This is a genomic window from Streptomyces ruber (assembly GCF_014648075.1).
Taxonomy (GTDB): Bacteria; Actinomycetota; Actinomycetes; order Streptomycetales; family Streptomycetaceae; genus Streptomyces; species Streptomyces ruber.
Map to the genome: position 1 here is coordinate 278,788 of NZ_BMQK01000001.1, position 227,988 is coordinate 506,775.

Consider the following 227,988-nt stretch of genomic DNA (forward strand, 5'->3'; position numbering starts at 1 on the left):
TGCTGCTCGCCGACTCGGCCAAGCACGGCCAGGAGCACTTCGCCCGCTTCGGCGGCCTCGACGACGTGGACCTGCTGATCACCGACAGCGGGCTGAGCCCCGAGGACGCCGCCGCCATCGAGCGCGGCGGCACGGAAGTAGTGCGAGCATGATCCTCACCGTCACCCCCAACCCCTCTCTCGACCGTACGTACGAGATTCCCTCGCTCGACCGCGGCGAGGTCGTCCGCGCCACCGGCGAACGCGTGGACCCGGGGGGCAAGGGCGTCAACGTGTCGAGGGCGGTCGCCGCGGCGGGGCGGCGCACGGTGGCCGTACTGCCGCTGGGTGGTGCGCCGGGCGCGCTCGTCGCCGACCTGCTCGACGCGCAGGGCATCGAGGTCGCCCCGGTGCCGGTCGCCGGCGCCACCCGTTCCAACATCGCGCTGGCCGAGGCCGACGGCGTACTGACGAAGATCAACGCTCCGGGGCCGGAGCTGTCCGCCGCCGAGGAGGAGTCCCTCCTGGAGACCGTGCGCGACCGGTCCCGGGGCGCCTCCTGGATCGCCTGCTGCGGCAGCCTGCCCCGTGGGCTCGCGCCCTCCTGGTACGCCGCGCTGGTCGCCCGCGCCCACGCCGCCGGCGTCCGGATCGCGCTCGACACCTCCGGGCCCGCGCTCCTGGCCGCCCTCCGGGAACGCCCCGACGTGGTCAAGCCCAACGCCGAGGAGCTCGCCGGGGCGGTGGGCCGCCCCCTGACCACCGTCGGTGACGCGGTGAAGGCCGCCGAGGAACTGCGCGCGCTGGGCGCGGACGCCGTGCTGGCCAGCCTCGGCGCGGACGGGCAGGTGCTCGTCACCGCCTCGGGCGCCTGGTACGGCAGCGCCCGCGTGGACACCGCCGCCGTCCGCAGCAACGTCGGCGCCGGGGACGCCTCCCTCGCCGGTTTCCTGATCGCGGGCGGCGACGGCCCCGAGGCCCTCGCCTCCGCGGTGGCGCACGGCGCGGCCGCCGTACGGCTGCCCGGCAGCGTGATGCCGACCCCGGCCGACCTGGAACCGGCCGCGGTGACGGTGACGGCGGAGGTTCCGGTGGAGCGAGTGCTCACGGAGCCGGTGTCATGACCGTCCGCCCGCGCCGCCCCTGCTTCCCTGTCCGTCCCAGCCGCACCTCTGTCCCCATCCCCGCCCGACCCGACGAGCCTCGGGCGATACGCGAGCGAAGGAGCCCGCGATGAGCGAGATGATCACCGCGGACCTGGTCGACCTCGACCTGTCCGCCGACACCAAGGAAGCGGCGGCGCGCGCCCTCGCCGAACGGATGGTGGCCAAGGGCCGGGTGACCGACCTGGACGGCTTCCTCGCCGACGTGGCCGCACGCGAGGCGCAGATGCCGACCGGTCTCGACGGCGGCATCGGCATCCCGCACTGCCGCAGCGCGCACGTCACCGAGCCGACCCTCGCCTTCGGGCGCAGCGCGGCCGGGATCGACTTCGGCGCGCCGGACGGGCCCGCCGACCTCATCTTCCTGATCGCCGCCCCGGCCGGTGCCGACGACGCCCACCTGACGATCCTGTCGTCCCTCGCCCGGCAACTGATGAACGCCGAGTTCACGACCGCGCTGCGGGCCGTCGACGACGCGGGACGCGCCGCCGCGCTGATCCGGGGCGACGCGCGGACCGACGACGACGCCCGGGACGACGCCCGGGACGACGCCCGGGCTCCCGCCGAAGGGAAGCCCACGGACTCCGCGGCGGCACCGGACGGAACGGCCTCCTCCGGTGCCGCCGCGGGCAGCACCCCCACCGAACCGACGGTCACCGAACCGACGGTCACCGCGCCGACGGACACCCCGCCGGCCGGCACCGCGGGGGAGAGCCCTCGTCCGTTCCGTATCGTCGCCGTCACCTCCTGCCCCACCGGCATCGCGCACACCTACATGGCCGCGGAGTCGCTGGAGAACGCCGGCCGTGACGCCGGTGACGTGGAGCTCGTCGTCGAGACGCAGGGCTCGGCCGGTTTCACCCGGCTCGACCCGGAGGTCATCGCCGCCGCCGACGGCGTGATCTTCGCCCATGACGTCTCCGTACGGGAGAAGGAACGGTTCGCCGGGAAGCCCACCGTGGACGTCGGGGTGAAGGCGGGCATCAACCGGCCCGCCGAGCTGATCGCCGAGGTGCGCGACAAGGCCGCGCGCGGTGAGGTCACGGCCGCGGCCCGGCCCGGCTCGACCCCCGTCGAGCGCGGCGGCGAGCCCGGCGAGGGCTACGGCACCAAACTGCGCAAGTGGCTGATGAGCGGCGTGAGCTACATGGTCCCGTTCGTCGCGGCCGGCGGTCTGCTCATCGCGCTCGGCTTCGCGCTCGGCGGCTACGACATCAACGAGGCCGAGCCGGTCACCGAACACTTCGTCTGGACCCAGCTCGACAGCTGGGCCGCGCTGCTGCACCAGACCGGCGGCGTCGCCTTCGGCTTCCTGATCCCCGTCCTCGCCGGATACATCGCGTACGGCATGGCGGACCGGCCCGGGCTCGTGCCCGGCTTCGTCGGCGGCATGATCTCCTCCACCATCGCCGCCGGCTTCCTCGGCGGTCTGGTCGCGGGTCTGCTGGCGGGCGCGGTCGTCCTCGCGATCCAGCGGATCAAGATCCCGCCGGTGCTGCGCGGCATCATGCCGGTGGTCGTGATCCCGCTGATCTCGTCGATGGTCGTCGGCTTCCTGATGTTCGTGGTGATCGGCAAGCCTATCGCCGAGGTGCAGAAGGGGCTGACGGACTGGCTGAGCGGCCTCTCCGGCACCAACGCCGTCCTGCTCGGCGTGCTGCTCGGCCTGATGATGTGCTTCGACCTGGGCGGCCCGGTCAACAAGGTCGCCTACGCGTTCGGCACGGCCGGCATCGCCGTCCAGGACCCGAGCGACTCGGCGATGATGGTGATGGCCGCCGTCATGGCCGCCGGTATGGTCCCCCCGCTCGGCATGGCCCTGGCCACCACGGTCCGCAGGAAGCTGTTCACCCCGACCGAGCGCGAGAACGGCAAGGCCGCCTGGGTCCTCGGTGCCTCCTTCATCTCCGAGGGCGCGATCCCGTTCGGCGCCGCCGACCCGCTGCGGGTCATCCCCGCCTCCATGGCGGGCGGCGCGGTCACCGGCGCGCTGACCATGGCCTTCGGCTCGACGCTGCGCGCCCCGCACGGGGGCGTCTGGGTCACCTTCCTGATCGGCAGCCCGTTCCTGTACCTGCTGGCCATCGCGGCCGGTACGGCGGTCACGGCCGGCCTGGTCATCGTCCTGAAGAGCATGCGCGGGCCCCAGCCGGGCGCGGCGACCGAGCCCCGGTCCGCCTCCGCCACCGAGACCGGGGCGAAGGAGCCGGTCGCGGCCTGAACCGGTAGAACCCTCAGCCGGTCGTGGTTCGGTCCACGACCCACCGCACGGCGGCCGCAGCCCTGGGACAGGGGGCTGCGGCCGCCGCCCCCTTGCCGCTGCTTCCCTCCCGCTTCCTCCTCCTCTTTCCTCGCGTCGCCTCCTCCCTCCTCCCCCCTCCCTCTCTTTTTCTCCGTCCGCTTCCGCCTGTTTCGATCCATCTCGTCCAGCTCATCCAGTTCGCCGGACCTGCGAGATGAATCACGTTCCGTGATCGACGTCCCGGAACGTGGTGTTCACTGGAACGCATGCCTGAACACGCGTCGATCCTTCAGCTGGTGGGCGTGGCCACCCTCGCCGTGTCGGCGGTCATCTGGGTCGCCGTGCTGGTCCGCGTCCTGCGCCGGGACATGCCCGCGCACCGCGCCCGTCTCGCACGCTCGGCCCGCCGCCGTACCGGCACCCTCCGCGGGCTGCCCCGCCAGCGCAGCTCCGCCCCGTCGGCCGAGAACGTGGAACTGACCGCGGCGGAGCGGGAGGCCTTCGTCGACCTGATCCGCCGACTCGGCGACAGCCGCTCACAGACCGGCGGGCCGAGCGGGGAACTGGGACTCGGGGAGACGGGACGCCCGTAGCGGGCCGCTCACCCCGCGCTCGTCGCCCGTCGCTCCATCGCGGCCCGGGCCGCGTCCTCCGTCGCGTAGACCTCGCACATGTGGCGGCCGTCCGGGGTCGCCGTGTGCTCGACCTCCCACAGGGAGATCTCCCGCCCGTCGGTGAGTAAGAACGCGTGCTCGTACAGCGAGAAGTTCGGCCCCGTACGTCCGGTCCGGCACGGGCGCCCGAACGCCTGCGTGATCTCGTGAGCGAACGCCGTCCGCAGCAGCAGGTCGGCCAGCTCGCCGCTCGGCGCGTCGGGGTTCTCCGCGCGCCGCAGCAGCCGTCGCGCGTGGTCGGCCGAGTTCTCCGGCAGGTACTCGTGGCGCGGCTCGGGCAACTGCGCCGGTTCGAGCGTCACCGGCAGTTCCAGCTCCGGGGCGTCCGGCGGCAGCGGCAGCCGTGCGGTGGCGGTGCGCAGCTCCTCCTCGTCCACGTACAGCTCGTGCTGCGGGCCGTTGGCCGGGGACGCCGTGTTGTGCACGAGCTCCCACAGGGTGAGGGCACGGCCGTCGGCGAGCAGCCAGGTGTGCCGGTAGGTCGACCGGTGCAGTCCCGAGCTGTAGTGCGCCGAGTGCAGCGAACTGTCGTACGCCAGCGCGCAGTCCAGCTGCCGTATCGTCTCGTCGGGCAGTTCGAAGGAGTTCAGGGCGCGACCGAGAAGTCGCGCGAGATGCTCCTCCGGAGACTCGGGCGACTCAGGCGGCTCGTACGCTGCCGTCTCGTACGGAACGCTCAAGGCTTCTCCTGGCATTGCTGCATGTCACCTTGTGGGTGCATACCGTAGCCCCTCGATCGGACATTATGTCCGGGATCCGAGAAAACGTACGTCCAAAAAACGCACGAGCCCGGAGGGGCGTTCCCGGACAGTCCCACAATTCGCCCCAAGCCACCTGCCGAGAACCCTTTTTCACCCGGCCTTCACCTCGACCGCACCTCCTGCCCCCTATTCCCCGTACAGCGCGCCGTAAGCAGCCCATGCCCCACTCGGGCCCTCAGCGTTGTCCCGCGTGCTTCGGACCTCGTCCCACGTACGCTGGAAGCATGAGTGACGCCTCCTCCGCACCCGGCCCGCGCGACCCCGGGGCCGCGCTGATCTTCGACGACCCGCTGAGCCGACGGTCGGCGGACGACACGGACCACGGCTGGGGCGAGCCGGCCGGTGACGCCGAGCGTGACGGTGCGGCCGATCTGAGGCGCTTCCTGGACGAGAAGCCGCCCCACCACCTCTGAGGCGAGGCTACGGGCGGTTCCGCCCCGCGTCCCGCTCGGCCACCAGGAGGTCCCGGATCTCCTGGAGGACCTGCAGCTCGGTCACCTGGACGACCTCCTGGGTGGCCTCCTTCCGCTTCCGGCGGGCCTCCTGCCGTGCGAGGTACCTGGACATCGGCAGGACCATGAGGAAGTAGACGACGGCGGCGGTGATCAGGAAGGTGAGGGTGGCCCCGAGCACCGAGCCCCACATCATCTGCACGCCCTGCTTCACCGTGCCGTCCGCGGCCACTTCGCACGGACCCTTGATGCACCAGCTGTAGCCGTCGAGGTTCATCGTGCCGAACGCGCCCACCAACGGGTTGATGATTCCCTTCACCACCGCGTTCACGATGCTGGTGAAGGCCGCGCCGATGACCACCGCCACGGCGAGGTCCACGACGTTGCCCCGCATCAGGAAGGCCTTGAACCCCTCCAGGATGTTCGGCTTCTTCTGCTCGCTCACCACGGAACCTTCCTGTCCTCTTCGCTGTGCCGATCGTTGCGGAACGAATGACTCCGCAACCTACGACAGGATGTCCGGGAGCTGTCCAGCCGGCCCTCACCACAGGACCACCGCCAACCGCGATGCCACGCCCGCACCGGCCAGCCGTGCCGCCGTGGCGCGGGGCACGGACAGGACGACCAGCGCGCCGGTCTCGGCGGCGCTCACCGTCGGCACCTCCGTGACCCGCGCCCCGCGTGCGATCACCCGGGCGTCACCGTCACCCGTGGCCGGGCCCCCGGCCGCGATCACGTCGACCCGGTCACCGGGGCGCAGCAGGCGGACCGTGGCGCCGTCGGCGATCCGCACCGGCGCGGACACCGCCGTGACCGTGCGCCTCGCGACCCGCCGCTCCTCGCGCACCGGTTCCGTCACCGGGTGACCGCGCGCCCGCCCGCCGTCCGGTACCGGCTCGGCTCCGCGCGGTCCCGCGGCCACCAGCGCCGCCGCGGTCACGGCCAGCCCGGCCGCCAGGGCCCGTCGGCGGCACCGCGCCAGCCGCCGCAACCGGGCCCGCACCCCGCTCACCCGCAACGGAGGAAAAGCCGGGACCTCACAGGTCGGGGGAACGGACGGGAAGGACGGGGGGAGGGGGACGGGAGGAACGGACTTACGGGAGGACACGGGTGTACGAGAGGAGACGGGTGTACGGAAGGAGACGGGCGTACGGAAGGACACGGGCGTACGAGCGGACACGAGGCCACCACCTGCTGCGTGAGATCGGCTTGCGGTCCCACGATGAGGCTTCGTCGCGCAGCCCGTCGGCGTCCGTGGACAACCCGGGGCCTGGGGAAAACCTCCTCACCCGAACGGGAGAGTCCGCCCGGGTCCCCGCCTCGTCACGGCATCACGAACCCCGGATCCATCCCGCCCAGCGCCCCGCCGCACGGGCAGTCCCGTGCCTCGTTGGACGGCAGCGCGGCGACCGCGTCGAACAGCACGTCCCGCAGCCGGTCGACGTTCGCGGCGAACACGCGCAGCACGTCCTCGTGGGAGACGCCCTCGCCCGTCTCGGCGCCCGCGTCGAGGTCGGTGACGAGATTCAGCGAGGTGTAACAGAGCTCCAGCTCGCGCGCGAGGGACGCCTCGGGGTGGCCCGTCATGCCCACCACGGACCAGCCCTGCGACCGGTGCCAGACCGACTCGGCGCGCGTCGAGAACCGCGGCCCCTCGATGACGACCAGCGTGCCGCCGTCCACCGCCTCCCAGCCCTTGCCGCGTGCCGCCGCCAGGGCGACCTCACGGCCGGTGGGGCAGTACGGGTCGGCCAGCGAGACGTGGACCACGTTCGGGACGCTGCCGTCGGGCAGCGGCAGCCCGTCGAAGTAGGTCTGCGCCCGGGACTTCGTACGGTCCACGAGCTGGTCCGGCACGAGCAGGGTGCCCGGTCCGTACTCCGGCCGCAGCCCGCCCACCGCGCACGGACCGAGCACCTGGCGCACGCCGACCGACCGCAGCGCCCACAGGTTGGCGCGGTAGTTGATGCGGTGCGGCGGCAGGTGGTGGCCGCGCCCGTGGCGGGGCAGGAAGGCGACCCGGCGCCCGGCGAGCTCGCCGAGGAAGACCGAGTCGCTGGGCGGCCCGTAGGGGGTGTCGACCTGTATCTCGGTGACGTCGTCGAGGAAGGAGTAGAAGCCGGAACCGCCGATCACACCGATCTCGGCGGCGCCGTTGCCCGTGTTCGCCATGCCCGCACCCTAACCGGGGCCCGGAAACGCCGAGGACCCCGCCGTCGTGCGACAGCGGGGTCCCGAGAGTCTGCGGATGCCCGGGGGAGTCCGAGCCCGGTGCCCGGACCTGCTTACGCGGCCGAGCTGCTGCTCGCGGACGAGGACGAGGACGACGACCCCGTCGAGGAGGACGCCGAGGACGAGGACGACGACGAGTCGGAGGAACCCGAGGACGAGCCCGACGACTTCGAGGCCGATGCCGGGCTGCTGCTCGACGACGAGCCGCGGCTGTCGTTCCGGTAGAAGCCGGAGCCCTTGAAGACGATGCCGACCGCGGAGAAAACCTTCTTCAGGCGGCCACCGCAGTTGGGGCACTCGGTCAGGGCGTCGTCGGTGAACTTCTGCACCGCTTCGAGGCCCTCACCGCACTCGGTGCACTGGTACTGGTACGTCGGCACTGTGTCTTCCTCCTGGCACTCTCACTCGATGAGTGCTAACGACGGTCCATAGTGACCTATTCCCGGGGATCAGTCCACTGGGACCGTCGCGCGGTGACCCACGCCACGTGCCACCGTGCGTCCCACGGGCGGTGCCGACAGGCGTGACCGCAGGGACACGAGGGTCACCAGGGCCAGTACCGTGCCCGCCATCGGCACCAGGAATCCGGCCCCGTCCCACAGGCGGTCCTCGAACTGCCCGGAGACCGTGACGGCGGCCGCCTGGCCGAGCGCGACCGCGCCGGTCAGCCAGGTGAAGGCCTCGGTGCGGGCGCCCGCCGCGACCAGGTTCTCGACCAGGGTGTAGCCGGTGATCAGCGCGGGCGCGATGCACATGCCGACGAGCAGGCCGAGGCCGGCGAGGACCGGTACGGAGTGGGCGGCCCACAGCCCCGACGCGGTGACCGCGAGCGCCGCGTACCCGACGACCAGCCGCCGCTGCGGGGCCGTCTTCCACGCGACCGCGCCGCAGACGATGCCGGAGAGCATGTTGCCCGCCGCGAAGATGCCGTACAGGACGCCGTTCAGACCGGGCTCGCCGATGGACTCGGTGAACGCGGCGAGCGAGACCTGCATGCCGCCGAAGACGGTGCCGATCCCGAGGAACGTCACGATGAGCACGCGCACACCGGGGACCCGCAGCGCCGGATCGTGCCGCACGCGCGCGTGCTCCCCGGTGGCGGCACCGGCGGGGGAGGGCTGCGTGCCGCGCTGTGCCGCGAACAGCAGCCCGCCGAGCAGCGTCAGGGTCGCCTCGGCGATCAGCCCCGCCGCCGGGTCCACGGCGGTGCACAGGGCGGTCGCCACCAGCGGGCCGAGGACGAAGGTCAGCTCGTCGGTGACGGACTCGAAGGCCGCCGCGGTCGGCATCAGGGGTGAGCCCTGGAGCTTCGCGGCCCAGCGGGCCCGCACCATGGGGCCGACCTGCGGCACCGAGGCGCCGGTGGGCACGGCCGCGGCGAACAGGGCCCACAAGGGGGCATCCGCCAGCGCCAGGGCCGTGAGGGAGAGCCCCGCCACGGCGTGCAGCAGGACGCCGGGGACGAGCACCGCCCGCTGACCGTGGCGGTCGGCGAGGCGGCCGCTGTACGGGGCGAAGAGCGCCATCGAGACACCGGTCACGGCGGCCACGGCGCCGGCCGCCCCGTACGAACCGGTGGTGTGCTGCACCAGCAGCACGATGGAGAGGGTCAGCATCGCGAACGGCTGGCGCGCCGCGAAGCCGGGGAGCAGGAACGTCCAGGCGCCGCGGGTGCGCAGCAGCTGCCCGTAACCCGGGCGGGACGCCGTCGGGGTGACCGTGGATGCCACGGCCCGTGCCTTTCTGCCGCCTGGTAGCGCGGACCCCAAACGGGGCCCGGTCGCCGAGGGCTGTCCTCTCGCGCGTACTGCGGTAGATACCGGCGCCCCGCGGGGACGTCCCGGCCGCCTTACGGTCGCGCCAGCCCTGCGTCAGGCAGAGGTGGTCCGATCAAGGTGCGCCCTCATCGTATACAAACGTGTGTCCGTCGTATACGAGTACGGGCGGACGTGATCGAGTGCGACCGTACGAGCTGCGACCGCACGAGCTGCGACCGCACGAGGACGGGGAGCACGGCTCACGTCCGTACCCCGTCGCCCCCGGTCCCCAGCCACCCGGCCAGCTTGCCGCCCTGGCCGACGGCGCGCAGGCGCCGTTCCGCCGCGTCCCGGACCGGGTCCGTGGCCACCACGAGCAGTTCGTCACCGTGCCGCAGCACCGTGGTCGGCAGGGGTACGAACGACGTCCCGTCCCGTACGACGAGCGTGACCGCGGCGCCCGCGGGCAGCCGCAGCTCGCCCACCTCGACGCCGTGCATCTGCGAGCCGTCCGGAATGGCGACGGACAGCAGGTGCCCGCGCAGCCGCTCCAGGGGCGCCGACTCTATGCCGAGGTCGGCGGCCTCGGCCCCCTCGCCCAGCCGCAGCTTGCCCGCCAGCCAGGGCAGGGTAGGCCCCTGTACGAGGGTGTAGACGACGACCAGCACGAAGACGATGTTGAAGATCCGGTGGCTGCCCTCGACACCGTTCACCATGGGGATGGTGGCGAGGATGATCGGCACGGCGCCGCGCAGCCCGGCCCAGGACAGCAGGGCCTGCTCCCGCCAGGCCACCCGGAACGGCAACAGGGCGGTCACCACGCTCAGCGGCCGGGCCACCATGGTCAGGACCAGGCCGATGACGATGGCGGGCAGGATGTCGTCGCCCATCTCGTGCGGGGTGACGAGCAGTCCGAGCAGCACGAACATGCCGATCTGGGCGATCCAGCCGAGCCCCTCGGCGAAGCCGCGCGTGGCGGGCCAGTGCGGCAGCTTGGAGTTGCCGAGGACCATGGAGGCCAGGTAGACGGCGAGGAAGCCGCTGCCGTGGGCCATCGCCCCGGCCGCGTACGCGGTGACCGCGATGGCCATGACGGCGATCGGGTAGAGGCCGGAGGCCGGCAGGGCCACGTGCCGCAGCCCGAAGGAGCCGAGCCAGCCCACCGCGAGGCCGATGGCCGCACCGATGGCCAGCTCCAGTGCTATCTCGGCGATCAGGACGTACCAGTGCTCGACCGGGCCCGCGGCGGAGAACGAGACGACGAGGATGACCACCGGGGCGTCGTTGAACCCGGACTCGGCCTCCAGAACACCCTTCACGCGCGCGGGGAGGGGGATCCTGCGCAGGACGGAGAAGACGGCGGCCGCGTCCGTGGAGGACACCACCGCGCCGATGATCAGCGACTGCCGCCAGTCCAGCCCGACGAGATAGTGGGCGCCCGCCGCGGTGACGCCGACGCTCACCGCGACTCCGGCCACCGCCAGCGAGCTGGCGGTCGGTAGGACCGGTCTGATCTCGCGCCACTTCGTGCCGAGGCCACCCTCGGAGAGGATCACGACCAGGGCCGCATAGCCGATGACCTGGGTCATCTCGGCGTTGTCGAAGTGGATGTCGCCGATGCCGTCCTGGCCCATGGCGACGCCGATCCCCAGATAGACGAGCAGGCTGGGGAGCCCGCTGCGCGACGAGATCCGGACCGCTGCCACCGCCACGAGCAGGACGACCGAGCAGATGAGCAGGAGCTGGTTGAGGTGGTGGACAGTCAGGGGCTGTTCCCTTCTCGCCGGGCCGGGCAGATGGCCTCGCGGCCCGAAGACGGCCGTCGGCGTGCTCCGGTGCTGCGAGGTACTTCGTTACCTTACCTAACTCTTGACACTTTCTTGACGGTCCGGTCGGCGGGATCGAACGCCCGTACGCGCTCGTTGGCCGACTCCGCGTCAAGTCGGGTCCGCCCCTGCGCCTATGGTTGCTCCAGCGCTCAGCGCTGAGTAGAAGCACAGCCCGCCCTGCCGCTCGCGTTAGGACAGCAAGGACAGCGATGCCCCCCAACACCACCGCCTCTTCCGGTCAGGAGCCCGGCAAGTCCGGCAGGAAGAAGGGGCGCAAAGCCCGTTTGCTCGTGATCGTCCTGGTGCTGGCAGTCATCGGGGGCGTCGCGTACGGCGGGTTCTGGTCGGTCAGTACCGTGCGCGCCTCCTTCCCGCAGACCGAGGGAACCGTCAAGCTGACCGGTCTCTCCGGAGACGTCGAGGTCAGACGCGACGGCTACGGGATCCCGCAGATCTACGCCGACTCCGACGAGGACCTGTTCATGGCGCAGGGCTACGTCCAGGCGCAGGACCGGTTCTACGAGATGGACGTGCGCCGCCACCTGACCTCGGGCCGGCTGTCCGAGATGTTCGGCAAGGGCCAGGTCGGCAACGACGAGTTCCTGCGCACGCTGGGCTGGCACCGGGTCGCCGAGCAGGAGTACGAGACCACGCTCTCCGACGAGACGAAGAAGTACCTCCAGGCCTACGCGAAGGGCGTCAACGCCTACCTCAAGGGCAAGGACGGCGCGGACATCTCCCTGGAGTACGCGGCCCTGGGGCTCACCACCGACTACAAGCCCGCCGAGTGGACGCCCGTCGACTCGGTGGCGTGGCTGAAGGCGATGGCCTGGGACCTGCGCGGCAACATGCAGGACGAGATCGACCGCGCGCTGATGACCAGCCGCCTCGGCCCCCAGCAGATCGCCGACCTGTACCCGGACTACCCGTACGACCGGAACGAGGCGATCGTGCGGGAGGGGAGCTACGACGAGCTCTCCGAGACGTGGACGGGAAACTCCGCGGGCACCGCGGGCACCGCGGGCACCGCGGGCACCGCCGGTTCCACGGAGACCGGCGCGGGCGCGGGCACGGGCGCCGGGACCGGCACCGGCCTGGGCACCGTCGGCGCCTCCGACGCCCTCCAGACGCAGCTCTCGGGCCTCTACGACGTCCTGGAGAACGTCCCCGACGCCGTGGGCGTGAACGGCAACGGCATAGGTTCCAACTCCTGGGTCGTCTCCGGCGAGCACACCATCACCGGCAAGCCGCTGCTCGCCAACGACCCGCACCTCGCTGCCTCGCTGCCGTCCGTCTGGTACCAGATGGGCCTGCACTGCCGTGAGGTCGGTGACAAGTGCCGGTACGACGTCTCCGGCTACACCTTCGCGGGCATGCCCGGCGTGGTGATAGGCCACAACCAGGACGTCGCCTGGGGCTTCACCAACTCCGGCGTCGACGTCACGGACCTGTACCTGGAGAAGCTCACCGGCGAGGGGTACGAGTACGACGGCAAGGTGGTGCCGTTCGAGACCCGCGAGGAGACCATCAAGGTCGCCGGCGGCTCGTCCAAGAAGATCGTCGTCCGGACCACGAACAACGGCCCCCTGCTCTCCGACCGCAACGACGAGCTCGTCCAGGTCGGCAAGAAGGCCACGGTGGACAACGCCGCCCCCGACCGCGGTGACGGCTACGGCATCGCGCTGCGCTGGACCGCGCTGGAGCCGGGCACCTCCATGGACGCCGTCTTCGCGCTGAACAGGGCGGCCGACTGGACGCAGTTCCGTGAGGCCGCCGCCCTGTTCGACGTGCCCTCGCAGAACCTGGTCTACGCCGACACCGACGGCAACATCGGCTACCAGCTGCCCGGAAAGATCCCCACGCGCGGGGAGGGCCACGACGGGTCCGTCCCGGCGCCGGGCTGGGACTCCGACTACGACTGGGCCGGCTACATCGACCAGGACGAGCTGCCCTTCGAGTACAACCCGGAGCGCGGCTACATCGTCACCGCCAACCAGGCCGTCGTCGACGAGGAGTCCTACCCCCACACGCTCACCACGGACTGGGGCTACGGCACGCGCAGCCGGCGGATCACCGACCTGATCGAGTCGAAGATCAAGGACGGCGGCAAGATCTCCACCGAGGACATGCGCCTCATGCAGATGGACAACAGCAGCGAGATCGCCCGGCTGCTGGTGCCCAAGCTGCTGGCCATCGACGTGGACGACAAGAACGTCCGCCAGACGCAAAAGCTCCTGGAGGGCTGGGACTACACCCAGGACGCCGACTCGACGGCGGCCGCGTACTTCAACTCGGTCTGGCGCAACATCCTCGAGCTGGCCTTCGGCGACAAGCTGCCCAAGGAGCTGCGGGTCAAGGGCCGGTGCCTGTACGTCGAGCCGACCGGCACCGGCCCGGCCGACGAGGGCCAGAAGGTGCGCGAGTGCGGCCAGCGCGACGCGGACCAGGCGCAGCCGGACGGCGGCGACCGCTGGTTCGAGGTGGTCCGCCGGATCCTCGACGACGAGGACAACGACTGGTGGTCGGCGCCGGCGACGCGTACCGACGAGGCCGTGAACACCCGCGACGAGCTGTTCGAGCGGGCCATGAAGGACGCCCGCTGGGAGCTGACCGCCAAGCTCGGCAAGGACGTCGATGGCTGGACCTGGGGCCGGCTGCACCGCCTGTTCCTGAAGAACCAGACCCTCGGCACCGAGGGCCCCGGCATCCTGCGGCACATGCTCAACCGCGGCCCCTGGGAGCTCGGCGGCGGCGAGGCGACGGTCAACGCGACCGGCTGGAACGCGGCCGGCGGCTACGGCGTCGTCTGGGTGCCGTCGATGCGGATGGTGGTCAACCTCGACGACCTCGACAAGTCCCGGTGGATCAATCTCACCGGCGCCTCCGGACACGCCTACAGCGCCCACTACACCGACCAGACGGACAAGTGGGCCGACGGCGAGCTGCTGCCGTGGTCCTTCACCGAGAAGGCGGTCGAGGACAGCACGAGCGAAACGCTGACGCTGAAGCCCTGACGATCACTCCCTGCCCGACCGGAACGGCCCTCCACGCGCGCGTGGAGGGCCGTTCCGCGCGTACGGGCCCCGGAGCCCCGGAGGGCCGGCCGGGCTCAGCCGGGCGTCCGGAAGCGCCGTACGCCCGACGGCGTCACGACCGCGTGCACCGCCCGGTCGTGCGGCTCCTCGGGGACGCGGTCGACGACCTCGGAGTCGTACAGCAGCACCACCAGCGCCGGATCGGCCCCCGCACGCTCCAGCCGGGCCAGCACACGGTCGTACGAGCCGCCGCCGCGGCCCAGGCGCATGCCGCGGGCGTCGACGGCGAGGCCGGGCAGCAGGACGGCGTCCGCCCCGGTCACGGCCTCCGGTCCGAGGCGGTCGCCGGTGGGCTCCAGGAGGGTCATCCGTCCGCCGTACCGGACGCGCGCGAGGGAGTGCCCGCCCTCGTACACGCCCCAGTCCAGGTCGTCGTCGGCCAGGAGCACGGGCAGCAGGACGCGCACCCCGCGCGCGCGGAGGGCGTCGAGCAGGGCGAGGGTGCCCGGTTCACCGCCGACGGAGACATAGGCCGCGACCGTGCGCGCGTGTGTGAGCTCGGGCAGCTCCAGGGCGTGCCGCGTGAGGGCGTCCGCCGCGTCCCGCACGTCCTCCGCCCGCAACCCGCTCCTCACCGAGAGGAACGCTCGCCGCACCATCCGCTTGTCGGCATCCGTCTCGTGTCCGGTCCGGCTCACAGAATGCTCCCAAACTGTTCCTAATGTTCTCATATGAGAACGAATTAATCGGAGCCACAGGGGCCGTACAAGGGCACCGGATAAGGTTCAGCCATGACTGAGTCGAACCCCAGGATCACCAAGGCTGTCATTCCCGCAGCCGGTCTCGGCACCCGCTTCCTGCCTGCCACCAAAGCCACTCCGAAGGAGATGCTGCCGGTCGTCGACAAGCCGGCGATCCAGTACGTGGTCGAAGAAGCGGTGTCCGCGGGGCTCGACGACGTCCTCATGATCACCGGTCGGAACAAGCGGCCCCTGGAGGACCACTTCGACCGGAACTACGAGCTGGAGTCGGCCCTGGAGAAGAAGGGCGACGCGGACCGCCTCGCCAAGGTCCAGGAGTCCAGCGACCTCGCGATGATCCACTACGTCCGCCAGGGCGACCCCAAGGGCCTCGGCCACGCCATCCTGTGCGCCGCCCCGCACGTCGGCGACGAGCCCTTCGCCGTCCTCCTCGGCGACGACCTGATCGACCCCCGCGACCCCCTGCTGCAGCGCATGATCGAGGTCCAGGAGCAGCGCGGCGGCAGCGTCGTCGCCCTCATGGAGGTCGCCCCCGAGCAGATCCACCTCTACGGCTCCGCCGCCGTGGAGGGCACCGAGGACGGCGACGTCGTCAAGGTCACCGGCCTGGTCGAGAAGCCCGACCCGGTGGACGCCCCCTCGAACTACGCCGTCATCGGCCGCTACGTCCTCGACCCGCGGATCTTCGGCATCCTGCGCGAGACCGAGCCGGGCCGCGGTGGCGAGATCCAGATCACCGACGCCCTCCAGCAGCTCGCCGCCGACGAGAAGGTGGGCGGCCCGGTGCACGGCGTCGTCTTCAAGGGCCGCCGCTACGACACCGGCGACCGTGGCGACTATCTGCGTGCCATCGTCCGGCTCGCGTGCGAACGTGAGGACCTGGGCCCGGACTTCCGGACCTGGCTCCGCAGTTACGTAGCCGAGGAGATGTAGCCACGTTGAGCAGCCCCGCGACCCACGGCACCGGCCCGGACCGCCTCTGGTCGGTGAGCGAGCACCTGGCGGACGTCCTCGCCGGCGTCCGCCCCCTGGAACCCATCGAGCTGCAGCTCCTCGACGCACAGGGCTGCGTCCTGGTCGAGGACGTCATGGTGCCGGTGTCCCTGCCGCCCTTCGACAACAGCTCCATGGACGGGTACGCGGTACGGGTCGCGGACGTCGCGGGCGCCAGCGAGGAGTACCCCGCGGTCCTCACGGTGATCGGTGACGTGGCCGCGGGGCAGGGCGAGCAGCCGTACGTCGGCCCGGGCGAGGCGGCCCGCATCATGACCGGTGCCCCGCTGCCGCCCGGCGCCGAGACGGTCGTCCCCGTGGAGTGGACCGACGGCGGCGCGGGCCGGGGGCCCGTCTCCGGGATGCGCGCCCACAGCGCGAACCCGGAGGGCGCCACCGGCCAGGTGCAGGTCCACCGCGGGGCCGAGGCACGCGCGCACGTGCGCGCGAAGGGCAGCGACGTGCAGGCCGGCGAGCGCGCCCTCGCGGCGGGTACCGTCCTCGGCCCGCCGCAGATCGGGCTGCTCGCCGCGATCGGCCGCGGCACGGTGCGCGTACGTCCGCGCCCGCGCGTGGTCGTGCTGTCCACCGGCAGTGAACTGGTGCCGCCCGGCACGGCGTTGGGGAGCGGCCAGATCTACGACTCCAACAGCTTCGCCCTCACCGCCGCCGCCCACGACGCCGGGGCGATCGCCTACCGGGTCGGCGCCGTCACCGACGACGCCGAGGTCCTCCGCTCCACCATCGAGGACCAGCTCGTCCGCGCCGACCTGCTCGTCACCACGGGCGGGGTGAGCGTGGGGGCGTACGACGTCGTCAAGGAGGCCCTCCAGTCCTTCGGCGCCGAGGGCGACGGGGCGAGCAGTGCGGACGGGGAGAACGGGGCGCACGGGGAGGACGCCGAGCGCGTGACGGGCGGGCGTGTCGAGTTCCGCAAGCTCGCCATGCAGCCCGGCAAACCGCAGGGCTTCGGCACGATCGGCCCCGACCGCACGCCCCTGCTCGCGCTGCCGGGCAACCCGGTCTCCTCGTACGTCTCCTTCGAGCTGTTCGTCCGGCCGGTGATCCGCGCCCTGATGGGCCTCGAGGACCTGCACCGGCCCACCGTCCGGGCGACGCTGCACGCTCCCAAGACGCTGACCTCGCCCGCGGGCCGCCGCCAGTTCCTGCGCGGCACGTACGCCGACGGGACCGTCACCCCCGTCGGAGGAGCCTCCTCCCACCTGGTCGCCGCCCTGGCGAGGGCCGACGCGCTGATCGTCGTCCCGGAGGACGCGGAGTCGGTCGAGCCGGGCACCGAGGTCGAGGTGGTCCTCCTCGGGTGAGGGCGGCCCCTTGGGGGTACCGTGTCGCGCACAACGAGGCCACGCGCCCCACGCGCGTGGGCACTGACCGGGAGCGCCACACCACATGAGTACGCAGGACCGACTGACGCACATCGACGAGGCGGGTGCCGCCCGCATGGTCGACGTATCCGGGAAGGACGTCACCGCGCGCACCGCGCGCGCGAGCGGCCGGGTCCTGGTGTCCCCCCGCGTGGTCGAACTGCTGCGCGGTGAGGGAGTGCCCAAGGGCGACGCCCTCGCCACCGCGCGCATCGCGGGCATCATGGGCGCCAAGCGCACCCCCGAGCTCATCCCGCTCTGCCACCCGTTGTCAGTGGCGGGGGTCACAGTGGACCTGTCGGTGGCGGACGACGCCGTCGAGATCCGGGCCACCGTGAAGACGACCGACCGCACGGGCGTCGAGATGGAGGCCCTCACCGCGGTGAGCGTGGCGGCGCTCACCGTGATCGACATGGTCAAGGCGGTCGACAAGGGGGCGGTCATCACGGACGTACGCGTGGAGGAGAAGACGGGCGGGAAGTCGGGCGACTGGAGCCGGGCATGACGGCACCGGCCGGACCGCCCGCCGGAGCGGCCCTCACCGCGCCCTACTCGGCCCTGGTCGTCACCGCGTCCAACCGCGCCGCCCGGGGCGTCTACGAGGACAGGGGCGGGCCGCTGATCGCGGAGGGGCTGCGGAGTTCCGGCTTCGCCGTGGACGGGCCGTGGGTGGTGCCCGACGGCGATCCCGTGGAGAACGCCCTGCGCGTCGCCGTCCGGGCCGGGTACGACGTCGTCGTCACCACCGGCGGCACCGGCATCTCGCCCACCGACCGGACACCGGAGGCCACCCGCGCCGTACTCGACCGCGAGGTCCCGGGCATCGCCGAGGCCATCCGGGCGTACGGCCGCGAGAAGGTGCCCACGGCGGCGCTCTCCCGGGGCCTCGCGGGGGTCGCCGGCGGCACGCTGATCGTGAACCTGCCGGGCTCCACCGGCGGTGTGCGGGACGGCCTGGCCGTGCTGGAGCCCCTGCTGATCCACGCCGTGGACCAGATCCGCGGCGGCGACCACCCCAGACCCACCGGCACCGCGACATCAGCCGGTACCACCGGTACCTCGGGATCCACCGGCGCCACGGGCCCTGCCGGCTCCGCAGGGTCCGCCGGGCGCGCCGCAGGGTCCGCCGGTGACGCCACAGGGTCCGCCGGGCACCACGGCGGACCCGGCGCCCCCGCGGACGGCTCCGGACCCAGTGGGGGTGCGCGCTGAACAGCCCGTCCTGGCCCGTCGAACTGGCGGACGGCGATGTCGTCCTCCGGCCGATAAGGCTGCGCGACCAGCAGGCCTGGCGGGAGGTCAACCGGCGCAACCGGGACTGGCTGCGCCCTTGGGAGGCGACCATCCCGCCGCCCACGCCCAGCGGCCCGATCACACACCGGCCGACCTACCGCCAGATGGTCCGCCATCTGCGGCGGGAGGCGAACGCGGGGCGGATGCTGCCCTTCGTGATCGAGTACCGGGGGCGGCTCGCCGGGCAGCTGACGGTGGCCGGCATCACCTGGGGCTCGATGTGCTCCGGGCACGTCGGGTACTGGGTCGACGAGGCGGTCGCGGGCCGCGGCGTCATGCCGACGGCGGTCGCGCTGGCGGTCGACCACTGCTTCCGCACGGTCGGCCTGCACCGCATCGAGGTGTGTATTCGCCCGGAGAACGGGCCCAGCCGACGCGTCGTGGAGAAACTCGGATTTCGCGAGGAAGGCCTGCGTCCTCGATATCTTCACATCGACGGTGCCTGGCGTGATCATCTGGTGTTCGCGCTCACCGCCGAGGAGGTGCCGGACGGGCTGCTGACCCGCTGGCGCCGCACCCGCGCGCGCAACGCGCCGCAGGACATCCGGGGCGACACACCCCGCAACACGGCATGATCCGGATACGGTGCGGAACGCTCGACGCGGCGTGAGCGGCTTCATAAATAAAATATGTGTTCGAAATTGACGGCTCCTGATCGTCTCAAAGCGTTAATTCCGCGGTCTCGCTGGTCCGCTGATCGCATCGGTCACAAAAAAAGCTAGAAATATCAGCCAGATCGTGCGACACACCGGCTCAATTGGCAGATGGCCTCATGCAAACCCCTCTACCGTGTGAGGCGTGAGCAGCAGCGGCCTCATCTACGCAGTCATTGTCGGGGCCTGGGCCGCCTACTTGGTGCCGATGTGGCTCCGTAGGCAGGACGAGCTGAACGAGGCCCGTCCGACGGAACGCTTCAGCACCGCCATCCGGCTGCTGTCCGGACGGGCGGGAATGGAGCGCCGGTACGCCAAGGACCTGCAGGCGCGCTCCGCCGACGAGGTGGAGTACGCCGCCGACCCGGATGCCGTCACCGACTCGGTGGACGTCCGGGCCTTCGCCATGCCTCCGTACCGCCCGCGAACCAGGGTGCACCTGCCGGTGAGGCGGGACGGGGCGGCGGGGCGGCCGGAGGCACCGGCGGGCGGGCCCGCCGGCTCGCCGCCGTCGCAGTCCGCGGAGAAGGCCGGTGCGTGGGGAGCGGGCGGTGTGGGCGGTACCGGTGGCGCGGGCGGTACGGGTGCGGAGGCACCGGAGTCGTCCCGTCCGTCCAAGGCGCCCCAGGCGCCCGAGCCGTCCCAGCCCTCCTCCCAGCCCTCCCAGTCGTCCGCCGCGAGGCCCGGCAAGAAGCCGCCCGTCGGCGTGGCAGCGCGGAAGAGGGTCTCGGAGGAGGCCGCGGCGCGGGCCCAGCGCTCGAAGGTGCTCGCGCGCCGACGGCGTACGACGGTCGTGCTCTTCCTCGCCTTCACGCTCGGATCGATCGTCGCGGCGGTCGGGGGGCTCGCGTTCCTCTGGGCGCCCGGCGTGCCCGCGGTGATGCTCAGCGCCTACATCGCCTATCTGCGCTCCCAGGAGCGGCGGCGGTTCACCTACACCATGGACCGGCGCCGGGCCGAGATCGCCGCGCAGCGGCTCCGTGAGCGGCAGCCCCGGCGCCGGCCGGTGCTCGACCAGCACGACGCCGACGAGCCGGAGGACGGGTCAGAGGTGGAGACCAGGCCGGACCTGTCCGCGCTCGCGGCCGACCGCCGGGCCCTCGTCGAGCAGACCGACCACGCCGAGTGGGTCGACCAGCAGCGCGAGCGCCAGCGGCGCCCCGGCCACGGTGACAGCTGGGACCCGGTCCCGGTGCCGCTCCCCACGTACGTGACGGCGCCGGTCGCTCCACGGGCCACGCCGAACGCCCAGCCGGGGACGCCGGACGCGTGGAGCCCGGCACGGTCGAGCGCGGCCGAGCCGGGAGCGGGACACCCGGAGGCGGCGCTGGACGCCTCCCTGTCCGCACCCGTGCCCGCGCCCACCTCCGCGCCCGAGCCCTCCTCGCCGTCCTCCTCCTCGCCGCCCTCCGCCTCCGCCCCTGCCTCGTCCGAGACGGGGACGGAGAGCGGTGAGACGGGCGACGGCGACGAAGGGCGCTCCGACGCCCGTCGTGCCGCGTCCGCGCGCCGGGCGCGGGAGCGGGGACGGACGCCGCTGTTCGACCAGTTCGAGGACGGCGACCGCCCGCGTGCGGCCAACGAGTAGCCCTGACCGCCCGTTCGGAGTGCCTCCCCGCGGGCGGGCTCCTGCGGGCTTGCGAGGGGCGACCGTTGACCAGCGCGGAACGGATTTCCGAGCACCCGGATGGGGATGCTAGAGTTTCACTCGTTGCAAGGGCCTGTGGCGCAGTCCGGTAGCGCACCTCGTTCGCATCGAGGGGGCCAGGGGTTCAAATCCCCTCAGGTCCACGCAACACAGAGCCCCTGTCGGGATTCCGACAGGGGCTCTGTGGCGTTCTGAGCCCCGTACACCCGCGACCCCCATGTGCACCGCAACGTGCACCGCAGGGTGCCGGCGGTGCCGGCCTGCCTGCGGGCGTGAGAGGGGGCGGAACTACGGCCGGATCACAGCCGCTTCGCGTAGCACAGGCTCGACTCGTGGAAGCGGTAGTAGCCGAACTTCTCGCACGGCTCGTAACCGCTGGAGAGGTACAGGGCGATCGCCTCCGGCTGCTTGGTCCCCGTCTCCAGGACCATGCGGAGGCGGCCGGCCGCGCGGGCGTCCTCCTCCAGCGCCGCGAGAACACGGCGGGCGATGCCCCGGCCGCGCATCTCCTCCACCACGAACATCCGCTTCAGCTCGGCGTCCCCGTCCCGGTTGCCCTCGCCGTTCTCGTCCTGGGCGCGCCAGCCGCCCGAGGCGACCGGGACGTCGTCGTCGTCATAGGCGAGGAGGTAGATCCCGTTGGGCGGCTCGAAGTCCGGCGCCGCCAGCTCCGTGGCGTCGCCGCCGTCGCCGTAGCGGACGTCGTACTCGGCCTGGACCAGGTCGTTGAGCTTGCGCGCGTCGGGGTGGTCGAAGGAGACCCGGCGTATGTCCATGCTGCACACCGTATATTCGTTCAAGTTTACGAAGGGACAGTCCATTGTGCCGGTATCGTGCCGGTGTGCTCACTGTTACCTCTGTCAATGTCAATGGACTCCGTGCCGCCGCGAAGAAGGGCTTCGTGGAGTGGCTCGCCGGCACCTCGGCCGACGTGCTGTGCCTCCAGGAAGTGCGCGCCGAGCCGCAGCAGCTGCCGGCGGAGGTGCGGGAACCGGAGGGCTGGTACGTGGTGCACGCGCCCGCGGCGGCGAAGGGCCGGGCGGGGGTGTCCCTGTACACGCGCCGCGAGCCGGACCGCGTCCAGGTCGGCTTCGGCTCGACGGAGTTCGACGCGAGCGGCCGGTACGTGGAGGCGGACCTCCCCGGCGTCACCGTCGCCAGCCTCTACCTCCCCTCCGGCGAGGTCGGCACCGAGCGCCAGGACGAGAAGATCCGCTTCATGGGCGAGTTCCTCCCCTACCTGAAGGAGCTGCGCGAGCGCGCGGCCGCGGGCGGGCGCGAGGTCGTCGTCTGCGGCGACTGGAACATCGCCCACAGGGAGGCCGACCTGAAGAACTGGCGCGCGAACCGGAAGAACTCCGGCTTCCTGCCGGAGGAGCGGGAGTGGCTCGGGCGGGTTCTGGACGCCCAGGACGGCGGGTACGTCGATGTGGTGCGGGCGCTGCATCCGGACGTCGAGGGGCCGTACAGCTGGTGGTCGTACCGGGGGCGCGCTTTCGACAACGACAGCGGATGGCGCATCGACCTGCACGCCGCGACGCCCGGACTGGCCGCGCGGGCGGTCAAGGGGTACGTGGAGCGGGCGGCCACGCACGCGGAGCGGTGGTCGGACCACGCGCCTGTGACGGTCGTGTACGACCTGTAGGGCACGTTCCGCGTGCGCGATGCGGGTCAGCCGCGTGTGGTGCCGACGATCACGAGCAGGTCGCGGACGCAGCGCACCGGCTCCAGCGCCGTGAACTGTGCCTCACGGCGGGTCGTCCCGTCGGTCTCCAGCAGTTTCGTCGCGTGTGCCGCGACGAGCCGCGCGTTGGTGATCGATAGTTCTTCGGTCGGGTCCGGGTCGGACACGTGGATGGCTCCGCCTTCGTACCGGACGACAGTACGCTCGCTCACGTCGACTCCTCAGCAGTCGGCCGGCTCCGGGACGCCTTGCCCGCGTCGCCGGGGCGTCTCTTGGCTGAAGCTAACCGTGGTCGACAGCGGGCGGTAGCGGTTGACCGATGTCGTCCGACGTCGGCGATGCGTGATCGAGGTCGACCGCGTACGGTCGCGCGCATGAGCACCGGTATCGACCCGACCAACCCGGCGTACCACTACGTACAGCTCGCCGACCTGCTCGCCGCCAGGATGGACGACGGCTCGTGGCCGCCGGGTACGCGGCTGCCCGGTGAGATGACGATCGCGCAGGAGTACGGAGTGGGCTCGCAGACCGTCCGGCGGGCGCTGGCCATCCTGCGGGACCGGGGCAGACTGGTCACCGTTCCGGCGCGTGGGTCGTTCGTGGCGCGGGAGTCGGCTTCCGGCGGGAACGGCTGACCGGCGGTCGTAGGTACGGCGGCGCGCCGTGCGGCCGCGTACGGGTAGTCGACCACCTGTACGGACATACTCATCCCCAGTACTCGGTGCTCACCGGCCGGAGGGGGACGCGTGCGGGAGCAGGAGCGGGCAGGCCGCAACGAGGTGAGCGGCGTCGTACACGGTCCCAGCGTGCAGGCCGCGGTCGTCCACGGCGACGTCCACATCGGCACCGGCACACAGGCCGCACCGGACGCTCCGCCCCCGCCTCCCTGGCAGCTCCCGCCGACCGGTCCGCTGACCGACCGCACCGCCGAGGTGGAGGCGCTGGAACGCCGTCGGGTCAGCGCGGCGCGGCGGGAACACCCCACGCTCGCCGCGGTGAGCGGACTCGGCGGCGTCGGCAAGACCGCCCTCGCCCTGTCCTGGCTGCACCGGCTGCGCCGGGACTACCCGGCCGGCCAGCTGTACGCGGACCTGGGAGCCCAGTCGCCCGCCGGTCCGGCCGATCCGGCGGAGGTGCTCAGCGGCTTCCTGCGTGCTCTCGGAGTCCCGCCGCAGCAGGTGCCGCGCGGCCTCGCCGAGCGAGCGGCGTCGTACCGGTCGCTGACCGCCGAGCGCGGCCTCGTGGTGCTGCTCGACGACGCCGCGACCGCGGCACAGGTGCGGCCCCTGCTGCCGGGAGGGGCGAACGTCACCCTCGTCACCAGCCGCCGCCGGATGTCCGGACTCGCGCTCGAAGGCTGCTACCAGCTGCACCTGGAACCGCTCGCCCCCGAGGCGGCCGTCGAACTGCTGGCGGACACCCTCGCCGACGACCGGGTCGAGACGCAGGCCGACGACGCCCGTGCCCTCGTACGGCTCTGCGCGGGGCTGCCGCTGGCGGTGCGGGTCGCCGGAGCGCGGCTCGCGGCCAGGCCGCACCGCGCGATCACGACGATGGTCCGCGCGCTGGCCGAGGAACGGGGCCGGCTCGACGCACTCGCCATCGACGGGGACCACGGGGTACGTGCCGCGCTGGACCTGTCGTACCGGGGTCTGCCCGAGGACGCGGCCCGCCTCTACCGGCTGCTCGGAGTGCACCCGGGCACGGAGTTCGGCAGCGCTGCCGCGGCGGCGCTGCTCGGGAACACGGCCGGGCGGCCCGGTCCGGGGCACGGGCGCGGTGCGGCCCACCTGCTGGACGTGCTCCACGACGCCAATCTCGTCACCGACATCGGTGAGGACCGCTACCGCTTCCATGATCTCGTGCGGTTGCACGCGTCGGCCATGGCGGCGGAGGACGAGTCCGCCGCGGAGCGGGCCGCGGCCTTCCGACGGCTCGCCGACCACCTGCTGGCCACGGCCACGCGTGCGGAGACGGCCGTCGATCCGCAGCACCCGTTGCGGGAGCGGTCGTACGGTCCCGGGCCGGTCGTCGTCGAGGAGTTCGGAGCGGGCGCCCAGGCCGCGCTGGACTGGCTGGAGCGCGAACTTCCGCAGCTGATGGCGGTGGTGCGGTACGCGCGGAGTGCGGGTGAACCGGACGTCTGCTGGCAGCTCGCCGATGCCCTGGGGCCCCTCTTCATCCGGCGCAAGCACTACGGTCACTGCCATACCGCCCATGCCGAGGGGCTGGCCGCCGCGCGCGAACTCGCGGACAGGGCGGCCGAGTGCCGGATGCTCACCTCCGGCGGCCTCGGTGAACTGGGCGGGGGCGAGCACGAGCGGGCGCTGGAGATGTTCGAGGACGCGGCGCGGCTGTTCGCGGCGGACGGCAACGCACTCGGTCACGCCCGCACACTGAACTACCAGGGCCTGGCCCACCAGCGACTGGGCCGGCCGGACGAGGCCGCGGGACTGTTCGCCCACGCGGCCGTCGGGCTCGCCCGGTGCGGTGACAGGCGGGCCGCCGCACTCGCCCGGCTGAACGGAGCCGATGTCGACCTCGCCCGTGGCCGGCCCGAGGCGGCGGCCGCCGACGCCGCCGGCGCGCGTACGACGCTGCTCGCCGTGGGCGACTCCTACAACGCCGCGCGCGCCGCCGTCCTGCTGGGGCGGATCCGCCTGGAAGGCGGCCGGACCGACGACGCGGACCGGTGGCTCTCCGGGGCGCTGACCGTGATGCGCGAGGCGGGCGCCGCCTACGAGACCGCCCGGATCCTGGAGTCACTGGGCGAGGTCGCCGAGCGGCGCGGACGGCGGGACCTCGCCCGGGGACGCTACCGGGAGGCGGCCGACCTGTACTCCGCCGTCCAGCGGGCGGACCCGGCGGAAGCGGTGCGTGAGCGGCTGCGACTGCTGTCCCGGGGCGAAGCCGGCGACTGAGCCGGCCGCCCGTGCGGCAGGACGACCTCCGCCGGTGCGGGTGACGACCTCGGCGGCACCCTCGTCACCAGCCACGCGTGCGCCAGGGAGGCCCATGCCGACCAGGGGCGCAGGGCCGCGTGGAGTTCGGTCAGGACCATCCGGGCGGGGGCGTGCCCGTACGGTCCGATGCGCACCCAGCACCGCGCGGTCCCGAGATGGACGGCCACCACCGCGGCGCCCGGGCAGCCGGCCGCCAGCGCGTCCGCCGCTCCGTGGCCCGTGCCCGGTGCCAGCAGGACATCGGCCAGCGACAGCCAGGGCGGCGGGGCGGGAAGCGTCACGCGCAGGTGCTCGTCGAGCACACGCCGCGGGCCGTGGCCCCCTTCCGCCGCCTCCGTGACGCGCACACGGCACCACCACGCACCGGCCGGCCGCTCCCCGGCGGTGACGGTGCTCATGACGCGGTGCGGGACGGGTCGCCGTACCCGACCAGGACCGGTGGTACCGCCCGTTCCGGAGCGAGGCGCGCGGCCGGGGCGCGCAGGCGCAGCTTGCGGTACAGGAGGGTGCGCATCCTGCGGGCGAACTGGCCCGGTTCCGAACTGAGCCGGGCCGCGATCCGGCCGTACTGTCCCGGACGGTAGACGGCGGAGCTGCGCCGCAGCTGCGCCACCAGCGGCTGGTCCGGCCGGATGCGGGGCGCCGTCGCGCGCAGCTCGGCCATCGGTGAGGAGGGGTCCAGGTCCGGGTCCGGGGCGCCGGCCGTCAGGATGCGGGCGCCGGTCATCGTCCCGTAGAGCGAGACCGAGCCGTGGTCGCCCACGATGTGGTCGGCGGCGACGACGGCACCGCACCACTCGGAGTGCTGGGTGACGAGACCGACGCCACGGCGGGCCAGCCCGGCGAAGGCACTGCGGATGTGCCATTCGCTGTGGGCGTTCCAGACGTGGGGGTGCAGCAGGACCACGATGCGGAACCGCTCCGGAGGCAGTTCGAGGGCCAGCCGGTCCAGCAGGTCCCACTGCCGGCTCAGCAGGGAGTCGGGTCCCCAGGTCGAGCAGACGAGCACCAGCTTCTGCCACGGCTCGACACCGAGGGTCTCGCGGTACAGCTCCCGCCACGGCAGGCTGGCCGTGACGCGGTCGTAGCAGGGGTCCCCGACGACCTCCGCGACGGGCAGCGCCTCAGGACACTCCCTGGCCAGACGGGCGCGGTCGTCCTCGTGGGCCAGGGCGATCGCCGCGGGCACCACCACTCCGTCGCGGACCAGCCACTGCCGGCCCAGTCCGTACACCTCGCGTTCCACCACGGGACGCCCCTGGCCGGCCCCGGGCGCGGAGACGCGTTTGTTGTACGAGGCGCCGTGCGGGAGCACGATCACCGGCACGTTCAGCTCGTGCAGTCCGCCGTGGCTCGCCGCGAGCGCCAGGTCGAACCGCGTGTGCACCGCCCGGCCCCAGGGCACCACCAGTGCCTTCGCGGCCTCCAGGAACTCGTCCACCCCGTCGTTGAACACGTCGTGCGCCGTGGTGAAGACGACCTGCACCCGCGGATCGCCCTCCAGCAGGCGGACGGCCTCCAGCAGGCGCTGTGCCGAGGTCACCGTGTGTACCACCGCGAGCACCCGCTTGCGGATGCGGAAGGTGGCCCAGCGCTCGACGTCCAGGCGCAGGGGCACGGCGAGGCGCCGTTCCGTGTCGGGTATGACCAGGCTCATTCGATGTCCCCCGTGTCGGTGGTGTCGGTGTGCGGCGCGCATGATTGCGGGGCCGCGGAATCCGGTCTAACCGACGGGTCGGACGGTGGACTTGGAGAAACCTTGCAGCCCTCGTGCACCGTCAACCCCTCCGCTCCGTGCGCCCCCTCACGCGACCGTGCGCCCCGCTTCTGCCCTGCGCTCCGCCTGGACCTGCGGTGACAGTGAAACGAAGGGCGGCATATGACAAACGCATTTGCTGATGACCATGTCAGGGCTGTGTGCGGCGCCGGAACCACTCGGGTCACGTCATGTGGACTCTGCCCGGACGGAACGGAACACCTGGGGGAACGGTGGACCTTCTCGCGCTGGGGCCGCTGGAACTGTGGCACGAGGGGCGCAGGCACTCACTCGGAACGCCCAAGGAGCGGTGCGTGCTGGCCGTGCTGCTGTACGCGCGCGGGGACGCGGTGTCCGTGGACACCCTGCTCGACCGCGTCTGGGGCGACGAGAACGCGGCGACCGTGGAGACGCTGCGCCCCTATGTGTCCCGGCTGCGCACCAGGCTGCGCGGCGCGGTGGGCGAGCTGGCGGTGCTGGAGCCCCTGTCACCCGGCCACTACCGGCTGCGCTTGCGGGACATGGACGCCGTCGACTTCGTACGGCTCCGGCGCCTGCGCGACGAGGCGCGCGCGGCTGTCGGCCGCGGGGACCGGGAGGAGGCCGTCCGCCTGCTCCGCGGAGCCGAGTCGCTCTGGCGCGGTGAGCCGTTCGCGGAGCTGGCCGGGGCCTGGGCGGCCTCGGCCCGCGCCCGGCTGACCGAGGACCACCACCGGGTGAAGGAGGAACGCATCCGGCTGGAACTGGAGTTGGGACGGCACGCGGACCTCCTCGGCGAGCTGCACGAACTCGTGACCCTCAAACCGCTGGCCCAGCAGGCGGTGGCCGCCCTCATGCTGGCCCTCTACCGGTGCGGCCGTGACGACGAGGCCCTCGACCTCTACCGCACCACTCGACGGCGTCTGAAGGACCAGCAGGGCATCGACCCCGGCGCCGAGCTCCGGAAGCTGCACAGCCGCGTCCTCGGTCAGGACCCCGCCCTGCGGGAGGCGGAACCGGCCGCACGCGATCGAGCCACGGCCGCCCGTCCCACAACGCCACCGGGCAGCAGCCTCCCGCGTGACACCAGGAACTTCACCGGCCGCAGCGGCGAACTCGGCATCCTGCTCGCCGATCCCGCTCCGGGCGGCCACGGAACGGCGATGCCGCTGACGGTCGTGCACGGCATGCCCGGAATCGGCAAGACCGCGCTCGTCGTGCACGCCGCGCACCGGATGCGCCCGCGCTACCCGGACGGGCAGCTGTACGTGGACCTGCGCGGCTACAGCGACCAGCCGCCGTACGAACCCGCCGACGCCCTGGCGTTCCTGCTGCACGCCATCGGTGTCCCCGACCCGCTCCCCACCACCCTGGACGAGCGGACGGCGCGCTGGCGCGAGTGGACGGCGCACCACCGGGTGCTGGTCGTGCTCGACAACGCCCGGGACGCCGACCAGGTACGGCCGTTGCTGCCCGGCTCACCGGAGTGCCACACGATCGTGGCGAGCCGCAACCGGCTCGTCGATCTGGACGGCGCCGTCTTCCTGCCGCTGGAGGTGCTGTCCGTGTCCGAGGCCGCGTCGCTCTTCGCCCGGATCGTCGGACCGGCCAGGGCGGCCGACACCGCCTCCCTGCGCCGCGTCGTGGAACTGTGCGGCTGCCACCCGCTGACCGTGAGCCTCCTGGCCAGCCGTTTCCGGCACCGGGACACCTGGGACCTGCAGTACGTGGCCGACCGGCTGGAGCGGGCCACCGACCCCTTGGACGTGTTCGACGAGCGCGTCGCCGCGGCCCTGCGCCTCTCCTACACCGACCTCGACGCACCGGCGAGGCGGCTCTTCCGGCTGCTGGCGCTGCACCCCGGTCCCGACATCACCCTGGAGGCGGCGACGGCGCTGTGCGGTGCCGACGGGCCGGGCGAGGTGGGCCGTGCGGCGGACTCCCTGGTGGACCGGCACCTTCTCGACGATCCGGTCAGGGACCGCTACCGGCTGCACGACCTGGTGCGCGTGTTCGGAGACCACCTCGGCCACCGCACGGAGCCCGCACCGCACCGCAGTTCGGCGCTGCGCCGACTGATGTCGTACTACCTCACCGCCGCGGACCACGCGGACCGGCTGGTCTTCCCGGGCCGGCGGAGAAGACCCGTGCCACCCGGACTGCTGTCCCCCGTCACGCCCGACTTCGCCGCCGGCCGGGACGCCGGCTCCGCCGTGGACGCGGCGTCGGTCTGGCTCACGGTGGAGCGCGGCAACCTGCTGGCCGTGGCGCGTACGGCCGCGGCGGAACACCCCGACTTCGCCGCGCTGTTCCCGCACGTCCTGGCCCACTCCCTGGAACGCTGGGGCACGCACGACATCACCGCCGAGCTCCACGCCGCCGCCCTCGCCGCACTGCGCTCCGGCGGCGACCGGCCCGCGCTCGCGCAGACACTGGTGGAGCGGGCGAACGTGCTGGCCCGGCGGAACCACGGGATGGCTCTGGCCGCCGCGACCGAAGCGCTGGTGCTCTTCGAGGAGCTCGGCGACCGCCGGGGCCGGGCCGACGCCCTGCTGGAGACCGGCCGTGCCCACCTCGGCGCGGGGCGCGGCGAGACATGCCTGCGGGCACTGGACCGGGCGCTCGCCCTCTACCGCGGAATCGACGACCCGCAGGGGGTGGCCGCGACTCTGAACGTCCAGGGCACGGCACACGTGCACCGGGCCGAGTACACGGAGGCGATGCGGTGCTTCCGGACCGTACTGGACATCGACCGCGGACTCGGTGACCTCCACGGTGAGGCCACCGCCTGGAACAACCTGGGGGAGGTCCGGCACGCTCTCGGGTTCCTCGAGGAGGCGCGCGACCACTACGAGCAGGCCCGGCGTCTGATGCGCCGGGTGGGCGGCCGCAAGGAACTCGCGATCATCGACACGAATCTGGGTGCCGTCCGCGACGGAACGGGCCGGTCGGACCTGGCGCTGCTCCGCCGCGCCCTGGCCAGCCACCGCGCCAGCGGGGACGCGATCGGGGAGATCAACACGCTGATCAGCCTGGGTACGACCTGTACGCGCTCGGGACGCGGTGAGGAGGCCCTCGCCCACTTCGGCGCGGCCGAGCGGTTGGCGGATCGCATCGACAATCCGTATGAGCGGCAGCGGGCCCTTCTCGGAATCGCCGATGCCCAGTACACGGCGGGACGCTGGGGCGCCGCTCTGGCCGAATACCGTAATGCGCTGGAAATAGCCAGCCAGTACAGCTATTCACGGTGCGAGGCGCTTGCCCTGGCCGGAATCTTCCGGTCGGGGATCCAGCTGGGTGAAATCGATTCCGCCCGAGCCCATGGCGAGAGAGCGCTGGCGCTCTGGCTGAGACTCGGGGCGGAGGGGGAGGCGGCTGAACTGCGCCGCGAACTGATTGAGTTGCCGACTATCGAGGATTGAGAGCCGACGGGGTCACCATATGCATTCCGCGAAGGCGGAAGAGGCGTTCATGACGACGATGGTAATGGCGCAAAAGAACACGGACGACGTACGCACTTCTCTCCTGTTGCAGGTGTAGCAGTGGAACCGTACCGCGCCTGTGGCGGATGGGTTCGAGCGTACAGCAATTGATCAACGTCTGTTGTTAGTTCTGTTCGCTCTGTTCGCCCTGTGAATATTTTCCGGTCAATGACCGCAACCTCCGGTCCAACGCCATCGACACCTCCGCCTCCACCACGTTCTTCGCGAGCGGCCGCAGCCGGTCCAGGTCCTCCGCGCTGCGGTCGCCCTGGGCCAGGACCAGCTCCACGAAGAGTTCCGCCAGGGCCTCGGCGTGGACGCGGACGCGGTGGCCCGCCGCCAGGATGTCCGCCAGGGGGATGCCCTCGCGGACCAGGGCCGCCGAGGTGTCCAGCAGCCGGCGGCTGATGTGGACGATCTCGGTGCCGTCCGTGGCGAGGTAGCCGAGGGCCAGGGCCGCGGACAGGTTCTCGGGGGTGGCCTGGCCGTCGAAGACGTCGGCCAGGTCCTCGGGTGAGAGGCGGACCGGGGTCTCCTCCGTGGGGGCGCCCAGGCCCAGGAGGTCGGCGACGTCGCGGCCGTGGTCGAAGGCCTCGGCCAGTTCCGCTATGCCGTTCAGGGTGTGGCCGCGTTCGAGGAGGGCGGAGATCGTGCGCAGGCGGGACAGGTGGGTGTCGTCGTACCAGGCGATGCGGCCCTCGCGGCGGGGTGGCTGGATCAGTTTGCGCTCGCGGTAGAAGCGCAGGGTGCGCACCGTGATGCCGGCCTTCTCGGCCAGCTCCTCCATGCGGTACTCGCGTCGTTCGCGCTGCTTCCCGGATTGCTCAGCCACATCGGCAGCCTAAGCGGTGCCGGTGTCGTGCTCACTCGCCGCGTCGGCCTCCCTCTCGTACCGCCGGTAACTTCCTTTGCCGCGACCCCTACCCATGAGTACGGAGCTGCTCTACCCTCCTCATTGCGCCAGTGTTCACTGGCGCGGTTGTGGGGCGGTGCGAGAGCGAGGAGGCGTCGGGATGGCCGAGCGGGAACACGTACGGGTCGCCGTCATCGGGTCCGGGTTCGGCGGGCTGGGGGCCGCCGTGCGGCTGCGGCGCGAGGGTGTCACCGACTTCGTCGTCCTGGAGAGAGCCGATTCCGTCGGCGGTACCTGGCGGGACAACAGCTATCCCGGGTGCGCGTGCGACGTGCCCTCCCACCTGTACTCGTTCTCGTTCGCGCCCAACCCGGACTGGCCGCGCACCTTCTCCGGGCAGGAGCACATCCGCGCGTACCTGGAGCACGTGGCGGACGTGTTCCACCTGCGGCCGCACATCCGGTTCGACTCCGAGGTGCGGCTGATGACCTGGGACGGCGGGCGGCTGTGCTGGGACATCGAGACGAGCTCGGGGCGGCTGTCCGCCGATGTCGTCGTCTCCGCGACCGGGCCGTTGTCCGATCCGAGGATTCCCGAGATCCCGGGGCTGGAGTCGTTCCCGGGCAGGGTCTTCCACTCGGCCCGCTGGGACCACGACTACGACCTGCGCGGCAAGCGGGTCGCCGTGGTCGGCACGGGCGCGTCCGCCATCCAGATCGTGCCGGAGATCCAGCCCGAGGTCGGCCGGCTGACCCTGTTCCAGCGCACGCCGCCCTGGGTGATGCCCCGGGTCGACCGGGCCATCAGCGGCCTTGAGCGACGGCTGCACCGGCAGGTGCCGCTCACGGCGAAGGCCCGGCGCGGACTGCTGTGGGGGATACGGGAGTTGCAGGTGCAGGCGTTCACCAGGCACCCCCAGGAGCTGGGGCTGGTGGAGAAGCTGGCGACGCGGAACATGGCCCGTGCCGTCAAGGACCCGGCCCTGCGCGCGAAGCTCACGCCCGCCTACCGCATCGGCTGCAAGCGCATCCTGCTGTCGAACACGTACTACCCGGCTCTCGCCCGGCCCAATGTGGACGTCGTGGCCTCCGGGCTCGCCCGCGTCGAGGGGGCGACCGCGGTCGCCGCCGACGGGACGCGGGCCGAGGTGGACGCGATCGTCTTCGGCACCGGGTTCCACGTCACCGACTTCCCCATCGCCGAGCGGGTGGTGGGCGCGGCCGGGCACACCCTCGCCCAGGCATGGAAGGACGGGATGGAGGCGCTGCGCGGGGCGACCGCCGCCGGGTTCCCGAACTGGATGTCGATCATCGGGCCCAACACGGGGCTCGGGAACTCCAGCATGATCCTGATGATCGAGTCCCAGCTCAACTACATGGCCGACTACCTGCGGCAGCTGGACGGGCTGGGCGGGCGCGCGGCCCTCGACGCCCGCCCCGGAGCGGTCGCGGGCTGGAACCGCATGGTGCAGGAGCGCATGAAGCGCACCGTGTGGAGCACCGGCGGCTGCACGAGCTGGTACCTGGACGCCAATGGCCGCAACACGACCGTCTGGCCCGGCACGACGGCGCAGTTCCGCAGCGCGACGCGCCGGGTTGACCTCGCCGAGTACGAGGTGCTGCGGACGCCCGGTACCACGGCACCGGCGACGGCCGCGGAGCCCACGGAGACCACGGAGACCACGGAGACCACGGAGACCACGAAGACCACGAAGACCACGGAGACCACGAAGGTGGAGGCCGGAGCATGACCCGAGCGACGCAGGTGGGGAGCGGCCCGTACGCCCCGCCCGTTCCCGTGCGCACACTGACCGCCCGGTCCGCCGACGGCGCCCGGCTGCACGTGGAGGTGCACGGCCCCGAGGACGCGCCCGCCGTCGTCCTCGCCCACGGCTGGACCTGCTCGACGGCCTTCTGGGCGGCCCAGATACGGGCGCTGGCCGCCGACCACCGGGTCGTCGCCTACGACCAGCGCGGCCACGGGCGCACCCCGGCCGCGGCCACGTGCAGCACCGACGTCCTCGCCGACGACCTGGAGGCGGTGCTGGAGGAGACGCTCGCGCCCGGGGAGAAGGCCGTGGTCGTCGGGCACTCCATGGGCGGCATGACCGTGATGGCCGCGTCCGAGCGGCCCGCCTTCCGCGCGCACGCTGCGGCCGTCCTGCTGTGCAGCACGGGCAGTTCCAGGCTGGTCGCCGAGTCGCTGGTGCTGCCGCTGCGCGCGGGCGGGCTGCGCACCTGGATCACCCGCCGGCTGCTCGGCGCGCGGCTGCCGCTCGGGCCGGTCACGCCCGTCGCGATGCGCCTCCTCAAGTACGCGACGATGGGCGCCGGTTCGTCGCCGGTGATGGTCGAGGCGTGCGCGCGCATCGTGCACGCGTGCCCGACCACGGTCCGCTGCACCTGGGCGGAGGTGCTCGACCTGCTCGACCTCGACACCGCCGTACGGGAGTTGCGGGTGCCCACGGCCGTCGTCGTCGGCACGGCGGACCGGATGACCCCGCCCGTGCACGCGCGGACGCTGGCCGCGGCGCTGCCGGAGTGCACGGGCGTCACCGAGCTGCCGGGCGTCGGGCACATGACGCCGGTCGAGGCGCCGGAGCTGGTCACCGCCCGCATACGGGAGCTCGTCGGCGCGTATCTGTCAGGAGATCGGGAGCGGTCGGTGGATACGGCGGATGCGGCGGGTACGGCGGAGACGGCAGGGCATGCGAGTTCGGTGAGCGAGGGGACGGGCGCGTGAGGCGGAACGTACTGAACGGCAAGGTCGCGGTGGTCACGGGCGCCGCGCGGGGCGTCGGTGAGCTCATAGCCCGGCGGCTCTCCGCGCGGGGGGTGCGGCTCGCGCTCGTGGGCCTGGAGCCGCAGATGCTCAAGGAGGTCTCGGCGCGGCTGCCCGGGGAGAGCGGGCACTGGCACGCCGACGTCACCGACCACGAGGCCATGGCGCGGGTCGCGGAGGAGGTGGGGGAGCGCTTCGGCCGGGTCGACATCGTGGTCGCCAACGCCGGTGTCGCGAACGGCGGGCCGTTCGCCGTGTCCGACCCGGAGGCGTGGCGGCGGGTGATCGAGGTGAACCTGATCGGATCGGCGGTCACGGCACGGGCGTTCCTGCCGGCGCTGACCGAGAGCCGCGGGTACCTGCTCCAGATCGCCTCGCTCGCGTCGATCGTCCCGGCGCCCATGATGACCGCGTACTGCGCCTCCAAGTCGGGCGTCGAGGCCTTCGCGCACAGCCTGCGCGGCGAGGTCGGCCACAAGGGCGTGGGCGTCGGGATCGGGTACCTGTCGTGGACCGACACCGACATGGTGCGCGGGGCCGACCAGGACGGCGTGATGCGGGAGTTGCGGCAGCGGCTGCCCTGGCCGACGAACCGGACGTATCCGCTGGGTCCGGCCGTGGACCGGCTCGTCGCGGGCATCGAGCGGCGGTCGGTGCATGTGTACGGGCAGTGGTGGCTGCGCGGGATGCAGGGTGTCCGCGGCCAGCTGCCCGCGGTCGTCGGGGCGGTGGGCCGGCGGGAGATGCGCAGATTCGAGCCGCGGTTCGCCGGCGTGCGGACGGGGCTCGTCGGAGCCGGCGGTGCCGCCGACGAACAGGAGCGGACAGGAGCGCGGCACGGTGGGTGACCGACCGTAACTGATCGAAATGCGTGGGATGTCCGGTCATGTCAGTCTGGTCGAGGCCCAATCCCCTCACCCAACACAGGAGTGAACACCATGGGCGTGAAGGACCAGTTCCAGGACAAGGCCGAGCAGCTGAAGCAGCAGGCGAAGAACCGGCTCGGCCAGGGGTACGACGAGGCGGGCGAGCAGTACCGGCCGGCCGACGAGCGCTACCGGAAGCCCGGCGAACGGGACCGGCAGCAGGGCCGGTACGCCGCACAGGGCGAGTACCCCCCGAAGTCGAAGGGTGAGTACGGCCCGAAGGGCAAGTACGCCGCGCAGGACACGGAGCGCGCGGCGCGGGACCGGCGGGAGCGCGTCGACGACGAGTACGAGGTCTGACGCCGCCTGGACGTGAGCGAGGCCGAAGGGGTGTCTCCGGTGCGGGGGCGCCCCTTCTCCGTGAGCCGTGAGGTTTCCTCGGTGCGTTGGGGCGTGAGGTCACTTCCGCGGCGGCAGCACCGGCCGGCTGCGGTCAGGTACGCCGCCGACGCCGCCGAGGTCCGGCGGGTGCACCACCGGATGCCTGCCGAGCAGGTCCAGGGCGAGCCGCACCGCGTCGGCCAGCTGGGCGTGCCGCCCCTCGGCCCAGTCCACCGGGGTGCGGACGACCTCCAGGTCGGGGGCCACGCCGTGGTTCTCCACGGACCAGCCGTACTCCTCGAACCAGGCGGCGTTCATCGGCACCGTGATGACGGTGCCGTCGCCGAGGCGGTGCCGCCCGGTCATGCCGACGACCCCGCCCCAGGTGCGCTGGCCGACGACGGGACCGAGCCCCAGCAGCTTGAACGCAGCGGTGATCATGTCACCGTCCGAGGACGTCGCCTCGTCCGCGAGGGCGACGACCGGGCCGCGCGGGGCGTTCGAGGCGTACGACACGGGCTGGGCGTCGCGCGTCAGGTCCCAGCCGATGATCCTGCGCGTGAGCGTCTCCACGACCAGTTCGCTGATGTGCCCTCCCGCGTTGCCCCGCACGTCCACGATCAGCGCGGGCCGGGAGACCTCCATGCGCAGGTCGCGGTTGAACTGGGCCCAGCCGGAGCCGCCCATGTCCGGGATGTGCAGATAGCCGCAGCGGCCGTCGCTCAGCTCCCGCACCACGGCGCGGCGTTTGACCACCCAGTCCTGATACCGCAGCGGCATCTCGTCGACGAGCGGAACGACGGCCACACGCCGGGGCCGCGCCTCGCGCTCCGGGCCGGTGGGTGACGCCTCCCGCTCGGGGCTTGTGGACGGGGCCTCGGGCTCCGAGCTCGCGGGGGAGCTCTCCCGTTCCGGGCCGGTGGCTGGGAGCTCGTGCTCGGGGGCGGTGGTTGTCGCCTCCCGTTCCGGGGAGGTGGTTGCGGCCTCCCGTTGCGGGGCGGTGGTTGCGGCCTTCTCTTCCGAGTTCGCGGGGGAGCTGTCCCGTTCCGGGCCGGTGGCTGGGAGCTCGTGCTCGGGGGCGGTGGTTGTCGCCTCCCGTTCCGGGGCGGTGGATGACACCCCCCGCTCCGGGCCGGCGGGCTGGACGAACGTCAGCTCCACCGTCGTGGCCCCCGCCCCCGCCAGCAGCGGGTACGGGCCCGCCACCGGGTCCACCGGCCGCCCGTCCACGTGCGTGAGCACCGCGCCCTCGCGGATGCCGGAGCCCGCCAGCGGTGACCGCGCGCGGGAGTCGGACGAGTCGCCGGGCAGGATCCGCGACACCGGCCACCGCCCCTCCCGGCACACGAAATCAGCGCCCAGCAGTCCCTGCCGGCGCTGGTAGTGCGGCGGTCCCTCGTTGCGGCGGGCGGGCGCGACGTACGCGTGGGAGGTGCCCAGCTCGCCGAGCAGCTCGCGCAGCAGGTCCGCGAACTCGTCCGGGGTGGCGACCCGTTCGACCAGCGGCCGGTACTGCGCCAGCATCGCGTCCCAGTCGACGCCGCTGAGGCCGGGGTCCCAGAAGTAGGCGCGGACGATCCGGCCCGCCTCCGCGTAGGCCTGCCGCCACTCCGCCGCCGGATCGGCCTCGTGCAGGATGCGCCGCAGGTCGATCCAGGTGGTCGAGTCGCCGTCGCCCGGCTCCGTGGCGGGCACCGCGCGCAGGTCGCCCTCGTCCACGACCACCAGCCGCGTACCGTCCCCGCTGACGGCGAACCCGTCGAGGCCGCTCACGAGTTCGGACCGCTTGGCCTTGGGGATGTCGAAGTGCTCCAGCGTCGGCCGCCCGGTCGTGTCGTCCGGGCTGGCGAACGTCTCGCCCAGCGCCCCGGAGATCGGCCAGCGCAGCCAGACCAGGCCGCCGCCCGCGACCGGGTGCAGCGACGAGTACTTGGACGCCGTGACCGGGAAGGGCGTCACCCGGCTCGCCAGCCCCTCGACCTCGACGACCGCCGCGCCGTCACCCGTGTCCTCCGCCGGGTCGAGCCCGCCGGCCGCCGGGCGCCCCTCCGGGTTCAGCGCGAACGGCGACGGGGTCGCCGACGACAGGGGCACCAGGTACGGGCGGCAGCCCAGCGGGAAGGACAGGTCCCCGGTGTGCACGTCGTACACCGGGTCGAAGCCGCGCCAGGACAGGAAGGCGAGGTAGCGGCCGTCGCGGGTGAACACCGGGCTCTCGTCCTCGAAACGGCCGTCGGTGACGTCGACGATCGTACGGTCCTCGATCCGGGCGATCCTGATCTGCCGCAGGGACCGCCCGATCCCCGGATGCGTCCAGGCCAGCCAGGCCCCGTCCGGGGAGAAGGCGAGGTCGCGCACCGGCCCGTTGACGGACCGGACGAGCTCCGTGACGGCACCACGGTCCGCCGCCTCCGCTGCTGCCTCCGCCGGGTCCTCCTTCGTGTCGAGGAGCAGGAGCCGTCCGTCGTGGGAGGCGATCGCGAGGCGGTCGCCGCTCGGGTCGGACACCATCGCCCGTACGCGTCCCAGCCGCCCGGCCGCGAGCCGGCGCGGTGCGGGGGTGCCGGCGGCCCGCGGCAGGTGGGCGATCTCGACCGCGTCCTCGCCCGCCGCGTCGGTCACGTACGCCACCCGGCCGCCCGGCCCGAGCATCTCGGGCCGCCGTACCCGTACGCCGGGAGTGTCGGCGATGGTGCGCGCGGGGCCGTCGCGGTGCGTCAGCCAGTACAGGCTGCCGCGCACGACGACCGCCGCGGCCCGGCCGGTCTCGTCGACCGAGAGGCCGCCGACGTGCTGCCCGGCCGGCACCTGGTGGACCCGGCGCCCCGCGCGCGGTCCGCACAGCCGCACGTCCAGGCGACGCGGCACGGAGTCGGGGGTCAGCTCGTCGACGAGCCACAGATCGCCCGCGCACTGGTACACCACCCGGCGGCCGTCGGACGCGGCGTGCCGGGCGTAGAAGGTGTCGTGGTCGGTGTGGCGGCGCAGGTCGGAACCGTCGTACGCGCAGGAGTAGAGGTTGCCGATGCCCTCGTGGTCGGAGAGGAAGGCGATACGGCCGGCGATGAACATCGGCGACTGCAGATGGCCTCCGAGGCCGGCGAGCAGTCGCTGTCCGTGCAGCCAGAGCCGGCCCGTCGCGCCGCCCCGGTAGCGCTTCCAGGCGGCGGGTTCGTGCGGCGGGGTGCCGGTGAGCAGCAGCGTTCTGTGTCCGCCGCCCTGCTCACCGCCCTGCTCGCCGTCCTGCTCGCCGTCCTGCTCGCCGTCCGGGATGTCGGCGCACTGGATGTCGGAGACCGGTCCCCAGGGCAGCCGGGCGCCGGGACCGCCGTCCAGGGGGACCTTGTAGGCCCAGGTGAAGTAGGAGAAGGGCTGGCCGTGGGAGGCGACGGCGAGGATGTCGCCCTCGGGGGTCCAGCCGCAGACCCGGGTGTCGGAGCTGCCCCAGTGGGTCAGCCGCCTGGTGGGGCCGCCGGCGACCGGCACGAGGTGGATCTCGGGATCCAGGCTGCGCCAGCTCGTGTACGCGATGTGCCGCCCGTCGGGCGAGAAGCGCGGATGCCCGGCCTTCGTACGGTCGACCGTGAGCCGCCAGGAACGGTTCGGCACATCGAGATCGGCCACCCAGAGATCGTCCTCGGCCACGAAGCAGAGACGGCCGCCGTTGATGTGGGGGAAGCGGAGGTAGCCGGGGGAGTGCGGGGCTGCGGCCGTTCCCGTCGCAGCGGTGACGGCCGGGGCCGGTCCGCCCGCCGCGGCGGCACCCACGGCGGCGGCGCCCGCGGCGGCGGCGCCCGCGGCCGCCTCGCCCGCGGCCGACGACGCAGCCGCCCCGCGCGCAGCGGGTCCCTCGTACTCGTCGCTCACCCACCCATGCTTCGTCGCCCTCGGGGCACCGGCAACTCGTGGCGATCCGGTTGGCGACGGGAAGCGCGTCGTGCTCTGTGACTCGGGCTCTGTGACCCAGCACACGTACGAAACGGTTTCGTTTCGCTCGGTACCGGGTTATCTTCTCAGGAGTACGAAACAGTTTCGTTCAGGGCTGGGTCGTCGGCCTGCCGGCCGATAGCCTGTCGCCCTGGACGAGGGGCAGGAGTGGTGAGTGTGGTGACCGGGACGACCGCAACGACGCGACGCAGCCGCATCACGCCGGAGCGCGAGGCCGAGCTGTACTCGGCCGTGCTCGACCTGCTCCGTGAGGTCGGCTACGACGCCCTGACCATGGACGCCGTGGCGGCCCGCACCCGGTCCAGCAAGGCCACCCTCTACCGCCAGTGGGGCGGCAAGGCCGAGCTGGTGGTGAAGGCGATCCGGTACATCAAGCCCGGCTGCGCCGCCGACGTGGACACCGGCTCCCTGCGGGGCGACCTGCTCGCCCTGGTGGGACGTGAGGACGACGACGTCATGGAGCAGAACTCCGCGCTGCTGCGGGGCCTGGCCATGGCGATCCACACGAACCCGGATCTCCTCCAGGCGCTGCGGGAACTGCTCGTCGAACCGGAGATGAGCGAGTTCCACCGGGTGATCCGGCGCGCCGTCGACCGGGGGGAAGTCCGTGCGGACAACCCGGCGCTCGAGTACATGCTGCACATGGTGCTCGGTGCCTTCGCGACCCGGGCGCTGCTCGAACAACGGCCGCCCACGCGGGCCTTCCTGACTTCGTACGTCGACGCCGTGGTCCTCCCCGCCCTCGGCGTGCCGGCCGACCGGTAGGGCGCACGCCCACCGGAGGCCTGTCCCGTCCCAGCGAGTGATCACCCGCAGCTGGTCCCCCACGGCTGCTTGCTCACAGCCGGTCGGCCACAGCCGATCGCCCACAGCCGATCGCCCACAGCCGGTCACCCGCGACTGATCCCCTGACGCGACCGCTCTCGTCGTCGGGCCGGTCCCCCCTGCCCCAGCCCGGGCCACGGATGGACCTCCCCTGCCCGCATGCCCAACCACGACCTGAACGGAAGTACGCCTCCGTGGCCACGTTCCTCTACAAACTGGGCCGGTTCGCCTTCAGGCGACGGCACTTCGTCGCCCTGTTCTGGGTGGCCCTGCTGGCCCTCGCCGGTGTCGGGGCGGTCAGTGCCCCCGCCGCGGGCCCCACCACGTTCTCCATTCCGGGCACCGAGGCCCAGAAGACCTTCGACCTGCTGGAGGAACGTTTCCCCGGCGCCAGTGCCGACGGAGCGACCGCACGGGTGGTCTTCCAGGCCCCGGGCGGCGAGAAGATGACGGACGCCGGCCACAGGGCGACCGTCGAGGAGACGGTGAGGGAACTCGGCACCGGCTCCGAGGTCTCCTCCGTCACCGACCCGTACGTGACCGGGTCCCTCAGCCAGGACGGGACGATCGCGTACGCGCAGGTGTCGTACGACGTCTCCGGCATGGAACTCGAGGAGTCCTCCAAGGACGCCCTGGAGAAGGCCGCCGGCGACGCGCGGGGGGCCGGACTGACCGTCGAGATCGGCGGTGACGCGCTCGCCGCCGTCCCGCACACGGGCACCGCCGAGATCATCGGCATCGCCATCGCCGCGGTCGTCCTCGTCATCACCCTGGGCTCGCTGGTCGCGGCCGGGCTCCCGCTGCTGACCGCGATCATCGGCGTGGGCATCGGCGTGGGCAGCATCACCGCCCTCGCCAGCACCCTCGAACTGGACTCCACCACCCCCATCCTCGCCTCGATGATCGGCCTCGCCGTCGGCATCGACTACGCCCTGTTCATCGTCTCCCGCTACCGGGCCGAGCTGGCCGAGGGCCGTGACCGCGAGCAGGCGGCCGGGCGGGCCGTCGGCACCGCCGGTTCCGCGGTGGTCTTCGCCGGGCTGACCGTCGTCATCGCGCTGGTGGGCCTGGCCGTCGTCAACATCCCGCTGCTGACCAAGATGGGTGTGGCCGCCGCGGGCACGGTCGTCGTCGCGGTCCTGGTGGCCCTGTCCCTCATCCCGGCGCTGCTCGGCTACGCGGGCCGCAGGATCAAGCCCGCGGGCGCGAAGGGCGCGAAGGGCGCGAAGGGCGCGAAGGGCGCGAAGGGCGCGAAGGGCGAGGCGCGGGCGAACGGGGCCGGCGAACGGGAGCAGGCCGCCAAGCCCAACATGGGCACCCGCTGGGCCCGCTTCGTCGTCCGCCGCCCGGTCGCCGTCCTGCTGCTCGGCGTGGTGGGCCTCGGGGTGGCCGCCGTTCCGGCGACCCAGCTCGAACTGGGCCTGCCGGACGACGGCGCGCAGCCGACCTCCACCACCCAGCGCCGCGCCTACGACCTGCTCTCGGAGGGCTTCGGGCCCGGCCTCAACGGACCGCTGATGGTCGTGGTCGACGCCGAGCGGAGTGACGACCGGCAGAGCGCCGTCGGCACCGTCACCGAGCGGATCAAGGGCCTCGCGGACGTGGCCGTGGTGAACCAGGCCACCTTCAACGAGGCCGGTGACACCGCCATGATCACCGTCATCCCGGCCTCCAAGCCGTCCTCGACCGGGACCGAGGACCTGGTGCACGCCATCCGCGACACGGGCGCCGGCATCCGGACGGACACGGGCGCGGAGGTGCTCGTCACCGGTTCGACGGCGATGAACATCGACGTCAGCGAGAAGCTCAACGACGCGCTGCTCCCGTACCTGGCCCTGGTGGTCGGCCTCGCCTTCCTCCTGCTGATCCTCGTCTTCCGCTCGATCCTGGTCCCGCTCAAGGCGGCCCTGGGCTTCCTGCTGTCGGTGCTCGCGGCCCTGGGCGCGGTCGTCGCGATCTTCCAGTGGGGCTGGCTCTCCGGCCTGATGGGCGTCGAGCAGACCGGCCCGGTCATGTCGATGATGCCGATCTTCATGGTCGGTGTGGTCTTCGGCCTGGCGATGGACTACGAGGTCTTCCTCGTCACCCGGATGCGGGAGGCGTACGTCCACGGGGAGGGCCCGACCGAGGCGGTGGTGACCGGCTTCCGGCACGGCGCCCGCGTGGTCACGGCCGCGGCGGTCATCATGATGGCGGTCTTCGCGGGCTTCATCGGCTCCAGCGAGCAGATGGTCAAGATGATCGGCTTCGGCCTCGCGGTCGCCGTCTTCTTCGACGCCTTCGTCGTCCGTATGGCCATCGTCCCGGCGGTGCTCGCCCTGCTGGGCAGGAGCGCCTGGTGGCTGCCCAAGTGGCTGGACAGGGCCCTGCCCGACGTGGACGTCGAGGGCGAGAAGCTGCAGCAGCACCTCGCCGACGACGGAGGACGCGGCGACGACGGCCGCAAGGCACTGGTCAACGCCTGACGGCCCGGCTCCGCACGGCCCCTCACGGCACCCGCGCCGTGGGGGGCCGTGTCACTGCGTGGTCACCGCAACCCCGGCCGCCGCGTACGTCCGGCGGAGGAAGCGGTGGACGGCCTTCGAGTCGAACTGCAGCACCTGCGCGCCCGCCGCCGAGTGGAACTCGATCACCGCCGTCACCCGGCCGCAGGGCCAGACCCGGACGGCACCCGCGCCCGCGGGGGCGCACAGGCCGCGCTCGACGACGTCGCGGGAGACCGTCCAGTCCTCCGGCCCGTGCGGTCCGGGCAGGGTGACGAGGACCGCCCCGGGGTCGGCCTCCGCGTCGTAGCGGAGCAGCACCGGGACGATGTCGCGGTCCTCCGGGGAGTCGGTGACGATGTGGGCTCGCGCGTACTGTTCGACGACGGACATCGGACAGCTCCTTACGATGCCGGCGATGCCGATGCGTGCCACCAGCGGGGGCTTCGCATCCGCTGTCCGTCCAATGTCGCACACATCCCGCGGCTCGGCCCCCGGGGACGCCGCCGGACCTGCCGGAGGCCGCCGCGCCGGACCTGCCGGAGGCCGCCGCGCCGGACCTGCCGGAGGCCGCCGCTGGACACCGGGCGCCGTTCCGCCCCTTGTCCGCTTCCGCACGCTCTTGCAAGTCATGTGCAAGTGAAAGAAGACTCTTCATCGTGGGATTCCGGTCACCATGAGAGCGAGTCCTCGCCATGCATGTGCCTGACGGATTCATCGACGCCCCCGTCTCGGCCGCCGCCGGAGCCGTGGCCGCGGGCGCCGTCGCGGTGAGCCTGCGCGGTGCGCGGCGGGAGCTCGGCGAGCGGGCGGCGCCCCTCGCGGGCCTGGTCGCCGCCTTCGTCTTCGCCGCGCAGATGCTGAACTTCCCGGTGGCCGCCGGAACCAGCGGCCACCTGCTGGGCGGTGCACTGGCCACGATACTCGTCGGCCCGTACACGGGTGTCCTGTGCGTGACCGTCGTCCTCCTCGTGCAGGGCCTGCTCTTCGCCGACGGCGGCCTCACCGCGCTGGGCGTCAACATCACGAACATGGCCGTGGTGACGACGGTCGTCGCGTACGCCGTCTGCCGCGGACTGGTGCGGGTGCTGCCGCGCACACGGCGCTCGGTCACCGTCTCCGCGTTCGCCGCCGCGCTGCTCTCGGTGCCCGCGGCCGCCGCGGCCTTCACCTGCTTCTACGCGGTCGGCGGCACCACGGACGTGCCCGTCGGCCAGGTCCTCACCGCCATGGTCGGCGTCCACGTCCTCATCGGCGTCGGCGAGGCCGCGATCACCGCGCTCACGGTGGGCGCCGTGCTCGCCGTACGCCCCGACCTGGTGTACGGCGCCCGTGACCTGACCGCCCCGCTGCGCCTCTGCGTGGGCGGCGAACCGGCCGACGCGCCGCCCTCCCCCACTCTCGACCTCGCTCGAGCGGGAGGGGCCCCCACCCCGGCCCTGACCCCCCGCTCCCCCCGCAAGGTGCTCCTCGCCGGTCTCGCCATCTCCCTGCTCCTCGCCGGGGTCGTCAGCTTCTACGCCTCCGCCGCCCCCGACGGCCTGGAGAAGGCCGCCGCCGACGAGGGCATCGAGGCCGGTGCCGGAGAACACGGGGCGGCCGGCTCCCCGCTCGCCGACTACGGCGTACGGGGCATCACGGACGGCCGGCTGTCCGGCGGGCTCGCGGGGGTGATCGGCGTCGGCCTCACGGTGGCCGCCGGCACCGGTGTCCTCTGCACCGTACGGATCGTGCGGACCGTACGCGGGCGGCGCGCCGGCGAGCCGTCGCCCGCCGCCACCGGGTCCCCCGCACCCCGGACACCCCGGGACGTCTGACCGTGGGCGCGGGCCACGCACACATGCTCTACCGGCACGGGAGCTCACCCGTGCACGCCCTTCCGCCGCACACCAAGCTCACGGCCGTCCTCGCCTTCGTCGTCGTGGTGGTCGCCACCCCGCGCACGGCGGTCTGGGCGTTCGCGCTGTACGCGGCGCTGCTCGGCACGGTCGCGTACGCGGCCCGGATCCCGCCCGGCCTCCTGCTGAGGCGACTGGCCGTCGAGGTCCCGTTCGTGGCGTTCGCGCTGCTGCTGCCGTTCGTGGCGCGGGGCGAGCGGACCGACGTACTCGGTCTGCCGCTGAGCGTCGACGGGCTGTGGGGCACCTGGAACGTCCTCGCCAAGGGCACCCTCGGCGTCGCCGCCTCCGTCCTCCTCGCGGCCACCACCGAGCTGCGCGGACTGCTCCTCGGTCTCCAGCGCCTGGGGCTCCCGCCGCTGCTCGTGCAGATCGCGTCCTTCATGATCCGTTACGGCGACGTCGTCACCGACGAGATGCGGCGGATGCGGATCGCCCGGGAGTCGCGCGGCTTCGAGGCGAGGGGGGTACGGCACTGGGGCGTGCTCGCCAGGTCCGCGGGCGCCCTCTTCATCCGCTCCTACGAGCGCGGGGAGCGTGTGCACCTGGCGATGGTGAGCCGTGGGTACGAGGGCACGGTGCCGCTCGTGGACGAGGTGACCGCGTCACGGGCGCAGTGGTCGTACGCGCTCGCCCTCCCGCTCTCGGCCCTCGTCGTCTGCCTGCTGGGGTGGACGCTGTGACACCCGAGACACCCGAGACACCCGAGACACCGAAGACACCCGAAGTGTCCGCCGCCCGGGCGTCCGAGCCCCCGTCCCTCGAGGTCTCCCGACTCGCCTTCGCCTACCCCGACGGCCACCAGGCCCTGTTCGGCGTGGACTTCCGCATCGCGCGCGGCGAGCGGGTCGCGCTGCTCGGCCCGAACGGCGCGGGCAAGACCACGCTCGTCCTCCACCTCAACGGGATCCTCACCGCGGGGGCCGGGACGGTGAAGGTGGCCGGACTCCCGGTCGGCCGCGCACATCTGGCCGAGATCCGCCGCCGGGTCGGCATCGTCTTCCAGGACCCGGACGACCAGCTCTTCATGCCGACCGTACGGGAGGACGTGGCGTTCGGCCCCGCGGCGGCCGGTCTGCGGGGCGCCGCGCTCCAGGACGCGGTGGACCGGGCCCTGGCGGCGGTCGGCATGGCGGAGTACGGGCACCGCCCGCCGCACCACCTCTCCTTCGGCCAGCGCCGCCGGGTCGCCGTCGCGACGGTCCTCGCCACGGAGCCGGAGATCCTCGTCCTGGACGAGCCGTCGTCGAACCTCGACCCCGCCTCGCGCCGCGAGCTGGCGGACGTCATCCGCTCGCTGGACGTGACGGTCCTCATGGTCACGCACGACCTGCCGTACGCCCTGGAACTGTGCCCCCGCGCGATGGTCCTCGGCGACGGCGTGATCGCGGCGGACGGCAGGACGGGCGACCTGCTCGCGGACGAGGACCTGCTGCGCACCCATCGCCTGGAGCTCCCGTACGGCTACCGGCTCACCCCGCGGAATCGCCGAGGATGAGTGGGCGTTGTACCTACCGGCGCAGGCGCAGGCGCAGGGGAACGGGAACGGGAGTGCGGACGTGAGCGGGGACGCGGGCAGGGGCCTGGACGTGGACGTGGACGTGGACGTGAACGGCACGGTGGCCGAGGGCTTCGAGCCGGTCAGGGACGCGTTCGTACGGAACTTCGCGGAGCTGGGGGAGCGGGGCGCGGCGGTCGCCGTGTACCGCGACGGCCGCAAGGTGGTCGACCTGTGGGGCGGCACCCGGGACGTCGACGGCACGGAGCCCTGGCAGCGGGAGACCGCCCACGTCCTGCACTCGGCGACGAAGGGCGTCGCGTCCGCCGCGGCCCTGATGCTGGCCGAGCGCGGCGGACTGGACCTGGACGCCCCGGTCGGCACGTACTGGCCGGAGTTCAAGGCGCAGGGCAAGGAACGCCTGACGGTCCGGCACGTGCTCGCGCACCGCGGGGGTCTGCCGGTGGTGGACCGCCCGCTGACCGCCGCCGAGGCGTCCGACCCGGACCGCACGGCCGCCGTGGTCGCCGCGCAGGCCCCCCTCTGGGAGCCGGGCACGGACCACGGGTACCACCCGCACACCTACGGCTGGATGCTGAACGAACTCTTCCGCCGCGTGACGGGCGGCCGTGGCACCGGCGAGTGGATCGAGACGGAGATGTCCCGGCCGCTCGGCGGACTGGACCTGTGGGTGGGGCTGCCCCCGGAGCAGGCGCACCGCGTGGGCCGCTCGGGCCCGGTACGGCCCCCGGAGACCCCGGGCACCCTGCGCACCCGCCCCAAGCGGTCGGTCGCCGAGGCCTACGCGAACCCCGGCTCCACGACCTCCCGCGCCTTCGCCGCGATCACTCCGCCCCCCGACGACAACGACCCCGCCTACCGCGCGGCCGCCCACCCGTCCTCCAACGGCATCGCGACGGCGGACGCCCTGGCACGCCTGTACGCGGCCCTGATCGGCGAGGTCGACGGCGTACGCCTGTGGTCCCCGGCCACGACGGCGGCGGCCCGGCGGGAGGAGTCGGCGGGCCCGGACCGCACCCTGGTGGTGAACACCCGCTTCGGCGCCGGCCACATGCTGCACGGCCCGGCGTCCCCGCTCCTCGGCCCGGGCTCCTTCGGTCACCCCGGCCGGGGCGGCCCCCTGGGCTTCGCCGACCCGGACACGGGCATCGCCTTCGGCTACGTCACCAACGGCTTCCGCAGGACGGTGACGGCGGACCCCCGCGCACAGGCGTTGATACGGGGGGTCCGCGCGGCCCTCGCCGCCGACGGACCGGGCGGCGACTAGACCGTGATCGGGTGCGACGCCCGCCCCGACACCTGGTCGATCTCGTCGTGCGCCTTCGTGAGCAGCTTCATCGCCAGCTCGTTCAGCGCCCGCGCGCCCGCGATCTCCTCACCGACCCGTGGCTGGTTGCTGTCGGTCCGGTGACGGCTGGCGTACCCGTGCGCCCGCACCTCGCTCCCGTCGGCGAGCCGCAGGAGCGCCGCCGCCCGGGTGCGCCGGTCGTCCTCGTCGAACTCCACCTCGACGTGCCAGCCCACAACGGTGTGCGACATGACGATCACCTCCTGAACCGTGAACGGCGGCCCATGAACCGTATGCCGTCGCTGTTATCAGCGTGCTCCTCCGGACGGGCCGGCGCACGGCGCGGCCGGCAGCGGACTAGTGGGCGGCGGGCGCCGTACGGGGAGTGGCGGCCAGCCGCAGGCCGATCTCGACGAGGGTCCAGCCGAGGCGGGAACGGAGGCCGCGGGGGCGCCGGGCCGCGGCGGCGAGGCGGTACGCGTCGGCCTCGGTGCGGAGCTCGGCGGCGCGGGTGTGGTGCAGGGGTAAGTGGGTCTCGGGATGCATCGGGCGGCCTCTCAGTCCGTGTGGGTGGGCAGGACGTGCGTGTGGATGCGCACCTGCTCGGCGTCGGGGGTGTCGGCGTCGGGGGCCAGCGCCCGGTAACCGCTGATGAGGTCGTGCATCTTCTGCACGAGTTCGGAGGCGAGCGCGGGCGTCAGGTTCAGCCTCCAGTCGCTCAGGTCCGAGGCGTCGTTCCACTCCTCGGACCACTCGTGGCGGGTGCCGAGCCAGGTGGCCAGCTCCTGGGTGTGGGTGTTGGCCACCTCGTGCAGGTACAGGGCGGCGGCTCCGCGCACTTCGGGACTGCTGTCCCTGACGATCGCGTTGTCGAGCTGCACACCCTGGGCCACCGCCTGCCACCAGCGCTCCCGCCCCTTGCCGTGCTCCGGCGCGTCCTCGACGAACCCGTGCGCGGCGAGCTGGCGCAGGTGGTAGCTGGTGGCGCCGCTCGACTCGCCCAGCTTCGCGGCCAGCTGGGACGCCGTGGCCGGTCCGTTGAGCCGCAGCGTGTACAGCAGACGCATGCGCAGCGGGTGCGCCAGCCCGCGCAGCGAGCGGGCGTCGAGGGTGCGGACGGGCCAGTCCCGGGGCTCGGTCATGCGTACCAAGGTAGCTATGCAAAGAAACCGTTGCAACGGATTTTTTGCAACGAGTTCTTTGCGTGCTCGCACCCGGGCGGTGCTGCTGCCCGAGCGGGCTGTGCTAGGCTGTACGAGTTGCAGTTGTGGTACCCATGAACCTGTGTGCGCCTGACGGAAATGTTTCTCCCGCAGGCGCATTATTTGTTTTCCGGCATCTCCGGATGGGGCCTCTGCCTACACGAAGAGGAGCAGGTCATGGCACAGGGAACCGTGAAGTGGTTCAACTCCGAGAAGGGGTTCGGTTTCATTCAGCAGGACGGCGGCGGCCCCGACGTCTTCGCTCACTACTCGAACATTGCGACCCAGGGCTTCCGTGAGCTCCAGGAGGGCCAGCGGGTCTCCTTCGACGTCACGCAGGGCCAGAAGGGTCCGCAGGCGGAGAACATCGTCCCCGCCTGATCACCGGACGCGTATCCGCTTGCCGGGGTCCGCACCGTCATGGTGCGGACCCCGGTTTGTGCTGTTCTCAGGAAGGCAGACCACCGCATGCCCCGCAGGCCCCAGAAGCCGACCCGGCGCGCCTCGTCAGCATCACGGCCCACGTCGCCGCCGAGGGAGTTCCGGCTGCCGGAAAGCACGACTCCCGCACTCCCCGCCGTCGAGGACTTCTCCGGTCTGGACATGCCCGAGGGGCTGCTGAAGACCCTCACCGCGCAAGGCGTGACCACCCCGTTCCCCATCCAGGCGGCCACGCTGCCCAACTCGATCGCCGGCCGCGACGTACTGGCGCGGGGACGCACCGGCTCCGGCAAGACCCTCGCGTTCGGGCTGGCGCTGCTGGCCCGTACGGCCGGACTGCGCGCGGAGCCCGGAGCGCCCCTCGCCCTGGTGCTGGTGCCCACCCGCGAACTCGCCCAGCAGGTGACGGACGCGCTGAGCCCCTACGCGACGGCGGTGAACCTCCGCATGGCCACCGTGGTGGGCGGGCTGTCCATCACCAAGCAGGCCGCTGCGCTGCGGCGTGGCGCCGAGGTGGTCGTGGCGAGCCCCGGCAGGCTCAACGACCTCGTGGAACGTGGTGACTGCGTGCTCGGCGACGTACGCATCACGGTGCTGGACGAGGCCGACCAGATGACCGACATGGGCTTCCTGCCGCAGATCACCAAGCTGATCCAGCAGGTACGGCCCGACGGGCAGCGCATGCTCTTCTCGGCCACCCTGGACAGCAACGTCGACCGTCTGGTGCAGCGGTTCCTGACCGACCCCGTGGTGCACTCCGTGGACCCGTCCGCGGGCGCGGTGACCACCATGGAGCACCACGTGCTCCACGTCCAGGACGAGACCGACAAGAAGGCCGTCACCACGCGCATCGCGGCGCGTGACGGCCGGGTCATCCTCTTCCTCGACACCAAGAGGTCCGCCGACCGGCTCGCCAAGCGGCTGCTCGCCGTCGGTGTCCGGGCCGCGGCCCTGCACGGGGGCCGCTCCCAGCCACAGCGCAACCGCACCCTGGAACAGTTCAAGAACGGCCAGGTCACCGCGCTGGTCGCGACGAACGTCGCGGCCCGCGGCATACACATCGACGACCTCGACCTCGTCGTGAACGTCGATCCCCCCGGCGACCACAAGGACTACCTCCACCGGGGCGGCCGCACGGCGCGCGCCGGCGGCTCGGGCAGCGTGGTCACGCTGGTCCTGCCCGACCAGAAGCGGGACGTCACCCGGCTGATGTCGGACGCGGGCATCCGCCCCCGGACGGCTCGCGTCACGTCGGGCGACACGGAGCTGGCCACCATCACGGGTGCCCGCGAGCCGTCCGGCGTGCCCGTCACCATCGAGGTCCCGCAGCCCGCGGTACCGGCGGCGGACCGGAAGACCGGCACCGAGCCGGGCAGGCGGTCCGGCCGCCGCCGCAGGGGCGCGGCCGCGCCCGGCGCCGCCTCGGCGGCCGGTGGCCGGGGCTCCGGTCGTGGGGCCGCGGGGGCCGCCGCTGCTCCGGCGGCCAATGGACGCGGGTCCGGCCGCCGGACGGCGACCGGCGCTGCCGGTGGCCGGGATTCCGGTCATTCCGGTCGTGGGGCCGCGGGGTCCGGTGGCGCTTCGGTCACCGGCGGTGGGCGCGGTTCGGGCCGCCGGGCGGAAGCCGGCACGGGCACGGGCGGTGCCGTCGGCGCCGGCGGCCGCAGGTCCGACCGCCGGTCCGGCGCCACGACCGCCGCCGCGACCGGCAAGGCCGTCCGCGGGTCCGGCCGCCGGACGGCGACCGGCGGTGCCGGCGGCGGCACAGCAGGCACCGGCAGCCGCAACCCCGGCGCCCGAGGCAGCCGCCGCAACACCACCACCTAGCCCGACACCGGGCGGCGTCCGGGCCGCCGGTCACTTCGCGCGGGCCCGGAAGCCGGGGACCGTGGTGGCGTGGTCGGGGTGCGGCGGCGGGCTCGTCGTCGCCCGGCCGCCGTTGTGACTCCGCCACGCCGCCGTCGTCGTGACTCCGCCACCCGCGCCGCCCGGTCTCCGCGTCAGGCGGCGTCCGCCCTGGCGGGCATCGCTCGAAGCCGTCCGTCGGCGGCGTGCTCGTACCACCGCGCCGCGGCGACCGCGACGTCCCCGGCACCGCACCGACGGCGCGTGTACGGACGGCGCGAGCGACCGGGAAACGCGAGGCGGCCGGGCCGGGGCGGGCCCCGGCGCGGCCGCCTCGCCGTGCGCTCTCAGCCCCCCGCTCGCAGCAGCGCCGCCACGATCGGCCCCGCCGTCGATCCGCCGTGGCCGCCCTGCTGGACGACGCCGGCCGCGGCCAGGTCGCCCTTCCACGCGGTGAACCAGCCGTTGGGCTTCTCCTGGCCGTCGACCTCCGCGGAGCCCGTCTTGGCGCCGTAGTCGGGGCCGAGGCCCGCCATGGCCTCGGCCGCCGTGCCCGCCGCCGCCGTGTACTGCATGACCTCGCGGAGCTGCGCGTGGGTGGAGGCCGACATCGTGCGGGAGGCCGTGGCGAGGGTGCGGTTGTCCACGGACGGGGCGACCAGGTAGGGCTGCTTGAAGGTGCCCGTCTTCGCGGTGGCCGCCACCGACGCCATGTTCAGCGGGTTCATGCGCACCCCGCCCTGGCCGATCAGCGAGGCGGCCATCGGGGCGTCGCTCTGCACCGGCACGGCGCCGTCGAAGGACGACACGCCGATGGACCAGTTGTCCAGGCCCAGGCCGAAGACCTCCTGGGCCTCCTTGGTCAGGGAGTCGTCGTCCAGCTTCTCGGCCTGGGAGATGAAGGCCGTGTTGCAGGAACGGGAGAAGCTGTCCCGGAACGTGCCCTTCTTGATCTCGAACTTGTCGAGGTTCTGGAACTTCCAGCCGCCGTACGACGAGTACTTCGGGCAGGGATGCTCCTTGTCCACCGAGGCCAGGCCCTTGTCGAAGAGCATCGCAGCGGTCACGACCTTCATCGTGGAGCCCGGGGCGAGGGAGCCCTGGAAGGCCGTGTTGAAGTTCGGGTTGGAGTTGGCCACGGCGAGGATCTCGCCGGTCGACGGGCGCAGCACGACGACCGACGCCCGCTCCTTCGCCGCGACCTGCTCCTCGGCGGCCTTCTGCAGGCTCGGGCTGAGTGTCGTCCGCAGGGTCCCGGGGGTGCCCTCGCTCAGTTCCAGCAGCGTCTTGTCGGGAACCTTGTCGTCGGCCGACTTCTTCGTCCCGGCCGCCCGCGAGGACGCCTCCGGGCCACCCGGGTCGGCCGGATCCGCGGACTCCTCCGGGGATCCCGCGCGGACCACCCGCAGCTCGATCCCCGCCTTGCCCCCGGCCTTGTCGCCGTACTTCTCCCGCAGTCCGTCCAGCACGGTGGCCAGCGACGGGTACGCCTTCGCCGTCAGTTCGCCGCCGTCCCGGTCGAGCGCCTTCACCGGGGGCGTGCCCGCCTCGCCCGTCACCAGCCGGTCGCCCTCGGCGAGGTCGGGGTGGACGACGGACGGCTGCCAGTCGACCACCGGTTCACCGTCGTCGACGGCCCGTACGACCGTCAGCGACGACCGGTAGGACAGCGGCTTGCTGACGTCCTCGTACGACACCGTGCCCGTCACCGAGAAGGGGACCTTGCCGCCGGACGGCGTCCCGGGTGTGAGGGTGACGTCGGTGATCCGCGCGTCCTTCTCGAAGCCGGTCAGCGCGGCCGTCGCGGCCGCCCTGTCGTCCGTCGCGGCCGCCGCCCGTGCCACCGAGCCGTCCTGCCACGCGGTGAGGAAGCCGGACGCGGCCGAGGTGACCTCCTCCGCCGTCAGGGGACCGGTCTCGACGGTCTCGGCGGCGGCCGAGGCCGTCGCGTCCTGCGCCGCATCCCCGCCGAACAGGCTGTACGCGCCGAACGCCCCGCCGCCGACCACGACGGCGATCAGTCCGCCCATGACGACCGGACGGTTCCTGCTCTTCTCCTCGGCGACGCGCCTTCTCTTGCCCACAGCTTTCCGATCCTCCGCTGTCCCCAGGCCCCCGGTGCCCTCGCACTCCCCAACGAGAGCACCACCCTAGAGTCCCGGTGTGACAGCGGTGACGTCAGCCACCCGCTCGTAGCACAGCCGCGACAATCGGGCCGGCCGCCTCGCCGCCGCGGCCGCCCTCCTGGGCCATGGCCGCGGCCGCCATGTCATCGCGGAAGCCGGTGAACCAGCTGTTGGCCGTCTCCTGCCCGTCGACCTCGGCGGAGCCGGTCTTGGCGCCGATGTCGCCGCTCAGCCCGGCCATCGCGGCGGCGCCGGTGCCGCTGGTCGCGGTGCGGTTCATCATCTGGCGCAGCTGCTGCGCCGTACCCGCGGACAGGCCCTCCGCCGTCGCCAGCTCGCGGTCGTCGAGCTCCTGCGGGACGATGACCGGCTGCTTGAAGGCGCCCGTCTTGACGGTCGCGGTGACGGAGGCCATGTTCAGCGGGCTCATCTGCACCTTGCCCTGGCCCAGCATGTTGGCCGCGGTGTCGGGGCCGCCGGACGCGGGCACCGAGCCGTCGAAGGAGGGGACACCGACCTTCCAGTCGTCCCGGCCGAGCCCGAACCGCTCCTCGGCCTCCTTGGTCAGCGAGTCGACCTTCACCTCGTCCGCGTACTTCACGAACGCCGTGTTGCAGGAGCGGGCGAAGCTCTCCGAGAGGGTCGCCCGCTCATTGGGTGTCATGCCCTCCAGGTTGTGGAAGGTCGCGCCCTGCCACATGGCGTCGTCCGGGCAGGGCGCCGGGCCGTCGGCCGTGGTGACGCCGTTGTCGATGAGGGTGGCGGCGCTGACGATCTTCATGGTGGAGCCGGGCGCCAGCTGGCCGAGGAAGGCCGCGTTGAACCCGTCCTCACGGTGGTTGGCGACGGCCAGCACCTCGCCGGTGCTCGGCTTGAGGGCCACCACCGAGGACTCGGCGTACTGCTGCACCGCCTTCTCGGCCGCCGCCTGCGCGTCCGCGTCGATCGTGGTCGGCAGCCGGCCCGCCTCGCCCTCGGCGAGCGTCACCAGGGTGGTGTCGGCCTCGTCCTTCTGGCTCTCGCCGCGCCGGACCGTGAGCTCGATGCCGGGCGTGCCGCCCGCCTCCGCGCCGTACTTCTCGCGCAGCGCGTCCAGGATCGGGCCGAGGGAGGGATACTTCTCCTTGGTGAGTTCCTTCCCGTCGCGGTCCACGGCCTCGATGGGCGGCGCCGCGGCCTCGCCGGTGACGAGCGTGTCGCCCTTCCCCTTGAGCTCGGGGTGCACGACGGACGGCTCCCAGTCGACCAGGGCTCTTCCGGTGGTCTCCCCGCGCACGACGGTGAGTTCGCTCTCGTACGCGAGCGGCTTGCTCATGCCCTCGTACGACACCGTCGCCTTCACCGAGAAGGGCACGGTGCGCCCGGTGGTCCTGCCGGGGGTGATCCGTACGTCGTGGATGTGGGCGACGTCGCGGAAGGTGGCCAGCAGCGCCCCGGCCTGCCCGGCGTAGTTGGTGTACGAGGCCGCGGTGCTCCCGTCACCCTTCTCCCAGGCATCGAAGAACGCCTCGGCCGTCTCCCGCACCTCGTCGGCGTCCGGCGGCCCGGACTTCACGACAGGCGAGACCGGCCCCCCGTCCCCGTTCAACGCGGACACGACGTTGAACGCGCCGTAGCCCGCGGCCCCCACCATCGCGGCGAACACCCCACCGATGATCGAAACCTTCGCCCCCTTGCGCATCGCGCGCTCCCCTCCCCACGGCTCCACGTTTTTGAACGCGTTCAGTAAACCCGGTCGTGACCCACTGTATGCGGCGGGAGTGAACGGTGGGAGGGGTGCTCCGGATTTACCACACCTCCCACCCGGGTCCTGCTAGACCCACGTGTCCAGCCACATCCGCGCCCGCCAGTCGTCGATCGGGATCGCGGTCCCGGTGTAGATGGGCCAGAAGTAGATGAAGTTCCAGAAGATGAGCAGTACCAGGACGCCCGCGCCCGCCGCGCCCACGATGCGGCGCCGTTCCGGGGAGCCGGGCGGGCCGATGACCGCGCCGAGCGTCATCGTCACGGCCAGGCAGAGGAACGGCAGGAAGACGACCGCGTAGAAGAAGAAGATCGTGCGCTCCTGGTACATGAACCAGGGCAGCCAGCCGGCCGCGATGCCGCAGGCGATGGCGCCGGCCCGCCAGTCGCGGCGGAACAGCCAGCGCCACAGGACGTAGAGGACGGCGAAGGCGGCCGCCCACCACAGCAGGGGCGTGCCGATGGCCAGGACCTCGCGGGCGCACTTGTCGGCCGTGTCCGTGGGGCAGCCGTCCTTGCCGGGTAGGGGCGACTCGTAGAAGTACGAGACCGGGCGGCCGGTGACGATCCAGCTCCACGGGTTGGACTCGTAGGTGTGCGGGGACGACAGGTTCTTGTGGAACTCGTAGACCTCGTTCTCGTAGTGCCACAGGCTGCGCCACCAGTCCGGGAACAGCCAGCTCCAGGAGCTGTCCCTGCCGTCCGTCGCCGCCCAGTCGCGGAAGTAGCCGCCGGTGCCGTCGTCGGGGGAGAGGATCCAGCCGGTCCACGAGACGACGTACGTCACGAGGGCCACGGGCACCGTCGAGAGGAACGCCCAGCCCAGGTCGTGCCGTATCACGGCGCGGTACGGGTGCCGGGCGCCCGCGACCTTGCGGGCGCCCACGTCCCACAGCACGGTCAGCACGCCGAAGAAGGCCAGGAAGATCAGGCCGTTCCACTTCGTGGCGAAGGCGAGGCCCAGGCACACGCCCGCCAGCCAGCGCCACGGGCGCAGGCCGAGACCGAGGTGGTCGGCCACGTCCGCGTCCGGGCGTACGACACCGTCCTGGTCCGCCGGGAGTGCGGCCGCGAGGCGTTGCCGTGCCCTGTCGCGGTCGATGACGAGGCAGCCGAAGGCGGCCAGCACGAAGAACATCAGCACCTGGTCGAGCAGCGCCGTGCGGCTCATCACGAAGTGCAGCCCGTCCACCGCCATCAGGGCGCCCGCCAGGCAGCCGAGGAAGGTGGAGCGGAAGAGGCGGCGGCCGATGCGGCAGAGCATGAGGACGGACAGCGTGCCGAGCAGCGCGGTCATGAAGCGCCAGCCGAACGGCGTGAATCCGAACAGGTACTCGCCGAGGCCGATGACGTACTTGCCGACCGGCGGGTGCACGACGTAGGCGGCGTCGGTGGGGATCGGGACGTCGCCGTTGTGCTGCAGGATCAGGTCGTTGGCCTCCTTGGCCCAGTTGACCTCGAACCCGCGGTGCACGATCGCCCACGCGTCCTTCGCGTAGTACGTCTCGTCGAATATCACCGCCTTCGGGCTGCCCAGGTTCCAGAAGCGCAGGATGCCGGCGACGAGCGTCACCAGCAGCGGGCCACCCCACGCGGACCAGCGCGTGACGGCGTCCCTGCCGACGCCGAGCGCCGCCCACAGGCGCGGGCCGGGCCGGTTGTACGGGGGCACCAGACGGCCGCGGACGTCGCCGGCACCGCCGGCGTCGCGGACGTCGCCTCTCGGCCGCCCGGTGTAGCCGAACCGGCGCAGCCGCTGCTGCCACGACGGCCGCTGGTCGTCGGTCGTCTGCCCCTGCCCTGCCGGGGTGTCCGTGGAGGACGCGGTACTCGTCACCGCGCCATCGTAGGGAACGTGTCTGTGCCAGTCCCGTGCCCGGGCCCTGAACGGCGACGTGACCTGGCCCTCGCCCCGTTCCTGCCCCGTCCCCGGCCCGTTCCTGCCTCGTCCCCGGCCTGTTCCTGCCTCGTCCCCGGCCTGTTCCTGCCTCGTCCCCGGCCTGTTCCCTGCCTCGTCCCCGGGCCGTCCCCGGCCCGTCCCCGGGCCGCCGGGGCGGCCCGGCGCGGTCCTGCGAGACTGGGACCGTGACAGGAACCCTTGTGTTGGCAGGCACCCCCATCGGCGACGTCGCGGACGCCCCGCCCCGGCTGGCCGAGGAGCTGGCCTCGGCGGACGTGGTCGCCGCCGAGGACACCCGGCGGCTGCGGCGGCTCACGCAGGCGCTGGGCGTGCAGCCGGCCGGCCGGGTCGTGTCGTACTTCGAGGGCAACGAGGCCGCCCGGACCCCCGAGCTCGTCGAGGCGCTGGCGGGCGGCTCGCGGGTGCTGCTGGTGACCGACGCGGGCATGCCGAGCGTGTCCGACCCCGGGTACCGGCTGGTCGCCGCCGCCGTGGAGAAGGACATCCGCGTCACCGCCGTGCCGGGTCCGTCCGCCGTGCTCACCGCGCTCGCGCTGTCCGGGCTGCCCGTGGACCGGTTCTGCTTCGAGGGGTTCCTGCCGCGGAAGGCCGGCGAGCGGCTGGGGCGGCTGCGGGAGGTCGCGGAGGAGCGGCGCACGCTCGTGTACTTCGAGGCCCCGCACCGGCTCGACGACACCCTCGCCGCGATGGCCGAGGTGTTCGGGGAGGGGCGGCGGGCCGCGGTGTGCCGCGAGCTGACCAAGACGTACGAGGAGGTCAAGCGGGCGCCTCTGGGGGAGCTCGCGGCGTGGGCCGCCGAGGGCGTACGGGGCGAGATCACCGTCGTGGTCGAGGGCGCCCCGGAGAAGGGTGCCGAGGAGCTGGACGCGGACGAGCTGGTGCGCCGGGTGCGGGTGCGCGAGGAGGCGGGGGAGCGGCGCAAGGAGGCGATCGCCGCGGTGGCCGCCGAGGCGGGGCTGCCCAAGCGCGAGGTCTTCGACGCCGTGGTGGCGGCCAAGAACGCCGTGCGCGACTGAGGTCCGTGCCGGCGTCGGCGTGGGCGGCGGTGCCGATGTCGGTGTCGTACCGGGCGCTCGGGTGAGCGTAGTACCGCTCCCATGGACCCATGCGCGGGCAAAGAGCGGACGGGGCAAGGCAAAGCCCGTCCCCCGCACCAGGGAAGTCTCCACAAGCGCAGACCAAAACCGCGCCAACAGTTGACAGGTCCGGTGCACCCGCGCCGACGGAGGAGTCCACTGGTTGAGGGGACGCACCCGTCCCTGCCTCCAGGGGATGTCGGGGATCTCCCTTGCGGGGCGTTGTCCCAGCAGCGATCAGGAGCTGGCATGACAGAGGTCTCAGGGCAGATGGGCCACCGGGGCGCGGCCACCGCCGTCGTCCACGAGTCGTATTCGTTCGCCTGCATGCGCTGCGGGCACGGCTGGGAGCAGTCCTACCGGATAGAGCACCGTCTCGACGCGGAGGGCAAGGAGTTCGTGCTGTACGTGGCGGACGGCATCGTTGTCCCGTCGCCGCTGAGCCGGCCCACCTGTGCGAAGTGCGACGGGCACCTGGTGCGCATCATGCGGCCGGGGCAGGTGTCCTCGGCGCGGAACTGCCTGCCGCGGCAGGTCCGCAAGGCGCCCCCGCGGGATCCGGCGGACGGGAGGACACCCGCCGCGGCGGACGAGACGCACCGGGACCACCACTGGCACCTGTCCGACCTCCTCCACCCCTTCCACCGCAGGACCGGCTGACCTCCGGGCGCCGCCGCGGCATGCCCCTTCCGTAGGATCGGGGGCATGTCCACCAGCAGCGCCGCCGGCAAGAACGACAAGGGCGACAGGGGCGACAAGAACGCCGCGCCCCCGCTCCCGGCCCCCCTCCAGGTGCCCGTCGCCGACTCGCACACCCACCTCGACATGCAGTCCGGCACGGTGGAGGAGGCCCTCGCCAAGGCCGCGTCGGTGGGTGTGACGACCCTCGTGCAGGTGGGCTGCGACCTGAACGGCTCCCGCTGGGCGGCCGAGACGGCGGCCGCGTACGACAGCGTCCACGCGGCCGTCGCCCTGCATCCGAACGAGGCGCCGCGCATCGTGCACGGGGATCCCGACGGATGGTCCCGTCAGGGGGCGCGGCAGCCCGGCGGGGACACGGCGCTGGACGAGGCGCTCGCCGAGATCGACCGGCTGGCCGCGCTGCCCCAGGTGAAGGCCGTCGGCGAGACCGGCCTCGACCACTTCCGTACCGGGCCCGAGGGCAAGGACGCGCAGGAGCGTTCCTTCCGCGCCCACATAGAGATCGCCAAGCGGCACGGGAAGGCCCTGGTCATCCACGACCGCGAAGCCCACGCCGACGTGCTGCGCATCCTGAAGGAGGAGGGCGCGCCCGAGCGCACCGTCTTCCACTGCTACTCGGGCGACGCCGAGATGGCCGAGGTGTGCGCCCGCGCCGGCTACTTCATGTCCTTCGCCGGGAACGTGACGTTCAAGAACGCCCAGCAGCTGCGCGACGCGCTGGCCGTGGCCCCGCTGGAACTGGTCCTCGTCGAGACCGACGCGCCGTTCCTCACCCCGGCGCCGTACCGCGGACGGCCCAACGCCCCGTATCTCATTCCGGTCACGGTGCGCGCGATGGCCGCGGTGCGGGGGATCGGCGAGGACGCGCTGGCGACGGCGATCGCGGCGAACACCGCGCGCGCCTTCGCCTGCTGAGCCGCCCCGCCGACCGGTCGCGTTCCCCGGCCGCCGCACTCGGCCGTCCGGGTGACCGGGGGCCCGGCGGGGTCTCATCTCGTGACTGCTGGTAGTCATGTGACTTTGGAGAGTGACGAGCGCTCCGCTAGGTTCTGGTCGCCCGATCCGGCCGCCTGCCTCTGGAGCGTCTCGTCTTGAGCAACGCGCAGCCTTCGCCGTACTCGCCGTACCCGCCGTACCCGCAGTACGGGACGTACGGCGCCCATCCCGGCCCGGCGAGCCCGGCAATGCCGCACCAGGGGCCACCGCCGCCCGATCCGCGGCCCCGGACCCGGCACGGCGGTGGCGGTGGCGGCGGCCAGGAGCCGTACCGCGCGGACATGACGACGGAGCCGCACACGCACGACGCGCTCGCGTACGGCCCGTACGGCTCGTACGGCTCGTACGGCTCGAACAGCCCGTTCGCCAGGGACGCCCGGCCCGGCGACCGCCCGCGGATGGACGAACCGCGAGACGAACTCCGGGACGAACCCCGCGGCGAACCCCGGGAGGAGCCGCAGGAAGACGCCCCCGAGGCCGTGCTCCCGCGGCAGGCCGACGGGGGCCGTGCCGGGGCCCGGCGGGCCGCGCGCCGCAGACGCACCGTCGAACGGCCCGCACCGCTGCGCCGGCTGGTGCCGCAGGCGCTGGTGGTGGCGTTCCTCGCGGGCGGCACCACCGCGTTCGTCGCCAAGGACAAGGCGATCGAACTGAACGTCGACGGCGAGCCGCGCACCCTCCACACCTTCGCCGACGACGTGACCGAACTGCTCGCCCGGCAGGGCGTCGCCGTGGGCGCCCACGACGTGGTGGCCCCGGACCCCGGCGCCCCCCTGGCCACCGGCGACGAGGTCGCCGTGCACTACGGGCGGCCCGTGCGGCTCACCCTGGACGGCCGGCGGCGCGAGCTGTGGACGACGGCCCGCACGGTCGAGGAGGCGCTCCGGGAGTTCGGGGTGCGCTCGGAGGGGGCGTACGTGTCCACCGACCGCTCCCGTCCGATCGGGCGGGCGGGACTGGCGCTGGACGTCCGCACCGAACGCACCGTCACGGTCATGGCGGACGGCCGGGCCCGCCGCGTCCGGACGAACGCGGCGACCGTCCGGGAGGTCGTGGACCAGGCCGGGATCACCCTGGCGGGGCAGGACACGACGTCGGTGCCGCAGGAGAGCTTCCCCCGGGACGGGCAGACGATCACCGTGCTGCGCATCAAGGGCCGGAAGGAGATCCGGGAGGAGCCGATCCCGTTCGACGTGGAACGGCAGGACGACCCCGAGCTGTTCCGGGGGACCGAGGTCGTCGAGTACGCCGGGGAGGCGGGCGTGCGCCGGGTCACGTACTCCCTGCGCACCGTCAACGGGGTCAAGCAGAAGCCGCGCCGGCTGAGCGCCGAGATGATCCGCCCGCCCCGCACCCAGGTGGTCAAGGTGGGTACCAAGCCGCTGCCGACCTCCGTGGCGGGCACCGACCACCTCGACTGGAACGGCCTCGCGGTCTGCGAGTCCGGCGGCCGGCCCGACGCGGTGGACTCCTCGGGCACCTACGGCGGCCTCTACCAGTTCGACCGGCGCACCTGGCAGAGCCTGGGCGGCCAGGGCCGCCCGCAGGACGCACCGGCCGCGGAGCAGACGTACCGCGCGAAGAAGCTGTACCTGGAACGCGGCGCGAGCCCGTGGCCGCACTGCGGGAGCACGCTCCGCTAGGACGGGACGGGACGGGAGAGGAAGGAGGGGAAGGGAAGGGCTGGGCTGGGGCGGGGCGGGAGCGAGCGGCCGCGGGCCCACTCGGGCAGGCGGCCCGCTTTCCGCCCGGCCGGCGGCCCCCTCCCCTCCCCGCCCCGGCCGGCGGCCACCGCCCCGTACCCTTGGTGCGTGAGCGACCCCACCCCCGATGCCCTGCTGGGCCCCGCCGACGTCCGTGAACTGGCCGCGGCCCTCGGCGTACGCCCCACCAAACAGCGCGGCCAGAACTTCGTGATCGACGCCAACACCGTGCGGCGGATCGTGCGCACCGCCGAGGTGCGGGCCGACGACGTGGTGGTCGAGGTGGGTCCGGGGCTCGGCTCCCTCACACTCGCCCTGCTGGAGGTGGCCGACCGGGTCACCGCCGTCGAGATCGACGACGTACTGGCCGCCGCGCTGCCCGCCACGATCGCCGCGCGCATGCCCGGCCGGGCGGAACGGTTCGCCCTGGTGCACTCCGATGCCATGCAGGTACGCGAGCTGCCGGGCCCCGCGCCGACCGCCCTGGTCGCCAACCTCCCGTACAACGTGGCCGTGCCCGTCCTGCTGCACATGCTCGACACCTTCCCGAGCATCGAGCGCACGCTGGTCATGGTGCAGGCGGAGGTCGCCGACCGGCTGGCCGCCGCGCCCGGCAACAAGGTGTACGGGGTGCCGTCCGTGAAGGCCGGGTGGTACGCCGAGGTCAAGCGGGCCGGGGCCATCGGGCGCAACGTCTTCTGGCCCGCGCCGAACGTGGACAGCGGCCTCGTCTCGCTCGTCCGCCGCGCCGAGCCCCTCGCCACGACCGCCTCCAAGGCGGAGGTCTTCGCCGTCGTCGACGCGGCCTTCGCCCAGCGCCGCAAGACCCTGCGCGCCGCCCTCGCCGGATGGGCGGGCTCGGCCGCGGCCGCGGAGGCCGCGCTGGTGGCCGCCGGCATCTCGCCGCAGGCCCGGGGGGAGTCCCTCACCGTCCAGGAGTTCGCCCGCATCGCGGAGCACAAGTCCGCCGCCCGCCCGCACGAGGAGCCGGTCCAGCAGTGAGCGTCACCGTCCGCGTCCCCGCCAAGGTCAACGTCCAGCTCGCGGTGGGCGGCGCCCGCCCCGACGGTTTCCACGACCTCGCCAACGTCTTCCTCGCCGTCGGCCTGTACGACGAGGTCACCGCCACCCCCGCCGACGAGCTGCGCGTCACGTGCGCCGGGCCGGGCGCCGACCGGGTCCCCCTGGACCGTACGAACCTCGCGGCCCGCGCCGCCCTCGCGCTCGCCGAGCGGCGCGGCCTGGACGCGGACGCCGCCGCCGTGCACCTGCACATCGGCAAGGACATCCCCGTCGCCGGCGGCATGGCGGGCGGCAGCGCCGACGCGGCGGGCGCGCTGCTCGCCTGCGACGCGCTGTGGGGCACCCGCGCCTCCCGCGACGAGCTGCTGGAGATCTGCGCCGAGCTCGGCAGCGACGTGCCGTTCAGCCTGGTGGGCGGCGCGGCGCTGGGGACGGGCCGGGGCGAGCGGCTGCGCCCGCTCGACGTGGGCGGCACCTTCCACTGGGTGTTCGCGGTCGCGGACGGCGGACTGTCGACCCCGGCCGTGTACCGGGAGTTCGACCGGCTGCACGAGGGGACGGACGTCCCGGAGCCGGTCGCGTCCGAGGACCTGTTCGCCGCGCTCGCCAAGGGCGACGCCGACGCCCTCGCCGCCACCCTCGCCAACGACCTCCAGCCCGCCGCGCTCTCGCTCTTCCCCCCGCTCGCGGACACCCTCGCGGCGGGCCGGGCGGCCGGTGCCCTGGCCGCGCTGGTCTCGGGGTCCGGGCCCACCACGGCGTTCCTCGTCCGCGACGCGGAGTCCGCGCAGGTCGTCGCGGGGGCGCTGGCCGCCTCCGGCACGTGCCGGACCGCCCGCGTGGCGGACTCGCCCGCGCCCGGGGCGACCGTGCTCCGCGGCACCGGCTGACCGCTTCCGGACACGCCGTACCCTGGGAGGCTGATCCGACCCCGCGTGCAGGAGTGAAATGGCCGTCAACCTGGTCAATGTCGAGAGCGTCAGCAAGGTGTACGGCACCCGGGCCCTGCTCGACGGGATCTCGCTCGGCGTCTCCGAGGGCGACCGCATCGGCGTGGTCGGGCGGAACGGCGACGGCAAGACCACACTGATCCGCGTCCTCGCCAAGCTGGAGGAGGCCGACACCGGCCGCGTCACCCACTCCGGCGGGCTGCGCCTCGGCGTCCTCACCCAGCACGACTCGCTCGATCCCGCGGCCACCGTCCGGCACGAGGTCATCGGCGACATGGCCGACCACGAGTGGGCGGGCGACGCGCGCGTCCGCGACGTCCTGACCGGCCTGTTCGGCGGGCTCGACCTGCCCGGCTTCCCGCAGGGCCTGGACACCGTGATCGGGCCGCTCTCCGGTGGCGAGCGGCGCCGTATCGCGCTCGCCAAGCTGCTCATCGAGGACCAGGACCTGATCGTCCTCGACGAGCCGACGAACCACCTGGACGTCGAGGGCATCTCCTGGCTGGCCGGGCACCTGGCCGCCCGCCGCTCGGCGCTCGTCTGCGTCACCCACGACCGCTGGTTCCTGGACCAGGTCTGCACGCGGATGTGGGACGTGCAGCGCGGCACCGTCCACGAGTACGAGGGCGGCTACTCCGACTACGTCTTCGCGCGGGCCGAGCGGGAGCGCATCGCCGCCACCGAGGAGGCCAAGCGGCAGAACCTGGTCCGCAAGGAGCTGGCCTGGCTGCGCCGCGGCGCCCCCGCCCGTACCTCCAAGCCGCGCTTCCGCGTCGAGGCCGCCAACGAGCTGATCGCGGACGTGCCGCCGCCGCGCGACAGCAGTGAGCTGATGAAGTTCGCCTCCTCCCGGCTCGGCAAGACCGTCTTCGACCTGGAGGACGTGACCGTCCAGGCCGGACCCAAGGTGCTGCTCAAGCACCTCACCTGGCAGCTCGGCCCCGGCGACCGCATCGGCCTGGTCGGCGTGAACGGCGCGGGCAAGACGTCGCTGCTGCGCGCGCTCGCCGACGCCGCGTACAGCGAGGGCGAGAAGCAGCCGGCGGGCGGGCAGATCCGCGTCGGCAAGACCGTCAAGCTGGCCTACCTCTCCCAGGAGGTCGCCGAGCTCAACCCGGACTGGCGGGTGCTGGAGGCCGTACAGCAGGTCCGTGACCGCGTCGACCTCGGCAAGGGGCGCGAGATGACCGCGGGCCAGCTCTGCGAGACGTTCGGCTTCGGCAAGGAGAAGCAGTGGACGCCGGTCGGCGACCTCTCCGGCGGTGAGCGCCGCCGCCTCCAGCTCCTCCGCCTCCTCATGGACGAGCCGAACGTCCTCTTCCTCGACGAGCCCACCAACGACCTCGACATCCAGACGCTGACCCAGCTGGAGGACCTCCTCGACGGCTGGCCCGGCTCGATGATCGTCATCTCCCACGACCGCTTCTTCGTCGAGCGGACGACGGACCGGGTGCACGCGCTGCTCGGCGACGGCACGCTGCGGATGCTGCCGCGCGGGATCGACGAGTACCTGGAGCGGCGCCGGCGCATGGAGGAGGCGGCCGCCGCCACGGCGCCCAGGCCGGCCTCCGCCGAGAAGGCCTCCGCCGGCGCGGCTCCGGAGAAGAGCGCGGCCGACCAGCGCGCCGCGAAGAAGGAACTGCAGAAGATCGAGCGGCAGTTGGACAAGATTTCCGAGAAGGAGCAGTCGCTGCACGCGCGCATCGCCGAGCATGCGACCGACTTCGCGAAGGTCGCCGAACTCGACGCCGAGCTGCGCGAGTTGAGCGGGCAGCGGGAGGAACTGGAGCTGCGCTGGCTGGAGCTGGCCGAGGACGCGTGACGGACGCGTGACCGCCGCCGCGGTGACATCGGTGACAGCGGTGATAAAAAAGGCCGAAAGAGCCGACTGAGGACGACCGGCTCGCTCCGAGCACGCGGAGCACGCGGACACGCGGAGCACTCGGAGCACTCGGAGTATGCGGAGTACGCAGCGAACAGGGGGAACGCGCTGATGACTCAGCCGCCCGACCAGCCGCCGCAGGGCGGCTACGGCGCACCACAGGGCCAGGGGCCGTACCCGCCGCCCCAGTTCCCCCCGCCCCCGCCGCCCAGCGGGCCTCCGCAGCCGTACGGATACGGACACCCGAATCCGTACGGCCCGCCGCAACCGCAGTACGGTGCGGCGCCGACGCCGTACGGTGGGCCCCCGCACGCTCAGCCGCCGTACGGCCGGCCCCCGTACGGCCACCAGCCGCCGCCCGGCGGCGGGCGGAAGCGCAACGGCCGGATGGTCGCCGTGGCGGCGGTCGCCGCCGTCGCGCTGCTGGTCGGGGCCGGTGTCTGGTACGCCTCCACCACCGGCGGGGCCACCGGCAAGGACGACAGGGCCGACTCCGCGGGCCCCGGCGGCGGGAACGGCGAAGCGGGCGGCGGGGATCCGTCCGCGGCCGGCACCGAGGCCCGGGAGCGGGTGCCCTCCGACACCGCCTCCGAGGTCCTGTTCCAGGTGCCCGCGCCGAAGGTCGAGGGCGACGCGAGCTACGTCGTCCAGGGCTCCTGGCTCACGGACCGGGTGTACGCGAAGAGCGGCATCGCCGAGGTCGTCGGGTACGACCTCGACAAGGGAACGAAGCGGTGGACGGTGAAGCTGCCCGGCCCGGTCTGCGACGCGAGCCGCCACATGACCGCGGACCACAGGACGGCGGTCCTCTTCCAGCCCGCCATGCCGACCGAGAAGAAGCGGTCGCACGGCTGCAGCGAGGTCGCGGTCATCGACCTCGAAGCGGGCGAGAAGGTGTGGTCGGGATCGGTCGAGCGGGGGGCGGGGAAGGCCGTCTTCAGCAACGTCACCCTGAGCGGCACCACGGTCGCCGTGGGCGGGGTCAACGGCGGCGCCGCGTTCGACCTCCCCACCGGTGACCTGCTGTGGTCCCCGAAGTCGGACGCCACCTGCTACGACGCCGGGTACGGCGGCGGCCCGGCCCTCGTCGTGCTCCGCAAGTGCGGCGAGTACGGCGGCGAGCGGCAGCTCCGCGTCCAGACCCTCGACGCGGAGACCGGCAGGCCGCTCTCCGAGTACCGGATGACGCCGGGCATCGACTACGCGAGCATCGTGTCGACCGAGCCGCTCGTGGTGGCCGCCGACGCCGGTGACTCCGCGGGCGACGGCAGCGGCATCTCGGACTTCTTCTCCGTCGACGGCAGGACGGGCGAGCTGCGCGCGCGGATCACGGCACCGGGCGACAAGTACGCCGCCCGGTGCGACGGGATCATGCAGATCGAGAACTGCTCCCAGCTGGCGGTCGGCAACGGCAAGCTGTACGTGGCCACCGAGGAGCACGACGGCAAGGCCGAGCACTCCCGGACCAACGAGATCGTCGCCTTCGACCTCGGCACCGGGAAGCAGACCGGGGAACGCGCGGACGCGGGCGACGGGTACACCCTCGCGCCGCTGCGCATGGACGGCCCCGATCTCATCGCGTACAAGCGTCCGCCGTACGACGAGAGCGGTCAGGTCGTGAGCATCGACGGCGGGTCGTTCGAGGCGACCACGCTGCTGGAGACCCCCGCGGACGAGACGGTCCGCAGGACGGAGGCCCGGTTCACGCCCGCCTACGCCGAGATCCTGTACGGGGACGGCCGCCTGTTCATGTCCCGCGTCTTCACCGGCAGGCTCTACGGCGACGGGACGGAGTACCTGGCCGTCGCCTTCGGGGCCGAGTGAGTGACCGAGTGGCCGAGTGCGCGATCGACTGAGTGGTACAGGGAACGACGGCAGATGATCCAGGACTGCCGTGTTCAGGTCGAACTGTGGCCGATTGCGGACGTGATCGGGCTGCGAGGAGGCAGAGTTCCTACGTGCGCCGACGGAGCCCTAGGGTCGGAGGCCTCCCCGACCGCGGACTTCCGTCATGACGTGGGAATGGGCCTGTGCGCGTATACGCCCTAAGAGGGTGATAGCGGTAATAGTGGGCGCTTCTCACCGGTAGGGGGAGCGCAAGCCCGAACAAGCGTGTAGCTTCCGGGGGCATGAAGGGCGCATGAAGGGGCGGACGGAGCCGGGGGGCTCCTTGCCGTGGGGACCGGTGGGCGGCCTTGGTGGGCAACCATTGGGGGGACTGGGGGGTGGCTCGATGGGAGTGCGGCTCATGGTGGTCGACGACCACCGACTGCTCGCCGAGGCGCTGGCCTCGGCGCTGAAGCTGCGCGGGCACCGGGTGCTCGCGGCGGCGGCGCCCGCGGCGGGCGCGGCGGAGCTGGTGATCACACGGGCTCCCGAGGTGTGCCTGCTCGGCACGGCGACCCCCGCCGAACCGGGCATCTTCGACCCGGTGGTGAAGATCAAGCGGGAGCGGCCCCAGGTGGCGGTCCTCGTCCTGGGCCCGGTGCCCAGCCCGCGCGGCATCGCCGCCGCCTTCGCCGCGGGCGCCTCGGGCTACGTACGGCACGACGAGCGCATAGAGGGCGTCGAGCGGGCCATCATGAAGGCACGGGCGGGCGAGGCGGCGGTGGCCCCGGCCCTCCTCCAGGGCGCCTTCAGCGAACTCCTCAACCCCGCCACCCAGCCCGACGACGAGGGTCAGCGCCTCCTCCAGATGCTGACCCCGCGCGAGGTCGAGGTCCTGGTCCGGGTCGCCGACGGCGAGGACACCCGCCTGATCGCGGCCGGCATGGGCATAGCCCCCTCGACGGCCCGTACCCATGTGCAGCGGGTGCTGATGAAACTGGGCGTGGGCTCCCGCCTGGAGGCGGCGGCCCTGGCGGCCCGCACGGGACTGCTGGACCGGGCGGGGCCGGTGAAACGGGACGACGCGCCGACGGAGGGGGCGCAGTAGCCCGGCCCTCGTACGGCGTGCGGGGTGTGCTGGTATCTGACGCATGGACACCCCCCGGCGCGTTCTCATCGTCGCCTACGACGGTGCGCAGATCCTCGACATCGCCTGCCCCAGCGGCGCTCTGGAGATCGCCAACGGGTACGGTGCGCGGCCGCCCTGCACCGTCGAGCTGGGCACCCTCGGCCGCAGGGCCGCCCACAGCTCGTCGGGGATCGTGCTGGGGGCGGAGCGGGGGCTCGAGACGGTCACGGGGCGGCTGGACACGCTGATCGTGGTGGGCGGCGCCGGCTGCGAGGGCGCGGCGGCGGACGCGCGCCTCCTGGAGCAGGTGCGCAGGCTGGCACGGCACAGTAGACGCGTCGCCTCCGTCTGCACCGGAGCCTATGTCCTGGCCGCCGCCGGACTGCTGGACCACCGGCGGGCGACGACTCACTGGGGATGGGGCGAACGGCTCGCCGAGCACCATCCCGACGTGGCCGTGGACGTACGGCCGCTGTACATACGCGACGGCAACGTCTACACCTCCGCCGGGGTCACCAGCGCGCTCGACCTGACGCTGTCGCTGATCGAGGACGACCACGGGCCGACGCTGGCCCGCACCGTCGCCCGGGAGCTCGTCGCCCCCCTGCACCGGTCGGCCGACCAGGCGCAGATCTCCACCTCCCTGGCCGCTCCGCCGCCGGAGGACGGGCTGGTACGGGACCTGGTGGGCCATATCGCCGGCCACCTGGCCGAGGACCTCGGCCCGGCGGCCCTGGCGGCCCGGGCGGGGGTGAGCCCGCGGCACCTGACCCGCCTGTTCCGGGCGCACCTCGGCACGACCCCGGCCCGGGCCGTACGGGTGGCGCGCACGGAGGCGGCGGCCCGTCTGGTGCGGTCCAGCGGACTGTCCCTGGCGGCGATCGCCCGCCGTTGCGGTTTCGGGTCGGCGGAGACGCTGCGGCAGGCGTTCCTGGACCACTACGGGGTCACCGGGGACAGACTTCGCAGGATGCCGGACATGCCGCCCGCGCGCCCCGCGCCGGCGCAGCAGACTCCCGGAGCATGACGCACCCGACGACGACACGCAGAGACGTGCTCCGGGGAACCGTGGCCACGGCCGCGCTGACCACCCTGGCCACGGGTACGACGGCCGCGGCCGCCCACGCCGCCGCCCCGCGGCCGCGGCCCGGCACGGGACCGCACATCGGCATCCTGCTGTACGACGGCTACAGCCTGCTGGACCCCACCGGACCGGCCGAGATCCTCTCCCGGCTGCCGGGCGCGACCGTGACGATGATCGCCGAGGAACGCGGTGCGGTCCGCACGGACACGGGAGACGTGACCGTGGTGGCCGACCGCTCCATCGCCGAGACCGACCGCCTCGACGTGCTGCTCGTCCCGGGCGGGGGTAACCGGGGCGTCCTGGCGGCGATGGCGAACGAGAAGCTCCTGAGCTGGATCCGCGCGACGCACCGGCACACCCGGTGGACGACCTCCGTCTGCACGGGCAGCGTCGTCCTCGCCGCGGCGGGGCTGCTCGACGGACGGCGGGCGACGACCTACTGGGCCTCCGCGGAGTACCTGGAGTCCACGTTCGACGTGACCTGCGTGCCGGAGCGGTACGTGCGCTCCGGCAGGATCGTCACCGCGGCCGGGGTGTCGGCGGGGCTGGACATGGCCCTGTACCTCGCCTCCCGCATCGCGGACGAGGACACGGCGCGGGCGATCCAGCTGGCCGTGGAGTACGACCCGCGGCCCCCGTTCGACTCCGGCGACGCTGCACGGGCCGACGCCCGGCTGAAGGAGCGCGCGCTGCGACTGATCGAGGACTCACAGGCGTAGCGCGACGACGTCGGCCGCGTGATCCCCAAGTCCGTTGCCCTGCCCTATGGTTGGCGGATGCGCGCTCACCATATCGATCGCCCGGCCGACCTCGACGTGGTCCGTGAGTCCTACGACCGTGTCGCCGACAACTACGTCCACATGGTCGTGACGACGGGGATCGGCGACATCCGTCACCATCCCTGGCTCAAGGCGTCGATCGACGCCTTCGCCGACACCGTGAGCGGACTCGGCCCGGTCCTCGACGTCGGCTGCGGCCCCGGCACGGTGACCGCCTACCTCGCGGAACGCGGACTCGACGTGTCCGGGGTGGACCTCTCTCCGCGCATGATCGAGAACGCCCGCCGCCTGTACCCGGACTGCCGCTTCAGCGTGGCCTCCGCCACCGACCTCGACCTCGACGAGGCGTCCCTCGGCGGCGTGCTCGGGTGGTGGTCCCTGTTCAACCTCCCTCGTGACGTGCTCCCCCAGGTCCTCGCCTCGTTCACACGTGCGTTGAAGCCGGGCGGACACCTCATCACCGCGACCCACGTCGGCGACGAGGACCTGGAGCGCACCGAGGCGTACGGGGGTGTCCCCGTCCGCTGGACGACCCACAAGTGGCAGCCGGAACAGCTCGTCGCCCTGATCGAGAAGGCCGGGCTGCACCCGGTCGCCGAACTCCGGCTGCCCGCGGACGAGGTTTCCGGTCCGGGGGTGGTCGTCATGGCCAAGCGGCCCGGCTGAGCTCGCGTCAGATACGTGACGCCGCGGTGAGCCTGCCGGGCAGACGTGGAAGGAACTGATGATGCCGGTCAACTGCTTCTTCCGGCACGAAGTCCCGAGGAGGTCCGGGACCAGGGCCGCGAAGAGGGCATCGAGCAGGAACGCGCGTCGATGATCCTCCGCATCCTCGACTGGCGTGGCATCCCGGTCTCGGATGCAGTCCCTGAGCGGGTGACGGCCTGCTCCGACCTGGAGCGGCTCGGCATCCGGGCCCGGCGGGCGGTCCACGCCACGGACGCGGAGGACCTGTTCGCCGACGAGTAGCCCACACAGCCGTACGGGGCCGAAGCCGCCCAGGCGACCCCGGCCCCGTATGTACGGACCTCTACTCAGCGCCCGGCCCCGACGCCCCCTCCCCCGGAGGAGGAACCGGCGCCTGCTTGATGGGCCGCAGCCACATCCACCCCAGGAAGAACAGACCGAGGACCAGCATCGCCAGCCCCGTCCACAGGTTGATGTTGACGTCCTGGGCCTTCTCCAGGTCGGCGTCGGACGCGAAGAGCCCGGCGATCGTGACGATGACGCCGTAGACCACGAACAGGCCGCCGATGATGCGGCGGATGTCGAAGAGCCGGGCGGCGGTCGCGGACTTCGTCTCCAGGTCGGAGACCTCGCGGTGCAGGTCGGACATGGTCGTTGCCTCCGATCGGGTCAGAAGGAGTAGGGGATGTAGCAGAGGGCGGCGAGGACGACGGCACCCCAGCCGAGCAGGGCCGGCTTGCGGTACCAGGCGTCGTCACCCTCCTCCGGCGCCTCCTCCATGCCCGGGGACCGCGTGCCGTAGACCAGGCCGGCGAGTTCGGCCTCCGGCTTCGGGGCGGTGAACAGGGAGACCGCGACCATGACCACACCACCGGCGACGAAGCCGACGATGGCGGAGACGAAGTTGGCACCCTGGTCGGTGGGGATGTCGATGACGCCCCCCTTGTAGATCCAGAAGTAGTTGACCATCGCGGCCGTGGTGCCCGCGACCAGGCCCCAGACACCGGACTTCATCGAGGCGCGCTTCCAGAACATGCCGATGATGAAGACCACGAACATCGGCACGTTGAAGAAGGAGAAGAGCGTCTGCAGGTAGCTCATGATGTTCGAGAAGCTCGACGCGATGAACGCGGTGCCGATCGAGGCCAGCACACCGATCGCGGTGATGAGCCGCCCGAACTTCAGGTAGTACTCGTCGCTCTCGCCCTTCTTCACGTACTGCTGCCAGATGTCGGTCGTGAAGACGGTGTTGAAGGACGAGACGTTGGCGGCCATGCCCGCCATGAACGCGGCGAGCAGACCGGTGACCGCGATGCCGAGCACACCGTTGGGCAGCAGCTCCTGCATCAGGTACGGGATCGCGTCGTTGTACTGGAGGTCCGAGCCCGCCTTGCCGATCTGCGGCACCAGGACGGCGGCGACCAGGCCGGGGATCATCACCAGGAAGACGATGAAGATCTTCGGGAAGGCGCCGATCAGCGGGGTGCGCTTGGCGGCGGAGAGGTTCTTCGCCGACAGGGCGCGCTGCACCTCGGCGAAGTTGGTGGTCCAGTAGCCGAAGCCGAGCACGAAGCCGAGGCCGAGGACGATGGTCAGCCAGTTGGCGCCGAGCGGGTTGGGGTCACCGATGCCGGTGCCGTCCCACGCCGTCAGGAAGCCCTCGCCGTGGCTCGCGGTGAGCGAGTCGCTCAGTCCGTCCCAGCCGCCGACCTTCTTCAGGCCGAGGATGGTGATCGGGATGAGCGCGGCCAGGATCACGAAGAACTGGAGCACCTCGTTGTAGATCGCCGAGGACAGACCGCCGACGGTGATGTACGCCAGCACGAAGAAGCCCGCGACCACGATCGCCACCCACTGCGGCCAGCCCAGCAGCGCCTCCACCACGATCGCGAGCGCGTACAGGTTGACGCCCGCGATGAGGACGGCGGCGAAGGCGAACAGGATCGAACTCACCAGGTGCGCCGACTTGTCGAAGCGCTGGAGCAGGAACTCGGGGACCGAGCGGACCTTGGAGCCGTAGTAGAACGGCATCATCACCAGGCCGAGGAAGACCATGGCCGGGACGGCGCCGATCCAGAACCAGTGGGTGACCGCGACGCCGTACTCCGCGCCGGTCGCCGCCATGCCCAGGATCTCGGTGGCGCCCAGGTTGGCGGCGACGAAGGCGAGGCCGGTGACCCAGGCGGGCAGTGAGCGCCCGGAGAGGAAGAAGTCCAGGCTGGTCTTCACCGAGCGCCGGGCGGCGAAGCCGATGCCCAGCACCACGACGAAGTAGATCGCCAGGATGGTGTAGTCGAGCGCGTTGGTGGGGAGCCGGAGTCCTTCGGCCAGATATGTGGAGGACTGCATGAGTACTCGCTTCGTTGCGTGAACTGATCCGAGCGGAATTTACGCTCGTATCTTCAAGAAATGAACAGTCCCGCTGGCGTTCTTTGTTCGATTGTGATCAATCGAGCGGGATGGCGAGCACCCGTCTGCCCCTCGTTCTCCTGCCTACACCTCGCACCTCACCCGCTTCCCGGGTTCCCCGCGCGGCCCCTTTCGGGGATTGACGTGACTGTTTCCTTGTGGTTTGTTATGTTGGATTGTGTTCGATGGGTTGTTTGATGGGTGTGGCTGAGGAGTCCGACAGTGAAGAAGACCTCGACCCGGCTCGCCGACGGTCGTGAGCTCATCTACTACGACCTGCGGGACGACACGGTGCGCGAGGCCGCGGACCGCAGGCCGCTGGAGCGGACCGTCACGACCTCCGAGATCCGCCACGACGCGCTGCTCGGCGACTCGGTGGCGATCGCCTCCCACCGCCAGGGGCGCACGTACCACCCGCCCGCCGACCAGTGCCCCCTGTGCCCCACACGGGGCGACCGCCTCAGCGAGATCCCCGACTCCTCGTACGACGTCGCCGTCTTCGAGAACCGGTTCCCCTCCCTCGCCGGCGACTCCGGCCGCTGCGAGGTCGTCTGCTTCACCTCCGACCACGACGCGTCCTTCAAGGACCTCACCGAGGAGCAGGCGCGCCTGGTGCTCGACGCGTGGACCGACCGCACCGCCGAGCTCTCCCATCTCCCGTCCGTCGAGCAGGTGTTCTGCTTCGAGAACCGCGGCGCCGAGATCGGCGTGACCCTGGGACACCCGCACGGGCAGATCTACGCCTATCCCTTCACCACCCCGCGCACCGCCCTGATGCTGCGCTCCCTCGCCGCGCACAAGGACGCGACCGGTGGACGGAACCTCTTCGACGACGTCCTCGCCCGCGAGCTGGCCGACGAACGGGTGGTGCTGGAGACCGAGCACTGGGTGGCCTTCGTGCCCTACGCGGCGCACTGGCCGTACGAGGTGCACCTGTACCCGCGCCGCCGGGTGCCGGACCTCCTCGCGCTCGACGAGGCCGCACGCACAGACTTCCCCCAGGTCTACCTGGAACTCTTGAGGCGCTTCGACCGGATCTTCGATGGGCGGGACGGAGGGGGAAACTCCGCGGGTGAGCCTCCGACGCCGTACATCGCCGCCTGGCACCAGGCACCGTTCGGCGCGCTGGAGGAGTTCGACGGCGTGGTGCGCGAGGACTTCGCGCTGCATCTCGAGCTTTTCACCATCCGCCGCACGACCGGCAAGCTGAAGTTCCTCGCGGGCTCCGAGTCCGGCATGAACGTGTTCATCAACGACGTGCCGCCGGAGCGCGCGGCCGAGCGACTGCGAGAGGTAGCGAGTTCATGAGCAGCGGTAACGGTAAGTACCTGGTCACCGGTGGTGCCGGGTACGTCGGCAGCGTCGTGGCCCAGCACCTGCTGGAGGCCGGTCACGAGGTCGTCGTCCTCGACAACCTCTCGACCGGCTTCCGCGAGGGCGTCCCCGCGGGCGCCGACTTCGTCGAGGGCGACATCCGCGACGCCGCCAAGTGGCTCGACGCCTCCTTCGACGCGGTCCTCCACTTCGCCGCGTTCTCGCAGGTCGGCGAGTCGGTGGTGAAGCCCGAGAAGTACTGGGACAACAACGTCGGCGGCACCATGGCGCTGCTCGCAGCGATGCGTACGGCGGGCGTGCGCAAGCTGGTCTTCTCCTCCACGGCCGCCACCTACGGCGAGCCGGAGGAGACCCCGATCGTCGAGACCGCCGCGACCCGGCCCACCAGCCCGTACGGCGCCTCCAAGCTGGCCGTCGACCACATGATCACCGGCGAGGCGGCGGCCCACGGCCTGGGCGCGGTGTCGCTGCGCTACTTCAACGTGGCCGGCGCGTACGGCGACTGCGGCGAGCGCCACGACCCGGAGTCGCACCTCATCCCGCTGGTCCTCCAGGTCGCCCGGGGGAAGCGCGAGGCGATCTCCGTCTACGGCGACGACTACCCGACCCCGGACGGCACCTGCATCCGCGACTACATCCACGTCGCCGACCTGGCCGAGGCCCACCTGCTCGCGCTGGACGCCGCGCGCCCCGGCGAGCACCTGATCTGCAACCTCGGCAACGGCAACGGCTTCTCCGTCCGCGAGGTCATCGAGACGGTGCGCCGGGTGACCGGCCACCCGATCCCCGAGGTCGTCGCCCCGCGCCGCGGCGGCGACCCGGCGGTCCTGGTCGCCTCGGCGTCGACGGCCCGCGAGAAGCTCGACTGGAACCCGTCCCGCGCGGACCTGGACGAGATCGTCGCGGACGCGTGGGACTTCACGCAGCGGCACACGCAGTAGCGAGTAATTTGGGGCCGGTTCTGTCGGCCCGTAGGAAAGGTCAGGGGTCAGGGGATGGGCGAGACCACAGCGCACGTGGCATCGGTTGCCGAGCGCTTCGAGGAACTGTACGGAGCGGCACCGGAGGGAGTCTGGTCGGCGCCCGGCAGGGTCAACCTCATCGGCGAGCACACCGACTACAACGACGGCTTCGTGATGCCCTTCGCGCTGCCGCACGCCACGGTCGCGGCGGTCTCGCGCCGCACCGACGGCGTGCTGCGGCTGCACTCGGAGGACGTCGAGGGCGGCGTCGTGGAGCTCCCCCTGACCGGCCTCGCCCCCGAGTCCGACCGCACCTGGACGGCGTACCCGGCGGGCGTCGTCTGGGCCCTGCGCGAGGCGGGCCACGCGGTCACGGGCGCCGACGTCCACCTCGCCTCCACGGTCCCCACGGGCGCGGGCCTCTCCTCCTCGGCGGCGCTCGAAGTGGTGACCGCCCTCGCCCTGAACGACCTGTTCGGCCTGGGCCTCAAGGGCTGGCAGCTGGCCCGCCTCTGCCAGCGCGCCGAGAACGTCTACGTGGGCGCCCCCACCGGGATCATGGACCAGACCGCCTCGGCCTGCTGCCAGGAGGGCCACGCGCTGTTCCTCGACACCCGCGACCTCTCCCAGAAGCAGATCCCCTTCGACCTGGCCGCCGAGGGCATGCGCCTGCTGGTCGTCGACACCCGGGTCAAGCACTCCCACAGCGAGGGCGAGTACGGCAAGCGCCGCGCCGGCTGCGAGAAGGGCGCGGCGCTCCTGGGCGTCGACGCACTGCGGGACATCGCGTACGACGACCTGGACGCGGCCCTCGCCCGCCTCGGCGACGAGGAGGAGGTCCGCCGCCTGGTGCGCCACGTGGTCACGGAGGACCAGCGCGTGGAGAAGGTCGTCGCCCTCCTGGAGTCGGGCGGGACCCGGTCGATCGGCGAGGTCCTGACCGAGGGCCACGCCTCCCTCCGCGACGACTTCCGCATCTCCTGCCCCGAGCTGGACCTGGTCGTCGAGACGGCCCTGTCCTCCGGCGCCCTGGGCGCCCGCATGACGGGCGGCGGCTTCGGCGGGTCGGCGATCGTCCTGGTGGAGGCGGCGGACGAGGAGACGGTGACGAAGGCGGTGGAGGAGGCCTTCGCGGCGGCGGACTTCACGGCTCCCCGGGTGTTCACGGCGGTGCCCTCGGCGGGGGCGCGGCGGGTCGGATGAGCTGAACCCGCGGTGCGGCCGGCCCTGGACGTCAGTCCCGGAGCGGGCCGCACCGCTGTCTGCTGTCTGCTGCCGGTCGGCAGGCCGGAGGCCCGTGTGCCGCTCCACCGCCGCACGGGCACCGTGGTCGGGGCGGTGCACACGGCCCGGCGGGCGGTCACCGGGCCGGCACGAGGTCTCCGGTGAGGGGTACGTCCGGATGGCCGGTGTTGCTGACGACGGCGAGCCGGGGTCCTCGCGGACCGGGCTGCCACTGGCCGCCGACGAGGGGCAGTGCCGCGGTGTTCGGGGTCGGTCCCCGGGCGAAGTCGAGAGTGCCCACGACGGTGCCGTGGGGAGTGGCGGCGACGGCATGCGCCACCGACGAACGGTCCGTCGGGTCGGTGGCGACGGTGAGGGCGTGGTGGGCGGTCTCCAGGAGGGCGTGGGCGAGTCCCAGCGGCTGGAGCCAGGGCGAGCCGGTGTCCTCCTGATAGGCCCGGGCGAGTTCCGCGCAGGTGGTGCCGTCCAGGCCGGAGCGGTGGGGATGGCCGGGGCTCCAGTAGACCAGCGTGGCCACGCGCGCGTCGGCGAGTTCTCCGGGGACGCCGGGGGCCCGGGCGGTGCTGGTGTGGGGGTACGTCAGCCAGCGCGAGCAGGTGATCAGCCGGGGACGCAGCCCCGCCTCGCGGGCCTCACGATGGAAGAGGGCCAGGTCGGAGGCGGTGGCCGCGCTGGTGACGAGATCGACGGCACCGTGCTCGCGCAGTCGGCCGACCTGCGCGCGGAAGTCGCCGGCCGGTTCCCGGTAGGCGCCCAGGTCGACCAGGGCGCGCCCCCGCACGGACGTCACCGGGGCGAAGCCGTACCGGTCATGACGCAGCAGCCCGCCCTGCAGGTCGTCGTTCCACAGGCACCCGACGGGGGACCGGCCGTCGACGCCGTCCCACAGATCGGCGAAGACGGACGCGATGTCGTCCAGCCCCCAGGCGAAGTGGTACGTCCACCGGAAGCGGTGCCCGGGGCGGACGCCCCGGGCGTGCAGGTAGGCCTGCCAGGGGAAGGTGGTCGACACACAGGGCACCTCCGCCTTCTCGCAGGCGTCGGTGACGGCAGGCAGTACCCGGGTTCCGGCCATGGTCAGCACGATGTGCGCCCCGTCGGCACCGGCCAGGCCGCGCACGGCCCGCCGGGCCGCCTCCGGGTCGGAGCGGCTGTCGCGCACGGCGACCGTCACGTCGTGCCGGCGGCCGCCGTTGCGGACGTGCGCCAGCCGGGGGGCCAGTGCGCGCAGGACGTACGCCAACGGGGCCCCGAGGGGGGCGAGCCGCCCCGTCAGCGGAGCCACGACCCCGATCACCAAGCGACTCGGCGACATCCGGTTCACACCGGCCTCCGCTCGTCGCCCGCGGTCAGTGACCGGAGCGGTCGACGGTGACACAGGTGGTCCGGCTCAGCACGGACACCGTCTCGTTGCCGCAGTTGTTGCTGTGGCCCGAGGCGTTGCGGGCGAACAGGAGGTTGGACAGGACGCCACCGCTGGGACCCGCCTGGTCCCCTCCGGCCCCGCCGTCGTCCTCGCTCACACAGGCGCGGTCCTTCAGGAGGGCCACCTTGCCCGTTCCGCAGAGGTCGGCATGGCCGGACGAGTTCCGGCCGGCGAGGTTGGACAGCACCCCGCCCGCCCCCGCCTCGCCGTCCCCGGCATGGGCTGTGGCCAGGCCGGACGGGACCGCCACCAGGAGTCCCACGATCGAGCCCACCACCGCGATACGCCGCGCACCGTGCATGTCAGCCGGTTTCCTTCCGCCGAGGAGTGCGCTCCCGGCCGTCGCGCCGGGAGCCACCGGGATCACGCGATCACCGGATTACCGGGCTGAACGACGGTGTGCCGGACCGGTAAGGGAAGCGGCCGGGTGATGCGTCCGCACAATGGTTGATCGGGTACTCCGATGGAACGCCGGCGTGCGGCGTGCTGCCGTACGCGCTCCTCGCGGCCCGGGACCCGAGTCGGTACGTGGCTTCACGCCGGAGCGAAGCGGTAACGTCTCGCCCCCGCACCCGCACCCGCCCCCGCACCCGCACCTAGAGAGGGACCTCGTGGCGACACGATCCGACACCACCAAGACCCCGCTGCACTCGCTCCACCGCCTGCGCGACGAGATCGAGCGCCGCAACCCCGCCCAGCCCGAGTTCCACCAGGCCGCCCACGAGGTGCTGGAGACGCTGGCTCCGGTGCTGGCCGCCCGGCCGGAGTACGCGGAGCCGGGTCTCCTCGAACGGCTGGTCGAGCCGGAGCGGCAGATCATCTTCCGGGTGCCGTGGCAGGACGACCAGGGGCGGGTCCACGTCAACCGCGGGTACCGGGTGGAGTTCAACAGCGCGCTCGGCCCGTACAAGGGCGGACTGCGCTTCCACCCGTCGGTGGACCTCGGCATCGTCAAGTTCCTCGGCTTCGAGCAGGTCTTCAAGAACGCGCTGACCGGGCTCGGCATCGGCGGCGGCAAGGGCGGCAGCGACTTCGACCCGCGCGGCCGCAGCGACGCGGAGGTCATGCGGTTCTGCCAGTCCTTCATGACCGAGCTGCACCGGCACATAGGCGAGCACACCGACGTCCCGGCCGGTGACATCGGCGTCGGCACCCGCGAGATCGGCTACCTCTTCGGCCAGTACCGGCGCATCACCAACCGCTGGGAGGGCGTCCTCACCGGCAAGGGCCGGGGCTGGGGCGGCTCGCTGGTCCGGCCCGAGGCGACCGGGTACGGCAACGTGCTCTTCGCGGCGGCGATGCTGCGCGAGCGGGGCGAGGACCTGGAGGGCCGCACGGCCGTCGTCTCCGGATCGGGCAACGTCGCCCTCTTCACCATCGAGAAGCTCACGGCCCTCGGCGCGAACGCCGTGACCTGCTCGGACTCCGGCGGCTACGTGGTCGACGAGAAGGGCATCGACCTGGGGCTGCTGAAGCAGGTCAAGGAGGTCGAGCGCGGCCGGGTCGCCACTTACGCGGAGCGCCGGGGCGCCTCCGCGACGTACGTGCCCGGCGGCCGGGTCTGGGAGGTCCCGGCCGATGTCGCGCTGCCGTCCGCGACCCAGAACGAGCTGGACGAGAAAGACGCTGCCGCCCTCGTGCGCAACGGCGTGAAGGCGGTGTCGGAGGGCGCGAACATGCCGACCACGCCGGAGGCCGTACGCCTGCTCCGGCAGGCGGGCGTCGCGTTCGGCCCCGGCAAGGCGGCGAACGCGGGCGGGGTAGCGGTGAGCGCCCTGGAGATGGCCCAGAACGCCTCCCGTACGGCGTGGCCGGCCGAGCGGGTCGAGGACGAGCTGGCCCGCATCATAGACGGCATCCACACCGTCTGCCACGAGACCGCCGACCGGTACGGTGCCCCCGGGGACTACGTGACCGGCGCGAACATCGCCGGGTTCGAGCGGGTGGCGGACGCGATGCTGGCGCAGGGTGTGATCTGACACGCCGGGCAGCGCCCCGCGGAACCGCGCGGCGGGGAGGCTCGGGCCCCCGCAAGTGGTTCGGAGTTTGACCTACGTCACTCTCCGGGTACGCTCTACGGCCCGATTGGCGGACTCCCCGCCCCGTATGGCAGACTGTCCGAGTTGCTCGGTCGAGTGTTGATGCTGCGCGCCTCCCGCCGGGAGGACCGGAAGCGAGTCCCACAGTACTCGTCGTCCCCGTGTGGGGCGGACGTACGGGAATCTTCCGGGAAGCGTGGGCGCGGCACCGGCCAGGCACCCGGTGGGTCTTTCGCCCCCGGCCGACGGTTCTGGTAGGGCCGTGTTCCCCAGCAGGGATGTTCGAGCAAGGGGCATCTGTGTCAGCGGGACCGCGACACGCCCGACCGCGTGGGTCGGAGCGAGGCCGTGCAGCACCGGGTTCCAGAGCGTAAGAGAGACAGGACTGCTGAGTAGCCATGGCGGGACAGAAGATCCGCATCCGGCTCAAGGCCTACGACCACGAGGTCATCGACTCCTCGGCGAAGAAGATCGTCGAGACGGTGACCCGCACTGGTGCGTCGGTCGCGGGCCCGGTGCCGCTGCCCACTGAGAAGAACGTGTACTGCGTCATCAAGTCGCCGCACAAGTACAAGGACTCGCGCGAGCACTTCGAGATGCGCACGCACAAGCGCCTGATCGACATCCTCGACCCGACGCCCAAGACCGTTGACTCCCTGATGCGACTCGACCTCCCGGCCGGTGTCGACATCGAGATCAAGCTCTGAGGGCCGGTGATCTGAGAATGACCAAGCAGATCAAGGGCATCCTGGGCGAGAAGCTCGGCATGACGCAGGTGTGGGACGCGAACAACCGCGTCGTCCCGGTCACCGTCGTCAAGGCCGGCCCCAACGTCGTGACCCAGGTCCGTACGAACGACGTCGACGGCTACGAGTCGGTCCAGATCGCCTTCGGCGAGATCGACCCGCGCAAGGTGAACAAGCCCCTCAAGGGTCACTTCGCCAAGGCCGACGTCACCCCGCGCCGCCACCTCGTGGAGATCCGCACGTCGGACGCCAGCGAGTACACCCTCGGCCAGGAAGTCACCGCCGAGGTGTTCGAGGCGGGCGTCAAGGTCGACGTCACCGGCAAGAGCAAGGGCAAGGGCTTCGCCGGTGTCATGAAGCGCCACAACTTCGGTGGCCTCGGCGCCGGGCACGGCACCCAGCGCAAGCACCGCTCTCCCGGTTCCATCGGTGGCTGCGCCACCCCGGGCCGCGTGTTCAAGGGCCTCCGCATGGCGGGTCGCATGGGCAACGAGCGGGTCACCACCCAGAACCTGACCGTCCACGCCGTTGACGCGGAGAAGGGTCTGCTGCTCATCAAGGGCGCGGTTCCCGGTCCGAACGGCGGCCTCGTCCTGGTCCGCACCGCGGCCAAGGGGGCCTGAGGTAACCGATGAGCACTGTTGACATCCTTTCGCCGGCAGGCGACAAGGCCGGTACCGTCGAGCTCCCCGCGGAGATCTTCGACGCCAAGGTCAGCGTCCCGCTGATCCACCAGGTCGTCGTCGCGCAGCTGGCCGCTGCCCGCCAGGGCACGCACAAGACGAAGACCCGCGGCGAGGTCCGTGGCGGTGGCAAGAAGCCGTACCGCCAGAAGGGCACCGGTCGCGCCCGCCAGGGCTCGACCCGCGCGCCGCAGTTCGCCGGTGGTGGCGTCGTGCACGGTCCCGTGCCGCGTGACTACTCGCAGCGGACCCCGAAGAAGATGAAGGCCGCCGCCCTGCGCGGTGCCCTCACCGACCGGGCCCGCCACAGCCGTATCCACGTCGTCTCCGGCGTGGTCGAGGGCGAGATCTCCACCAAGGCCGCGAAGACGCTGTTCGGCAAGATCTCGGAGCGCAAGAACCTGCTCCTGGTCGCCGAGCGCTCCGACGAGGCCGCGTGGCTGTCCGCCCGCAACCTGCCCCAGATCCACATTCTGGAGCCGGGCCAGCTGAACACGTACGACGTTCTCGTCTCGGACGACGTGGTCTTCACCCAGGCCGCTTTCGAGTCCTTCGTCGCCGGCCCGAACAAGGCCAACGACACCGAAGGGAGCGAAGCCTGATGGCCACGCGTCACCCGAGCATCGCCTCGAAGGCGGCCAAGGCCGCCAAGGCCGCGCGCGTCGCCAAGGCGCGCCGTCACGCCACCGAGGGCAAGAACACCGTCGTCACTCCGGCGAGCAAGGCGTACACGGACCCCCGTGACATCCTGATCAAGCCGGTCGTGTCCGAGAAGAGCTACGCGCTTCTCGACGAGGGCAAGTACACGTTCATCGTGGACCCGAAGGCCAACAAGACCCAGATCAAGGAGGCCGTCCAGGCGGTCTTCTCGGTCAAGGTCACCGGGGTCAACACGATCAACCGCCAGGGCAAGCGCAAGCGGACCCGCACGGGCTTCGGCAAGCGTGCCGACAGCAAGCGCGCGATCGTGACCCTCGCCGAGGGCGACCGTATCGACATCTTCGGCGGTCCGACCGCCTGAGGGCGGTCCGGATCGTCCGATATCGGACGAGGACTGAGAAATGGGAATCCGCAAGTACAAGCCGACTACGCCGGGCCGTCGTGGTTCCAGCGTCGCCGACTTCGTCGAGGTCACGCGGTCCACGCCGGAGAAGTCGCTGGTCCGCCCCCTGCACAGCAAGGGTGGCCGTAACAACTCGGGTCGTGTGACCGTCCGCCACCAGGGCGGTGGCCACAAGCGCGCCTACCGCGTGATCGACTTCCGTCGTCACGACAAGGACGGCGTGCCGGCGAAGGTCGCGCACATCGAGTACGACCCCAACCGCACGGCGCGCATCGCGCTGCTGCACTACGCCGACGGCGAGAAGCGCTACATCCTCGCGCCGCGCGGCCTGCAGCAGGGCGACCGCATCGAGAACGGTCCCGGGGCCGACATCAAGCCGGGCAACAACCTGGCGCTGCGCAACATCCCGGTCGGTACGACGCTGCACGCGATCGAGCTCCGTCCCGGTGGCGGCGCCAAGTTCGCCCGCTCCGCCGGTGCCTCCGTGCAGCTGCTCGCGAAGGAGGGCGCCTACGCCCACCTGCGCATGCCGTCCGGTGAGATCCGCCTGGTCGACGTGCGCTGCCGCGCCACCGTCGGTGAGGTCGGCAACGCCGAGCAGTCGAACATCAACTGGGGCAAGGCCGGCCGCAAGCGCTGGCTGGGCGTCCGCCCGACCGTCCGCGGTGTGGCGATGAACCCGGTTGACCACCCCCACGGTGGTGGTGAGGGCAAGACCTCCGGTGGTCGCCACCCGGTCAGCCCCTGGGGTCAGAAGGAGGGTCGTACTCGTTCGCCGAAGAAGGCTTCGAACAAGTACATCGTCCGCCGCCGCAAGACGAACAAGAAGCGCTAGGAGCGGGTTTAGATGCCGCGCAGTCTCAAGAAGGGGCCCTTCGTCGACGACCACCTGATCAAGAAGGTGGACGCCCAGAACGAAGCCGGCACCAAGAACGTCATCAAGACCTGGTCCCGCCGCTCGATGATCGTCCCGGCCATGCTCGGCCACACGATCGCGGTGCACAACGGCAAGACCCACATCCCGGTGTTTGTCACCGAGTCGATGGTCGGCCACAAGCTCGGCGAGTTCTCGCCGACGCGCACCTTCCGGGGTCACGTCAAGGAAGACCGGAAGTCGAAGCGCCGCTAGTCAGCGGGGTGTGAATGACCATGACAAACACTGAAGGGACAACCATGGAAGCCAGGGCCCAGGCGCGGTACATCCGCGTCACGCCCATGAAGGCCCGCCGCGTGGTGGACCTCATCCGTGGCATGGATGCCACGGAGGCTCAGGCGGTCCTGCGTTTCGCCCCGCAGGCCGCGAGCGTGCCGGTCGGCAAGGTGCTGGACAGCGCCATCGCCAACGCCGCGCACAACTACGACCACACTGACGCCGACAGCCTCTACATCTCCGAGGCGTACGTCGACGAGGGTCCGACCCTGAAGCGGTTCCGCCCGCGTGCCCAGGGCCGTGCCTACCGGATCCGCAAGCGGACCAGCCACATCACCGTGGTCGTCAGCAGCAAGGAAGGAACCCGGTAATGGGCCAGAAGGTAAACCCGCATGGGTTCCGGCTCGGTGTCACGACCGACTTCAAGTCGCGTTGGTACGCTGACAAGCTGTACAAGGACTACGTCAAGGAAGACGTCGCCATCCGTCGGATGATGACGTCCGGCATGGAGCGCGCCGGCATCTCCAAGGTCGAGATCGAGCGCACCCGTGACCGTGTCCGCGTGGACATCCACACCGCGCGTCCGGGCATCGTCATCGGCCGCCGTGGCGCCGAGGCCGACCGCATCCGCGGTGACCTCGAGAAGCTCACGGGCAAGCAGGTCCAGCTGAACATCCTCGAGGTCAAGAACCCCGAGACCGACGCTCAGCTGGTTGCCCAGGCCGTCGCCGAGCAGCTCTCCTCCCGCGTCTCCTTCCGTCGGGCCATGCGCAAGAGCATGCAGTCCGCCATGAAGGCCGGCGCCAAGGGCATCAAGATCCAGTGCGGTGGCCGCCTCGGCGGCGCCGAGATGTCCCGCTCGGAGTTCTACCGCGAGGGCCGTGTGCCCCTGCACACGCTCCGTGCGAACGTGGACTACGGCTTCTTCGAGGCCAAGACGACCTTCGGCCGCATCGGCGTGAAGGTCTGGATCTACAAGGGCGACGTCAAGAACATCGCCGAGGTCCGCGCCGAGAACGCCGCTGCCCGCGCCGGCAACCGCCCGGCCCGTGGTGGCGCCGACCGCCCGGCCCGTGGTGGCCGCGGTGGCGAGCGTGGCGGTCGCGGTCGTAAGCCGCAGCAGCAGTCGGCTCCGGCCGCCGAGGCCCCCAAGGCCGAGGCGCCCGCCGCTGCCGCTCCGGCTGAGAGCACCGGAACGGAGGCCTGACCGAAATGCTGATCCCCCGTAGGGTCAAGCACCGCAAGCAGCACCACCCGAAGCGCAACGGCATGTCCAAGGGTGGAACGCAGGTTGCGTTCGGCGAGTACGGCATCCAGGCGCTGACCCCGGCGTACGTCACGAACCGCCAGATCGAAGCGGCTCGTATCGCCATGACCCGTCACATCAAGCGTGGCGGCAAGGTCTGGATCAACATCTACCCGGACCGCCCGCTGACCAAGAAGCCGGCCGAGACCCGCATGGGTTCCGGTAAGGGTTCGCCGGAGTGGTGGGTCGCGAACGTCAAGCCCGGACGGGTGATGTTCGAGCTGTCCTACCCGAACGAGAAGATCGCGCGCGAGGCCCTGACCCGTGCGGCCCACAAGCTGCCGATGAAGTGCAAGATCGTCAAGCGCGAGGCAGGTGAAGCGTGATGTCGGCCGGTACCAAGGCGTCCGAGCTGCGCGAGCTGGGCAACGAGGAGCTTCTGGAGAAGCTCCGCGAGGCCAAGGAAGAGCTGTTCAACCTCCGCTTCCAGGCGGCGACCGGACAGCTTGAGAACCACGGCCGTCTCAAGGCGGTCCGCAAGGACATCGCGCGGATCTACACCCTGATGCGCGAGCGCGAGCTGGGCATCGAGACGGTGGAGAACGCCTGATGAGCGAGAACAACGTGACTGCAGAGAAGACCGAGGCGCGCGGCTTCCGCAAGACCCGCGAGGGTCTCGTCGTCAGCGACAAGATGGACAAGACCGTCGTCGTCGCCGTCGAGGACCGCGTGAAGCACGCCCTGTACGGCAAGGTCATCCGCCGTACGAACAAGCTCAAGGCGCACGACGAGCAGAACGCCGCGGGTGTCGGCGACCGCGTCCTCCTCATGGAGACCCGGCCGCTGTCCGCGACCAAGCGCTGGCGCGTCGTCGAGATCCTCGAGAAGGCGAAGTAAGAAGCGGGGGCGCACGCCCCCGCTGACCCCGCCGGGGGGTCGCAAAGCCCCCCGGCCGGGTGTTCGCCCACGAGAGGCCAAAGTAATTCCTGCGGGCACCCCCGCAGGACAGTTCCGCCAGGCTCGCAGGGTCTGCCCGCAAGGGCACTGCGGGAACCGGCAGACGATCAGGAGATAGACGTGATCCAGCAGGAGTCGCGACTGCGCGTCGCCGACAACACTGGTGCGAAGGAAATCCTTTGCATCCGTGTGCTCGGTGGCTCCGGTCGCCGCTACGCGGGCATCGGTGACGTCATCGTCGCCACCGTCAAGGACGCGATCCCCGGTGGCAACGTGAAGAAGGGTGACGTCGTCAAGGCGGTCATCGTTCGCACCGTCAAGGAGCGCCGCCGTCAGGACGGCTCGTACATCCGCTTCGACGAGAACGCCGCCGTCATTCTGAAGAACGACGGCGACCCTCGCGGCACCCGTATCTTCGGCCCGGTCGGCCGTGAGCTGCGCGAGAAGAAGTTCATGAAGATCATCTCGCTCGCGCCGGAGGTGCTGTAAGCATGAAGATCAAGAAGGGCGACCTGGTCCAGGTCATCACCGGTAAGGACAAGGGCAAGCAGGGCAAGGTCATCGCGGCCTTCCCCCGCGAGGACCGCGTCCTGGTCGAGGGTGTCAACCGGGTCAAGAAGCACACCAAGGCCGGTCCGACCGCTCGCGGTTCCCAGGCCGGCGGCATCGTGACGACCGAGGCCCCGATCCACGTGAGCAACGTTCAGCTCGTCGTGGAGAAGGACGGCAACAAGGTCGTGACCCGCGTCGGTTACCGCTTCGACGAGAACGGCAACAAGATCCGCGTTGCCAAGCGGACGGGTGAGGACATCTGATGGCTACCACCACCACTCCGCGTCTGAAGACGAAGTACCGCGAGGAGATCGCGGGCAAGCTGCGTGACGAGTTCAAGTACGAGAACGTCATGCAGATCCCCGGCCTCGTGAAGATCGTGGTCAACATGGGTGTGGGCGACGCCGCCCGCGACTCCAAGCTGATCGACGGCGCGATTCGCGACCTCACCACGATCACCGGCCAGAAGCCGGCCGTCACCAAGGCCCGCAAGTCCATCGCGCAGTTCAAGCTGCGTGAGGGCCAGCCGATCGGTGCCCACGTCACGCTCCGTGGCGACCGCATGTGGGAGTTCCTGGACCGCACCCTGTCGCTCGCGCTGCCGCGCATCCGCGACTTCCGTGGTCTGTCCCCCAAGCAGTTCGACGGCCGTGGCAACTACACCTTCGGTCTCACCGAGCAGGTCATGTTCCACGAGATCGACCAGGACAAGATCGACCGCGTCCGGGGTATGGACATCACCGTGGTGACCACGGCGACCAACGACGAAGAGGGCCGTGCGCTCCTCCGTCACCTCGGCTTCCCCTTCAAGGAGGCGTGAGCGAGATGGCGAAGAAGGCTCTGATCGCGAAGGCTGCCCGTAAGCCGAAGTTCGCTGTGCGTGCCTACACCCGCTGCCAGCGGTGTGGCCGTCCGCACTCCGTGTACCGCAAGTTCGGCCTGTGCCGCGTGTGCCTCCGTGAGATGGCTCACCGTGGCGAGCTGCCGGGCGTGACCAAGAGCTCCTGGTAATCCCCCTTATTCGGGATTCCCAAGGCTCTCGGTAAGCATCTGGGTCGGCAGGACGCCCAGCTCACATGCCTTAGGCTTGTGGGGTTGGGCGCCTGTCGCGCCCGTACGACTTACTACGCCGTAGGTCCACCGCGCCGCACCCGTCCCGTCTCGGATCGGGGAGAGGGATGGCGCACCAGGAAACCCCGGCGAGAGAGGCCGAAGGCCAATTCATGACCATGACTGATCCGATCGCAGACATGCTTACGCGTCTGCGGAACGCGAACTCGGCATACCACGACTCCGTGACGATGCCCGCTTCCAAGATCAAGTCGCACATCGCGGAGATCCTCCAGCAGGAGGGCTTCATCACGGGCTGGAAGGTCGAGGACGCCGAGGTCGGCAAGAACCTCACCCTCGAGCTGAAGTTCGGCCCGAACCGTGAGCGCTCCATCGCGGGCATCAAGCGGATCTCCAAGCCCGGTCTCCGGGTGTACGCGAAGTCCACCAACCTGCCGAAGGTGCTCGGCGGCCTCGGCGTGGCGATCATCTCCACGTCGCACGGGCTCCTCACCGACAAGCAGGCCGGCAAGAAGGGCGTGGGTGGGGAAGTCCTCGCCTACGTCTGGTAACGGAAGGGAACGGAGGAAACAGCTATGTCGCGTATTGGCAAGCTCCCCATCACGGTTCCCGCCGGCGTGGACGTCACCATCGACGGCCGTACGGTTTCGGTGAAGGGCCCCAAGGGCACCCTCGCCCACACCATCGCGGCGCCGATCGACATCGCTAAGGGCGAGGACGGCGTGCTCAGCGTCACCCGCCCGAACGACGAGCGTCAGAACAAGGCCCTGCACGGCCTGTCCCGCACGCTGGTGGCGAACATGATCACCGGCGTGACCCAGGGTTACGTGAAGAAGCTCGAGATCAGCGGTGTCGGTTACCGCGTGACGGCCAAGGGTTCGAACCTCGAGTTCGCGCTCGGCTACAGCCACCCGATCACCGTCGAGGCGCCCGAGGGCATCACCTTCAAGGTGGAGTCCCCGACCCGCTTCTCGGTCGAGGGCATCGACAAGCAGAAGGTGGGCGAGGTCGCGGCCAACATCCGCAAGCTGCGCAAGCCCGACCCGTACAAGGCCAAGGGCGTCAAGTACGAGGGCGAAGTCATCCGCCGCAAGGTCGGAAAGGCGGGTAAGTAAGCCATGGCATACGGGCAGAAGATCGCCAAGGGCGACGCCTACAAGCGCGCAGCCATCAAGCGCCGCCACATCCGTATCCGCAAGAAGGTCTCGGGCACGGCCGAGCGTCCGCGCCTGGTCGTGACGCGCTCGAACCGTCACATCGTGGCCCAGGTCATCGACGACCTGAAGGGTCACACCGTGGCGTCCGCCTCGACCCTGGACACGTCCGTCCGCGGTGGCGAGGGCGACAAGTCCGCACAGGCCAAGCAGGTCGGCGCCCTGGTCGCCGAGCGTGCCAAGGCCGCGGGTGTCGAGACCGTCGTGTTCGACCGTGGTGGTAACCGGTACGCGGGTCGCATCGCGGCCCTGGCCGACGCCGCCCGCGAGGCCGGGCTCAAGTTCTGAGCTCGCTGCGTAGCTAGCGGAAAGAGAGAGGTAAATCCAATGGCTGGACCCCAGCGCCGCGGTGGCGGTGCCGGTGGCGGCGAGCGGCGGGACCGGAAGGGCCGTGACGGCGGCGCAGCTGCCGCCGAGAAGACCGCGTACGTCGAGCGCGTCGTCGCGATCAACCGAGTCGCCAAGGTTGTGAAGGGTGGTCGTCGCTTCAGCTTCACCGCGCTGGTCGTGGTGGGCGACGGTGACGGCACCGTGGGTGTCGGTTACGGCAAGGCCAAGGAGGTGCCGGCCGCCATCGCCAAGGGTGTCGAGGAGGCCAAGAAGCACTTCTTCAAGGTCCCCCGTATCCAGGGCACCATCCCGCACCCCATCCAGGGTGAGAAGGCTGCCGGCGTCGTGCTGCTCAAGCCCGCGTCCCCGGGTACCGGTGTTATCGCCGGTGGTCCGGTGCGTGCCGTGCTCGAGTGCGCCGGTATCCACGACGTCCTGTCGAAGTCGCTCGGCTCCGACAACGCGATCAACATCGTGCACGCGACCGTGGAGGCCCTGAAGGGCCTGCAGCGTCCCGAGGAGATCGCGGCCCGCCGCGGTCTGCCGCTCGAGGACGTCGCCCCCGCGGCTCTGCTGCGTGCGCGTGCCGGGGCGGGTGCGTAATGGCTCGCCTCAAGATCACGCAGACGAAGTCGTACATCGGCAGCAAGCAGAACCACCGTGACACCCTGCGCTCCCTTGGTCTCAAGGGCATCAACACGCAGGTCGTCAAGGAGGACCGCCCCGAGTTCCGCGGCATGGTGCACACCGTCCGCCACCTCGTGACGGTCGAGGAGGTCGACTGATCATGGCGGAGAACAACCCGCTCAAGATCCACAACCTCCGTCCCGCCCCGGGCGCCAAGACCGCCAAGACCCGTGTCGGTCGTGGTGAGGCGTCGAAGGGTAAGACGGCCGGTCGTGGTACCAAGGGCACCAAGGCCCGCTACCAGGTTCCGGAGAGCTTCGAGGGTGGCCAGATGCCGCTCCACATGCGTCTCCCGAAGCTGAAGGGCTTCAAGAACCCGTTCAAGACCGAGTACCAGGTCGTCAACCTGGACAAGCTCTCCGCCCTCTACCCCGAGGGTGGCGAGGTCACGGTCGCGGACCTGGTCGCCAAGGGTGCCGTTCGCAAGAACAGCCTCGTCAAGGTCCTGGGCCAGGGCGAGGTCTCCGTGGCGCTGCAGGTGACGGTCGACGCCGTCTCCGGCTCCGCCAAGGAGAAGATCACCGCCGCCGGCGGTACCGTCACCGAGCTCGTCTGAGTCCTTCGGGCGTCTCGATGACCTGAACGATCCCGACCGGGGATACCCCACAAATGGGGTATCCCCGGTTGGTCGTTCCTAGGGCGGCAGTCTCGCCGGTAAGGTGGCCTGCACTGCCCACTTTCACCGGGCGCTCCACGCGGGGCACCCGGCGCGGCAGTTGGCCGTTACCTATTTGTCGAACCTCAGACCGTCACCCTTGACGCAGAGAAGCGCGGGGGTCGCAGGAGGCACCGTGCTCACCGCGTTCGCCCGGGCGTTCAAGACGCCCGACCTGCGCAAGAAGCTGCTCTTCACGCTCGGCATCATCGTGATCTACCGGATCGGTACGCACATCCCGATCCCGGGCGTCGACTACAAAAGCGTCCAGTTCTGTATCGACCAGGCAAACGCCAACCAAGGCCTGTTCGGTCTTGTCAATATGTTCAGCGGTGGCGCGCTGCTCCAGATCACTATCTTTGCGCTCGGCATCATGCCGTACATCACGGCGAGCATCATTCTGCAGCTGCTGACCGTGGTGATTCCCCGTCTGGAAGCCCTCAAGAAGGAGGGACAGTCCGGCACGGCCAAGATCACGCAGTACACGCGTTATCTGACGGTCGCGCTGGCGGTCCTCCAGGGCACCGGCCTCGTGGCCACCGCCCGCAGCGGTTCGCTCTTCTCCGGCTGCACCCTGGCCGGCTCGATCGTCCCGGACAGCTCGATCTTCGTCACGATCACGATGGTCATCACGATGACGGCCGGTACGGCCCTCGTCATGTGGCTCGGTGAGCTCATCACCGACCGCGGCATCGGCAACGGCATGTCGATCCTGATGTTCATCTCGATCGCCGCCACCTTCCCGTCCTCCCTGTGGGCCATCAAGAAGCAGGGCGACCTCGCCGGCGGCTGGATCGAGTTCGGCATCGTCATCGCGGTCGGCCTGGTCATGGTCGCGCTGGTGGTCTTCGTCGAGCAGGCCCAGCGCCGCATCCCGGTGCAGTACGCGAAGCGCATGATCGGCCGCCGGTCCTACGGCGGCACGTCGACGTACATCCCGCTCAAGGTGAACCAGGCGGGTGTCATCCCCGTCATCTTCGCCTCGTCGCTGCTCTACATTCCGGCGCTGATCGTGCAGTTCTCCAACTCCACGGCAGGCTGGGCGGCCTGGATCCAGCGCCATCTGGCGGACACGGCGGCGCCCGTGCACATCACCATCTACTTCTTCCTCATTGTTTTCTTCGCGTTCTTCTACGTGGCCATCTCGTTCAACCCCGAGGAAGTCGCGGACAACATGAAGAAGTATGGTGGCTTCATCCCGGGCATCCGGGCTGGCCGACCGACCGCTGAGTACCTTTCGTACGTGCTCAACCGGATCACCTGGCCGGGCTCGCTGTATCTGGGCCTGATCGCTCTCGTCCCGACAATGGCGTTGGCTGGTTTCGGGGCAAACCAGAACTTCCCGTTCGGCGGTACCAGCATCCTGATCATCGTGGGTGTGGGCCTGGAGACGGTGAAGCAGATCGAGAGCCAGCTCCAGCAGCGCAATTACGAAGGGTTCCTCCGCTGATGCGAATCGTCCTCGTCGGGCCGCCCGGTGCCGGCAAGGGAACTCAGGCAGCGTTCCTTGCCAAGAACCTGTCGATCCCGCACATCTCCACGGGCGACCTCTTCCGTGCCAACATCAGCCGGCAGACGGAGCTCGGGAAGCTCGCGAAGTCCTACATGGACGCGGGCAACCTGGTTCCGGACGAGGTCACCATCGCGATGGCCAAGGACCGGATGGAGCAGCCCGACGCGCTGGGCGGCTTCCTGCTCGACGGGTTCCCGCGGAACGTGTCGCAGGCCGAGGCGCTCGACGAGATGCTGAAGACCGAGGGCCTGAAGCTGGACGCCGTGCTGGACCTGGAGGTCCCCGACGAGGAGGTCGTCAAGCGGATCGCGGGCCGCCGCATCTGCCGCAACGACTCGTCGCACGTGTATCACGTGTCGTACAAGGCGCCCGCGCAGGAGGGCCTGTGCGACGAGTGCGGCGGCGAGCTGTACCAGCGTGACGACGACGCCGAGGACACCGTCCGCAAGCGGCTGGAGGTCTACCACACCCAGACCGAGCCGATCATCGACTACTACAAGGGCCAGGACCTTGTCGTGACGATCTCGGCGCTCGGCAAGGTGGACGAGGTCACGCAGCGCGCCATGGAGGCGCTGAAGCGCGAGGGCGACGAGTAGGCCGTCCCGTGCCGTGTCAGTCCGGCCGCGGTCTCCAGGACGGGGACCGCGGCCGACGCGTGAACGGCCCCGGCGCCGGTCGGGCCGGGTCCGCGTCCGTCTCCGGGGTACCCGCCCCCTTATCGTTGATGGTGTCCGTACACTCCCCGGTCGAGAAAGGCCGTTGTCGTCATGGTGCAGATCAAGACCCCCGAGCAGATCGCGAAGATGCGCGAGGCGGGGCTGGTCGTCGCCGCCATCCACGCGGCCACCCGTGAGGCGGCGGTGCCGGGTGCCACCACCAAGGACATCGACCAGGTGGCCCGCAAGGTGCTCGCGGAGCACGGCGCCAAGTCGAACTTCCTCGGGTACGGCGGCTTCCCCGCCACGATCTGCACCTCCGTGAACGAGGTCGTGGTGCACGGCATCCCGGACGACAAGACCGTCCTGAAGGACGGCGACATCATCTCCATCGACTGCGGCGCGATCGTCGACGGCTGGCACGGCGACGCGGCGTTCACGGCCTTCGTGGGGTCCGGACACGCCCCGGAGCTGATCGAGCTCTCACGGGTGACCGAGGAGTCGATGTGGGCGGGCATCGCGGCGATGAAGCAGGGCAACCGGCTGGTCGACATCTCCCGCGCGATCGAGACGTACATCCGCCGCCAGCCCAAGCCGGGCGGCGGCAAGTACGGCATCGTCCAGGACTACGGCGGCCACGGCATCGGCACCGAGATGCACATGGACCCGCACCTGCTGAACTACGTGGAGCGCCGGCGCGGCAAGGGCCCGAAGCTGGTCCCCGGCTTCTGCCTCGCGATCGAGCCGATGGTGTCCCTAGGCACCCCGAAGACCGAGGTGCTGGAGGACGACTGGACCGTCATCACGACGGACGGCACGTGGTCCTCGCACTGGGAGCACTCGGTGGCGCTGACGGAGGAGGGCCCGCTGGTGCTGACGGCGCCGGACGGCGGGAAGGCGAAGCTGGCGGAGTACGGGGTGGTGGCGGCGCCGGATCCGCTGGGGTAGCGCTCCGCTGGTTGGGCGGTTCGTGTCTTGTCCGCGGGTGGGGTGGGGCCGGTCGCGCAGTTCCTCGCGCCCCTGGTCGGGTGGGGGTGGCCTGGGCGGTGGGGTGTGGGATCGCCGGTGTGTGCGGTCCGCCGGGGCCGGTTCTTGTCTGCGGGTGGGGTGGGGCCGGTCGCGCCGTTCCCCGCGCCCCTTTGGGGCGCTTCGGTGAATGGGGGGCTTAACGATCTGCGGGGATGGGCAGTCTCACCCGATTCGTTTTTCTGGGAGCTCTGACGTAGACTGACTCGTCGGCTCTTGTGCACCCGCATGTCCGTATGCGCCCGTGAGGGAAAAGTGCAGGGGTCGATCAAGGTAGTCGATTCCGAAGGGCGAAGCGTGGCCAAGAAGCAAGGTGCCATCGAGATCGAGGGCACTGTCGTCGAGTCTCTGCCGAACGCCATGTTCAAGGTCGAGCTCCAGAACGGCCACCAGGTCCTGGCACACATCAGCGGCAAGATGCGCATGCACTACATCCGCATCCTCCCTGACGACCGGGTCGTGGTGGAGCTGTCTCCGTACGACCTGACGCGTGGCCGGATCGTCTACCGCTACAAGTAGATCTTGCCCACGTCCCGCCCCGCGCGGGACCGCCGGCAACTGACCCGGAGAACCTCACCCCATGAAGGTCAAGCCGAGCGTCAAGAAGATCTGCGACAAGTGCAGGGTGATCCGCCGTCACGGCCGGGTCATGGTCATCTGCGACAACCCGCGCCACAAGCAGCGCCAGGGCTGACGCACGACCGCACCTCTGCATCCGCAGAACTCGCGCGACGCAAGCTGAACATGTTCATACGCAGGACCCGGACCGCCGCAGAGCGGTCCGACACCCCCGGTCGGAGGCCGGGGACCCAGTTCGTACCTGGTACGGCGGCTGGGGTCCGGTACTGCGGAAGACCTCCGAAAATCAACTGGAGCCATTGAATGGCACGCGTTTCCGGTGTTGACATCCCGCGCGACAAGCGCGTGGAGATCGCCCTCACCTACGTGTTCGGCATCGGCCGGACCCTTTCGAAGGAGACGCTGGCTGCGACCGGCGTCGACCCGAACACCCGCGTTCGCGACCTCTCCGAGGAGCAGCTCGTCGCGATCCGCGAGTACGTGGACAACAACATCAAGACCGAGGGTGACCTCCGTCGCGAGATCCAGGCCGACATCCGCCGCAAGGTCGAGATCGGCACCTACCAGGGTCTGCGCCACCGTCGTGGTCTGCCTGTCCGCGGTCAGCGCACCAGCACGAACGCCCGTACCCGCAAGGGCCCGCGTCGCGCCATCGCCGGCAAGAAGAAGCCGGGCAAGAAGTAGTCCGCAGCGGACACCTGTCCACGGTCTTCGCTGTAGGACCGACCACCTCCCGTAGGAGATAAGAGATGCCCCCCAAGGGTCGTCAGGGCGCCGCCAAGAAGGTGCGCCGCAAGGAAAAGAAGAACGTCGCTCACGGCCACGCGCACATCAAGAGCACGTTCAACAACACGATCGTCTCGATCACGGACCCGTCCGGCAACGTGATCTCCTGGGCCTCCGCCGGCCACGTCGGCTTCAAGGGCTCGCGCAAGTCCACCCCCTTCGCCGCGCAGATGGCCGCCGAGTCGGCCGCCCGCCGCGCGCAGGAGCACGGCATGCGCAAGGTCGACGTCTTCGTGAAGGGTCCGGGCTCGGGCCGCGAGACGGCCATCCGTTCGCTGCAGGCGACCGGTCTCGAGGTCGGCTCCATCCAGGACGTCACCCCCACCCCGCACAACGGCTGCCGTCCGCCGAAGCGCCGCCGCGTCTGACGCGCTGCCGCGAGGTATCGAGGTTTTCGGGCGGTACGGCTCCTGCCACGGGGCCGTATCGCCCGTACCCTTGCAGTATCCGCACCCCTCCGGTGCGGTTTGGTCGGGTGTCATATAGCGGGCGCCCACGACTGAAGGAAATGATCCACACATGCTGATCGCTCAGCGTCCCTCGTTGACCGAAGAGGTCGTCGACGAGTTCCGCTCCCGGTTCGTGATCGAGCCGCTGGAGCCGGGCTTCGGCTACACCCTCGGCAACTCCCTCCGCCGTACGCTCCTCTCCTCGATCCCGGGTGCGGCGGTCACGTCCATCCGCATCGACGGCGTTCTGCACGAGTTCACCACCGTGCCGGGCGTCAAGGAGGACGTCACCGACCTGATCCTCAACATCAAGCAGCTGGTCGTCTCCTCGGAGCACGACGAGCCGGTCGTGATGTACCTGCGCAAGCAGGGCCCGGGTCTGGTCACCGCCGCCGACATCGCGCCCCCGGCCGGTGTCGAGGTGCACAACCCCGACCTCGTCCTCGCCACGCTCAACAGCAAGGGCAAGCTGGAGATGGAGCTGACCGTCGAGCGCGGTCGCGGCTACGTCTCCGCCGTGCAGAACAAGCAGGTGGGCCAGGAGATCGGCCGTATCCCGGTCGACTCCATCTACTCGCCGGTGCTCAAGGTCACGTACAAGGTCGAGGCCACGCGTGTCGAGCAGCGCACCGACTTCGACAAGCTGATCGTCGACGTCGAGACCAAGCAGGCGATGCGTCCGCGTGACGCCATGGCCTCCGCCGGTAAGACGCTGGTCGAGCTGTTCGGTCTCGCCCGCGAGCTGAACATCGACGCCGAGGGCATCGACATGGGTCCGTCCCCGACGGACGCCGCCCTGGCCGCCGACCTCGCGCTGCCGATCGAGGAGCTCGAGCTCACCGTCCGGTCGTACAACTGCCTCAAGCGCGAGGGCATCCACTCCGTGGGTGAGCTCGTGGCACGGTCCGAGGCCGACCTGCTCGACATCCGCAACTTCGGTGCGAAGTCGATCGACGAGGTCAAGGCGAAGCTGGCGGGTATGGGCCTCGCGCTCAAGGACTCGCCTCCCGGGTTCGACCCGACCGCCGCCGCTGACGCCTTCGGCGCGGACGACGACGCGGACGCGGGCTTCGTGGAGACCGAGCAGTACTAGGAGCTCGGGCCTTCCGGTCCGTACTCGGGTGCGGGTGCGCTGTGCTTGAGCGCGCAGTTGCCCGCGCCCCTTCCGGGGCGCCCCTTCGGGGACGCCCCGGATCTCCGACAGGCGACCGCCTGCTCGGATACTGACTCCGGTACCTGATACGGCCGGGGCAGACACCTAGGAGAAACACCATGCCGAAGCCCACCAAGGGTGCCCGTCTGGGCGGCAGCGCCGCGCACGAGAAGCTGCTCCTCGCGAACCTCGCGAAGGCGCTCTTCGAGCACGGCCGCATCACGACCACCGAGGCGAAGGCCCGCCGTCTGCGGCCCTACGCCGAGCGTCTGGTCACCAAGGCGAAGAAGGGCGACCTTCACAACCGCCGTCAGGTGCTCCAGGTCATCACGGACAAGAGCGTCGTCCACACGCTCTTCACCGAGATCGGCCCGCGCTACGAGAACCGCCCGGGTGGCTACACCCGCATCACCAAGATCGGTAACCGCCGTGGCGACAACGCGCCCATGGCCGTCATCGAGCTGGTCGAGGCCCTGACCGTGGCCCAGGAGGCCACCGGTGAGGCCGAGGCGGCCACCAAGCGCGCCGTCAAGGAGGCCGACCAGGCCAAGGCCGAGGAGACCAAGGCCGAGGAGACCCCGGCTGAGGACACCAAGGCCGAGGACGCCAAGGCCGACGAGGCTCCGGCCGAGGAGTCCAAGGACGCCTGAGGCTCTGCCTGACGTCGACAGCGGGTCCGTCCTTCGGGGCGGGCCCGCTTTCGCGTACCGCGTACCTGAGAGGATCTGTGTGTGAGTGACGAGGTAGGGCCCGGTTTCGTACGGGTGCGGCTGGACCTGTCGTACGACGGGACCGGGTTCTCCGGGTGGGCCAAGCAGGCCGGCGGGCGCAGGACCGTGCAGGGGGAGATCGAGGACGCGCTCCGTACGGTCACGCGGTCGAAGGACACCACGTACGAGCTGACCGTGGCCGGGCGGACCGACGCCGGGGTGCACGCGCGCGGGCAGGTCGCCCATGTGGACCTGCCGGAGCCGCTGTGGGCCGAGCACAAGGACAAGCTGCTCAAGCGGCTGGCGGGGCGGCTGCCGAAGGACGTGCGCGTCTGGGGGCTCACCGAGGCGCCCGCGGGGTTCGACGCGCGGTTCTCCGCGATCTGGCGCCGGTACGCCTACCGGGTCACCGACCACCCCGGCGGCGTCGACCCGCTGCTGCGCCACCACGTGCTCTGGCACGACTGGCCGCTCGACGTGGAGGCGATGAACGAGGCGGCCCGGGCGCTGCTCGGGGAGCACGACTTCGCCGCCTACTGCAAGCGGCGGGAGGGCGCGACGACGATCCGTACGCTGCAGGAGCTGAGTCTCGTGCGCGGGGACGACGGGATCATCACGGCGACCGTGCGGGCCGACGCCTTCTGCCACAACATGGTGCGGTCGCTGATCGGGGCACTGCTGTTCGTCGGTGACGGGCACCGGCCGCCCGACTGGCCGGGCAAGGTGCTGGCCGCCGGGGTGCGGGACTCCGCCGTGCACGTCGTACGGCCGCACGGGCTGACCCTGGAGGAGGTCGGCTACCCGGCCGACGAGCTGCTGGCCGCGCGGAACAAGGAGGCGCGGAACCGGCGGACGCTGCCGACGGCGGGGTGCTGCTGAGGGACGCGGGCGGCTGAGCCGCCCGCGTTCACCGGTCGGCCGCGGCCGACGCCTGTGCCTCGCCCCGCCGGTGGATCTGGCGGTAGGTGAACTCCTGCAGGTCGTCGCCGATGGTGAAGGCCTCGGTGCTCTGCTGCGTCACGTCCTTGCCGTCGGTGAAACCGGCGGTGGTGAAGTAGGCGTAGCGCCCGTACGAGTTCGTCGTCGTACGGCAGACCGCCGTGCGGCAGAACGTGGGGACGCCGTCGCCGGGCAGCGAGGTGATGACGCTGCCCTCGGCCCCCGCGGCCTGCCTGGCCTTGGTGGCCTGCGCCTCGCTGTCGAACAGGGCGACGCCGACCGTGACGGCGACGCCGTCCTTGCTGTACGTGACGCGCAGCACCCGGGTGCAGCCGTTGGCGGTCAGCGCCTGGACCATGGGGCCCTGCGCGACCGAGGCGCAGTCGTCCGTGGAGGCCGTGGCGCCCTTCTGGTAGACCGTGTCGCCCATGGTCAGGCGCGTGCCCGGGAAGACGCTCTCGGGGCTGATCGGCGCCGTGTCCTTCCGGGCGCTGGTGATGAAGTCCTTCGGGTCCAGCGGGGGCGGGGCCGAGGTCGGGGCGAACGACGGCTCGGCGGCGCTCGCGCTCGGGATGTCCGCGCCGGCCGACGCGTCGCCGGTGGGTCTGTCCGTGGCCTCGGCCTTGCCGTTCGCGCTGACGACGGCCACGGCGACGGCGGCTCCGACCGCGACGGTGGCGAGGGCGCCGCCGCCGATCAGCATCAGGCGGCGGCGTTTGTTGCGGGCCTCGGACGCCTCGGCGAGCGCCGCCCAGTCAGGGGTGTCGTCGCTCTGCGCGGAGAACTGCGGCTGCTGGGACGTCGGTTTCCAGGGGTCCCACTGAGGCCCCCCTTGCCCAAAACTCATGCGCCGATTTTAAGCGGGTACCGGGTGTTCCTGTCCGGCCGCGTACGGCACTTGAGCCTCCGCCGTTCCCCTGCCGTGACCTGAGCGGTGCCGCCAACGGTGACAAGGGTGACGACCGGTGACGATACGGACGGTGTGAATTCGGTCGCCGGGTGTGCTCGCATGAGCCGGCCGGGTGGCCGGCGCGGGACCGTGCCCGGCGCACCGTTTTGACCCGTCCGGGGAGGCGGGGCTATTCTTCTTGTTCGTTGTGTGTATTGGCTTGCTCATTCTCACGTGAGGGGCCCTTACACCGGTCCCCGGGCCGATGACCAGCGACCTGCACGCGGTTTGCGTCACCGTGGTGCGGTCAGGGCTGTCGTGATCGTCTTCGGTGACCTTTGTCTGGAACCTCACTGAAGAAGCGAAGGCTACGAACCGTGCGTACGTACAGCCCCAAGCCCGGCGATGTGACGCGTCAGTGGCACGTCATCGACGCTCAGGACGTCGTCCTGGGCCGTCTGGCCACCACTGCCGCCACCCTGCTGCGTGGCAAGCACAAGCCGATCTACGCGCCGCACGTCGACGCTGGTGACTTCGTCATCATCATCAACGCCGACAAGGTGCACCTGTCCGGCAACAAGCGGACCCAGAAGATGGCGTACCGCCACTCCGGCTACCCGGGTGGTCTGCGCTCCGTCCGCTACGACGAGCTGCTGGCGAAGAGCCCCGAGAAGGCGGTGGAGAAGGCCGTCAAGGGCATGCTCCCCAAGAACAGCCTCGGCCGTCAGATGCTCTCGAAGCTGAAGGTCTACTCGGGCGACCAGCACCCGCACGCTGCCCAGCAGCCGGTGCCGTTCGAGATCACCCAGGTCGCGCAGTAAGTCCGGCCACCCCCTAAGACTGAAAGAATCTGAGGAGAATCGTGGCCGAGACCACCGCTGAGCAGCCGATCGACGAGACCGTCGACATCGACAGCTACACCACCGAGACCGAGGTGCCCGTCGAGGGCGAGTACACCTCCGAGTCCCTCGCCTCCCGCTTCGGCGAGCCGCAGCCGGCCGCCGGCCTGGGCCGCCGCAAGAACGCCATCGCCCGCGTCCGGATCGTTCCGGGCTCCGGCAAGTGGAAGATCAACGGTCGCACCCTCGAGGACTACTTCCCGAACAAGGTGCACCAGCAGGAAGTCAACGAGCCCTTCAAGGTGCTCGAGCTCGAGGGCCGCTACGACATCGTCGCCCGCATCGCGGGTGGCGGCGTCTCCGGCCAGGCCGGTGCCCTCCGTCTGGGCGTCGCCCGCGCCCTGAACGAGGCCGACGTCGACAACAACCGCGGCCCGCTCAAGAAGGCCGGCTTCCTCCGCCGCGACGACCGTGCGGTCGAGCGCAAGAAGGCCGGTCTCAAGAAGGCCCGCAAGGCTCCGCAGTACAGCAAGCGCTAAACCGCGCTCGCTGCGCCGCGCGCAGCATGTATCGCATCGCCCCGGCGGCACTTCCCGTGCCGCCGGGGCGGTTCGTTTACGAGGGACACGGCCCAGGTCGTCCAGGAGGCGACACCGGTTCGAACACCGGCCTGCGCCACAACCACCAGCGGGTGAAGTGAGTCGGACAGGCTGGAAACAGGCCCGGGGCGTATACGTGGTCCGGGCGACGCCTGACACTCGGGCGTGGGCCGCACAATCTTCAGCAAGTTCGGAGGACACCACAGTGGGACGACTCTTCGGCACGGACGGCGTGCGCGGTGTCGCCAACGCGGATCTGACGGCCGAGATGGCCCTCGGCCTCTCCGTCGCGGCGGCGCACGTGCTCGCCGAGGCGGGTACGTTCGCGGGCCACAAGCCGGTGGCGGTGGTCGGACGGGATCCGCGCGCGTCCGGGGAGTTCCTGGAGGCCGCCGTGGTGGCGGGCCTCGCCAGCGCGGGCGTGGACGTCCTGAGCGTCGGGGTGCTGCCCACCCCGGCCGTCGCCCACCTCACCGGGGCGCTCGGCGCGGACCTCGGCGTGATGCTGTCCGCCAGCCACAACGCCATGCCCGACAACGGCATCAAGTTCTTCGCCCGCGGCGGCCACAAGCTCGCCGACGATCTGGAGGACCGGATCGAGGCCGTGTACGAGGAGCACCGCACCGGAGCGCCGTGGGACCGGCCCACGGGCGCGGGCGTCGGGCGCGTCAGGGCGTACGGCGAGGGCTTCGACCAGTACGTGGAGCATCTGACCGGGGTGCTGCCGCACCGCCTCGACGGCCTGAAGGTCGTCCTCGACGAGGCGCACGGCGCGGCCGCCCGGGTCTCGCCCGAGGCCTTCAAGCGCGCGGGCGCCGAGGTGATCACCATCGGCGCCGAGCCCGACGGACTCAACATCAACGACGGCTGCGGCTCCACCCACCTGGACCTGCTGCGCGCCGCCGTGGTCGAGCACGGCGCGGACCTCGGCATCGCGCACGACGGCGACGCCGACCGCTGCCTCGCCGTGGACCACGAGGGCACCGAGGTCGACGGCGACCAGATCCTCGCCGTGCTCGCGCTGGCGATGCGGGAGCGGGGCGCGCTGCGCTCGGACACCGTCGTCGCGACCGTCATGTCCAACCTGGGCTTCAAGCTCGCCATGGAGCGGGAGGGCATCGGGGTCGTCTCCACGGCGGTCGGCGACCGGTACGTGCTGGAGGAGATGAAGGAGCACGGCTACGCCCTCGGCGGCGAGCAGTCCGGGCACGTGATCATCTCGGACCACGCCACCACCGGCGACGGCACGCTCACCGGGCTGCTGCTGGCGGCCCGGGTGGCAGAGACCGGCCGCGGTCTCAAGGACCTTGCGTCCGTGATGGAGCGGCTGCCGCAGGTGCTGATCAACGTGCCCGACGTCGACAAGTCGCGGGTCCGTACGTCCGGGGAACTGTCCACCGCCGTGTCCGAGGCCGAGCGGGAGCTGGGTGCCACCGGGCGGGTGCTGCTGCGGCCCTCCGGCACCGAGCCGCTGGTCCGGGTCATGGTCGAGGCCGCGGACCTGGAGCAGGCGCGTTCCGTGGCGGGGCGGCTGGCGGACGTGGTGAAGTCGGCGCTCGGTTAGCCGCGGTTGGCCTTCGTCGCCGTACGCGCGCGCTGCCTGGCCCAGAACCACTTCTGGGCCAGCAGCGTGAGCGTGCCGGCCACGATGATGCCCAGCAGGTTCAGCAGGAGCTGCTCGGTGGAGCCCCAGGTCTGGCCGGTGTCGCCGTAGCTCAGGGCGACGGCCGCGTTGGCGGCGGCCGGGACCGTCGTCACGGAGATGGCCACGCCGATCAGCAGGCCGGACTTGGCCGAGGTCAGCGACAGGGTGCCGGCGATGCCCGCGAGGACCGCCACGACGAGGGAGAACGCGTCGGGGGCGTACACGAAGCCGGTGGCCGGCCGCTCGCCCTGCAACCGGCTCTCGCTGAACAGCCCGACCGCGTCCATGAACAGGCTGAATCCCACCGTCACCGCCATGGCCACCGCGAAGCCCACCAGCAGTGCGACCAGCGAGCGTGCGGCCAGGCGGTGCTGCCGCCGGACCACGGCGGTGGAGATCCCGGCCAGCGGGCCGAACTCGGGTCCGACCGCCATCGCGCCCACGATCAGCACCGCGTTGTCGAGCACCACGCCGCAGGCCGCGATCATGGTGGCCAGCGTGATGAACGCGAGGTAGGTGAAGGAGAGCGTCGACTCCTCGTGCGTCTCCTCCACCAGGTGCTCCCACAGCACCGCGTCCGCGCCCTCGCCCGGGGCCTCCCTCTCGGCCCGGTCGGCGCGCCGGGACAGGGTCAGACCGACGCCGTCGACGGCGATGGACCCCGAGTGGTCGATCCCCAGCTCCTTCAGCCCGGTGAGCAGTTCGTCGCCCGCCTCGCGGGCCACGTCGCACATCACGACGTCGCCCGCCGGTTCGCGGGCGGCGCCCGGCAGGACGACGAGGTGGGTGGTGCCGACCGTCCGCTCGATCAGCCGGACCACGTCGTCGGTCCTGCCGGACGGGGTGAGGAGGCGCAGGTGCAGCATGCCCGCAGGGTAGCCGCGCGAGGTGACGCGGGTGGCGGGGTCAGAGCTTGCGCAGGCGGAGCCGCTGCACCTTGTGGTCGGGGCCCTTGCGCAGGACCAGGGTGGCGCGGCCGCGCGTCGGGGCCACGTTCTCGGTGAGGTTCGGCCGGTTGATCGTCCGCCAGGTGGTGCGGGCGTAGTCGAGGGCCTCCTCCTCCGAGACCTGGGTGTACTTGCGGAAGTACGACGACGGGTCCTGGAAGGCCGTCTCGCGCAGCTTGCGGAACCGGTTGAGGTACCACCGCTCGATGTCCTCGGTGCGGGCGTCGACGTACACGCTGAAGTCGAAGTAGTCGGCGAGACCGACCCGGGTGCGGCCGTCCTTGCCGGGCAGGGCGGGCTGGAGGACGTTGAGGCCCTCGACGATGAGGATGTCGGGGCGGCGCACCGTGAGCTTCCGTCCGGGCACGATGTCGTAGATCAGGTGGGAGTAGACGGGCGCCGTCACCTCGGGCTTGCCCGCCTTGACGTCGGCGACGAAACGGGTCAGGGCGCGGCGGTCGTACGACTCGGGGAACCCCTTGCGCGACATCAGGCCGCGGGCCTGGAGCTCGCGGGTGGGAAACAGGAAACCGTCGGTGGTGACCAGCTCGACGCGCGGGTGCTCGGGCCAGCGGGAGAGCAGGGCCTGGAGCAGACGGGCGACCGTGGACTTGCCCACGGCGACCGAGCCGGCGACGCCTATGACGAAGGGGGTGCCGGACTGGGAGCCCTGCTCGCCGAGGAAGGTGTTCAGGGCACTCCTGAGCCCGTCCGTGGCGCCGACGTACAGATTGAGCAGGCGCGACAGCGGCAGGTAGATGTCACGGACCTCGTCGAGGTCGATGACGTCGCCCAGGCCGCGCAGTTTCTCCACCTCCTCCGCAGTGAGCGGCAGGGGAGTCTTGTCCCTGAGGGCGCTCCACTCGGTACGGGTGAGGTCGACGTAGGGAGTCGCCTCCGGCCTGGGCCGGTGGGCGCTCCGCGGCAACGAGGAGACCGGTGAGTTCACGCTCCATTGTTACGGGCGTGCGAACGGGGCGGCGGGGTGGAGTGCGTCACTGGTCCGTCACGTGACGCGTCTCATGTGACGCTTGTGTCCGTTGTATCCCATGTGTCGACATGTGGTCTCGGTACGCAGGGGGTCTGTGTGTGAATCGTGGATGTAATCTGCATCCACTGACGACGGGGGGTGCGGTTCGGATGTTCAAAGCCCTGCGCATACGGGGATGGGGCGCCGCTCGCCGGAGATCCGGTCGATCCGGACGCGACGGCACCGATCACGCGGGCCGCGTGCTCAGCGAGCTGGCGACGGACCTGCCGGACGAGGACCTGACCGAGGACCTCGACGATTCGCTTGACATGTACCGGATGGGAAGTAAGCCGCCGGGCGAGGAGGCGGAGTACCTGGAGATGCTCCGGGAGGCCAGGGACCGGATCGAGCGGGGGTACTGAGCGGGCGGGCCGCGCCACCGGTACCGGCACCGGTGGCGCTACCGCTACCGGTCAGGCGCCGCTGATGTCGCGCCAGACGGCCGGGATCGCCTCCGCCACGTCATGGGCGCCCGCCGGGGCGCCGTCCGCGGCGTGCCGGCCCGCGAGGCCGTGGACGTACGCGGCCGCGCCCGCCGCGTCCAGGGCGGACAGCCCGGAGGCCAGCAGCGAACCGGCGAGACCGGACAGGACGTCACCGCTGCCCGCGGTGGCCAGCCACGGCGTGCCGGTCGGATTGACGCGGACCGTGCCGCCGTCCGGGCCGGCGATCAGTGTGGTCGACCCCTTGAGGAGCACGGTCGCCCGGTAGCGCGCGGCGAGCTCGCGCACCGCCGGCAGACGCGCCCCCTCCACCTCCTCGCGCGCCGTGCCGAGCAGCGCGGCGGCCTCGCCCGCGTGCGGGGTCATCAGGGTGGGCGCGGTCCGGGCCCGTACGGCGTCCCGGTCGGCGAGCCGCAGACCGTCCGCGTCCAGGAGCACGGGTACGTCGCTGTCGAGCACCTCGGCCACGGGCCCCGCGTCGTCCCCGGCGCCCGGACCCACGACCCAGGCCTGCACCCGGCCGGCCCGTCCCGGCCCCTGGTCGGACACGAGGGTCTCCGGGAAACGGGCGATCACTGCCTTACCGGCCGGGCCCACGTACCGCACGGCTCCGGCGCCGCCGCGCAGCGCGCCCCACACGGCGAGGACGGCCGCGCCCGGATAGCGGGCCGACCCGGCGGCGATGCCCACGACGCCCCGGCGGTACTTGTCGCTCTCGGCGGAGGGCCGGGGGAGCAGCGCGGCGACGTCGGCGTGCTGCAACGCCTCCAGCTCGCCCTCGGCGGGCAGGTCGAGCCCGATGTCGACGAGACGTACGGACCCGGCGTACTCGCGCCCCGGGTCGATCAGCAGCCCCGGCTTGTGCGTGCCGAACGTGACGGTCAGGTCGGCGCGGACGGCGGGACCGCGCACCTCGCCGGTGTCGGGCTCGATGCCGCTGGGGAGGTCCACGGCGACGACCGCGGCGCGGGCGGCGGCGGCCCGCTCGGCCAGCGCGGCGGCGTCGGGGCGCAGCCCGCCCCTGCCGCCGATCCCGACGATGCCGTCGACGACGAGGTGGGCCCGGTCGATGTGCTGTCCGGCGGTACCGGGCCGGGCGACCGTGCCGCCCGCCCGGCGCAGCGCGGCCAGCCCGCCGGGGTGCGCGCGGTCGGGGCTGAGCAGCACGGCCGTGACGCCCGCGCCGCGCCGGGCCAGCCGGGCCCCGGCGTACAGGGCGTCGCCGCCGTTGTCGCCGCTGCCGACGAGCAGCACGATCCGGCTGCCGTAGACGCGGCCGAGCAGATCGGCACAGGCGGCGGCGAGCCCGGCGGCGGCGCGTTGCATGAGGGTGCCGTCGGGGAGGCGGGCCATGAGGTCGCGTTCGGCGGCTCGGACGGTGTCGACGGTGTACGCGGTACGCATGCTGTCGAGTGTCCCCCGGAAACGGCCGGTCCTGCAGTGCCCGGCCCGGACGGCTAGCCCTCGGCGATCACGACCGCCGAGGCCACGCCCGCGTCGTGGCTCAGCGAGACGTGCCAGGAGGTGACGCCCAACTCGGCGGCGCGGGCGGCCACCGTGCCGGTCACCCGGAGCCGGGGCCGCCCGCTGTCCTCGACGTAGACCTCGGCGTCCGTCCAGTGCAGCCCCGCCGGGGCGCCGAGCGCCTTGGCGAGGGCCTCCTTCGCAGCGAACCGGGCGGCGAGGGAGGCGGTGCCGCGGCGCTCCCCGCCGGGCAGCAGCAGCTCGCTCTCCAGGAAGAGCCGCCGGGCCAGCGAGGGAGTGCGCTCCAGGGATGCGCCGAAGCGCGCGATCTCGGCCACGTCGATGCCGACCCCGATGATGCTCATGGGGAGCAGCCTATGGGCTGGTCACCTCTGGTCGGATCCCGCAGCGGGAGCGTCCGGCTCCTCGTCGAACAGGTCCTCCGCGCGCTCGACCGTTCCGGCCCGGTTGAGCCAGTCGTCCATGCGGAACAGATCGGTGCACGTGGTGATGCGCCGGCGCAGGTCGTCGGAGACGGGGAGACCGCGCAGCTCCAGAATGCGCAGGACGCCCTTGGCTTCGCCCCTGGCCTCGCCCTTGGCCAGTCCTGCGGCTTCGCCCTTGGCCAGCCCTGCGGCTTCGCCCTTGGCCAGCCCTTCGGCCTCGCCCTTGGCCTTGCCGTCCAGGTAGGCCTCCTCGTAGATCGTGCCCCTGCCCGGGAAGTACGTGATGACCATCTTCGCCAGCTCTCTCCATGTCTCGCGGGCCGGAGTGTCCTCCAGTCCGATGTCTACCCATTCCGACCAGTACGTGGCCGTGGCTTTGTCGAATGACCGCATCCCGCGGGCGAGCAACTCCAGTATGGGAGCGATGTCCTTGCTCTCGCTGTGCACGACGGCACTGAGCGTCGCAAGGGCTGGTTCCCGCGCCACCTCCGACTCGTCGGTGATGCGGGGGACGGTGTCCGGGCCCAGGACGAAGGGGCGGGTGACCTGCGTCGCCCAGGGCCCGACCCGGCACTCGAAGGGGCCGGCCGCCCAGGTCGCGGTGGACCGGTTGCGGCAGACGGTGACGAGCAGTACCGGCAGGTCGAACTTGGCGTGCAGATAGCTCACGTAGTACGCCCAGTTGGCTCCCTTGTCCGGAGCGCGCTTGGTCTGGGCCTCGATGGCGAGCAGGAAGCCGTCGCCCTCGGACGGCTCCACCTTCAGCACCGTGTCGACGCGGCGCTCCAGCGGTCGGATCTCGGTCGCGTCGGGCGTGAGGGCTTCGATGACCGCCTTCAGGGGCGGCGGAAGTCCCAGTGCCTCGAAGACGGGAGCGAGGACCTCCGGATGATCTTGGAAGATCCGGTGCGAGGTCTCGTGGGTGGATGTGACCATGTGCGCAACCTTGGGGGAGTGCGGGAGCAGCCGTACCGGCAATCGGGGGTAATCACCCGTTCGAGGGGCGGAGGTGCGTTCACGCCGCCCCGGTCAGCTCGCACCACACGTACTTTCCCCGGTTGCCGTTCCTGGTCAGCGGCTGCCATCCCCACAGGTCGGCGCAGGCCCGGATCAGTTCCAGTCCGCGGCCGTCTTCCGGTTCGGTGGCTGACTCGGGTGGAGGGGACGGCTCCAGTGGCCGGGGGTCGGCGTCCCAGGCGCCGATGCGCAGGACGCCTGCCGACCAGCCCACCCGTAGGGCTGCGGGGCTCTCGGTGTGGCGTACGGCGTTGGTGATCAGCTCGGTGGCCAGGAGTTCGGCCAGGTCGGTCAGGTGGGCCAGGCCGTGCAGGGTGAGGATGAGGCGGAGGGTGCGGCGGCTGATCGTGACGGCGCGGGGGTCGTGGGGGATGTTGAGGGAGTACTCCCAGTGATCGTGTCCGGGCATGCGGCAACTCCGTTGGTGGTGTGAGGGGTTGCGGTAGGCGGGCGGTGGCAGTGCCGCAGCCGTCGTGGCAGGACGGAGTGGTGCGCTTCCGGGGTCCCGGTGTTCCGCAGCGTGTGCGTCGCGACACTCAACGTAGGTCTATAGATTCATGTCGAGCATGCCGATCGCGTAATCTGACTCCGAACGGGTCGCCCTTGCCGACGCGTTGAACGGAGGGGCACCAATGGCCTTGAGGCGTGAGCCCACGGCGCGGCAGACGCGTCTGGCCACCGAACTGCGGAGGCTTCGCGACGCCGCGGGCCTCACCGCGCGCGAGGCCGCGGCGCTGCTGGGAGTGGGCGCTGCCCAGATCAGCCATATCGAGTCGGCACTCGCCGGCGTGAGTGAGGCGAGGCTGCGCCGTCTCGCAGCCCACTACGCCTGCACGGACGCCGCGTTCATCGACGCCCTGGTCGTCATGGCGACCAACCGGACACGCGGTTGGTGGGAGGACTACCGGGGCCGGCTCCCCACGATGTACATGGACCTCGCCGAGCTGGAGCACCACGCCACGCATCGGCGTGACGTGGAGTTCCTCTACATTCCCGGCCTGCTCCAGACGGAGGACTACGCCCGCGCGGTCTTCTCGTACCAGGTTCCCGCACTGCCTGGCAGCGAAGTGGATCTGCGTGTCCGTCATCGGATGGAGCGCAAGGTCATCACGGAAGGCCCGGCCCCGGTTCCGTACGAAGCGGTGATCCACGAAGCGGCGCTGCGCATCAGGGTCGGCACCCGGAGTGCGGCACGGGCCCAGCTCGCGCGGGTTCTGGAACTCTCCGAGGCGGACCACGTCACCGTGCGGGTCATCCCGTTCGAACTGGATGGTTTCGCGGGCGCCTGGAGCACAATGATGCTGGTGGGCGGAGCGGTTCCCAGACTGGACACTGCTGTTCGCGATGCGCCTCACGGCACGGTTCTCATCGATTCCGAGGCGCAACTCGGCGTCTTTCGAACGCTCTTCCATAAGGTGGAGAGGGTGTCACTCGACGTCGAGCGGTCGCGTGACTTCATCCACAGGTTGGCCAAGGAACTGTGAGGCGTGTCGTGATCACTCCCGGCAACTGGCGTAAGTCGTCCTACTCCGGCGGAGGTGAGGGCAACAACTGCGTGGAGATAGCGAACTCGCGGACCCACATCACCATCCGCGACTCGAAAACCCCGGCCAGGACCCCCCTCACCGTCCCGGCCGGAGCCTTTGTCGCCTTCATCGGCGCGCTGAAGAGCGCGCCGGTCAGCCCAGCTTCTTGAGCTGGGCGTCCAGGACGGCCGTCGGGAACTCGAAGTCCTCGCCGGTCGCGGCGGAGGCCAGGTTCGCGGCGCTGACGGAGGCGACGGTGGCGCCCTTGCGCACCACGACGGCCTTGAAGGGCATCGTCGTGCCGCCCTCGACGGTCACCGTCAGGGTCATCGCGACGGCCTCGTCCGCACCCTTGGGCGCCTCGGTCCCGGCGACCTTCGTGACGGGAAGCTCCTGGCCCAGCGCGGTGGCGGTGAAGCCGCCGGCGCACTTCTCCAGGGCCGCCTTGGTGTCCTTGAACACCGTCTCGGCGCCGCCGTCCTCGTAGGAGGCGAGCGTCACGACGGCCTTCTCGGCGTCGAGGCCGGCCAGCATGGCGTCCTCGGACGAGGCGTCGGCGCCGGACGGCTTCTCGGCCTCTCCCTCATAGATCCGCTTCACCGTCGCCACGGGCTCGCCCTGGGCGGCGCCGGCCTGGACGAAGGCGAGCGGCGCGCAGGCCGCGTTGTCGGTCTTGACCTGGTCTGTCGTGACGTCGTCCGCCCCGGTGACCTCGGTCTCGACCTCGCCGCCCTCGACGTCCCCCTGCGCCAGCGCCGCCTTCTCCAGGTCCGCGGCGCTCAGCGCCTTCGCGGCGGCGGGCTCCGCGGCCGCCGCCGAGGCGGAGGCCGTGGTCTCGCTCTTGGTGCCGGCCGCCTCGGCGCCCTCGTCGGACGAGCCGCCGCAGGCGGTGGCGAGGAGGGCGAGGGTGGCGGCCGAGGCGGCGAGGCCGACGCGGCGAACAGCGGTGGTTCTCACGTGAGTTGGTTCTTTCTCTCCCCCACCGCGGTGAGTCCGCGGTGCTTTACCCGCACATTACTCACAGCGGCTTCACAAACAATCACGCGTTCGCCGACCGGTATCCGACTGTGACGTGTTCTCACTCCACCGTGACCGATTTCGCCAGGTTCCGCGGCTGGTCCACCTCGTTCCCCCGGGCCGTCGCCAGCTCGCAGGCGAACACCTGCAACGGCACCGTCGCCACCAGCGGCTGGAGGAGGGTCGGTGTGACGGGGATGCGGACCAGGTGGTCGGCGTACGGGACCACCGCCTCGTCGCCCTCCTCCGCGATGACGATCGTGCGGGCGCCCCGCGCGCGGATCTCCTGGATGTTGGAGACGACCTTGTCGTGCAGGACCGAGCGGCCCCGTGGGGACGGCACGACGACCACGACCGGCAGGTCCTCCTCGATCAGCGCGATCGGGCCGTGCTTCAGCTCGCCCGCCGCGAAGCCCTCGGCGTGCATGTAGGCCAGTTCCTTGAGCTTCAGGGCGCCCTCCAGGGCCACGGGATAGCCCACGTGGCGGCCGAGGAACAGCACCGTGTCCTTGTCCGCCAGGGTGCGCGCCAGGTCCCGTACCGGTTCCATCGTCCCGAGGACCTCCTCCACCGCGCCCGCGATGTGCGACAGGTCCCTCACGACCGCCTGGATCTCGTCGCCCCACTTCGTGCCGCGCACCTGCCCCAGGTACAGCGCCACCAGGTAGCACGCCACCAGCTGGGTGAGGAACGCCTTCGTGGACGCGACCGCCACCTCCGGGCCCGCGTGCGTGTACAGCACCGCGTCCGACTCGCGCGGGATCGTCGAACCGTTGGTGTTGCAGATCGCCAGCACCTTGGCGCCCTGCTCGCGGGCGTGCCGCAGCGCCATCAGGGTGTCCATGGTCTCGCCGGACTGGGAGATCGCGACGACGAGGGTGCGGGGGTCCAGGATCGGGTCGCGGTAGCGGAACTCGCTCGCCAGCTCCACCTCGCACGGGATGCGCGTCCAGTGCTCGATGGCGTACTTGGCGATGAGGCCCGCGTGGAACGCCGTACCGCACGCGACGATCACCACCTTGTCCATCTCGCGCAGCTCCGAGGCGGTGATCCGCACCTCGTCCAGGGAGAGGGACCCGGCCGCGTCGATACGGCCGAGCAGGGTGTCGGCGACCGCCCTGGGCTGCTCGGCGATCTCCTTGAGCATGAAGTAGTCGTAGCCGCCCTTCTCGGCGGCCGACGCGTCCCAGCCCACGTGGTAAGCGCGCGCGTCGTCGGCGGGCCGGCCGTCGAAGCCGGTGATCCTGATCGCGTCCCGGCGCAGCTCCACCACCTGGTCCTGGCCCAGCTCGACCGCCGACCGCGTGTGCGCGATGAACGCGGCGACGTCCGAGGCGAGGAAGGATTCGTCCTCGCCGACGCCCACCACGAGCGGTGAGTTCCGCCGCGCCCCGACCACCACGTCCGGGTCGTCCGCGACCACGGCGACCAGTGTGAACGCGCCCTCCAGCCGGAGGCTCACCAGCCGCATGGCCTCCGCGAGGTCCGCGCACGAGGAGAACTCCTCGGCCAGCAGATACGCGACCACCTCGGTGTCCGTCTCGGAGCGCAGGTCGTGGCCCCGGTCCGCCAGCTCGGCCCGCAGCGCGGCGAAGTTCTCGATGATCCCGTTGTGGACGACGCCCACCCGGCCCGCGCCGTCGAGGTGCGGATGGGCGTTCACGTCGGTGGGGCCGCCATGGGTGGCCCAGCGGGTGTGGCCGATGCCCGTGCCGCCGGCCGGCAGCGGACGGACGCTCAGTTCCTTCTCCAGATTGACCAGTTTCCCGGCCTTCTTCGCGGCGGCCAGGCTCCCGTCGGCCAGGACCGCGACGCCCGCCGAGTCGTAGCCCCGGTACTCCAGCCGCTTGAGGCCGGCGAGAACGACGTCCAGCGCGGAGCGCCCGCCCACGTACCCCACGATTCCGCACATACCAACCCTTTCGGCCCGCCGGATCGCTGCTGTCCGCAGTCGCGCATGCCCTCTGAGTGCTGCGTGCTGCGTGGCGATATGTTCGCAGTCGTCGGGGATGTCGCGTAACCGGTGCGCGGGCGGAGCCGGGCGGAGCCCCGGTTCGGAGGAGCCGGGAACCGGCCGCGGTCCCGGTCCGGGTGAGCCGGGGGCTCTCGTGCCCCTCTGAGACACTGGGGGCGTTATGACTGGTACGACGACACCGCATCCGCCGAGCGCGCCGCTCAGGGCCCGCGCCGAGATCGACCTCGCCGCCCTGCGGGCCAATGTGCGCGCGTTGCGCGCCCACGCACCGAAGGCGCAGCTCATGGCCGTCGTCAAGTCCGACGCGTACGGCCACGGAGCGGTGCCGTGCGCCCGCGCGGCGCTGGAGGCGGGGGCGGCCTGGCTGGGCACGGCCACGCCCGAGGAGGCGCTGGCCCTGCGCGCGGCCGGGCTGCCGGGGCGCCTCATGTGCTGGCTGTGGACGCCGGGCGGCCCGTGGCAGGAGGCCGTCGAGGCCGATGTCGACGTGTCGGTCAGCGGGCTGTGGGCGCTGCGGGAGGTCACCGGGGCCGCGGCCCGGGCGGGCGTACGCGCGCGCGTGCACCTCAAGGCCGACACGGGGCTCGGCCGCTCCGGCTGCCAGCCCCACGACTGGCCGGAGCTCGTCGCCGCCGCGCTGCGCGCCGAGGCCGACGGGCTGATCCGGGTCGTCGGGCTCTGGTCGCACTTCGCCTGCGCCGACGAGCCCGGCCACCCCTCCGTCGCGGCCCAGCTCACCCGCTTCCGCGAGATGGTCGCGCACGCCGAGGAGCGGGGCGTCCGCCCCGAGGTGCGGCACATCGCCAACTCGCCGGCCACCCTCACGCTGCCCGAGGCCCACTTCGACCTCGTACGCACCGGGATCTCGCTCTACGGCATCTCGCCCAGTCCCGAGGTCGGCACCCCGGCGGACTTCGGGCTGCGTCCGGTGATGACGCTCAGTGCCTCGCTCGCCCTGGTGAAGCACGTCCCGGGGGGCCACGGCGTCAGCTACGGGCACCACTACACCACCCCGGGCGCCACCACCCTCGGCCTCGTGCCCGTCGGGTACGCGGACGGCATCCCGCGCCACGCCTCCGGCACCGGACCGGTGCTGGTGGCCGGCAAGTGGCGCACGGTCGCGGGGCGGATCGCGATGGACCAGTTCGTGGTCGACCTGGGCGGGGACGAACCGCCCGTCGGCGCGCGGGCCGTGCTCTTCGGACCGGGTGACGCGGGCGAGCCCACCGCCGAGGACTGGGCGAAGGCGGCGGGCACCATCGCGTACGAGGTCGTCACGCGCATCGGAACGCGCGTTCCCCGCGTCTATACGGACAATGGCGACCTTCAGGGCAGCGTCGACGCCGCTGTGTGAAGCACGGACGACCGCTCACGTTAATCCGCACCGTACGGGTGACCCCATAGGTATGCGGACCGCGAGCGCAGCACCACCACGACCAGAGGACGACACGAGACGCACCGGGGGGCCGGACAGGTCACCTGGTCGCGGCGGACGGGAGCGGGACGTGAGCGAGAGCAGCGCGGAGGCGATGGAGGCGGTCGCGGACGCGGCCGCCTCCGGCGCCGCATCCTGGCGCCGGGCCGGCCTCGCGGGCGCGGCCATAGGCGTGGTGGCCGCGGGGGCCGCCGCCGGAGTCGCCATCGAACGGCTCACCGTGGGACGCGGCATGCGCAGGAAGGCGCGGCTCGCACTCGACTCGGCCGGTCCCTACGGGGCGCTGCGCGGCACGCCCGGCAAGGCGCAGGCGGACGACGGCACCGAGCTGTACTACGAGGTGGACGAGGTCGAGCAGGACGCCGGCCTCGGCCCGCGCAGGCGCCGGCTCTTCGGGCGCAGGACCCCGGCCCCCGTCACCGTCGTCTTCAGCCACGGTTACTGCCTCAACCAGGACTCCTGGCACTTCCAGCGGGCCGCGCTGCGCGGGGTGGTGCGGACCGTGCACTGGGACCAGCGCAGCCACGGGCGCTCGGGGCGCGGCGCGGCCCAGCTGGAGGACGGGACGCCGGTCTCCATAGACCAGCTCGGCCGCGATCTGAAGGCGGTCATCGACGAGGCCGCGCCCCGGGGGCCGATCGTGCTGGTCGGGCACTCCATGGGCGGCATGACGGTGATGGCGCTGGCCGCCCAGTTCCCGGAGCTGGTCCGGGAGCGGGTCGTGGGCGTCGCCCTCGTGGGCACGTCGTCGGGGCGGCTCGGCGAGGTGAACTTCGGGCTGCCGGTCGCGGGCGTCAACGCCGTACGGCGGGTCCTCCCCGGAGTGCTGAAGGCGCTCGGGCAGCGGGCCGAACTGGTGGAGAGAGGCCGCCGGGCCACGGCCGACCTGTTCGCCGGGATCATCAAGCGGTACTCGTTCGCGACGCGGGACGTGGACCCGTCGGTCGCGCGCTTCGCCGAGCGGATGATCGAGGGCACCCCGATCGACGTGGTCGCCGAGTTCTACCCGGCCTTCAACGACCACGACAAGACCGAGGCGCTGGCCCACTTCGCCGGCCTGCCGGTGCTCGTCCTGGCCGGGGTCGACGACCTGGTCACCCCGAGCGGGCACAGCGAGGCGATCGCCGACCTGCTCCCCGACGCCGAACTGGTGCTCATACCGGACGCCGGGCACCTGGTGATGCTGGAGCACCCCGAGGCCGTCATAGACCGGCTCGCCGACCTCCTCACGCGCGCGCGGGAGAGGGCGCGCGGTGCGGGAGGCTACCGTGGGGGCCATGGAAGCACCAGCAGCACCGTCCACCCCCGCTGAGGTTCCCGTGCCGGACGCCACCGCCGAACTGACCGTCGACTCCCCGGACGAGATGCGGGAGCTGGGCCGCCGCCTCGCCGGGCTGCTGCGCGCGGGCGACCTCGTGATGCTCACCGGGGAGCTCGGCGCCGGCAAGACGACCCTGACCCGGGGGCTCGGCGAGGGACTGGGCGTGCGGGGGGCGGTCACCTCCCCGACGTTCGTCATCGCGCGCGTGCACCCCTCCCTGGCGGACGGGCCGCCGCTCGTCCACGTCGACGCGTACCGCCTGGGCGGCGGGCTCGACGAGATGGAGGACCTCGACCTCGACGTGTCCCTGCCGGACTCGGTGGTCGTCGTGGAGTGGGGCGAGGGCAAGGTCGAGGAGCTGACCGAGGACCGTCTGCACCTGCTGATCCACCGGGCGGCGGGCGACACGACGGACGAGGTGCGGCACGTCACCCTGACGGGTGTCGGGGAACGGTGGGCGGCGACGGACCTGAGCGTTCTCGCCTCCTGAGGACCACGACGGCGGCACGGCCCGCGACGCGGCCGGGCCCGGGTGCGAAGGCACCCGGGCCCGGCCGCGTCGTTTCACGGCTCCCGCGCGTTAACCGACAAGGCGTCGGGAAGATATTGCGTTCCGGGTCCCGGGCGTGGTCACATGGTATCCAGTCCGTGGTTAGGTTTACCTAACCATGCCCGCCCCCACGTCCAGGAGGCGTCCATGCAGGCTTCAGAGCACGCTCCGGAACGCGACGAGGCGCTGCCGCGCACGCCGCCCGCCACGAAGGCGCCGGGAACGGCCGGAGTGCCGATGCGGGACCTGCTGGCGTCGTGCGCCGCCGCCAGGGTGATCTCCACACCCCCGAGCGCCCCTGCTGCCGCGTACCCGGCGCGGGGGGAGCGGCGGCACCCCGAGGCCGCGTAGCCGCCGCGCGCCTACTTCACCACGACGACCGTGGCCCCGATCGTCGCGAACTCCCACATCGCCGCGCCGTCCTCGCGGGACTCCCGGATGCCGCCCGTCCTCGCGGTCGGGTCGGGCGAGGGCGTGGAGCCGTCGACCGCGGCGCTGAAGCCGATCGGGACGCCGTCGACCGTCGTGAAGAGGACGACGTTCTCGATGGGCACGCCGTCGGAGCCGGTGACCGCGTTGTTGCGGGAGGTGACCTGGTACGTGCCCGGGGCCGGCTCGACGGGGCTCGGGGTGACCGTGAAGGTGCGCCGGACCTTCCCGTCCGCGCCGACCAGCCACACGCGGTCCGCGCCGAGCGCGTACACGACCCGCTCGCCGAGGCCGGAGTCCGCGGGCAGGGCCGTCGGGTCCTGCGTCGGCGAGGGCGCCGGCGACCCGGTGGACCCCGGTGCCGCCGAGGCCGAGGCGGCCGGCCGGCCCAGGTCGTCGGGCACGTTGGCCGACGCCTGGTAGGCGAGGAAACCGACTGCGGCGATGGCCGCCGCGGTGAGCCCGGCCACAAATCCCGAGCTGCTACTGGCCACCTTCTGCGCCCACCCTTCGAACGTCCGTGCGTCATCAATATCACTGGTGCGTACGTCTCGCAGTGACGGTAGCAGCAGGGGAGGGGCGGGCCGGGTCGGCAGCCTGTCCGGCTCGGGCGCCGTAGGCTGTTTGCGTGCTCTTGCTCGCTCTGGATACCGCCACTCCCGCCGTCACCGTCGCCCTGCACGACGGGACGGCCGTCGTCGCCTCGTCGAGCCAGGTGGACGCGCGCCGGCACGGGGAGCTGCTGCTGCCCGCCGTCGACCGGGTCCTGGCCGAGGCGGGCACACGCCTCGACGCCGTCACCGCCGTCGTCGTCGGCACCGGACCCGGCCCGTACACCGGGCTGCGCGTCGGCCTGATGACCGCCGACACCTTCGGCCTCGCCCTCGGGGTCCCCGTCCACGGCCTGTGCACGCTGGACGCCCTCGCCTTCGCCACCGACCTCGACGGGCCGTTCGTCGTGGCGACGGACGCCCGCCGCAAGGAGGTGTACTGGGCGCGCTACGCGGACTCCCGCACCCGCGTCACCGAGCCCGCCGTCGACCGCCCCGCGGACATCGCCGACGAGGTCGCCGGACTGCCCGCCGTCGGCGCGGGCGCGCTGCTCTACCCGGACACCTTCTCCGAGGCGCACGGGCCGGAGCACGTGTCGGCCGCCGCGCTCGCCTCCCTGGCGGCCGGGAGACTGGCCGCGGGGGAGGAGCTGCCCGCGCCCCGGCCCCTGTACCTGCGCCGCCCCGACGCGCAGGTGCCCAAGAACTACAAGGTGGTCACCCCCAAGTGACCGCGACCGGAACCACGAGCGCCGCGCTGCGCGAGATGCGCTGGTGGGACATCGATCCCGTGCTGGAGCTGGAGCGGGACCTCTTCCCCGAGGACGCCTGGTCGCGCGGGATGTTCTGGTCGGAGCTGGCCCACGCGCGCGGGCACGGGGCGACACGGCGGTACGTCGTGGCCGAGGAAGCGGCCGGACCGGCCGCGGAGGAGCGGCCCCGGCTGGTCGGCTACGCGGGCCTCGCCGCCTCCGGCGATCTGGCCGACGTGCAGACGATCGCCGTCGCCCGCGACCACTGGGGCACCGGCCTCGGCGGACGGCTGCTGGCCGAACTGCTCCGCGCGGCCACCGCCTTCGAGTGCGCCGAGGTGATGCTCGAGTGCCGGGTCGACAACACCCGGGCCCAGCGGCTGTACGAGCGCTTCGGCTTCGAACCCATCGGTTTCAGACGCGGCTACTACCAGCCGGGGAACGTGGACGCCCTGGTGATGCGGCTGACCGACCCTGCAACCTCCGTGAACCCCGAAAACGGCGTACAAGGAACCGAGATCAATGGCTGACCCACGACGCGACGAGCCGCTCGTCCTCGGCATCGAGACCTCCTGCGACGAGACCGGCGTAGGCATCGTCCGCGGGACCACCCTGCTCGCGGACGCGATCGCGTCCAGCGTCGACGAGCACGCGCGCTTCGGCGGCGTCGTCCCCGAGGTCGCGTCCCGCGCGCACCTGGAGGCGATGGTGCCCACCATCCGGCGCGCGCTGAAGGAGGCGGGCGTCAGCGCCAAGGACCTGGACGGCATCGCGGTCACCGCGGGCCCCGGTCTCGCGGGCGCGCTGCTCGTCGGCGTCTCGGCCGCGAAGGCGTTCGCGTACGCGCTCGGCAAGCCCCTGTACGGCGTCAACCACCTGGCCTCGCACATCTGCGTGGACCAGCTGGAGCACGGCCCGCTGCCCGAGCCCACGATGGCGCTGCTGGTCAGCGGCGGCCACTCGTCGCTGCTGCTGTCCACGGACATCACCGCCGACGTGAAGCCCATGGGCGCGACCATCGACGACGCGGCCGGCGAGGCCTTCGACAAGGTCGCGCGCGTGCTGAACCTGGGCTTCCCGGGCGGCCCCGTCATCGACCGGTACGCGCGCGAGGGCGACCCGGAGGCCATCGCGTTCCCGCGCGGGCTGACCGGGCCGCGCGACGCGGCGTACGACTTCTCCTTCTCCGGTCTGAAGACGGCCGTGGCCCGCTGGATCGAGGCGAAGCGGGCGGCGGGCGAGGAGGTGCCGGTGCGGGACGTGTCCGCGTCCTTCCAGGAGGCCGTGGTGGACGTGCTGACCCGCAAGGCCGTGCGCGCCTGCAAGGACCAGGGCGTCGACCACCTGATGATCGGCGGCGGGGTCGCGGCCAACTCCCGGCTGCGCGCCCTCGCCCAGGAGCGCTGCGAGGCCGCCGGCATCCGGCTGCGGGTGCCCCGGCCGAAGCTGTGCACGGACAACGGCGCCATGGTCGCCGCGCTCGGCGCCGAGATGGTCGCCCGCAACCGCGCCGCCTCCGACTGGGACCTCTCCGCGGACTCCTCCCTGCCGGTGACCGACCCGCACGTACCCGGTCACCAGCACACACACGGACACGACCACGTGCACGAAGTCAGCAAGGAGAACCTGTACTCGTGACCGTCGCCCTGATGTGGGAGGCCCGGGCCGTCGAGGGGCGGGGGGACGAACTCCTCGCCTGGGCCCGCGCCCAGGAGCTGCCGCGGGCGCCGCTGCGCCGCGAGACCTTCCGCGCGCCCCGGGACCGGGTCCTCGTCATCACCTGGTGGGACGCCGCGTACGACGCCGAACTCCCCGAACTGCCGGAACCGACGGGCGACTTGGTCACCCGCGCGGTGCACCGCTGGCGGTTCGAGTCGGCGGGCGTGTCGGGCGGCCGAGACGACGGGGCGGCGGCGTCGCGGTCGTAGTCTGGGAGGCGCCAGGTGCAAGCCGGGTCCTCACCGAGGGGCTGCGATGCCGGACACGAACGGGTACCTGCCCATCGCCGAGCACGGCCTGATCGGCGACCTGCGGACCGTCGCCCTCGTGGGCAGCGACGGCACCATCGACTGGTACTGCTGCCCGAGTTTCGACGCCCCCAGCGTCTTCGCCTCCCTGCTGGACGGCGAGCGGGGCGGCCGCTTCGAGCTGGCGGCCTCCGTGCCCGCGCGGACCAAGCAGTTCTACTTCCCCGACACCAACGTGCTGATCACCCGGTTCTTCACCGAGGACGGCGCGGCGGAGATCCAGGACTTCATGCCCGTGACCGCCGACCCGGCGGACGAGGCCGGCGAGGGAGGACGGCACCGGCTGATCCGGCGGGTGCTGTGCGTACGCGGCACCGTCCCGTTCCGGGTGCGGGTGGCCCCGCGGTTCCAGTACGGCGCCGACCCGCACACCGTACGGACGCGGGACGGCCTGGTGGTCTTCGAGTCCGGCGGCCTGTCCCTCGCCCTGACCTCCACGGTGCCGCTGGAGCACGCCGACGGCGACGCCCGGACCGAGTTCAAGCTCGCCGAGGGCGAGGCCGCGGTGTTCGCGCTCGACCAGGTGGGCGGCGAGGTGCCGCCGCGCGGCTGCGCCCTCGCGGAGGCGGAGCGCGAGTTCGAGGCGACGGTCGCGTACTGGCGGCGCTGGCTGTCGCAGTCCCGCTACCGGGGCCGGTGGCGGGAGATGGTGCACCGCTCCGCGCTCACCCTGAAGCTGCTCACCTACGCCCCGACCGGCGCGATCGTCGCCGCGCCCACCACCAGCCTGCCCGAGCAGCTCGGCGGCGAGCGCAACTGGGACTACCGGTACGTGTGGGTCCGGGACGCCGCCTTCTGCGTGTACGCGCTACTGAGGCTGGGTTTCACGGGCGAGGCGGAGGCCTTCATGAAGTTCCTCGCCCGGTACATCAGCCCCGGCGACGGCGGCCCCGGCGACGGCGGCCCGGGCGACGCCGGACCGTCCGGCCCGCTGCAGATCATGTACGGCATCGACGGCCGCACCGACCTGACCGAACGCATGCTGCCCCACCTGGAGGGCCACCGGGGTTCGGCCCCGGTCCGCGTCGGCAACGCCGCCGCCGGCCAGCTCCAGCTCGACATCTACGGCGCCCTGATCGACTCGGTCTACCTCTACGACAAGTGGGCCCACCCGATCTCCAGCGACCAGTGGGACGACGTCTGCCGGCTGGTGGACTGGGTGTGCCGGAACTGGGACCAGCCGGACGAGGGCATCTGGGAGACCCGGGGCGGGCGCAAGAACTTCCTGTACTCGCGGCTGATGTGCTGGGTGGGCGTCGAGCGCGCCATCCGGACGGCCAACCGGCGCGGTCTGCCCGCGGACCTGCCGCGCTGGCGGGAGACCCGCGACACCATCTACCGGCGGATCATGGACCGCGGCTGGTCCGCCTCCCGGCAGGCGTTCACCCAGGTGGAGGACGGCGACGTACTCGACGCCGCCGTCCTGATGATGCCGCTGGCCAAGTTCATCTCGCCCACCGACCCCAAGTGGCTGTCCACCCTGGACGCGCTCACCGAGGAACTGGTGTCCGACTCGCTGGTCTACCGGTACGACCCTCAGGCCAGCCCGGACGGTCTGCGCGGCGACGAGGGCACTTTCTCCATCTGCTCGTTCTGGTACGTCGAGGCGCTCACCCGGGCGGGCCGCGTCGACGAGGCGCGGCTGGCCTTCGAGAAGATGCTCACCTACGCCAACCACCTCGGCCTGTACGCCGAGGAGATCAGCCGCACGGGCGAGCAGCAGGGCAACTTCCCGCAGGCCTTCACGCACCTCGCGCTGATCAGCGCGGCGTTCAACCTGGACCGCGCGCTGGGCTGAGGCCCTAGCGCACCGGCGTCACCTCGGTGGGGCAGAGCAGCCGCCGGTCCGTGCCCAGTACCCGCTCCGGTCCCGTCAGCGTCAGCCGCGCGGTGTGCCGTACGTCCGTGGCGGAGGCGGACAGCCGCAGCTCCAGCGCGCCCGGTTCCACGATCCGGCTCCCCGTGCGGCCGGTGAACGCCGACAGGTCGGCGTGGAAGCGGAACGTGAGCCGCCGCGCCTCGCCGGGCGCCAGTTCCACGCGCCGGTAGCCGATCAGCCGGACGTCCGGGCGGGTCACCTGCGCGACCGGGTCGTGCAGGTAGAGCTGGACGACCTCGGCGCCCGCCCGCTCACCCGTGTTGGTGACGGTGACCGCCAGGTCGTACGACCCGTCCGTGGTGATCTCCGCGTCCGGTGCCGTGATGTCGTCCCAGGTGAAGGCGGTGTACGAGCGGCCGTGCCCGAAGGGGTACAGCGGGGTCGGGTCGAGGCTGCTGACCTCGCCCGCGAGGCCCAGCGGCGGCTGGAGGTACGTCCACGGCTGGCCGCCGGGCCCGCGGGGCACGCTCACCGGGAGGCGGCCCGACGGGTTCACCCGGCCGCTCAGGACGCCCGCCACCGCCGGGCCGCCCTCCTCGCCCGGGAAGAACGCCTGCACGGTCGCGGCGACCCGCCCCTCCCAGCGGCCGAGCGCGTACGGGCGGCCGGTCAGCAGCACCGGCACCACCGGCACCCCCGTCGCGACCAGCGCGTCGAGCAGCTCTCCCTGGACTCCGGGCAGGTTCAGGTCGGCCACGTCGCAGCCCTCGCCCGACGTGCCCCGGCCGAACAGCCCCGCCCGGTCGCCGAGGACCGCCAGGCACACGTCCGCCTCGGCCGCCCGCGCCACGGCCTCCGCGAAACCGGAGGTGTCCGGGCCGGAGGTGTCGCAGCCCTCGGTGTACGTGATCTTGGCGTCGGGGAGTTCGGCGCGCAGGGCCTGGAGGAGGGTGGGGATCTCGATGCCCACCGGCTTGTCCGGGTGCTGGACGCCCACGTGGGAGGGGAACGAGTAGCAGCCGAGCATGGCCAGCGGGTCGTCGGCGCGCGGGCCCACCACCGCGATACGGGCGTCGGGGGCGAGCGGCAGCAGCCCGTCCGGGTTGGCGAGCAGGACCACGGACTCCTCGGCGAGCCGGCGGGCGAGGGCGCGGTTGCCCGCCGAGTCCAGGTCGACCGTCACGGAACCCTCGGCGGGCGCCGGTTCCCAGTCCTCGTCCAGCAGCCCCAGCTCGCACTTCTGGAGCAGCACCCGGCGGGCCGCCCGGTCCACCAGCGACTCGTCGACCGTTCCCGCCCGCACCGCGTCCACCAGCGCGTCCCCGTAGCAGCGCACCGTCGGCAGCTCCACGTCGATGCCCGCCGCCAGCGCCGCGTGGGCCGCCTCGGCCGGGGTGCCGGCCACCCGGTGCAGCGTCTCCAGGAAGCCGATGCCGAAGTAGTCGGCCACCACCGTGCCGTTGAAGCCCCACTCGTGGCGCAGCAGCCAGGTCAGGAGGGCGGGGTCCGCCGAGGCGGGGACGCCGTCGATCTCGTTGTAGGCCGCCATCACCGAGCGGGCGCCGCCCTCCCGGAGCGCCATCTCGAACGGCACCAGCGTCACGTCCGCGAACTCCCGCGTCCCGGCCCGCACCGGCGCGAGGTTGCGGGCGCCCGCCGAGGACGCGTACCCGGCGAAGTGCTTCAGCGTGGCCACGATCCCGGCCGACTCCAGGCCCCGTACGTACGCGGCGCCGATGGTGCCGACCAGGTACGGGTCCTCGCCGACGGTCTCCTCCACGCGGCCCCAGCGCAGGTCCCGTACCACGTCGAGGACCGGGGCGAGGCCCTGGTGGACGCCGACCGAGGCGAGGTCGCGGCCGATGCGCGCGGCCATCTCCTCCACCAGGCCGGGGTCGAAGGTGGCGCCCCAGGCCAACGGCACCGGATAGGCGGTCGCGCCCCAGGCCGTGAAGCCGGCCAGGCACTCCTCGTGGGCGACGGCCGGGATGCCGAACCGGCTCGCCTCGGCTATCCGGCGCTGGGCGCGGGCCAGTGCCTGCGCGCCCAGCGCCGGGTCCACGGGGGCGGTGCCGAAGGACCGGGTGAGCTGGCCGAGACCGCGGGTGATCAGCTCGCTCCAGTCGTAGTCCGCGGTCATCTCGTGCTGGTGGGGCGCGACTCCGTCGCCGTCCGTGTCGGCGCCCACCCACACCCCGTAGAGCTGGGCGGTCTTCTCCTCCAGGGTCATCCGGGCGAGGAGGTCGTCGACCCGGGCGGCGGCGGGCAGCGCGGGATCGCGCCAGGGAGCGGGGTCACGCCGAGGGGCGGTGGTCATGAAACTCCTGTCGAGGCTGTAGGGAGGGGGCGTCGGGCGGCGGCGGAGCGGTCCTCACTTGCCGCCCACGCCCATCAGGCCGTTCACGAGGGCGCGGCGGGCCAGCAGGTAGACGACGAAGATCGGGACACCGGAGAGGACGACGGAGGCGAGCAGCGCGGGGATGTTCACGCCGAACTGGCTCACGTAGTTGAAGAGCCCGAGGGTGAGCACGCGCGGGCCGTCCGACTGGGTGAAGATCAGCGGGAAGAGGAAGCCGTTCCACGCCTGGAGCGCGGAGTAGATCACCACCGTGCTGATGCCGCCCTTGGCGAGCGGGACCGTGAGCTGGAGCAGCATCCGCAGCGGGGAGGCGCCGTCCAGCGCCATCGCCTCGTACAGCTCCTCCGAGATGTCCCGCAGCGTGCCGGTCAGGATCAGTACCGAGACCGGCATCGCGAAGGCCGCCGTCGGCAGGATGACGGCCGGCAGTGTGTCGTACAGGCCGAGCTCGGAGATCAGCAGGTAGAGCGGGACCACGACCGCCTGCGCCGGGATCGCGACGCCCAGCAGGAACAGCCGGAACGCAGCCCCCGACCAGCGGGTGCGGGTGCGCACGGCGACGTACGCGAGGGGCACCGACAGCAGGAGCACGAGGGCGACGACCGCCACCGCGACGATCGCCGTGTTGACGAGGAGGTGGCCGAATCCGCTGTCGAGGACGGTGTTGTAGTTGTCGAGGGTGGGGTTCGTGGGCGGGCGCAGGGGGTTCTCGGTGAGGGCCTGTTCCTGGTCGGTGAGCGAGGCCGACAGCATCGCGTAGATCGGGACCAGGACGACCAGCAGCCACAGGGTGGCGCCGAGGCCGGCCACCGGGTTGGGACGCCGGGACCAGTGCCTGCGGCGGGGCGCCTGGCGCGGGGGGTCGGCGGGCTCGACGGTCTTCGCGGGACGCGGCAGCGTGGTGTGTGACACTCCGTCACATCCCTTCTCTGGTGCTGCGCATGCCGCCGAACCCGGTCAGCCGGACCAGCAGCAGGGACAGCCCGGTGGCGGCGATGACGAGGAAGGAGGCGATGGCGCTCGCGTAGCCGAAGTCGTACGACTGGAAGCCCGCCTCGTACATCAGGTACGGCAGGATCGCGGTGTCGGTGCCCGGGCCGCCCCTGGTCAGGAGCAGCACGGTCTCGAAGTACGTGAGCGAGCCGGCGATCATCATCACGCTCGACGTCGTCATGGTGTGGCGGAGCTGGGGCAGCGTGATCGAGAAGAACTGGCGGTAGCGGCCCGCGCCGTCGACCGTCGCCGCCTGGTACAGCACCGCCGGGATCTGCCGGGCACCGCCCTGGTAGATCAGCGTGTGCAGCGGGATGAACTGCCAGCCGCCGACGAACACGATCGCGAGGAACGCCCCGCTGGACGAGCCGAGGACGCCGGTGCGGACGACGCCGAAGTTCGGGTCGAGGAGTGCGTAGAAGAGCAGCGCGATCGCGGCGGAGGACAGCACCAGCGGCACGAAGAAGATCGCGGAGAGGACGGCGCGGTTGCGCTGGGGGCCCGCCGCCCACACCCCGAGCAGCAGCGCCACCACCGTCTGGAACGCCCAGCTGCACACCGTCAGCAGGACGGTCAGCCACAGGGACTGGGTCAGCCGCGGGTCGTCCAGCAGCTTCTGCCAGTTGGCGAGACCCACCGGCTTCGGGGCGTTGAGGCCGTCCCACTCGGTGAAGGACAGGTAGAAGGCCAGGGCCATCGGGACGATGGCGAAGAAGACGAAGAACAGGACGCCGGGCAGCGCCCAGGCGGCGTGCGGCCGGCCCGCCCGCGCGCCTTTCGCGGGCCGGGCGGCCTCGGACCGCCCGGACGGCCGCTTGTCGACCGTGACGCTCACTTCAGCCCCTTGCACGCCGCCACGAACCGGCTCGGGCTCGACTTGCCCGCGAAGAGCTTGCCGATCTCCGTCAGCATCCTGGCGCTCAGCTCGTCACCGATCGCCTGGTCCCAGGAGAGCGTGAAGGCGGGGGCCTTCTCGACCAGGTCGTACTGGAATCTGGCGTACTCGGGGTTCGGTGCCGCGTCCAGCAGCTTGGCCGCGTTGGAGGTGGTCGGCACGTCGCCGTTGTCGACCAGGGCCTGTGCGTACTCCTCGGAGGCGCAGTCCTTGAGGAAGGCGATGGCCGCGTCCTTGTTCTTGGTACGGGCGTTGATCGACCAGTAGTTGGTGGGGTTGCCGACCACGTTGCGGATGTCGCCGGTGCCGCCCTCGATCGCGGGGAAGGCCGTCCAGCCCAGGTTCCTGCGGGCGAAGTCCGGGAACTTGCCGAGCTGCGTCGAGTACTCCCACGAGCCCATCAGGTGCATGGCCGCCCTGCCCTTGGCGAAGACCGCGGGGGCGCTGTCGTTGGTGTACTTCACCGAGGTGAAGTCGGAGCCGAAGGCGCCGTCGTCGACGAGGTCCCGCGCCATCTCGGCCGCCTTGAGCATGGCCGGGTCGCCCCAGCCCTCGGCGTCGCCGTCCTGGATGCGCCGGAAGACCTCGTGGCCGCCGATGCGGTCCACCAGGTACTCCAGCCACATCAGCTCGGGCCAGATGTCGCCGCCGCCGAGCGCGAACGGGGTGATGCCCGCCTTCTTCAGCTTGGCGTTGTTGTCGAGGAGCTGGTCCCAGGTGGTGGGCGGCTGAAGCTTGTGCTCGGCGAAGACGGACTTGTTGTAGAAGAGGATCACCGGCTGCATGCCGCGCATGGGGATGCCGTAGTGGCGGCCCTTGAGGTCGCCGGACGACAGCACCGAGGGGATGAAGCCGTCCTTGAGCACCGGGTCGTCCTCGATGACGTCGGTGAGGTCGACGAGCTTGCCGGCCTCCTCGTACGCCTTGATGGAGCCGCCGCCCCAGTTGAAGAAGACGTCGGGGGCGCTGGGGGAGCCCATGGCCGTCCGCAGCTTCGGGGGGTAGTCGGAGCCGGGAATCCGTTCCAGCTCGACCTTGCCGCCGGTCTCCTTCGCCGCGGCCGACTTGTTGAACCGGTCCACGGACGCCTCTTGGATCTTCACCGCGGTGTCCCCGTACACGAAGGCGGTGAGGGTCCCGCTGCCGCCGCCCGAGCCGCCGCTGCCGGAGCCGCAGGCGGTCAGGCCGGCGCCGAGGCCGGTGGTGAGCACCGTGGTGGCTCCGGCACCGAGGACCCAGCGCCTGCTGAATGTGCGGCTCCCCGCAGGCCGTCCGCCGTTGGACAGCCCTCTGTTCGACTCCATGACAGCACCCTTCGCGGAAAAGGTCGAGCGAATGTTTCGGCATCTGGTTCGAATGTTCCGGGAACGTAAGACGCTCAAGGGGGTACGTCAAGGGGTCGCGCAGGGATACGATCCCGCCCATGAAGCCGTTGAAGACCGAGGGACCCCGGGCAGGAACGCAGGCCGCGCGCGCTCCGCAGACCGCGACGCTCGCCGAGATCGCCCGCGAGGCGGGGGTCTCCGCTCCGACTGTTTCGAAGGTGCTCAACGGCCGCGCCGACGTCGCCCCCTCCACCCGCGCCCGCGTCGAGGAGCTGCTGCGCACGCACGGCTACCGGCGCCGCCGCGCCGAGGCGACCCGCTCACCCCTGATCGACGTGGTCTTCCACGAACTGGAGAGCGCCTGGGCGATGGAGGTCATCCGGGGCGTGGAGACCGTCGCCCGCGAGGTGGGCCTCAGTGTGGTCCTCTCCGAGAGCGCGGGCCGGCTGACCCCCGGCCGTACCTGGGCCGACCAGGTCGCCGCCCGCCGCCCGCACGGCGTGGTGCTGGTGCTCTCGGGGCTCGACGCGTCCCAGCGGGCGCTGCTCACCAGCAGGTCGATTCCCTTCGTGGTGATGGACCCGGCGGGCGACCCGGGCGACGACGTGCCCTCCGTCGGCGCCACCAACTGGCAGGGGGGACTCGCCGCCACCCGGCACCTGATCGAGCTGGGGCACGAGCGCATCGGCGCCATCAGCGGGCCGTCGCGGATGATGTGCAGCCGCGCGCGCGTGGACGGCTACCGCGCCGCCCTGGAGACGGCCGGGCTCCCGGTCGACCCGGCGCTGATCAGGACGGGCGACTTCCACCACGAGGCCGGCCACCGCCTGGGCCTGGACCTGCTGGGCCGCTCCGACCGCCCCACGGCCGTCTTCGCGGGCAACGACCTCCAGGCGCTCGGCCTGTACGAGGCCGCGCGCGAGCTGGGGCTGCGCGTCCCCGAGGACCTGAGCGTGGTCGGGTTCGACGACCTGCCGGTGGCCCGCTGGGTGGGCCCGCCGCTGACGACCGTACGGCAGCCGCTGATGGAGATGGCCGAGGCCGCCACCCGGCTGGTGCTGGACCTCGGGCGCGAGGAGCCGGCGTCGTCGGCGACCCGGGTCGAGCTGGCGACGAGCCTGGTGGAACGGAGCAGTACGGCACCGCCGCGGCGCTGACGCATTGGCGTATTGACGGGTGGAGGGCGCCTCTCCACACTCCTCCGAAGTCAGTCGTTCGCGTCATCGAAACTTTCGGCTTCGACTTCGGAGGCACCCCCATGAGAACCTCCAGACCGTTCCGGCACCGGAGAACCTCCTCACGGACCCGGCTGGCCGCGCTGCTCACCGGCGTCTCGGTCGCCGCCGCGCTGCTGACCGGGGCCACGGCCGCCCACGCGGCCGACCCCCCGCTGCGGGACCTCGCCGACGCCAAGGGCAAGGCCATCGGCACGGCGGTCACCGGATCCAGGCTCACCGGCACGTACGGGGAGATCGCCGGGACCCGGTTCAACTGGCTCACCCCCGGCAACGCCATGAAGTGGGAGTCGGTCGAGCCCTCCCGCGGCACGTACAACTGGGCCGAGGCCGACCGGATCGTCGAGTTCGCCGAGGCACACGGCCAGCGGGTGCGCGGCCACACCCTCGTCTGGCACAGCCAGAACCCGGGCTGGCTGACGAACGGCACCTGGACGGCCGACGAGCTGAGCGGGCTGCTGGACGACCACATCGCCACCGAGGTCGGCCGCTACAAGGGCCGGCTCGCCGCCTGGGACGTGGTGAACGAGCCGTTCGACGAGGACGGCACCTACCGGCGGACCCTCTGGTACGACACCCTCGGCGAGGACTACATCGCCCAGGCCCTGACCGCGGCCCGCGCGGCCGACCCGAGCGCCGACCTGTACATCAACGACTACAACGTCGAGGGTGTCAACGCGAAGAGCACGGCGCTCTACAACCTGGTCAAGTCGCTCAAGGAGCGCGGCGTCCCGATCGACGGCGTCGGCCTCCAGGCGCACCTGATCCTCGGCCAGGTCCCCGCCACGCTCCAGCAGAACATCCAGCGCTTCGCCGACCTCGGCGTCGACGTGGCGATCACCGAGCTCGACATCCGGATGCAACTCCCCGCCACCCAGGCCGAGCTGGCGCAGCAGGCCGAGGAGTACGAGGCGGTGGTGGCCGCGTGCGTGGCGGTGAGCCGGTGCACGGGGGTCACCGTGTGGGGCTTCACGGACTCCGACTCGTGGATCCCGGACGTCTTCGAGGGCTACGGGGCGGCCACGCCGTACGACGAGAACTACGCACCCAAACCGGCGTACGGCGGCATCGCGACCGCGCTCGGCGGCACGACGACCACGCCGCCGCCGACGGACGCGTGCACGGCGACGTACACCGTGACCAGCCAGTGGAACACCGGCTTCACGGGTCAGGTGAGGATCGCCTGCTCGGGCGCGTCCCTGTCGTCCTGGAAGGTGGCGTGGACGTACGGCGCGGGCCAGCGGATCACCCAGGCGTGGAACGCCGCGTGCACCCAGACCGGCACACAGGTGAGCTGCGCCAACGCCGCGTACAACGGGGCCGTGCCGGACGGCGGCGCGGTGACGTTCGGCTTCAACGCGGCCTGGAGCGGCAGCAATCCGGTGCCGACGGTGACGCTGGCGTGACGTCCGGTCACGGGCACCGGGCCCGGCGCCGGCCGACCATGAGATTCTCCCGAGAATTCGGACCGGGAGGTACCCACGCGTAACATTTCGGACTTACGTTCTCACCTGTGACCGAACATGCGACCGAGCGCGTGGCCGACCGCACCGCCGGAGAAGACGAGTCCGCCGGCAGACGCGCGGGCCGGCGGCCCAGGGCGCTGAAGGCCGCCGGCCTCGTCCTCGCCGGTCTCCTCGTGCTCGGCGCGGGAGCGGCCGGCTGGACGTACCGGCACCTCGACGGGAACCTCACGAGCGTCGACGTCAACAACGCCCTCGGTGACGACCGCCCCCCGAGGGCCATGACGACCCCGCAGGCGTCCCCCTCCGCCTCTCCCGTACCGAGCGGCTCCCTGAACATCCTCGTCCTCGGCTCCGACTCGCGCGGCGGGGCCGAGAACGCGAGGCTCGGCGGCGGCGAGGACTCCGGCGCCCGGTCCGACACGGCGATGGTGGTCCACCTCGGCGAGGGCCGCACGACGGCGACGGTCGTCAGCATCCCGCGCGACACCCTGGTCACCCGCCCGTCCTGCCCGCTGCCGTCCGGCCGTACGACGGCGCCGGCGTCCGGGGCCATGTTCAACAGCGCCTACGCGGTGGGCGGCCCGATCTGCGCGGTGAAGACGGTGGAGTCCCTCACCGGCATCCGCATGGACCACTTCCTGGAGATCGACTTCTCCGGCTTCGCGGACCTGGTCGACGCGCTGGGCGGGGTGACGGTCACGACGGACGAGGACATCGACGACGAGGACAGCCACCTGACGCTGCCGGCCGGCACCCACCACCTCGACGGCGAGCAGGCCCTCGCCCTGGCCCGCACCCGCCACGGCACGGGCGACGGCAGCGACCTCGGCCGCATAGGCCTGCAGCAGGAACTGGTGAAGGCCCTCCTCGACCAGGTGTCGACCACCAACCTGCTCACCAGCCCCTCGAAGCTCTACCGGGTCGCCGACACGGCCACGGCCGCCCTGACGACGGACACGGACCTGGACTCCCTGAGTGCCCTGACGGGCCTGGGCCGCAGCCTCGCCGACCTCACCTCCGACCAGGTCGACATGGTGACGATGCCGGTCGTCCCGGCGCCCTCGGACGCCAACCGGGTGGTGACGAAGGAGCCGGAGGCGACGGAGCTGTGGGAGTCGCTGCGGTAGCCGGAGAAACTTTTCTCGCGGCCGTGTCGATCCGGCCGCCCTCCGTTCGACGCAGAGGGTGAGAGGCGGGGAACGGCCCCGCCGCACACCGAGGAGCGACCGTGCCCCGCTTCATGACCCTGGTGCAGTACGACGAGTCCGCCCTCCCCGCGGGGAGCCCCGGCCCGGAGGCCGAGCGCCGGATGGGCGAGCTGCTGGAGGAGATCACCAAGGCGGGGGTCATGCTCGACACCGCCGGACTGATGCCGTCCGCGCAGAGCAAGAAGGTGCGCCTGGAGGAAGGGGAACTGTCCGTCACGGACGGGCCGTTCACCGAGTCGAAGGAGATCGTGGGCGGGTACGCGCTCATGCAGTGCAAGGACCTGGCCGAGGCCGTCGAGTGGACGAAGCGCTTCGTCCGGGCGCACGAGGGGCTGGCCGTCACCTGCGAGGTGCGGGAGATCGTCGAGGGCTGATCGAGGGCCGACGAGACACGTCTTGCCCGGATGTCCGTTCGCGTGTCGGATGGTGGGCCGTGACACCACAGCCCACCACCGGCCCGGACGGTCCCGGCACCGGCGCCACCTGTGACACCGAGGTGGCCGCCGCCGTCGAGACCGTCTTCCGCATCGAGTCCCCGCGCGTCGTCGCCGCCGTCGCCCGCATCGTGCGGGACGTCGGCATCGCGGCGGAACTGGCCCAGGACGCGCTGGTCGCGGCGCTGGAGCAGTGGCCGCGGGACGGGGTGCCGGACCGCCCGGGCGCCTGGCTGACGGCCGCCGCCAGGAACCGCGCGATCGACCTCGTACGCCGGCGCGAGCGGTACGCGCGCAAGCTGGAGGAGGTCGGGCGGGACCTGACCGCCGCCGGCGCGCACCACCTCGACGCGCCCGCCGACCCGGACGACATCGACGACGACCTGCTGCGGCTGATCTTCACCGTCTGCCACCCCGTCCTGTCCGCCGAGGCCCGCATCGCGCTCACCCTGCGCCTCCTCGGCGGGCTGACCACGGCCGAGATCGCCCGCGCGGTGCTGGCCCCGGAGGCGACCGTGGCGCAGCGGATCGTGCGCGCCAAACGGACCCTCGCCACCAGGAACGTCGCCTTCGAGGTGCCGTACGGCCCGGACCGCGAGGCCCGGCTCGGTTCCGTCCTCGAAGTGATCTACCTGATCTTCAACGAGGGTTACGCGGCCACCGCGGGCGACGACTGGCTGCGGCCCGGCCTGTGCGAGGACGCCCTCCGGCTCGCGCGCGTGCTCGTCCGGCTCATGCCCAAGGAGTCCGAGGTGCACGGACTGCAGGCGCTGCTGGAGCTCCAGGCGTCGCGCACGGCCGCCCGCACCGGGCCCTCCGGCGAGCCGGTGCTGCTGGAGGACCAGGACCGGCGCCGCTGGAACCGCCTGCTGATCACCCGCGGGTACGACGCCCTCGCCCGGGCGGGCGCCACCTCCTCGGGCGCTCCCGGCCCGTACGTCCTCCAGGCCGCCATCGCGGCCTGTCACGCCCGGGCGCACCGGTACGAGGAGACCGACTGGACGCGCATCGCCACCCTGTACCGGCTGCTGGCCGCCCGTTCTCCGTCCCCGGTGGTCGAGCTGAACCGCGCGGTCGCCGTCGCGATGGCCGAGGGCCCGGGCCCGGCCCTGGAGATCGTCGACTCCCTCGCCGCCGCGCCCGCGCTGCGGGACTACCACCTGCTGCCGAGTGTCCGCGGCGACCTGCTCGCCCGGCTCGGCCGTACGGAGGAGGCGGGCGCGGAGTTCGGGCGGGCGGCCGGGCTGGCGCGCAACGGGCGCGAGCGGGAGCTGCTGCTGGCCCGCGCGCGGGCGCTCAGACCGGGTGCCCGACCAGCATCGTCGGCGCCCCCGCCACCCGCGTGAGGAACACCGTCGCCGCGTTCGGCCCCTGCGGCTTCACCTTGCGGCGCAGCTCCTCCGGCTCCACCGCCGAGCCGCGTTTCTTCACCGTCAGCACGCCGACCTCCCGCTCCCGCAGCAGGGCCTTCAGCTTCTTCACGTTGAAGGGGAGCCGGTCGGTGACGCGGTAGGCGGTGGCGTACTCCGTCGGCCGGAGCTCGTCGGCGGTGACGTACGCGATCGTCGCGTCGATCAGCCCGCCGCCGACCTCCTCGGCGACCTCGGCCACGAGGTGTGCGCGGATGACGGCCCCGTCGGGCTCGTACAGGTAGTTCCCGACGGGGCGCACCGGCGGATCGGGCAGCCCACGGCCGGTGAGCGTGCGCGGCCCGGGGAGCAGGGTGGCCCGTACGGACCCGGGCCCCCGCCCCGTCCCCGCCTCCTCGCCGAACCACAGCACCGCCTCCTTCACGTCGCCGCCGTCCGAGATCCACTCGGCCCCGGCCTCGGCCGGGACGGTCTCGTGGGGGATGCCCGGGGCGATCTTCAGCGCCGCGTGCGGGGCGCTGCGGGCCGCCTCGACGGCCCAGGAGAGCGGGGGCGAGTACGCCTCGGGGTCGAAGACGCGGCCGCGGCCGCCGCGCCGGGCGGGGTCGACGAAGACCGCGTCGTACGGGGCGGTGTCCACGTCCGTGACGTCCGCCTCCCGCACCTCGATCAGCTCGGACAGGCCGAGCGCCGCCGCGTTCGCCCGGGCCACCGCCGCCGTCAGCGGGTCGTGGTCCACCGCCAGTACCCGGATGCCCGCGCGCGCGAGCGCGATCGCGTCCCCTCCGACGCCGCAGCACAGGTCGGCCACGGAGCCGACACCGAGGGCGCGCAAGCGCTCGGCCCGGTACGTCGCCACCGTCGTCCGTGTCGACTGTTCGACCCCGTTCGGCGTGAAAAACATGCGCTCCGCGTCGATGGCGCCGAACTTCGCCTCCGCCCGCCGACGCAGCCGCGCCTGCGCGAGCGCCGCCGAGACGAGGCCGGCCGGATGGTCGCGGCGCAGCCGGGTCGCGACCCCGAGTTCCTGGTCGGGCCGGGTACCGCGCACCTCGTCGAGGAGGGCGCGGCCCTCGGGGGTGAGGAGGGCGGCGAGGGTGCTGAGGGGAGCCGGCTCGGCGAGGTCGTTCACCGGGACATTGTGGGCCAGTCGGTGGACCGTGCGCGTCCGGATGCGGTGTCGGGCCCGGCGGCGGACCTGGGGCTGGGAGGATGCGACACCATGGGATTCGTACGACAAAATGATCAAAAGCGTGCGAAGTGGACAATGGTGCGGGCGTCGGCGCGGGCGGGCGCGGCCGTGCTCGCCCTCATGCTCCTCGCCTCCGCGGGCGGGTGCGGCGAAGGGGCGGCCCGGGCCGACCGGGAAGCCCCGCCCGCCCACGGTCAGGAGGGCCGGTTCGCCGCGCCTCCCGCCCGCTCCCTCGAGCGGTACGCCGACGAACTGCGCCGCTCCTACGCGGCCCGGGTGACCGCCGCCCGGCGGTGGGGGCTCGAAAAGGTGCCCCTGCTGCCGCCCGCGCCCCCGGCGCGCAAGCCGAAGGTGACGACCCGTGAGGGGTTCGAGGTCGACGGGCACGCGGAGCACGGTCTCCCGCCCGTCTTCACCACCGTCCCCACCGAGCGCAAGGTCGTCTTCCTCACCATCGACGACGGAGCCGAGAAGGATCCGGCGTTCCTGCGGATGATGAGCGAGCTGAACATCCCGTACAGCGCCTTCCTCAGCGACTACGTGGTGAAGGACGACTACGACTACTTCCGGCGCATGCGCGACCGCGGGGCCACCCTGAACAACCACACCCTCCACCACCGTGTCCTGCCCCACCTGTCGTACGCGGCGCAGAAGCGCGAGATCTGCGGGATGCAGGACGTCGTCCAGAAACGGTTCGGCACCCGGCCGAAGCTCTTCCGGCCGCCGTACGGCGAGTACGACCGCGACACCCTGCGCGCCGCCAAGGCCTGCGGCATCGAGGCCGTGCCGCTGTGGAACGCGGAGGTCTACGTCGACCGCTGGGAGTACCGCGAGTGGGACCGCGACATCCACCCCGGCGACATCGTCCTCACCCACTTCCGGGGGAAGCGCAACTGGGACGGCACGATGTCCGACATGGTCCGCCGCTTCCTGAAGCTGGTGACGGACAAGGGGTACGCGGTGGCCCGGCTGGAGGACTACCTCTGAGGGGGCGCCGGAAGGCACCGGTGGCGACGCCGCACGCACGTGATTGGCACTCCGCTTGACCGAGTGCTAATCGCGGTCATAGTCTCAGGTCTGGCACTCCCCCCTGGAGAGTGCCAACAACGCGACGGGCAGGTCCGGCACCCGCGACGACGGATCGACCTGGTCGCCACCTCAGACAGTTAACCCCGTGAGATCTCCGAAGGGGGAGGTCGGATCGTGACGACCGCCAGCTCCAAGGTTGCCATCAAGCCGCTCGAGGACCGCATCGTGGTCCAGCCGCTGGACGCCGAGCAGACCACGGCCTCTGGCCTGGTCATCCCGGACACCGCGAAGGAGAAGCCCCAGGAGGGCGTCGTCCTCGCCGTGGGCCCGGGCCGCTTCGAGAACGGCGAGCGCCTGCCGCTCGACGTGACCGTCGGCGACGTGGTGCTCTACAGCAAGTACGGCGGCACCGAGGTGAAGTACTCGGGCGAGGAGTACCTCGTCCTCTCGGCCCGCGACGTGCTCGCGATCATCGAGAAGTAAGTCGACTCACCTCGACGCTCTTTCAGCTCAGCGACTGCGCCCTGGCCCCCTGCGACCCCTAAGAAGCCGGGCGCCGGGGCGCAGTCAGTTTCTCCCCTAGATTTCCGAGAGGGCTCACGCTCCCATGGCGAAGATCCTGAAGTTCGACGAGGACGCCCGTCGCGCCCTCGAGCGCGGCGTCAACAAGCTCGCCGACACCGTCAAGGTGACCATCGGCCCCAAGGGCCGCAACGTCGTCATCGACAAGAAGTTCGGCGCCCCGACCATCACCAACGACGGCGTCACCATCGCCCGTGAGGTCGAGATCGAGGACCCGTACGAGAACCTCGGCGCCCAGCTGGTGAAGGAGGTGGCGACCAAGACCAACGACATCGCGGGTGACGGCACCACCACCGCCACCGTCCTGGCCCAGGCGCTCGTCCGCGAGGGCCTGAAGAACGTCGCCGCCGGCGCCTCCCCCGCCCTCCTCAAGAAGGGCATCGACGCCGCCGTCGCCGCGGTCTCCGAGGACCTGCTCGCCTCGGCCCGCCCGATCGACGAGAAGTCCGACATCGCCGCCGTCGCCGCGCTGTCCGCCCAGGACCAGCAGGTCGGCGAGCTCATCGCCGAGGCGATGGACAAGGTCGGCAAGGACGGTGTCATCACCGTCGAGGAGTCCAACACCTTCGGTCTGGAGCTGGACTTCACCGAGGGCATGGCCTTCGACAAGGGCTACCTGTCGCCGTACTTCGTGACGGACCAGGAGCGCATGGAGGCCGTCCTCGACGACCCGTACATCCTCATCCACCAGGGCAAGATCTCCGCGATCGCGGACCTGCTGCCGCTGCTGGAGAAGGTCATCCAGGCCAACGCCTCCAAGCCGCTGCTGATCATCGCCGAGGACGTCGAGGGCGAGGCCCTCTCCACCCTCGTCGTGAACAAGATCCGCGGTACCTTCAACGCGGTCGCGGTCAAGGCCCCCGGCTTCGGTGACCGCCGCAAGGCGATGCTCCAGGACATGGCGGTCCTCACCGGCGCCACGGTCATCTCCGAGGAGGTCGGTCTCAAGCTCGACCAGGTCGGCCTGGAGATCCTCGGCACCGCCCGCCGCGTCACCGTCACCAAGGACGACACCACGATCGTCGACGGTGCCGGCAAGAAGGACGAGGTCGAGGGCCGCGTCAACCAGATCAAGGCCGAGATCGAGGCCACGGACTCCGACTGGGACCGCGAGAAGCTCCAGGAGCGCCTCGCGAAGCTGGCCGGCGGCGTGTGCGTCATCAAGGTCGGCGCCGCCACCGAGGTGGAGCTGAAGGAGAAGAAGCACCGTCTGGAGGACGCCATCTCCGCGACCCGCGCCGCGGTCGAGGAGGGCATCGTCTCCGGTGGTGGCTCCGCGCTCGTCCACGCCGTGAAGGTGCTCGAGGACGGCCTCGGCCGGACCGGCGACGAGGCCACCGGTGTCGCCGTCGTCCGCCGCGCCGCCGTCGAGCCGCTGCGCTGGATCGCCGAGAACGCCGGCCTCGAGGGCTACGTCATCGTCTCCAAGGTGGGCGAGCTCGAGAAGGGCAGCGGCTACAACGCCGCCACCGGCGAGTACGGCGACCTGATCAAGGCCGGCGTCATCGACCCGGTCAAGGTCACCCGCTCCGCCCTGGAGAACGCCGCCTCCATCGCCTCCCTCCTCCTCACGACCGAGACCCTGGTCGTCGAGAAGAAGGAAGAGGAGGAGCCGGCCGCGGCCGGCCACGGCCACGGGCACGCGCACTGACGCACGCCGGCAGGCTTGAGCGGAGGCCCGGCACCCTGACGGGGTGCCGGGCCTCCGCGCAGTGGCAGCGCAGGCAACGGCGGTTCCCGGCGTTCCCGCCGGCCAGTGAACGGGGGCCGTGCGGACGGCCGTACACGGCCGAGGCGAAGGGTCGTGGACGGCCTGGGGGCAGCTCTCCGGTGACCGTCACCTGATCGGGTACGCCCTCTCGTATCCGGCATGGGATCCGTGGGCCCCTGCCAATATCCGCGGGTATGGCACCACACCCGTCTCGCACCACCGACCGTCGTGTACGTATCGCGGTCTTCGGTGCCTTGGGGCTCTTCTCCTTCACCGTCTTCGGAGCGATGGCCACCGAACCGCTGCAGAGAAGCGACCCGCTGTCCAGCGTTCTCAGTTTCTTCGTGGGCTGCGCCGGACTCGCTCTGTCGCTGGCCGACTATTTCCGCAGCCGTGAGGTCCCACCACCGGATCCGGCCGTTCTCGCCGACGAACTGTGCAGGTCCGTCAGGCTTCAGTGGACGGACGAGGCACGCTCGCGACGGCTCAACGACCCGCGCGTGCTGCCGTTGGCCTGGGCATCCACCCGTCGGCGGGTGGCTGACCGCAGCGAGATCCTGATTCCGGCAGACCGGACGACCGCTACCGCACTGCCCGCGTTCGCCCGCAGGCCGCGGGTCGTACGGCAGCGTCTCGACGGTCGTCTCGGCAGTTCCTTCGACGCCGCCTGCGCCGCACTGGCGAACGGCTACCGCGGTATCCCCAGCCGTCGGCTGCTGTTGCTGGGGGAACCCGGTGCGGGCAAGAGCGCGCTGGCCCTCATGGTGACCCTCGGCCTGACCGCCGAGAACCACCGTACGGCGGGCGGCCCGGTCCCCGTGCTTCTCTCGGTGGGCTCCTGGGACCCGGTGCTGGAGTCGCTGGACGAGTGGATGGTGCGCCGCCTGGCCGACATGTACTACTCGGGCCGCTGCGGGACACCTCGCCTCCTCCTCGATCAGGGCTTGCTGATTCCCGTCCTCGACGGTCTCGACGAGATCCCCGAAGTCGCCAGGCGCGGGGCGGTGCGGGGCGTCAACGGAGTGCTGGGCTGCGACCGTCCAGTGATCGTGACCTGCCGCTCCGAGGAGTACGAGGACGTCGTCAAGGACGGTGCACCGAGGCTGCGCGGGGCCCCTGTCATCGAGATCGCCCCGGTCGCTCCCGACGACGCGATCGCCTATCTGTCCGATGTCACCTGGCCGGAGGAGACCGACTGGACACCCGTGTACGAGGCGCTGCGCGAGCGCCCGGGGAGCGCGGTGGCGGAGGCGCTGTCCACGCCGCTGATGGTGTCCCTGGCGCGCATGGCCTTCGAACGGACGGCGTGGGAGGGGGCGGGGGACAGCCCGGCGGTCCTCGTGGACGAGACACGGCTGGACAGCCGTCACGCCGTGGAGGACTACGTGACCGCCAAGTTCGTCGACTCCTGGCGGTCGGGGCAGGCTCCCGCCGCCGCCGACGCCGCCGCGCGAAGCCGGCGGCGGAACGGCGGCGGCCGGGAACGGGAGTGGCTGACCTACCTGGCCCTGTACCTCCACCGGCACCGGGAACGCGACTTGGTGTGGTGGCGGATGCCGGAGAGACTGCTGTCCGCGTGGGCCGGTCCCAGCGTGGCGCTGGTCGGCGGTCTCCTCCTCACCGTCACGGTCACGGCCCTGTTGACCCCTGAGGGGACGCCCACCGACCCGGAGGAAGCCTCGGCGGTGCGGCAGAGCAGTCTGGGATCCGGCATGGCGGTGGGAGCGGGCTTCCTGATCCTGGCGATGGTGGTGTGGTGGATCTCCTCCGGCCGCGCGCCCGGCCGGATCTCCCTCCGGGCACCAGGCACCCTGGGGCGGCTGCGTGCGGGGTTCAGGTCCGGGTGGTCCTTCACCGCCCTGCCCGCGGGATGCGTGCTGGCGGGGACCGCCGCCGTCGCGCTGACAGGAAGCAATGCCAGAGAGGGCGTCGACACGCTGCTGCCGGCCGTCGGCTATGTGTGGACGACCGTGATGGCTGCCGCCATCGGACTGTCCGCGCATGAATGGCTGAGCGCGGCCCCCGTCACCGCCATCTCGTCACACCCCGCATCGTCCCTCAGGGACGACCGCAGGTCCGCGCTGGCGGGCGCCGCGGCGTGCGGGCTCGCGGCCGGGCTCACGGTCTTCCCGCTCCTGGTCGCGTACATGGTGGTCCTGGATCTCATCACCAGCGTGGCCACCGGACTGCGTGGTGAACCCTCACTGACCGAGCTGGTCCTCCTCCACGCACAGCAAGTCGCCGCCTCCTTCGGGGGCTACTACGAAGGGCGCTGGCACTGGGCGCCGTTCGTCTACGGGTCCATGCTGACCTGCTGTTGCATCGGCCTGCTGGCGCTCCTGCCCCGGGCCTGGACCCGGTTCCTCATCTTCCGGATCGCCGCAGCCGCCACGCACAACCTGCCCTGGCGCCTGATGGACTTCCTGGAGAGGGCCCACCGCGGGGGCATCCTGCGACACACCGGCGGGCACTACCAGTTCCGGCACATCAAGATTCAGGATGCCCTCTCCCAGGGCTGTACCGCCGCCGGACCGGTGACCGTACCCGCCCGGGCGACGGGTGCCGGCAGCCGGACGAAGCTGTACTGCCTCCTGGGCGCAACAGTCCTCATCTCGACGACAACGCTCGCAGTGCACTCGACCTACCCCAGGGACACCTCCTATCTGCGGTTCGTACCGCAGCACCACGTCACCGTCATGAAATTCGTGGGAACGCGGCTGGTCATGGGAGACGGTCGTGACACGGAGGTGTGGGACAGCGTCACCGGAGACCCGCTCCCCATGGCGGACACCCCCGCAACGCATCGCGCTCGCCTGCGCGGCCATCTGCCGGAAGAGATCGTTGCTCATGCACTCTCGCTCGACGGGCACGTGGTGAGAGGCCCCGGAGAGGCGGTGACGTGGATCGGGAAAAGGCCTCGGCTGGCGTTCGCGCCGTGTCGCGGCCCGCTCGAGGTCTGGGAGGCTTTCCCCCGCGATCTGGTCTATCGGGAGGTGAAACCGTCCAGCCACATCCGTTGCCACGGTGTCATGGCCGTCAGTGAGGACTTCGGTGCAGTCGCCGGAGAAGGGGAAGACTATTCCGGCAGCATGAACATCCGAAAGATCGGCGACGCTCGAGTGATTCACCTGGAGGAGAGTCTCTGGCCCGGGCAGTACCCGGAATCGGCCGCCTTCAGCCCGGACGGAACCTACTTGGCTGTGGGCCTGTCATCCGGTGGCCTTCGTATCATCGACACCAGCACCCGAACCAGAACCCGGATCGGCTCGGCGACCGGTCATCGTGCTACGGCTACCGCCCTCGCATTCAATGCGGACGCCTCTCGTGTCGCCGCGTACGCGAACGGGGAAGTGCGGATCTGGGACAGGCACGAGTGGTTCAAGCAGTCGCGGATCGTCGCGCCCTGAATCCTCCGTCCCTCGCCTCCATTCTCCGTCCCTCGCCTCCTGCGACAGTGGGCCCGGCGAGGAGCGACCGAAGGCGCACGCCCCCGGCACACTCCTCGCCGGCCGCACGCCCTACCGTGGCCCGTACTTCCGCCCCGTCTTCGAGCTGATCGTGCCCAGCAGCGGCCGGGGCACCAGCTTCGCCGCGCCCAGCAGCGCCTTGTAGCGCGGGTCCGGGATGGACAGCGACTTGCCCCGCGCCAGGTCGTTGAGCCCCTCGGCGACCACCTTGTCCGCGTCCAGCCACATCCAGTTGGGGATGCTGTCCGTGCCCATGCCGGCCCGCTGGTGGAACTCGGTGCGCACGAAGCCCGGGCACAGGGCCATCAGCCGTACGCCGCTTCCCGTCAGGTCCTTCGCCACACCCTGCGTGAACTGCACGACCCACGCCTTCGACGCCCCGTACGTGCCGCGCGGCACGAAGGCGGCCACCGACGCCACGTTCACCACGCCGCCCCGGCCCCGTTCCCGCATCGCCCCGACCGCCGCCGTGGTGAGCCGGAGCACCGCCTCGCAGTGCACCTTGAGCATCGTCAGCTCGTCGGCCAGGGGAGCGTCGAGGTAACGGCCCTTGTTGCCGAACCCGGCGTTGTTGACCAGCAGGTCGACCGCGTGTTTGCGGTCGGCCAGACGGCGCTCCACCGCCTCGATGCCGTCGTCCGTCGACAGGTCGGCCGACAGCACCTCCGCCTCGATGCCGTGCCGGTCGTGCAACTCCGTGGCCTGGTCCCGCAGCCGCTTGGTGTCGCGCGCCACGAGGACGAGGTTGTGGCCGTCGGCCGCCAGCCGCCGTGCGAAGGCGGCACCGATGCCCGAGGTCGATCCCGTGATGAGAGCCGTTGTCATGACGCAAGGTTAATGACCACGACTGAACGCGCACGCTCTCCGAACCGGCCTTCACCTGTCCTTCTCGTGTCCCGCACCGTGCTCGGCGTGCCCCGCGCCGTGTCCGCCCGCGTGTCCCGCCGGCGTGCCCGCCCGCTCTCCCTTCTCCACCACCACGAACTGACCCATCATTCCCTCGTCCTCGTGGTAAAGCAGGTGACAGTGGTACATGTACGGCGTGTCCCGGTCCGCCGGCCCGTCGAACCGCAACGCCAGTTTCATCGTGGTGCCGTTCGGCAGGAACACCGTGTCCTTCGGGCCGCGCAGCGGCGGCGGAGGCGCCGAGCCGTTCACCTCCACCACCCGGAACCGGACGTCGTGCACATGGAAGTTGTGCGGCATGCCGTCCGCGTTGCGGACCGTCCACACCTCCGTCGTCCCCCGTGTGACCGTCTCGTCGATCCGGCCCATGTCCATCGTGCGCCCGTTGATCCCGGTCCGTTTCAGGTCGAAGTACCTCCCGCGGACGGCGTCGGCGTCGTCCGGCAGCTCCGACAGCCCCGGACCGGCCAGTGCCGCCGGTAACCCGGGCGAGGGCCGCAACCGATCGGCCGCCCGCAGCTCCAGTACGTCGAAGGAGTCCTCGCCCCCGGAGAACCGCCGCTGCCAGGCGTCCCCGTAGTTGTCCTGCGGGAAGCTCCGCAGCACCACCCGCTCGCCCGCCTCCATGCGCACCACGATCTCGGCCCGCTCACCGGGCGAGAGCTGCACGCGCTCCATGGCGGCCGGACGCTCCAGCAGCCCCCCGTCCGTGCCTATGAGCGAGAACGGCCGCCCGTCCGGGAACCCGAAGGCGTACGTGCGCGTGGTCGAGGCGTTGAGCAGCCGCAGCCGTATCAGCTCGTCGCCGACCTCCTGGTACGGACCGAGCGTGCCGTTGACCATGGTGCGGTCGCCCAGGAAGCCCACGCTCTGGAAGATGTTCCGGCCGTTGTCCAGCTCCGCCCCGTCGAAGCGGACGTCCTGGACGATGACGGGAACGTCGTCGACGCCGTACTTCTTCGGCAGCGCGAGCTCGTCCGACTTCTCGTCGTCGAGCAGGAACAGGCCCGCCAGGCCCTTCCGCACGTGCCGCTCGGTCGCGCCGTGCGGGTGCGGGTGGTACCAGAGGGTCGCGGCGGGCTGGTCCACCGTCCAGTGCGGGCTCCAGGCGGCGCCGGGCGCGATCGACTGGTGCGGTCCGCCGTCCATCCGCGCGGGCAGGTGCATACCGTGCCAGTGCACGCTGGATGCCTCGCCGAGTTCGTTCCGTATGCGGACGCGGACCCTCTCGCCGCGCTCGGCACGCAGCGTCGGGCCGAGGTAGGAGCCGTTGAACCCGTAGGTCGGTGTCCGCCGCCCCCGCTCGAACTCCGTCTCACCCGTCTGCATGCGTAAGTCGAAGACGCGCGTGCCGTCCTCGTCGACGGACGAGGCCGCCAGAGGCGGTATCGCCAGCCGGTTGCCGAACCGCTCCGTGCCGACCGTGCTGACGTCGGAACCGGTCCACAGCCAGGTGAACAGAGCGCCGACGGCCAGTGCGGCCACGGCGACGACCGAGGTGAGCGCGACGAGGATCCGCTTGAGAGGAATGCGACGAGACATGCGACGAGCGTCCCGTCCCGCCGGGTCCGCGAGCATCCGGCATCCGCCCTGATTCGCCCCCGACTCGCCCTCGACCCCTTCCCCGGCTTCTTCTCCGGGTTGCCCCCTAGGAGCCGTGCGGCGACCGGCTCGCGGGCGTTCCGGCCGGCCGTTTCAGGACCGAGGCGGAACGCGGGCCCGACGCCCCGCGTTCACGCCTCCCGGTACCGCGCCACGTACCTCTCCGCCTCCGCCCGTGTCTCGGGATGCAGCGCGTCCCCCGCGACCAGCACCCACGGCAGCAGCTCCCGCTCCGTCGTGACGGCGCGGAACTGCAGGGCCACCGTCACGTTGTGGTCCGGGCGGTGGACGACCTCGATGGGGTCGCCCGCCCTGACCTCGCCGGGCACGACGACCCGCAGGTACGCGCCCGGCGCCGCCCGGTGCGTGAAGCGTTTGACCCAGCTCGTCTCGCCGAGGTGCCCCTGGAAGGTGCGGCAGGGGATGCGGCCGCTGGTGACCTCCAGGACCACGTCGGGGCCGACCCGCCAGCGCTCGCCGATCAGGGCGCCGGAGACGTCGAGCCTCTGGGTGGTGAGGTTCTCGCCGAACACGCCGTTGTGCAGGGAGCGCCCCAGCTCCAGCTCCCATTCGTCCAGGTCCTCGCGGGCGACCGCGTACACGGCCTGGTCGTCGCCGCCGTGGTGACGGGTCTCGCAGACCGCGTCCCCGGCGACCCCGCTCGCGCCGACCCCCTTCGGGCCGGGGGCGGCTATCCGCAGCGGCCCCTCGACCGGGCGCTTGTCGATACCGGTCACTCCCTGTGGCTGACTCGTGTACTCGACGGCCCGGGGGCGCCCCACATTCAGAGACAGAAGCTTCATGCCCGCACGGTAGACGGCGGGAGCCAAAGCGTCGACGGCGTATCGGGAGCGATGCCCAAGTCTCCCTTATGCTCGGAAGGGTGATCGAGGCCCGACATCTCCGTGTCCTGCGCGCCGTGGCCGCCACCGGTTCCTTCTCGGCGGCGGGGCGCGAGCTGGGCTGCACCCAGCCCGCCGTCAGCCAGCAGATGAAGGCCCTGGAAGCCTCGGCCGGCACTCCGCTGCTCGTCCGCAGCGGCCGCGAGATGCGGCTGACGCAGGCGGGCGAGGCGCTGGTCCGGCACGCGACCGGCATCCTCGCCGGGCTCACGGCGGCCGAGGAGGAGGTCGCCGCGATCGCCGGTCTGCGCGCGGGGCGCGTCCGTCTCGTCTCCTTCCCCAGCGGCAGCTCCTCCCTCGTGCCCACCGCGCTGGCCGCCCTCCGCGCCGAGCACCCGGGAACGCGCGTCTCCCTGGAGGAGGCCGAGCCGCCGAAGTCCGTCGAGACACTGCGCGCGGGCGACTGCGACATCGCCCTCGCCTTCCGGTACGAGGGCGCCGCGAGCACGGACGAGTGGGACGACCTGGTCGTACGGCCCCTGCTCGCCGACCGGCTGGTCGGCCTCGTACCCGAGGGGCACCGGCTGGCCCGTACGGAGTCCGTGGCCCTCGGGGACCTCGCCGGTGAGCCGTGGATCGCGGGCTGCCCCCGCTGCCGGGGGCATCTGGTCGACATCTGTGAGGGCGCGGGTTTCAGCCCCCGTATCGACTTCGCGACGGACGACTACCCGGCGGTGGTCGGTCTGGTCGGCGCGGGGCTGGGCGTGGCGGTCCTGCCGGAACTGGCCGTCGAGTCGGTGCGGGCCAAGGGGGTGCGCACGGTCGCGCTGGAGCCCGTCGTGCGCCGGGAGATCGTGGCGCTCACCCTGCCGGACCTGGCCCGGGTGCCGACGGTGGCGGCGACATTGGCTGAGCTGGCGAAGGCGGCCGCGCGGTAGGGGACCCGCTGCCCGGCGGCGGGACGCGTCGCGCGGGCGGGCGGAGGGGCTGAGGAAACGTTCCTTTAAGCGTTCGGGCGTTCGACGTGATCACGTGTCCGGGTGAGGGTCGCTTCCGTTGGGGGACGTCGACACCAGCCGGTTGCGCGCCCGCCCCATGAGCTCCTCGCGCTCGTCCTCGGTCAGCCCGCCCCACACCCCGTACGGCTCCCGCACGGCCAGGGCGTGGGCCGCGCACTCCGCGCGGACGGGGCACCGCATGCAGACCTCCTTGGCCGAGTTCTCACGAGCGCTCCGTGCCGCGCCGCGCTCGCCCTCGGGGTGGAAGAAGAGCGAGCTGTCGACCCCGCGGCAGGCCGCGAGGAGCTGCCAGTCCCAGAGATCCGCGTTGGGTCCGGGAAGGCGGGAGAAATCTGCCATTACATGTCCCCTTATAGCCGTTCTGGTCGGTAATGCACCCATGACCGTACGTCTGCGATCTAAGGAGATGAAAATATGACTCATTGCAAATCTAGCCGCAGACACCAGCTAATGGGAAGAAAAAGGGCTGAATGGGGCATAGGTTGTGATGAAACGTCGGGGGTCCGCTGTGCATGTCTGCACCGTGTCCGCCCCCTCACGTAGAGTGCCGAACGTGGCTCACCGCCCCGTAACTCTTTCGAGTGACCGTCGTTGAGAAGGCCGAGGCGGTTGAAGGAACAAGCGCTCGGACAGGCGTCTCGGTCCGCTCGCGAGTGTCGACCGCACAGGTGACGATTCGTACCAGCCTGGAGGCTCAAGGTGACGCGCATCAGCTGCGGAGGACGGCCATGACATCCGTCCTCGTCTGCGACGACTCCCCGCTTGCCCGAGAGGCGCTCCGCCGCGCGGTGGCGACCGTGCCCGGCGTCGAGCGCGTGACGACGGCGGCCAACGGCGAGGAAGTCCTCCGCCGCTGGGGCGCCGACCGCTCGGACCTGATTCTGATGGACGTGCGCATGCCCGGCCTGGGCGGCGTCGAGACCGTACGACGGCTGCTGTCAGCCGACCCCGGTGCGCGCATCATCATGCTCACCGTCGCGGAGGACCTGGACGGCGTGGCGCTCGCGGTCGCCGCCGGTGCCCGCGGGTATCTGCACAAGGACGCCTCGCGCGCGGAGCTGCGGGCCACGGTGACGCAGGCGCTCGCCGACCCCACCTGGCGGCTCGCCCCGCGCCGGCTGCGGTCCGCCGAGATGGGTGCCGCCCCGACGCTCACCGCGCGGGAGATCCAGGTGCTGGAAGGCATGAGCCACGGCCGGTCGAACGCGGAGATCGGCCGGGAGCTGTTCCTCTCCGAGGACACCGTCAAGACCCACGCACGGCGCCTGTTCAAGAAGCTCGGCGCCTCCGACCGTGCCCACGCCGTGGCGCTCGGCTTCCGCTGGGGCCTGGTCCGCTAGGTGGGCCGTAGCGGGGGAACGGGAATCCCCGCCTGCTGCCGGGCGGGCGGGGTTGCTGGTCACAGCGCGGCCGGAGGTGCCCGCGGAGCGGTGGGCGGGGATGCCTGTCGGTCGGTGTGCGGGGGTGTCCGCCGTGCGGTGAGCGGGTCCGGCGCCGCGGTCCGCCGGGTGCCCGCTGCTCGTTTCGCCGCGGATGCCGCATCCTTGAGGTGTGGAGTTCCTCGGGGACGAGTCGGTCGAGCGGGAGGGGAGGGCGCAGGAGATGAGTTCCGGCGCACCTGCTCATAACGCTTCGGTGCACAACCATGGGCACGGTGCCACGGAGCGGACAGCCGCAGGGCACCATGGACCGATGCGCGATGACGAGACGACGGTGATCGGTGCGCTCGTCCATCGTGCCGTCGACGGAGACGAGCAGGCCACGCACGACCTGCTCGCCCACGTCCACCCCCTCGCCCTGCGCTACTGCCGGACCCGGCTGTCCCGGCTGCCCGGCGACGCGCGGCACTTCGTTGAGGACCTCGCGCAGGAGGTCTGCGTCGCGGTGCTCCTCGCGCTGCCGCGCTACAAGGACACCGGGCGGCCGTTCGAGGCGTTCGTGTTCGCCATCGCCGCGCACAAGGTCGCCGACCTGCAGCGCGCCGCGATGCGCCACCCCGGTTCGACGGCCGTCCCCTCGGACGAGATGCCCGAGCGGCCGGACGACTCGCTCGGCCCCGAGGAGCGCGCCCTGCTCAGCAGCGACGCCGAATGGGCCAAGAAGCTGCTGGCCAACCTGCCCGAGAACCAGCGCGAGCTGCTGCTGCTGCGGATCGCGGTCGGTCTCACCGCCGAGGAGACGGGCCAGATGCTGGGGATGTCCCCGGGCGCCGTACGGGTGGCGCAGCACCGGGCCCTCAGCCGGCTGCGGGCGCTGGCCGAGCAGTAGGGTGGCCCGCACGCCGGGTGCCCGGAAGAACGTACGGCGCGCTGCGTTCGAATGAACGCACGACGCGCTGTTTCCGTACAGACATACGGAGCCCCACGTCACATTCCGCAGCGGAATCGTGGGGCCGCGCTTCCCGTTAGCATGGACATCCGCACCGATCAAGGCTTTGGGGAAGGTGTCATGACTGCCAACGTCGACGGAGTGCCCGAGAAATTCGCGACACTCGGGCTGACCTACGACGATGTGCTGCTGCTGCCGGGCGCCTCGGACATGGCGCCCGAGGACATCGACACCGCCTCGTACGTCTCCAAGAACGTCCGGGTGAACATTCCGCTGCTGTCCGCCGCGATGGACAAGGTCACCGAGTCCCGCATGGCGATCGCGATGGCCCGCCAGGGCGGCGTCGGCGTGCTGCACCGCAACCTGTCCATCGAGGACCAGGCCAACCAGGTCGACCTGGTGAAGCGCTCCGAGTCCGGCATGGTCACGGACCCCATCACCATCCACCCCGAGGCCACGCTCGCCGAGGCCGACGCGCTGTGCGCCAAGTTCCGCATCAGTGGCGTCCCGGTCACGGACGGCTCCGGCAAGCTGCTCGGCATCGTCACCAACCGTGACATGGCCTTCGAGACCGACCGCGCGCGCCGCGTGAGCGAGGTCATGACGCCGATGCCGCTGGTCACCGGCAAGGTCGGCATCTCCGGTGACGACGCGATGCAGCTGCTGCGCCGCCACAAGATCGAGAAGCTGCCGCTGGTCGACGACGAGGGTGTCCTCAAAGGCCTGATCACGGTCAAGGACTTCGTGAAGGCGGAGAAGTACCCGAACGCCGCCAAGGACGCCGAGGGCCGGCTCCTCGTCGGCGCGGCCGTCGGCGTGGCCGGTGACGCCTTCGAGCGCGCCCAGGCCCTTATCGCCGCGGGCGTCGACTTCATCGTCGTGGACACCGCGCACGGCCACTCCCGGCTGGTCGGCGACATGGTCGCCAAGATCAAGTCCAACTCGACGGGCGTCGACGTCATCGGCGGCAACATCGCCACCAAGGACGGCGCCCAGGCCCTCATCGACGCCGGCGTGGACGGCATCAAGGTCGGTGTCGGGCCCGGCTCCATCTGTACGACGCGTGTCGTCGCCGGCATCGGCGTCCCGCAGGTCACGGCGATCTACGAGGCGTCGCTCGCCGCCAAGGAGGCCGGCATCCCGGTCATCGGCGACGGTGGCCTGCAGTACTCGGGCGACATCGCGAAGGCCCTGGTCGCGGGCGCCGACACGGTGATGCTGGGCTCGCTGCTCGCGGGCTGCGAGGAATCCCCGGGCGAGCTGCTGTTCATCAACGGCAAGCAGTTCAAGTCGTACCGCGGCATGGGTTCCCTCGGGGCCATGCAGACCCGCGGCGACCGCAAGTCGTTCTCCAAGGACCGTTACTTCCAGGAGGGCGTCGCCTCCGACGAGCAGCTGGTCCCCGAGGGCATCGAGGGCCAGGTGCCCTACCGCGGCCCGCTGTCCTCGGTCGTCCACCAGCTGGTGGGAGGTCTGCGCCAGTCGATGTTCTACGTGGGCGGCCGGACGGTGCCGGAGCTCCAGGACCGTGGCCGGTTCGTACGGATCACCTCCGCCGGGCTCAAGGAGAGCCACCCGCACGACATCCAGATGACGGTCGAGGCGCCGAACTACAGCCGGAAGTAAGACGCACGCGCGCGTGCAGCGTGCGCGTGGAGCATGACAGAGGCGGTCCCGGAGGCTCCGGGACCGCCTCTGTGATGGGGTCGGGGATACTGGAAGGTGCTCCAACGCAGAGGGAAAGGCCACACACGTGAGTGAGATCGAGATCGGGCGGGGCAAGCGCGGCCGCCGGGCGTACGCCTTCGACGACATCGCCGTCGTACCGAGCCGCCGTACCCGGGACCCGGAAGAGGTCTCGATCGCCTGGCAGATCGACGCCTACCGCTTCGAGCTGCCGTTCCTGGCCGCCCCGATGGACTCGGTCGTCTCCCCGGCCACGGCCATCCGCATCGGCGAGATGGGCGGCCTCGGGGTCCTGAACCTCGAGGGCCTGTGGACCCGGTACGAGGACCCGCAGCCGCTGCTCGACGAGATCGCCGAGCTGCCGGTGGAGGCCGCGACCCACCGCCTCCAGGAGATCTACGCGGCTCCGATCAAGGAGGAGCTGATCGGGCAGCGCATCAAGGAGGTGCGCGACTCGGGTGTGGTCACCGCCGCCGCGCTCTCCCCGCAGCGCACCGCACAGTTCTCCAAGGCCGTCGTGGACGCGGGCGTGGACATCTTCGTGATCCGCGGTACGACCGTGTCGGCCGAGCACGTGTCCGGTGCCGCCGAGCCACTGAACCTCAAGCAGTTCATCTACGAGCTCGACGTGCCGGTGATCGTCGGCGGCTGCGCCACGTACACGGCCGCCCTGCACCTGATGCGCACGGGCGCGGCCGGTGTCCTCGTCGGCTTCGGCGGCGGCGCCGCGCACACCACGCGCAACGTCCTCGGCATCCAGGTCCCGATGGCGACGGCGGTGGCGGACGTCGCCGCGGCCCGCCGGGACTACATGGACGAGTCCGGCGGCCGGTACGTGCACGTCATCGCCGACGGCGGCGTCGGCTGGTCCGGCGACCTGCCCAAGGCGATCGCCTGCGGTGCCGACTCCGTGATGATGGGCTCGCCGCTCGCGCGTGCGACCGACGCGCCGGGCAAGGGCCACCACTGGGGCATGGAGGCCGTCAACGCGGAGCTGCCGCGCGGCAAGAAGGTCGACCTGGGCACGGTCGGCACCCTCGAGGAGATCCTCACGGGCCCGTCGCACAGCCCGGACGGCTCCATGAACTTCTTCGGCGCCCTCCGCCGCGCCATGGCCACCACCGGCTACAGCGAGCTCAAGGAGTTCCAGCGCGTCGAGGTGACGGTGGCGGACTCGCAGCACCGGCGCTGAGTTCCGCCCGGCGGAAGCGGACAGGGGCCCGGTCACCCGTGGGGTGACCGGGCCCTTTCGCATGAACCGCGCCTTTCCCCCGCCCAAAGCGCCCCCACCCAGCCCTTCGGTCGCGCGACAGGCTCGCGCGGGGAGACGTTCCGGACCCCGGCCGTCGGGGCCCGGCCCGAGCTTCAGCGGACCGTCCACCGGGTCACTGGGCGGCATCGTGGAAGGGGGCGCCCATGGGACGCCACCGCGAGCCCACCCGCTGGGACCGGATCCGTCTTCGGATGGTTAAGTGCCGGAGGAGGTAGATCTTGTGGCTTTAAGGATGGTGGGCGGCCGCCCCCAAGAGGACTAGGGGGCTTCTGACGGCTCTTGGTCGGACATCATCCGGCCGGGTGGCACTACGAGAGACGGCTCGCGAGGCGCCGACTGACTCATCGGGCCCGCCCGCAACCGTCCGGGGACGGTCTCAGGAGCCGTCAGAAACGGCCTAGGCCGGACATCCGTGATCTGTCAGGAGCCTGCCGCAGTAGCCCCTGCGGTGGGCTCCATCTGTCCCCACGTCACCGGTACGAAGTGCCGTGAGCCATCAACCCCGGATGCCCGGCCACCCCACGCGCCCCCCTCACAACCGATGCGCCGCCCCCGTGGGCGTCGCCCCCCGCGTGTCCAGCAACAGCTGCGCCTTCGCGGACAGTCCCTGCAGGTCGTACGTGCGGTGGTGCTGGAGCAGGAGCGTCAGGTCGGCGTCGGCGACGGCCTCGTAGAGGAGGTCGGCGCGGGGGACGGGGCGGTCGAGGACGTTCCAGGACGCGACGTACGGGTCGTGGAAGCTCACCGCCGCGCCGAGCTCCATGAGGCGCCGCGCGATCTCGCGCGCGGGAGAGCCCTGCTGGTCGGGGATGTCGGGTTTGTAGGTGACGCCGAGGAGGAGCACGCGCGCGCCGCGGGCCGACTTTCCGTGCTCGTTGAGCAGGGCGGCCGCGCGCTGGACCACGTACGCGGGCATGTGGTCGTTGACCTGCCGGGCCAGTTCGACCAGCCGGAGCGAGTGCGGGGCCCGTCCGGTGAGGTCCTGGGCGATGCCGTGGCCGCCGACGCCGGGGCCCGGGCGGAAGGCCTGGAAGCCGAACGGCTTGGTCTCCGCGCAGCGGATGACGTCCCACAGGTCGATACCCAGGTCGTGGCAGAGGACGGCCATCTCGTTGACGAGGGCGATGTTCACGTGCCGGAAGTTGGTCTCCAGGAGCTGCACCGCCTCCGCCTCGCGCGGCCCCCGCGCGCGGACCACCTTGTCGGTGAGCCGGCCGTAGAAGGCGGCGGCCGACTCGGTGCAGGCGGCGGTGAGGCCACCGATGACCTTGGGGGTGCCGGTGGGGGAGTGGTCGCGGTTGCCCGGGTCGGTGCGGCCGGGCGAGTACGCGAGGTGGAAGTCGCGGCCCGCGCGCAGCCCGGAGCCCTCCTCCAGCAGCGGGAGCAGCACCTCCTGCGTGGTTCCGGGGCGCACCGAGGACTCCAGGATCACCGTCGTGTAGGGGCGCAGCCGGGCGGCGAGGGTACGGGCGGCGGCGGCCACATGGGTGAGATCGGGGCCGCCGTCCGCGCCGTACGGGGTCGGTACGCAGATCACCGCCGTCCGCACACGGCCGAGTTCGGCCGGGCTGGTGGTGGGCCGGAAGCCGGCCGCGAGCAGGCGCCGGAGTTCGAGCGCGGTGAGGGAGCCGCCGCTCTCCGACCCGGCCTCGGAGGGCGTGCGGTAGCCGAGGGTCGGGACGCCGGCGGCGACGGCGGCCCGGGCCAGCGGCAGGCCGAGCTGACCGAGTCCGATGACGGCGAGGTCTGCGGGCATGGCGTGGGCCGTCCTTCCCAGTAGCCGAAGCGGGACAGGTGCGCAAGCCCTGTGGACAGGATGAGCGAGCGCAATGTCACACTAGGAGTAAATATGACCGTTATGCGGGATTGAGGGGGTGAGATTCTGCGCGCGTCCCCGGCGGTTGTCCACAGGTGGGGAGACGGGCGGTGGCCGAGGTCGGGAGGGGCGGCCAGAATCTGGGCATGGGGATGTGAGCAAGGGCTCGCCCGACAGATGACGTCCGGCGGCCGACGTCCGGCGCGACAGACAGCGGGAGGCAGCGGTGAGGACAGCGGCACTGGGACCGGCGCAGCGCGCCGAGTCACTGGCGGGCATGGCCGAGCACGAGCTGGACGTACTGGTCGTGGGCGGCGGCGTGGTCGGCGCGGGCACCGCGCTCGACGCCGTGACCCGTGGTCTGTCCACGGGGCTGGTCGAGGCCCGTGACTGGGCGTCCGGCACGTCCAGCAGGTCCAGCAAGCTGATCCACGGCGGCCTGCGCTATCTGGAGATGCTCGACTTCGTCCTCGTCCGCGAGGCGCTGAAGGAGCGCGGCCTGCTGCTGGAGCGGCTGGCACCCCACCTGGTCAAGCCGGTGCCGTTCCTCTACCCGCTGCAGCACAAGGGCTGGGAGCGGCTCTACGCGGGTTCGGGCGTCGCGCTCTACGACGCGATGTCGATGGCCCGCGGCCACGGTCGCGGACTGCCCGTGCACCGCCATCTGACGCGCCGCCACGCCCTGCGCGTGGCCCCCTGCCTGAAGAGGGACGCGCTGGTCGGAGCGCTGCAGTACTACGACGCGCAGATGGACGACGCCCGCTTCGTGACCACCCTGGTGCGCACGGCCGCGGTGTACGGGGCGAAGGTCGCCAACCGCGCCCGGGTGACCGGGTTCCTGCGCGAGGGGGAACGGGTCGTCGGCGCCCGGGTGCAGGACGTCGAGGCGGGCGGCGAGTACGAGATCCGCGCCAAGCAGGTCGTCAACGCCACCGGGGTGTGGACGGACGACACCCAGGCCATGGTGGGCGAGCGGGGCCAGTTCCACGTACGGGCGTCCAAGGGCATCCACCTGGTCGTGCCGAAGGACCGCATCCACTCGACGACCGGGCTGATCCTGCGGACCGAGAAGTCCGTGCTGTTCGTCATCCCATGGGGGCGGCACTGGATCGTCGGCACCACGGACACCGACTGGAGCCTGGACAAGGCGCATCCGGCCGCCTCCAGCGCGGACATCGACTACGTGCTGGAACACGTGAACTCGGTGCTGGCCGTGCCGCTCACCCGGGACGACGTCGAGGGCGTGTACGCCGGGCTGCGCCCGCTGCTCGCCGGTGAGTCGGACGCCACCAGCAAGCTGTCGCGCGAGCACGTCGTGGCCCACGCGGTGCCGGGACTCGTGGTGGTGGCGGGCGGCAAGTACACGACGTACCGGGTGATGGCCAAGGACGCGGTGGACGAGGCGGTGCACGGGCTGGACCTGCGGGTCGCCGATTGCGTCACCGAGGACGTCCCGCTGCTCGGCGCCGAGGGCTACCGGGCGCTGTGGAACGCCCGGGCGCGGACAGCGGCGCGGACGGGGCTCCACGTGGTCCGTGTGGAGCACCTGCTGAACCGGTACGGCTCGATGGCCGAGGAGGTGCTCGCCCTCATAGCGGCCGACCCGTCGCTGGGAGAGCCGCTGCGGGCCGCCGACGACTACCTGCGGGCCGAGATCGTGTACGCGGCCTCGCACGAGGGGGCGCGGCACCTGGACGACGTGCTCACCCGGCGTACGCGCATCTCGATCGAGACGTTCGACCGGGGGACGCGGAGCGCCCGGGAGGCGGCCGGACTGATGGCTCCGGTGCTCGGCTGGGACGAGGACCACGTCGAGCGTGAGGTCCAGCACTACGAGAAGCGGGTGGAGGCCGAACGGGAGTCGCAGCGCCAGCCGGACGACCTGACGGCGGACGCGGCGCGGCTGGGGGCGCCGGACATCGTGTCGCGCTGAGGGCGAAAGCGGCGACCGGGCGGACGGCACGCGCGGTTTGACGCCGGATCACGGGGCGGGCCGGCCCCTCGCGTGGCCGGCCGGGCCGGCCGGGCCATGGTGCAGTCCGGTGGCCGGCGCGGTGGCACGGCGGTACCTCCTCAGGGCCGTCCGTCGTGCGGGGCGGTCCGCCACAGGGTGCCCCGGGTTCCCGGCTCACCTTGCCGCCGGTGACCGGGGACTGTCCGCCGTTTGCGGGTACCCGTGGCTCATACGCCCTCCCTGGCACAGGAGTTGACCGGTTCCGCGTGCGGTGCGGTCCGTGTGCCAGGGCGTGACGGGTCCGGGCGCGCGCCTGTTCGTGGGTCCGGCCGGGCCGGGTGCGGAGTTCGCTCCAGGGCGCCGTGGCCGGATCGGGTACCCGCTGCGAGGCTGGAAGAGGCGGTGGCGGGGTTCTCGGCCTCCGGAAGGGCACGGCTTCGTCGGGTGTTGCGGAAGGGACACCCTGGGCGTGAAGCGGTAGTCGCGTGATGGACAATGAAGGCTCTGTCAGGGCGGGTTGCATGAGGGGACGCATGTCGGAGGCGGAGCGCGGCGGGGCATCCCGTCAGGACGGGAAGACACGTCTCCTCGCCGGCCGGTACCGGTTGGAGGGAGTCCTCGGCCGTGGCGGCATGGGCACCGTGTGGCGGGCCGAGGACGAGACGCTGGGCCGAACGGTCGCGGTCAAGGAGCTGCGGTTCCCGTCGAACATCGACGAGGACGAGAAGCGGCGGCTGATCACACGCACGTTGCGGGAGGCCAAGGCGATCGCGCGGATCCGCAACAACGGCGCGGTGACCGTCTTCGACGTGGTCGACGAGGACGACCGGCCGTGGATCGTGATGGAGCTCGTCGAGGGCAAGTCCCTCGCCGAGGTCATCCGCCAGGACGGGACCCTCGAACCGAAGCGCGCCGCCGAGGTGGGCCTCGCCATACTCGACGTGCTGCGCGACGCGCACCGCGAGGGCATCCTGCACCGTGACGTGAAGCCGTCCAACGTGCTGATCTCGGACGACGGCCGGGTCGTGCTCACGGACTTCGGCATCGCCCAGGTCGAGGGCGACCCGTCTGTCACCTCGACCGGCATGCTGGTGGGCGCCCCCTCGTACATCTCGCCGGAGCGGGCGCGCGGTCACAAGCCCGGCCCCGCGGCGGACCTGTGGTCGCTCGGCGGTCTGCTGTACGCGTCGGTCGAGGGTGTGCCGCCGTACGACAAGGGCTCGGCCATAGCGACGTTGACGGCGGTGATGACCGAGCCGGTCGAGGAGCCGGTGCACGCCGGCCCGCTGAGGAAGGTCATCCACGGGCTGCTCGCCAAGGACCCCGCGCAGCGGCTGGACGACGCGGGAGCGCGTGCGCTGCTGACCGAGGTGATCAACGAGCCCGGCCCGGAGGCGGCCGAACCGGCGGACGCGACGAAGGTCGTGGCGATGCCTCCGGTTCCGGAGCCGGGCGCGGGCAGAGAGAGACCGGGTACGTCCGGGGCCAAGGGCAGGGGTGCGTCGAAGGACGGGGAGGCCGCGGGGACCGCCGCGGTCCCGCCCTCCTCCTCGCGGAGCTCCTCGGTACCGTCCGGATCGAAAGCGGTGGCCGGGGCGGCGGCCGGCGGCGCGGCGGCCGGGCGGACGTCGTCGGGGTGGCCGGAGGTCCCGCCGCCGGATCTGCCGTCGCGCCCCGCGCCCCGGGCGCCGATCACGGATGTGGTGCCGCGGCGGACGCTGATCGTCGTCGCGGTGGTCGTCGTGCTGGCCGTGGTCGGGACGGTGCTCGCGCTGACCCTCGGCGGTGGCGACGAGAGCGGCCAGGGCGGCAGGAGCGGCGACACCAAGTCGTCCGCGTCCGCCACGGAGCCCGGGAGCGGTGGCGGTTCGGAGGGGTCCGACGCCCGTACCGACGGCGAGAGCACCGCGACGGCCTCGGAGTCGGAGGGCTCCGAGGGCAGCGGTTCGGGCGCGGGAAGCGACGAGAGCACGTCGGACGACTCGGGTGACGACGGGAACGGCGACGGCGAGGACGCGGACTCCGGTACCGGTTCCGGCTCCGGCTCCGACGACATCGCGGTGCGCACGTACGAGAGCTCCCAGGGCTTCTCGATCGGGCTGCCCGAAGGCTGGGAGTACCGGTCGACGGACGCGGCGGGCGCCCGTTTCACGGGCCCCGACGGGCAGCGGCTGCTCGTCGGCTGGACGTCGACGCCCAAGGACGACCCGGTGGCGGACTGGAAGAACCAGGAGCGGTCCATGGTGCGTTCCCAGTACCAGCGGGTCCGAATAGAAGCGGTGGACTACCGCGGCTGGGACACGGCCGACTGGGAGTTCACCTATGTGGCGAGCGGTACCAAGTACCGCGTCATCGACCGCGGTTTCGTCGTGAACTCGAATCTTGGTCACGCTCTGATGTACACGGCGAAGGACGCCGAGTGGGACAGTGACCTGCGCGAGGACACCTGGCGGACGTTCACGGAGACGTTCCGGCCGAAGTCCTGAGGGGCGCCTGACAACGACTGAGGCCGGATCGTAACGGCGCGAATCCCGCATCTCTTCCTTGCGCGTTACCTCAGGCACGTATCGTGAGTGGCTGCGGACCGTGCGCATCCAGAGCGGAACGGTACGCAGAGTGAACGGTATTGACCGACCTGGTTGGCCGGGGGTGGCATCGTGGACGACTACGCGGGACGGGTGCTCGCCGACCGCTACCGCCTTCCGGTGCCGCCGTCGGACGATTACGAACTCGCCGAGATCCGGGCCTTCGACACCTACAGCGGGCAGGAAGTCCTCATACGGCAGGTGCCGTTGCCCGAGATCGTCGAGGCGGAAGTGCTGGACGCGGACGGGCTGCCGGAGGGGTACGTCGCCCGGGACGCCAAGGCGCGCCGGAGCGGCGATAGGGCCACGCGCCGTCCCGCCGACCCGGCCGTGCGGCGCGCGATCGAGGCCGCGCAGGCCGCCGCGCAGATTCCCGACCACCCACGCCTGGACCAGGTCTTCGACGTGTTCGCCGAAGGCGGTTCGCTGTGGATCGTCAGCGAACTGGTGTCCGCACAGCCGCTGGAGACGCTCCTCGCCGAGAAGCCCCTGACGCCGTACCGGGCGGCCGAGGTCGCCGCCGACGTCCTCACCGCGCTGCGCGCCCTGCACGCCCACGGCTGGGTGCACCGCAACGTCACCTCCCGCACGGTCCTCGTCTGCGACGACGGACGCGTGGTGCTCACGGGCCTCGCGGCCGGTGCGGCGGAGGAGGCGCTCTGCGGGTACGACCCCGTGCCGGTGAACGACACGCAGGACGAGGGCGTCGCCGGGGATCCGGGCGGGGGGCCGCTCACGGCAGGCTTCCGTGTGCCTGACGATTCTCTTCGTGCGCCTCGTGTGCCTGAGACGTTCAAGGGGCTGGAGCCTCGTTCGTCCCAGGGTGGGGCGGCGCCCGGAGCCGGTGTCCCTGATCCCGAGACCGCCCGGCGCGCCGCCATCGAGGCGCGCGCAGGAAACGCGGACGCGGGCGCCGACCCGTCGGCCGGACGGCGCACGCCCGAGACCGGCGACGACATCAGGGCGGCTCGGGCCGGAGCGATCGCGGCCTACCGGGCCGGCGCACGGGCCGCGGCCCGTGCGCACGAGCAGCCGGAGGGACCCCGGGGCCCGGCCCTGCCCGACCGCCGACCGGTCACCGGGCAGCTGCCGGCGCCGGGCCACATGTCGGATGAGTCCGGGGCGGTACCGGGCCCCGGCGGTCCGTCCGCGCCCACGCCGCCCGGTCAGATCGCGGACCCGTACGGCGTGGGAAGTGCCCGTCCGTGGCACGGAGCGGTGCCCCGCCCCGCGGCGCCCGCGCCCGCGCCCGCGAGCGGACCGGACGACCGCGCCGCCGGACACGGCACTCACGGCGGAGGAGGGACGAGCCGCCACGGAGTCGGCGTCCCGCCGGCCTCGGGCGCTCCCACCACGAAGTCCGCCGCTCACGCCGCATCGCCGTCCACCGGACACTGGGACGAGCTGGCCGCGGCCGGGACCGCCCGGCGCGGGCCCGCCACCGCACTCGCCGCCGAGCGCGCCCGGCAGGCGCGGATGGCGGTGGTCGGGCCGGTCACGGAACGCTGGGCGCCGGAACAGGCGGGCCCGGTGCACGAGAACTGGCAGCTGGCGGCGCCGATCGGGCCCGCGACGGACCTGTGGGCGCTGGGGGCCCTGCTGTTCCGGGCCGTGCAGGGACACGCCCCCTACCCAGAGGACAACACCGCCGAACTGGTGCAGATGGTGTGCTCGGAGCCGCCCGCGTACGCGGAGGAGTGCGGGCCGCTGCGGCCGGTGGTCGAGTCGTTGCTGCGGCAGGACCCCACCGAGCGGCCGGACTTCGAGGAGCTGCGCGGCTGGCTGCGCTCGCTCGTCCGGTCGGCGCCGGAGCCCGAGGCCGGTACGTACGTGGTGGCGGCGCCCCCGGCGGACCCGCGCAGGCTGCCGATCAAGCGGCGCCGGGGCGAACTCGTCCGCAGGCGCCGTCGTACGCGGAAATCCGACACCTCCCCGCACGCCCGCCACAAGCGGGCGAAGCAGGAGCGGGCCAAACAGGAACGGGTCAAGCGCAAGGAGCGCCCGGCCGAGACCGCCTCGTTCGAGTCGGCGGCACTGTTCGAGCCGTTCGAGTCGTCCACGTCGTTCGAGCCGGACAGGGCGCACGAACGGTCCGGCGCACCCGGCCCGTCCGGCTCGCCCGTGCCGCGCAAGCTCGGACGCAACCTGCTTCTGCTGGTCCTGCTCGCGATGGCCGCGGTGATCGCGTACGCCATGGTGTTCATGCCGAAGTCCGGCACGAGCGGGGACAGCGGCGCGGACAGCCGGCAGACCGGCGCCCCCGGGAACGCCGGACCCGCGCCTGTGCCCGACGTCACGGACGACCCTCAGCCGGAGCAGAGCGCGCAGGAGGAGGAGACGGAACCGTCGGAGTCGTCCGCCTCCACCCGGCCGCAGGCCAACGAACCCGAGGTCGCCCAGGGGTTCACCCTGCGCGACGACCCCGAGGGGTTCCGCGTCGCGGTGGCCAACGGCTGGGACCGCGCGGGCAGGAACGGCCGCGGCCAGGTCGTCTACTCGCAGGGCTCCTTCGAGCTCCTCGTCGTACCCGGCCGGGACAGCGCGGAGACCTTCGGCAGCGACCCGCTGGCGTACCAGCGGGAGGACGAGCGCGAGCTGCAGCCGTTCCGCGACTCGACCTGGGCCACCTCCAGCGGGATGCGGCTCGTCGAGGTGGGCGGACGCAGCATGGCCGAGGGGCAGTTCACCTGGCAGGACGAGGAGGGGCGCGAGATCTTCGTGCGGAACCTGGCGATCCTCATAGACGGCCGGTACCACGTCGTGCAGGTACGCGGCCCCGAGGCCGAACGCGACGAGGTGACCCGGCTGTACGAGCAGGCGTACCAGACGTACCAGGCGACGGGCTGAGCGCAGCGCGCCGGGCGCGCCGGGCGGGCGGGACGGGCGGGGCCAAGGCTTCGGCTCGACGCGCCGGCACGGCGTCCCTGGACGGCGTGCCTGGACGGCGTGTCTGGACGGCGTACCCGCACGGCGTACCTGCGCGTTTCGGCCTTCCCGGTCGGTGCCGGACGGTCGTGCCGACCCGTCGCGGGTGGGACGGGAGCGGGTGCTGACACGCCGTTCCGGGCCGGTCGCGGGCGGGCGGGCTCCGGGTGAGCGGTCAGGAGCCGGGCCGCGCGGCCGACGGCCGCCGGGCGGGTGACGCACGGAGTGACGCACGGGGCGACGGCGCGGTGACCTGAGGGGCGTCGGCGCAGGGCTGGGCCGGCGGACGGCGTACGAGCGGTGGGAACGGCCGGCGGCCGGGCGCTCCTGCGAGCTCATGACCCCGGAGTACGCGGGGCTCCCAGCCGGTCGGACGGCGTACGCCCCCTGCGTGCGTGTGTACGGCGCTTACCGGCCATGCGCGGGCACGGCACCCCGGAAGGGCTCCGTCCGGTGCGGCATGATGAGGCGTATGGGGACCGAGGGGGCCGACTTCCGTGTCATAGCTGGTCGTTACCGCCTGGAGAGCAGACTCGGACGGGGCGGCATGGGCGTCGTCTGGCGGGCCACCGACCAGCTCCTCGGCCGGCAGGTGGCGGTCAAGGAACTCGTCATCGATCCGGCGCTCCCCGAGCGGGAGGCCCGGCGGCAGCGCGAGCGCACCCGGCGCGAAGCCCGCGCGGTGGCGCAGCTCAGCCACCCCAGCATCGTCGCCGTGCACGACGTCGTCGAGGACGACGCACGCCCGTACATCGTGATGGAACTGATCGACGGCGGCTCGCTGGAGGACCGTGTCGCCGCGCACGGCCCGGTGGACGCGCGCGAGGCCGCCCGGATCGGCATCGACCTGCTGGGCGCGCTGCGCAAGGCGCACGACTCCGGAGTCCTGCACCGCGACCTCAAGCCCGCGAACGTCCTGCTCGAGGAGGGCACCGACCGCGTCGTCCTCACCGACTTCGGCATCGCGCAGTTCCCGGGCGCGACGACACTCACCCGGAACGGGGCCTTCGTCGGCTCGCCCGAGTACACCGCGCCCGAGCGCATGGCGGGGGCGCGCACGGGTCCGGAGTCCGACCTGTGGTCGCTGGGCGCGCTGCTCTGCGCGGCGCTGAGCGGTGAGTCGCCGTTCCGGCGCGACTCGCTGGGCGGCATCCTGCACGCGGTCGTGGCCGACGAGATACGCACGCCCGCGCAGGCGGCGCCGCTGCTCCCCGTCGTCCTCGGGTTGCTGGAGCGGGATCCGGCGGCACGGCTGGACGCGGGGGAGGCGGAGCGCCTGCTGCGGGCCTACCGGGAGACGGGGCGGATGCCGCAGGTGCCACCGGGACACCTGCCGGTGCGGCGGCAGCTGGCGAGGCCCTTCACGCTGTTCCGCGAACCGACGACCGGCCCGTCCGGGGAGTCGTCCGCGGGAGGGGGAGGACCAGACCCCGGGGCCGGAGAGGGCGCGGGGGCATGGGACGCCTGGGACGTCGGTGACGTGGGGGACGTGCGGGACCTTGAGGAGGGCAGGTACGTCGGGCGGGAAGCGCCTCCCGGAAGTGACGGCTCGGCCGCCGGGGAGGGGCGCGTGGCGGGCGGGGGCGCCGCCGGTGGTGGCCCGGGCGGCGGGGGAAGGGCCGGGTCCGCCGGGCGGCTCTCCTGGAAGGGTGCCGTGATCGCGGCGGCGCTGGTCGCCGCGATGGCCGGGGCGGGCGTGTCGGCTGTCGCGCTGCTGGTGCGGGAAGGGGGCGACGGCGGCGGGCCGCCGTCGAGCAGTGAACCGCCCCCGCCCACGGGCACGACCTCGCCGCCCGGCGAGACCTCACCCACGGCATCACCGACCCGATCGCCCACGGGGACCGGATCGCCGACGGCCACGGGGACGCCCTCGCCCACGACCGCCCTCCCCGGTGCCTCAGGTGACCCCGTCCCGGCGCACACTCACCCCTAGGTCGTTGGTGACGGTGAAGAGGAAGCGGGCGCGCACCGTGGCACCGTCCGTCCCGGGCAGCACGACGGCCGGGTACTTGGCGGTCTTCCTGCGGTCCACGACATCGTCGAGCAGACGCCCGAGACGAACGGGCGCCGCGCCCTCCGCGGGACGCAGGTAGAGGTCCCAGACTGTCTCCTCGGCGGAGCCGGCGGGCCCGGGCAGCGCCGTGAGCCGCACCCGGAAACACCGCCCTTCCGCCGTCGTCACCGGCGCCTCGAAGCCTTCGGTGTCCTGACCTCGCCCGACGCCCACCAGCGCGGCTCCTCCACCCAGCGGGGCGGGCCCGTGGAGGACGCCCTCGACGGCGGGCGAGCCGTCGACGGCGGACAGGGCGGTGACCTCCCCGTGCGCGGTCCGCCGGAAGGTCCGCAGGGCGAGGTGGCCGCCCTTGGTCCGGTACGGGATCCACCAGGCGACGGACTCCTCCGGTGCGAGCGCGGGGGCCGTGCGCAGCAGACCGCGCTGCTCGACGAGCAACGCGGCGAGGCGCCGGCGTGCGCCGTCCGGGAGCCGCTCGACGTACACGTCCCAGCGCCCCTCGGCCAGGTCGAGCCGACCGTGGGCCAAGGTGGCGCTCCAGGCGCCCTTCGCCCCGGTCGGCGGCTCCAGCGGCACGCGCGCCTCGGGCGCCCCGGCGCCGCCGCGCCGATGCCGCAGCACGAGCACGAACCGCTCCCCGGGTCCGGTGAGATCGGGCAACCCCGACGCGCGTACCGAGACCCGCACGTCCCCCTCGGCGTCGACCCGGCAACCGCCCTTCGGCCGCAGCGGACGGGGCCCGGCTTCGGGCGGCGCCGGAAGCGGCGGGGGAGCGGACTGATGCGCGACGGGGGCGTTGGGGGCGTTGGGGGCGGCGGACGCGACGGGCGCGCGAGGTAGCAGATCACGCACCACGTCACGCACCGCACCGCGCACCGTCTCACCCACCGCACCCCGTACCGCACGGCGCACCCGGCGTGCGGCCTTCACCGCGACGGACGTGCGCGCCCGCCGCAGCTCGGCGAACAACTGCTCGTACTCCCCGGCGATCACCCGGGGGGCGTACCGCTGCACGGCCGCACGGCCCGCGGTGCCGAGACGAATCCGCAGGTCACGGTCCTCGATCAGGGTCAGCAGCCCGCCCGCGAGCGCGTCCGCGTTCCCGGGCGGCACGAGCAGGCCGTCGCGTCCGGCGGTGACGATCTCGCCGGGACCGTGCGGGCAGTCGGCGGCGACCACGGGCACCCCGGCGTGCATGGCCTCCAGGATCGTCATCCCGAACGACTCCCACTCGGAACTGACCGCCGCGACGGACGCCTTGGCCCATTCGGTCTCGATGGCGGCGTGCGAGCCCATGAGGAACACGTGGTCGTTGAGGCCGAGGGCGTCGACGACGGCGCGGAGGCGTGCCCGTTCGGGCCCCTGGCCGTAGATCCGCAGCCGCCACTCGGGATGTACGGCGGCGACCTTGGCGAAGGCCTCGATGAGCAGGTCGTAGCGCTTGACCCGGACGAGCCGGCCGGCGGCGACGACCAGGGGGACGCTCAGGTCGGAGGGCTCGGCCTTCGGCCGTGGCGCCGTGTTGCCGATACCGGTGATCCTGGCCCGTGCCGTGGGCAGGTGCCGCTGGTGGTCGGCGGCGTCCCGTGCGGAGACGGTCACGAAGGCGTCCAGATGACGGATCGCCTGGTTCTGCGCCGCGCGGACCCCGGGCACGTGGTGGCCGTACGACAGGTGCTCCTGCCCGATCCGCAGGTAGCGGCGCGACCCGTGCTCCGCGAGGAGGACGACGAGTGCGGGGCGGGTCGCGACGACGACGTCGGCGTCCGTCGCGTCCAGGAAGGTGCACAGGCGGTGGTCGGTGAGCGCGGTGTAACGGTGGGCCAGCACCTCGGACGGCGGCACGATGTCGGAGGGCTGGGCCATGAGTTCGTGCGTCCCCTCGTACGACGCCGCGTCGGGCCGCTCGTCGACGAGCGGCCGTAACCGCACCTTGCCGCTCACCTCGAGCAGCGGCTTGTTCGCGGTGCGGAACACCGAGACGACCTCGACCTCGTGGCGGGAGGCCAGCGCCCCGGCCAGGTTGAGGGTCGAGCGGACCGTGCCGCCGACGGCGTAGGCGTTGTGCAGCAGAAAGCTGATCCTCATTGCTCGCGGCGGCTCCACACTCGGGACGTCGTCGCGGCGCTCGGCACGCTCCGACGTCGGTCCGGGCGACGGCCGGTACGGCCGTGCCCGGCATCATCAACAGCGCGAGGCCCCGGTAGGACCCGGTCAGGGGGCGGACAATCACGCCTTCCGGGGCGTGTCGCGTCGCCTCCGCGGCGGGAAGTGGTCCGGGCGGGTGAGAGCCCTGAATCTTGTCGGAACAGTGCGCCGTGCGCGAGACCCGGAGGCGACCGCCCGCCACGCTCTACTCTTTCCATGTCGTTGTCGAGCGCGTGATCGACAGGGCGGGGCGGGGAGGCGGCGGGGTGGCTATCGATCTCGACGGGCGGGCCCATGCGCGGCAGCGGTGGGCCGCCCGTACCGCGTTGGGCGCCGCGGCCGTCGCCGTACTGCTGCCGGTGGCCGTCGCCAGGGCCGCGAGCCTGCTCCTGCTGGCCGGCGGTCTGCTCGGCATGGGGTTCACGCTCGCCGGGATCTGGTGGGCGCTGACGCGCAGGGGCCCGGCCCGCGCGGCCTCCGTGTTACTCGCGGTCGCCGCCCCCGTCGTCGTCGTCGCGCTGTTCGCCGCCGCCAACCTGTTGTGGGTCGTCGTCGTGTCCCTGATGCTGTGGGGGCTGGCGGTGTCGGCGGGCAAGTACGCGCTGAGCAGTACGAAGTCCCATCAGGTGCGCGTGCACGAGTACCGGGCCCCCGCCCCGGCGCGCCCCTTCCTGATCATGAATCCGCGCTCCGGGGGCGGCAAGGTCGAGCGGTTCGCCCTGCAGGAGAAGGCCGAACGGCTGGGCGCGCGGGTGCACGTCCTCGACACGGAGCGGCCGGGTGGCGAGGAGGACGTCGTCGCGCTCGCCCGGGACGCCGTCCGCGACGGGGCCGATCTGCTCGGGGTCGCCGGCGGGGACGGCACGCAGGCACTCGTCGCCGCCGTCGCCGCCGAACACGGCATCCCCTTCCTCGTCATCTCCGCCGGCACCCGCAACCACTTCGCCATGGACCTCGGGCTCGACCGCGACGACCCCGCCGCCTGCCTCGACGCGCTCACCGACGCCGGCGTGGAGATGCGCGTCGACCTCGGCTTCGTCGGGACACCGGGGGACGGCGCGCCGCACCCGTTCGTCAACAACGCCTCCTTCGGCGCGTACGCCGCCATCGTGCAGAGCCCGGAGTACCGGGACGACAAGGTGCGTACGTCCCTGGAGATGCTGCCCGAACTGCTCACGCACCAGCGCGGGCCACGGCTGGTCGTGCGGGCCGGGAAGACCGTGATCGAGGCGCCCCAGGCCGTGCTCGTGTCCAGCAACCCCTACCGCAGCGACGACCTGCTCGGTCTCGGGCGGCGCGAACGGCTGGACTCCGGACGGCTGGGCGTGCTCGGCGTCAAGGTGGAGAACGCCGCCGAGGCCGCGGCCCTGCTGCTCGGCCCCAACGCCCCCGGTGTCACCGTCCTGACCGCCCAGGAGGTGATCGTCGAGGCCGACCGGCCCCGGATCGACGTCGGGATCGACGGCGAGGCGCTGTGCCTGCCGGCGCCCGTACGGTGCCGGATCGCGCCGCGCGCCCTGCGGGTGCGGGTGCCCGCCGGCCGCCCCGGCGTCCCGGAGCCCAAACCGCCCCTGGACTGGCGGCGGCTGCGCAAGCTCGCGGCGGCGGTCGGACGCACGGCCCTGCCCAAGAGCCGCCAGAACACGGGGAACTGGCAGGACTGGCAGCGGGGGCGGAAGCTGCGGGACCCCGAGGAGGGCCGGCAGGAGGGGCAGTCATCGCTGAGCGCGCAGGGCTGGCAGGTCTGGCGACACGTGCAGGGGCGGCAGAGCCGGCGGAACTGGGAGACCTGGCGGACGTACTGGGCCACGCGGACGGCACGCGTCCGGCAGCACCGACGGAAGCGGGACAGTCCCCCCGACGGCTGACAACGCCCTGATCACCGCGAACGTTGCCACTGATCGCTGGCGTCGTGTGCGCACCCGGTGAAAGCCCGTTACCGACGGGTACCCAAAGCGTGCGCGCAGGCATACCCTGCGCCTCATGACCGACGCGCAGGCTCCTGAGAAGGCCAGTACGGGCGGTACCGCCGCTGCTGATGTCCCGGTCGTTGCGACAGATACGACAGGTGCGACGGGTGCGACAGATGCGACGGGTGCGACAGGTGTGCCCGGCGCCAACCCCGTCGCCCGCGCCCCCGAGGGCGTGCGCACCGCCGCCGACGTGGTCACCCCGGAGCTGGTCGCCCAGCTCACCAAGGGCGTGGCGGGCACCGGACGTACGGTCAACCACACGCCGTTCACCGGCGAGAAGCTGGCCGACCTGCCCGAGTCGACCCCGGAGGACGTGCACAAGGCGTTCGAGCACGCGCGCGCGGCGCAGGCCGTGTGGGCGCAGGTGCCCGTACGGCAGCGCGCCGCCGTCCTGCTCCGCTTCCACGACCTGCTGCTAGAGCGCCAGGCCGAGGTGCTGGACCTGGTCCAGCTGGAGACCGGCAAGGCGCGGCTGCACGCCCACGAGGAGGTGCAGGCCGTCGCCGTGGCGGCCCGGCACTACGGGTACAAGGCGGTCGCGTACCTGCGGCCCAGACGGCACGCGGGCGCGCTCCCGGCACTCACCCGGGTCACCCAGCTGCGCCACCCGCGCGGCGTCGTCGGCCAGATCGCGCCCTGGAACTACCCGCTGGAGTTGTCCGTCGGCGACGCGCTGCCCGCCCTGGTCGCGGGCAACGCCGTCGTGCTGAAGCCCGACACCGAGACCGCCCTCACCGCGCTGTGGGCCCGTGACCTGCTGGTCGAGGCCGGGCTGCCCGCCGGGGCCCTGCAGGTCGTCATCGGCGAGGGACCGGTGGTCGGGCCCGAGGTCGTCCGGCGCGCCGACTACGTCTCCTTCACCGGCTCCACCGCCACCGGCCGCGAGGTCGCGGCAGGGGCCGCCGTACGGCTCATCGGCGCCTCCCTCGAACTCGGCGGCAAGAACGCCATGCTGGTCCTCCAGGACGCCGACGTCGACAAGGCCGCCGCGGGCGCGGTCCGCGCGTGCTTCTCCTCCGCCGGCCAGCTCTGCATCTCCATCGAGCGGCTGTACGTGCACGAGTCGGTCGCCGACGCCTTCCTGGAGCGGTTCGCGGCCCGCACCCGCGCCCTGCGGCTGGGCACGTTCCTCGCGTACGGCGCCGACATGGGCTCGCTGGTGAGCGCACGGCAGCTGGAGACCGTGACGCGGCACGTGGAGGAGGCCGTCGCCATGGGTGCGAAGGTCGTCGCCGGAGGTGTCGCCCGCCCGGACGTCGGCCCGTACTTCTACGAGCCGACCATCCTCACCGGCGTCGAGGTGCCCATGGCGGTGTGCACGGAGGAGACGTTCGGCCCGGTCGTCTCCGTCTACCGGGTCAAGGACGAGAACGAGGCGATCCTGCTGGCCAACGCCACGGCGTACGGGCTCAACGCATCGGTGTGGACGAAGGACGGGCGCCGGGGCCGCGCGGTCGCCGCCCGGTTGCGCGCCGGCACGGTCAACGTCAACGAGGGGTACGCCGCGGCGTACGGCAGCGTCCAGGCGCCCATGGGCGGCATGCGGGAGTCCGGTCTGGGCCGCCGCCACGGCTCCGAGGGCATCCTCAAGTACACGGAGGCCCAGACCGTCGCCCACCAGCGGCTGCTGCCGCTGGCGCCCTCGATGGGCATGGACGACCAGAAGTACGCGGCGTTCATGAGCCGCAGCCTGAGACTGATGAAGACATTGGGACTGCGTTAGACCGCCTCCGCCACCGCCTCCGCCACCGCCTCCGCCGCCTCCCGATTCCCGCCCCGGCAGTTCTCAACGAGGAGAGCACATGTCCCTGGACGACGCTGCCCAGAAGCAGGCCCACGACCATGACGCCGACACCCGGAACCACGACTGTGAGGAGTATGGCGACCATGGGAACCATGACGACGATGACGACTACGACGACTATGAGGACTGTGACTACGACGTCATCGTCGTCGGTTCGGGCTTCGGCGGCTCCGTCACGGCCCTGCGTCTGACCGAGAAGGGCTACCGGGTGGGCGTCCTGGAGGCGGGCCGCCGCTTCACGCGCGAGTCGCTGCCGAAGAGCTCCTGGGACCTGAGGAACTACCTCTGGGCGCCCCGGCTGGGCATGTACGGCATCCAGCGCATCCACCTGCTGGGCAAGGTCATGGTGCTGGCGGGCGCCGGCGTGGGCGGCGGCTCCCTCAACTACGCCAACACCCTCTACGTACCGCCGAGGGCCTTCTTCGAGGACCCGCAGTGGCGGGACATCACCGACTGGCAGGAGGAGCTCCAGCCGTACTACGACCAGGCCCGGCGCATGCTCGGGGTACGGATCAACCCGACGACCACGCCCTCGGACGTCCACCTCAGGGCGGTCGCCGAGCGGATGGGCTGCGGCGACACCTTCCACATGGCGCCGGTCGGCGTCTTCTTCGGTGACGGCGAGGACGCCGACGGGAGGGTGCGGGCGGAGCCCGGCGAAGAGGTCCCCGACCCGTACTTCGGCGGCGCGGGCCCAGCCCGCCGGGCCTGCGCCGAGTGCGGCGAGTGCATGACCGGCTGCCGCCACGGCGCGAAGAACACCCTTAACGAGAACTACCTCCACCTCGCCGAGAAGGCCGGCGCGGTCGTCCACCCGATGACCACCGTCGTGTCGGTCACGGACGACTCCCGGGGCGGGTACGCCGTCACCACCCTCCCGACCGACGCGGGCCGCAAGGGCGGCAAGGCCGGCAAGGCCGGCAAGGACAGGAGCCGTACCTACCGGGCGCGCCGCGTCGTCCTCGCGGCCGGCACCTACGGCACCCAGACGCTGCTCCACCGGATGAAGGAGGGCGGCCGACTGCCCCACCTGTCCGACCGGCTGGGCATGCTGACCCGTACCAACTCCGAGGCGCTGGTGGGGGCGCAGACCGACGACCGCCGCTACCGCGCGGCGCACGGGGCGCCCGGAGCCGACTTCACCAGAGGCGTGGCCATCACGTCCTCGATCCACCCCGACGGCAACACCCACATAGAGCCCGTCCGCTACGGCAAGGGCTCCAACGCGATGGGCGGCCTGTCCATCCTCCAGATCCCCTACGTGGGGGGCGCGGGCGGCTCGGCCCGCGTGCTCGCCTGGCTCGCACACGCCGCTCGCCATCCCGTGCAGCTGCTCCGCTCGCTCTCCAACCGGCGCTGGTCGGAACGCACCATCATCGGCCTGGTGATGCAGTCCCTGGACAACTCGCTGACGACCCACCTGAAGCGGAAGGGCGTCGGGAAGGGACTGCTGACGGCTCGACAGGGTCACGGCGCCCCCAATCCCGTGCAGATCGAGGCCGCCACCAGGGCCGCGTCCGCTCTCGCCGAGGAGATCAACGGCTTCCCGGGCGGCAATGTCGGTGAGCTGATGGGCATGCCGCTGACCGCGCACTTCCTGGGCGGCTGCCCGATCGGCGCCTCCCCCGAGGAGGGCGTGATCGACCCGTACCACCGGCTGTACGGGCACCCGGGCATCTCGGTCGTCGACGGCGCCGCGGTCTCGGCGAACCTCGGCGTCAACCCCTCGCTCACGATCACCGCGCAGGCCGAGCGCGCGATGTCGTACTGGCCGAACAAGGGCGAGACCGACCCACGCCCCGCGCCGGGCGCCGCGTACGAGCGACTGGAGCCGGTCGAGCCCCGGCGGCCGGCGGTCCCGGCGGACGCGTTCGGCGCGCTGCGACTGCCGTTCCTCGGAGTGCCGGCGGTGCCACCGCGGAAGTGACCCACCCGGTCGTAGGAACTGCGGCCGTACGGAACTGCGGCCGTACGGACCCACGAGGTACGAGGAAGGACCCGCACCCCCCTCCGAGTGCGGGTCCTTCTTCTGTTGATCTCGCACGTGTGACCGGCGAGATCAACGAAGGGTTGTGCCTCTCTTGACAAAAAACTTATGTGTGCTGGATCACAGTGAACGCGGGTCGGGGCGGGGAAAGGGCGTCCACGACGACGAAGAGCCCCGCGGGACCGGCCCGCGGGGCTCTTCTGTGTCAGCACCGACGTCAGGGCAGCGCCGGTGCCTCAGGAGCGGCGCCGGGGGTCGCGCCGCCTGCTCGGTCCGGCTCGCTTGTCCGCCGGTCGGTGCGCCGGCTCACCGGGAGCGCACACGTGGTGTCGACCTCTGGCGGTCGAGCTCTGCTGAGCAGTTGTTCCGGGGTGCGGGCTGTCCTTGCATCGTGCTGGATGGGCCGCGGCCTCCGCAACCGTTTCGACCACCCTTGAACAGATACCGCCGGTCGGCTCCGGGCGTCCCCGAAGCCGACCGTTCTCTGGGTGACCGGGCTGCTGTCCCCTGCCGTCCGGTCACGACCCTGGAGCGAGGTCCCACGGCGCACGTCACGATCCGTGCGCCTCATCGCTCCAGCGGAGCCACGCGTGGTTCTTCCGGGCCCGCGCCTGGCTGACACGGGCACCGGGACCAACGAAGGGTTTCGCGCGGCGGTCACGTGGCGTACGGGTGAGAGGGCGTGCGCACGTGCGTACGCCGGGCGTGCGTGCGGTACGCGCGCCGGTCAGACGCGGCCCCGGCAGAGCTCCAGCAGGGTCATGGCCAGAGGCGTGCCGGGCTTGCCGAGGGCGTCCCGGTAACGGGTGAGGATCTCCATCTCGCGGGTGAGGTGCACGCGCCGGCCACCCGAGGTGATGCGGGCCTCCTGGATGACGGCGGACACGGCCATGCGCTCCTGGACCAGCCCGATGATGCGATCGTCCAGCGCGTCGATGCGTTCGCGGGCGTTCGCGATCACGTCGGCGGCCTGTTCGGTCCGGGCGCCGGTCGTGGCGGCGGGGGTCGTGCCGGTGTCGGCGGTCATGTCGGGGCTCCTCTGGGTCGAAGGAGGCGCTCCGGGCGACGGTCCCGCAAACGCTCAGGCGCCCCGGACCTTGTCGGCCCGGGGCGCCTAGGAAGTCGCTCGTCAGTTGCTCAAGCAGCACGACCATGGCAGCCGGTGGGCCGGTTGCCATAGGTAAAGACGAAGGTCGGGTGCGCGAGCATGGGAGCCAGTATGCCCCTGCCGCGGAGGGGGGACCAAGCGGGGCCGCATGCTGAGACGGCGGAACGGCGGAACGGCGGAACGGCGGAACGGCGGGACGGTGAAACGGCGGGACGGTGAAACGGCGGGACGGTGAAACGGCGGGACGGTGAAACGGCGGAACGTGACGCGAGCCCGGCGGCGCGGCCGCCGTCCGTGGCACAGGTCTCGCGTACGGCCCCCGGTAGAATCGACAGCACCCAGACCCCCGCCGAACCGCCGGAAGGCAACCCTTGTCATCAGCGACTCCCGCTGCCGCGCAGCCCGACACCGTTCTGGTCGTCGACTTCGGCGCGCAGTACGCCCAGCTCATCGCCCGCCGAGTCCGTGAGGCCCGGGTCTACAGCGAGATCGTGCCGAGCACCATGCCGGTGGACGAGATCCTCGCCAAGAAACCCGCGGCGATAATCCTCTCCGGCGGCCCCTCGTCCGTGTACGCGGAGGGCGCGCCCCGCCTCGACCGCGAGATCTTCGAGGCCGGTGTCCCCGTCTTCGGCATGTGCTACGGCTTCCAGCTGATGGCCGAGACCCTGGGTGGCACGGTCGACAACACGGGCGCGCGCGAGTACGGCCGTACGCCCCTCCAGGTCAGCAAGTCCGGCTCCACGCTCTTCGAGGGCACCCCGGACGAGCAGTCGGTGTGGATGTCGCACGGCGACGCGTGCAGCGCGGCCCCCGAGGGCTTCACCGTGACGGCCTCCACCGACGTCGTCCCGGTCGCCGCCTTCGAGAACGACGAGAAGAAGCTGTACGGCGTCCAGTACCACCCGGAGGTCATGCACTCCACGCACGGACAGCAGGTGCTGGAGCACTTCCTGTACCGGGGCGCGGGCCTGAGCCCGGAGTGGACCACCGGCAACGTGATCGAGGAGCAGGTCGAGGCCATCCGCGCGCAGGTCGGCACGAAGCGCGCGATCTGCGGGCTCTCCGGCGGCGTGGACTCCGCCGTCGCGGCCGCCCTCGTCCAGAAGGCCATCGGCTCGCAGCTGACCTGCGTCTACGTCGACCACGGCCTGATGCGCAAGGGTGAGACCGAACAGGTCGAGAAGGACTTCGTCGCCGCCACGGGCGTCCAGCTGAAGGTCGTCGACGCGGAGGAGCGCTTCCTCACCGCGCTCAAGGGCGTCAGCGACCCGGAGGAGAAGCGGAAGATCATCGGCCGCGAGTTCATCCGGGTCTTCGAGCAGGCCCAGGCCGAGATCGTGGCCGAGGCGCCGGACGACCAGCCGGTGGAGTTCCTCGTCCAGGGCACCCTCTACCCGGACGTCGTCGAGTCCGGCGGCGGCACCGGCACTGCCAACATCAAGTCGCACCACAACGTCGGCGGCCTCCCCGAGGACCTCGAGTTCAAGCTCATCGAGCCGCTGCGCAAACTGTTCAAGGACGAGGTCCGGATGGTCGGCCAGGAGCTCGGCCTGCCCGACGAGATCGTCCAGCGCCAGCCGTTCCCCGGCCCCGGCCTCGGCATCCGCATCGTCGGCGAGGTCACCAAGGAGCGGCTCGACCTGCTGCGCGAAGCCGACGCCATCGCCCGCGAGGAGCTGACGGCGGCCGGCCTCGACCGTGACATCTGGCAGTGCCCGGTGGTCCTGCTCGCGGACGTGCGCAGCGTCGGCGTCCAGGGCGACGGCCGGACCTACGGCCACCCGATCGTCCTGCGGCCCGTCTCCTCCGAGGACGCGATGACCGCCGACTGGTCGCGCCTCCCGTACGACGTGCTCGCGAAGATCTCGACCCGCATCACGAACGAGGTGCGCGACGTCAACCGTGTCGTCCTCGACGTGACGTCGAAGCCGCCGGGCACGATCGAGTGGGAGTAGTCCCCACCGCCGTGTGTGCGTGAGAGGCGCCGCCCCGTTCAGGACGGGGCGGCGCCTCTCACGTGCGCCGGACGGTCCGTACGGGCTCGCCCGGTTTCCAGACCCGCACCGCCAGGTGGGTGCCGTCCTCCACGTACGTCTGTACGACCTCCGTGAGTTCCGTGCGGAAGAGGTGGAAGGAGGACGGGTCGGGCGGGTGCACGGCGTCCACGTACCGCTCCACCGTCTCCGCGTCGACGACCTCGATCGCCCGCCCGCCGATCCGTACGTCGCCGCTCCCTGCCATGTCCGTGCCCGGGCCGGGGTTCGCCTGGAGTGCGAAGCGCGGGTCGCGGCGCAGGTCGAGGGCCTTGAGCGAGTCCGGCATCATGCCGAGCCACAACTCACCGGCCAGGAAGCGGACCTCCAGTCCGGCCGTGCGCGGTGAGCCGTCCTTGCGGAGCGTGGCGAGGACATGGTGGGGGAACGCGCCGAAGCGCTCCTCGACGGTCCTGGCGAAGCCGGGATCGGCGGCTGCGAAGGCCGCCCAGTCGGCACGTGGGTGCGTACGGTCCATGCGGTCGATGATCCCGGGGAAATCAGACACCCTCCGTCGGGTATACGGACCGCGTCGACGCGTTTCTCTGACTCCCGTAAACATTGCGTATTGTCTTCACCCGGCGGCGCCGCCCACGCTCGCGTGAACGCCGACGGCGACACCCGCTTCGTCCAAGGAACCAGTGCTGGAGGACTGATGCACGGTCCCACACCACCTCTGCCCCGCCCCGCCGGCCGGCTGCGCTTCGCCATGCCGCCCAAACACGAAACGCTGGACGACGAGCGCCGCCACCGCAAGGAACGGCTGGCCGGGGCGCTGCGCATCTTCGGGCGGCTCGGCTTCGACGACGGGGTCTCCGGGCACATCACGGTGCGTGACCCCGAGTTCAGCGACTGTTTCTGGGTCAATCCGTTCGGGATGCCGTTCCGGCACGTCACGGTGAGCGATCTGGTGATGGTGAACTCCGAGGGGCAGGTCGTCCACGGTCACTACCACGTGAACCAGGCGGCGTTCACGGTCCACGCCCAGGTGCACGCGGCCCGTCCGGACGTCGTCGCCGTCGCCCACTGCCACTCCGTGCACGGGCGCGCGCTCTCCGCCCTCGGGGAGCTGCTGGACCCGATCACCCAGGAGAGCTGCGCCTTCTACGAGGACCACGGGCTGTACGACTCCTACACCGGTGTCGCCGTGAGCGCGGAGGAGGGCCGCCGGATCGCCGCCGCGCTCGGCAGCCGCAAGGCCCTGGTGCTGCGCAACCACGGGCTGCTGACGGTGGGCGACTCGGTGGACGCGGCGGCGTGGTGGTTCCTGTCGATGGAACGGTCGGCGCAGGTGCAGCTCACCGCGCGCGCCGCGGGACGGCCGGTGCTGGTCGACCACCGGCAGGCGGTGGCCACGCGGGAGCACCTGGGCGGGGACCTCATGGCCTGGATCAGCTACCAGCCCCTGTGGCAGGAGATCAGCAGGAGCGAGCCGGACCTGCTGAGCTAGATCGGCAGGTAGACCAGCAGGCAGATCGGCAGGTAGACCAGCAGGTAGGGCAGCAGGTAGGGCAGCCGGGAGGTCAGAAGCCCCTCAGCACAGCCGCCTTCGTCTGCGAGAACTCCTCGTCCGTGAGCACTCCGTCGCGGTGCAGCTCGCCCAACTCCCGTAGCCGCCGCAGGAGTACGTCGTGATGGTCGGACGGCGGCGCGGCGGCGGCACCGGTCAGGGGCCGGTCCACGAAGTCGGCGGCGCGTGTGGACGGGTGAGGGAGCCGGGCGGTGACGGCCGCGGCGACGAGGGCCGTGAGCAGGTCGCGACGGGCGCTGCCCCACAGGTCGAGGGCGTACGGATCCTTCTCGGGCGGCAGTTTCGAGAACGCCGCCTCCCGGGTCACGAAACGCATGAACCCGTCCTCGTAACCGGAGTTGGGCAGCCACTCCACCTGCACCAGATCGCCGACCGCGATGATCCGCGGTCCCGTGGCCCGCTTCACCCGGTCCGAGGTGTCGCTCCAGTCGATCCGGACGTGCGTACCGTCGAAGGACACCGTGCCGTCGCTGGACCGCACCGAGACGGGCACCGGGGGGCCGGGTAACAAGTAGCTCTTGGTGGGCTCCTTCGGGATCTGTTCGAGCAGGATGGCCCGGCGTATCTCCTCCGCCACGTACTCGGCGACGCCCGCGCGGTCGAGTGCGACGACCAGCCGGTACGGATCGGCCGCGTCCGGCAGCCGGCCGCCCGTCGCCGCGAGCAGCGGATCGCAGCCCTCGCGGAGCCGCAGCCGCAGCCGGCCGCGCTTGCGCTCGGGTTCGAAGACGACCCCCGACACCGCTTCCAGGGGCACGGCGATCTCCCCGTACGTCTGCCGGAACAACGGCACCGAGCGGTGGAGTCCCGGCGTGATCCGAACCGTGGTCCCGTCGAAGGCCCAGGTCCCGTCGCGCTGGCTGATCTCGGCCATACGGGAATTCTCGCAGCCGGGCGCGTCCCGGGAAGGCAGCCGGGCGCTTCGGTCAACACGTCTCCCGACGCATCACCCCGCGTAGACCGGACCTGCCGGACGGTGACCGGGCCATGTACGGCACAATTCGTCGTCGTCCCATGGAAGTTGTACGGCTGTCACGAAGCACGGGCGTACGAAGCGGAACGACACTCATCGGTTGTTGGCGATGGCGATGGCGATGGCGATGGCGATGGCGATGGCTGTTGTTGTGCTGTGCCGGTGCTGTGCCGGTGGGAATCGATGACGGGGTGCGGGAAGGCGGCTCGGGCGTGGTGGTGCAGGAGGCGAGACGGGGCGCGGGCGCCCACGAGGGGGGCTGCGCGTGCGGGGGCTGCCCGCACGGCGCGCGTGAGGGACACCGGCGTGCGGTGGCCGAGTTCCTCCGCATGCGCGAGGAGTTCGCGTCGGGCAAGGGACTGCCCGCTGCGGTCGCGCACTCCGCGTCGGCGTCCCGCCAGTGGGTCTCCGACGAGCTCACCCAGTCCGCCGCCGTCGTCGCCGAACGGGGCCGCGCGGAGGGCGAGGCCTGGCTGGGACGCCTGTGGCTGCGAACGGCCGTCGTGGTCTGGGGCGCCGCGGTGATCCTGCTCCTCGTCCAGGCGCTCACCGCCGTCGGCGCGGGCTGGAGCGCCGCGCGCACGTCCGGGCTGCTGGCCGCACTGGTGCTCGGCGCCGCGCTGACGGCCGCCGGATATCTGCACCGCGCCCGGGGAGGCGCTCTGGCGCCCGTCATCGGTGAGGACAACCGGCTGTCCACCTCCCGTGCGGTCGCGGCGAGCTGGGTCCTCCTCTCGGTGTACTCGGTCCTGGTACTGGCCGGGCAACTGGCCGTCGCCTCGGACCACGGGCGCCGCGACGCCCTGATCGCCGGTCTCGACCTCACCCGCGGCGCCGGCGTCGTCACCGTCCTGGCGGTGACCAGTGCCATCGCCGTACTGGTGCGGCGGGTGGTCGGGCTGCGCGTGCTCGGCCAGCGCCTGCAGAAGGTCCGCGCGGACCGGCCCCGCGCCGCCGACCTGCTGACCGACGACTCCGGCCGGGGCAGCTTCACCGACATCCAGTACGTCGTCGTGAACTCCGCCGCCCTGCTGTTCGCCCTCGTACGGCTGGCCCGCCGCCCCGACCAACTCCCCGACCTCCCCTGGGGCCTGGCCCTCCTCGTCCTTGTCTCCGCGGTCACCTACTACTCCGGCAAGTACGCCGAGGGCGGCCGTCCCGTCATCCTCTCCGTCGTCCGGGCCCGCGAGGCGGGCGACCTCGACGCGCCCATCCGCACCGGGGACGACATCGAGATCCGCGGCGCCGGCTTCGTACCACCGGGTGCCCAGACCGCGGATCTGCTGTCCCGTATGGTGGTCCGCATCGGCGCCGTCCACGTGCACGTGCCGCTCGTCCCGGTCGCCGGAGGCTTCGGCAACCCGACGGACGCCGTCCTGACCGTGCCGGTCCCCGCCGACGTGGAACCCGGCCGGGTGGAGGTCCAGGTCGTCACAGCCGCGGGAGTGGAGACGAACCGCTGCCTGATCGAGGTGACGGACTGATCGAGGCGGCGGGCTGGTCGAGGCGGCGGGCCGACAAGAGGGGCGGGGCCTGCTTGGCTCCGTTGCCGGTTGGTTCCGACACTGCTCGGACCCGGAACTGCCCGAGCTGAGGGTGGAGCCGCGTCTGAATTGTGGTCTGGGGCGGGGGCTGGGTTGAGGCTAGCTTCGGCAGAGGTGGGAATCCCGCGCCGGATGCGGCTTCCGTACATCACCTGCACCGCGCCTGCTGGGCGGTATCCCCCATTCGTGCGTATGGTCAAGTTGAGGGGTCAACGGCACGGTGGCGAGAGGCGGCGGCAAGTCATGGCTCACAGTATGCGCACGAGCACGCAGACCCCCTATCTCCGTGATCGACGTGACTGGCAGGGCACCATCACCCGCTATGCCCTGCTGCCCCTCCGGATCTTCCTCGGTGTCACCTTCATCTACGCCGGCCTGGACAAGCTGACCGACGACGCGTTCATGTCCGGGACCGGAGCGGGGTCGATCGGCGAGACGATGCGAGCGGTGCGCGACTCCGCGGCGATCCCCCAGCTCGTGGACCTCGCCCTGCGGAACCCGGTCGGCTTCGGTTATGCCATGGCCCTCGGCGAGCTCGCCGTCGGTGTCGGTGCCCTGCTCGGTCTCCTCACCCGTCTCGCCGCTCTGGGTGGCGTCCTGATCTCCCTCAGTCTCTGGCTGACGGTCAGCTGGACCGCCGACCCGTACTACTACGGCAACGACCTCCCTTACCTCATGGCCTGGATCCCTCTCGTCCTCGCCGGTGCCACCGTCTTCTCGGTCGACGCGGCCCTCCGTGACCGGCGCAGGCGGAGGAAGGGCGGGTACCGCTGAGCGGCGCACTTGTCGGGTGCCCGGCCGGTACGGCCCGCCCCGCTGTTCGGCTGGATCTCACCGGGGCCGGTCCGTTGCCGATGCCTCGGCGTGCGCCGCCCGGTCGGTCCGCGTGTGCTTCGTGCACCGTGGGCGCGGCGTCCGACGGCGGCGTATCGCATGGGCCAGGAACGCGGTGGCGCCGGCGAGACACAGCCCCGCGGTGACCATGGGGACGGCCACGAACCAGGGGATCTCCCAGGCACCGCCCGCGTCGCCGACGTAGGCGACGGCGGTGAGGCAGAGGAACAGGCCCGCGACGAGCTTGCCGGGCTGGACGTCATGGCGCAGCACGAGTGACCTCCGCCTGTCCCACCCCGACCTCGAGGGCGATGTCCAGCGTGCCGTCGGCCCCCGGGTCGCTCCGGGTGCCGCTCGGGGGTGCGAGCGTCAGCTCCTTCTTCTTGCCCGGTGCCACGTCCACGTCCTCCGCGCCGTCTCCCGGCAACTGGATGTCACCGACGCCCACCTCGATGGTCAGATGCACGGTGACATCCGCGGGTACCACCAGCTTCACCTTGCCGACGCCCACCTCCGCACCGGTCGTCAGCGTTCGGTCGCTCGGCACGTCCAGCCGCGTCAGGTCCAGGGTGCCCATCCCTGTGCTCAGGTCGTATCTCGACTTCACGTCCGCGGGTGTGGTGGGCGCCCACGTGGTTCGTATCCAGTGCGGGCTGAAGTGCGCCGGCAGCGCCGCCGAGCCGACCAGCAGTCCCGCCGTCACCACCGCGAGGAAGATCGACCCCGCGCCTGTGCGTCCGAGGAACGCGCTGACCGCGATGCCCAGTCCGAATACGGCGAGCGCGCAGGCCAGACCGGTCTGCAGTCCGGTGCCCAGCGCCTGGTCGTCCCAGGACAGACTGGTTCCGAGGCCGCCGGCGAGCAGAGCGAGCAGGAACGTCCAGCCGCCGATCCGGCGCGGCCCCCGAGGCCTCTGCTCCGGGACGGCGCGCGGGTCACGCCGGGGCACCGTGCCGCGGGCGATGTTGGTCGCCGCCGCGACATCGCGTTCCCGGGACGTGTTCGGCCCCCACAGGTAGCCCGTGCCGCCCACGTGTCGCCCGTCCTTGACGATCGGGTCCCGCCACCAGGACGGGTAGGACACCGGGACGGGAGGAGCCTGCGCCTCCGGAGGGGCGTCGGCCACGGCCTGCGCGGCCAGCGGGTCGGGATCGGGGGTGCCGCGCTGCCGCGACCAGTAGCCCGCGCCCGCCAGGAGCAGGGAGAGAACCACGGCGAAACTCAGCACCCCGCCGTTCCTCAGCATGGTGAGGAACACCCCGCAGCCGACGAGGGAGAACAGCACGGCCGCCAGGCCCGGACCGTCGACGCGGCCGGTCAGCAGCTTCCGTATCTCGTTCTCCTCCTCGTCGTCGTACGGCGCGAACAGCCAGACGAAGCCGTAGAAGATGAGGCCGATGCCGCCGGTCAGAGAGAGCACCGCGAGCACGATCCGGAAGACGACCGGGTCCATGTCGCACTGCCGTCCCAGTCCGGAGCACACTCCGGCCAGCATCTTGAACCGCCGGTCCCGCCGGAACCCGGCATGGGGCGAGGAGGAGCCCTCGACCGTCCCGCCGGAGGCGCCCGCCGCCGATCGATCCGCGGGTGCGCCCGGATCCGCCTGCGTGCTCGTGCTCGTCCGTGCGCCTGTGCTCGTCCGTGTGCCCGTGTCCGTCTGTGCGTCCGTCCCTGCCCGCGCGTCCGTTCCCGCCTGCGCGTGTGTGCTCCCGTGCGCGCGCGGCTTCTCCCCCTCGGCCGGCGAAGGCGTGGCGCCCTGCGGCCCGGTGGCCGCCCGCCGGGCGCCCGGGCCCGAGCCGGGACCCGACTGCCCTGCCGCGTGCTGCTGATCTGTCATGTTTCCATCGTGGCGGCACGCACCGCCCGGCGGCAGCCGGGATGACCCTGGCCCGACCCTGATATTGGCCCGGGGAAGTGTTCGACCACGGCCCCGACGAAGATCAGGGGAGTCTCGGGGGCCGACCCTGATGCCCCCGTCCGCCAGGCGTGTGACCATCGATGGCATGCCGGAAGCCGTAGCCACGCCAGTCGACAGCCCGCGGCCCCCGCGCAAGCTGTACCGCAGCAGCGACGGACGCTGGCTCGGAGGCGTGGCGCGAGGGCTCGCGGGGCACCTGGGGCTTCCCGTGGTGTGGCTGCGCCTCGTCTTCGTCGGGCTGTTCCTCGCGGACGGTCTCGGCGCGTTGCTGTACGCGGCGTTCTGGTTCTTCGTGCCGCTCGGCGTGGGAGGCGTAGCCAGTCAGCGTCCTTCGGCCTTCACCACCGAGACATTGCCGGACGGCCGCCGCAGACTCGTGGCCCGCAAGCCGGACCAGGGCCAGATGGTCGCCCTGCTCCTCATGGTCGTCGTGGCCATGGTTTTCGTCGGCAAAGTGGACGTCGCCGACGGAGCCAAGGCGTATCTGTGGCCGACCGTGCTCGTCGCCGCCGGCGTCGCCCTGGTCTGGCGTCAGGCCGACAACGCCCGCCGGGCCCGCTGGGTCGAGGCGGGCCGCCGCCGGCGGACGCTCACGCTGCTCCGCACCGTCGGCGGTGTCCTCCTCGTCACCGCCGGCGTCTCCGGGATGTTTGTGCTGCAGGGTTCCGCCGCCCACCTCGGCTCGGTCCTGCAGGCGGCGCTCGCCGTCCTCGTCGGCATAGCGCTGCTCGCCGGCCCCTACGTGATCCGCATGACCCAGGACCTCTCGGAGGAGCGCCTCATGCGCATCCGCGCCCAGGAGCGGGCCGAGGTCGCCGCCCATGTCCACGACTCGGTGCTGCACACGCTGACACTGATACAGCGCAACGCCGAGAACGCGGGCGAGGTACGCCGCCTCGCCCGGGCCCAGGAGCGCGACCTGCGCAACTGGCTGTACAAGCCCGAGGGAACCGGGAAGGACGAGAGCGACGAGCCCGACACCCTCGCCAAGGCCGTGAGGCGCAACGCGGCCGAGGTGGAGGACAAGCACGGTGTCCCCATCGAGGTCGTGGTCGTAGGGGACTGCCCCCTCGACGAACGTCTGGGCGCACAGATGCAAGCGGCGCGCGAGGCGATGGTCAACGCGGCCAAGTACGGTGGCGAGGGCGGTGCCGTACAGGTCTTCGCGGAAGTCGAGGGCAGAATGGTCTTCGTGTCGGTCCGTGACCGCGGACCCGGCTTCGACCTGGACGCGATACCCGCCGACCGCATGGGCGTCAGGGAATCGATCATCGGCCGCATGGAGCGCAACGGGGGTACGGCACGGCTCCGCGCCGTACCCGACGGCGGCACGGAGGTCGAGCTGGAGATGGAGAGGGCGGAGACGACGTCATGAGCGACGTGAACGGGGAGAGCGTGCCGACCGCACCGGACGGGGCGGGTACGTCAGGCGGGACGGGCACGCCGGACGGGGCGGTCGCGGCGGGCGGTACGGGCACGGGCAGCGGTGCGGGCATCGGCCCGGCCGGCGAGGGCGCGGAGAGGGCCGGGCGGATGTCCGAGCAGGCCGGGCAGCAGGCCGGGCAGACCGGGCCGCCCGCTGCCGGCGAGCCCTCGACGACGGGGTTGACCGCAGCCGGGCGGCGTGTGCGTGTCGTGCTGGTCGACGATCACCGGATGTTCCGTACCGGCGTGCAGGCGGAGATCGGTCAGACGGACCGTACGGGCGTCGAGGTGGTCGGGGAGGCGGCCGACGTCGACCAGGCCGTCTCGGTGATCACCGCTGTCCGTCCCGAGGTGGTGCTCCTCGACGTGCACCTTCCCGGCGGCGGTGGGGTGGAGGTGCTGCGGCGCTGCGCGACGCTGATGGCCGACCCCGAGCAGCCCGTCCGTTTCCTCGCCCTGTCCGTCTCGGACGCCGCCGAGGACGTCATCGGCGTCATCCGGGGCGGCGCCCGGGGGTATGTCACCAAGACGATCACCGGATCCGACCTCGTGGACTCGATCTTCCGCGTCCAGGAGGGCGACGCGGTGTTCTCGCCGAGGCTCGCCGGCTTCGTCCTCGACGCCTTCGCCTCGACGGACGCTCCGCCCGTCGACGAGGACCTGGACCGCCTGACCCAGCGCGAACGCGAGGTCCTGCGGCTCATCGCCCGCGGTTACGCCTACAAGGAGATCGCCAGGCAGCTGTACATCTCCGTCAAGACGGTCGAGTCGCATGTCTCGGCGGTCCTGCGGAAACTGCAGCTGTCCAACCGGCACGAGCTGACACGGTGGGCCACGGCGAGGCGTCTGGTGTGAGGACGGCGACGGCTCAAGGGGCCCGGTGGTCTCACACCACCCGCGCTGCTCCCGCGAACGGCATCTCGTCGATCGGGGCGACGCGTACCGGCGCCGACGGGTGCGGTGCGTGGATCATCCGGCCGCTGCCCACGTAGATGCCGACGTGGCTGACGCCGGAGTAGAAGAACACCAGGTCGCCCGGCAGCAGCCGGGACCGCGGGACCCGCCGGCCCACGTCGATCTGCGCGTACGTCGTCCTGGGCAGGGAGACGCCTGCCCAGCGGTACGCGGCCTGGACGAGCCCGGAGCAGTCGAAGGCGTCGGGCCCGGTCGCACCCCACACGTACGGGCTGCCCAGCTTGCTGTACGCGTACGTGATCGCGGCCGCCGCGCGGGAGTCGGGCGCCCGCGCGGCGGAGGACGCCGCCGAGACGGGCCCCAGGTTGCGTGGCGAGGAGGAGGCCGAGGAGGGCAACAGGGGTTCTGATCCGTTCGTTGTTCCGTTCGACGTTTCGTCCGGTGTTCCGTCCGGTGTCCCGTTCGTTCCGGCTCGTTGGGTTCGTCGGCTCGGTCGGGTCCGTTGGGACAGCGGTGAGTCCGCCGAGCTCGCCAGCAGCCGTCGTGCCGCGCCGAGCTTTTCGGTGATCGTTTCTTTGCTCCGCCGCAGTTCCGCCTGCTGGGAACGGAGGGTGGCGAGTTCGGTGTGTGCGGCGTCCCGTACCTGTTCGAGCTCGCGCAGGGCCTTCCGTACGCCGGTCACGTCGGCTGCCTGTCGTGCGCCCAGCCGCTCGGCGAGCGCCGTGCCCGCCAGGTACCGGTCCGGGTCGTCGGACAGCGCGAGCTGCCATGCGGGATCAAGACCACCGCCGCGGTACTGGGCAGTCGCCAGCGACCCGAGCTTCTCCTGCGTGGCGTCGAGGAGTTCGGTGCGGCGTGCCGCCTCGTCCCGCAGGTCGTCCAGCCGCCTCTGCGCGGTGTCGGCCCTCTCCTTGGCGCCGTTGTACGTCTCGGTGGCGGCCTCCGCCTCCCGGTACAGCTCCGCCACCCTGGTCTTCGCCTGCTCCGGCGTGAGCTCCGGGTCGGCGTGCCCCGTACCGCCGAAACCGGTCGCGGTCGCCGCGCCCGCCAGGGCGAGGGTGGCGGCGGTGCGGATCGTGGTGTCGCTGAGTGGCTGCTTCGGTGAATGCTTCCTGGGTCTGCGGTGGGCTGCCAACCTGGACGTCGTGTCCTTCCGTGCGACCGACCGCCGTACGGAGCCGTCGGCTCCGTGTCCGGCGACGACTCGCACAGGGGAAGCGGGCCGCCGCCGGACCTCCTCGGCGGTGGTGTCCGACCGGCCGCCCCTGGCCCGGGCGGCGGTGAGGAGCCGGTCACCTGCTGAAGGACGCTAAACCTGACGGTGACGGCTCGGTAACGCCATGTTCGGAACTGACGCGCTTCGGCTGCGAACGACGTCGCATGACCGCATTCCCGTCCCGACGCCACCGACTTGTCGTAGTCGGCTGACCGAAGTGCCCGTTCCCAGCCGCTAGAGGGGCACGTGGTGGTATGGCCCGGAAACGGCCTTCCCGGGCGGCGGGCCGACCACCGGTCCACGTCGTGGGGCCCGAGTCGGGCGGCGGACAGGCCGAGGATTAGGCTCCGGCTCCATGGACGTACTCATCCATCTCTTCGTCGCCCTGCACATCATCGGCATCGCCGCTCTCCTCGGCGGGTTTCTCACCCAGATGAAGGCGATGGGCCAGGGCACGGCCCGCTTCGTTCCCGGAATGCTGCACGGCGCGCTGACGATGCTGGTCACCGGGGCCGTACTGGTCGGCCTCCACCAGGCCGAGGGACACAGCGTCAACAACATCAAGATCGGCGTGAAGCTGGCTGTGCTGGTCGTGGTGCTGGGGCTCGTGTACGTGAAGCGGGACGAGGAGAAGGTGGACAAGGGACTCTTCGGGCTCGTGGGGGCGCTCACGGCGGCGAACATCTTCATCGCGGTGCTCTGGACCTGAGCGGCCGAGCGGCGGGCCGGGCGGGCCGGGGCGGGCCCCGGATCGTTCCGGGACCCGGTCGCCGTCCGCCACGGGCGCGTTCCGGTCCTATGCCGGCCGCACCAGGCTGTGGATCGACGACTCCCCGTCGTAGAAGATCGACTCCTCGCGGACGTACGCCCCCGGCTTCGGCGCGTGGAGCATCATGCCGTTGCCGACGTAGATGCCGACGTGTGTGACGTCGTCGTAGAAGAAAACCAGGTCACCGGGGGCGATGTCGGCGAGGGAGACCGTCGTGCCCGCCTCGGCCTGGCCGTACGTCGTCCGTGGGAGGTCGACGCCGGCGGCCTTCCAGGCGGCCTGGGTGAGACCTGAGCAGTCGTAGGAGTCCGGGCCGGTCGCGCCCCAGACGTACGGCTTGCCCGCCTGGGCGCGGGCGAAGGCCAGAGCCTTGGCGGCCTTGGCGGCGTACGCGGAGCCGTCGACGGTGGCGGTGCCGCCGGCCGCGGCGCCCGGCACGGTCTCCTGCTCCTGCGACCGTTCCTGCGGTTGTTCCCGTGACTGCTCCTGTGACTGCTCCTGTGACTGCTCCTGCGAAGTGGTCGTTCCCGGCGCCGTCTCCTGTTCCGCCGCCGTCGCGGCGGCCTGCTGCCGCGCCAGCTCCGCCGCCTTGCGCTCGGCCTCCTCCCGCCTCTCCTTCTCGATCGCCGCCAGCCGTGCCTTCTCCTCGGCGGTCAGTTGCGACAACAGCTCCCGGGCCGCGGTGAGTTTCCCCTGCACCTCGGCCTTGACCGCCTTGAGCCTGGTCTGCGACTCGGTGAGCGTTTCGAGGCTCTCGGTGGCCTCCTCGCGCTTCTTCGCCGTCTCGGCCCGCTGGCCGATGTAGTCGTCGACCACGACCTGCTGGCGGGCGGTCAGGCGGTCCGCCAGCCGGCTCCGGTCGATGTAAGCCTGCGGGTCGTCGGCCAGCAGGAGTGTGGCCGTCTCCGGTGCCGCCGCGCCCGCGCGGTACTGGGCGGCCGCGAACGACCCCAGCTTCTCCCTCGCCTCGTCGAGCTGCTCCGTGCGCCGGGCGACGTCGTCGAGGAGGGTGTCGACACGCTTCTTCTGCCTGGTGGTCCTCTCCCTGACCGCGTTGTACCGCTCGGTGGCCGACTCGGCCTGGCGGTACAGGTCGTCGACCTTCCTCTCGACCTCTTCCAGGTTCGGCCTGTCGTCGGTCGTGGGCGCGGCGTTCGCCGTCTGGGAGAGCAGGGCCACGGAGGTCAGGGCCGCCGTCGCGAGTGCGGGGGTCCGAATGCCTGCGCGCGTCCGGGCGGGACGTGGCCTTCTGTGCGGCGCCATGGGGCGGCGGCTCCTTCCGTCGTCCGCCTACCGGGTTAGCGGTGGGGGCCCCTCCCAGGCCCTTCGGGCTCCGGGGGAGGGCTCGGGCGCGTGCGTCGGAAGGTGTGCCCCAAGGTCCGTGCCGTATACAGCGGTGTCGGCGCGATCGCGATGCCGACGGTCGGACCGATACCCCAAGGACGAGTGGGTCCCCGGCTCCGGCTCCCGTGCGGGCGTACCGGACTCGGCGGAGGCTGCCCGGCCCGGCGTCGTTCGCCGGTTCGGTCGAGCGACCGTCCAGCACGCTAGCCAACAAGTGTGGCTTCTGTGAAGGTTGAAGTGCGATATGCCCGATACATTTTCGTGACCCTGGCGACAGGGCGTGGAGGCCCGCCTGCGCGGCCTGGCCGAGTCGGTCATCGATCCTGATCGTCTTGATGTCCTCCACCGGCTGCCGACTACCGGCTGGGTTATGGGCCAGGCTGTCGGGCGGGCGGTGCCGAGGCCAGCCGGCAGGGGCGTACGGACAGCAGGAGGACGAATCTCACGGCCCCCAGTTTTCGGGGCGGCCTCTGCTTGTCGGTGGGTCCGCCTAGACTCGGAGAGCGATGAGCAGCCTCTTTGACGACAGCTTCCTGGCGGATCTCCAGGCCCCGCGGGCCCACGAGGAAGAGCCCCCGCCGCCGCCCGAGGACGATCACGTACCGGAGCCGGTTCCGGACGATCTGTTCGGCGGGAAGTTCGACGTGCCTCCGGACCGGGAGCCGTACTACCGCGACGGCGCCCCCCGGCCCGCCATCGACCCGGCCGCCCTGCTGGAGGGGCTGAACGAGAACCAGCGCGCGGCGGTCGTCCACGCCGGCTCCCCCCTGCTCATCGTGGCCGGCGCCGGTTCCGGCAAGACCCGCGTCCTCACGCACCGCATCGCGCACCTGCTGTCCGCGCGGGGCGCCCACCCCGGCGAGATCCTCGCCATCACGTTCACCAACAAGGCCGCGGGCGAGATGAAGGAGCGCGTCGAGCAGCTCGTCGGCCCGCGGGCGAGCGCGATGTGGGTGATGACCTTCCACAGCGCGTGCGTACGGATCCTGCGGCGGGAGAGCAAGAAGCTCGGCTTCACGTCCTCGTTCTCGATCTACGACGCCGCCGACAGCAAGCGGCTGATGGCCCTGGTCTGCCGTGACCTTGACCTCGACCCGAAGCGGTTCCCGCCCAAGTCCTTCAGCGCCAAGATCTCCAATCTGAAGAACGAGCTGATCGACGAGGAGGACTTCGCGGCCCAGGCGGCCGACGGCTTCGAGAAGACCCTCGCCCAGGCGTACGCGCTCTACCAGTCTCGGCTGCGCGAGGCCAACGCCCTCGACTTCGACGACCTGATCATGACGACGGTCAACCTGCTGCGCGCCTTCCCGGACGTCGCCGAGCACTACCGCCGCCGCTTCCGCCACGTCCTCGTGGATGAGTACCAGGACACGAACCACGCGCAGTACGCCCTGGTCAGGGAGCTGGTGGGCCCGGCGGACGGGACCCAGGAGGACGGTCGGGTCCAGGAGCCCGCCGAACTGTGCGTCGTGGGTGACGCCGACCAGTCGATCTACGCCTTCCGCGGTGCCACCATCCGCAACATCCTCCAGTTCGAGGAGGACTACCCGAACGCGACGACGATCCTGCTGGAGCAGAACTACCGCTCCACCCAGACGATCCTCTCCGCGGCCAACGCGGTCATCGAGCGCAACGAGTCCCGCCGCCCCAAGAACCTGTGGACCAACGCCGGCGCCGGCGCCCGGATCACCGGATACGTCGCCGACACCGAGCACGACGAGGCCCAGTTCGTCGCCGACGAGATCGACCGCCTGACGGACGCGGGCGAGGCCAAGGCCGGCGACGTGGCGGTCTTCTACCGGACGAACGCGCAGTCCCGTGTCTTCGAAGAGGTCTTCATCCGCGTCGGCCTGCCCTACAAGGTCGTCGGCGGCGTGCGCTTCTACGAGCGCAAGGAGGTCCGGGACGTCCTCGCCTACCTGCGCGTCCTGGCCAACCCCGAGGACTCGGTCCCGCTGCGCCGCATCCTGAACGTCCCCAAGCGCGGCATCGGTGACCGTGCCGAGGCGATGATCGACGCCCTCGCCCAGCGCGAGAAGATCAGCTTCCCGCAGGCGCTGCGGCGCGTGGACGAGGCGTACGGCATGGCGGCGCGCTCCACGAACGCCGTCAAGCGGTTCAACACGCTCATGGAGGAGCTGCGCACGATCGTCGAGTCCGGCGCGGGCCCGGCCACCGTCGTGGAGGCGATCCTCGAACGCACCGGTTACCTGGCCGAGCTGCAGGCGTCGACCGACCCGCAGGACGAGACCCGTATCGAGAACCTCCAGGAGCTCGCCGCCGTCGCCCTGGAGTTCGAGCAGGAGCGCGGTGAGGGCGATCAGGGCACCCTCGCGGACTTCCTGGAGCAGGTCGCGCTGGTCGCCGACTCCGACCAGATCCCGGACGAGGACGAGGACGGCTCGGGCGTCATCACGCTCATGACCCTGCACACGGCCAAGGGACTGGAGTTCCCGGTCGTCTTCCTCACCGGCATGGAGGACGGCGTCTTCCCGCACATGCGCGCCCTCGGCCAGACCAAGGAGCTGGAGGAGGAGCGGCGGCTCGCCTACGTGGGCATCACCCGCGCGCGCGAGCGGCTCTACCTCACCCGGTCGACCCTGCGCAGCGCCTGGGGCCAGCCCTCGTACAACCCGCCGTCCCGGTTCCTGGAGGAGATCCCGGCGGCGCACCTGGACTGGAAGCGTACGGGCGGAACAGGTCCCGCGGCCGCCGGACCGGTCTCGGGGATCGCGGCCTCCCTGTCGTCCTCCCGGTCCCGCTCGTCGGCGTCGGGCGCGTCCGGCTTCGCGACGCGCCGTGCCACCGAGAAACCCGTGGTGGCGCTGGCGGTCGGTGACCGGGTCACCCACGACCAGTTCGGCCTCGGCACCGTCGTCGGCGTCAAGGGCACGGGGGCGAACGCCGAGGCGACGATCGACTTCGGGGACACCAAGCCGAAGCGCCTGCTGCTGCGGTACGCGCCGGTGGAGAAGCTCTAGAGCGGCCGGGCCGGGACCGCTGCGTTGCGGCGACCAAGTGAAGTGGCAGCAGGAGGGGGGCCGGGCACCTGATGACCAGGTGCCCGGCCCCCTCCTGCTGCCGTGACTCGCTGTGAACGGTCCTGCTCAGGGCTTGCCCTGTTCAGGATGCGTGCGTCACGAGGGGTCGAGACCGTGGCTGCGGAACCAGGCCAGTGGATCTATCGCCGAACCGCCGGCCGGCCGCACCTCGAAGTGCAGGTGGGGGCCGGTCGAGTTGCCGGAGTTGCCCGAGTAAGCGATCACGTCGCCGGCCTTCACCGACGTTCCCGAGGCGACGTTGTAGGTGGAGAGGTGGCAGTACCACGTCTCCGTGCCGTCCTTGGCGGTCACTATGACCATGTTCCCGTACGCGCTGTTCCACTGCGTGCGGACGGTTCCGTCGGTCGCCGCCATGACCGGCGTGCCGTACGACACGGGGAAGTCGATGCCGGTGTGCATGGACATCCAGTTGATGCCGGACTGCCCGTAGTAAGCGCTGAGGCCGTGCTGCGCCACCGGCAGCGCGAACTTCGGGCGCAGCCGCTCCTTGCGCGCGGCCTCTTCCGCCGCCCTCCTTTTCTCCAGCGCCTGCTGGGCCTTGAGGTCGATGCGCTCCTGGGTGCGGCTCGCCCGGTCGGCGAAGTCGTCGGCCCCGGCGGAGAGGCTCGCCAGCTGGGTGTCGAGCTTGTTGTTGGCGGTCGAGGGCTGCACCGGGGCGGCGTCCGAGGCGGTGGTCGCCGTCTCCTGGCCGTCGTCACCGGTCACGCCCACGGAGGCGGCGGCGATTCCCGCCACGCCCATGACACAGGCCGACGGCACGGCGATGGTCAGCAAGGCGGAACGCTTCGCCGGAGCGGTACGCCGCGTGGGGCCGCGTCGGCGTGAACGGCCCGCCGCCGCCCGCGCCGCCGCCCGGCCGGTGCCGGGGAGCGCGGTCTCGTCGGTACCGGCCGACACGATCTCTTCCTCGTCCACCGGAAGGTCGGAGCAGTCGTCGATGTGCGCGTAGGCGTCGACGTGCGGACCGTAGCCGCCCGCACCGCCGAACTCGCCCTCCATGTCGGCCGACCGCTCGTGGTCGTGGTCGTAGGGGGCGACGTGTTCGAAGGCCGCGGTGGCCTGCTGGTCGACTGCGTCGGGGGAGGAGTGGTCGTGCCGGAGCGCTCCGCCGGTGGAGCCGGCGGGGTGCTCGTAGGTGCCGGAGGTGGGTGCGCCGTCGCCGTTCCACTGCGTCGCGTCGTACGCGCCCGTGTCGAAGAGCTGGGTGCCCGTCCACTGCTGCGTCTGGTCGTGCTGCCCCAGTTCGCCGGCCTGGCCCAGGTGGTCGGCCTGCAGCCAGCCCTGGGCATCCCACTGACCGCTCACTTCGGGACCCGGCGCCTGCGCCGGAATCTCGCCGAGGTGGTCGTAGCCGGTGTTCCACCCGGTGCTGTCGTAGGCGCCCGTGTCGTAACCGGCCTGGTGCGGGACGGCGTACGAGTCGTGGTCCAGCGTCTGGTGGCTGCCGGTCGACCACGGCGAGGCGTCGTACGAGCCCGTCGCGCCGTTCTCCTGCGTGGTGCCGTGGAGCGGGTCGGTCCCGTAGGCAGTGCCGGCTGAGGTGTCGAAGGAGCCGGTGTTGAAGGAACCGGTGTCGAACTGCCCGGTTTCGAACCCGCCCGGCGAGGTAACCGTGGGGTGTTGGCCGGTGTCAAAACCGGTGGCGTCGTAGCCGCCGTACGTGGTGAAGTCGCCGTACGGGGCTTCCTGGTGGCCGTACGACGCGTAGGGCGCCGAGGCCGCATCGGAAGCCGGGGCCGGGGATGTCCCTGTCCCCGACGCGTGACGGTCGTTCACCAACTTCTCTTTCGCCTCGACAACAGGGGCTGGCAGAGCAGTGCGGCGACTGTACCCGGCGGTATGCGGGCGCGACAATCTTCAACCGGTTTCGCGCCTCCAGGAAAGGGGCATTCGAGCGTCTTTCGGCGCTCTCCGTATACATCTTTGGCCTTGCGTTCGAGGCGTGTTCGATTAGCTGTGCCTGTGAGTTGGTCACCGGGGCGGTACCCGCCCGCCGGCGTGCGGTGGTCAGGCCACGGTGAGTCCGCCTGTGCCGGGTTCCGCCTTCCGGGCGGCCCCGCCGACCGGCGTGCCGGATGTCTGGTGGAGGTCGAGAGCCTGCCGTATGCCGGTGGCCACGGCGGGGTGCACAGGCAGGGCGAGATGTCCGATGCCGCTCACCCGGACGTTCTGCACCATCAGGTCGGGGTGGTCGATGGAAGCGGATTCCAGTGGATCCATCAGGTGATCGAGATCGCTCCAGAACGCCACGAAGTGCGTACGACAGCCGGGCGCCGACTGCCGCAGCTCCTCGAGCAGGGCGGAGCCCGGCCGCATCTGGCGAACGATCGGGTGCGCATTGGCCAAGGGCGCGACACGGGTGCCCGCGTGCGGGGTGCCGAGCGTGACGAGGGTGCGGACGCGGAGGTCGCCGCCGAGCCGCTGCACGTAGTACCGCGCTATCAGCCCGCCCAGGCTGTGCCCCACGATGTCGACCCGGTCGTGGCCCGTCCGCTCGCAGATGTCTGCTATGTGCCGGCCGAGCAGCTCGGCGGCGGTGCGGATGTCGCAGGTGAGGGGCGAGTAGTTGAGCGACTCGATCTGCCGGCGGCCGTGCTGTGCGAGCGAGCGGCGCAGCAGGACGAACACGGAGCGGTTGTCTATGAAGCCGTGGAGCAGGACGACCGGGGGCCTGGTCCCGGTCGGCAGCGGAGCGGCGTCCGCCGGCAGCGGCTCGGTGCCCGGCCTGCGCTCCTGGATGATCCCGGACGGGTACAGGAGCAGATGACCCGCGAGGATCGCGAACTCCAGTGCCGTCGCTTTCAGCAGGGCCATCGAGAGTCCCGCGAGTCTGCCGGGAAGCTGGGGGAGGCCGGGGAACCCGGGTAACCGGCCTTCGCAGAACGGCAGAAAGGGCAAGGCTGCCCGGGTGACCTTCATGGCCGACCTCCCGTCGGCACGCGGGAGGACTCCTCTGTCCCCCGTGTGCGCTCATGGTGAACCGTGTCGGAGGTGGGCGACGGTGCGAGTGCGGCGTACATGACGCGTGAGACGTCAGTGACGCGACGACGGCCCCTGTCCTCCTGGTGAGGCGGCGCCTCGCCGTCTTCACGGCTCTGGACGGCTCCGCCACCGGACGAACGTGGGTCCCCGCTTTCGTGCTCGTGCCATCGCCGAAGCGCCCCACCACTGTCGCCTCCCGCAGGCGGTGCGGTGGTGCGGCCACCTCGTGGCGGCTCTCCTTGCACACCCTCCGGTCGTGGCGCCCGCTCCACGGTTCCGTGCGGCAGGTATGCCGTCGATCCCCGCGACGCGTGTGCCGCGGGAACTCGGAACGGTGCGCGGCGAACGTGTCCCACGTGTGATTTCCCCCTCGCTCTCCGCCGCGAAACTGCCGGTTGCGGGATGCTGGCGATAACGTTCGTTCACTTCCCCGGCCGCGCGGTGCGGGCCCCGTGTCCGCGACGCGTCCAGCTCGGTGGGGGACGTTGGAAGCGGTACGGGTACGGGGTGGTGTAGTCGTCGCATGGAGGCAGTGATGGGTGTGGCAGCCGGTCCGATCCGCGTGGTGGTGGCCAAGCCGGGGCTCGACGGCCACGATCGCGGGGCCAAGGTGATCGCGCGGGCCCTGCGCGACGCGGGTATGGAGGTCATCTACACCGGCCTCCACCAGACGCCGGAACAGATCGTCGACACCGCGATCCAGGAGGACGCCGACGCGATCGGTCTCTCCATCCTCTCCGGCGCGCACAACACGCTGTTCGCGGCCGTCATCGAACTGCTCAAGGAGCGGGACGCCGAGGACATCAAGGTCTTCGGCGGCGGCATCATCCCCGAGGCCGACATCCCGCCCCTCAAGGAGAAGGGTGTCGCCGAGATCTTCACCCCCGGCGCCACGACCACGTCGATCGTGGACTGGGTCCGGGCGAACGTCCGCCAGCCCGCGGAGACGTGACCGGGCGGTCCGCGGCGTCCGGTCACAGCGCCACAGCGCCACGGCTCCGCGGGGCCAAGGCCCTCGGTGACGTATGCCGGGGGCCGTCCTCGACCGGGCTCACACCACCGGTTCAGGTACGACCGGGTCATGGCGCGGACAGCTCCTGCCACATGGTGGCGCGCAGGCGCAGCGTCGTGACGAGGCGCTGGAACGCCTCCGACCAATACCCGCCGGCTCCCGGAGACGCGCCCTCCACCTCCTCGGGCACGGCGGTGAGCGCGTCCAGCCGCGCGGCCTCCGAGGGGTCGAGGCACCGTTCGGCCAGTCCCATCACCCCACTGAAGCTCCAGGGGTAACTACCGGCGTCCCTCGCGATGTTCAGCGCGTCCACCACCGCGCGCCCCAGTGCCGGGGACCACGGCACCGTACAGACCCCGAGCAACTGGAACGCCTCCGACAGACCATGGGCCGCGATGAACCCCGCCACCCACGCCGACCGCTCGTCCGTGCCCAGCGTCGCCAGGAGTTTCGCCCGCTCGGCCAGCGACACGGCCCCGGGACCGGCGGCCTGCGGCACGGACGGTTCCCCCAGCAGGGCCTTCGACCAGCCGGCATCGCGCTGCCGGACCGCCGCCCGGCACCAGGCGGCGTGCAGCTCGCCCTGCCAGTCGTCCGCCACCGGCAGTGCGACGATCTCCTCCGGAGTGCGCCCGCCGAGCCATGCCGACCAGGATCCGAGTGGCGCAGCCTCCACCAACTGGCCGAGCCACCAGGACCGTTCCCCGCGACCTGCCGGCGCCTTGACCACCACACCGTCGCGTTCCATGCCCGCGTCGCACTCGTGCGGCGGCTCGACCGTGATCACGGGGCCGCTTCGGGTGTGGTCGACGGCCACGCACGATCCCGCGCGAGCGGCCATCCGTGCGGCGAGCGCCGAACCCGGCAGCGCGGAGAGCAGCTCCGCGGCGGTGGCCCGTACGTTCCGGCTGCGGTCGGTCAGGGAGCGTTCCAGGAAGGGTTCGTCCTCCGCTCCGAGCCGGGTCCGCAGCGTGTCGAGGAACATCAGCCTGTCCTCGGCCCGCTCCGTCGCCCATGTGCTCTCCAGCAACTCCCGTGCCGCGTCCGGCTCCTTGGCCCGCATCGCCGCCAGCAGGGCGACGCGTTCGGTGAACAGCCCCTCCTCCCACAGCTTCCGGGCCCGGTCGGCGTCCCGGTGGTCCGGCAGCCCGGTGCCTCCGCCCGGCGCGGCCCGCAGCGCGAAGCGCCAGTCCGGGTTCAGCCGGGCCAGCCACAGTGCGCGCGGTCCCGCGAACGTCAGCACAGCCGGACGCAGGTCGGTACGGCCCCGGGCCGCGTCCAGCAGCGCGGGCAGCGCCTCGGACGGGGCCGCGTAACCGCGCGCGTTGGCCGACGCCAGCCATTGCGGCAGCAGTTCCATCAGGTCGGGAGCCGTGCCTCTGCGGCCGCCGCTCCCCGTGCCCGGCCGGTCGGCCAGGAGCAACGCCAGCCTGCGCGCGGCGGCCGGCGGGAGCGGTGGCCGCGCATCCTCGGCCGCGGGCTCCGGCCGCGCCGCCGCCGGGGCCGGCCGCAGGCCCGCCCTGCGCCGCACGGTCTCCACGGCCGCGGCGTCCAGCAACGCCACGGGTGCGTCCTGCCCGGCCGCGAGCCCGGGAACCGGCCGCCGGTCCGTGCCCAGCAGCGCCACGGTGACGAGTTCCTCCCAGAAGTTCCCGTCCCGCGACTTCGGGAGGGTGGTGTTGCCGCTCATGAGGGTCCTTCCCCCTTGTCGGTGATCGGTGATCGGTGATCGGTGATCGGTGATCGGTGATCGGTGGCCGGCGAGTCGGCTGGCTGATCGGTCGCGATGGGCGGGGCGGGTCCCGGAGAAGCTCGCCCCGCCCCCATGGCACCGTTCCGCCGGTGGACGCCAGATGCTCAGCGTCCTCGGGAGCGGCCGTGCCTCAGCACACCCCCACCGCCCTCCCCTCTCCTTCCGGCCAGGCCGTGAGCGGTGTGAAGCCTCGGTGCCCCACTTCTCCGAACACCGTGACGGGGGCACCGCCGGAGAGGGCGACGAGGCGCCACAACCTCGGCCGCGAACGGGCCGCGGGCGTCAGAGGCAGGGCCAGGTCGCCGTCCGCGTCCGCCAGCTGCCACGCGTCGCCGTCCGGAGTCGGTATCACCCGGCTGAGAACGACCGGGACGGAGTCCAGCCACGGGTCGTCGCGCAGGGCGTCGCCGTAACGGGCCGTCGCCTCCGCCGGGGACACTCCCGGCGGTCGCCGTTCCGTCGGCTCGGGAGCCGAGAACCACTCACCCAGCGCGCCGCGCAGCTGTCCCGCTCCCGGGTAGGCCGATACCTCCGCGTCGAAGGCCAGGCCCACCGGAAGGGACAGCTCCGGTGCCCGGCCGGCCGCTCCGTAGGAGAGCAGCAGCGCCGTGCGGCCGGATCCGGTGCCGTACAGCCAGATCCGCCGGGTCGTCAGGCGGGCGTCCGCCGTGTCGTACTGGGCGAGGACCAGCCACCGGTCGCGCACCGGCGGGCCCTCCGGCGAGCCGGCGAGCCCCACCCGCGCACGTACCGTGGCCGCGAGGCCGTCCGGGAGCCGATCGCGCCGCAGCCACCCCTGGTCGAGCAGGTGGAGCAACGCGCACTCCTCCAGCAGCCGCACCGGCCAGCCGGCCCCCGAGCCCGGTACGGCCCCCAGCTCCCTCACCCGGGCGGCGAGGCCCGGTGCCTGCGCGTCGACCATGCGGGCCGCCGCCTCGTCCCACAGTCCGTAACCGGCCTGCTCGGCCCCCGCCAGGCCGCCCCGCAGCAGGTCGGTGAGCCGCTGCTCCAGCTCGGTCGCCCCCGCCGTGATCCGCTCGGCGCGCCGCTCCGCCCGGCGGCGCGCCGCCTCCGGGTCACCAGGCGCAGCCCCAGATGCCGCGCCCGTCGTCGTCCTCCGGGCCCCGGCGCGCTGCCTTCGGCCGGACAGCCACTGCTCCGCCCAGTCCGGCGCCTGCGCACGCGGCACCACGGTGTCCCCGCCCGCCCAGAGCAACAGCAGCCCCAACGCGTGCTTGCACGGGAACTTGCGGCTCGGGCAACTGCACTTGTACGCGGGCCCGCCGGCGTCCGCGACGTCGATGACCGTCTGATACGGCTTGCTGCCACTGCCTTTGCACAGTCCCCACACTGCCCCCTCGTCCGAACTGCCCGCCTCCGACCACGGCCCGGCTGCGCCGAGTTTGCTTCCCGCTTTGCGTGACGCTGCGTCAGGCGCCAGTGCCAGCACCTGCTCAGCCGTCCAGCGCACCCCCTGCTGAGTCATGTCCCCGAAGGTAGGACCCACCACTGACAATTGACCTCGGCTGAGCTGTTTCCGCAGGTCAGCACGCGTTGTCAGTGGCGTGGTGCACGGTGGACACCAGATCCGAAGCGGCCGACCAGGCCGAGCTGGAGGGGGACTCCGTCATGCCTGTTTCCGTGGACCCGACGACCGTCGACGACGACCGCAACCAGTCCGCGTCCGCGAACGCGCCCGCGGGACCGGACGCGCACACGAGCGGGCACGCCGCCGCGGCGGAAGCGCCGGCCGAAGCGCTGCGTCCGCACGCCGAGGACGCCTTCGCGGCCGAGCTCGCCGCGCTGGCCGCACAGGACGACCGGCCGCGCCCGGCCCGCTGGAAGCTCTCACCGTGGGCCGTGGCCACCTACCTGCTCGGCGGCACCCTGCCCGACGGCACGGTGATCACACCGAAGTACGTGGGCCCGCGCCGCATCGTCGAGGTTGCCGTCACCACCCTCGCCACCGACCGCGCCCTGCTCCTGCTCGGTGTGCCGGGCACTGCCAAGACCTGGGTGTCCGAGCATCTGGCCGCGGCGGTCAGCGGTGACTCCACGCTGCTCGTGCAGGGCACGGCGGGCACGCCGGAGGAGGCGATCCGCTACGGATGGAACTACGCGCGGCTGCTCGCCCACGGACCGAGCCGCGACGCGCTGGTACCGAGCCCGGTCATGCGGGCGATGGCCGAGGGGATGACGGCCCGGGTGGAGGAGCTCACCCGCATTCCGGCGGACGTCCAGGACACGTTGATCACGATCCTGTCCGAGAAGACGCTGCCGATACCGGAGCTGGGGCAGGAAGTGCAGGCCGTGCGCGGCTTCAACCTGATCGCCACGGCGAACGACCGCGACCGCGGAGTGAACGACCTGTCGAGCGCCCTGCGCCGCCGTTTCAACACCGTGGTGCTGCCGCTGCCGGAAAGCACTGACGCCGAGGTCGACATCGTCTCGCGCCGCGTCGACCAGATCGGCCGCTCGCTCGACCTGCCGACGGCACCCGACGGCATCGACGAGATCCGCCGTGTCGTCACGGTCTTCCGCGAGCTGCGGGACGGGATGACGACCGACGGCCGTACGAAACTGAAGTCGCCGAGCGGCACCCTGTCCACCGCCGAGGCCATCTCCGTCGTCACCAACGGGCTGGCACTGGCTGCCCACTTCGGGGACGGAGTGCTGCGCGCCTCCGACGTGGCCGCCGGCATTCTCGGCGCCGTGGTCCGCGACCCGGCGGCCGACCGCGTCATCTGGCAGGAGTACCTGGAGGCGGTCGTCCGCGAGCGCGACGGCTGGACGGACTTCTACCGGGCGTGCCGGGAGGTCGGCGCGTGAGCGGCTTCCGGGAGACGGGACGCGGGGGCCCACCGACGGCGACGGATGCCCGCGGGTACGGAGGCACCGGCGTGGAAGTGGGAGAGGCCGGCCCGGGAGGGACCGTGTCGCGAGTGCGGCCCTACGACGGCGGGCCGTTGCTGCTCGGTGTGCGGCACCACGGGCCGGGGTCGGCGCGGGCGGTGCGGGCCGCGCTGGACGAGGCGCGTCCCCGGGCGGTCCTGGTCGAAGGGCCACCGGAGGCGGACGGGCTCGTCCCGCTCGTCGCCGACGAGGACATGCGGCCGCCGGTCGCACTCCTCGCCCATGCCGTGGACGAACCCGGCCGCTCGGCGTTCTGGCCGCTCGCCGAGTTCTCCCCGGAGTGGGTGGCGATCCGCTGGGCCGTGGAGCACGGAGTCCCGGCCCGCTTCATCGACCTACCGGCGACGCACACTCTCGCGTGGAACACCGGGGAATGCACCCCGGAGCCGGAGCCGGAGCCGGAGCCGGAGCCGGAGCAGGAGCAGGAGCCGGAGCACACCGAGGGACCCGCTCCGTCCGCTCCGTCCACTCCGTCCGCTAGGTCCGAGGAGGCGGTCGAGGCGGTCCGCGTCGATCCCCTCGCGGCGCTCGCCGAAGCCGCCGGGTACGACGATCCCGAGCGGTGGTGGGAGGACGTGGTCGAGCACAGGGGGACGGAAGGGGACGTGTTCGCCCCGTTCCTGGCCCTGGGGGAGGCCATGGAGGCGCTGCGCGAGACGTACGGCACCGGGGGGCACGACCGGGACCCGGTCCGGGAGGCGTACATGCGGCTCCAGGTGCGGTCCGCGCGCAAGGAGTTCGGGGACGAGGTGGCCGTGGTGTGCGGGGCGTGGCACGTCCCCGCGCTGCGGGAGAAGCGCACCGTCGCCGCCGACCGGGCGCTGTTGAAGGGACTGCCGAAGGTCAAGGCCGACATTACCTGGGTGCCGTGGACGCACCGCAGGCTGTCCCGGGCCAGTGGCTACGGGGCGGGCATCGACTCGCCGGGCTGGTACGGGCACCTGTTCGGCGCGCCCGACCGCCCCGTCGAGCGGTGGATGACCAAGGTGGCCGGGCTGCTCCGCGAGGAGGACCGCCTCGTCTCCTCCGCCCACGTCATCGAGGCGGTGCGGCTCGCCGAGACGCTCGCGGTGATGCGCGGGCGCCCGCTGCCGGGTCTCACCGAGACGACCGACGCCGTACGGGCGGTGATGTGCGAGGGCTCGGACGTGCCGCTCGGCCTCGTGCACGACCGGCTCGTGGTCGGCGACGTGCTGGGGGAGGTGCCCGAGTCGGCGCCCGCGGTGCCGTTGCAGCGCGACCTGGCGCGGTCGCAGCGCAGGCTGCGGCTCAAGCCGGAGGCGCTGGAGCGGGAGGTGGAGCTCGACCTGCGGAAGGAGACAGACGCCGAGCGCGGCCGCCTCCTGCACCGGCTGCGGCTGCTGGGCATCGCGTGGGGCGAGCCCGTGGTCTCACGCGGCAGTACCGGCACCTTCCGTGAGACCTGGCGGCTGCGGTGGGAGCCGGAGCTGGCGGTGCGGGTCGCCGAGGCCGGTGTGTGGGGCACGACCGTCCTGTCGGCGGCGACCGCCAGGGCCGAGGCGGACGCCGTGTCGGCGGAGTCGCTCGCCGATGTCACCGGACTCGCCGAGCGCTGCCTGCTGGCCGGGCTGCCGGACGCCCTGCCCGTGGTGATGCGGGCCCTCGCGGACCGTGCCGCGCTCGACGCGGACGTGGGGCATCTCGCGCAGGCTCTGCCCGCGCTGGTGCGTTCGGTGCGCTACGGGGACGTCCGGGCCACGGACACCCGGGCGCTGGCGGAGGTCGCGGCGGGCCTGGCCGAACGGGTCTTCGTCGGCCTTCCGCCCGCGTGCACCGCGCTCGACCGGGACGCCGCGACCGAGATGCGCCGTCATGTGGACGCGGTGCACGGAGCGGTGGGCCTGCTGGGGGAGGCGGTGCCGGCCGCGCACGGCGACCTGCGGGCCCGGTGGCACTCCGTACTGCACGTGCTGTCGCAGCGGGACACCGTTCCGGGTGTCGTCCGTGGCCGGGCGGCGCGGCTCCTGCTGGACGACGGCGAGCTGGCGCGGGACGACACCGCTCGTCTCATGGGGCTGGTGCTGTCGCCGGGGACGGCACCGGCGGACGCGGCCGCGTGGATCGAGGGCTTCGTCGGCGGAGGGGCGGGCGGAGCCGGCGGCGGCATGCTGCTCGTGCACGACGAGCGGCTGCTCGGGCTGGTGGACGCGTGGCTGACCGGGGTATCGGGGGAGGCGTTCACCGATGTGCTCCCGCTGCTGCGGCGGACGTTCTCGGCGTACGAGCCCGGGGTGCGCAGAACGCTGGGCGAACTGGTGCGACGCGGGCCCGGTGCGCGGGGGAGCGCGGCGGCCACCGCGTCGGGGACCCCCGGCTTCGCCGCCGAGCCCGACGCCGGGCGGGCGGACGCCGTACTGCCGGTGCTGCGCCTGCTGCTGGGCCTGAACGAAGACGACAGAAACAACGAGAACGACGAGGGCGACGAGGGCGACGAGGGCGACGAAGACGCCATGAGGACCGGGAACAGTTCTGTGGAGGTGGGTGCATGAGTACGGGTGCGGAAGTGGTGAGCCGGGTGAAGGAGGCCGCCGACGAGAGACTGCGGCGCTGGCGGCTCGTGCTCGGGGGAGACACGGCCGACGGGACGGGGCACGCGCTCTCCGGACGGGACGCCGCCATGGACGGGGCGCTCGCCGCGCTCTACGGGAAGGGGGACAGGCCGCAGAGCGGACGGGACCGTTCGGCGGGGCTCGGGGCGTCGGCGCCCTCGGTCGCGCGTTGGCTGGGCGACATCCGGACGTACTTCCCGTCCTCCGTCGTACAGGTCATGCAGCGTGACGCCATCGACCGGCTCGGGCTGTCCACGCTGCTGCTGGAGCCGGAGATGCTGGAGGCGGTGGAGGCCGACGTCCACCTGGTCGGCACGCTGCTCTCCCTGAACAAGGCGATGCCGGAGACGACCAGGGAGACCGCCCGGGCCGTCGTGCGCAAGGTCGTCGAGGACCTGGAGAAGCGGCTCGCCACCCGGACCCGGGCCACGCTCACCGGTGCTCTGGACCGCAGCGCGCGGATCAGCCGGCCACGCCACCGCGACATCGACTGGAACCGCACGATCGCGGCCAATCTGAAGAACTACCTGCCGGAGTACCGGACGGTGGTGCCGGAGCGGCTCATCGGGTACGGGCGGGCCTCGCAGTCGGTGAAGAAGGAGGTCGTCCTCTGTATCGACCAGTCGGGGTCGATGGCGGCGTCCGTGGTCTACGCGTCGGTCTTCGGCGCCGTCCTCGCCTCGATGCGGTCCATCAGCACCCGGCTCGTCGTCTTCGACACGGCGGTCGTCGACCTGACGGACCAGCTGGACGACCCGGTCGACGTCCTCTTCGGCACCCAGCTCGGCGGCGGCACGGACATCAACCGGGCGCTGGCGTACTGCCAGTCGCAGATCACCCGGCCGGCGGAGACGGTGGTGGTGCTGATCAGCGACCTGTACGAGGGCGGGATACGGGACGAGATGCTGAAGCGGGTGGCGGCGATGCAGGCGTCGGGGGTGCAGTTCGTGACGCTGCTCGCGCTCTCCGACGAGGGGGCGCCCGCCTACGACCGGGAGCACGCGGCGGCGCTCGCGGCCCTGGGCACGCCGGCGTTCGCCTGTACGCCCGAGCTCTTCCCCGAGGTGATGGCCGCGGCCATCGAGAAGCGGCCGTTGCCGATACCGGACAGCGCGTGAACGGGGGTGGGAGGCGCGGGTGACACCCCGTGCCGCCCGGCACGGGGTGTCACGGGGAGCGGACGTGCCGCGAGCACCCGCGGGGGTACGAAACACTCCAAGCCCGTACGAGTCCGCACGAGGCTCCGCCGCGGAAGGCACCATGTGACAGGTATCACCGCTCAGGTGTGATCCGTGATTTAGACCCCCTCCTCCGGCGGCGATAACCTGCGAGGCGGACATGCCGCGCGCTCGGACACCGTGTGCGCACCCCTTGTGACAGAGCGGACGTCACGTTGCCCTTCGCGGCACGCCCACGCACCCAACGAACCGCTAGATCACTGATAGGGACGGACGCGCGTGGACCTGTTCGAGTACCAGGCGAGGGACCTCTTCGCCAAGCACGGTGTACCGGTGCTGGCCGGTGAAGTCATCGACACGCCTGAGGCGGCGCGCGCGGCGACCGAGCGCCTTGGCGGCAAGTCGGTCGTCAAGGCCCAGGTCAAGGTCGGTGGCCGCGGCAAGGCCGGTGGCGTGAAGCTGGCCGCGACCCCGGACGAGGCCGTCGCCCGCGCGACGGACATCCTCGGCATGGACATCAAGGGCCACACGGTCCACAAGGTGATGATCGCCGAGACGGCTCCGGAGATCGTCGAGGAGTACTACGTCTCCTACCTCCTCGACCGGACGAACCGCACGTTCCTCGCCATGGCCTCCGTCGCGGGCGGCATGGACATCGAGGAGGTCGCGGCGACCACCCCCGAGAAGCTCGCCAAGATCCCGGTCGACGCCAACGCGGGCGTCACCAAGGAGAAGGCCCAGGAGATCGTGGCCGCGGCGCAGTTCCCGGCCGAGGTCGCCGACAAGGTCGCCGACGTGCTGGTGACCCTGTGGGAGACCTTCGTCAAGGAGGACGCCCTCCTGGTCGAGGTCAACCCGCTCGCCAAGGTCGCCTCCGGTGACGTCATCGCCCTCGACGGCAAGGTCTCGCTGGACGCGAACGCCGAGTTCCGTCACCCGGAGTTCGAGGAGCTCGAGGACAAGGCGGCGGCCAACCCCCTCGAGGCCGCGGCCAAGGCCAAGGGCCTCAACTACGTCAAGCTCGACGGCGAGGTCGGCATCATCGGCAACGGCGCGGGTCTCGTCATGAGCACCCTGGACGTCGTCGCGTACGCCGGTGAGGCCCACGGCGGCGTGAAGCCCGCCAACTTCCTCGACATCGGCGGCGGCGCCTCCGCCGCGGTCATGGCGAACGGCCTGGAGATCATCCTCGGCGACCCGGACGTCAAGTCCGTCTTCGTCAACGTCTTCGGTGGCATCACCGCCTGCGACGAGGTCGCCAACGGCATCGTCCAGGCGCTGCAGCTGCTCGCCGACCGTGGTGAGGACGTCAGCAAGCCGCTGGTCGTGCGTCTCGACGGCAACAACGCGGAGCTCGGCCGCAAGATCCTCTCCGACGCCAACCACCCGCTGGTCCAGCGCGTGGACACCATGGACGGCGCGGCCGACAAGGCCGCCGAGCTCGCGGCTGCGAAGTAAGGGACGAGGGACACCACAGCCATGGCTATCTTCCTCAACAAGGACAGCAAGGTCATCGTCCAGGGCATGACCGGTGCCACGGGCATGAAGCACACCAAGCTCATGCTGGCCGACGGCACGAACATCGTCGGTGGCGTCAACCCGCGCAAGGCGGGCACGACCGTCGACGTCGACGGCACCGAGATCCCGGTCTTCGGCACGGTCGCCGAGGCGATGGAGAAGACGGGCGCCAACGTCTCCGTCCTCTTCGTCCCGCCGGCCTTCGCCAAGTCCGCCGTGGTCGAGGCGATCGACGCCGAGATCCCCCTCGCGGTCGTCATCACCGAGGGCATCGCGGTCCACGACTCGGCCGCGTTCTACGCGTACGCCGTCGAGAAGGGCAACAAGACCCGGATCATCGGCCCGAACTGCCCCGGCCTGATCACTCCGGGCCAGTCGAACGCCGGCATCATCCCGGGCGACATCACCAAGCCGGGCCGCATCGGCCTGGTCTCGAAGTCCGGCACGCTGACGTACCAGATGATGTACGAGCTCCGTGACATCGGCTTCTCGTCCGCCGTCGGCATCGGCGGTGACCCGGTCATCGGCACCACGCACATCGACGCGCTCGCCGCGTTCGAGGCCGACCCCGACACCGACCTGATCGTGATGATCGGTGAGATCGGCGGCGACGCCGAGGAGCGCGCGGCCGACTTCATCAAGGCGAACGTGACCAAGCCGGTCGTCGGCTACGTCGCCGGCTTCACCGCGCCCGAGGGCAAGACCATGGGCCACGCCGGCGCCATCGTCTCCGGTTCCTCCGGCACGGCCCAGGCCAAGAAGGAGGCCCTCGAGGCCGCGGGCGTCAAGGTCGGCAAGACCCCGACCGAGACGGCCAAGCTGGCGCGCGAGATCCTGAACGGCTGACGCCGGCCGCCCGGCGGAGCCACCACGACGGTGGCTCGCTCATGGCGGTCACGGGCCCGCACCCCTCTCACACGTGTGCTGTGCCGAGGAGGGTGCGGGCCCGCCCGTGTTCACGGCCGCACGGCCGGCTGTCCGGCCGTGCGGCCGTGAACACGGGTATCGCGTCAGCGCCCCTCCGGCACCAGACGGTGAGGCCCGCGCACCGTCTCCCGGCGCAGCTTCTCGCGCAGTTCCAGCTGTTCGTGGGACAGCGGTCCGGGGGCCACCCGTGGCGGCAGCCCCTGCACCACGGCCCCCGGGGACGCCGGTGCCTCGTAACGGTCGGGCGCGACCCTCAGCGTGAGGACGGTGGTGCCGGTCAACAGGACCGTGAAGGCGGCGGCCGCCCGGACCGAGAGCCGGGCACGGCGTTCGCCGCCGGTCCGGACACGGTCCGCCGTGACCGTGTCCACCACCGGGACGTGGTCCTCCCGCAGCGCCTCGCGGAGGCTGTGCCGCAGCGCCTCCGGGTCGGCCAGCCCGGGCAGCTGCGCGGCGACGGCTTCTCGCGCGTTCAGCAGCCGGGACGCCGCGGCGGGTGTGCTGGCCTCGATCTCGGCGGCCGTCTCCGGGAGGCCGAGCCCGAGCCCGTCGTACAGCAGCAGGGCGCGCCGGTACGGTGGCGGCAGCTCCAGCAGCACGTCGGCCAGGACCCGGCCGGCCGGGTCCCGCGACGAACCCTGCGAGCCGGACGAGGGGGAACTCGCCCGGCGGTGGATCCGCGGGCGCAGCCGCCGCCAGGGAGAGAGCGCGTACTCGTGAGCCGCGGCCCGCACCCATCCCGCCGGGTCCCGGTCGACGGCCACCTCAGGCCAGTGCTGCCAGGCGAGCTGAAAGGCGCGCTCGACGGCCCGATGGGCATGCCGAGGCCGTCCGGTGAGCAGGAAGACCTGCCGTACGAGGGCGGGGGCGCCGAGCGCGTACAGGGCGTCGAAGGCCTGGGCGGGCGCGGCGCCGGGCGCGGCCGTGCCGGAGCCCGCACCGTCCTCCACGCCCTTCGCGCCCAGCACGTCGCTCACGCCCTTCGCGCCCAGCACGTCATTCACGCCCTCCGCGTCCTTCATACCTCTGCGCACGGAAAACCACATAAAAGTATCTTGAGCGACACATCCATGTTTCGTCCGTTACGCACGGAAAGCGCGTGTCGTTGGGAGCATGGCCGTCGTGACCCATGTGACCGACCCGGCCGATCCGGCCCGTCAGGCGACCTCCCGCTTCCCCTTCTCGCCGCCGTCCGCACTGGCCTCGGGGCTGTTGGGCGGGGTCGTCGCGGCGGGGCTCGGACTCGGCGCGTTCGGCGTCCTGGTGACCCTGTTGTGGATCACCTCGCCGTACCCGGACAGCGGACCGAGCGGGGTGGCGCACGTCGCGGCGTCGCTGTGGCTGCTGGCCCACGGTGTCGAGCTCGTCCGCACCGACACCCTTTCCGGCATCCCCGCGCCCGTCGGCATCACCCCGCTCCTGCTGCTCGTCCTCCCCGTACGGCTCGTGCACCGGGCGGCACGGAACGCGGCGGACGACCCGTCCGTCTCCTCCCGCTCGGCGTGGACGGGGGTCGTGACGGCGTACGCGGCCGTCGGCGGGGCGGTCGCGCTGTACGCCTCCGGCGGCGAGCCGCGCCCGTCCTGGCCCCATGCGGCGCTCTGCGTACCGCTGCTCGCGGCGGGAGCGGCGGCCGCGGGGGTGTGGACGGCGTACGGAAGGCCGCGCGGTCCGCTGCCGGCCTGGCTCGGCGAACGGGCCGGTCCGGCGGCCCGGCGGCGGCTGGCCGTCGCCGGACGGGCCGCGGGCGCGGGTACGGCCGTGCTGGCCGGCGGGGGCGCGCTGCTCGTGGCGCTGTCCCTGGTCCTGCACGGTGACACGGGCCGGGCGTCCTTCGTCCGGCTCACGGAGATCTGGTCGGGCCGCTTCGCCGTCCTGCTGCTGTGCGTGGCCCTGATGCCGAACGCGGTGGTGTGGGCGGCCTCGTACGGGCTCGGACCCGGTTTCGCGCTGGGGGCGGGCCGGATGACGGCGCCGCTGGTCCCGGCGCCGCCGGACTCCCTGCTGCTGCCCTTCCCGCTCCTGTCGGCCGCGCCGGAGACGGGGACGAGCGTGTACGGATCGCCGCTGCTGTGGGCGGTGGGCGCGGTACCGCTGGCCGCCGGGGTGACGGTGGGCCGGTTCACCGCGGCAGCGGCGGCCCGCGGGGACCGGGGTACGCCCTGGTCCGGCCGCCAAACCCTCGCCACGACCGTCTGCGCGTCCGCGCTGTGCGGGCTCGCCGTGGCCGCCCTCGCCGCCCTGTCCGGCGGCGGCCTGGGCGTCGCCACGCTGGCCGGCGTCGGGCCGGTGTGGTGGCAGGCGGGGGCCGCCGCGGTCGTCTGGACGTCGGTGGTGGGGATGCCGGTGGCACTCGGGGCACGGGCCTGGAGCACGCGCGACCGGAAGCGCCGAACGCATCGGAGAGCCGAGGCGTTCAGGATGTTCCGGATGTTCCGGATGTTCCGGAAGTTCTGTAAGTTCCGGATGTTCCGGAAGCCCCGGGAGGCGGGGCAGGGGCCGTCCCGTTCGGGTGGCGGCCGGATGCGAGGTCCGGCCCGGCCGGGACCGCACAGGACGGCCGAGGCGCCGGAAGCAGGCCCGGGCTCCGGTCCCGGATCCGGCGCCCGCCCCTGCGCGGACGCCCGCCCCCGCGTCCGTACCCGCCGCCTCGGCCGTGCGCTGCCGCCCGGTACGTGGTCCGCGTGGCCCCGCGGGCGGCGGGGCTCCCGCGGCGTGCCGGAGCGGGCCTCCGGGGACGCCGCGTTCGAACCGTACGACTTCCTGCCGGTGGAGACCGTGGACAAGCCCGCGAGCGAGTCCGCGCACGGGTCCCCGAAGGAGTAGGCCGGCCCGGGAGCGGGTCAGTCCGAGCTCAGGATCCCCTGCAGCTCGTCGGGCAGGAACCTTTCGCAGGACTCCCTCGACGCCGTCGTCAGCGCGTCGTTCTGGCAGGTGTAGTAGTCGCGGTAGACCAGCTGCGCGGTGAACGACACGGCGACCATCAGGAGACCCAGGGACGCCAGGACCACACCGCTGATCGCCGCCGTCGCCTGCGGGCGGGGGCCCGCGCCGGTCGCGGCGGGTGCGGGTGCGGCGGGCGCGGGGGCGCCGGATGCGGGAGCGGCGGGTACGGGCGTGTCGGAGGAGGCGTCCGGACGGCGCGAGGTGCCGCGCAGGGAGCTGATGCCCCAGTGCAGGGCCAGCGCGCCGAGCAGCAGCGCCACGTACGGCCAGCCGAAGAGGGAGAAGAAGAAGGCCCACAGTCCCGCCAGCAGCGCGTACCGGGCGCGCCGCTGGACCGGGTCCGTCGGGTCCCAGCGCATACCGGCACCCGGGCCGCCCTCGGGCCCGCCCTGTCCGTGCGGGCCGCTCTGTCCGTTGGGGCCGCCCGGTCCACCGGGTCCGCCCGGTCCGCCGGAGTGGCGGGGGCGCTCGCCGAACCCGCCGCCCGTGGCACGTCCGGGCTGCCGGTCGCTCCACTGGCTGCCCCACGGTGAACGCCTGCCCTTGTCCTCCGTCTCCTGTCCGCCCGCGGGGCGGCGCGGCTGCCACGGCCGGTCCGGCGCCCCCTCGGGCGGCGGCGCGAACGGATTGTCGTCGGCGGGAGCCGAAGGAGAGGAAGCGGGAGCCTGGGACCCGTGCCCGTCGCCGGTGTCCTGCCCGGTCTTCGGCACGCTCCCGCCCCCCTGCGGCGGGGACACCTCGTCGCCCGAGCGCGATCCGGAACTCGGGGCGGAGGAGTGCCGCTCACGCAGCAGGAGCGGAGGGAGTCGGAGGCTGCGGTCCGGCATCAGGTGTGCGTCTTCCCCTTGGAATCGATACGTCGGTATGTCGGTATTCGGGCTGTCGGTGCGCGGGCTGTCGGTGTGCGGGCTGATCGGTGTGCGGGCTGTCGGTGTCAGGGCTGCCGTGCGCGGGCTCGGTAACCGGCCGGAACCGGTACGGGTACCGCGCCGGTGTCGGTCGGGGCGCGCCCGGGACGGTCCCGGACCGCCTTCCCGTCCTTGGTCAACGTCCCGCGCGAGCGAGGCGTTCCCCGTGGTGTGCCGGGTTCCCGGGTGGATGCTTTCCAGACGCTACCTTCCGGCCGCGCCCCCGTCCCGTGGGGGCCCGGTGCGCTGCCGGTATCGTTGCTGACGGTCGGCCGCTTCGTAGACTTCCCCGTATCCCGGGGCGCGAAGCGTTCGTAGGACCGCACAAAGATCCCCCCGAGAAAGGGCCCCTCCGTGGCCGAGCCCGTGGTCGAGTCCGCGGCCAAACGCCTTGTCGTCCTGGTCTCCGGATCCGGTACGAACCTGCAGGCGCTGATCGACGCCATCGCCGAGACGGGCCCCGGGGCCTACGGCGCCGAGATCGTGGCCGTCGGCGCGGACCGCGGCGGCATCGAGGGACTCGCCCGCGCCGAGCGCGCCGGGCTGCCGACCTTCGTGTGCCGGGTCAAGGACCACGCCACCCGCGAGGAGTGGGACGCGGCGCTCGCCGAGGCCGTCGCCGCGTACGAGCCGGACCTCGTGGTGTCCGCCGGGTTCATGAGGATCGTGGGGAAGGAGTTCCTGGCGCGGTTCGGCGGACGGTTCGTGAACACGCACCCCGCCCTGCTGCCCAGTTTCCCGGGAGCCCACGGTGTGCGGGACGCGCTCGCGTACGGCGCCAGGGTCACCGGATGCACCGTCCACTTCGTCGACGACGGCGTCGACACCGGGCCGATCATCGCGCAGGGCGTGGTGGAGATCCGGGACGAGGACGACGAGAGCGCGCTGCACGAGCGCATCAAGGAAGTCGAGCGAAGGCTGCTCGTCGACGTCGTGGGGCGCCTCGCCCGCAACGGCTATCGCATTGAGGGACGAAAGGTAGTTATCCAGTGACCGCCGAGAGCAACAAGCGGCCGATTCGCCGGGCGCTCGTCAGCGTCTACGACAAGACCGGGCTCGAGGAGCTCGCCCAGGGGCTCCACGAGGCCGGCGTCGACCTCGTCTCCACCGGGTCGACCGCCTCCCGCATCGCCGCCGCCGGCGTCCCCGTCACCAAGGTCGAGGAGCTCACCGGCTTCCCCGAGTGCCTGGACGGCCGGGTCAAGACCCTGCACCCGAAGGTGCACGCGGGCATCCTCGCCGACCTGCGCCTGGAGGACCACCAGCGGCAGCTCGCCGAGCTGGGCGTCGAGCCGTTCGACCTGGTCGTCGTCAACCTCTACCCGTTCCGCGAGACGGTCGCCTCCGGGGCGACGCCCGACGAGTGCGTCGAGCAGATCGACATCGGCGGCCCGTCCATGGTCCGCGCCGCCGCCAAGAACCACCCCTCCGTCGCCGTGGTCACCAGCCCCGCCCGGTACGCGGACGTCCTCGCCGCGGTGAAGGACGGCGGCTTCGACCTGACCGCCCGCAAGCGGCTCGCCGCCGAGGCCTTCCAGCACACCGCCGCGTACGACGTCGCGGTCGCCTCCTGGTTCGCCACCGAGTACGCCCCCGTGGACGACTCGCAGTTCCCCGACTTCCTCGGCGCCACCTGGGAGCGCGAGCACACCCTCCGCTACGGCGAGAACCCGCACCAGCCCGCCGCCCTCTACACCTCGGGCACGGGCGGCCTGGCCGAGGCGGAGCAGCTGCACGGCAAGGAGATGTCGTACAACAACTACACGGACACGGACGCCGCCCGCCGTGCCGCGTACGACCACGACGAGCCCTGCGTCGCGATCATCAAGCACGCCAACCCCTGCGGCATCGCGGTCGGCGCGGACGTCGCCGAGGCGCACCGCAAGGCGCACGCGTGCGACCCGCTGTCCGCGTTCGGCGGCGTGATCGCCGTGAACCGGCCGGTGAGCAAGGAGATGGCCGAGCAGGTCGCGGAGATCTTCACCGAGGTCATCGTCGCGCCGGACTACGAGGAGGGCGCGCTCGAGGCCCTCACCAAGAAGAAGAACATCCGCGTGCTGCGCGCCCCCGAGGCGCCCTCCGCCCCGGTCGAGGTCAAGCCGATCGACGGCGGCGCGCTGCTCCAGGTCACCGACCGGCTCCAGGCCGACGGCGACGACCCGGCCAACTGGACCCTCGCGACGGGTGAGGCGCTGACCGAGGACGAGCTGGCGCAGCTCGCCTTCGCCTGGAAGGCCTGCCGGGCCGTCAAGTCCAACGCGATCCTGCTCGCCAAGGACGGTGCCTCGGTCGGCGTCGGCATGGGTCAGGTGAACCGGGTCGACTCCGCGAAGCTCGCGGTGGAGCGCGCCGGTGCCGAGCGGGCGCGTGGGGCGTACGCCGCCTCCGACGCCTTCTTCCCGTTCCCCGACGGATTGGAGATCCTCACCGAGGCGGGCGTCAAGGCCGTGGTCCAGCCCGGCGGTTCGGTCCGGGACGAGCAGGTCGTCGAGGCCGCGCAGAAGGCGGGCGTCACGATGTACTTCACGGGGACGCGGCACTTCTTCCACTGAGCGCACTGAGCGCACTGAGCGGATCGCGCGCACTGAGCGGAGCGCGCGCACTGAGCGGAGCGGATCGCACGCACTGAGCGGCGGATCACCGCCGCCCGCCGCGCGGACGACACAGGGCCGTGTCCTCACCCTCGCACGGGGTGGGGACACGGCCCTGCCGGACGACCGTACAGTCCGGTCAGTTCTGGACGACCATGGTGCCGGCGGCCTTGTCGTGCCAGCCCTGCTGGCGGCCCGACTTGTCCCAGAACGGGGACAGGTAGACGATCAGCTGCCCGATGCCGCAGACGAAGCTGCCGACGATCGGGATGATGTAGCGGATGAACGAGGAGCCCAGGCCCGGCTTCTGCCCCGTGTCGGCCTTCACGACGCGGAGGCCGACGGCGAGCTTGCCCAGCGTCGCGCCCACCAGGCCGACCATCAGCCACTCGTAGAGCAGGCTGCATATCGCCAGGACGCCGAAGATTGCACCGAACGCCGACACGAAGCTGCCGCTGGCGTCGTTGACGCAGGCCTCGTAGTCGGCCGCGTACGGGTCGCAGTCGCTGACCGTGCTGAGCGATCCGGCGATGCCGGCGAAGGCGAACACGGAGTAGATGACGCCGATGATCAGGCTGTCGATCACTCGGGCGCCGAAACGGCGGCCCATCGAGGCGACGCGGGGCCCGGGGCCGCCCGGGTAGCCCGGCTGCTGCGGGTACCCGTAGCCCTGCTGGGGGTAGCCGTAGCCCTGCTGCGGCGCACCCTGCGGCGCCTGCGGGTAGCCGTAGCCGGGCTGCCCCTGGGGCGCCTGCTGGTAGCCGTATCCCGGCTGCGGCGGCTGCGGCGGCTGCTGCGGCTGCTGGCCCTGCGGGGGCCCGTAGGGGTTGTTCGGGTCGCCGAAGCTCATGGCGAGGTTTTCCTCCGTGGTGCGGGGACGACGCGCGGCACGGTTCGGAGGAATGTTGCACAGATGCGGTCCGTCCCCCCGGCACTCCGCGGCACTGCGCCGCTCATCGTTCTTTAGCCATGGCTTATTTGTCCAGCCGCATTCGCTATGTGTTGTGCAAGAGCAACATCGCCGCTCATGGGCGGATAGGTGGACGAATACGGGCTGGTGGGCGCTTGGTGCGGGGCCGGGCACCCGGATTGGAACCCGGGGCGTGTCATCCGCGAGGATGGGAGCATGACCGCCCAGATTCTCGATGGCAAGGCCACCGCAGCCGCGATCAAGTCCGATCTGACCGCCCGCGTGGCGGCTCTGAAGGAGAAGGGCGTCACGCCCGGCCTCGGAACGATCCTGGTCGGGGACGACCCCGGCAGCCAGAAGTACGTCGCGGGCAAGCACCGTGACTGCGCGCAGGTCGGCATCGCCTCCATCCAGCGCGAACTGCCCGCGACCGCCACGCAGGAGGAGATCGAGGCGGTCGTCCGCGAACTCAACGAGGACCCCGCCTGCACGGGTTACATCGTCCAGCTGCCGCTGCCCAAGGGCATCGACGAGAACCGCATCCTGGAGCTGATGGACCCGGACAAGGACGCGGACGGCCTGCACCCGATGAACCTGGGGCGCCTGGTCCTCAACGAGCCGGCACCGCTGCCCTGCACCCCCAACGGCGTCCTCACCCTGCTCCGCCGCTACGGCGTCGAAATCAAGGGCGCCGAGGTCGTGGTCGTGGGCCGTGGCGTCACGATCGGGCGGCCCATGCCGCTGCTGCTGACGCGGCGCAGCGAGAACGCGACCGTGACCCAGTGCCACACCGGTACGCGCGACCTCTCGGCGCACCTGAAGCGGGCGGACATCATCATCGCGGCGGCCGGTTCCGCCCACCTGATCCGTCCCGAGGACGTGAAGCCGGGCGCCGCCGTCCTCGACGTCGGCGTCTCGCGCAACGCCGAGGGCAAGATCGTGGGCGACGTCCACCCGGACGTCGCCGAGGTCGCCGGGTTCATCTCGCCGAACCCGGGTGGTGTGGGCCCGATGACGCGCGCCCAGCTGCTCGTCAACGTGGTCGAGGCGGCGGAGCGCAGTGTCGGCTGAGCCGGGGGCCGGGGCGCAGGACACCACCGCCTCCGCGCCTGAGGGTGACGCTTCGCGGGACGGCAAGGGCGCAGCCCCGCGCGCGGGCGGCTCCCCGGCCACGGCCCCGTCCGGGACCGCGGACGGGCCCGCCGGGGACGGGAACGCCGGGGACGGGCCCGCCGGGGACGGGAACGCGTCGCGGGGCGAGGGGAGGACCCGGAGCGGGGGCGAGACCTCCGGAACGTCCGGGACCGAGCCAGAGCCGGAGCCGGAGCCGGAGCCGGGAACAGGTGCGCCCGACGGTGACAGCGGCGAGTCAGCCCTGCCTGAGGGGGGCGCTGATGCGGCAGCGGCCGGGTCCGGCGGTGAGCCGGCCGTGTCCGACGCGACCGGCAAGCCCGCCGCGCCCGACCCCGGCGGCGAGCCGGCCGCCGCGTCGGAGGCCGAAGGGAAGTCGGCCGCGTCCGGCGGTGAGTCGCCCGTCCCCGGAGCCGGCCGGGAGCCGGTCGTGCGGGACCAGGACGGGGAGATGGTCGTCTCCGACGCCATCAGCGCGCCCGATGCCGAGGGCAGGCCGCGGCGGGTGACGCGGCGGTTCCCGATGTTCACCCGGGACACCGCGCGGCCCGAGGGCGGTGGCAGGGCGGCCCCCCGGGACGCCCCCGCCCCCGCCCGGCAGTGGCCTGTCCTCGCCGTTCTGTCCGCCGTCGGGCTCGGGCTGTTGCTGACCGCCCTGGACGTGTTCCGGTACGGCACGATCCTGATCGGTCTGGCCCTGCTCGCCGGAGCGGTGCTGCGCTGGGTCCTGCCCGACGTGGGCATGCTCGCCGTGCGGTCCCGGTTCACCGACATGGTCACGTACGGCATCCTCGGCACGGCCATCGTCCTGCTCGCGATGATGGCCCAGCCCGATCCGTGGCTGGAGATCCCGCTGCTGGACGAGACACTGCACTTCACGATCCGGTCGCGCTGACCGGACCGGTCGCGCCGGCCGGACCGGTCGCGCCGGCCGGACCGTGCATGCCGCACCACGCGCACAGCTCGCACCGCACGGCGGGCGCAGCGCAACGGCGGCCCATCCTCTCCCCCGAGCGAGGACGGGCCGCCGCTGGTTCCACACTCCTGCACGGGGATCGGTGGGTTCAACGCCCGGCCGCCCGCTGTGGCACGGAAGTGACCGTTCCGCCATGGTGTTCGCGCCTTGCTACGGCGATCCGTCCGTGGCCGGTCCGTGGCCGGTCCGTAGCCAGGGGCGCGGGGTGCCGGTGCGACACTGGACCGCAAACGGGGGGTGTGCGACGGTACGTGCCCCGGCCCGAATGCTCCCGCACGCCCCCGCCATGGGAACTGACATCCTGACCGGGCTCATCCCACTGGGTAGTCCGAACGAGACGCCGGACAAGGACACCACAGAGGCACCACGACCAGAGCACCATGTGCGGGAAGCACGGCACGGGGGAAAGATCAAGCACGTTCGGGGGGGAAGAGGGGGAGCAATGCCTCGTTGGAGGGCCTTGCCCGATGAACTCGATCCACAGGTCAGGGAGTTCGCCGGACAGCTGCGCAGAGTCGTCGACCGCAGTGGGCTGAGCATCGCGGCGGTGGCCGACCGCACGGGCTACAGCAAGACGTCCTGGGAGAGGTACCTGAACGGCCGGCTGCTCGCGCCCAAGGGCGCGATCGTCGCGCTGGCCGAGGTGACCGGGACCAGCCCGGTGCACCTGACCACGATGTGGGAGCTCGCCGAACGCGCCTGGAGCCGTTCGGAGATGCGCCACGACATGACCATGGAGGCCATACGGATCTCCCAGGCGCGTGCCGCACTCGGTGAGACGGGTCCCCAGCAGACCGTCAAGGGCCGCAACGGCAAAGGGAGGCCGACCCCGAACCGCGGCACGGCCCCGCGGCCGGGCGTGGCGGGCCCGGCGGGCGTGGCCCCCACGGTGTCGCCCTCCGTCCCGTCGCAGGCACCGGCGCCCGGCGGGGAGCGGCAGCCGTACGGGCACGGGCACGCGGCGCCCCCGTACGCCGCCCCGGGCGCCGGGCCGGGCACGGGCGGCCCCCGCGGCGGGAGTTGGGGCGTCGCCCCCACGGCGTCGGACCCGACCGGCCCGTCCCGCGGCACGGGGGCCCACCGGACGTCGTCCGGACCGGGCAGTGCGTACGGGGCGGGGGCCGGACCGGCCGGTGCGTTCGGGCCGGCCGCGGACCCGGCCGACGCCGGGCCGGGCCGCGGCGGTGCGGCCGGGGACGCGCGGCGCAAACGGCGGCTCACCATGTTCCTCGCCGGCGTCGGCGGCGCGCTGGTCGTCATCGGGGCGGCGTACTTCCTCACGGGCGGTGGCGGCCGGAGCGCCGCCGACGGTGAGCCGTCCGCGCCCGCGAGCACCGCGGGGCAGAACGCCGACCTGCCGGCCGGCGTGAAGTGCGGCGGCGAGGACTGCACCGGCAAGGACGCCGAGGCCATGGGGTGCAGCGGCGACCTGGTGGTGACCTCCGACAGCGTCACCGTCGGCACGGCCCTGGTCGAGGTCCGCTACAGCGAGACCTGCGGCACCGCCTGGGCCCGCATCACCGCGGCCGCGCAGGGCGACGAGGTCCGGGTGAGCGCGGGCGGCACCGAGCAGACCGGTGCGATAGAGGCGGCGGGCGACACCACCGCGTACACCCCGATGGTCGCCGTGAAGGACGCGGGCGAGGCGAAGGCGTGCGCGACGCTGCAGGCGGGGCAGGAGGGCTGCACGCAGTAACGGCCGGGCGCAACCCCCCAGGACGCCAGGAGCCCAGGACGCCAGGAGCCCAGGAGCCCAGGAGCCCAAGAGCCAAAGAGCCAAAGAGCCCAGGACTCCAGGACCCAGGGAATTGGAGCGCCACGGGACACCAGGCGGGCACCGTCCCATTCCGGGAGCCGGGGAGCCGGGGAGCCGGGGAGCCGGGGGAGCTCGGGGAGTCCAAAGGGAGCCCGGGGAGCCCAAGGGGCGCCCGGGTCGGCGCCCGAGGGCGCGCGTCGACCGAGGGCGCTCCCGCCACGCGAAGTAATCGCCGTGGAAGGGGAATGGGCGCCGCGGTGCGGGGCAGGCGGAGAGTACCCCCACGGGAGTCCGGCCAGTTTGGGAGACCCGGCATCGTCTCCCGGCTCGGTACCCCCGCACGGCGGCCGTCTTCGTCTCTCCTCTCCCGGACGGGCGGCCGCCGCTCCGCATGCCCGCCCCTGACGCGAGGCCCGGCCCGACGCACACAACTTCCCGCCTCCCGCCTCCCGCGTGCCCGGCCACTCACCTGCCCGGCCACCCGGGAGCCCGGGTTCCGCCGCTGTGGTCCGGGCCACAGGAACCGGGACGTCCGAAAAACCGGATGCGCGATAGCCTGACGGCTGGATCTCTCTTGACGCCAAGAGATCGATCATCCACCCCGTTGATCGGTCACCTCGGCGCAGGGCGCCGGCCACCCCGACCGGCGGCGGGGATCCAGCACCCGGGGCAGGGACGCCCCACCGCCTGCTGTCATACGGAGAACGCCATGACCCGCACTCCCGTGAACGTCACCGTCACCGGCGCGGCCGGCCAGATCGGTTACGCCCTGCTCTTCCGCATCGCCTCCGGCCAGCTGCTCGGCGCGGACGTGCCGGTCAGGCTGCGCCTGCTGGAGATCACCCCGGCGCTCAAGGCCGCCGAGGGCACCGCCATGGAGCTCGATGACTGCGCCTTCCCGCTGCTGCAGGGCATCGACATCTCGGACGACCCCAACGTCGCCTTCGACGGTGCGAACGTGGCCCTGCTGGTCGGCGCCCGTCCCCGTACCAAGGGCATGGAGCGCGGTGACCTCCTGGAGGCCAACGGCGGCATCTTCAAGCCGCAGGGCAAGGCCATCAACGACCACGCCGCGGACGACATCAAGGTCCTCGTCGTCGGCAACCCGGCCAACACCAACGCCCTCATCGCCCAGGCCGCCGCGCCGGACGTCCCGGCCGAGCGCTTCACCGCGATGACCCGCCTGGACCACAACCGCGCGCTGACCCAGCTGGCGAAGAAGACGGGCGTCCCGGTCTCCGAGATCAAGAAGCTGACGATCTGGGGCAACCACTCCGCCACCCAGTACCCGGACATCTTCCACGCCACGGTCGCCGGCAAGAACGCCGCCGAGGCCGTCAACGACGAGCAGTGGCTCGCCGAGGACTTCATCCCGACCGTCGCCAAGCGCGGCGCCGCCATCATCGAGGCCCGTGGCGCCTCGTCGGCCGCCTCCGCCGCCAACGCCGCCGTCGACCACGTCCACACCTGGGTCAACGGCACCGCCGAGGGCGACTGGGTCTCCATGGGTATCCCGTCCGACGGCTCGTACGGCGTCCCGGAGGGCCTGATCTCCTCCTTCCCCGTCACCGTCGCGGACGGCAAGTACGAGATCGTCCAGGGCCTGGAGATCAACGACTTCTCGCGCGCCCGCATCGACGCCTCCGTCAAGGAGCTCGAGGAGGAGCGCGAGGCGGTCCGCGCGCTCGGCCTCATCTGACGGCCGGATCACAGACAGGCCCCGCTCCGGTCCGCGGGACGGGGCCCGCCGCCGTCCGACGTGTTTCCACCGGCTCAGAAGCCGCTCAACTCGCTTGAGGAGGGCGGCACCCGGCCGCCACGATGGTCCGTATGTTCGGGAACAACGGCACGGAGCTCGGCGTCCTCGTCCTGCGGGACACAGAGGCCCTGGTGAAGACCCTGCGGCAGGCCCTCGCGGAGGCGGACGAGACGGAACGCCCCGGCCTGGAACGGGCCGTCGCCCTGGCCGAGCGGACCGCCGCGGCGCACGACGACGAGCTGCGCGCCCGCTGGGTGCACGAGCGCCTGGCCGCGGCCGGTTACGAGGGCGCTCCGGACTCCGTACGGGCGATCAAGGTGCTGCGGCGGGCCGAGCCGGAGCTCAGCCTGCGGGCGGCCGTGCACCTGACGAAGGCAGCGGCGGCGCACCCGCCCGTCACGTGAGTCACGGCCAACGCACATGGCGGATCCCGCCGACGCCGGGACGGGACGCGACACCGGGACCGCGCCCGATAGGGAACCCCGCCGGACCACGCGTGGACGGGAGCGCCGGACGCGCTGTGCAGGTCGCCCCGTAGCGCTCGTACGGGAGCCGGGCCTCCATGGGCACCGGTGGCCGGAACCGGAAGGGGCGCCGGAAAGGGAACCGGCGGGGGTGAAAATGACGTGGGCATGCATGGGACCGGCTGGGCAAGATCCCGGGCCGCTCACTAAGGTGAGCGCGGAATTCAAGCCACACCGGTACTCCGGTACAGGCGGGACTTCGGTACAGGCGCACCGACGGGGGAGCACATGGCAGAGCGGCGCAGACGGCTGCGGTCGAGCACGGTCGTACTCGGCGGGATGGGCATCGTCGCGGCGGCCCTCACCTCCTGCGGCTCGGAACCGGACCGGCGCTGCGTGGACCGGGACAGCTACGACTTCGCCAACGGCTACCGCATCGTCGCCGACAAGAACTGCTCCTCCCCGGGCAGCGGCTCCGTGAGCAAGACCAAGGGCAAGAAGGGCGCCAAGGTCAAGACGGGCAGCGGCACGGTCGAGGACGCGGACTGGTACTACGACGCCGACGTCAGCGGCCGCTGGGCCGACCACGGCACCTTCAGCCGCGACGAGGCCGTCGACCGCGACGGCTTCGGCTGCTCCAGCGGCTCGGGCGGCGGCTGAGACGCATGGAGCGCCGCACCCTGGAGCCCCGCCCCGGCTGGCAGCAGACCGTCGAGGAGCAGGGGCTCATCTACCCCCTGACCCGTCACCCGGACGGTTCGCTGCGCCCGTACTGGGACGAGAGCGCGTACTACGTCTTCTCGCTGCCCGAGGTGGAGGCGCTGGAGGAGGTCGTCGAGGAACTGCACGGGATGTGCCTGGCGGCGGCCGCGCACATCGTCGAGCACGACCGGTTCGCCGATCTCGGCATCACCGACCCGCGCCTCGCCGGACTGGTCGCCGACGCCTGGCACCGCCGCGCGGAACTCCCCTCCGTCTACGGCCGTTTCGACCTGCGCTACGACGGCACCGGCCCCGCCAAGCTGCTGGAGTACAACGCGGACACACCTACCTCGCTGGTCGAGGCCGCGAGCCCGCAGTGGTTCTGGATGGAGGAGCGCTTCCCGGGCGCCGACCAGTGGAACTCCCTCCACGAACGCCTCGTCGACGCGTGGCGGCAGCAGGCCCACCTGCTGCCGCCCGGCAGCCCGCTGTACTTCGCCCACTCCGCCGGCGACGAACTCGGCGAGGACCTGATGACGGTGGCCTACCTCATGGAGACCGCCGGACAGGCCGGCCTCGACACCGACTGGATCTCCATGGAGGACATCGGCTGGGACCGGCTGTCCGGGCGCTTCGTCGACAAGAAGCTCCGGTTCATCCGCAGCATCTTCAAGCTGTACCCCTGGGAGTGGCTCACCACCGACCGTTTCGCCCCGCACGTCCTCGCCACCCTCGACAACGGCGGTGGCACGGGCACGACGATGTGGATCGAGCCCGCCTGGAAGATGCTGCTCAGCAACAAGGCCCTGCTGGCCGTGGTGTGGGAGCTCTTCCCGGGCCACCCCAACCTGCTGCCCGCCTACGTCGACGGCCCCCGCGAGTTGGCCTCCGGCCCGGGGTACGTGGCCAAGCCGCTGCTGGGGCGGGAGGGCGCGGGCGTGACCGTGCACGAGCCGGCCGCCCCGGGGGCCCCGGACGCGCCCCCCGCCGTACGGGACGAGCCCTGCTGTTACCAGGAACTGGCCCCCCTCCCGTCCTTCGACGGCAACCGGGTCGTCCTGGGTGCCTGGGTGGTCGGGGACGAGCCGGCCGGCCTGGGCATCCGCGAGTCGTCGGGCCTGGTCACGGACGGGTACGCGCGCTTCCTGCCGCACGTGATCCTCTGACGGCGCCTGGTCCCCGCCCCCGGTCGGCACGGTGGGCAGCAGGGCGGCCAGGGTGATCGCGGCGAATGCCGCCCGCAGTGAGGTCTCCCCGCGGGCGGCGGACCGGTAGAGGCGCATGCCGTCCCCCTTCTGCTCGACGTGCTCATCGGTGCCCGGCGGCGCTCGGCCGGGACCTCGGACCGGGTCTGCCCGACCGGGCTCGTACCGCATGCGTTCCGGGTGCGTTCAAGTGACGTGAGTCTGCGAATCAGCGTCACATCTGCACAAGCTTGTCCCCTTTGCTTCACCCATATCGGGATCCCTAAGGTTCCGACCTGCTGGGACACCGCCGTCCCGGGACAGGGGACGAAGGGGGAGCCATGCCGGGCGACGGAACGGGCGCGGTCCGCGAACTGGCCCGGGCCCTGCGGGAGGCGTGGCAGCGGTCCGGCCGCACGCTGCGGTCCTTGGAGGCCGAGCTGCCGATCAGCGACTCGTCGCTCTCGCGCTACCTGCGCGGTACGACGGTGCCGCCCTGGAACGTGGTCCGTGACCTGTGCGGGGCGCTGGGCGTGGACTCCACGGCGTACCGGGCCCTGTGGGAGGCGGCGAACCGCACCCAGCCGGCGACGAACCCCGTTCCGCCCGCGACGGACCCCGTTCCGCCCGCGGCGGACCCCGGCCCGCCCACGACGGACGACGCCGCTCCGGCCGCGACGGAGACGGCCGCCCCAGTCGCTCAAGCAGCCCCGGCCGCCCCAGCGACACCGGACGTCCCAGCCCCCACGACGACCCCGGCACGACGAACCGCCGCCCCGTTCCGTCGCCGCCTGCGCACCCTGTCCCCCCGATGGCGCGGCCCCTGGCCGTCCGCCGTGGTCACCGGTGTGGTGGGCCTGTTCCTCGGCGTGGCGCTCACCTCCCGGCTGCAGCCGCCGGAGACCGCTCCCGCCGCCCCGCCGCCGGTCACCCCCACGGCGGAGGAGAAGATCCGGCGGGGCTCCGGCGCGGCCCCGAACGTGCGGGTCTTCACCAGTCGCCTCGACGGGTACTGCCTCGACGACAGCCTCGACTTCGGGCTGCGCACCTACTCCTGCAACGGCATGAGCTACCAGCGCTGGACCGTCGACACGTACGCCGACGGCACCGCACGGCTGAGGAACCACGCCACCGGCAGATGCGTGGACCTGGCCGACGGCGGGCCGCGTGCCGCCCAGTGCGTCACCGGGGCCGGGGGGCGGTCCCAGCGCTGGCGGCTGACCACCTGGAACGACGCCTCGACGGAGGTCAGGCACCAGCAGGAGGGTGTGTGCCTGGAGGAGAGCGCCGCCGGTCCCCGCACCCGGAGCTGCGACCGGGGCAGCGGCCAGAGGTGGGGATGAGTCCCGGGAAGGGCACGTCCCCGCAGGCCGGACCGGCAGGGATCCCGAGCTGCGAGAAACGTGCGGGACGGCCTTGCGGGCGGTGACGGACGGTCACAGACTCGCTCCCTGCCGTGCACGTGGCTGTACGCGTACGGCTGTCCCGTTCCGCTGGCCCCTTCATCACCGAGGACCCCTTCCATGGCTGCCGAGCCTCCCCGTAACACGCTGCGAGCGATCGCCCTCCTGCTCCTGCTCTCCCTGAACTCGCTCAGTTCGCTGCACTCACTGGTGGCCAACGGCCTCCCGGTCCCGCCCGGCACCCTCGTCGTCGCCCTCGGGCTGCAGGTCGAGTTCCACGAGTGATCCGGGCCGCCCCGGCCCCGTCCCGCCCGCCGCGTCCGCCCGCATCGTGGACGTGGCGGCCGGGCGCTCCGGCCCGCCCGGTAGGCTGGGCGGCGGGCCGTGACTGGCGCGCTGGGATGGGACCGACCATCGGGGAGCGGCCCGAGCGAACCTTGTGCCGTGCGCCTGGGCCGTACTGTGAACGCCGAACGCCCACGTCCGGAGGTCCCCATGTCCGAGCCCGTGCCCGCGCCCGTGTCCGCCGGCGGCGCGCCCCTCTCCACCGAGTCCACCGCCTTCCGCAGCGCCCTCGACGTGATCCGCGCCGTGGAGCCCCGCGTCGCCGACGCCATCGGCCAGGAGGTCGCCGACCAGCGCGAGATGCTCAAGCTGATCGCCTCCGAGAACTACGCCTCCCCGGCCACCCTGCTGGCGATGGGCAACTGGTTCAGCGACAAGTACGCCGAGGGCACCGTCGGCCGCCGCTTCTACGCCGGCTGCCGCAACGTGGACACCGTGGAGTCCCTCGCCGCCGAGCACGCCCGCGAGCTGTTCGGCGCCCGGCACGCCTACGTCCAGCCGCACTCCGGCATCGACGCCAACCTGGTCGCCTTCTGGGCCGTGCTGGCCGACCGCGTGGAGGCCCCGGCGCTGGCGAAGGCCGGCGTCCGCAACGTCAACGACCTCTCCGAGGCCGACTGGGACGGGCTCCGCCGGGCCTTCGGCAACCAGCGCATGCTCGGCATGTCCCTGGACGCCGGCGGCCACCTCACCCACGGGTTCCGCCCCAACATCTCCGGCAAGATGTTCGACCAGCGGTCCTACGGCACCGACCCCGCCACCGGCCTGCTCGACTACGAGGCCCTGCGCGCCACCGCCCGCGAGTTCAAGCCGATGATCATCGTCGCCGGCTACTCCGCCTACCCGCGCCTGGTGAACTTCCGCGTGATGCGCGAGATCGCCGACGAGGTCGGGGCGACCCTGATGGTGGACATGGCGCACTTCGCCGGTCTCGTCGCGGGCAAGGTCCTCACCGGCGACTACGACCCGGTCCCGCACGCCCAGATCGTCACCACGACCACCCACAAGTCGCTGCGCGGCCCGCGCGGCGGCATGGTCCTGTGCGACGACAGCCTCAAGGACCAGGTCGACCGCGGCTGCCCGATGGTCCTCGGCGGCCCGCTCCCGCACGTCATGGCCGCGAAGGCCGTCGCCCTCGCCGAGGCCCGCCGCCCCGACTTCCGGACGTACGCCCAGGCCGTCGTCGACAACGCCCGCGCCCTCGCCGAGGGGCTGACCCGGCGCGGCGCCACCCTCGTCACCGGCGGCACCGACAACCACCTCAACCTGATCGACGTCGCCTCCTCCTACGGCCTCACCGGCCGCCAGGCCGAGACCGCGCTGCTCGACTCGGGCATCGTCACCAACCGCAACGCCATTCCCGCCGACCCCAACGGCGCCTGGTACACCTCCGGCATCCGCATCGGCACCCCCGCGCTCACCACCCGGGGCCTCGGCACCGCCGAGATGGACGAGATCGCGGCCCTCATCGACCGCGTCCTCACCGCCGCCGAGCCCGGCACCACCGCCAAGGGCGCCCCGTCCAAGGCCCAGCACGTCCTCGACGCGAAGATCGCCGACGAGGTCTCCCACCGGGCCGCGGACCTGCTCACCGGCTTCCCGCTGTACCCGGAGGTCGACCTCGGCTGAGACCCGGGCGAGACCGGCCCCGGGCGAGACCCGGGCGAGACCGGCCCCGGGCGAGACGGTCCCGAGGGGCGGCCCGGAACCAAGGGCCGCCCCCCCGTGGGACCACCCGGGTTCCGGGTTCCGGGTTCCGAACCGGCCCCCGGTACCTGAGAGAATGGTGGACATGGCCCAAGACCGACCCCGCGTGCTCTCCGGAATCCAGCCCACCGCAGGCTCGTTCCACCTCGGCAACTACCTCGGCGCCGTACGCCAGTGGGTGGCTCTCCAGGAGTCCCACGACGCGTTCTACATGGTCGTCGACCTGCACGCGATCACCGTTCCGCAGGACCCGGCCGAACTGCGCGCCAACACCCGGCTCGCCGCGGCGCAGCTGCTCGCCGCCGGTCTCGACCCGGAGCGCTGCACCCTCTTCGTGCAGAGCCACGTCCCGGAGCACGCGCAGCTCGCCTGGGTCATGAACTGCCTCACGGGCTTCGGCGAGGCCTCCCGCATGACCCAGTTCAAGGACAAGTCCGCCAAGCAGGGCGCCGACCGGGCCAGCGTCGGCCTGTTCACGTACCCGGTCCTCCAGGTCGCGGACATCCTGCTGTACCAGGCGCACGAGGTCCCGGTCGGTGAGGACCAGCGCCAGCACATCGAGCTGACCCGCGACCTCGCCGAGCGGTTCAACGGCCGTTTCGGCCGGACCTTCACGGTCCCGAAGCCGTACATCCTCAAGGAGACGGCGAAGATCTACGACCTCCAGGACCCGTCGATCAAGATGAGCAAGTCGGCCTCCACGCCGAAGGGCCTGATCAACCTCCTCGACGAGCCGAAGACCACCGCCAAGAAGGTCAAGAGCGCGGTGACCGACACCGACACCGTCGTCCGGTACGACACGGAGAACAAGCCGGGTGTCAGCAACCTGCTGACCATCTACTCGACGCTCACCGGTGCCAGTGTGCCGGAACTGGAGCAGAAGTACGCCGGCAAGGGCTACGGTGCGCTGAAGACGGACCTGGCCGAGGTCATGGTCGACTTCGTGTCGCCCTTCCGGGAGCGCACCCAGAGCTACCTGGACGACCCGGAGACGCTCGACTCGATCCTGGCCAAGGGCGCCGAGAAGGCGCGCGCCGTCGCCGCGGAGACCCTCTCCCAGGCGTACGACAAGGTGGGCTTCCTGCCCGCGAAGCACTGACGAGCACTGCGAGCACCGACCCGCCCGGCGGCTCTCCCGGCGCCGGGCCACGAACCCGTACAGTCGACAGCCGGACCGGCGGTCACTCCTGCCCGCCGGCCGGCGTCGGAGAACGACAGCGCACGACAACAGCACACGGCACACAACGACGAACGACAGGAGACGACGTGGGGACCGTAACGATCGGTGTGTCGATCGCGGTCCCGGAGCCTCACGGCAGCCTGCTCCAGGAGCGGCGCGCGGGCTTCGGCGACCCCGCGGCTTCCGGCATCCCCACGCACGTCACCCTGCTGCCGCCGACGGAGGTCGACGCCTCGCGGCTGCCCGCCATCGAGGCGCACCTCAGCGAGGTCGCGGCCGCCGGGCGCCCCTTCCCGATGCGGCTGTCCGGCACGGGCACCTTCCGCCCGCTGTCGCCCGTCGTGTACGTCCAGGTCGTCGAGGGGGCCGAGGCCTGCACCTGGCTGCAGAAGCAGGTCCGGGACGCGTCGGGCCCGGTGGCGCGGGAGCTCGCCTTCCCGTACCACCCGCACGTCACGGTGGCGCACGGCATCCCCGACGAGGCGATGGACCGGGCGTACGAGGAGCTGTCCGGGTACGAGGCGGAGTGGCCCGTCACCGGGTTCGCGCTCTACGAGCAGGGCCCGGACGGCGTGTGGCGCAAGCTGCGCGAGTTCCCCTTCGGAGGGACGGTCGTACCGCCGCAGGCCGGCTCGCCGGACCGAAGAGACACCACCCTGCCGAGACGCTGAGGGACGCCGGGATGTTGTCGTCCTGAACCGTCGTGGTGACCCGCGGTACGGGGGTACCCGGCCGCCGTCGGTCCCGGGGAGACTCCGGGACCGGAGGGAGGGCGGAGTCGGATCATGGACTGGCTGAAGAGACTGCCCGGCGTCGGCCCGCTGGCGGAGCGCCTCACGCTCACGCACGCGTGGCGCTCGTACGAGCGGCTGGAACGGGTGAAGTACACGCGGCTCGCCGCCGCGATGACCTTCCTCAGCTTCCTGGCGCTGTTCCCGCTGCTCACCGTCGCCGCCTCCGTCGCCGCGGCGACCGTCGGCGAGGGCCGGCAGCAGAAGCTGGAAGACCAGATCGCCGACCAGATCCCCGGCATCTCCGACCAGATCGACATCGGCGGACTGGTCGACAACGCCGGCAAGGTCGGCGTCATCGCCGGTGCGCTGCTGCTGTTCACGGGGATCAGCTGGGTCGGCGAGATGCGCGGCTGTCTGCGGGCCGTGTGGGAGAAGCCGGACCCCGAGGAGAACCCCGTCCTGGTCAAGGCGAAGGACGCGGGCGTCCTGCTCGGACTCGGCGGCGCGGTGCTCGTGACCTTCGTCGTCTCCGTGGTGGGCTCGACGATGGTCGGCTGGATCGGCGACCAGCTCGGCCTCGAACGGGGCGGCTGGGGTGGTGTGCTGCTGCGGGCCGCGGTATTCGCCGTCGCCGTCCTCGCGGACTTCCTGCTCCTGCTGTACGTCCTCACGCTGCTGCCCGGCGTCCAGCCGCCGCGACGCCGCCTGATCGTGGCCGCACTGGTCGGCGCAATCGGCTTCGAACTGCTGAAGCTGCTGCTCAGCGGCTATATCCAGGGCGTCGCGTCGAAGAGCATGTACGGCGCGTTCGGCGTCCCGATCGCCCTCCTCCTGTGGATCAACTTCACCTGCAAGCTCCTGCTGGTCTCCGCCTCGTGGACGGCGACGGGCAGCAAGGAGGCGGAGGCACCGGAGGACAGGGGGCAGCAGGCGTCACTGGAGAAGACCCCGGGACCCGCACCGACGGCCGCGCACGAGCCTGCGCGGCCCGAGCCCCCGCAGCGGCGGTCGGAGGCGCCGGAGCGGCAGGAGGAGCAGGGTGGAGCCGGCAGGGAGCGGGCGCGCTGAGGCCGGCCGGGGTGTCGCGGTGTGACCGGGGCGGGGCGCTCGGAGCCGGCCGGGACGCCACCGGGCCGGAGCCGGCCGAACCGAAGCCGGCCGGGACGCCACCGGACCTCACCGGGGAGGACGCGCCGGCGCGGACCGGGACGGCAGCGGCCCTCACCGGTCCACCGGTCCTCCCCGGTCCTCACCGGCGTCGGCGCATCAGGTCCGGCAGTGGCCAGCGGCGGTTCACCAGGAAGACCGCGCCCGCGAGCAGCGCCAGCACCCCGGCGGTGACGGCCAGCGCCGTTCCGATGCCGCTGGAGCCGCTCGGCACGACGGCCGCCGCGGGCTTGCCGCCCGTGGACCCGGAGACCGACGGGGACGGCCCCGCGTCGGCCTGGGCGCTCGCGTCGGTGCCGACGCCCTTCGGCGGCACCAGCTCCCCTACCGGCTCCACCTTGTCCGCGGCCTCGAAGCCCCAGTCGAACAGCCGGGCGGTCTCCTTGTAGACCTCGTTGTGCTCCTTCTTCTCCGGGTTCATCACCGTCACGAGCAGCACCCTGCCGTCACGCTCGGCGACACCGGTGAAGGTGGAGCCCGCGTTGGTGGTGTTGCCGTTCTTCACCCCCGCGATGCCCTGGTACGCGTCGAGGCCCGCGTCCCCGGTGAGCAGCCGGTTGGTGCTCTGGATCTCGAAGGACTTCCGGGCCGCCTTCCCCTTCACCTTCTCGGTCTCGCCCGGGAACTGCGCCCGCACGGTCGACGCGTACTCGCGGAAGTCCTTCTTCTGCAGACCCGAACGGGCGATGAGGGTGAGGTCGTACGCCGACGACACCTGCCCCTTCGCGTCGTACCCGTCCGGGCTGACCACGTGCGTGTCGAGGGCCTGGAGCTCCTCGGCGTGCTCGTTCATGTCCTCGACGGTCTCCTCGACACCGCCGTTCATCGCGGACAGCACGTGCACCGCGTCGTTCCCGGACCGGAGGAAGACACCGAGCCACAGATCGTGCACCGAGTACGTCTCGTCCTCCTTGACGCCGACCATGCTCGACCCGGAGCCGATGCCCGCCAGGTCGGAGGGCAGCACCTTGCGCTCCTCGTCCCTGTTGAACCTGGGCAGCAGCGTGTCCGCGAACAGCATCTTCAGGGTGCTCGCGGGGGCCAGCCGCCAGTGGGCGTTGTGCGCGGCGAGCACGTCACCGGTCTCGGCGTCGGCGACGATCCAGGAGCGCGCGCTGAGGTCCTTGGGCAGGACGGGGGCGCCCCTGCCGAGCTCTACCTGGGTACCGGGCTCGCCGAGCCGCTCACCGCCGACGGTCGACATCCGCGCCGGTGGGGTGACGGACGGCGAGGTGCTCGGGGAGGGCTTGTCGGCGGCCAGGGCCGGGCCGGCGGTCAGTACCGGGGCGGCGGTCAGCGACAGGGACAGCAGAGTGGCGGAAGCGACCCGCAGGGATCGTCTGCCGGTCATCGTTGAGGCGGACACGACCGAGAACGTACATGGCTCCGAGGGAGAAGTCCCACCCTGCGCACCACCCGGACGGCGGGCCCCTTCCGACGCGGGCGATACTGAGTCCATGCCGCGCTCCAAGCTCAGCCGTCCCCTCTCCTGGTTCCTGCTCGCCTTCGGGGTGTGGAGCTGGGTCATCTGGATCACTTTCGTCAAGAACCTGTGGAAGGACGGCAGCGGGCTCGCGTTCGACGACGCGGGGGATCCGACGGCGTACTTCTGGGTGCATCTGACTCTCGCCGTCGTCTCCTTTGTATTGGGGACAGTCATCGGGGTCATCGGGTTGCGCGGCCTGCGCGCACTGCGTCGAACCACATAGCGGGGAACCACACACATGGTGATCGTCTTCATACTCGCGGCCCTGGGCGTCTTCGCCGCCCTGGCGCTCGGGCACTGGTACGCCTGGCGCCGGCTGGTGCGCGACACGACCAGCGGGCCCGGTCTCGCCCGCCGTCTGGGCACGGCGGTGTTCATCGCCGGGCCCCTGCTGTCGGTCGCGGCGCTGTCCGCCTCCCGGTCCGACGTCCCGTTCTGGCTCAAGCAGGTGCTGGGCTGGCCGGGCTACATGTGGCTGGCGCTCGCGCTCTACCTGCTGCTGGCCCTGCTCGTGGGCGAGGTCGTACGGCCGCTGCTGCGCCGCCTGACGGCCCGTCGCGCGCCGGAACCCGTACCGGCACGACCCGCACCGGAGACGGAGGCGGAGACGGCCAGGGTCCCGGCCGGGGCGGAGACGGCGGGGGGAGCGGAAGCGGCCACCGGGACGGCGGCCACGACGAAGACCGGGAACGCCGAACCGGCACCGGCACCCCTGGACACGCTCCTGACGGACCAGCCGAACACGGACTCCCCATCTCCGGCGCACTCCTCGGCTCCGGGGGGAGCCGGTACCGCTGCCGGCACCACTGCCGGGCCCGCCCCGGCCGGCCCCTCCCGCCGTCTCTTCGTCTCCCGCGTCGTCGGCGGAGCCGCGGCCGTCGCCGCGCTCGGGACCGTCGGCTACGGCACGTACGGCGTCGTCGGCGGCCCCAAGGTGAAGCGGGTGACCGTTCCGCTGGCCAAACTGCCGCGCGCCGCCCACGGGTTCAGGATCGCGGTCGTCAGCGACATCCACCTCGGCCCCCTGCTCGGCCGGGGCTTCGCGCAGAGGGTCGTCGACACCGTCAACTCCACCCAGGCCGACCTCATCGCGGTGGTGGGCGACCTGGTGGACGGCACCGTCGCGGAACTCGGCCCGGCGGCGGCCCCGCTCGCACAGCTCCGCGCCCGGCACGGCGCGTACTTCGTCACCGGCAATCACGAGTACTTCTCCGGCGCCGAGCCGTGGGTCGACGAGGTCCGGCGGCTGGGGCTGCACCCCCTGGAGAACGCCCGCACCGAGCTGCCCTTCTTCGACCTCGCGGGCGTCAACGACATCGCGGGCGAGGAGGAGGGCCAGGGCCCCGACTACGCGAAGGCGCTCGGTGACCGGGACACCTCGCGGGCCGCCGTCCTCCTCGCCCACCAGCCGGTCATGATCCACGATGCCGTCGAGCACGGCGTCGACCTCCAGCTCTCCGGCCACACCCACGGCGGCCAGCTGTGGCCCGGTCCGTACCTCGCCGCCCTGGCCAACCCCACCGTGGCGGGCCTCGAACGCTACGGGGACACCCAGTTGTACGTCTCCCGCGGCGCCGGCGCCTGGGGGCCGCCGGTCCGGGTGGGCGCCCCGTCCGACATCACGGTGGTGGAGCTGGCGTCGAAGCAGGCCTAGGCACACGCCTCGGCGCTGTCCCATGGCGGTTCCCGAGGCGGTTCCCGAGGCACATCCCAACGGCATGTGACGTTCGCACATGCATATCCGAAGCCGCCGCCGGGCCCTCCGCCCGGCGGCGGTGCCGTCTCGGCGGACCCTCCTCGGGCAGCGGCCGTCCGCCTTCCGGAAACGATGCGCGGAGAGCAGGCTGGGACGTGCGCGGCGCCACCGGGTCCGTCGGCTCCCCGTCCCCGGAGGCCCGCGGCGGACCCCGCCCCGCGTCGCGGAGGCGACCGCTCCGGATATGACAAAGAGGAGGTCGACCGCCTGATTCAGGACAGTCGGCGGTGCGGTGACAACACCCGTG

Annotated in this window: 204 protein-coding genes, 1 tRNA gene, 1 pseudogene and 1 riboswitch (1 of these 207 only partly in view); of the genes and pseudogenes, 145 read left to right on the forward strand and 61 right to left on the reverse strand. The window is 72.0% G+C overall.

The annotated features are described in order from the left end of the window. The 4 genes from IEZ04_RS01325 to IEZ04_RS01340 form a co-directional block, all read left to right on the forward strand. Nucleotides 1-152: the final stretch of a DeoR/GlpR family DNA-binding transcription regulator gene (locus tag IEZ04_RS01325; protein ID WP_189214727.1), read on the forward strand. Its footprint begins 610 nt before the window's first position; 152 of the gene's 762 nt are visible here — the last part of the coding sequence; the start codon falls outside the window, past its left edge; it ends in the stop codon at nt 150-152. Beyond that, entirely contained in the window at nt 149-1,102 is a 954-nt protein-coding gene (gene pfkB / locus IEZ04_RS01330) for a 1-phosphofructokinase (protein WP_189214728.1), read from the forward strand. The genes IEZ04_RS01325 and pfkB overlap by 4 nt, the downstream gene beginning before the upstream one ends. A 109-nt stretch (nt 1,103-1,211) precedes the next feature. Continuing rightward, nucleotides 1,212-3,362: a fructose-specific PTS transporter subunit EIIC gene (locus tag IEZ04_RS01335; protein WP_189214729.1), complete on the forward strand. Its 2,151-nt coding sequence runs from the start codon at nt 1,212-1,214 to the stop codon at nt 3,360-3,362. A 287-nt stretch (nt 3,363-3,649) separates the two neighbouring features. After that, a complete protein-coding gene (locus IEZ04_RS01340) occupies nt 3,650-3,976 on the forward strand; it encodes a hypothetical protein (RefSeq protein WP_189214730.1) in 327 nt (108 codons plus the stop codon). 8 nt (nt 3,977-3,984) lie between these two features. Here IEZ04_RS01340 and IEZ04_RS01345 read toward each other — a convergent pair whose 3' ends face one another. Beyond that, complete coding sequence (locus tag IEZ04_RS01345; protein ID WP_189214731.1) at nt 3,985-4,737, reverse strand: DUF6227 family protein; 753 nt, start codon at nt 4,735-4,737, stop codon at nt 3,985-3,987. A gap of 305 nt (nt 4,738-5,042) precedes the next feature. Here IEZ04_RS01345 and IEZ04_RS01350 point away from each other — a divergent pair, with 305 nt between their 5' ends. Beyond that, complete coding sequence (locus IEZ04_RS01350; RefSeq protein ID WP_189214732.1) at nt 5,043-5,231, forward strand: hypothetical protein; 189 nt, start codon at nt 5,043-5,045, stop codon at nt 5,229-5,231. A gap of 7 nt (nt 5,232-5,238) precedes the next feature. Here the strand turns inward: IEZ04_RS01350 and mscL are convergent, their stop codons facing one another. The 6 genes from mscL to IEZ04_RS01380 form a co-directional block, all read right to left on the reverse strand. Beyond that, a complete protein-coding gene (mscL, locus tag IEZ04_RS01355) occupies nt 5,239-5,715 on the reverse strand; it encodes a large conductance mechanosensitive channel protein MscL (RefSeq protein ID WP_308429759.1) in 477 nt (158 codons plus the stop codon). Between the two features lie 96 nt (nt 5,716-5,811). Continuing rightward, complete coding sequence (locus IEZ04_RS01360; protein ID WP_373296234.1) at nt 5,812-6,282, reverse strand: hypothetical protein; 471 nt, start codon at nt 6,280-6,282, stop codon at nt 5,812-5,814. A gap of 311 nt (nt 6,283-6,593) precedes the next feature. Further along, on the reverse strand, nt 6,594-7,442 hold the full coding sequence (locus IEZ04_RS01365) for an S-methyl-5'-thioadenosine phosphorylase (protein WP_189214734.1): 849 nt from the start codon (nt 7,440-7,442) through the stop codon (nt 6,594-6,596). A gap of 113 nt (nt 7,443-7,555) precedes the next feature. After that, complete coding sequence (locus IEZ04_RS01370) at nt 7,556-7,882, reverse strand: FmdB family zinc ribbon protein (protein ID WP_189214735.1); 327 nt, start codon at nt 7,880-7,882, stop codon at nt 7,556-7,558. Nucleotides 7,883-7,951: 69 nt separating this feature from the next. Then, on the reverse strand, nt 7,952-9,232 hold the full coding sequence (locus tag IEZ04_RS01375; protein WP_189214736.1) for an MFS transporter: 1,281 nt from the start codon (nt 9,230-9,232) through the stop codon (nt 7,952-7,954). A gap of 287 nt (nt 9,233-9,519) precedes the next feature. Further along, complete coding sequence (locus tag IEZ04_RS01380) at nt 9,520-11,055, reverse strand: potassium/proton antiporter (protein WP_189215348.1); 1,536 nt, start codon at nt 11,053-11,055, stop codon at nt 9,520-9,522. 242 nt (nt 11,056-11,297) lie between these two features. Between IEZ04_RS01380 and IEZ04_RS01385 the strand changes: the two genes are divergently transcribed. After that, complete coding sequence (locus IEZ04_RS01385; protein WP_189214737.1) at nt 11,298-14,102, forward strand: penicillin acylase family protein; 2,805 nt, start codon at nt 11,298-11,300, stop codon at nt 14,100-14,102. 95 nt (nt 14,103-14,197) lie between these two features. Here the strand turns inward: IEZ04_RS01385 and IEZ04_RS01390 are convergent, their stop codons facing one another. Further along, nucleotides 14,198-14,782: a 5-formyltetrahydrofolate cyclo-ligase gene (locus IEZ04_RS01390; RefSeq protein WP_189215349.1), complete on the reverse strand. Its 585-nt coding sequence runs from the start codon at nt 14,780-14,782 to the stop codon at nt 14,198-14,200. Between the two features lie 132 nt (nt 14,783-14,914). Here IEZ04_RS01390 and galU point away from each other — a divergent pair, with 132 nt between their 5' ends. The 7 genes and pseudogenes from galU (at nt 14,915) to IEZ04_RS01425 (ending at nt 20,999) form a co-directional block, all read left to right on the forward strand. After that, nucleotides 14,915-15,817, forward strand: coding sequence for a UTP--glucose-1-phosphate uridylyltransferase GalU (gene galU / locus IEZ04_RS01395; RefSeq protein ID WP_189214738.1), 903 nt, complete (start codon nt 14,915-14,917; stop codon nt 15,815-15,817). A 5-nt stretch (nt 15,818-15,822) separates the two neighbouring features. Beyond that, complete coding sequence (glp, locus tag IEZ04_RS01400; protein ID WP_189214739.1) at nt 15,823-17,202, forward strand: molybdotransferase-like divisome protein Glp; 1,380 nt, start codon at nt 15,823-15,825, stop codon at nt 17,200-17,202. An 85-nt stretch (nt 17,203-17,287) separates the two neighbouring features. Next, nucleotides 17,288-17,767 (forward strand): cyclic pyranopterin monophosphate synthase MoaC, encoded by a 480-nt coding sequence (moaC, locus tag IEZ04_RS01405; RefSeq protein WP_189214740.1) that lies wholly within the window; start codon nt 17,288-17,290, stop codon nt 17,765-17,767. Next, nucleotides 17,764-18,288 (forward strand): annotated as a pseudogene (locus IEZ04_RS01410) (MogA/MoaB family molybdenum cofactor biosynthesis protein); the annotation flags it as partial. The gene moaC and the pseudogene IEZ04_RS01410, both read left to right, overlap by 4 nt. 182 nt (nt 18,289-18,470) lie before the next feature. Continuing rightward, entirely contained in the window at nt 18,471-19,130 is a 660-nt protein-coding gene (locus tag IEZ04_RS01415; protein WP_189215350.1) for a GNAT family N-acetyltransferase, read from the forward strand. 223 nt (nt 19,131-19,353) lie between these two features. Continuing rightward, complete coding sequence (locus IEZ04_RS01420; RefSeq protein ID WP_189214741.1) at nt 19,354-20,796, forward strand: SepX/GlpR family protein; 1,443 nt, start codon at nt 19,354-19,356, stop codon at nt 20,794-20,796. A gap of 129 nt (nt 20,797-20,925) precedes the next feature. After that, nucleotides 20,926-20,999: transfer RNA gene (locus tag IEZ04_RS01425), tRNA-Ala, on the forward strand. A gap of 156 nt (nt 21,000-21,155) precedes the next feature. On the opposite strand, the gene IEZ04_RS01430 is transcribed toward IEZ04_RS01425, so the two are convergent. After that, a complete protein-coding gene (locus IEZ04_RS01430) occupies nt 21,156-21,632 on the reverse strand; it encodes a GNAT family N-acetyltransferase (RefSeq protein ID WP_189214742.1) in 477 nt (158 codons plus the stop codon). 65 nt (nt 21,633-21,697) lie between these two features. On the opposite strand from IEZ04_RS01430, the gene IEZ04_RS01435 reads away from it, so the two are divergent. Further along, a complete protein-coding gene (locus tag IEZ04_RS01435; protein ID WP_189214743.1) occupies nt 21,698-22,501 on the forward strand; it encodes an exodeoxyribonuclease III in 804 nt (267 codons plus the stop codon). 26 nt (nt 22,502-22,527) lie between these two features. Here the strand turns inward: IEZ04_RS01435 and IEZ04_RS01440 are convergent, their stop codons facing one another. Next, a complete protein-coding gene (locus tag IEZ04_RS01440; protein WP_189214744.1) occupies nt 22,528-22,752 on the reverse strand; it encodes a hypothetical protein in 225 nt (74 codons plus the stop codon). 162 nt (nt 22,753-22,914) lie between these two features. On the opposite strand from IEZ04_RS01440, the gene IEZ04_RS01445 reads away from it, so the two are divergent. Together IEZ04_RS01445 and IEZ04_RS01450 are read left to right on the forward strand one after the other, a co-directional pair. Next, nucleotides 22,915-23,175: a GntR family transcriptional regulator gene (locus IEZ04_RS01445; RefSeq protein WP_189214745.1), complete on the forward strand. Its 261-nt coding sequence runs from the start codon at nt 22,915-22,917 to the stop codon at nt 23,173-23,175. A gap of 111 nt (nt 23,176-23,286) precedes the next feature. Beyond that, nucleotides 23,287-25,461, forward strand: a complete 2,175-nt coding sequence (locus IEZ04_RS01450; protein ID WP_189214746.1) for an ATP-binding protein — start codon at nt 23,287-23,289, stop codon at nt 25,459-25,461. Here IEZ04_RS01450 and IEZ04_RS01455 read toward each other — a convergent pair. Further along, nucleotides 25,356-25,901 carry a hypothetical protein gene (locus IEZ04_RS01455; protein ID WP_189214747.1) on the reverse strand — a complete coding sequence of 182 codons (546 nt, stop codon included), beginning with the start codon at nt 25,899-25,901 and terminating at the stop codon, nt 25,356-25,358. The two genes, IEZ04_RS01450 and IEZ04_RS01455, sit on opposite strands and share 106 nt — an antisense overlap. After that, nucleotides 25,898-27,160: a hypothetical protein gene (locus IEZ04_RS01460; protein ID WP_189214748.1), complete on the reverse strand. Its 1,263-nt coding sequence runs from the start codon at nt 27,158-27,160 to the stop codon at nt 25,898-25,900. Before IEZ04_RS01460 ends, IEZ04_RS01455 begins: the two co-directional genes overlap by 4 nt. A 332-nt stretch (nt 27,161-27,492) precedes the next feature. Here IEZ04_RS01460 and IEZ04_RS01465 point away from each other — a divergent pair, with 332 nt between their 5' ends. Beyond that, nucleotides 27,493-30,660 (forward strand): AfsR/SARP family transcriptional regulator, encoded by a 3,168-nt coding sequence (locus IEZ04_RS01465; RefSeq protein WP_229820780.1) that lies wholly within the window; start codon nt 27,493-27,495, stop codon nt 30,658-30,660. 184 nt (nt 30,661-30,844) lie between these two features. Here IEZ04_RS01465 and IEZ04_RS01470 read toward each other — a convergent pair whose 3' ends face one another. Further along, on the reverse strand, nt 30,845-31,507 hold the full coding sequence (locus tag IEZ04_RS01470; protein WP_189215351.1) for a MerR family transcriptional regulator: 663 nt from the start codon (nt 31,505-31,507) through the stop codon (nt 30,845-30,847). 226 nt (nt 31,508-31,733) lie between these two features. On the opposite strand from IEZ04_RS01470, the gene IEZ04_RS01475 reads away from it, so the two are divergent. From IEZ04_RS01475 to IEZ04_RS01490, 4 genes are all read left to right on the forward strand, one after another. Then, nucleotides 31,734-33,323, forward strand: coding sequence for a flavin-containing monooxygenase (locus IEZ04_RS01475; protein ID WP_189214750.1), 1,590 nt, complete (start codon nt 31,734-31,736; stop codon nt 33,321-33,323). After that, nucleotides 33,320-34,315: an alpha/beta fold hydrolase gene (locus tag IEZ04_RS01480; protein WP_189214751.1), complete on the forward strand. Its 996-nt coding sequence runs from the start codon at nt 33,320-33,322 to the stop codon at nt 34,313-34,315. The genes IEZ04_RS01475 and IEZ04_RS01480 overlap by 4 nt, the downstream gene beginning before the upstream one ends. Next, nucleotides 34,312-35,202 carry an SDR family oxidoreductase gene (locus IEZ04_RS01485; protein WP_189214752.1) on the forward strand — a complete coding sequence of 297 codons (891 nt, stop codon included), beginning with the start codon at nt 34,312-34,314 and terminating at the stop codon, nt 35,200-35,202. Before IEZ04_RS01480 ends, IEZ04_RS01485 begins: the two co-directional genes overlap by 4 nt. Before the next feature lie 90 nt (nt 35,203-35,292). Next, the gene (locus IEZ04_RS01490) at nt 35,293-35,580 is read left to right on the forward strand and encodes a hypothetical protein (protein WP_189214753.1); all 288 of its coding nucleotides are present in this window, start codon (nt 35,293-35,295) and stop codon (nt 35,578-35,580) included. A gap of 99 nt (nt 35,581-35,679) precedes the next feature. On the opposite strand, the gene IEZ04_RS01500 is transcribed toward IEZ04_RS01490, so the two are convergent. Next, a complete protein-coding gene (locus IEZ04_RS01500; protein ID WP_229820832.1) occupies nt 35,680-39,270 on the reverse strand; it encodes a S41 family peptidase in 3,591 nt (1,196 codons plus the stop codon). 438 nt (nt 39,271-39,708) lie between these two features. Between IEZ04_RS01500 and IEZ04_RS01505 the strand changes: the two genes are divergently transcribed. Together IEZ04_RS01505 and IEZ04_RS01510 are read left to right on the forward strand one after the other, a co-directional pair. After that, a complete protein-coding gene (locus IEZ04_RS01505) occupies nt 39,709-40,314 on the forward strand; it encodes a TetR/AcrR family transcriptional regulator (protein WP_189214754.1) in 606 nt (201 codons plus the stop codon). A 254-nt stretch (nt 40,315-40,568) separates the two neighbouring features. Further along, entirely contained in the window at nt 40,569-42,839 is a 2,271-nt protein-coding gene (locus IEZ04_RS01510) for an MMPL family transporter (protein ID WP_189214755.1), read from the forward strand. Nucleotides 42,840-42,890: 51 nt separating this feature from the next. Here the strand turns inward: IEZ04_RS01510 and IEZ04_RS01515 are convergent, their stop codons facing one another. Beyond that, a complete protein-coding gene (locus tag IEZ04_RS01515) occupies nt 42,891-43,250 on the reverse strand; it encodes an SsgA family sporulation/cell division regulator (protein WP_189214756.1) in 360 nt (119 codons plus the stop codon). Nucleotides 43,251-43,552: 302 nt separating this feature from the next. Between IEZ04_RS01515 and IEZ04_RS01520 the strand changes: the two genes are divergently transcribed. From IEZ04_RS01520 to IEZ04_RS01535, 4 genes are all read left to right on the forward strand, one after another. Continuing rightward, a complete protein-coding gene (locus IEZ04_RS01520) occupies nt 43,553-44,674 on the forward strand; it encodes an energy-coupling factor ABC transporter permease (RefSeq protein ID WP_189214757.1) in 1,122 nt (373 codons plus the stop codon). 2 nt (nt 44,675-44,676) lie between these two features. Further along, nucleotides 44,677-45,438, forward strand: a complete 762-nt coding sequence (cbiQ, locus tag IEZ04_RS01525) for a cobalt ECF transporter T component CbiQ (RefSeq protein ID WP_189214758.1) — start codon at nt 44,677-44,679, stop codon at nt 45,436-45,438. A 44-nt stretch (nt 45,439-45,482) separates the two neighbouring features. Beyond that, nucleotides 45,483-46,253: an energy-coupling factor ABC transporter ATP-binding protein gene (locus tag IEZ04_RS01530; RefSeq protein WP_189215352.1), complete on the forward strand. Its 771-nt coding sequence runs from the start codon at nt 45,483-45,485 to the stop codon at nt 46,251-46,253. 103 nt (nt 46,254-46,356) lie between these two features. Next, entirely contained in the window at nt 46,357-47,541 is a 1,185-nt protein-coding gene (locus IEZ04_RS01535) for a serine hydrolase domain-containing protein (protein ID WP_189215353.1), read from the forward strand. Here IEZ04_RS01535 and IEZ04_RS01540 read toward each other — a convergent pair. From IEZ04_RS01540 to IEZ04_RS01550, 3 genes are all read right to left on the reverse strand, one after another. Further along, nucleotides 47,538-47,813: a DUF1876 domain-containing protein gene (locus IEZ04_RS01540; protein ID WP_189214759.1), complete on the reverse strand. Its 276-nt coding sequence runs from the start codon at nt 47,811-47,813 to the stop codon at nt 47,538-47,540. The genes IEZ04_RS01535 and IEZ04_RS01540 overlap by 4 nt on opposite strands. Before the next feature lie 106 nt (nt 47,814-47,919). Continuing rightward, entirely contained in the window at nt 47,920-48,108 is a 189-nt protein-coding gene (locus IEZ04_RS01545; protein WP_189214760.1) for a hypothetical protein, read from the reverse strand. Between the two features lie 11 nt (nt 48,109-48,119). Next, a complete protein-coding gene (locus tag IEZ04_RS01550) occupies nt 48,120-48,704 on the reverse strand; it encodes an ArsR/SmtB family transcription factor (protein WP_189214761.1) in 585 nt (194 codons plus the stop codon). 237 nt (nt 48,705-48,941) lie between these two features. On the opposite strand from IEZ04_RS01550, the gene IEZ04_RS01555 reads away from it, so the two are divergent. Next, nucleotides 48,942-49,145 (forward strand): cold-shock protein, encoded by a 204-nt coding sequence (locus IEZ04_RS01555; protein ID WP_030575165.1) that lies wholly within the window; start codon nt 48,942-48,944, stop codon nt 49,143-49,145. An 87-nt stretch (nt 49,146-49,232) separates the two neighbouring features. After that, a complete protein-coding gene (locus IEZ04_RS01560; RefSeq protein WP_189214762.1) occupies nt 49,233-51,032 on the forward strand; it encodes a DEAD/DEAH box helicase in 1,800 nt (599 codons plus the stop codon). A 365-nt stretch (nt 51,033-51,397) separates the two neighbouring features. Here the strand turns inward: IEZ04_RS01560 and IEZ04_RS01565 are convergent, their stop codons facing one another. The 3 genes from IEZ04_RS01565 to IEZ04_RS01575 form a co-directional block, all read right to left on the reverse strand. Then, nucleotides 51,398-53,134 (reverse strand): penicillin-binding transpeptidase domain-containing protein, encoded by a 1,737-nt coding sequence (locus IEZ04_RS01565; RefSeq protein WP_189214763.1) that lies wholly within the window; start codon nt 53,132-53,134, stop codon nt 51,398-51,400. A 94-nt stretch (nt 53,135-53,228) separates the two neighbouring features. Continuing rightward, on the reverse strand, nt 53,229-54,857 hold the full coding sequence (locus IEZ04_RS01570) for a penicillin-binding transpeptidase domain-containing protein (protein WP_189214764.1): 1,629 nt from the start codon (nt 54,855-54,857) through the stop codon (nt 53,229-53,231). A 132-nt stretch (nt 54,858-54,989) separates the two neighbouring features. Next, on the reverse strand, nt 54,990-56,756 hold the full coding sequence (locus tag IEZ04_RS01575; protein ID WP_189214765.1) for a dolichyl-phosphate-mannose--protein mannosyltransferase: 1,767 nt from the start codon (nt 56,754-56,756) through the stop codon (nt 54,990-54,992). Nucleotides 56,757-57,004: 248 nt separating this feature from the next. On the opposite strand from IEZ04_RS01575, the gene rsmI reads away from it, so the two are divergent. The 13 genes from rsmI to IEZ04_RS34550 all read left to right on the forward strand — a co-directional run bounded on the left by rsmI (nt 57,005) and on the right by IEZ04_RS34550 (nt 70,960). Further along, nucleotides 57,005-57,856, forward strand: a complete 852-nt coding sequence (gene rsmI / locus IEZ04_RS01580) for a 16S rRNA (cytidine(1402)-2'-O)-methyltransferase (RefSeq protein WP_189214766.1) — start codon at nt 57,005-57,007, stop codon at nt 57,854-57,856. 309 nt (nt 57,857-58,165) lie between these two features. Beyond that, nucleotides 58,166-58,576 carry a hypothetical protein gene (locus IEZ04_RS01585; protein WP_189214767.1) on the forward strand — a complete coding sequence of 137 codons (411 nt, stop codon included), beginning with the start codon at nt 58,166-58,168 and terminating at the stop codon, nt 58,574-58,576. 45 nt (nt 58,577-58,621) lie between these two features. Beyond that, nucleotides 58,622-59,533: a TatD family hydrolase gene (locus IEZ04_RS01590; RefSeq protein ID WP_189214768.1), complete on the forward strand. Its 912-nt coding sequence runs from the start codon at nt 58,622-58,624 to the stop codon at nt 59,531-59,533. Between the two features lie 176 nt (nt 59,534-59,709). Continuing rightward, nucleotides 59,710-61,257 (forward strand): resuscitation-promoting factor, encoded by a 1,548-nt coding sequence (locus IEZ04_RS01595; RefSeq protein ID WP_373296235.1) that lies wholly within the window; start codon nt 59,710-59,712, stop codon nt 61,255-61,257. Nucleotides 61,258-61,425: 168 nt separating this feature from the next. Further along, nucleotides 61,426-62,319, forward strand: a complete 894-nt coding sequence (gene rsmA / locus IEZ04_RS01600; RefSeq protein ID WP_189214769.1) for a 16S rRNA (adenine(1518)-N(6)/adenine(1519)-N(6))-dimethyltransferase RsmA — start codon at nt 61,426-61,428, stop codon at nt 62,317-62,319. Then, nucleotides 62,316-63,230, forward strand: coding sequence for a 4-(cytidine 5'-diphospho)-2-C-methyl-D-erythritol kinase (locus IEZ04_RS01605; protein ID WP_189214770.1), 915 nt, complete (start codon nt 62,316-62,318; stop codon nt 63,228-63,230). Before rsmA ends, IEZ04_RS01605 begins: the two co-directional genes overlap by 4 nt. Nucleotides 63,231-63,288: 58 nt before the next feature. Beyond that, nucleotides 63,289-65,112, forward strand: coding sequence for an ABC-F family ATP-binding cassette domain-containing protein (locus tag IEZ04_RS01610; RefSeq protein ID WP_189214771.1), 1,824 nt, complete (start codon nt 63,289-63,291; stop codon nt 65,110-65,112). Nucleotides 65,113-65,283: 171 nt separating this feature from the next. After that, the gene (locus IEZ04_RS01615) at nt 65,284-66,996 is read left to right on the forward strand and encodes an outer membrane protein assembly factor BamB family protein (RefSeq protein WP_189214772.1); all 1,713 of its coding nucleotides are present in this window, start codon (nt 65,284-65,286) and stop codon (nt 66,994-66,996) included. Between the two features lie 409 nt (nt 66,997-67,405). Then, entirely contained in the window at nt 67,406-68,107 is a 702-nt protein-coding gene (locus IEZ04_RS01620) for a helix-turn-helix transcriptional regulator (protein WP_189214773.1), read from the forward strand. A 43-nt stretch (nt 68,108-68,150) separates the two neighbouring features. After that, a complete protein-coding gene (locus tag IEZ04_RS01625; RefSeq protein ID WP_189214774.1) occupies nt 68,151-69,155 on the forward strand; it encodes a GlxA family transcriptional regulator in 1,005 nt (334 codons plus the stop codon). Then, nucleotides 69,152-69,931: a DJ-1/PfpI family protein gene (locus tag IEZ04_RS01630; RefSeq protein ID WP_189214775.1), complete on the forward strand. Its 780-nt coding sequence runs from the start codon at nt 69,152-69,154 to the stop codon at nt 69,929-69,931. The genes IEZ04_RS01625 and IEZ04_RS01630 overlap by 4 nt, the downstream gene beginning before the upstream one ends. Before the next feature lie 57 nt (nt 69,932-69,988). Further along, complete coding sequence (locus IEZ04_RS01635) at nt 69,989-70,657, forward strand: class I SAM-dependent methyltransferase (protein WP_189214776.1); 669 nt, start codon at nt 69,989-69,991, stop codon at nt 70,655-70,657. A gap of 150 nt (nt 70,658-70,807) precedes the next feature. Beyond that, a complete protein-coding gene (locus IEZ04_RS34550) occupies nt 70,808-70,960 on the forward strand; it encodes a hypothetical protein (RefSeq protein ID WP_229820781.1) in 153 nt (50 codons plus the stop codon). Nucleotides 70,961-71,021: 61 nt separating this feature from the next. Here IEZ04_RS34550 and IEZ04_RS01645 read toward each other — a convergent pair whose 3' ends face one another. Continuing rightward, the gene (locus tag IEZ04_RS01645; protein ID WP_189214777.1) at nt 71,022-71,327 is read right to left on the reverse strand and encodes a hypothetical protein; all 306 of its coding nucleotides are present in this window, start codon (nt 71,325-71,327) and stop codon (nt 71,022-71,024) included. Between the two features lie 20 nt (nt 71,328-71,347). Continuing rightward, a complete protein-coding gene (locus IEZ04_RS01650; protein WP_189214778.1) occupies nt 71,348-73,027 on the reverse strand; it encodes a sodium:solute symporter family protein in 1,680 nt (559 codons plus the stop codon). Nucleotides 73,028-73,309: 282 nt separating this feature from the next. On the opposite strand from IEZ04_RS01650, the gene galT reads away from it, so the two are divergent. Genes galT through galK form a run of 3 tightly spaced genes read left to right on the forward strand, consistent with a single transcriptional unit; the run spans nt 73,310 to nt 76,587 of the window. Further along, entirely contained in the window at nt 73,310-74,395 is a 1,086-nt protein-coding gene (gene galT / locus IEZ04_RS01655) for a galactose-1-phosphate uridylyltransferase (protein ID WP_189214779.1), read from the forward strand. Continuing rightward, nucleotides 74,392-75,363: a UDP-glucose 4-epimerase GalE gene (gene galE, locus IEZ04_RS01660; RefSeq protein ID WP_189214780.1), complete on the forward strand. Its 972-nt coding sequence runs from the start codon at nt 74,392-74,394 to the stop codon at nt 75,361-75,363. Before galT ends, galE begins: the two co-directional genes overlap by 4 nt. A 54-nt stretch (nt 75,364-75,417) precedes the next feature. Then, nucleotides 75,418-76,587, forward strand: coding sequence for a galactokinase (gene galK, locus IEZ04_RS01665; RefSeq protein WP_189214781.1), 1,170 nt, complete (start codon nt 75,418-75,420; stop codon nt 76,585-76,587). 157 nt (nt 76,588-76,744) lie between these two features. Here the strand turns inward: galK and IEZ04_RS01670 are convergent, their stop codons facing one another. Together IEZ04_RS01670 and IEZ04_RS01675 are read right to left on the reverse strand one after the other, a co-directional pair. Next, nucleotides 76,745-77,914: an ABC transporter substrate-binding protein gene (locus tag IEZ04_RS01670; RefSeq protein ID WP_229820782.1), complete on the reverse strand. Its 1,170-nt coding sequence runs from the start codon at nt 77,912-77,914 to the stop codon at nt 76,745-76,747. Nucleotides 77,915-77,978: 64 nt separating this feature from the next. Then, nucleotides 77,979-78,356, reverse strand: a complete 378-nt coding sequence (locus IEZ04_RS01675) for a hypothetical protein (protein WP_189214783.1) — start codon at nt 78,354-78,356, stop codon at nt 77,979-77,981. 310 nt (nt 78,357-78,666) lie between these two features. Here IEZ04_RS01675 and gdhA point away from each other — a divergent pair, with 310 nt between their 5' ends. The 32 genes from gdhA to truA all read left to right on the forward strand — a co-directional run bounded on the left by gdhA (nt 78,667) and on the right by truA (nt 98,199). Continuing rightward, a complete protein-coding gene (gene gdhA / locus IEZ04_RS01680; protein ID WP_189214784.1) occupies nt 78,667-80,034 on the forward strand; it encodes an NADP-specific glutamate dehydrogenase in 1,368 nt (455 codons plus the stop codon). Nucleotides 80,035-80,492: 458 nt separating this feature from the next. Then, nucleotides 80,493-80,801, forward strand: a complete 309-nt coding sequence (rpsJ, locus tag IEZ04_RS01685; RefSeq protein WP_003948644.1) for a 30S ribosomal protein S10 — start codon at nt 80,493-80,495, stop codon at nt 80,799-80,801. Nucleotides 80,802-80,818: 17 nt separating this feature from the next. Further along, nucleotides 80,819-81,463: a 50S ribosomal protein L3 gene (gene rplC, locus IEZ04_RS01690; protein WP_189214785.1), complete on the forward strand. Its 645-nt coding sequence runs from the start codon at nt 80,819-80,821 to the stop codon at nt 81,461-81,463. 8 nt (nt 81,464-81,471) lie between these two features. Beyond that, the gene (gene rplD / locus IEZ04_RS01695) at nt 81,472-82,125 is read left to right on the forward strand and encodes a 50S ribosomal protein L4 (RefSeq protein WP_189214786.1); all 654 of its coding nucleotides are present in this window, start codon (nt 81,472-81,474) and stop codon (nt 82,123-82,125) included. Then, nucleotides 82,125-82,544: a 50S ribosomal protein L23 gene (rplW, locus tag IEZ04_RS01700; protein ID WP_189214787.1), complete on the forward strand. Its 420-nt coding sequence runs from the start codon at nt 82,125-82,127 to the stop codon at nt 82,542-82,544. Before rplD ends, rplW begins: the two co-directional genes overlap by 1 nt. A 40-nt stretch (nt 82,545-82,584) precedes the next feature. Then, entirely contained in the window at nt 82,585-83,421 is an 837-nt protein-coding gene (rplB, locus tag IEZ04_RS01705; RefSeq protein WP_189214788.1) for a 50S ribosomal protein L2, read from the forward strand. A gap of 12 nt (nt 83,422-83,433) precedes the next feature. Further along, on the forward strand, nt 83,434-83,715 hold the full coding sequence (rpsS, locus tag IEZ04_RS01710; RefSeq protein WP_004984529.1) for a 30S ribosomal protein S19: 282 nt from the start codon (nt 83,434-83,436) through the stop codon (nt 83,713-83,715). A 44-nt stretch (nt 83,716-83,759) separates the two neighbouring features. Then, nucleotides 83,760-84,107, forward strand: a complete 348-nt coding sequence (gene rplV, locus IEZ04_RS01715; protein ID WP_019329637.1) for a 50S ribosomal protein L22 — start codon at nt 83,760-83,762, stop codon at nt 84,105-84,107. Further along, the gene (gene rpsC, locus IEZ04_RS01720) at nt 84,107-84,943 is read left to right on the forward strand and encodes a 30S ribosomal protein S3 (protein ID WP_189214789.1); all 837 of its coding nucleotides are present in this window, start codon (nt 84,107-84,109) and stop codon (nt 84,941-84,943) included. Before rplV ends, rpsC begins: the two co-directional genes overlap by 1 nt. A gap of 5 nt (nt 84,944-84,948) precedes the next feature. Beyond that, a complete protein-coding gene (gene rplP, locus IEZ04_RS01725; RefSeq protein WP_004984526.1) occupies nt 84,949-85,368 on the forward strand; it encodes a 50S ribosomal protein L16 in 420 nt (139 codons plus the stop codon). Beyond that, nucleotides 85,368-85,592 carry a 50S ribosomal protein L29 gene (rpmC, locus tag IEZ04_RS01730; RefSeq protein ID WP_189214790.1) on the forward strand — a complete coding sequence of 75 codons (225 nt, stop codon included), beginning with the start codon at nt 85,368-85,370 and terminating at the stop codon, nt 85,590-85,592. Before rplP ends, rpmC begins: the two co-directional genes overlap by 1 nt. Beyond that, entirely contained in the window at nt 85,592-85,879 is a 288-nt protein-coding gene (gene rpsQ / locus IEZ04_RS01735; protein WP_189214791.1) for a 30S ribosomal protein S17, read from the forward strand. The genes rpmC and rpsQ overlap by 1 nt, the downstream gene beginning before the upstream one ends. Nucleotides 85,880-86,059: 180 nt before the next feature. After that, nucleotides 86,060-86,428, forward strand: coding sequence for a 50S ribosomal protein L14 (gene rplN / locus IEZ04_RS01740; RefSeq protein WP_003956455.1), 369 nt, complete (start codon nt 86,060-86,062; stop codon nt 86,426-86,428). Between the two features lie 2 nt (nt 86,429-86,430). Next, nucleotides 86,431-86,754, forward strand: a complete 324-nt coding sequence (gene rplX, locus IEZ04_RS01745; RefSeq protein WP_189214792.1) for a 50S ribosomal protein L24 — start codon at nt 86,431-86,433, stop codon at nt 86,752-86,754. Further along, nucleotides 86,754-87,311: a 50S ribosomal protein L5 gene (gene rplE / locus IEZ04_RS01750; RefSeq protein ID WP_189214793.1), complete on the forward strand. Its 558-nt coding sequence runs from the start codon at nt 86,754-86,756 to the stop codon at nt 87,309-87,311. Before rplX ends, rplE begins: the two co-directional genes overlap by 1 nt. Before the next feature lie 5 nt (nt 87,312-87,316). Beyond that, complete coding sequence (locus IEZ04_RS01755) at nt 87,317-87,502, forward strand: type Z 30S ribosomal protein S14 (protein WP_004571834.1); 186 nt, start codon at nt 87,317-87,319, stop codon at nt 87,500-87,502. Between the two features lie 212 nt (nt 87,503-87,714). Then, nucleotides 87,715-88,113: a 30S ribosomal protein S8 gene (gene rpsH, locus IEZ04_RS01760; protein ID WP_030571221.1), complete on the forward strand. Its 399-nt coding sequence runs from the start codon at nt 87,715-87,717 to the stop codon at nt 88,111-88,113. Nucleotides 88,114-88,137: 24 nt separating this feature from the next. Beyond that, on the forward strand, nt 88,138-88,677 hold the full coding sequence (gene rplF / locus IEZ04_RS01765; RefSeq protein WP_189214794.1) for a 50S ribosomal protein L6: 540 nt from the start codon (nt 88,138-88,140) through the stop codon (nt 88,675-88,677). A gap of 3 nt (nt 88,678-88,680) precedes the next feature. After that, nucleotides 88,681-89,064 (forward strand): 50S ribosomal protein L18, encoded by a 384-nt coding sequence (gene rplR, locus IEZ04_RS01770; RefSeq protein WP_189214795.1) that lies wholly within the window; start codon nt 88,681-88,683, stop codon nt 89,062-89,064. Nucleotides 89,065-89,103: 39 nt separating this feature from the next. After that, entirely contained in the window at nt 89,104-89,709 is a 606-nt protein-coding gene (gene rpsE, locus IEZ04_RS01775; protein ID WP_009190144.1) for a 30S ribosomal protein S5, read from the forward strand. Continuing rightward, a complete protein-coding gene (rpmD, locus tag IEZ04_RS01780; RefSeq protein WP_010473936.1) occupies nt 89,709-89,891 on the forward strand; it encodes a 50S ribosomal protein L30 in 183 nt (60 codons plus the stop codon). The genes rpsE and rpmD overlap by 1 nt, the downstream gene beginning before the upstream one ends. A gap of 2 nt (nt 89,892-89,893) precedes the next feature. Continuing rightward, nucleotides 89,894-90,349 carry a 50S ribosomal protein L15 gene (gene rplO / locus IEZ04_RS01785; protein ID WP_189214796.1) on the forward strand — a complete coding sequence of 152 codons (456 nt, stop codon included), beginning with the start codon at nt 89,894-89,896 and terminating at the stop codon, nt 90,347-90,349. Nucleotides 90,350-90,584: 235 nt separating this feature from the next. Next, a complete protein-coding gene (secY, locus tag IEZ04_RS01790; RefSeq protein WP_189214797.1) occupies nt 90,585-91,898 on the forward strand; it encodes a preprotein translocase subunit SecY in 1,314 nt (437 codons plus the stop codon). Beyond that, entirely contained in the window at nt 91,898-92,557 is a 660-nt protein-coding gene (locus IEZ04_RS01795) for an adenylate kinase (protein ID WP_189214798.1), read from the forward strand. The genes secY and IEZ04_RS01795 overlap by 1 nt, the downstream gene beginning before the upstream one ends. Before the next feature lie 171 nt (nt 92,558-92,728). Next, nucleotides 92,729-93,565, forward strand: coding sequence for a type I methionyl aminopeptidase (map, locus tag IEZ04_RS01800; protein WP_189214799.1), 837 nt, complete (start codon nt 92,729-92,731; stop codon nt 93,563-93,565). Between the two features lie 375 nt (nt 93,566-93,940). Continuing rightward, nucleotides 93,941-94,162: a translation initiation factor IF-1 gene (infA, locus tag IEZ04_RS01805; RefSeq protein ID WP_003948620.1), complete on the forward strand. Its 222-nt coding sequence runs from the start codon at nt 93,941-93,943 to the stop codon at nt 94,160-94,162. A 61-nt stretch (nt 94,163-94,223) separates the two neighbouring features. Continuing rightward, entirely contained in the window at nt 94,224-94,337 is a 114-nt protein-coding gene (rpmJ, locus tag IEZ04_RS01810; RefSeq protein ID WP_003974245.1) for a 50S ribosomal protein L36, read from the forward strand. Between the two features lie 188 nt (nt 94,338-94,525). Beyond that, complete coding sequence (gene rpsM / locus IEZ04_RS01815; protein ID WP_014674386.1) at nt 94,526-94,906, forward strand: 30S ribosomal protein S13; 381 nt, start codon at nt 94,526-94,528, stop codon at nt 94,904-94,906. A 65-nt stretch (nt 94,907-94,971) separates the two neighbouring features. Next, nucleotides 94,972-95,376 carry a 30S ribosomal protein S11 gene (gene rpsK / locus IEZ04_RS01820; protein WP_003956432.1) on the forward strand — a complete coding sequence of 135 codons (405 nt, stop codon included), beginning with the start codon at nt 94,972-94,974 and terminating at the stop codon, nt 95,374-95,376. A 151-nt stretch (nt 95,377-95,527) separates the two neighbouring features. After that, nucleotides 95,528-96,550 carry a DNA-directed RNA polymerase subunit alpha gene (locus tag IEZ04_RS01825; RefSeq protein ID WP_031080491.1) on the forward strand — a complete coding sequence of 341 codons (1,023 nt, stop codon included), beginning with the start codon at nt 95,528-95,530 and terminating at the stop codon, nt 96,548-96,550. A gap of 179 nt (nt 96,551-96,729) precedes the next feature. Beyond that, nucleotides 96,730-97,260, forward strand: a complete 531-nt coding sequence (gene rplQ / locus IEZ04_RS01830) for a 50S ribosomal protein L17 (protein ID WP_189214800.1) — start codon at nt 96,730-96,732, stop codon at nt 97,258-97,260. An 81-nt stretch (nt 97,261-97,341) separates the two neighbouring features. After that, the gene (gene truA / locus IEZ04_RS01835) at nt 97,342-98,199 is read left to right on the forward strand and encodes a tRNA pseudouridine(38-40) synthase TruA (RefSeq protein WP_189214801.1); all 858 of its coding nucleotides are present in this window, start codon (nt 97,342-97,344) and stop codon (nt 98,197-98,199) included. 28 nt (nt 98,200-98,227) lie between these two features. On the opposite strand, the gene IEZ04_RS01840 is transcribed toward truA, so the two are convergent. After that, on the reverse strand, nt 98,228-99,106 hold the full coding sequence (locus tag IEZ04_RS01840) for a hypothetical protein (RefSeq protein ID WP_189214802.1): 879 nt from the start codon (nt 99,104-99,106) through the stop codon (nt 98,228-98,230). Between the two features lie 419 nt (nt 99,107-99,525). Between IEZ04_RS01840 and rplM the strand changes: the two genes are divergently transcribed. From rplM to glmM, 3 genes are all read left to right on the forward strand, one after another. Beyond that, nucleotides 99,526-99,969, forward strand: coding sequence for a 50S ribosomal protein L13 (gene rplM / locus IEZ04_RS01845; protein WP_189214803.1), 444 nt, complete (start codon nt 99,526-99,528; stop codon nt 99,967-99,969). Nucleotides 99,970-100,010: 41 nt separating this feature from the next. Beyond that, nucleotides 100,011-100,526, forward strand: a complete 516-nt coding sequence (gene rpsI / locus IEZ04_RS01850) for a 30S ribosomal protein S9 (protein WP_189214804.1) — start codon at nt 100,011-100,013, stop codon at nt 100,524-100,526. A 265-nt stretch (nt 100,527-100,791) separates the two neighbouring features. Beyond that, complete coding sequence (gene glmM / locus IEZ04_RS01855) at nt 100,792-102,150, forward strand: phosphoglucosamine mutase (RefSeq protein ID WP_189214805.1); 1,359 nt, start codon at nt 100,792-100,794, stop codon at nt 102,148-102,150. Here the strand turns inward: glmM and IEZ04_RS01860 are convergent. Further along, nucleotides 102,147-103,097, reverse strand: coding sequence for a DUF389 domain-containing protein (locus IEZ04_RS01860; RefSeq protein WP_189214806.1), 951 nt, complete (start codon nt 103,095-103,097; stop codon nt 102,147-102,149). The two genes, glmM and IEZ04_RS01860, sit on opposite strands and share 4 nt — an antisense overlap. 40 nt (nt 103,098-103,137) lie before the next feature. After that, on the reverse strand, nt 103,138-104,127 hold the full coding sequence (gene coaA / locus IEZ04_RS01865) for a type I pantothenate kinase (RefSeq protein WP_189214807.1): 990 nt from the start codon (nt 104,125-104,127) through the stop codon (nt 103,138-103,140). A gap of 281 nt (nt 104,128-104,408) precedes the next feature. Between coaA and IEZ04_RS35745 the strand changes: the two genes are divergently transcribed. Next, nucleotides 104,409-104,570 carry a hypothetical protein gene (locus IEZ04_RS35745; RefSeq protein ID WP_189214808.1) on the forward strand — a complete coding sequence of 54 codons (162 nt, stop codon included), beginning with the start codon at nt 104,409-104,411 and terminating at the stop codon, nt 104,568-104,570. A 51-nt stretch (nt 104,571-104,621) separates the two neighbouring features. Here the strand turns inward: IEZ04_RS35745 and IEZ04_RS01875 are convergent, their stop codons facing one another. From IEZ04_RS01875 to IEZ04_RS01890, 4 genes are all read right to left on the reverse strand, one after another. Next, nucleotides 104,622-106,055, reverse strand: coding sequence for an NAD(P)H-hydrate dehydratase (locus tag IEZ04_RS01875; RefSeq protein WP_189214809.1), 1,434 nt, complete (start codon nt 106,053-106,055; stop codon nt 104,622-104,624). 53 nt (nt 106,056-106,108) lie between these two features. Then, nucleotides 106,109-106,480: a holo-ACP synthase gene (locus IEZ04_RS01880; RefSeq protein ID WP_189214810.1), complete on the reverse strand. Its 372-nt coding sequence runs from the start codon at nt 106,478-106,480 to the stop codon at nt 106,109-106,111. 21 nt (nt 106,481-106,501) lie between these two features. Continuing rightward, nucleotides 106,502-107,497 (reverse strand): RpnC/YadD family protein, encoded by a 996-nt coding sequence (locus IEZ04_RS01885; RefSeq protein WP_189214811.1) that lies wholly within the window; start codon nt 107,495-107,497, stop codon nt 106,502-106,504. A gap of 79 nt (nt 107,498-107,576) precedes the next feature. Continuing rightward, on the reverse strand, nt 107,577-107,987 hold the full coding sequence (locus tag IEZ04_RS01890; protein WP_189214812.1) for an ATP-binding protein: 411 nt from the start codon (nt 107,985-107,987) through the stop codon (nt 107,577-107,579). A 223-nt stretch (nt 107,988-108,210) separates the two neighbouring features. On the opposite strand from IEZ04_RS01890, the gene IEZ04_RS01895 reads away from it, so the two are divergent. Together IEZ04_RS01895 and IEZ04_RS01900 are read left to right on the forward strand one after the other, a co-directional pair. After that, a complete protein-coding gene (locus IEZ04_RS01895) occupies nt 108,211-109,062 on the forward strand; it encodes a helix-turn-helix domain-containing protein (RefSeq protein WP_189214813.1) in 852 nt (283 codons plus the stop codon). Then, entirely contained in the window at nt 109,059-109,274 is a 216-nt protein-coding gene (locus IEZ04_RS01900; protein WP_373296236.1) for a DUF397 domain-containing protein, read from the forward strand. The genes IEZ04_RS01895 and IEZ04_RS01900 overlap by 4 nt, the downstream gene beginning before the upstream one ends. Here the strand turns inward: IEZ04_RS01900 and IEZ04_RS01905 are convergent. Both IEZ04_RS01905 and glmS read right to left on the reverse strand, forming a co-directional pair. Beyond that, entirely contained in the window at nt 109,258-110,061 is an 804-nt protein-coding gene (locus IEZ04_RS01905) for a hypothetical protein (RefSeq protein WP_189214814.1), read from the reverse strand. The two genes, IEZ04_RS01900 and IEZ04_RS01905, sit on opposite strands and share 17 nt — an antisense overlap. Before the next feature lie 121 nt (nt 110,062-110,182). Further along, on the reverse strand, nt 110,183-112,033 hold the full coding sequence (gene glmS / locus IEZ04_RS01910; protein ID WP_189214815.1) for a glutamine--fructose-6-phosphate transaminase (isomerizing): 1,851 nt from the start codon (nt 112,031-112,033) through the stop codon (nt 110,183-110,185). Nucleotides 112,034-112,256: 223 nt separating this feature from the next. Between glmS and alr the strand changes: the two genes are divergently transcribed. From alr to IEZ04_RS01930, 4 genes are all read left to right on the forward strand, one after another. Then, nucleotides 112,257-113,450 carry an alanine racemase gene (gene alr / locus IEZ04_RS01915; RefSeq protein WP_189214816.1) on the forward strand — a complete coding sequence of 398 codons (1,194 nt, stop codon included), beginning with the start codon at nt 112,257-112,259 and terminating at the stop codon, nt 113,448-113,450. 151 nt (nt 113,451-113,601) lie between these two features. Further along, nucleotides 113,602-114,843 (forward strand): alpha/beta fold hydrolase, encoded by a 1,242-nt coding sequence (locus IEZ04_RS01920; protein WP_189214817.1) that lies wholly within the window; start codon nt 113,602-113,604, stop codon nt 114,841-114,843. After that, nucleotides 114,809-115,342: a tRNA (adenosine(37)-N6)-threonylcarbamoyltransferase complex ATPase subunit type 1 TsaE gene (gene tsaE, locus IEZ04_RS01925; protein WP_189214818.1), complete on the forward strand. Its 534-nt coding sequence runs from the start codon at nt 114,809-114,811 to the stop codon at nt 115,340-115,342. The genes IEZ04_RS01920 and tsaE overlap by 35 nt, the downstream gene beginning before the upstream one ends. 207 nt (nt 115,343-115,549) lie before the next feature. Further along, complete coding sequence (locus IEZ04_RS01930; protein WP_189215420.1) at nt 115,550-115,753, forward strand: hypothetical protein; 204 nt, start codon at nt 115,550-115,552, stop codon at nt 115,751-115,753. Between the two features lie 11 nt (nt 115,754-115,764). Here the strand turns inward: IEZ04_RS01930 and IEZ04_RS01935 are convergent, their stop codons facing one another. Next, the gene (locus IEZ04_RS01935) at nt 115,765-116,325 is read right to left on the reverse strand and encodes a hypothetical protein (protein WP_189214819.1); all 561 of its coding nucleotides are present in this window, start codon (nt 116,323-116,325) and stop codon (nt 115,765-115,767) included. A gap of 134 nt (nt 116,326-116,459) precedes the next feature. On the opposite strand from IEZ04_RS01935, the gene tsaB reads away from it, so the two are divergent. The 5 genes from tsaB to IEZ04_RS01960 are packed head-to-tail and all read left to right on the forward strand — an operon-like array spanning nt 116,460 to nt 120,959. Beyond that, a complete protein-coding gene (gene tsaB / locus IEZ04_RS01940) occupies nt 116,460-117,113 on the forward strand; it encodes a tRNA (adenosine(37)-N6)-threonylcarbamoyltransferase complex dimerization subunit type 1 TsaB (protein WP_189214820.1) in 654 nt (217 codons plus the stop codon). A 35-nt stretch (nt 117,114-117,148) separates the two neighbouring features. Beyond that, a complete protein-coding gene (gene rimI, locus IEZ04_RS01945; RefSeq protein WP_189215356.1) occupies nt 117,149-117,664 on the forward strand; it encodes a ribosomal protein S18-alanine N-acetyltransferase in 516 nt (171 codons plus the stop codon). Then, complete coding sequence (tsaD, locus tag IEZ04_RS01950; RefSeq protein WP_189214821.1) at nt 117,657-118,772, forward strand: tRNA (adenosine(37)-N6)-threonylcarbamoyltransferase complex transferase subunit TsaD; 1,116 nt, start codon at nt 117,657-117,659, stop codon at nt 118,770-118,772. Before rimI ends, tsaD begins: the two co-directional genes overlap by 8 nt. Further along, on the forward strand, nt 118,769-119,062 hold the full coding sequence (locus IEZ04_RS01955; RefSeq protein ID WP_189214822.1) for a hypothetical protein: 294 nt from the start codon (nt 118,769-118,771) through the stop codon (nt 119,060-119,062). The genes tsaD and IEZ04_RS01955 overlap by 4 nt, the downstream gene beginning before the upstream one ends. A gap of 46 nt (nt 119,063-119,108) precedes the next feature. Further along, nucleotides 119,109-120,959 (forward strand): glycoside hydrolase family 15 protein, encoded by a 1,851-nt coding sequence (locus IEZ04_RS01960; protein WP_189214823.1) that lies wholly within the window; start codon nt 119,109-119,111, stop codon nt 120,957-120,959. A gap of 4 nt (nt 120,960-120,963) precedes the next feature. On the opposite strand, the gene IEZ04_RS01965 is transcribed toward IEZ04_RS01960, so the two are convergent. From IEZ04_RS01965 to IEZ04_RS01980, 4 genes are read right to left on the reverse strand one after another with little or no spacing between them, the layout of a single operon-like run. After that, a complete protein-coding gene (locus IEZ04_RS01965; protein WP_189214824.1) occupies nt 120,964-123,297 on the reverse strand; it encodes a beta-xylosidase/alpha-l-arabinosidase in 2,334 nt (777 codons plus the stop codon). A 54-nt stretch (nt 123,298-123,351) separates the two neighbouring features. Beyond that, nucleotides 123,352-124,251 (reverse strand): carbohydrate ABC transporter permease, encoded by a 900-nt coding sequence (locus IEZ04_RS01970; protein WP_189214825.1) that lies wholly within the window; start codon nt 124,249-124,251, stop codon nt 123,352-123,354. Nucleotides 124,252-124,255: 4 nt separating this feature from the next. After that, complete coding sequence (locus IEZ04_RS01975) at nt 124,256-125,167, reverse strand: carbohydrate ABC transporter permease (protein ID WP_189214826.1); 912 nt, start codon at nt 125,165-125,167, stop codon at nt 124,256-124,258. Further along, the gene (locus tag IEZ04_RS01980; protein ID WP_189214827.1) at nt 125,164-126,531 is read right to left on the reverse strand and encodes an ABC transporter substrate-binding protein; all 1,368 of its coding nucleotides are present in this window, start codon (nt 126,529-126,531) and stop codon (nt 125,164-125,166) included. The genes IEZ04_RS01975 and IEZ04_RS01980 overlap by 4 nt, the downstream gene beginning before the upstream one ends. A 119-nt stretch (nt 126,532-126,650) precedes the next feature. Here IEZ04_RS01980 and IEZ04_RS01985 point away from each other — a divergent pair, with 119 nt between their 5' ends. The 5 genes from IEZ04_RS01985 (at nt 126,651) to IEZ04_RS02005 (ending at nt 132,241) form a co-directional block, all read left to right on the forward strand. Further along, on the forward strand, nt 126,651-127,709 hold the full coding sequence (locus IEZ04_RS01985) for a LacI family DNA-binding transcriptional regulator (RefSeq protein WP_189214828.1): 1,059 nt from the start codon (nt 126,651-126,653) through the stop codon (nt 127,707-127,709). A gap of 101 nt (nt 127,710-127,810) precedes the next feature. Then, complete coding sequence (locus IEZ04_RS01990) at nt 127,811-129,193, forward strand: glycoside hydrolase family 10 protein (protein ID WP_189214829.1); 1,383 nt, start codon at nt 127,811-127,813, stop codon at nt 129,191-129,193. Nucleotides 129,194-129,300: 107 nt separating this feature from the next. Further along, nucleotides 129,301-130,380, forward strand: a complete 1,080-nt coding sequence (locus IEZ04_RS01995) for an LCP family protein (protein ID WP_373296237.1) — start codon at nt 129,301-129,303, stop codon at nt 130,378-130,380. A gap of 101 nt (nt 130,381-130,481) precedes the next feature. Further along, nucleotides 130,482-130,835: a YciI family protein gene (locus tag IEZ04_RS02000; protein WP_189214830.1), complete on the forward strand. Its 354-nt coding sequence runs from the start codon at nt 130,482-130,484 to the stop codon at nt 130,833-130,835. A 59-nt stretch (nt 130,836-130,894) separates the two neighbouring features. Continuing rightward, entirely contained in the window at nt 130,895-132,241 is a 1,347-nt protein-coding gene (locus tag IEZ04_RS02005; protein ID WP_189214831.1) for an RNA polymerase sigma factor, read from the forward strand. On the opposite strand, the gene IEZ04_RS02010 is transcribed toward IEZ04_RS02005, so the two are convergent. Beyond that, a complete protein-coding gene (locus IEZ04_RS02010; protein WP_229820784.1) occupies nt 132,192-133,397 on the reverse strand; it encodes a class I SAM-dependent methyltransferase in 1,206 nt (401 codons plus the stop codon). The two genes, IEZ04_RS02005 and IEZ04_RS02010, sit on opposite strands and share 50 nt — an antisense overlap. 90 nt (nt 133,398-133,487) lie before the next feature. Here IEZ04_RS02010 and IEZ04_RS02015 point away from each other — a divergent pair, with 90 nt between their 5' ends. The 4 genes from IEZ04_RS02015 (at nt 133,488) to IEZ04_RS02030 (ending at nt 140,186) form a co-directional block, all read left to right on the forward strand. Next, complete coding sequence (locus tag IEZ04_RS02015) at nt 133,488-134,444, forward strand: polysaccharide deacetylase family protein (protein ID WP_189214833.1); 957 nt, start codon at nt 133,488-133,490, stop codon at nt 134,442-134,444. A gap of 216 nt (nt 134,445-134,660) precedes the next feature. Further along, the gene (groES, locus tag IEZ04_RS02020; protein ID WP_189214834.1) at nt 134,661-134,969 is read left to right on the forward strand and encodes a co-chaperone GroES; all 309 of its coding nucleotides are present in this window, start codon (nt 134,661-134,663) and stop codon (nt 134,967-134,969) included. Nucleotides 134,970-135,093: 124 nt separating this feature from the next. Further along, nucleotides 135,094-136,719 (forward strand): chaperonin GroEL, encoded by a 1,626-nt coding sequence (groL, locus tag IEZ04_RS02025; protein WP_189214835.1) that lies wholly within the window; start codon nt 135,094-135,096, stop codon nt 136,717-136,719. A 347-nt stretch (nt 136,720-137,066) separates the two neighbouring features. After that, complete coding sequence (locus IEZ04_RS02030; RefSeq protein ID WP_189214836.1) at nt 137,067-140,186, forward strand: WD40 repeat domain-containing protein; 3,120 nt, start codon at nt 137,067-137,069, stop codon at nt 140,184-140,186. 111 nt (nt 140,187-140,297) lie between these two features. Here IEZ04_RS02030 and IEZ04_RS02035 read toward each other — a convergent pair whose 3' ends face one another. From IEZ04_RS02035 to IEZ04_RS02045, 3 genes are all read right to left on the reverse strand, one after another. Next, a complete protein-coding gene (locus tag IEZ04_RS02035) occupies nt 140,298-141,071 on the reverse strand; it encodes an SDR family NAD(P)-dependent oxidoreductase (RefSeq protein WP_189214837.1) in 774 nt (257 codons plus the stop codon). 51 nt (nt 141,072-141,122) lie between these two features. Next, complete coding sequence (locus IEZ04_RS02040) at nt 141,123-142,694, reverse strand: multicopper oxidase family protein (RefSeq protein WP_189214838.1); 1,572 nt, start codon at nt 142,692-142,694, stop codon at nt 141,123-141,125. A gap of 191 nt (nt 142,695-142,885) precedes the next feature. Further along, a complete protein-coding gene (locus tag IEZ04_RS02045; protein ID WP_189214839.1) occupies nt 142,886-143,557 on the reverse strand; it encodes an MOSC domain-containing protein in 672 nt (223 codons plus the stop codon). An 80-nt stretch (nt 143,558-143,637) separates the two neighbouring features. Between IEZ04_RS02045 and IEZ04_RS02050 the strand changes: the two genes are divergently transcribed. Continuing rightward, nucleotides 143,638-144,534: a LysR family transcriptional regulator gene (locus IEZ04_RS02050; protein WP_189214840.1), complete on the forward strand. Its 897-nt coding sequence runs from the start codon at nt 143,638-143,640 to the stop codon at nt 144,532-144,534. Between the two features lie 90 nt (nt 144,535-144,624). Here the strand turns inward: IEZ04_RS02050 and IEZ04_RS02055 are convergent, their stop codons facing one another. Further along, entirely contained in the window at nt 144,625-144,954 is a 330-nt protein-coding gene (locus IEZ04_RS02055; RefSeq protein WP_189214841.1) for a WhiB family transcriptional regulator, read from the reverse strand. Between the two features lie 389 nt (nt 144,955-145,343). Between IEZ04_RS02055 and IEZ04_RS02060 the strand changes: the two genes are divergently transcribed. From IEZ04_RS02060 to IEZ04_RS02075, 4 genes are all read left to right on the forward strand, one after another. Then, the gene (locus IEZ04_RS02060) at nt 145,344-145,955 is read left to right on the forward strand and encodes a response regulator transcription factor (RefSeq protein WP_003948568.1); all 612 of its coding nucleotides are present in this window, start codon (nt 145,344-145,346) and stop codon (nt 145,953-145,955) included. A 352-nt stretch (nt 145,956-146,307) separates the two neighbouring features. Continuing rightward, the gene (locus tag IEZ04_RS02065) at nt 146,308-146,883 is read left to right on the forward strand and encodes a sigma-70 family RNA polymerase sigma factor (RefSeq protein ID WP_060901477.1); all 576 of its coding nucleotides are present in this window, start codon (nt 146,308-146,310) and stop codon (nt 146,881-146,883) included. Nucleotides 146,884-147,063: 180 nt separating this feature from the next. Continuing rightward, the gene (guaB, locus tag IEZ04_RS02070) at nt 147,064-148,569 is read left to right on the forward strand and encodes an IMP dehydrogenase (RefSeq protein WP_189214842.1); all 1,506 of its coding nucleotides are present in this window, start codon (nt 147,064-147,066) and stop codon (nt 148,567-148,569) included. 127 nt (nt 148,570-148,696) lie between these two features. Continuing rightward, nucleotides 148,697-149,821: a GuaB3 family IMP dehydrogenase-related protein gene (locus IEZ04_RS02075; RefSeq protein WP_189214843.1), complete on the forward strand. Its 1,125-nt coding sequence runs from the start codon at nt 148,697-148,699 to the stop codon at nt 149,819-149,821. 613 nt (nt 149,822-150,434) lie between these two features. On the opposite strand, the gene IEZ04_RS02080 is transcribed toward IEZ04_RS02075, so the two are convergent. Then, complete coding sequence (locus IEZ04_RS02080; RefSeq protein ID WP_189214844.1) at nt 150,435-151,658, reverse strand: nucleotide sugar dehydrogenase; 1,224 nt, start codon at nt 151,656-151,658, stop codon at nt 150,435-150,437. A 286-nt stretch (nt 151,659-151,944) separates the two neighbouring features. Here IEZ04_RS02080 and IEZ04_RS02085 point away from each other — a divergent pair, with 286 nt between their 5' ends. From IEZ04_RS02085 to IEZ04_RS02100, 4 genes are all read left to right on the forward strand, one after another. Next, nucleotides 151,945-153,651: a glycerol-3-phosphate dehydrogenase/oxidase gene (locus IEZ04_RS02085; RefSeq protein WP_189214845.1), complete on the forward strand. Its 1,707-nt coding sequence runs from the start codon at nt 151,945-151,947 to the stop codon at nt 153,649-153,651. A 554-nt stretch (nt 153,652-154,205) separates the two neighbouring features. Next, nucleotides 154,206-156,158 (forward strand): serine/threonine-protein kinase, encoded by a 1,953-nt coding sequence (locus tag IEZ04_RS02090; RefSeq protein WP_189215358.1) that lies wholly within the window; start codon nt 154,206-154,208, stop codon nt 156,156-156,158. A 171-nt stretch (nt 156,159-156,329) separates the two neighbouring features. Next, nucleotides 156,330-159,104, forward strand: coding sequence for a serine/threonine kinase C-terminal domain-containing protein (locus IEZ04_RS02095; RefSeq protein ID WP_189214846.1), 2,775 nt, complete (start codon nt 156,330-156,332; stop codon nt 159,102-159,104). Nucleotides 159,105-159,654: 550 nt separating this feature from the next. Then, entirely contained in the window at nt 159,655-161,115 is a 1,461-nt protein-coding gene (locus tag IEZ04_RS02100; RefSeq protein ID WP_189214847.1) for a serine/threonine-protein kinase, read from the forward strand. Here IEZ04_RS02100 and IEZ04_RS02105 read toward each other — a convergent pair. Then, nucleotides 161,080-163,284 (reverse strand): glycosyltransferase family 4 protein, encoded by a 2,205-nt coding sequence (locus tag IEZ04_RS02105; protein ID WP_189214848.1) that lies wholly within the window; start codon nt 163,282-163,284, stop codon nt 161,080-161,082. The genes IEZ04_RS02100 and IEZ04_RS02105 overlap by 36 nt on opposite strands. 326 nt (nt 163,285-163,610) lie before the next feature. Between IEZ04_RS02105 and IEZ04_RS02110 the strand changes: the two genes are divergently transcribed. The 3 genes from IEZ04_RS02110 to IEZ04_RS02120 all read left to right on the forward strand — a co-directional run bounded on the left by IEZ04_RS02110 (nt 163,611) and on the right by IEZ04_RS02120 (nt 169,048). Next, complete coding sequence (locus tag IEZ04_RS02110; RefSeq protein ID WP_189214849.1) at nt 163,611-165,212, forward strand: diacylglycerol/lipid kinase family protein; 1,602 nt, start codon at nt 163,611-163,613, stop codon at nt 165,210-165,212. Nucleotides 165,213-165,327: 115 nt separating this feature from the next. Then, nucleotides 165,328-167,040, forward strand: a complete 1,713-nt coding sequence (locus IEZ04_RS02115) for a succinic semialdehyde dehydrogenase (RefSeq protein ID WP_189214850.1) — start codon at nt 165,328-165,330, stop codon at nt 167,038-167,040. 79 nt (nt 167,041-167,119) lie between these two features. Then, nucleotides 167,120-169,048 carry a GMC family oxidoreductase gene (locus IEZ04_RS02120; protein WP_189214851.1) on the forward strand — a complete coding sequence of 643 codons (1,929 nt, stop codon included), beginning with the start codon at nt 167,120-167,122 and terminating at the stop codon, nt 169,046-169,048. 787 nt (nt 169,049-169,835) lie between these two features. Here IEZ04_RS02120 and IEZ04_RS02125 read toward each other — a convergent pair. Continuing rightward, nucleotides 169,836-170,135, reverse strand: a complete 300-nt coding sequence (locus IEZ04_RS02125) for a chorismate mutase (RefSeq protein ID WP_189214852.1) — start codon at nt 170,133-170,135, stop codon at nt 169,836-169,838. Between the two features lie 452 nt (nt 170,136-170,587). Between IEZ04_RS02125 and guaA the strand changes: the two genes are divergently transcribed. Further along, complete coding sequence (guaA, locus tag IEZ04_RS02130; protein WP_189214853.1) at nt 170,588-172,174, forward strand: glutamine-hydrolyzing GMP synthase; 1,587 nt, start codon at nt 170,588-170,590, stop codon at nt 172,172-172,174. Nucleotides 172,175-172,232: 58 nt separating this feature from the next. Here the strand turns inward: guaA and IEZ04_RS02135 are convergent, their stop codons facing one another. Further along, nucleotides 172,233-172,730, reverse strand: a complete 498-nt coding sequence (locus IEZ04_RS02135) for a pyridoxamine 5'-phosphate oxidase family protein (RefSeq protein ID WP_189215359.1) — start codon at nt 172,728-172,730, stop codon at nt 172,233-172,235. Between the two features lie 177 nt (nt 172,731-172,907). Between IEZ04_RS02135 and IEZ04_RS02140 the strand changes: the two genes are divergently transcribed. Then, nucleotides 172,908-173,702 (forward strand): class II aldolase/adducin family protein, encoded by a 795-nt coding sequence (locus tag IEZ04_RS02140; RefSeq protein ID WP_189214854.1) that lies wholly within the window; start codon nt 172,908-172,910, stop codon nt 173,700-173,702. Nucleotides 173,703-173,775: 73 nt separating this feature from the next. Here IEZ04_RS02140 and IEZ04_RS02145 read toward each other — a convergent pair whose 3' ends face one another. Next, entirely contained in the window at nt 173,776-174,657 is an 882-nt protein-coding gene (locus tag IEZ04_RS02145) for a DUF4429 domain-containing protein (RefSeq protein WP_189214855.1), read from the reverse strand. A gap of 311 nt (nt 174,658-174,968) precedes the next feature. Here IEZ04_RS02145 and IEZ04_RS02150 point away from each other — a divergent pair, with 311 nt between their 5' ends. Continuing rightward, nucleotides 174,969-176,240: a hypothetical protein gene (locus tag IEZ04_RS02150; RefSeq protein ID WP_189215360.1), complete on the forward strand. Its 1,272-nt coding sequence runs from the start codon at nt 174,969-174,971 to the stop codon at nt 176,238-176,240. A gap of 303 nt (nt 176,241-176,543) precedes the next feature. After that, nucleotides 176,544-177,074 (forward strand): DoxX family protein, encoded by a 531-nt coding sequence (locus IEZ04_RS02155; protein ID WP_189214856.1) that lies wholly within the window; start codon nt 176,544-176,546, stop codon nt 177,072-177,074. Between the two features lie 57 nt (nt 177,075-177,131). Here IEZ04_RS02155 and IEZ04_RS02160 read toward each other — a convergent pair whose 3' ends face one another. Beyond that, complete coding sequence (locus tag IEZ04_RS02160) at nt 177,132-177,407, reverse strand: hypothetical protein (RefSeq protein ID WP_189214857.1); 276 nt, start codon at nt 177,405-177,407, stop codon at nt 177,132-177,134. Next, the gene (locus tag IEZ04_RS02165; protein ID WP_189214858.1) at nt 177,394-178,971 is read right to left on the reverse strand and encodes a PspC domain-containing protein; all 1,578 of its coding nucleotides are present in this window, start codon (nt 178,969-178,971) and stop codon (nt 177,394-177,396) included. The genes IEZ04_RS02160 and IEZ04_RS02165 overlap by 14 nt, the downstream gene beginning before the upstream one ends. A 130-nt stretch (nt 178,972-179,101) precedes the next feature. Between IEZ04_RS02165 and IEZ04_RS02170 the strand changes: the two genes are divergently transcribed. Together IEZ04_RS02170 and IEZ04_RS02175 are read left to right on the forward strand one after the other, a co-directional pair. Further along, nucleotides 179,102-180,427 (forward strand): ATP-binding protein, encoded by a 1,326-nt coding sequence (locus IEZ04_RS02170; RefSeq protein WP_189214859.1) that lies wholly within the window; start codon nt 179,102-179,104, stop codon nt 180,425-180,427. 158 nt (nt 180,428-180,585) lie between these two features. Then, nucleotides 180,586-181,332, forward strand: a complete 747-nt coding sequence (locus tag IEZ04_RS02175) for a LuxR C-terminal-related transcriptional regulator (protein ID WP_189215361.1) — start codon at nt 180,586-180,588, stop codon at nt 181,330-181,332. 31 nt (nt 181,333-181,363) lie between these two features. On the opposite strand, the gene IEZ04_RS02180 is transcribed toward IEZ04_RS02175, so the two are convergent. Beyond that, nucleotides 181,364-182,527, reverse strand: a complete 1,164-nt coding sequence (locus tag IEZ04_RS02180) for a C40 family peptidase (RefSeq protein WP_189214860.1) — start codon at nt 182,525-182,527, stop codon at nt 181,364-181,366. A gap of 436 nt (nt 182,528-182,963) precedes the next feature. Between IEZ04_RS02180 and IEZ04_RS02185 the strand changes: the two genes are divergently transcribed. Further along, nucleotides 182,964-183,317: a hypothetical protein gene (locus IEZ04_RS02185; protein WP_189214861.1), complete on the forward strand. Its 354-nt coding sequence runs from the start codon at nt 182,964-182,966 to the stop codon at nt 183,315-183,317. Between the two features lie 87 nt (nt 183,318-183,404). On the opposite strand, the gene IEZ04_RS02190 is transcribed toward IEZ04_RS02185, so the two are convergent. Then, nucleotides 183,405-184,640, reverse strand: coding sequence for a C40 family peptidase (locus IEZ04_RS02190; protein ID WP_189214862.1), 1,236 nt, complete (start codon nt 184,638-184,640; stop codon nt 183,405-183,407). Between the two features lie 587 nt (nt 184,641-185,227). Here IEZ04_RS02190 and pcrA point away from each other — a divergent pair. Continuing rightward, the gene (pcrA, locus tag IEZ04_RS02195; RefSeq protein WP_189214863.1) at nt 185,228-187,702 is read left to right on the forward strand and encodes a DNA helicase PcrA; all 2,475 of its coding nucleotides are present in this window, start codon (nt 185,228-185,230) and stop codon (nt 187,700-187,702) included. Between the two features lie 156 nt (nt 187,703-187,858). On the opposite strand, the gene IEZ04_RS02200 is transcribed toward pcrA, so the two are convergent. Both IEZ04_RS02200 and IEZ04_RS02205 read right to left on the reverse strand, forming a co-directional pair. Beyond that, a complete protein-coding gene (locus IEZ04_RS02200; RefSeq protein ID WP_189214864.1) occupies nt 187,859-189,559 on the reverse strand; it encodes a M23 family metallopeptidase in 1,701 nt (566 codons plus the stop codon). Nucleotides 189,560-189,790: 231 nt separating this feature from the next. Continuing rightward, nucleotides 189,791-190,702, reverse strand: a complete 912-nt coding sequence (locus tag IEZ04_RS02205; RefSeq protein WP_189214865.1) for a lipase family alpha/beta hydrolase — start codon at nt 190,700-190,702, stop codon at nt 189,791-189,793. A gap of 598 nt (nt 190,703-191,300) precedes the next feature. On the opposite strand from IEZ04_RS02205, the gene icmB reads away from it, so the two are divergent. Further along, on the forward strand, nt 191,301-191,717 hold the full coding sequence (gene icmB, locus IEZ04_RS02210) for a coenzyme B12-dependent isobutyryl CoA mutase small subunit (protein ID WP_189214866.1): 417 nt from the start codon (nt 191,301-191,303) through the stop codon (nt 191,715-191,717). A 127-nt stretch (nt 191,718-191,844) separates the two neighbouring features. Here the strand turns inward: icmB and IEZ04_RS02215 are convergent, their stop codons facing one another. After that, nucleotides 191,845-193,467, reverse strand: a complete 1,623-nt coding sequence (locus IEZ04_RS02215; protein ID WP_189214867.1) for a DUF5691 domain-containing protein — start codon at nt 193,465-193,467, stop codon at nt 191,845-191,847. A gap of 193 nt (nt 193,468-193,660) precedes the next feature. After that, on the reverse strand, nt 193,661-195,016 hold the full coding sequence (locus tag IEZ04_RS02220) for an SWIM zinc finger family protein (RefSeq protein WP_189214868.1): 1,356 nt from the start codon (nt 195,014-195,016) through the stop codon (nt 193,661-193,663). Nucleotides 195,017-195,159: 143 nt separating this feature from the next. On the opposite strand from IEZ04_RS02220, the gene IEZ04_RS02225 reads away from it, so the two are divergent. From IEZ04_RS02225 to sucD, 5 genes are all read left to right on the forward strand, one after another. Beyond that, nucleotides 195,160-196,359, forward strand: a complete 1,200-nt coding sequence (locus tag IEZ04_RS02225; RefSeq protein WP_189215362.1) for an ATP-binding protein — start codon at nt 195,160-195,162, stop codon at nt 196,357-196,359. 77 nt (nt 196,360-196,436) lie between these two features. After that, nucleotides 196,437-198,953, forward strand: coding sequence for a DUF5682 family protein (locus tag IEZ04_RS02230; protein WP_373296248.1), 2,517 nt, complete (start codon nt 196,437-196,439; stop codon nt 198,951-198,953). Then, entirely contained in the window at nt 198,950-200,131 is a 1,182-nt protein-coding gene (locus IEZ04_RS02235; RefSeq protein WP_189214869.1) for a vWA domain-containing protein, read from the forward strand. Before IEZ04_RS02230 ends, IEZ04_RS02235 begins: the two co-directional genes overlap by 4 nt. A gap of 339 nt (nt 200,132-200,470) precedes the next feature. Continuing rightward, nucleotides 200,471-201,649 carry an ADP-forming succinate--CoA ligase subunit beta gene (gene sucC, locus IEZ04_RS02240; RefSeq protein WP_189214870.1) on the forward strand — a complete coding sequence of 393 codons (1,179 nt, stop codon included), beginning with the start codon at nt 200,471-200,473 and terminating at the stop codon, nt 201,647-201,649. A 21-nt stretch (nt 201,650-201,670) separates the two neighbouring features. Next, nucleotides 201,671-202,555, forward strand: a complete 885-nt coding sequence (gene sucD / locus IEZ04_RS02245) for a succinate--CoA ligase subunit alpha (protein ID WP_189214871.1) — start codon at nt 201,671-201,673, stop codon at nt 202,553-202,555. Nucleotides 202,556-202,719: 164 nt separating this feature from the next. Here sucD and IEZ04_RS02250 read toward each other — a convergent pair whose 3' ends face one another. Next, nucleotides 202,720-203,640 (reverse strand): sigma factor-like helix-turn-helix DNA-binding protein, encoded by a 921-nt coding sequence (locus IEZ04_RS02250; RefSeq protein ID WP_373296238.1) that lies wholly within the window; start codon nt 203,638-203,640, stop codon nt 202,720-202,722. A gap of 109 nt (nt 203,641-203,749) precedes the next feature. On the opposite strand from IEZ04_RS02250, the gene IEZ04_RS02255 reads away from it, so the two are divergent. Next, nucleotides 203,750-205,462, forward strand: a complete 1,713-nt coding sequence (locus IEZ04_RS02255; RefSeq protein ID WP_189214873.1) for a cell division protein PerM — start codon at nt 203,750-203,752, stop codon at nt 205,460-205,462. A 17-nt stretch (nt 205,463-205,479) separates the two neighbouring features. Here the strand turns inward: IEZ04_RS02255 and IEZ04_RS02260 are convergent, their stop codons facing one another. Beyond that, entirely contained in the window at nt 205,480-206,409 is a 930-nt protein-coding gene (locus tag IEZ04_RS02260) for a hypothetical protein (RefSeq protein WP_189214874.1), read from the reverse strand. A gap of 435 nt (nt 206,410-206,844) precedes the next feature. Here IEZ04_RS02260 and purN point away from each other — a divergent pair, with 435 nt between their 5' ends. Both purN and purH read left to right on the forward strand, forming a co-directional pair. After that, on the forward strand, nt 206,845-207,483 hold the full coding sequence (gene purN / locus IEZ04_RS02265) for a phosphoribosylglycinamide formyltransferase (RefSeq protein ID WP_189214875.1): 639 nt from the start codon (nt 206,845-206,847) through the stop codon (nt 207,481-207,483). Further along, on the forward strand, nt 207,480-209,042 hold the full coding sequence (purH, locus tag IEZ04_RS02270; protein WP_189214876.1) for a bifunctional phosphoribosylaminoimidazolecarboxamide formyltransferase/IMP cyclohydrolase: 1,563 nt from the start codon (nt 207,480-207,482) through the stop codon (nt 209,040-209,042). The genes purN and purH overlap by 4 nt, the downstream gene beginning before the upstream one ends. A 178-nt stretch (nt 209,043-209,220) precedes the next feature. On the opposite strand, the gene IEZ04_RS02275 is transcribed toward purH, so the two are convergent. After that, complete coding sequence (locus tag IEZ04_RS02275) at nt 209,221-209,931, reverse strand: RDD family protein (protein ID WP_189214877.1); 711 nt, start codon at nt 209,929-209,931, stop codon at nt 209,221-209,223. 276 nt (nt 209,932-210,207) lie between these two features. On the opposite strand from IEZ04_RS02275, the gene IEZ04_RS02280 reads away from it, so the two are divergent. The 13 genes from IEZ04_RS02280 (at nt 210,208) to IEZ04_RS02340 (ending at nt 224,400) form a co-directional block, all read left to right on the forward strand. Then, complete coding sequence (locus IEZ04_RS02280) at nt 210,208-211,062, forward strand: bifunctional methylenetetrahydrofolate dehydrogenase/methenyltetrahydrofolate cyclohydrolase (RefSeq protein WP_189214878.1); 855 nt, start codon at nt 210,208-210,210, stop codon at nt 211,060-211,062. A gap of 490 nt (nt 211,063-211,552) precedes the next feature. Continuing rightward, complete coding sequence (locus IEZ04_RS02285) at nt 211,553-212,017, forward strand: DUF3017 domain-containing protein (protein ID WP_373296249.1); 465 nt, start codon at nt 211,553-211,555, stop codon at nt 212,015-212,017. 523 nt (nt 212,018-212,540) lie between these two features. Continuing rightward, a complete protein-coding gene (locus IEZ04_RS02290) occupies nt 212,541-213,794 on the forward strand; it encodes a helix-turn-helix domain-containing protein (RefSeq protein WP_189214879.1) in 1,254 nt (417 codons plus the stop codon). A 769-nt stretch (nt 213,795-214,563) separates the two neighbouring features. Beyond that, the gene (locus IEZ04_RS02295; protein WP_189214880.1) at nt 214,564-215,553 is read left to right on the forward strand and encodes a malate dehydrogenase; all 990 of its coding nucleotides are present in this window, start codon (nt 214,564-214,566) and stop codon (nt 215,551-215,553) included. A 131-nt stretch (nt 215,554-215,684) separates the two neighbouring features. Then, entirely contained in the window at nt 215,685-216,017 is a 333-nt protein-coding gene (locus tag IEZ04_RS02300; protein ID WP_189214881.1) for a hypothetical protein, read from the forward strand. A gap of 348 nt (nt 216,018-216,365) precedes the next feature. Next, nucleotides 216,366-216,737, forward strand: coding sequence for a hypothetical protein (locus IEZ04_RS02305; protein WP_189214882.1), 372 nt, complete (start codon nt 216,366-216,368; stop codon nt 216,735-216,737). A gap of 5 nt (nt 216,738-216,742) precedes the next feature. Next, nucleotides 216,743-217,945 (forward strand): glutathionylspermidine synthase family protein, encoded by a 1,203-nt coding sequence (locus IEZ04_RS02310; RefSeq protein WP_189214883.1) that lies wholly within the window; start codon nt 216,743-216,745, stop codon nt 217,943-217,945. A gap of 359 nt (nt 217,946-218,304) precedes the next feature. Further along, a complete protein-coding gene (locus tag IEZ04_RS02315; protein ID WP_189214884.1) occupies nt 218,305-219,306 on the forward strand; it encodes a ricin-type beta-trefoil lectin domain protein in 1,002 nt (333 codons plus the stop codon). 180 nt (nt 219,307-219,486) lie between these two features. Beyond that, the gene (locus tag IEZ04_RS02320; protein WP_189214885.1) at nt 219,487-219,651 is read left to right on the forward strand and encodes a hypothetical protein; all 165 of its coding nucleotides are present in this window, start codon (nt 219,487-219,489) and stop codon (nt 219,649-219,651) included. A gap of 89 nt (nt 219,652-219,740) precedes the next feature. Beyond that, nucleotides 219,741-219,829: riboswitch (ZMP/ZTP riboswitch) on the forward strand. Nucleotides 219,830-219,861: 32 nt separating this feature from the next. Next, nucleotides 219,862-221,340: a glycine hydroxymethyltransferase gene (locus IEZ04_RS02325; protein ID WP_189214886.1), complete on the forward strand. Its 1,479-nt coding sequence runs from the start codon at nt 219,862-219,864 to the stop codon at nt 221,338-221,340. Between the two features lie 163 nt (nt 221,341-221,503). Beyond that, nucleotides 221,504-222,517: a tryptophan--tRNA ligase gene (trpS, locus tag IEZ04_RS02330; protein WP_189214887.1), complete on the forward strand. Its 1,014-nt coding sequence runs from the start codon at nt 221,504-221,506 to the stop codon at nt 222,515-222,517. A 167-nt stretch (nt 222,518-222,684) separates the two neighbouring features. Next, nucleotides 222,685-223,269: a 2'-5' RNA ligase family protein gene (locus IEZ04_RS02335; protein ID WP_189214888.1), complete on the forward strand. Its 585-nt coding sequence runs from the start codon at nt 222,685-222,687 to the stop codon at nt 223,267-223,269. A gap of 114 nt (nt 223,270-223,383) precedes the next feature. Next, complete coding sequence (locus IEZ04_RS02340; protein ID WP_189214889.1) at nt 223,384-224,400, forward strand: YihY/virulence factor BrkB family protein; 1,017 nt, start codon at nt 223,384-223,386, stop codon at nt 224,398-224,400. A 181-nt stretch (nt 224,401-224,581) separates the two neighbouring features. Here IEZ04_RS02340 and IEZ04_RS02345 read toward each other — a convergent pair whose 3' ends face one another. Beyond that, nucleotides 224,582-225,850, reverse strand: a complete 1,269-nt coding sequence (locus IEZ04_RS02345) for a D-alanyl-D-alanine carboxypeptidase family protein (RefSeq protein WP_346158595.1) — start codon at nt 225,848-225,850, stop codon at nt 224,582-224,584. A 106-nt stretch (nt 225,851-225,956) separates the two neighbouring features. On the opposite strand from IEZ04_RS02345, the gene IEZ04_RS34560 reads away from it, so the two are divergent. Together IEZ04_RS34560 and IEZ04_RS02350 are read left to right on the forward strand one after the other, a co-directional pair. Next, nucleotides 225,957-226,208 (forward strand): SCO4848 family membrane protein, encoded by a 252-nt coding sequence (locus tag IEZ04_RS34560; RefSeq protein ID WP_229820788.1) that lies wholly within the window; start codon nt 225,957-225,959, stop codon nt 226,206-226,208. 15 nt (nt 226,209-226,223) lie between these two features. Then, a complete protein-coding gene (locus tag IEZ04_RS02350; RefSeq protein ID WP_189214890.1) occupies nt 226,224-227,639 on the forward strand; it encodes a metallophosphoesterase in 1,416 nt (471 codons plus the stop codon). Nucleotides 227,640-227,988 lie beyond the last annotated feature (349 nt).

What these genes read in the sequence shown, in the direction of transcription:
- pfkB (WP_189214728.1), top strand. Translation starts at nt 149, where the DNA reads ATGATCCTCACCGTCACCCCCAACCCCTCTCTCGACCGTACGTACGAG.
- IEZ04_RS01335 (WP_189214729.1), top strand. Translation starts at nt 1,212, where the DNA reads ATGAGCGAGATGATCACCGCGGACCTGGTCGACCTCGACCTGTCCGCC.
- IEZ04_RS01340 (WP_189214730.1), top strand. Translation starts at nt 3,650, where the DNA reads ATGCCTGAACACGCGTCGATCCTTCAGCTGGTGGGCGTGGCCACCCTC.
- IEZ04_RS01350 (WP_189214732.1), top strand. Translation starts at nt 5,043, where the DNA reads ATGAGTGACGCCTCCTCCGCACCCGGCCCGCGCGACCCCGGGGCCGCG.
- IEZ04_RS01365 (WP_189214734.1), bottom strand. Translation starts at nt 7,442, where the DNA reads ATGGCGAACACGGGCAACGGCGCCGCCGAGATCGGTGTGATCGGCGGT.
- IEZ04_RS01385 (WP_189214737.1), top strand. Translation starts at nt 11,298, where the DNA reads ATGCCCCCCAACACCACCGCCTCTTCCGGTCAGGAGCCCGGCAAGTCC.
- IEZ04_RS01390 (WP_189215349.1), bottom strand. Translation starts at nt 14,782, where the DNA reads ATGGTGCGGCGAGCGTTCCTCTCGGTGAGGAGCGGGTTGCGGGCGGAG.
- galU (WP_189214738.1), top strand. Translation starts at nt 14,915, where the DNA reads ATGACTGAGTCGAACCCCAGGATCACCAAGGCTGTCATTCCCGCAGCC.
- moaC (WP_189214740.1), top strand. Translation starts at nt 17,288, where the DNA reads ATGAGTACGCAGGACCGACTGACGCACATCGACGAGGCGGGTGCCGCC.
- IEZ04_RS01430 (WP_189214742.1), bottom strand. Translation starts at nt 21,632, where the DNA reads ATGGACATACGCCGGGTCTCCTTCGACCACCCCGACGCGCGCAAGCTC.
- IEZ04_RS01445 (WP_189214745.1), top strand. Translation starts at nt 22,915, where the DNA reads ATGAGCACCGGTATCGACCCGACCAACCCGGCGTACCACTACGTACAG.
- IEZ04_RS01455 (WP_189214747.1), bottom strand. Translation starts at nt 25,901, where the DNA reads ATGAGCACCGTCACCGCCGGGGAGCGGCCGGCCGGTGCGTGGTGGTGC.
- IEZ04_RS01460 (WP_189214748.1), bottom strand. Translation starts at nt 27,160, where the DNA reads ATGAGCCTGGTCATACCCGACACGGAACGGCGCCTCGCCGTGCCCCTG.
- IEZ04_RS01470 (WP_189215351.1), bottom strand. Translation starts at nt 31,507, where the DNA reads ATGGAGGAGCTGGCCGAGAAGGCCGGCATCACGGTGCGCACCCTGCGC.
- IEZ04_RS01475 (WP_189214750.1), top strand. Translation starts at nt 31,734, where the DNA reads ATGGCCGAGCGGGAACACGTACGGGTCGCCGTCATCGGGTCCGGGTTC.
- IEZ04_RS01480 (WP_189214751.1), top strand. Translation starts at nt 33,320, where the DNA reads ATGACCCGAGCGACGCAGGTGGGGAGCGGCCCGTACGCCCCGCCCGTT.
- IEZ04_RS01490 (WP_189214753.1), top strand. Translation starts at nt 35,293, where the DNA reads ATGGGCGTGAAGGACCAGTTCCAGGACAAGGCCGAGCAGCTGAAGCAG.
- IEZ04_RS01515 (WP_189214756.1), bottom strand. Translation starts at nt 43,250, where the DNA reads ATGTCCGTCGTCGAACAGTACGCGCGAGCCCACATCGTCACCGACTCC.
- IEZ04_RS01520 (WP_189214757.1), top strand. Translation starts at nt 43,553, where the DNA reads ATGCATGTGCCTGACGGATTCATCGACGCCCCCGTCTCGGCCGCCGCC.
- IEZ04_RS01540 (WP_189214759.1), bottom strand. Translation starts at nt 47,813, where the DNA reads ATGTCGCACACCGTTGTGGGCTGGCACGTCGAGGTGGAGTTCGACGAG.
- IEZ04_RS01545 (WP_189214760.1), bottom strand. Translation starts at nt 48,108, where the DNA reads ATGCATCCCGAGACCCACTTACCCCTGCACCACACCCGCGCCGCCGAG.
- IEZ04_RS01550 (WP_189214761.1), bottom strand. Translation starts at nt 48,704, where the DNA reads ATGACCGAGCCCCGGGACTGGCCCGTCCGCACCCTCGACGCCCGCTCG.
- IEZ04_RS01555 (WP_030575165.1), top strand. Translation starts at nt 48,942, where the DNA reads ATGGCACAGGGAACCGTGAAGTGGTTCAACTCCGAGAAGGGGTTCGGT.
- IEZ04_RS01560 (WP_189214762.1), top strand. Translation starts at nt 49,233, where the DNA reads ATGCCCCGCAGGCCCCAGAAGCCGACCCGGCGCGCCTCGTCAGCATCA.
- IEZ04_RS01570 (WP_189214764.1), bottom strand. Translation starts at nt 54,857, where the DNA reads ATGCGCAAGGGGGCGAAGGTTTCGATCATCGGTGGGGTGTTCGCCGCG.
- IEZ04_RS01585 (WP_189214767.1), top strand. Translation starts at nt 58,166, where the DNA reads ATGACAGAGGTCTCAGGGCAGATGGGCCACCGGGGCGCGGCCACCGCC.
- IEZ04_RS01590 (WP_189214768.1), top strand. Translation starts at nt 58,622, where the DNA reads ATGTCCACCAGCAGCGCCGCCGGCAAGAACGACAAGGGCGACAGGGGC.
- IEZ04_RS01610 (WP_189214771.1), top strand. Translation starts at nt 63,289, where the DNA reads ATGGCCGTCAACCTGGTCAATGTCGAGAGCGTCAGCAAGGTGTACGGC.
- IEZ04_RS01615 (WP_189214772.1), top strand. Translation starts at nt 65,284, where the DNA reads ATGACTCAGCCGCCCGACCAGCCGCCGCAGGGCGGCTACGGCGCACCA.
- IEZ04_RS01620 (WP_189214773.1), top strand. Translation starts at nt 67,406, where the DNA reads ATGGGAGTGCGGCTCATGGTGGTCGACGACCACCGACTGCTCGCCGAG.
- IEZ04_RS01625 (WP_189214774.1), top strand. Translation starts at nt 68,151, where the DNA reads ATGGACACCCCCCGGCGCGTTCTCATCGTCGCCTACGACGGTGCGCAG.
- IEZ04_RS01630 (WP_189214775.1), top strand. Translation starts at nt 69,152, where the DNA reads ATGACGCACCCGACGACGACACGCAGAGACGTGCTCCGGGGAACCGTG.
- IEZ04_RS01635 (WP_189214776.1), top strand. Translation starts at nt 69,989, where the DNA reads ATGCGCGCTCACCATATCGATCGCCCGGCCGACCTCGACGTGGTCCGT.
- IEZ04_RS34550 (WP_229820781.1), top strand. Translation starts at nt 70,808, where the DNA reads ATGATCCTCCGCATCCTCGACTGGCGTGGCATCCCGGTCTCGGATGCA.
- IEZ04_RS01645 (WP_189214777.1), bottom strand. Translation starts at nt 71,327, where the DNA reads ATGTCCGACCTGCACCGCGAGGTCTCCGACCTGGAGACGAAGTCCGCG.
- IEZ04_RS01650 (WP_189214778.1), bottom strand. Translation starts at nt 73,027, where the DNA reads ATGCAGTCCTCCACATATCTGGCCGAAGGACTCCGGCTCCCCACCAAC.
- galE (WP_189214780.1), top strand. Translation starts at nt 74,392, where the DNA reads ATGAGCAGCGGTAACGGTAAGTACCTGGTCACCGGTGGTGCCGGGTAC.
- galK (WP_189214781.1), top strand. Translation starts at nt 75,418, where the DNA reads ATGGGCGAGACCACAGCGCACGTGGCATCGGTTGCCGAGCGCTTCGAG.
- IEZ04_RS01675 (WP_189214783.1), bottom strand. Translation starts at nt 78,356, where the DNA reads ATGCACGGTGCGCGGCGTATCGCGGTGGTGGGCTCGATCGTGGGACTC.
- rpsJ (WP_003948644.1), top strand. Translation starts at nt 80,493, where the DNA reads ATGGCGGGACAGAAGATCCGCATCCGGCTCAAGGCCTACGACCACGAG.
- rplC (WP_189214785.1), top strand. Translation starts at nt 80,819, where the DNA reads ATGACCAAGCAGATCAAGGGCATCCTGGGCGAGAAGCTCGGCATGACG.
- rplD (WP_189214786.1), top strand. Translation starts at nt 81,472, where the DNA reads ATGAGCACTGTTGACATCCTTTCGCCGGCAGGCGACAAGGCCGGTACC.
- rplW (WP_189214787.1), top strand. Translation starts at nt 82,125, where the DNA reads ATGGCCACGCGTCACCCGAGCATCGCCTCGAAGGCGGCCAAGGCCGCC.
- rplB (WP_189214788.1), top strand. Translation starts at nt 82,585, where the DNA reads ATGGGAATCCGCAAGTACAAGCCGACTACGCCGGGCCGTCGTGGTTCC.
- rpsS (WP_004984529.1), top strand. Translation starts at nt 83,434, where the DNA reads ATGCCGCGCAGTCTCAAGAAGGGGCCCTTCGTCGACGACCACCTGATC.
- rplV (WP_019329637.1), top strand. Translation starts at nt 83,760, where the DNA reads ATGGAAGCCAGGGCCCAGGCGCGGTACATCCGCGTCACGCCCATGAAG.
- rpsC (WP_189214789.1), top strand. Translation starts at nt 84,107, where the DNA reads ATGGGCCAGAAGGTAAACCCGCATGGGTTCCGGCTCGGTGTCACGACC.
- rplP (WP_004984526.1), top strand. Translation starts at nt 84,949, where the DNA reads ATGCTGATCCCCCGTAGGGTCAAGCACCGCAAGCAGCACCACCCGAAG.
- rpmC (WP_189214790.1), top strand. Translation starts at nt 85,368, where the DNA reads ATGTCGGCCGGTACCAAGGCGTCCGAGCTGCGCGAGCTGGGCAACGAG.
- rpsQ (WP_189214791.1), top strand. Translation starts at nt 85,592, where the DNA reads ATGAGCGAGAACAACGTGACTGCAGAGAAGACCGAGGCGCGCGGCTTC.
- rplX (WP_189214792.1), top strand. Translation starts at nt 86,431, where the DNA reads ATGAAGATCAAGAAGGGCGACCTGGTCCAGGTCATCACCGGTAAGGAC.
- rplE (WP_189214793.1), top strand. Translation starts at nt 86,754, where the DNA reads ATGGCTACCACCACCACTCCGCGTCTGAAGACGAAGTACCGCGAGGAG.
- IEZ04_RS01755 (WP_004571834.1), top strand. Translation starts at nt 87,317, where the DNA reads ATGGCGAAGAAGGCTCTGATCGCGAAGGCTGCCCGTAAGCCGAAGTTC.
- rpsH (WP_030571221.1), top strand. Translation starts at nt 87,715, where the DNA reads ATGACCATGACTGATCCGATCGCAGACATGCTTACGCGTCTGCGGAAC.
- rplF (WP_189214794.1), top strand. Translation starts at nt 88,138, where the DNA reads ATGTCGCGTATTGGCAAGCTCCCCATCACGGTTCCCGCCGGCGTGGAC.
- rplR (WP_189214795.1), top strand. Translation starts at nt 88,681, where the DNA reads ATGGCATACGGGCAGAAGATCGCCAAGGGCGACGCCTACAAGCGCGCA.
- rpsE (WP_009190144.1), top strand. Translation starts at nt 89,104, where the DNA reads ATGGCTGGACCCCAGCGCCGCGGTGGCGGTGCCGGTGGCGGCGAGCGG.
- rpmD (WP_010473936.1), top strand. Translation starts at nt 89,709, where the DNA reads ATGGCTCGCCTCAAGATCACGCAGACGAAGTCGTACATCGGCAGCAAG.
- rplO (WP_189214796.1), top strand. Translation starts at nt 89,894, where the DNA reads ATGGCGGAGAACAACCCGCTCAAGATCCACAACCTCCGTCCCGCCCCG.
- IEZ04_RS01795 (WP_189214798.1), top strand. Translation starts at nt 91,898, where the DNA reads ATGCGAATCGTCCTCGTCGGGCCGCCCGGTGCCGGCAAGGGAACTCAG.
- map (WP_189214799.1), top strand. Translation starts at nt 92,729, where the DNA reads ATGGTGCAGATCAAGACCCCCGAGCAGATCGCGAAGATGCGCGAGGCG.
- rpmJ (WP_003974245.1), top strand. Translation starts at nt 94,224, where the DNA reads ATGAAGGTCAAGCCGAGCGTCAAGAAGATCTGCGACAAGTGCAGGGTG.
- rpsM (WP_014674386.1), top strand. Translation starts at nt 94,526, where the DNA reads ATGGCACGCGTTTCCGGTGTTGACATCCCGCGCGACAAGCGCGTGGAG.
- rpsK (WP_003956432.1), top strand. Translation starts at nt 94,972, where the DNA reads ATGCCCCCCAAGGGTCGTCAGGGCGCCGCCAAGAAGGTGCGCCGCAAG.
- IEZ04_RS01825 (WP_031080491.1), top strand. Translation starts at nt 95,528, where the DNA reads ATGCTGATCGCTCAGCGTCCCTCGTTGACCGAAGAGGTCGTCGACGAG.
- rplQ (WP_189214800.1), top strand. Translation starts at nt 96,730, where the DNA reads ATGCCGAAGCCCACCAAGGGTGCCCGTCTGGGCGGCAGCGCCGCGCAC.
- IEZ04_RS01840 (WP_189214802.1), bottom strand. Translation starts at nt 99,106, where the DNA reads ATGAGTTTTGGGCAAGGGGGGCCTCAGTGGGACCCCTGGAAACCGACG.
- IEZ04_RS01860 (WP_189214806.1), bottom strand. Translation starts at nt 103,097, where the DNA reads ATGCTGCACCTGCGCCTCCTCACCCCGTCCGGCAGGACCGACGACGTG.
- IEZ04_RS01875 (WP_189214809.1), bottom strand. Translation starts at nt 106,055, where the DNA reads ATGCGTACCGCGTACACCGTCGACACCGTCCGAGCCGCCGAACGCGAC.
- IEZ04_RS01880 (WP_189214810.1), bottom strand. Translation starts at nt 106,480, where the DNA reads ATGAGCATCATCGGGGTCGGCATCGACGTGGCCGAGATCGCGCGCTTC.
- IEZ04_RS01885 (WP_189214811.1), bottom strand. Translation starts at nt 107,497, where the DNA reads ATGGTCACATCCACCCACGAGACCTCGCACCGGATCTTCCAAGATCAT.
- IEZ04_RS01890 (WP_189214812.1), bottom strand. Translation starts at nt 107,987, where the DNA reads ATGCCCGGACACGATCACTGGGAGTACTCCCTCAACATCCCCCACGAC.
- IEZ04_RS01895 (WP_189214813.1), top strand. Translation starts at nt 108,211, where the DNA reads ATGGCCTTGAGGCGTGAGCCCACGGCGCGGCAGACGCGTCTGGCCACC.
- glmS (WP_189214815.1), bottom strand. Translation starts at nt 112,033, where the DNA reads ATGTGCGGAATCGTGGGGTACGTGGGCGGGCGCTCCGCGCTGGACGTC.
- alr (WP_189214816.1), top strand. Translation starts at nt 112,257, where the DNA reads ATGACTGGTACGACGACACCGCATCCGCCGAGCGCGCCGCTCAGGGCC.
- tsaE (WP_189214818.1), top strand. Translation starts at nt 114,809, where the DNA reads ATGGAAGCACCAGCAGCACCGTCCACCCCCGCTGAGGTTCCCGTGCCG.
- IEZ04_RS01930 (WP_189215420.1), top strand. Translation starts at nt 115,550, where the DNA reads ATGCAGGCTTCAGAGCACGCTCCGGAACGCGACGAGGCGCTGCCGCGC.
- rimI (WP_189215356.1), top strand. Translation starts at nt 117,149, where the DNA reads ATGCGCTGGTGGGACATCGATCCCGTGCTGGAGCTGGAGCGGGACCTC.
- tsaD (WP_189214821.1), top strand. Translation starts at nt 117,657, where the DNA reads ATGGCTGACCCACGACGCGACGAGCCGCTCGTCCTCGGCATCGAGACC.
- IEZ04_RS01960 (WP_189214823.1), top strand. Translation starts at nt 119,109, where the DNA reads ATGCCGGACACGAACGGGTACCTGCCCATCGCCGAGCACGGCCTGATC.
- IEZ04_RS01965 (WP_189214824.1), bottom strand. Translation starts at nt 123,297, where the DNA reads ATGACCACCGCCCCTCGGCGTGACCCCGCTCCCTGGCGCGATCCCGCG.
- IEZ04_RS01980 (WP_189214827.1), bottom strand. Translation starts at nt 126,531, where the DNA reads ATGGAGTCGAACAGAGGGCTGTCCAACGGCGGACGGCCTGCGGGGAGC.
- IEZ04_RS01985 (WP_189214828.1), top strand. Translation starts at nt 126,651, where the DNA reads ATGAAGCCGTTGAAGACCGAGGGACCCCGGGCAGGAACGCAGGCCGCG.
- IEZ04_RS01990 (WP_189214829.1), top strand. Translation starts at nt 127,811, where the DNA reads ATGAGAACCTCCAGACCGTTCCGGCACCGGAGAACCTCCTCACGGACC.
- IEZ04_RS02015 (WP_189214833.1), top strand. Translation starts at nt 133,488, where the DNA reads ATGGGATTCGTACGACAAAATGATCAAAAGCGTGCGAAGTGGACAATG.
- groL (WP_189214835.1), top strand. Translation starts at nt 135,094, where the DNA reads ATGGCGAAGATCCTGAAGTTCGACGAGGACGCCCGTCGCGCCCTCGAG.
- IEZ04_RS02030 (WP_189214836.1), top strand. Translation starts at nt 137,067, where the DNA reads ATGGCCACCGAACCGCTGCAGAGAAGCGACCCGCTGTCCAGCGTTCTC.
- IEZ04_RS02035 (WP_189214837.1), bottom strand. Translation starts at nt 141,071, where the DNA reads ATGACAACGGCTCTCATCACGGGATCGACCTCGGGCATCGGTGCCGCC.
- IEZ04_RS02040 (WP_189214838.1), bottom strand. Translation starts at nt 142,694, where the DNA reads ATGTCTCGTCGCATTCCTCTCAAGCGGATCCTCGTCGCGCTCACCTCG.
- IEZ04_RS02045 (WP_189214839.1), bottom strand. Translation starts at nt 143,557, where the DNA reads ATGAAGCTTCTGTCTCTGAATGTGGGGCGCCCCCGGGCCGTCGAGTAC.
- IEZ04_RS02055 (WP_189214841.1), bottom strand. Translation starts at nt 144,954, where the DNA reads ATGGCAGATTTCTCCCGCCTTCCCGGACCCAACGCGGATCTCTGGGAC.
- IEZ04_RS02060 (WP_003948568.1), top strand. Translation starts at nt 145,344, where the DNA reads ATGACATCCGTCCTCGTCTGCGACGACTCCCCGCTTGCCCGAGAGGCG.
- IEZ04_RS02065 (WP_060901477.1), top strand. Translation starts at nt 146,308, where the DNA reads ATGCGCGATGACGAGACGACGGTGATCGGTGCGCTCGTCCATCGTGCC.
- guaB (WP_189214842.1), top strand. Translation starts at nt 147,064, where the DNA reads ATGACTGCCAACGTCGACGGAGTGCCCGAGAAATTCGCGACACTCGGG.
- IEZ04_RS02080 (WP_189214844.1), bottom strand. Translation starts at nt 151,658, where the DNA reads ATGCCCGCAGACCTCGCCGTCATCGGACTCGGTCAGCTCGGCCTGCCG.
- IEZ04_RS02090 (WP_189215358.1), top strand. Translation starts at nt 154,206, where the DNA reads ATGTCGGAGGCGGAGCGCGGCGGGGCATCCCGTCAGGACGGGAAGACA.
- IEZ04_RS02100 (WP_189214847.1), top strand. Translation starts at nt 159,655, where the DNA reads ATGGGGACCGAGGGGGCCGACTTCCGTGTCATAGCTGGTCGTTACCGC.
- IEZ04_RS02105 (WP_189214848.1), bottom strand. Translation starts at nt 163,284, where the DNA reads ATGAGGATCAGCTTTCTGCTGCACAACGCCTACGCCGTCGGCGGCACG.
- IEZ04_RS02115 (WP_189214850.1), top strand. Translation starts at nt 165,328, where the DNA reads ATGACCGACGCGCAGGCTCCTGAGAAGGCCAGTACGGGCGGTACCGCC.
- IEZ04_RS02120 (WP_189214851.1), top strand. Translation starts at nt 167,120, where the DNA reads ATGTCCCTGGACGACGCTGCCCAGAAGCAGGCCCACGACCATGACGCC.
- IEZ04_RS02125 (WP_189214852.1), bottom strand. Translation starts at nt 170,135, where the DNA reads ATGACCGCCGACACCGGCACGACCCCCGCCGCCACGACCGGCGCCCGG.
- IEZ04_RS02135 (WP_189215359.1), bottom strand. Translation starts at nt 172,730, where the DNA reads ATGGACCGTACGCACCCACGTGCCGACTGGGCGGCCTTCGCAGCCGCC.
- IEZ04_RS02140 (WP_189214854.1), top strand. Translation starts at nt 172,908, where the DNA reads ATGCACGGTCCCACACCACCTCTGCCCCGCCCCGCCGGCCGGCTGCGC.
- IEZ04_RS02145 (WP_189214855.1), bottom strand. Translation starts at nt 174,657, where the DNA reads ATGGCCGAGATCAGCCAGCGCGACGGGACCTGGGCCTTCGACGGGACC.
- IEZ04_RS02155 (WP_189214856.1), top strand. Translation starts at nt 176,544, where the DNA reads ATGGCTCACAGTATGCGCACGAGCACGCAGACCCCCTATCTCCGTGAT.
- IEZ04_RS02165 (WP_189214858.1), bottom strand. Translation starts at nt 178,971, where the DNA reads ATGACAGATCAGCAGCACGCGGCAGGGCAGTCGGGTCCCGGCTCGGGC.
- IEZ04_RS02170 (WP_189214859.1), top strand. Translation starts at nt 179,102, where the DNA reads ATGCCCCCGTCCGCCAGGCGTGTGACCATCGATGGCATGCCGGAAGCC.
- IEZ04_RS02175 (WP_189215361.1), top strand. Translation starts at nt 180,586, where the DNA reads ATGTCCGAGCAGGCCGGGCAGCAGGCCGGGCAGACCGGGCCGCCCGCT.
- IEZ04_RS02185 (WP_189214861.1), top strand. Translation starts at nt 182,964, where the DNA reads ATGGACGTACTCATCCATCTCTTCGTCGCCCTGCACATCATCGGCATC.
- IEZ04_RS02190 (WP_189214862.1), bottom strand. Translation starts at nt 184,640, where the DNA reads ATGGCGCCGCACAGAAGGCCACGTCCCGCCCGGACGCGCGCAGGCATT.
- pcrA (WP_189214863.1), top strand. Translation starts at nt 185,228, where the DNA reads ATGAGCAGCCTCTTTGACGACAGCTTCCTGGCGGATCTCCAGGCCCCG.
- IEZ04_RS02205 (WP_189214865.1), bottom strand. Translation starts at nt 190,702, where the DNA reads ATGAAGGTCACCCGGGCAGCCTTGCCCTTTCTGCCGTTCTGCGAAGGC.
- icmB (WP_189214866.1), top strand. Translation starts at nt 191,301, where the DNA reads ATGGGTGTGGCAGCCGGTCCGATCCGCGTGGTGGTGGCCAAGCCGGGG.
- IEZ04_RS02215 (WP_189214867.1), bottom strand. Translation starts at nt 193,467, where the DNA reads ATGAGCGGCAACACCACCCTCCCGAAGTCGCGGGACGGGAACTTCTGG.
- IEZ04_RS02220 (WP_189214868.1), bottom strand. Translation starts at nt 195,016, where the DNA reads ATGACTCAGCAGGGGGTGCGCTGGACGGCTGAGCAGGTGCTGGCACTG.
- IEZ04_RS02225 (WP_189215362.1), top strand. Translation starts at nt 195,160, where the DNA reads ATGCCTGTTTCCGTGGACCCGACGACCGTCGACGACGACCGCAACCAG.
- IEZ04_RS02235 (WP_189214869.1), top strand. Translation starts at nt 198,950, where the DNA reads ATGAGTACGGGTGCGGAAGTGGTGAGCCGGGTGAAGGAGGCCGCCGAC.
- sucD (WP_189214871.1), top strand. Translation starts at nt 201,671, where the DNA reads ATGGCTATCTTCCTCAACAAGGACAGCAAGGTCATCGTCCAGGGCATG.
- IEZ04_RS02255 (WP_189214873.1), top strand. Translation starts at nt 203,750, where the DNA reads ATGGCCGTCGTGACCCATGTGACCGACCCGGCCGATCCGGCCCGTCAG.
- IEZ04_RS02260 (WP_189214874.1), bottom strand. Translation starts at nt 206,409, where the DNA reads ATGCCGGACCGCAGCCTCCGACTCCCTCCGCTCCTGCTGCGTGAGCGG.
- IEZ04_RS02275 (WP_189214877.1), bottom strand. Translation starts at nt 209,931, where the DNA reads ATGAGCTTCGGCGACCCGAACAACCCCTACGGGCCCCCGCAGGGCCAG.
- IEZ04_RS02280 (WP_189214878.1), top strand. Translation starts at nt 210,208, where the DNA reads ATGACCGCCCAGATTCTCGATGGCAAGGCCACCGCAGCCGCGATCAAG.
- IEZ04_RS02290 (WP_189214879.1), top strand. Translation starts at nt 212,541, where the DNA reads ATGCCTCGTTGGAGGGCCTTGCCCGATGAACTCGATCCACAGGTCAGG.
- IEZ04_RS02295 (WP_189214880.1), top strand. Translation starts at nt 214,564, where the DNA reads ATGACCCGCACTCCCGTGAACGTCACCGTCACCGGCGCGGCCGGCCAG.
- IEZ04_RS02300 (WP_189214881.1), top strand. Translation starts at nt 215,685, where the DNA reads ATGTTCGGGAACAACGGCACGGAGCTCGGCGTCCTCGTCCTGCGGGAC.
- IEZ04_RS02305 (WP_189214882.1), top strand. Translation starts at nt 216,366, where the DNA reads ATGGCAGAGCGGCGCAGACGGCTGCGGTCGAGCACGGTCGTACTCGGC.
- IEZ04_RS02310 (WP_189214883.1), top strand. Translation starts at nt 216,743, where the DNA reads ATGGAGCGCCGCACCCTGGAGCCCCGCCCCGGCTGGCAGCAGACCGTC.
- IEZ04_RS02315 (WP_189214884.1), top strand. Translation starts at nt 218,305, where the DNA reads ATGCCGGGCGACGGAACGGGCGCGGTCCGCGAACTGGCCCGGGCCCTG.
- IEZ04_RS02320 (WP_189214885.1), top strand. Translation starts at nt 219,487, where the DNA reads ATGGCTGCCGAGCCTCCCCGTAACACGCTGCGAGCGATCGCCCTCCTG.
- IEZ04_RS02325 (WP_189214886.1), top strand. Translation starts at nt 219,862, where the DNA reads ATGTCCGAGCCCGTGCCCGCGCCCGTGTCCGCCGGCGGCGCGCCCCTC.
- trpS (WP_189214887.1), top strand. Translation starts at nt 221,504, where the DNA reads ATGGCCCAAGACCGACCCCGCGTGCTCTCCGGAATCCAGCCCACCGCA.
- IEZ04_RS02340 (WP_189214889.1), top strand. Translation starts at nt 223,384, where the DNA reads ATGGACTGGCTGAAGAGACTGCCCGGCGTCGGCCCGCTGGCGGAGCGC.
- IEZ04_RS02345 (WP_346158595.1), bottom strand. Translation starts at nt 225,850, where the DNA reads ATGACCGGCAGACGATCCCTGCGGGTCGCTTCCGCCACTCTGCTGTCC.
- IEZ04_RS34560 (WP_229820788.1), top strand. Translation starts at nt 225,957, where the DNA reads ATGCCGCGCTCCAAGCTCAGCCGTCCCCTCTCCTGGTTCCTGCTCGCC.
- IEZ04_RS02350 (WP_189214890.1), top strand. Translation starts at nt 226,224, where the DNA reads ATGGTGATCGTCTTCATACTCGCGGCCCTGGGCGTCTTCGCCGCCCTG.